General features: G+C 51.2%; 206 protein-coding genes and 5 tRNA genes (1 of these 211 cut by a window edge). 106 read left to right on the forward strand and 105 right to left on the reverse strand.

From position 1 onward, the window contains the following. Positions 1–555 precede the first annotated feature (555 nt). Entirely contained in the window at positions 556–2,073 is a 1,518-nt protein-coding gene (locus ABJU74_RS05745; RefSeq protein ID WP_348383998.1) for a lipopolysaccharide biosynthesis protein, read from the forward strand. A gap of 43 nt (positions 2,074–2,116) precedes the next feature. Continuing rightward, positions 2,117–2,935, forward strand: a complete 819-nt coding sequence (locus ABJU74_RS05750; protein WP_348383997.1) for a TIM barrel protein — start codon at positions 2,117–2,119, stop codon at positions 2,933–2,935. Positions 2,936–2,945: 10 nt separating this feature from the next. Here the strand turns inward: ABJU74_RS05750 and ABJU74_RS05755 are convergent, their stop codons facing one another. Further along, positions 2,946–3,374, reverse strand: coding sequence for a CBS domain-containing protein (locus ABJU74_RS05755; RefSeq protein WP_348383996.1), 429 nt, complete (start codon positions 3,372–3,374; stop codon positions 2,946–2,948). Positions 3,375–3,515: 141 nt separating this feature from the next. Between ABJU74_RS05755 and ABJU74_RS05760 the strand changes: the two genes are divergently transcribed. Beyond that, a complete protein-coding gene (locus tag ABJU74_RS05760; RefSeq protein WP_348383995.1) occupies positions 3,516–3,815 on the forward strand; it encodes a hypothetical protein in 300 nt (99 codons plus the stop codon). Further along, positions 3,808–4,224, forward strand: a complete 417-nt coding sequence (locus ABJU74_RS05765; protein WP_348384035.1) for an acyl-CoA thioesterase — start codon at positions 3,808–3,810, stop codon at positions 4,222–4,224. Before ABJU74_RS05760 ends, ABJU74_RS05765 begins: the two co-directional genes overlap by 8 nt. 93 nt (positions 4,225–4,317) lie before the next feature. On the opposite strand, the gene ABJU74_RS05770 is transcribed toward ABJU74_RS05765, so the two are convergent. The 3 genes from ABJU74_RS05770 to ABJU74_RS05780 form a co-directional block, all read right to left on the reverse strand. Continuing rightward, positions 4,318–5,907 (reverse strand): hypothetical protein, encoded by a 1,590-nt coding sequence (locus ABJU74_RS05770; protein WP_348383994.1) that lies wholly within the window; start codon positions 5,905–5,907, stop codon positions 4,318–4,320. A gap of 3 nt (positions 5,908–5,910) precedes the next feature. After that, complete coding sequence (locus tag ABJU74_RS05775; protein WP_348383993.1) at positions 5,911–7,290, reverse strand: DUF4139 domain-containing protein; 1,380 nt, start codon at positions 7,288–7,290, stop codon at positions 5,911–5,913. Positions 7,291–7,355: 65 nt separating this feature from the next. Next, positions 7,356–8,927 carry a DUF389 domain-containing protein gene (locus tag ABJU74_RS05780; RefSeq protein ID WP_348383992.1) on the reverse strand — a complete coding sequence of 524 codons (1,572 nt, stop codon included), beginning with the start codon at positions 8,925–8,927 and terminating at the stop codon, positions 7,356–7,358. Positions 8,928–9,085: 158 nt separating this feature from the next. On the opposite strand from ABJU74_RS05780, the gene ABJU74_RS05785 reads away from it, so the two are divergent. Next, complete coding sequence (locus ABJU74_RS05785; RefSeq protein WP_348383991.1) at positions 9,086–9,724, forward strand: TetR family transcriptional regulator; 639 nt, start codon at positions 9,086–9,088, stop codon at positions 9,722–9,724. 70 nt (positions 9,725–9,794) lie between these two features. After that, positions 9,795–10,565 (forward strand): sulfite exporter TauE/SafE family protein, encoded by a 771-nt coding sequence (locus tag ABJU74_RS05790; protein ID WP_348383990.1) that lies wholly within the window; start codon positions 9,795–9,797, stop codon positions 10,563–10,565. Here the strand turns inward: ABJU74_RS05790 and ABJU74_RS05795 are convergent. From ABJU74_RS05795 to acnA, 3 genes are read right to left on the reverse strand one after another with little or no spacing between them, the layout of a single operon-like run. Continuing rightward, positions 10,562–11,104, reverse strand: a complete 543-nt coding sequence (locus ABJU74_RS05795) for a VOC family protein (protein WP_348383989.1) — start codon at positions 11,102–11,104, stop codon at positions 10,562–10,564. The genes ABJU74_RS05790 and ABJU74_RS05795 overlap by 4 nt on opposite strands. Beyond that, complete coding sequence (locus ABJU74_RS05800; RefSeq protein WP_348383988.1) at positions 11,101–11,754, reverse strand: carboxymuconolactone decarboxylase family protein; 654 nt, start codon at positions 11,752–11,754, stop codon at positions 11,101–11,103. The genes ABJU74_RS05795 and ABJU74_RS05800 overlap by 4 nt, the downstream gene beginning before the upstream one ends. Positions 11,755–11,798: 44 nt before the next feature. Continuing rightward, a complete protein-coding gene (gene acnA, locus ABJU74_RS05805) occupies positions 11,799–14,477 on the reverse strand; it encodes an aconitate hydratase AcnA (RefSeq protein ID WP_348383987.1) in 2,679 nt (892 codons plus the stop codon). 355 nt (positions 14,478–14,832) lie between these two features. Here acnA and ABJU74_RS05810 point away from each other — a divergent pair, with 355 nt between their 5' ends. After that, positions 14,833–15,504: a PEPxxWA-CTERM sorting domain-containing protein gene (locus ABJU74_RS05810; RefSeq protein ID WP_348383986.1), complete on the forward strand. Its 672-nt coding sequence runs from the start codon at positions 14,833–14,835 to the stop codon at positions 15,502–15,504. A gap of 200 nt (positions 15,505–15,704) precedes the next feature. On the opposite strand, the gene ABJU74_RS05815 is transcribed toward ABJU74_RS05810, so the two are convergent. Next, positions 15,705–16,682: a retron St85 family RNA-directed DNA polymerase gene (locus tag ABJU74_RS05815; protein WP_348422838.1), complete on the reverse strand. Its 978-nt coding sequence runs from the start codon at positions 16,680–16,682 to the stop codon at positions 15,705–15,707. Next, on the reverse strand, positions 16,612–17,529 hold the full coding sequence (locus tag ABJU74_RS05820) for a retron St85 family effector protein (RefSeq protein ID WP_348383985.1): 918 nt from the start codon (positions 17,527–17,529) through the stop codon (positions 16,612–16,614). The genes ABJU74_RS05815 and ABJU74_RS05820 overlap by 71 nt, the downstream gene beginning before the upstream one ends. Before the next feature lie 263 nt (positions 17,530–17,792). Here ABJU74_RS05820 and ABJU74_RS05825 point away from each other — a divergent pair, with 263 nt between their 5' ends. Beyond that, positions 17,793–18,281: a hypothetical protein gene (locus ABJU74_RS05825; RefSeq protein WP_348383984.1), complete on the forward strand. Its 489-nt coding sequence runs from the start codon at positions 17,793–17,795 to the stop codon at positions 18,279–18,281. 21 nt (positions 18,282–18,302) lie between these two features. Here ABJU74_RS05825 and ABJU74_RS05830 read toward each other — a convergent pair whose 3' ends face one another. Further along, the gene (locus ABJU74_RS05830) at positions 18,303–18,647 is read right to left on the reverse strand and encodes a hypothetical protein (RefSeq protein ID WP_348383983.1); all 345 of its coding nucleotides are present in this window, start codon (positions 18,645–18,647) and stop codon (positions 18,303–18,305) included. A gap of 308 nt (positions 18,648–18,955) precedes the next feature. Here ABJU74_RS05830 and ABJU74_RS05835 point away from each other — a divergent pair, with 308 nt between their 5' ends. Continuing rightward, positions 18,956–19,645 (forward strand): hypothetical protein, encoded by a 690-nt coding sequence (locus ABJU74_RS05835; protein WP_348422839.1) that lies wholly within the window; start codon positions 18,956–18,958, stop codon positions 19,643–19,645. On the opposite strand, the gene ABJU74_RS05840 is transcribed toward ABJU74_RS05835, so the two are convergent. From ABJU74_RS05840 to ABJU74_RS05855, 4 genes are all read right to left on the reverse strand, one after another. Continuing rightward, on the reverse strand, positions 19,642–21,174 hold the full coding sequence (locus ABJU74_RS05840) for an ATP-binding protein (RefSeq protein ID WP_348383981.1): 1,533 nt from the start codon (positions 21,172–21,174) through the stop codon (positions 19,642–19,644). The two genes, ABJU74_RS05835 and ABJU74_RS05840, sit on opposite strands and share 4 nt — an antisense overlap. Then, the gene (locus ABJU74_RS05845; protein ID WP_348383980.1) at positions 21,171–21,887 is read right to left on the reverse strand and encodes a response regulator; all 717 of its coding nucleotides are present in this window, start codon (positions 21,885–21,887) and stop codon (positions 21,171–21,173) included. The genes ABJU74_RS05840 and ABJU74_RS05845 overlap by 4 nt, the downstream gene beginning before the upstream one ends. Before the next feature lie 103 nt (positions 21,888–21,990). Continuing rightward, positions 21,991–22,602 (reverse strand): EF-hand domain-containing protein, encoded by a 612-nt coding sequence (locus tag ABJU74_RS05850; RefSeq protein ID WP_348383979.1) that lies wholly within the window; start codon positions 22,600–22,602, stop codon positions 21,991–21,993. Between the two features lie 215 nt (positions 22,603–22,817). After that, the gene (locus tag ABJU74_RS05855; protein ID WP_348383978.1) at positions 22,818–23,267 is read right to left on the reverse strand and encodes an SDR family NAD(P)-dependent oxidoreductase; all 450 of its coding nucleotides are present in this window, start codon (positions 23,265–23,267) and stop codon (positions 22,818–22,820) included. 274 nt (positions 23,268–23,541) lie between these two features. On the opposite strand from ABJU74_RS05855, the gene ABJU74_RS05860 reads away from it, so the two are divergent. Continuing rightward, positions 23,542–23,850, forward strand: a complete 309-nt coding sequence (locus ABJU74_RS05860; protein ID WP_348383977.1) for a hypothetical protein — start codon at positions 23,542–23,544, stop codon at positions 23,848–23,850. A gap of 109 nt (positions 23,851–23,959) precedes the next feature. Next, positions 23,960–24,595 carry a PEPxxWA-CTERM sorting domain-containing protein gene (locus ABJU74_RS05865; RefSeq protein ID WP_348383976.1) on the forward strand — a complete coding sequence of 212 codons (636 nt, stop codon included), beginning with the start codon at positions 23,960–23,962 and terminating at the stop codon, positions 24,593–24,595. Positions 24,596–24,691: 96 nt separating this feature from the next. Here the strand turns inward: ABJU74_RS05865 and ABJU74_RS05870 are convergent, their stop codons facing one another. Both ABJU74_RS05870 and ABJU74_RS05875 read right to left on the reverse strand, forming a co-directional pair. Then, positions 24,692–25,537, reverse strand: coding sequence for a hypothetical protein (locus ABJU74_RS05870; protein ID WP_348383975.1), 846 nt, complete (start codon positions 25,535–25,537; stop codon positions 24,692–24,694). 153 nt (positions 25,538–25,690) lie between these two features. Then, on the reverse strand, positions 25,691–27,304 hold the full coding sequence (locus tag ABJU74_RS05875; RefSeq protein ID WP_348383974.1) for an AMP-binding protein: 1,614 nt from the start codon (positions 27,302–27,304) through the stop codon (positions 25,691–25,693). A gap of 678 nt (positions 27,305–27,982) precedes the next feature. Between ABJU74_RS05875 and ABJU74_RS05880 the strand changes: the two genes are divergently transcribed. From ABJU74_RS05880 to ABJU74_RS05930, 11 genes are all read left to right on the forward strand, one after another. Further along, on the forward strand, positions 27,983–31,081 hold the full coding sequence (locus ABJU74_RS05880; protein WP_348383973.1) for a TonB-dependent receptor: 3,099 nt from the start codon (positions 27,983–27,985) through the stop codon (positions 31,079–31,081). 149 nt (positions 31,082–31,230) lie between these two features. Beyond that, positions 31,231–31,971: a FadR/GntR family transcriptional regulator gene (locus tag ABJU74_RS05885; RefSeq protein WP_348383972.1), complete on the forward strand. Its 741-nt coding sequence runs from the start codon at positions 31,231–31,233 to the stop codon at positions 31,969–31,971. Positions 31,972–32,294: 323 nt separating this feature from the next. After that, the gene (locus ABJU74_RS05890) at positions 32,295–35,339 is read left to right on the forward strand and encodes a TonB-dependent receptor (protein WP_348383971.1); all 3,045 of its coding nucleotides are present in this window, start codon (positions 32,295–32,297) and stop codon (positions 35,337–35,339) included. A gap of 228 nt (positions 35,340–35,567) precedes the next feature. Then, on the forward strand, positions 35,568–37,817 hold the full coding sequence (locus ABJU74_RS05895) for a polysaccharide lyase 6 family protein (protein WP_348383970.1): 2,250 nt from the start codon (positions 35,568–35,570) through the stop codon (positions 37,815–37,817). Beyond that, complete coding sequence (locus tag ABJU74_RS05900; protein ID WP_348383969.1) at positions 37,814–39,988, forward strand: heparinase II/III family protein; 2,175 nt, start codon at positions 37,814–37,816, stop codon at positions 39,986–39,988. Before ABJU74_RS05895 ends, ABJU74_RS05900 begins: the two co-directional genes overlap by 4 nt. Position 39,989: 1 nt before the next feature. Then, positions 39,990–40,364 (forward strand): cupin domain-containing protein, encoded by a 375-nt coding sequence (locus ABJU74_RS05905; protein WP_348383968.1) that lies wholly within the window; start codon positions 39,990–39,992, stop codon positions 40,362–40,364. Then, the gene (locus tag ABJU74_RS05910) at positions 40,361–41,647 is read left to right on the forward strand and encodes an MFS transporter (RefSeq protein ID WP_348383967.1); all 1,287 of its coding nucleotides are present in this window, start codon (positions 40,361–40,363) and stop codon (positions 41,645–41,647) included. The genes ABJU74_RS05905 and ABJU74_RS05910 overlap by 4 nt, the downstream gene beginning before the upstream one ends. Before the next feature lie 30 nt (positions 41,648–41,677). Continuing rightward, positions 41,678–42,433: a glucose 1-dehydrogenase gene (locus ABJU74_RS05915; RefSeq protein ID WP_348383966.1), complete on the forward strand. Its 756-nt coding sequence runs from the start codon at positions 41,678–41,680 to the stop codon at positions 42,431–42,433. A 21-nt stretch (positions 42,434–42,454) separates the two neighbouring features. Then, the gene (eda, locus tag ABJU74_RS05920; RefSeq protein ID WP_348383965.1) at positions 42,455–43,111 is read left to right on the forward strand and encodes a bifunctional 4-hydroxy-2-oxoglutarate aldolase/2-dehydro-3-deoxy-phosphogluconate aldolase; all 657 of its coding nucleotides are present in this window, start codon (positions 42,455–42,457) and stop codon (positions 43,109–43,111) included. A gap of 1 nt (position 43,112) precedes the next feature. Further along, positions 43,113–44,144 carry a sugar kinase gene (locus ABJU74_RS05925; RefSeq protein ID WP_348383964.1) on the forward strand — a complete coding sequence of 344 codons (1,032 nt, stop codon included), beginning with the start codon at positions 43,113–43,115 and terminating at the stop codon, positions 44,142–44,144. Positions 44,145–44,155: 11 nt separating this feature from the next. Continuing rightward, the gene (locus ABJU74_RS05930; RefSeq protein WP_348383963.1) at positions 44,156–44,320 is read left to right on the forward strand and encodes a hypothetical protein; all 165 of its coding nucleotides are present in this window, start codon (positions 44,156–44,158) and stop codon (positions 44,318–44,320) included. Between the two features lie 66 nt (positions 44,321–44,386). On the opposite strand, the gene ABJU74_RS05935 is transcribed toward ABJU74_RS05930, so the two are convergent. Next, the gene (locus ABJU74_RS05935) at positions 44,387–45,607 is read right to left on the reverse strand and encodes a serine hydrolase domain-containing protein (protein ID WP_348383962.1); all 1,221 of its coding nucleotides are present in this window, start codon (positions 45,605–45,607) and stop codon (positions 44,387–44,389) included. 95 nt (positions 45,608–45,702) lie between these two features. Between ABJU74_RS05935 and ABJU74_RS05940 the strand changes: the two genes are divergently transcribed. After that, on the forward strand, positions 45,703–46,590 hold the full coding sequence (locus ABJU74_RS05940) for a LysR family transcriptional regulator (RefSeq protein WP_348383961.1): 888 nt from the start codon (positions 45,703–45,705) through the stop codon (positions 46,588–46,590). Between the two features lie 207 nt (positions 46,591–46,797). Next, positions 46,798–47,841, forward strand: a complete 1,044-nt coding sequence (locus ABJU74_RS05945) for an alpha/beta hydrolase (RefSeq protein WP_348383960.1) — start codon at positions 46,798–46,800, stop codon at positions 47,839–47,841. Here ABJU74_RS05945 and ABJU74_RS05950 read toward each other — a convergent pair. The 3 genes from ABJU74_RS05950 to ABJU74_RS05960 are packed head-to-tail and all read right to left on the reverse strand — an operon-like array spanning position 47,838 to position 52,189. Further along, complete coding sequence (locus ABJU74_RS05950; RefSeq protein WP_348383959.1) at positions 47,838–50,318, reverse strand: PQQ-binding-like beta-propeller repeat protein; 2,481 nt, start codon at positions 50,316–50,318, stop codon at positions 47,838–47,840. The two genes, ABJU74_RS05945 and ABJU74_RS05950, sit on opposite strands and share 4 nt — an antisense overlap. A gap of 42 nt (positions 50,319–50,360) precedes the next feature. Beyond that, complete coding sequence (locus ABJU74_RS05955) at positions 50,361–51,119, reverse strand: SDR family NAD(P)-dependent oxidoreductase (protein ID WP_348383958.1); 759 nt, start codon at positions 51,117–51,119, stop codon at positions 50,361–50,363. An 11-nt stretch (positions 51,120–51,130) separates the two neighbouring features. Beyond that, on the reverse strand, positions 51,131–52,189 hold the full coding sequence (locus ABJU74_RS05960) for a VOC family protein (RefSeq protein ID WP_348383957.1): 1,059 nt from the start codon (positions 52,187–52,189) through the stop codon (positions 51,131–51,133). Between the two features lie 191 nt (positions 52,190–52,380). Here ABJU74_RS05960 and ABJU74_RS05965 point away from each other — a divergent pair, with 191 nt between their 5' ends. After that, positions 52,381–54,903 carry a TonB-dependent receptor gene (locus ABJU74_RS05965; protein WP_348383956.1) on the forward strand — a complete coding sequence of 841 codons (2,523 nt, stop codon included), beginning with the start codon at positions 52,381–52,383 and terminating at the stop codon, positions 54,901–54,903. A 37-nt stretch (positions 54,904–54,940) separates the two neighbouring features. Here ABJU74_RS05965 and ABJU74_RS05970 read toward each other — a convergent pair whose 3' ends face one another. Beyond that, positions 54,941–55,648, reverse strand: coding sequence for a TetR/AcrR family transcriptional regulator (locus ABJU74_RS05970; RefSeq protein ID WP_348383955.1), 708 nt, complete (start codon positions 55,646–55,648; stop codon positions 54,941–54,943). Between the two features lie 314 nt (positions 55,649–55,962). On the opposite strand from ABJU74_RS05970, the gene ABJU74_RS05975 reads away from it, so the two are divergent. Next, on the forward strand, positions 55,963–56,388 hold the full coding sequence (locus ABJU74_RS05975; protein WP_348422708.1) for a hypothetical protein: 426 nt from the start codon (positions 55,963–55,965) through the stop codon (positions 56,386–56,388). A gap of 77 nt (positions 56,389–56,465) precedes the next feature. Here the strand turns inward: ABJU74_RS05975 and ABJU74_RS05980 are convergent. The 8 genes from ABJU74_RS05980 to ABJU74_RS06015 form a co-directional block, all read right to left on the reverse strand. Then, a tRNA-Gly gene (locus ABJU74_RS05980) sits at positions 56,466–56,539 on the reverse strand. A gap of 45 nt (positions 56,540–56,584) precedes the next feature. Continuing rightward, entirely contained in the window at positions 56,585–58,093 is a 1,509-nt protein-coding gene (gene glpD / locus ABJU74_RS05985; RefSeq protein ID WP_348383953.1) for a glycerol-3-phosphate dehydrogenase, read from the reverse strand. 138 nt (positions 58,094–58,231) lie between these two features. Beyond that, positions 58,232–58,525 (reverse strand): putative quinol monooxygenase, encoded by a 294-nt coding sequence (locus ABJU74_RS05990; RefSeq protein ID WP_348383952.1) that lies wholly within the window; start codon positions 58,523–58,525, stop codon positions 58,232–58,234. An 81-nt stretch (positions 58,526–58,606) separates the two neighbouring features. Further along, positions 58,607–59,101: a DUF427 domain-containing protein gene (locus tag ABJU74_RS05995; protein ID WP_348383951.1), complete on the reverse strand. Its 495-nt coding sequence runs from the start codon at positions 59,099–59,101 to the stop codon at positions 58,607–58,609. Next, complete coding sequence (locus ABJU74_RS06000) at positions 59,098–59,457, reverse strand: DUF393 domain-containing protein (protein ID WP_348383950.1); 360 nt, start codon at positions 59,455–59,457, stop codon at positions 59,098–59,100. The genes ABJU74_RS05995 and ABJU74_RS06000 overlap by 4 nt, the downstream gene beginning before the upstream one ends. Positions 59,458–59,547: 90 nt before the next feature. Then, entirely contained in the window at positions 59,548–60,726 is a 1,179-nt protein-coding gene (locus ABJU74_RS06005; protein ID WP_348383949.1) for an acetyl-CoA C-acyltransferase, read from the reverse strand. Positions 60,727–60,836: 110 nt separating this feature from the next. Further along, positions 60,837–62,003, reverse strand: a complete 1,167-nt coding sequence (locus ABJU74_RS06010; protein WP_348383948.1) for a mechanosensitive ion channel family protein — start codon at positions 62,001–62,003, stop codon at positions 60,837–60,839. A gap of 71 nt (positions 62,004–62,074) precedes the next feature. Continuing rightward, on the reverse strand, positions 62,075–62,818 hold the full coding sequence (locus ABJU74_RS06015; protein ID WP_348384033.1) for a TlyA family RNA methyltransferase: 744 nt from the start codon (positions 62,816–62,818) through the stop codon (positions 62,075–62,077). Positions 62,819–62,895: 77 nt separating this feature from the next. Between ABJU74_RS06015 and ABJU74_RS06020 the strand changes: the two genes are divergently transcribed. After that, positions 62,896–63,441 carry a hypothetical protein gene (locus ABJU74_RS06020; RefSeq protein ID WP_348383947.1) on the forward strand — a complete coding sequence of 182 codons (546 nt, stop codon included), beginning with the start codon at positions 62,896–62,898 and terminating at the stop codon, positions 63,439–63,441. Between the two features lie 363 nt (positions 63,442–63,804). Here the strand turns inward: ABJU74_RS06020 and ABJU74_RS06025 are convergent, their stop codons facing one another. Genes ABJU74_RS06025 through argH form a run of 5 tightly spaced genes read right to left on the reverse strand, consistent with a single transcriptional unit; the run spans position 63,805 to position 67,997 of the window. Next, positions 63,805–64,269: a DUF2721 domain-containing protein gene (locus tag ABJU74_RS06025; RefSeq protein WP_348422705.1), complete on the reverse strand. Its 465-nt coding sequence runs from the start codon at positions 64,267–64,269 to the stop codon at positions 63,805–63,807. 27 nt (positions 64,270–64,296) lie between these two features. Further along, positions 64,297–65,073, reverse strand: coding sequence for a siroheme synthase (locus ABJU74_RS06030; protein WP_348383945.1), 777 nt, complete (start codon positions 65,071–65,073; stop codon positions 64,297–64,299). Positions 65,074–65,075: 2 nt separating this feature from the next. Beyond that, positions 65,076–66,335 carry a diaminopimelate decarboxylase gene (gene lysA, locus ABJU74_RS06035; protein ID WP_348383944.1) on the reverse strand — a complete coding sequence of 420 codons (1,260 nt, stop codon included), beginning with the start codon at positions 66,333–66,335 and terminating at the stop codon, positions 65,076–65,078. A gap of 46 nt (positions 66,336–66,381) precedes the next feature. Further along, positions 66,382–66,630, reverse strand: a complete 249-nt coding sequence (locus ABJU74_RS06040) for a lipoprotein (protein WP_348383943.1) — start codon at positions 66,628–66,630, stop codon at positions 66,382–66,384. Then, a complete protein-coding gene (gene argH, locus ABJU74_RS06045; protein WP_348383942.1) occupies positions 66,627–67,997 on the reverse strand; it encodes an argininosuccinate lyase in 1,371 nt (456 codons plus the stop codon). The genes ABJU74_RS06040 and argH overlap by 4 nt, the downstream gene beginning before the upstream one ends. A gap of 16 nt (positions 67,998–68,013) precedes the next feature. Between argH and ABJU74_RS06050 the strand changes: the two genes are divergently transcribed. Beyond that, positions 68,014–68,604, forward strand: a complete 591-nt coding sequence (locus ABJU74_RS06050) for a TlpA disulfide reductase family protein (RefSeq protein ID WP_348383941.1) — start codon at positions 68,014–68,016, stop codon at positions 68,602–68,604. A 28-nt stretch (positions 68,605–68,632) separates the two neighbouring features. Here the strand turns inward: ABJU74_RS06050 and ABJU74_RS06055 are convergent, their stop codons facing one another. Beyond that, on the reverse strand, positions 68,633–68,857 hold the full coding sequence (locus ABJU74_RS06055) for a helix-turn-helix transcriptional regulator (protein WP_348383940.1): 225 nt from the start codon (positions 68,855–68,857) through the stop codon (positions 68,633–68,635). Beyond that, positions 68,857–69,405 carry a hypothetical protein gene (locus tag ABJU74_RS06060; protein ID WP_348383939.1) on the reverse strand — a complete coding sequence of 183 codons (549 nt, stop codon included), beginning with the start codon at positions 69,403–69,405 and terminating at the stop codon, positions 68,857–68,859. The genes ABJU74_RS06055 and ABJU74_RS06060 overlap by 1 nt, the downstream gene beginning before the upstream one ends. A gap of 126 nt (positions 69,406–69,531) precedes the next feature. On the opposite strand from ABJU74_RS06060, the gene ABJU74_RS06065 reads away from it, so the two are divergent. Both ABJU74_RS06065 and ABJU74_RS06070 read left to right on the forward strand, forming a co-directional pair. Continuing rightward, positions 69,532–69,909: a glycine zipper domain-containing protein gene (locus ABJU74_RS06065; RefSeq protein ID WP_348383938.1), complete on the forward strand. Its 378-nt coding sequence runs from the start codon at positions 69,532–69,534 to the stop codon at positions 69,907–69,909. Positions 69,910–70,073: 164 nt separating this feature from the next. Further along, positions 70,074–70,700, forward strand: a complete 627-nt coding sequence (locus ABJU74_RS06070) for an outer membrane beta-barrel protein (RefSeq protein WP_348383937.1) — start codon at positions 70,074–70,076, stop codon at positions 70,698–70,700. 324 nt (positions 70,701–71,024) lie between these two features. On the opposite strand, the gene ABJU74_RS06075 is transcribed toward ABJU74_RS06070, so the two are convergent. Further along, positions 71,025–71,100 (reverse strand) — tRNA-Val (locus tag ABJU74_RS06075). Positions 71,101–71,717: 617 nt separating this feature from the next. Between ABJU74_RS06075 and dnaA the strand changes: the two genes are divergently transcribed. After that, entirely contained in the window at positions 71,718–73,076 is a 1,359-nt protein-coding gene (gene dnaA / locus ABJU74_RS06080) for a chromosomal replication initiator protein DnaA (protein ID WP_348384032.1), read from the forward strand. A gap of 61 nt (positions 73,077–73,137) precedes the next feature. Here dnaA and ABJU74_RS06085 read toward each other — a convergent pair whose 3' ends face one another. Next, on the reverse strand, positions 73,138–73,806 hold the full coding sequence (locus ABJU74_RS06085; protein WP_348383936.1) for a DUF4136 domain-containing protein: 669 nt from the start codon (positions 73,804–73,806) through the stop codon (positions 73,138–73,140). Between the two features lie 319 nt (positions 73,807–74,125). Here ABJU74_RS06085 and ABJU74_RS06090 point away from each other — a divergent pair, with 319 nt between their 5' ends. Next, positions 74,126–75,082, forward strand: coding sequence for a hypothetical protein (locus ABJU74_RS06090; protein WP_348383935.1), 957 nt, complete (start codon positions 74,126–74,128; stop codon positions 75,080–75,082). An 80-nt stretch (positions 75,083–75,162) separates the two neighbouring features. On the opposite strand, the gene rpsT is transcribed toward ABJU74_RS06090, so the two are convergent. Continuing rightward, complete coding sequence (gene rpsT, locus ABJU74_RS06095; protein WP_108811207.1) at positions 75,163–75,426, reverse strand: 30S ribosomal protein S20; 264 nt, start codon at positions 75,424–75,426, stop codon at positions 75,163–75,165. 127 nt (positions 75,427–75,553) lie between these two features. Further along, on the reverse strand, positions 75,554–76,366 hold the full coding sequence (gene mutM / locus ABJU74_RS06100) for a bifunctional DNA-formamidopyrimidine glycosylase/DNA-(apurinic or apyrimidinic site) lyase (protein ID WP_348383934.1): 813 nt from the start codon (positions 76,364–76,366) through the stop codon (positions 75,554–75,556). A 146-nt stretch (positions 76,367–76,512) separates the two neighbouring features. On the opposite strand from mutM, the gene ABJU74_RS06105 reads away from it, so the two are divergent. The 7 genes from ABJU74_RS06105 to ABJU74_RS06135 are packed head-to-tail and all read left to right on the forward strand — an operon-like array spanning position 76,513 to position 82,226. Next, positions 76,513–77,250, forward strand: coding sequence for a class I SAM-dependent methyltransferase (locus ABJU74_RS06105; RefSeq protein WP_348383933.1), 738 nt, complete (start codon positions 76,513–76,515; stop codon positions 77,248–77,250). 13 nt (positions 77,251–77,263) lie between these two features. Next, on the forward strand, positions 77,264–78,817 hold the full coding sequence (gene ubiB / locus ABJU74_RS06110; protein ID WP_348383932.1) for a 2-polyprenylphenol 6-hydroxylase: 1,554 nt from the start codon (positions 77,264–77,266) through the stop codon (positions 78,815–78,817). A gap of 10 nt (positions 78,818–78,827) precedes the next feature. Continuing rightward, positions 78,828–80,096, forward strand: coding sequence for a bifunctional phosphopantothenoylcysteine decarboxylase/phosphopantothenate synthase (locus ABJU74_RS06115; RefSeq protein WP_348383931.1), 1,269 nt, complete (start codon positions 78,828–78,830; stop codon positions 80,094–80,096). 4 nt (positions 80,097–80,100) lie between these two features. Further along, the gene (gene dut, locus ABJU74_RS06120) at positions 80,101–80,547 is read left to right on the forward strand and encodes a dUTP diphosphatase (RefSeq protein WP_348383930.1); all 447 of its coding nucleotides are present in this window, start codon (positions 80,101–80,103) and stop codon (positions 80,545–80,547) included. A gap of 35 nt (positions 80,548–80,582) precedes the next feature. Continuing rightward, positions 80,583–80,987: a hypothetical protein gene (locus ABJU74_RS06125; RefSeq protein ID WP_348383929.1), complete on the forward strand. Its 405-nt coding sequence runs from the start codon at positions 80,583–80,585 to the stop codon at positions 80,985–80,987. After that, entirely contained in the window at positions 80,984–81,763 is a 780-nt protein-coding gene (locus tag ABJU74_RS06130; protein WP_348383928.1) for a HesA/MoeB/ThiF family protein, read from the forward strand. The genes ABJU74_RS06125 and ABJU74_RS06130 overlap by 4 nt, the downstream gene beginning before the upstream one ends. Before the next feature lie 52 nt (positions 81,764–81,815). Next, positions 81,816–82,226 (forward strand): MAPEG family protein, encoded by a 411-nt coding sequence (locus ABJU74_RS06135; RefSeq protein ID WP_348383927.1) that lies wholly within the window; start codon positions 81,816–81,818, stop codon positions 82,224–82,226. 17 nt (positions 82,227–82,243) lie between these two features. On the opposite strand, the gene ABJU74_RS06140 is transcribed toward ABJU74_RS06135, so the two are convergent. Next, the gene (locus ABJU74_RS06140) at positions 82,244–82,591 is read right to left on the reverse strand and encodes a GFA family protein (protein WP_348383926.1); all 348 of its coding nucleotides are present in this window, start codon (positions 82,589–82,591) and stop codon (positions 82,244–82,246) included. Beyond that, complete coding sequence (locus ABJU74_RS06145; protein WP_348383925.1) at positions 82,584–83,288, reverse strand: NAD-dependent deacylase; 705 nt, start codon at positions 83,286–83,288, stop codon at positions 82,584–82,586. Before ABJU74_RS06145 ends, ABJU74_RS06140 begins: the two co-directional genes overlap by 8 nt. 53 nt (positions 83,289–83,341) lie before the next feature. Here ABJU74_RS06145 and dapB point away from each other — a divergent pair, with 53 nt between their 5' ends. The 4 genes from dapB (at position 83,342) to ABJU74_RS06165 (ending at position 85,410) form a co-directional block, all read left to right on the forward strand. Then, entirely contained in the window at positions 83,342–84,076 is a 735-nt protein-coding gene (gene dapB, locus ABJU74_RS06150) for a 4-hydroxy-tetrahydrodipicolinate reductase (protein WP_348383924.1), read from the forward strand. A gap of 10 nt (positions 84,077–84,086) precedes the next feature. Then, positions 84,087–84,725 carry an endonuclease III gene (gene nth / locus ABJU74_RS06155; protein WP_348383923.1) on the forward strand — a complete coding sequence of 213 codons (639 nt, stop codon included), beginning with the start codon at positions 84,087–84,089 and terminating at the stop codon, positions 84,723–84,725. Between the two features lie 104 nt (positions 84,726–84,829). Continuing rightward, positions 84,830–85,237: a hypothetical protein gene (locus ABJU74_RS06160; protein WP_348383922.1), complete on the forward strand. Its 408-nt coding sequence runs from the start codon at positions 84,830–84,832 to the stop codon at positions 85,235–85,237. A 96-nt stretch (positions 85,238–85,333) separates the two neighbouring features. After that, a tRNA-Arg gene (locus ABJU74_RS06165) sits at positions 85,334–85,410 on the forward strand. A gap of 257 nt (positions 85,411–85,667) precedes the next feature. On the opposite strand, the gene ABJU74_RS06170 is transcribed toward ABJU74_RS06165, so the two are convergent. Together ABJU74_RS06170 and ABJU74_RS06175 are read right to left on the reverse strand one after the other, a co-directional pair. Next, positions 85,668–86,648, reverse strand: coding sequence for a PEP-utilizing enzyme (locus tag ABJU74_RS06170; protein ID WP_348383921.1), 981 nt, complete (start codon positions 86,646–86,648; stop codon positions 85,668–85,670). Between the two features lie 17 nt (positions 86,649–86,665). Next, complete coding sequence (locus ABJU74_RS06175) at positions 86,666–87,517, reverse strand: FRG domain-containing protein (RefSeq protein WP_348383920.1); 852 nt, start codon at positions 87,515–87,517, stop codon at positions 86,666–86,668. A 96-nt stretch (positions 87,518–87,613) separates the two neighbouring features. Between ABJU74_RS06175 and ABJU74_RS06180 the strand changes: the two genes are divergently transcribed. From ABJU74_RS06180 to ABJU74_RS06215, 8 genes are all read left to right on the forward strand, one after another. Then, the gene (locus ABJU74_RS06180) at positions 87,614–89,452 is read left to right on the forward strand and encodes a Z1 domain-containing protein (protein WP_348383919.1); all 1,839 of its coding nucleotides are present in this window, start codon (positions 87,614–87,616) and stop codon (positions 89,450–89,452) included. Then, the gene (locus tag ABJU74_RS06185) at positions 89,449–89,895 is read left to right on the forward strand and encodes a hypothetical protein (protein WP_348383918.1); all 447 of its coding nucleotides are present in this window, start codon (positions 89,449–89,451) and stop codon (positions 89,893–89,895) included. Before ABJU74_RS06180 ends, ABJU74_RS06185 begins: the two co-directional genes overlap by 4 nt. Positions 89,896–89,911: 16 nt before the next feature. Continuing rightward, positions 89,912–91,102 (forward strand): hypothetical protein, encoded by a 1,191-nt coding sequence (locus ABJU74_RS06190; protein WP_348383917.1) that lies wholly within the window; start codon positions 89,912–89,914, stop codon positions 91,100–91,102. Between the two features lie 58 nt (positions 91,103–91,160). Then, a complete protein-coding gene (locus ABJU74_RS06195) occupies positions 91,161–92,276 on the forward strand; it encodes a DUF3578 domain-containing protein (protein WP_348383916.1) in 1,116 nt (371 codons plus the stop codon). A gap of 292 nt (positions 92,277–92,568) precedes the next feature. Beyond that, the gene (locus tag ABJU74_RS06200; RefSeq protein ID WP_348383915.1) at positions 92,569–94,383 is read left to right on the forward strand and encodes a hypothetical protein; all 1,815 of its coding nucleotides are present in this window, start codon (positions 92,569–92,571) and stop codon (positions 94,381–94,383) included. Between the two features lie 34 nt (positions 94,384–94,417). Further along, on the forward strand, positions 94,418–95,935 hold the full coding sequence (locus ABJU74_RS06205; RefSeq protein WP_348383914.1) for a di-heme oxidoredictase family protein: 1,518 nt from the start codon (positions 94,418–94,420) through the stop codon (positions 95,933–95,935). 4 nt (positions 95,936–95,939) lie between these two features. Continuing rightward, entirely contained in the window at positions 95,940–98,606 is a 2,667-nt protein-coding gene (locus tag ABJU74_RS06210) for a hypothetical protein (RefSeq protein ID WP_348383913.1), read from the forward strand. Positions 98,607–98,638: 32 nt separating this feature from the next. Beyond that, positions 98,639–99,892, forward strand: a complete 1,254-nt coding sequence (locus tag ABJU74_RS06215; protein WP_348383912.1) for an SUMF1/EgtB/PvdO family nonheme iron enzyme — start codon at positions 98,639–98,641, stop codon at positions 99,890–99,892. A gap of 440 nt (positions 99,893–100,332) precedes the next feature. Here ABJU74_RS06215 and ABJU74_RS06220 read toward each other — a convergent pair whose 3' ends face one another. The 5 genes from ABJU74_RS06220 to ABJU74_RS06240 all read right to left on the reverse strand — a co-directional run bounded on the left by ABJU74_RS06220 (position 100,333) and on the right by ABJU74_RS06240 (position 104,500). After that, positions 100,333–100,521: a hypothetical protein gene (locus ABJU74_RS06220; protein WP_348383911.1), complete on the reverse strand. Its 189-nt coding sequence runs from the start codon at positions 100,519–100,521 to the stop codon at positions 100,333–100,335. A 142-nt stretch (positions 100,522–100,663) separates the two neighbouring features. Continuing rightward, positions 100,664–101,893: an AAA family ATPase gene (locus tag ABJU74_RS06225; protein WP_348383910.1), complete on the reverse strand. Its 1,230-nt coding sequence runs from the start codon at positions 101,891–101,893 to the stop codon at positions 100,664–100,666. Further along, positions 101,890–102,648, reverse strand: coding sequence for a toprim domain-containing protein (locus tag ABJU74_RS06230; protein WP_348383909.1), 759 nt, complete (start codon positions 102,646–102,648; stop codon positions 101,890–101,892). Before ABJU74_RS06230 ends, ABJU74_RS06225 begins: the two co-directional genes overlap by 4 nt. A gap of 423 nt (positions 102,649–103,071) precedes the next feature. Next, positions 103,072–103,509 (reverse strand): hypothetical protein, encoded by a 438-nt coding sequence (locus tag ABJU74_RS06235; protein ID WP_348383908.1) that lies wholly within the window; start codon positions 103,507–103,509, stop codon positions 103,072–103,074. Further along, positions 103,502–104,500, reverse strand: a complete 999-nt coding sequence (locus ABJU74_RS06240) for a tyrosine-type recombinase/integrase (RefSeq protein WP_348383907.1) — start codon at positions 104,498–104,500, stop codon at positions 103,502–103,504. The genes ABJU74_RS06235 and ABJU74_RS06240 overlap by 8 nt, the downstream gene beginning before the upstream one ends. A 369-nt stretch (positions 104,501–104,869) precedes the next feature. On the opposite strand from ABJU74_RS06240, the gene ABJU74_RS06245 reads away from it, so the two are divergent. Continuing rightward, positions 104,870–105,006: transfer RNA gene (locus tag ABJU74_RS06245), tRNA-Arg, on the forward strand. Positions 105,007–105,100: 94 nt separating this feature from the next. On the opposite strand, the gene ABJU74_RS06250 is transcribed toward ABJU74_RS06245, so the two are convergent. Together ABJU74_RS06250 and ABJU74_RS06255 are read right to left on the reverse strand one after the other, a co-directional pair. Continuing rightward, complete coding sequence (locus ABJU74_RS06250) at positions 105,101–106,195, reverse strand: GTP-binding protein (RefSeq protein ID WP_348383906.1); 1,095 nt, start codon at positions 106,193–106,195, stop codon at positions 105,101–105,103. Positions 106,196–106,201: 6 nt separating this feature from the next. Then, positions 106,202–106,819: a DUF1826 domain-containing protein gene (locus tag ABJU74_RS06255; RefSeq protein WP_348383905.1), complete on the reverse strand. Its 618-nt coding sequence runs from the start codon at positions 106,817–106,819 to the stop codon at positions 106,202–106,204. 69 nt (positions 106,820–106,888) lie between these two features. Between ABJU74_RS06255 and ABJU74_RS06260 the strand changes: the two genes are divergently transcribed. The 6 genes from ABJU74_RS06260 to ABJU74_RS06285 are packed head-to-tail and all read left to right on the forward strand — an operon-like array spanning position 106,889 to position 110,558. Next, entirely contained in the window at positions 106,889–107,281 is a 393-nt protein-coding gene (locus tag ABJU74_RS06260) for a MerC domain-containing protein (protein WP_348383904.1), read from the forward strand. After that, positions 107,278–107,688 (forward strand): transcriptional repressor, encoded by a 411-nt coding sequence (locus ABJU74_RS06265; RefSeq protein ID WP_348383903.1) that lies wholly within the window; start codon positions 107,278–107,280, stop codon positions 107,686–107,688. Before ABJU74_RS06260 ends, ABJU74_RS06265 begins: the two co-directional genes overlap by 4 nt. A 35-nt stretch (positions 107,689–107,723) precedes the next feature. Then, complete coding sequence (locus ABJU74_RS06270) at positions 107,724–107,993, forward strand: hypothetical protein (RefSeq protein ID WP_348383902.1); 270 nt, start codon at positions 107,724–107,726, stop codon at positions 107,991–107,993. A gap of 56 nt (positions 107,994–108,049) precedes the next feature. Beyond that, a complete protein-coding gene (locus tag ABJU74_RS06275) occupies positions 108,050–108,709 on the forward strand; it encodes an ATP-binding cassette domain-containing protein (protein ID WP_348383901.1) in 660 nt (219 codons plus the stop codon). Then, positions 108,703–110,025, forward strand: a complete 1,323-nt coding sequence (locus ABJU74_RS06280; protein WP_348383900.1) for an FtsX-like permease family protein — start codon at positions 108,703–108,705, stop codon at positions 110,023–110,025. Before ABJU74_RS06275 ends, ABJU74_RS06280 begins: the two co-directional genes overlap by 7 nt. Before the next feature lie 17 nt (positions 110,026–110,042). Continuing rightward, positions 110,043–110,558 carry a DUF3299 domain-containing protein gene (locus ABJU74_RS06285; protein WP_348383899.1) on the forward strand — a complete coding sequence of 172 codons (516 nt, stop codon included), beginning with the start codon at positions 110,043–110,045 and terminating at the stop codon, positions 110,556–110,558. 18 nt (positions 110,559–110,576) lie between these two features. Here ABJU74_RS06285 and ABJU74_RS06290 read toward each other — a convergent pair whose 3' ends face one another. After that, on the reverse strand, positions 110,577–112,721 hold the full coding sequence (locus ABJU74_RS06290) for a TonB-dependent receptor (RefSeq protein ID WP_348383898.1): 2,145 nt from the start codon (positions 112,719–112,721) through the stop codon (positions 110,577–110,579). 193 nt (positions 112,722–112,914) lie between these two features. Here ABJU74_RS06290 and ABJU74_RS06295 point away from each other — a divergent pair, with 193 nt between their 5' ends. From ABJU74_RS06295 to ABJU74_RS06310, 4 genes are all read left to right on the forward strand, one after another. Beyond that, entirely contained in the window at positions 112,915–114,510 is a 1,596-nt protein-coding gene (locus tag ABJU74_RS06295) for an alkaline phosphatase D family protein (protein WP_348383897.1), read from the forward strand. Positions 114,511–114,690: 180 nt separating this feature from the next. Beyond that, complete coding sequence (locus tag ABJU74_RS06300) at positions 114,691–116,850, forward strand: S46 family peptidase (protein ID WP_348384031.1); 2,160 nt, start codon at positions 114,691–114,693, stop codon at positions 116,848–116,850. A 32-nt stretch (positions 116,851–116,882) separates the two neighbouring features. Then, the gene (locus tag ABJU74_RS06305; RefSeq protein WP_348383896.1) at positions 116,883–119,324 is read left to right on the forward strand and encodes a M1 family metallopeptidase; all 2,442 of its coding nucleotides are present in this window, start codon (positions 116,883–116,885) and stop codon (positions 119,322–119,324) included. Then, positions 119,321–119,809, forward strand: a complete 489-nt coding sequence (locus tag ABJU74_RS06310; RefSeq protein WP_348383895.1) for a DUF6702 family protein — start codon at positions 119,321–119,323, stop codon at positions 119,807–119,809. The genes ABJU74_RS06305 and ABJU74_RS06310 overlap by 4 nt, the downstream gene beginning before the upstream one ends. A gap of 10 nt (positions 119,810–119,819) precedes the next feature. Here ABJU74_RS06310 and ABJU74_RS06315 read toward each other — a convergent pair whose 3' ends face one another. From ABJU74_RS06315 to ABJU74_RS06340, 6 genes are all read right to left on the reverse strand, one after another. Next, positions 119,820–121,031 carry a GTP-binding protein gene (locus ABJU74_RS06315; protein ID WP_348383894.1) on the reverse strand — a complete coding sequence of 404 codons (1,212 nt, stop codon included), beginning with the start codon at positions 121,029–121,031 and terminating at the stop codon, positions 119,820–119,822. 225 nt (positions 121,032–121,256) lie between these two features. Further along, complete coding sequence (locus ABJU74_RS06320; protein WP_348383893.1) at positions 121,257–121,937, reverse strand: hypothetical protein; 681 nt, start codon at positions 121,935–121,937, stop codon at positions 121,257–121,259. 73 nt (positions 121,938–122,010) lie between these two features. Then, positions 122,011–122,421 (reverse strand): MAPEG family protein, encoded by a 411-nt coding sequence (locus tag ABJU74_RS06325; protein ID WP_348383892.1) that lies wholly within the window; start codon positions 122,419–122,421, stop codon positions 122,011–122,013. A 59-nt stretch (positions 122,422–122,480) separates the two neighbouring features. Next, a complete protein-coding gene (locus ABJU74_RS06330; protein WP_348383891.1) occupies positions 122,481–122,963 on the reverse strand; it encodes a YHS domain-containing (seleno)protein in 483 nt (160 codons plus the stop codon). Positions 122,964–122,995: 32 nt separating this feature from the next. Continuing rightward, complete coding sequence (locus tag ABJU74_RS06335; RefSeq protein ID WP_348383890.1) at positions 122,996–123,547, reverse strand: carboxymuconolactone decarboxylase family protein; 552 nt, start codon at positions 123,545–123,547, stop codon at positions 122,996–122,998. Between the two features lie 116 nt (positions 123,548–123,663). Continuing rightward, positions 123,664–124,590: an AraC family transcriptional regulator gene (locus ABJU74_RS06340; RefSeq protein WP_348383889.1), complete on the reverse strand. Its 927-nt coding sequence runs from the start codon at positions 124,588–124,590 to the stop codon at positions 123,664–123,666. A 234-nt stretch (positions 124,591–124,824) separates the two neighbouring features. On the opposite strand from ABJU74_RS06340, the gene ABJU74_RS06345 reads away from it, so the two are divergent. The 9 genes from ABJU74_RS06345 to ABJU74_RS06385 all read left to right on the forward strand — a co-directional run bounded on the left by ABJU74_RS06345 (position 124,825) and on the right by ABJU74_RS06385 (position 133,527). After that, the gene (locus tag ABJU74_RS06345; RefSeq protein WP_348383888.1) at positions 124,825–125,526 is read left to right on the forward strand and encodes a LytTR family DNA-binding domain-containing protein; all 702 of its coding nucleotides are present in this window, start codon (positions 124,825–124,827) and stop codon (positions 125,524–125,526) included. Positions 125,527–125,557: 31 nt separating this feature from the next. After that, positions 125,558–126,619, forward strand: a complete 1,062-nt coding sequence (locus ABJU74_RS06350; RefSeq protein ID WP_348383887.1) for an alpha/beta fold hydrolase — start codon at positions 125,558–125,560, stop codon at positions 126,617–126,619. A 126-nt stretch (positions 126,620–126,745) separates the two neighbouring features. Beyond that, positions 126,746–127,870, forward strand: coding sequence for a DUF5700 domain-containing putative Zn-dependent protease (locus ABJU74_RS06355; RefSeq protein ID WP_348383886.1), 1,125 nt, complete (start codon positions 126,746–126,748; stop codon positions 127,868–127,870). A 669-nt stretch (positions 127,871–128,539) separates the two neighbouring features. After that, on the forward strand, positions 128,540–130,822 hold the full coding sequence (locus ABJU74_RS06360; protein WP_348383885.1) for a molybdopterin-dependent oxidoreductase: 2,283 nt from the start codon (positions 128,540–128,542) through the stop codon (positions 130,820–130,822). Continuing rightward, positions 130,819–131,055, forward strand: a complete 237-nt coding sequence (locus tag ABJU74_RS06365) for a hypothetical protein (RefSeq protein WP_348383884.1) — start codon at positions 130,819–130,821, stop codon at positions 131,053–131,055. Before ABJU74_RS06360 ends, ABJU74_RS06365 begins: the two co-directional genes overlap by 4 nt. A gap of 122 nt (positions 131,056–131,177) precedes the next feature. Then, positions 131,178–131,552: a hypothetical protein gene (locus ABJU74_RS06370; protein WP_348383883.1), complete on the forward strand. Its 375-nt coding sequence runs from the start codon at positions 131,178–131,180 to the stop codon at positions 131,550–131,552. A 71-nt stretch (positions 131,553–131,623) separates the two neighbouring features. Beyond that, positions 131,624–132,268 (forward strand): glutathione S-transferase family protein, encoded by a 645-nt coding sequence (locus tag ABJU74_RS06375; protein ID WP_348383882.1) that lies wholly within the window; start codon positions 131,624–131,626, stop codon positions 132,266–132,268. A 461-nt stretch (positions 132,269–132,729) separates the two neighbouring features. Next, entirely contained in the window at positions 132,730–133,029 is a 300-nt protein-coding gene (locus ABJU74_RS06380) for a hypothetical protein (RefSeq protein ID WP_348383881.1), read from the forward strand. Positions 133,030–133,044: 15 nt separating this feature from the next. Further along, positions 133,045–133,527 carry a phytanoyl-CoA dioxygenase family protein gene (locus tag ABJU74_RS06385; protein WP_348383880.1) on the forward strand — a complete coding sequence of 161 codons (483 nt, stop codon included), beginning with the start codon at positions 133,045–133,047 and terminating at the stop codon, positions 133,525–133,527. 216 nt (positions 133,528–133,743) lie between these two features. Here ABJU74_RS06385 and ABJU74_RS06390 read toward each other — a convergent pair whose 3' ends face one another. The 6 genes from ABJU74_RS06390 to ABJU74_RS06415 all read right to left on the reverse strand — a co-directional run bounded on the left by ABJU74_RS06390 (position 133,744) and on the right by ABJU74_RS06415 (position 140,852). Then, positions 133,744–134,811, reverse strand: coding sequence for a M14 family metallopeptidase (locus tag ABJU74_RS06390; RefSeq protein WP_348383879.1), 1,068 nt, complete (start codon positions 134,809–134,811; stop codon positions 133,744–133,746). Between the two features lie 22 nt (positions 134,812–134,833). After that, positions 134,834–136,084, reverse strand: a complete 1,251-nt coding sequence (locus ABJU74_RS06395) for a DUF3526 domain-containing protein (RefSeq protein WP_348383878.1) — start codon at positions 136,082–136,084, stop codon at positions 134,834–134,836. Continuing rightward, the gene (locus tag ABJU74_RS06400; RefSeq protein WP_348383877.1) at positions 136,084–137,520 is read right to left on the reverse strand and encodes a DUF3526 domain-containing protein; all 1,437 of its coding nucleotides are present in this window, start codon (positions 137,518–137,520) and stop codon (positions 136,084–136,086) included. Before ABJU74_RS06400 ends, ABJU74_RS06395 begins: the two co-directional genes overlap by 1 nt. Then, a complete protein-coding gene (locus ABJU74_RS06405) occupies positions 137,517–138,236 on the reverse strand; it encodes an ABC transporter ATP-binding protein (RefSeq protein WP_348383876.1) in 720 nt (239 codons plus the stop codon). Before ABJU74_RS06405 ends, ABJU74_RS06400 begins: the two co-directional genes overlap by 4 nt. An 18-nt stretch (positions 138,237–138,254) precedes the next feature. Then, the gene (locus ABJU74_RS06410) at positions 138,255–140,453 is read right to left on the reverse strand and encodes a TonB-dependent siderophore receptor (protein WP_348383875.1); all 2,199 of its coding nucleotides are present in this window, start codon (positions 140,451–140,453) and stop codon (positions 138,255–138,257) included. 123 nt (positions 140,454–140,576) lie between these two features. Continuing rightward, complete coding sequence (locus tag ABJU74_RS06415) at positions 140,577–140,852, reverse strand: hypothetical protein (RefSeq protein WP_348383874.1); 276 nt, start codon at positions 140,850–140,852, stop codon at positions 140,577–140,579. Positions 140,853–141,049: 197 nt separating this feature from the next. Between ABJU74_RS06415 and ABJU74_RS06420 the strand changes: the two genes are divergently transcribed. Further along, a complete protein-coding gene (locus tag ABJU74_RS06420) occupies positions 141,050–141,802 on the forward strand; it encodes a hypothetical protein (protein ID WP_348383873.1) in 753 nt (250 codons plus the stop codon). Between the two features lie 95 nt (positions 141,803–141,897). On the opposite strand, the gene ABJU74_RS06425 is transcribed toward ABJU74_RS06420, so the two are convergent. From ABJU74_RS06425 to ABJU74_RS06435, 3 genes are all read right to left on the reverse strand, one after another. Next, positions 141,898–143,508, reverse strand: a complete 1,611-nt coding sequence (locus ABJU74_RS06425) for a BCCT family transporter (RefSeq protein WP_348383872.1) — start codon at positions 143,506–143,508, stop codon at positions 141,898–141,900. Beyond that, on the reverse strand, positions 143,505–145,502 hold the full coding sequence (locus tag ABJU74_RS06430; RefSeq protein WP_348383871.1) for a sulfotransferase: 1,998 nt from the start codon (positions 145,500–145,502) through the stop codon (positions 143,505–143,507). Before ABJU74_RS06430 ends, ABJU74_RS06425 begins: the two co-directional genes overlap by 4 nt. Positions 145,503–145,588: 86 nt before the next feature. Continuing rightward, positions 145,589–148,216: a TonB-dependent receptor gene (locus tag ABJU74_RS06435; RefSeq protein ID WP_348383870.1), complete on the reverse strand. Its 2,628-nt coding sequence runs from the start codon at positions 148,214–148,216 to the stop codon at positions 145,589–145,591. A 654-nt stretch (positions 148,217–148,870) separates the two neighbouring features. Here ABJU74_RS06435 and ABJU74_RS06440 point away from each other — a divergent pair. Genes ABJU74_RS06440 through ABJU74_RS06450 form a run of 3 tightly spaced genes read left to right on the forward strand, consistent with a single transcriptional unit; the run spans position 148,871 to position 154,553 of the window. Beyond that, on the forward strand, positions 148,871–152,002 hold the full coding sequence (locus tag ABJU74_RS06440; protein WP_348383869.1) for an efflux RND transporter permease subunit: 3,132 nt from the start codon (positions 148,871–148,873) through the stop codon (positions 152,000–152,002). Further along, positions 151,999–153,153 (forward strand): efflux RND transporter periplasmic adaptor subunit, encoded by a 1,155-nt coding sequence (locus ABJU74_RS06445; RefSeq protein WP_348383868.1) that lies wholly within the window; start codon positions 151,999–152,001, stop codon positions 153,151–153,153. Before ABJU74_RS06440 ends, ABJU74_RS06445 begins: the two co-directional genes overlap by 4 nt. Before the next feature lie 5 nt (positions 153,154–153,158). Beyond that, a complete protein-coding gene (locus ABJU74_RS06450; protein WP_348383867.1) occupies positions 153,159–154,553 on the forward strand; it encodes an efflux transporter outer membrane subunit in 1,395 nt (464 codons plus the stop codon). A 95-nt stretch (positions 154,554–154,648) separates the two neighbouring features. Here ABJU74_RS06450 and ABJU74_RS06455 read toward each other — a convergent pair whose 3' ends face one another. After that, positions 154,649–157,084 (reverse strand): TonB-dependent receptor, encoded by a 2,436-nt coding sequence (locus ABJU74_RS06455; RefSeq protein ID WP_348383866.1) that lies wholly within the window; start codon positions 157,082–157,084, stop codon positions 154,649–154,651. Positions 157,085–157,448: 364 nt separating this feature from the next. Between ABJU74_RS06455 and ABJU74_RS06460 the strand changes: the two genes are divergently transcribed. Continuing rightward, the gene (locus tag ABJU74_RS06460; protein ID WP_348383865.1) at positions 157,449–158,963 is read left to right on the forward strand and encodes an aldehyde dehydrogenase family protein; all 1,515 of its coding nucleotides are present in this window, start codon (positions 157,449–157,451) and stop codon (positions 158,961–158,963) included. 2 nt (positions 158,964–158,965) lie between these two features. Here ABJU74_RS06460 and ABJU74_RS06465 read toward each other — a convergent pair whose 3' ends face one another. From ABJU74_RS06465 to ABJU74_RS06475, 3 genes are read right to left on the reverse strand one after another with little or no spacing between them, the layout of a single operon-like run. After that, on the reverse strand, positions 158,966–159,886 hold the full coding sequence (locus ABJU74_RS06465; RefSeq protein WP_348383864.1) for a polysaccharide deacetylase: 921 nt from the start codon (positions 159,884–159,886) through the stop codon (positions 158,966–158,968). A gap of 9 nt (positions 159,887–159,895) precedes the next feature. Then, positions 159,896–160,663, reverse strand: a complete 768-nt coding sequence (locus ABJU74_RS06470; RefSeq protein WP_348383863.1) for an arylmalonate decarboxylase — start codon at positions 160,661–160,663, stop codon at positions 159,896–159,898. Beyond that, complete coding sequence (locus ABJU74_RS06475; RefSeq protein WP_348383862.1) at positions 160,663–161,868, reverse strand: NAD(P)/FAD-dependent oxidoreductase; 1,206 nt, start codon at positions 161,866–161,868, stop codon at positions 160,663–160,665. The genes ABJU74_RS06470 and ABJU74_RS06475 overlap by 1 nt, the downstream gene beginning before the upstream one ends. A 193-nt stretch (positions 161,869–162,061) precedes the next feature. Between ABJU74_RS06475 and ABJU74_RS06480 the strand changes: the two genes are divergently transcribed. Genes ABJU74_RS06480 through ABJU74_RS06495 form a run of 4 tightly spaced genes read left to right on the forward strand, consistent with a single transcriptional unit; the run spans position 162,062 to position 165,301 of the window. Further along, entirely contained in the window at positions 162,062–163,024 is a 963-nt protein-coding gene (locus ABJU74_RS06480; protein ID WP_348383861.1) for a phytanoyl-CoA dioxygenase family protein, read from the forward strand. Positions 163,025–163,031: 7 nt separating this feature from the next. Next, complete coding sequence (locus ABJU74_RS06485; protein ID WP_348383860.1) at positions 163,032–163,871, forward strand: isocitrate lyase/phosphoenolpyruvate mutase family protein; 840 nt, start codon at positions 163,032–163,034, stop codon at positions 163,869–163,871. A 15-nt stretch (positions 163,872–163,886) separates the two neighbouring features. Continuing rightward, entirely contained in the window at positions 163,887–164,618 is a 732-nt protein-coding gene (locus ABJU74_RS06490; RefSeq protein ID WP_348383859.1) for a glutathione S-transferase family protein, read from the forward strand. Next, positions 164,615–165,301: a glutathione S-transferase N-terminal domain-containing protein gene (locus ABJU74_RS06495; protein ID WP_348383858.1), complete on the forward strand. Its 687-nt coding sequence runs from the start codon at positions 164,615–164,617 to the stop codon at positions 165,299–165,301. The genes ABJU74_RS06490 and ABJU74_RS06495 overlap by 4 nt, the downstream gene beginning before the upstream one ends. Here ABJU74_RS06495 and ABJU74_RS06500 read toward each other — a convergent pair. From ABJU74_RS06500 to ABJU74_RS06550, 11 genes are all read right to left on the reverse strand, one after another. Beyond that, on the reverse strand, positions 165,298–166,506 hold the full coding sequence (locus tag ABJU74_RS06500) for a serine hydrolase (RefSeq protein WP_348383857.1): 1,209 nt from the start codon (positions 166,504–166,506) through the stop codon (positions 165,298–165,300). The two genes, ABJU74_RS06495 and ABJU74_RS06500, sit on opposite strands and share 4 nt — an antisense overlap. Continuing rightward, a complete protein-coding gene (locus ABJU74_RS06505) occupies positions 166,503–167,339 on the reverse strand; it encodes a hypothetical protein (RefSeq protein WP_348383856.1) in 837 nt (278 codons plus the stop codon). Before ABJU74_RS06505 ends, ABJU74_RS06500 begins: the two co-directional genes overlap by 4 nt. 104 nt (positions 167,340–167,443) lie before the next feature. Further along, positions 167,444–167,734, reverse strand: a complete 291-nt coding sequence (locus ABJU74_RS06510; protein WP_348383855.1) for a hypothetical protein — start codon at positions 167,732–167,734, stop codon at positions 167,444–167,446. After that, a complete protein-coding gene (locus tag ABJU74_RS06515) occupies positions 167,731–168,768 on the reverse strand; it encodes a class I SAM-dependent methyltransferase (protein WP_348383854.1) in 1,038 nt (345 codons plus the stop codon). Before ABJU74_RS06515 ends, ABJU74_RS06510 begins: the two co-directional genes overlap by 4 nt. Positions 168,769–168,770: 2 nt before the next feature. Beyond that, positions 168,771–170,174 carry an MFS transporter gene (locus ABJU74_RS06520; RefSeq protein WP_348383853.1) on the reverse strand — a complete coding sequence of 468 codons (1,404 nt, stop codon included), beginning with the start codon at positions 170,172–170,174 and terminating at the stop codon, positions 168,771–168,773. Further along, complete coding sequence (locus ABJU74_RS06525; RefSeq protein WP_348383852.1) at positions 170,171–171,427, reverse strand: serine hydrolase; 1,257 nt, start codon at positions 171,425–171,427, stop codon at positions 170,171–170,173. Before ABJU74_RS06525 ends, ABJU74_RS06520 begins: the two co-directional genes overlap by 4 nt. After that, entirely contained in the window at positions 171,424–172,407 is a 984-nt protein-coding gene (locus ABJU74_RS06530; protein WP_348383851.1) for an ornithine cyclodeaminase family protein, read from the reverse strand. The genes ABJU74_RS06525 and ABJU74_RS06530 overlap by 4 nt, the downstream gene beginning before the upstream one ends. Positions 172,408–172,410: 3 nt before the next feature. Further along, positions 172,411–172,908, reverse strand: a complete 498-nt coding sequence (locus ABJU74_RS06535; protein ID WP_348383850.1) for a cupin domain-containing protein — start codon at positions 172,906–172,908, stop codon at positions 172,411–172,413. Between the two features lie 10 nt (positions 172,909–172,918). Then, complete coding sequence (locus ABJU74_RS06540; RefSeq protein ID WP_348383849.1) at positions 172,919–173,722, reverse strand: alpha/beta fold hydrolase; 804 nt, start codon at positions 173,720–173,722, stop codon at positions 172,919–172,921. After that, positions 173,719–175,194, reverse strand: coding sequence for an aldehyde dehydrogenase family protein (locus tag ABJU74_RS06545; RefSeq protein WP_348383848.1), 1,476 nt, complete (start codon positions 175,192–175,194; stop codon positions 173,719–173,721). Before ABJU74_RS06545 ends, ABJU74_RS06540 begins: the two co-directional genes overlap by 4 nt. Continuing rightward, entirely contained in the window at positions 175,181–176,563 is a 1,383-nt protein-coding gene (locus ABJU74_RS06550) for an MFS transporter (RefSeq protein WP_348383847.1), read from the reverse strand. The genes ABJU74_RS06545 and ABJU74_RS06550 overlap by 14 nt, the downstream gene beginning before the upstream one ends. Positions 176,564–176,688: 125 nt before the next feature. Here ABJU74_RS06550 and ABJU74_RS06555 point away from each other — a divergent pair, with 125 nt between their 5' ends. Both ABJU74_RS06555 and ABJU74_RS06560 read left to right on the forward strand, forming a co-directional pair. Further along, positions 176,689–178,269 carry an FAD-binding oxidoreductase gene (locus ABJU74_RS06555; protein ID WP_348383846.1) on the forward strand — a complete coding sequence of 527 codons (1,581 nt, stop codon included), beginning with the start codon at positions 176,689–176,691 and terminating at the stop codon, positions 178,267–178,269. After that, entirely contained in the window at positions 178,266–179,435 is a 1,170-nt protein-coding gene (locus ABJU74_RS06560) for an FAD-dependent monooxygenase (protein ID WP_348383845.1), read from the forward strand. The genes ABJU74_RS06555 and ABJU74_RS06560 overlap by 4 nt, the downstream gene beginning before the upstream one ends. Before the next feature lie 6 nt (positions 179,436–179,441). Here the strand turns inward: ABJU74_RS06560 and ABJU74_RS06565 are convergent, their stop codons facing one another. After that, positions 179,442–180,533, reverse strand: coding sequence for a methyltransferase domain-containing protein (locus ABJU74_RS06565; RefSeq protein WP_348383844.1), 1,092 nt, complete (start codon positions 180,531–180,533; stop codon positions 179,442–179,444). Positions 180,534–180,549: 16 nt separating this feature from the next. Further along, entirely contained in the window at positions 180,550–180,885 is a 336-nt protein-coding gene (locus ABJU74_RS06570; protein ID WP_348383843.1) for a hypothetical protein, read from the reverse strand. A gap of 136 nt (positions 180,886–181,021) precedes the next feature. Between ABJU74_RS06570 and ABJU74_RS06575 the strand changes: the two genes are divergently transcribed. The 4 genes from ABJU74_RS06575 to ABJU74_RS06590 are packed head-to-tail and all read left to right on the forward strand — an operon-like array spanning position 181,022 to position 186,304. Beyond that, on the forward strand, positions 181,022–182,923 hold the full coding sequence (locus ABJU74_RS06575) for an AMP-binding protein (RefSeq protein ID WP_348383842.1): 1,902 nt from the start codon (positions 181,022–181,024) through the stop codon (positions 182,921–182,923). Further along, positions 182,920–183,792, forward strand: a complete 873-nt coding sequence (locus ABJU74_RS06580) for an isocitrate lyase/PEP mutase family protein (protein WP_348383841.1) — start codon at positions 182,920–182,922, stop codon at positions 183,790–183,792. The genes ABJU74_RS06575 and ABJU74_RS06580 overlap by 4 nt, the downstream gene beginning before the upstream one ends. Further along, entirely contained in the window at positions 183,785–184,876 is a 1,092-nt protein-coding gene (locus ABJU74_RS06585) for an NAD(P)-dependent alcohol dehydrogenase (RefSeq protein WP_348383840.1), read from the forward strand. Before ABJU74_RS06580 ends, ABJU74_RS06585 begins: the two co-directional genes overlap by 8 nt. Positions 184,877–184,888: 12 nt before the next feature. Beyond that, positions 184,889–186,304, forward strand: a complete 1,416-nt coding sequence (locus ABJU74_RS06590) for an FAD-dependent oxidoreductase (RefSeq protein WP_348383839.1) — start codon at positions 184,889–184,891, stop codon at positions 186,302–186,304. A gap of 28 nt (positions 186,305–186,332) precedes the next feature. Here the strand turns inward: ABJU74_RS06590 and ABJU74_RS06595 are convergent, their stop codons facing one another. The 3 genes from ABJU74_RS06595 to ABJU74_RS06605 form a co-directional block, all read right to left on the reverse strand. Continuing rightward, complete coding sequence (locus tag ABJU74_RS06595; RefSeq protein ID WP_348383838.1) at positions 186,333–187,115, reverse strand: IclR family transcriptional regulator C-terminal domain-containing protein; 783 nt, start codon at positions 187,113–187,115, stop codon at positions 186,333–186,335. Positions 187,116–187,240: 125 nt separating this feature from the next. Next, positions 187,241–188,116 (reverse strand): OmpA family protein, encoded by an 876-nt coding sequence (locus tag ABJU74_RS06600; protein ID WP_348383837.1) that lies wholly within the window; start codon positions 188,114–188,116, stop codon positions 187,241–187,243. A 604-nt stretch (positions 188,117–188,720) separates the two neighbouring features. Beyond that, the gene (locus ABJU74_RS06605) at positions 188,721–189,617 is read right to left on the reverse strand and encodes a LysR substrate-binding domain-containing protein (protein ID WP_348383836.1); all 897 of its coding nucleotides are present in this window, start codon (positions 189,615–189,617) and stop codon (positions 188,721–188,723) included. A 121-nt stretch (positions 189,618–189,738) separates the two neighbouring features. Here ABJU74_RS06605 and ABJU74_RS06610 point away from each other — a divergent pair, with 121 nt between their 5' ends. The 5 genes from ABJU74_RS06610 (at position 189,739) to ABJU74_RS06630 (ending at position 194,399) form a co-directional block, all read left to right on the forward strand. Continuing rightward, positions 189,739–190,200, forward strand: coding sequence for a nuclear transport factor 2 family protein (locus ABJU74_RS06610; protein ID WP_348383835.1), 462 nt, complete (start codon positions 189,739–189,741; stop codon positions 190,198–190,200). A 46-nt stretch (positions 190,201–190,246) separates the two neighbouring features. Next, positions 190,247–190,894, forward strand: a complete 648-nt coding sequence (locus ABJU74_RS06615; protein ID WP_348383834.1) for a glutathione S-transferase — start codon at positions 190,247–190,249, stop codon at positions 190,892–190,894. A gap of 150 nt (positions 190,895–191,044) precedes the next feature. Next, the gene (locus ABJU74_RS06620; RefSeq protein ID WP_348383833.1) at positions 191,045–193,024 is read left to right on the forward strand and encodes a hypothetical protein; all 1,980 of its coding nucleotides are present in this window, start codon (positions 191,045–191,047) and stop codon (positions 193,022–193,024) included. A gap of 194 nt (positions 193,025–193,218) precedes the next feature. Further along, positions 193,219–193,743, forward strand: a complete 525-nt coding sequence (locus tag ABJU74_RS06625) for a DUF3598 domain-containing protein (RefSeq protein WP_348383832.1) — start codon at positions 193,219–193,221, stop codon at positions 193,741–193,743. After that, complete coding sequence (locus ABJU74_RS06630; RefSeq protein WP_348383831.1) at positions 193,740–194,399, forward strand: hypothetical protein; 660 nt, start codon at positions 193,740–193,742, stop codon at positions 194,397–194,399. The genes ABJU74_RS06625 and ABJU74_RS06630 overlap by 4 nt, the downstream gene beginning before the upstream one ends. 229 nt (positions 194,400–194,628) lie before the next feature. Here the strand turns inward: ABJU74_RS06630 and ABJU74_RS06635 are convergent. The 3 genes from ABJU74_RS06635 to ABJU74_RS06645 form a co-directional block, all read right to left on the reverse strand. Next, positions 194,629–194,703: transfer RNA gene (locus ABJU74_RS06635), tRNA-Thr, on the reverse strand. A gap of 255 nt (positions 194,704–194,958) precedes the next feature. After that, positions 194,959–195,444: a thioesterase family protein gene (locus ABJU74_RS06640; RefSeq protein ID WP_348383830.1), complete on the reverse strand. Its 486-nt coding sequence runs from the start codon at positions 195,442–195,444 to the stop codon at positions 194,959–194,961. 80 nt (positions 195,445–195,524) lie between these two features. After that, positions 195,525–197,306: an aminopeptidase P family protein gene (locus ABJU74_RS06645; RefSeq protein ID WP_348384030.1), complete on the reverse strand. Its 1,782-nt coding sequence runs from the start codon at positions 197,304–197,306 to the stop codon at positions 195,525–195,527. A 182-nt stretch (positions 197,307–197,488) separates the two neighbouring features. On the opposite strand from ABJU74_RS06645, the gene ABJU74_RS06650 reads away from it, so the two are divergent. Both ABJU74_RS06650 and ABJU74_RS06655 read left to right on the forward strand, forming a co-directional pair. Next, positions 197,489–199,564, forward strand: a complete 2,076-nt coding sequence (locus ABJU74_RS06650) for a S9 family peptidase (RefSeq protein WP_348384029.1) — start codon at positions 197,489–197,491, stop codon at positions 199,562–199,564. After that, positions 199,561–199,953 (forward strand): acyl-CoA thioesterase, encoded by a 393-nt coding sequence (locus ABJU74_RS06655; RefSeq protein WP_348383829.1) that lies wholly within the window; start codon positions 199,561–199,563, stop codon positions 199,951–199,953. The genes ABJU74_RS06650 and ABJU74_RS06655 overlap by 4 nt, the downstream gene beginning before the upstream one ends. Before the next feature lie 10 nt (positions 199,954–199,963). Here ABJU74_RS06655 and ABJU74_RS06660 read toward each other — a convergent pair whose 3' ends face one another. From ABJU74_RS06660 to hemC, 3 genes are read right to left on the reverse strand one after another with little or no spacing between them, the layout of a single operon-like run. After that, on the reverse strand, positions 199,964–200,938 hold the full coding sequence (locus ABJU74_RS06660; protein WP_348383828.1) for a mitofilin family membrane protein: 975 nt from the start codon (positions 200,936–200,938) through the stop codon (positions 199,964–199,966). Between the two features lie 49 nt (positions 200,939–200,987). Continuing rightward, entirely contained in the window at positions 200,988–201,671 is a 684-nt protein-coding gene (locus tag ABJU74_RS06665; protein ID WP_348383827.1) for a uroporphyrinogen-III synthase, read from the reverse strand. Then, positions 201,668–202,627, reverse strand: a complete 960-nt coding sequence (gene hemC / locus ABJU74_RS06670) for a hydroxymethylbilane synthase (RefSeq protein WP_348383826.1) — start codon at positions 202,625–202,627, stop codon at positions 201,668–201,670. Before hemC ends, ABJU74_RS06665 begins: the two co-directional genes overlap by 4 nt. Before the next feature lie 41 nt (positions 202,628–202,668). On the opposite strand from hemC, the gene tsaD reads away from it, so the two are divergent. From tsaD to ABJU74_RS06685, 3 genes are all read left to right on the forward strand, one after another. Continuing rightward, positions 202,669–203,703, forward strand: coding sequence for a tRNA (adenosine(37)-N6)-threonylcarbamoyltransferase complex transferase subunit TsaD (gene tsaD / locus ABJU74_RS06675; RefSeq protein WP_348383825.1), 1,035 nt, complete (start codon positions 202,669–202,671; stop codon positions 203,701–203,703). After that, positions 203,700–204,695 (forward strand): NAD(P)H-dependent glycerol-3-phosphate dehydrogenase, encoded by a 996-nt coding sequence (locus tag ABJU74_RS06680; RefSeq protein WP_348383824.1) that lies wholly within the window; start codon positions 203,700–203,702, stop codon positions 204,693–204,695. Before tsaD ends, ABJU74_RS06680 begins: the two co-directional genes overlap by 4 nt. Before the next feature lie 148 nt (positions 204,696–204,843). Continuing rightward, a complete protein-coding gene (locus ABJU74_RS06685; RefSeq protein WP_348383823.1) occupies positions 204,844–206,349 on the forward strand; it encodes an oligosaccharide flippase family protein in 1,506 nt (501 codons plus the stop codon). 23 nt (positions 206,350–206,372) lie between these two features. Here the strand turns inward: ABJU74_RS06685 and ABJU74_RS06690 are convergent, their stop codons facing one another. Beyond that, positions 206,373–207,371 (reverse strand): adenosine kinase, encoded by a 999-nt coding sequence (locus ABJU74_RS06690; RefSeq protein WP_348383822.1) that lies wholly within the window; start codon positions 207,369–207,371, stop codon positions 206,373–206,375. 106 nt (positions 207,372–207,477) lie between these two features. Between ABJU74_RS06690 and ABJU74_RS06695 the strand changes: the two genes are divergently transcribed. Beyond that, positions 207,478–208,176, forward strand: coding sequence for an EI24 domain-containing protein (locus ABJU74_RS06695; protein WP_348383821.1), 699 nt, complete (start codon positions 207,478–207,480; stop codon positions 208,174–208,176). A gap of 1 nt (position 208,177) precedes the next feature. Continuing rightward, the gene (locus ABJU74_RS06700) at positions 208,178–208,543 is read left to right on the forward strand and encodes a hypothetical protein (RefSeq protein ID WP_348383820.1); all 366 of its coding nucleotides are present in this window, start codon (positions 208,178–208,180) and stop codon (positions 208,541–208,543) included. Here ABJU74_RS06700 and queG read toward each other — a convergent pair. Further along, the gene (gene queG / locus ABJU74_RS06705; protein ID WP_348383819.1) at positions 208,521–209,669 is read right to left on the reverse strand and encodes a tRNA epoxyqueuosine(34) reductase QueG; all 1,149 of its coding nucleotides are present in this window, start codon (positions 209,667–209,669) and stop codon (positions 208,521–208,523) included. The two genes, ABJU74_RS06700 and queG, sit on opposite strands and share 23 nt — an antisense overlap. 44 nt (positions 209,670–209,713) lie before the next feature. On the opposite strand from queG, the gene ABJU74_RS06710 reads away from it, so the two are divergent. The 4 genes from ABJU74_RS06710 (at position 209,714) to msrB (ending at position 213,967) form a co-directional block, all read left to right on the forward strand. Next, complete coding sequence (locus ABJU74_RS06710) at positions 209,714–210,694, forward strand: ATP-binding cassette domain-containing protein (RefSeq protein WP_348383818.1); 981 nt, start codon at positions 209,714–209,716, stop codon at positions 210,692–210,694. Further along, complete coding sequence (locus ABJU74_RS06715; protein WP_348383817.1) at positions 210,691–211,890, forward strand: ABC transporter permease; 1,200 nt, start codon at positions 210,691–210,693, stop codon at positions 211,888–211,890. Before ABJU74_RS06710 ends, ABJU74_RS06715 begins: the two co-directional genes overlap by 4 nt. Before the next feature lie 146 nt (positions 211,891–212,036). Beyond that, positions 212,037–213,350, forward strand: a complete 1,314-nt coding sequence (locus ABJU74_RS06720; RefSeq protein ID WP_348383816.1) for a cytochrome P450 — start codon at positions 212,037–212,039, stop codon at positions 213,348–213,350. A 107-nt stretch (positions 213,351–213,457) separates the two neighbouring features. Then, positions 213,458–213,967 carry a peptide-methionine (R)-S-oxide reductase MsrB gene (msrB, locus tag ABJU74_RS06725; RefSeq protein ID WP_348383815.1) on the forward strand — a complete coding sequence of 170 codons (510 nt, stop codon included), beginning with the start codon at positions 213,458–213,460 and terminating at the stop codon, positions 213,965–213,967. Between the two features lie 7 nt (positions 213,968–213,974). Here the strand turns inward: msrB and ABJU74_RS06730 are convergent, their stop codons facing one another. The 5 genes from ABJU74_RS06730 to ABJU74_RS06750 are packed head-to-tail and all read right to left on the reverse strand — an operon-like array spanning position 213,975 to position 219,579. Beyond that, positions 213,975–214,358 carry a VOC family protein gene (locus ABJU74_RS06730; protein ID WP_348383814.1) on the reverse strand — a complete coding sequence of 128 codons (384 nt, stop codon included), beginning with the start codon at positions 214,356–214,358 and terminating at the stop codon, positions 213,975–213,977. Positions 214,359–214,407: 49 nt separating this feature from the next. Beyond that, complete coding sequence (locus ABJU74_RS06735; protein WP_348383813.1) at positions 214,408–216,198, reverse strand: hypothetical protein; 1,791 nt, start codon at positions 216,196–216,198, stop codon at positions 214,408–214,410. A gap of 2 nt (positions 216,199–216,200) precedes the next feature. Beyond that, positions 216,201–217,553: a sulfatase-like hydrolase/transferase gene (locus tag ABJU74_RS06740; RefSeq protein WP_348384028.1), complete on the reverse strand. Its 1,353-nt coding sequence runs from the start codon at positions 217,551–217,553 to the stop codon at positions 216,201–216,203. Between the two features lie 5 nt (positions 217,554–217,558). Next, entirely contained in the window at positions 217,559–218,011 is a 453-nt protein-coding gene (locus ABJU74_RS06745) for a GtrA family protein (protein WP_348383812.1), read from the reverse strand. Between the two features lie 5 nt (positions 218,012–218,016). After that, positions 218,017–219,579, reverse strand: a complete 1,563-nt coding sequence (locus tag ABJU74_RS06750) for an NAD(P)/FAD-dependent oxidoreductase (protein ID WP_348383811.1) — start codon at positions 219,577–219,579, stop codon at positions 218,017–218,019. A gap of 334 nt (positions 219,580–219,913) precedes the next feature. On the opposite strand from ABJU74_RS06750, the gene ABJU74_RS06755 reads away from it, so the two are divergent. Continuing rightward, positions 219,914–220,171 (forward strand): YjhX family toxin, encoded by a 258-nt coding sequence (locus tag ABJU74_RS06755; protein WP_348383810.1) that lies wholly within the window; start codon positions 219,914–219,916, stop codon positions 220,169–220,171. A gap of 10 nt (positions 220,172–220,181) precedes the next feature. After that, on the forward strand, positions 220,182–220,670 hold the full coding sequence (locus tag ABJU74_RS06760) for an N-acetyltransferase (RefSeq protein WP_348383809.1): 489 nt from the start codon (positions 220,182–220,184) through the stop codon (positions 220,668–220,670). 60 nt (positions 220,671–220,730) lie between these two features. On the opposite strand, the gene ABJU74_RS06765 is transcribed toward ABJU74_RS06760, so the two are convergent. The 4 genes from ABJU74_RS06765 to ABJU74_RS06780 all read right to left on the reverse strand — a co-directional run bounded on the left by ABJU74_RS06765 (position 220,731) and on the right by ABJU74_RS06780 (position 225,826). Further along, complete coding sequence (locus tag ABJU74_RS06765) at positions 220,731–222,053, reverse strand: hypothetical protein (RefSeq protein WP_348383808.1); 1,323 nt, start codon at positions 222,051–222,053, stop codon at positions 220,731–220,733. Next, positions 222,050–223,291, reverse strand: coding sequence for a Na+/H+ antiporter NhaA (gene nhaA, locus ABJU74_RS06770; protein WP_348383807.1), 1,242 nt, complete (start codon positions 223,289–223,291; stop codon positions 222,050–222,052). Before nhaA ends, ABJU74_RS06765 begins: the two co-directional genes overlap by 4 nt. A 100-nt stretch (positions 223,292–223,391) precedes the next feature. After that, positions 223,392–225,008, reverse strand: coding sequence for an N-6 DNA methylase (locus tag ABJU74_RS06775; RefSeq protein ID WP_348383806.1), 1,617 nt, complete (start codon positions 225,006–225,008; stop codon positions 223,392–223,394). Between the two features lie 134 nt (positions 225,009–225,142). After that, on the reverse strand, positions 225,143–225,826 hold the full coding sequence (locus ABJU74_RS06780; RefSeq protein WP_348383805.1) for a TetR/AcrR family transcriptional regulator: 684 nt from the start codon (positions 225,824–225,826) through the stop codon (positions 225,143–225,145). 416 nt (positions 225,827–226,242) lie between these two features. Between ABJU74_RS06780 and ABJU74_RS06785 the strand changes: the two genes are divergently transcribed. Both ABJU74_RS06785 and ABJU74_RS06790 read left to right on the forward strand, forming a co-directional pair. Further along, the gene (locus tag ABJU74_RS06785; protein ID WP_348422696.1) at positions 226,243–227,076 is read left to right on the forward strand and encodes a LytTR family DNA-binding domain-containing protein; all 834 of its coding nucleotides are present in this window, start codon (positions 226,243–226,245) and stop codon (positions 227,074–227,076) included. Between the two features lie 189 nt (positions 227,077–227,265). Then, complete coding sequence (locus tag ABJU74_RS06790) at positions 227,266–230,148, forward strand: TonB-dependent receptor (RefSeq protein WP_348383803.1); 2,883 nt, start codon at positions 227,266–227,268, stop codon at positions 230,146–230,148. A 79-nt stretch (positions 230,149–230,227) separates the two neighbouring features. Here ABJU74_RS06790 and ABJU74_RS06795 read toward each other — a convergent pair whose 3' ends face one another. After that, a protein-coding gene (locus tag ABJU74_RS06795) for a glucose 1-dehydrogenase (protein WP_348383802.1) crosses the window boundary here: on the reverse strand, positions 230,228–230,686 show its 3' portion. It continues 318 nt past the right edge of the window; 459 of the gene's 777 nt are visible here — the last part of the coding sequence; its start codon lies beyond the right edge, outside the window; the stop codon is at positions 230,228–230,230.

Consider the following 230,686-nt stretch of genomic DNA (forward strand, 5'->3'; position numbering starts at 1 on the left):
CATGTGTTAAGCATGCCGCCAGCGTTCGTTCTGAGCCAGGATCAAACTCTCAAGTTTGATGTCCTGTAATGGTGGCACAAACCGAAGTTTGCCATCCACCGAAACAGCTTCATTTCAAGGAGCCGTTCCTGCACAAATCTTAATTACGTATATGGATACATATTTAGGACATGTTCGGAAACATATCAAAGCGTGAGCCTTAATATGAAACCTATGGAACGACTTAATTTACCAGAACACCGGAACCTTGAAGTTCCCGGGTCTGGGGCCGCCGCCCACATGTCCCTTCATCTATTATTACAATGTCAAAGAGCCCGACCAAAACGCAGACAACGATTTTTCCCGCTATTGCTACCGGGGAGAACCGTTGTTACTAAATTTTGACGACCAGCAAAGTGGGGCCCGTATGAGCCGCGTCGTGCCGGTGAAAAGGTCTCTAGGCGGGTCGCATGATTCCGTCAACACACTTTTTCACTTTTGTTTCAAAAAAATTTGCATTTGGCGTTTAAGAAGGGTTTTGACGCTGTTTATGGGACGTTTTTAAAGAGTATTTTAGTGAGTAACAATGCATCTATAACCACTGATGGTAATTTCGGAAACCGCGTGAGAAGCGCAGTATTCTGGCGTTCTGGTACCCAGATACTAGCGCAGATCATCGCCTGGGGTTCGACCTTGGCGGTCATCCGGATACTCGACCCCAATGATTACGGTATTTTTGCAATGACCCAGGTCATTCTCGTTTTTTTGAGCTTTATGAACGGCTATGGCCTCGCCAGTTCGATTATTCAGGCTGAAAAAGTCGAACCGATCCAGATTCGACAGGCTTTTGGAATGCTATTGCTCCTCAATGGCGGCATTGCGATTCTGCAAATATTACTCGCCCCAATGGCGGCTGACTATTATCGCCAGCCGATAGTCGAAGACTTGCTGCGCGTTCAGGCGCTGATATTTCTAGCAACTCCGTTCATGGTATTGCCCGAGGCTTTAATGACGCGGAATCTCGAATTTAAGAAACCGGCCATCATCAATTTAATCTCAGCCGCAGTCGGCGCCGCAGTGGCTTTATATTTTGCCCTGAACGGTCATGGTGTTTGGACGCTTATATATGCGCCGCTCTCGATATTCTGGACGCGAGCAATTTGCCTGATCATCGCGGTGCGCTTTTTTGTCTGGCCCAGTTTCAACTTTAAAGGCGCCGGTTCGATGTTTGGATTCGGAGCAACCTTATTGGCGAGCCATTTATTCTGGACGATTCAAAGCCAGTCCGACATCTTCATTGCCGGACGTGTGCTTAGTCCACATGATCTAGGATTATATGCCGAAGCCCTGTTCCTGACGACAATATTTGCCGCCAAATTTGTTCCCCCGCTCAATGAAGTCGCCTTCCCCGCCTATTCACGACTGCAAGATGATAGCAAGGCACTGAGCTGGTCGTTCCTCAAGGCGGTGCGGCTCATCATGTTGATATCATGCCCGCTCTATTTTGGTATGTCGGTAACCGCGACACCGCTTGTCGGTACTTTGTTCGGGCCGAAATGGATTGAGATGGCTCCCTTTGTTGCCATTCTGGCATTGGCCATGCCCGTCATGACATTACAGATATTATTTGCTCCTGCGAATAATGCCGTCGGTAAACCGCAAATCACGGCACGGGCTTCTTTTGTAGGCGCCATTTTGATGCCAGTGACGTTCATTATCGGATTGCAATGGGGGGCGATTGGACTGGCTTGGGGCTGGGTCATCGCATTTCCATTGCTGACATTGTTCACTTTTCTGCAATCCTATAAGCATATCGGCATTAGCGGACGCGATTTAGCCGCCTCTCTTTGGCCTGGCCTTTCCACCTCTATTGCCATGGCAGCGATTGTTTATCTGGCGGATCAACTGCTTCCCGAAATGAGTGTATATTTACGGCTGGCTATTTTGGTTGCCATCGGGGGGGTGTCCTATGTCGGACTCTTATGGGTTTTGGCGAAACCCACACTGATAGAAGTCATCCAGTTAGTGTTTCGCAAAAAGCCGCCTGAGCCAGTACCCGAAACAGATACATCGCCAACCACAAGCCCCTCCTAAAAGCGTGTATTGATCGACAAGAACTTTGGTTTAGGCACAGGCCATGGCCCTTAATCTCTCCATCCATAACCTTTCCTTGGCAGCGGGAACGCTGCCGGAATTCCTACCGGATCAGATTGCCGCGGCCGCCGGAGCGGCCGGCTTTCGCCATGTGGGCTTCACCATCGAACCCGGCCGATGGACCGCTGAACAGAAAAGACGCACCATGGCCGCAATTTCGCAATATGAGCTTTCTATCCTTGATGTGGAGGTGATCTGGATTCCAGAGGGCGGCGCGCTGACCGATGACCATCGGCTGATCATTGAAGCCGGACAGGAATTGGATGCCGATCATGTTTTGGTGGTCAGCGCCGAACCAGATCCAGAGCGAACCGCAGCCGCATTGCATCAACTGTGCGCATGGGCGGCGCCATCCGATATGCGGATATGTCTGGAATTTTTAATGATCACCGCTGTCCAGACGCTCGATTCAGCATTGGACATTGTTACCCGCTGTGATCATCCGGCCGCCGGTGTTCTTATCGACAGTCTGCATTTTCAAAGAGCTGGTCATGACATAGCGGCCATCCCCGCCATCGACAGCAAATTGCTGCCTTATTGCCAATTATGTGATGGTAACCTGCATTGTCTGGACGATTTTGATTCTTACTTAGAAGATGCGCTTGATTTACGGGCTATTCCCGGCGGTGGGCAATTGCCGATCGCAGATCTTATCGCCGCTTTGCCGGTGGCGACGCCCTTCAGCTTAGAGGTTCGATCAAAAGCGTTGCGCGATTCCTTCCCCGATCCGGTTGCCCGTGCCGAGGCCGTTTTCCAGCAATCAATGGCTTATTTTAAATCTATCGGAATTTCGGTGCGCTAAGGCCCAAAGGTCACGCGCTTTGAATATAATCCCGCATTGCCGCAGCTTCGCTTTCAATCTTGTCGATACGATATTTCACCAAATCACCTATCGAGATAAAGGCAACAAGCTGGTCGCCTTCCACCACAGGCAGATGACGAATACGGCGTTTGGTCATGAGCGACAGCGCGCCGATGACACTTTTCTGCAAATCCACAGAAATAACATCGGCGGTCATTACCTCCGCAACAGACTTTGTCATCGCCTCAGTGCCGAATTTTTCCAAGCAATGCAAAACATCACGTTCAGAGAAAATACCTACGACCTTCTCGCCGTCCAAAACAGGGAGCGCCCCAATCCTTTTATCAGCCAATATCGCGACCGCATCCGCAACATTATGATCCGTTGTACAATTGAAAATGGCTCCATCCCGTCCTTGTAGCATCGCTTGAATTGTCATCCGCGCCCTCTCTTCATATCCTGTTTTAGTCGTCGATTCTTTTTGCCGTCAAAATATATAGCATAGTTTTACGAGAAGTTGGACTTGATGGAGATAAGAATTCGGTCCAAAGAAACCTCCAATCAAATGGAGTGATATCTATTGCCTGGTCCCTCACAGCTTGATGATCCCCTTTCTGCGGGCATTGCTTGGTCGCGTTACTGGCGGCTGATGCGCTGGATGAGCGCGCTTACATTCTTATGTGTAATCATCGCGTTGGGCTTGCTCTATTATCTCCATGGCCTGGTTTCCGTGCATATGTATATCGCAACCGCTGCAGGTATAGGCTTTGCCTTGCTGCTAACCTCTGCGCTTATGGGCCTGGTCTTTATGTCCAGCGGCACTGGCCATGACGAGTGCATTGATGATCCCGTCAGCAGTGAAATCTCACCCGATGAGTGAAGACGATCTGAAAGCGTTGATCAAGCTGCAACCGGTTTTGCGCGTCGCGCCTCAACCCCGTGATCTTAACAATAACGGCCATATATTTGGCGGCTGGGTTCTTTCCCAAATGGATATTGCCGGCGGTATCATGGCCGCTCGGGTAGCGCAGGGGTCCACCGCCACGGTTGCGATCGAAGCCATGTCCTTTCTTGCCCCGATACTGACTCGCGACATTGTCTCTGTCTATGCGCGGGTGGAACGCATCGGCAATACATCGGTAAGCCTGAGAATAGATGTCGTTGCCGAACGCAATCGCGGCGAAGAGCATGTACCGGTAACCAGCGGTTTATTCACTTTTGTAGCCCTGGATGAAGACCACCGTCCGCGATCCATTCCAGATAGTTCGAAATCCAAATATTCCGATTGAATTTTGCAATTTTTGAGTGCCGCGCATAGCCGTCTGCATGGGGATGCGCGCCAATAAATATGGCCAGAATCAAATAAGCTCGAGCATCGTCAGTTAGCGGCGAACCACACGATACCGCAAGACCCGTTCGCTATTTGCAGGTATCACCACTTTCCAGAAATGCTTGCCATTTTTTCGACCGATTTTCCGGCTGAAACTTTTAAGCTTGTGATCATCTTGATGAAATAAGAGAATTTCCACCTGCGCATCCGATCGGGAAGCATTGGTGATTTTTAGTTCCATATCCGCATGGCTTTTGGAATCATTATCAACTTCGGCAACAGATTTCAGTTGATAGCGAACCAGCGGACTTTGACCAATTGTCACTTCCACTTCTTCGCCAATGGCCTTGTCATCTAGGCCGCCTTCGCCCAACAATAGTTTTTCCCCGGACATTTTTTTGAAGGCAACCAACTTCCCAGCCGGCAAGGCGAGCCCCAATCCATCACGCTTTTTATTTTGAAAGCGCAGCGTCTTCGCCAGAGTGTTGCTTTCTACGTAGCTTTTCGCATAAATTTCTGCTTCGTGAATCTGTTCGAACGGAATCGCGCCTTTTTCAAACATGGCGATCTGTTTTTGGCTCTGCGACGCCACCGTCACAGGAACAGGAATGCGATACAGCTTGAGATCGCCCAATTCCTCCTGCTGTGCTTGCACACGCTTGGCGCCGCTTACAGTAACAACGTCGCTTTGCGCTTCCATCATCGCCGCAGGCGATGCCAAGACTCGTCCGGAAAATCGTGATTCCGCTCTAGCCCGTTCAAATCTTTTGACCGATATATCACTGGTTGTCGCTTGCGGCCAACATCTCAGAGATATTGCGTTACCTATCGCCCGCACGATAGAGTCTCGGCCTTTATTGGGCTGACCTGCTACAGCCTGGGTCTGCGCATTTACAAAGGATGTTTCATCGCCATTGGCTAAAGTAACCCAAGAGAATAAATTCATAGATTGACCATCAGCGCTGACCGTTGCGACATAATTGGCTTGCCAGTCAAAACCGGTGGCGAGATACGATAAAGTGACGGTTGCCCGGGTGGGCACTGAAACCCGGCTTTTGACCGACAATGTGGGTTTTGCTGATAATCCGTCCGGAATGGCGGGATAGATGATAGCTTCGTTCAGTCCGGTACATCGCAACGCTTCAAAACCTTCAGCCGTTTGCACAATGACGCCGCCACTAGCATCGGTTCGAATCTGGGCATCATATTCTGTTACCCGTCCTGTCGCAGCGCTGGTGCGGCGGATTGAAACCGATCGACCAATATGGCCATTCAGCAAGGCCGATGGCGACAATAATGCCGCATCACGGTTTTTCTCCATCACGCCGTTGGGCAAACCGGTGACAATCGCTGATTGGGGGATAATCCCTCCGGCAACCCCTTCAAACCGCAGATCCACTTCTCCTGCTGGCAAGCTAATGGTGCGTTGTTCTGTGATCAAAGCATAGCCGCGCAAATATTTGAGAATCATCCCGTTGTCACCAGACCGCCAAGGATCGCGATAAACCGTCACCGATACGGATGACGGTCCATCGGACGTGACTGTCTGGCGCGCCCATTGCGTAGCCGGCAAATCGGACTGCGCTGTTGCTGGTAGCGCTAGGGTCGAAGCTATAAAGGCGATAAGCGCCCGCACTATCATGGCTTAGAACCGTGTCTCAAAGGTTGCCGTGACAGTCGCGCGTCCATTGGCCGGAACCGGGACTTTCCAAACAATACTATTGGAGGAGCGCCGCTTACTGGCCATGCTTTCGGTGACAATGCGAGTGTCACTCCAGTAGAAATCCAAGCCATTTTGTATCACCGATACGGTGACCGGCGTCGAACGGGCATTGGATATTTCATAGGACATGCTGCTGCGCCATTTGCTGCTCGACAAACGGCGACGTTCGGTCACCGTCGGCTTTACCTTCACATCAAATGCTTCACCGGTTTTCAACCCCAGTTCCGATCCCATTGGTGTATGGCCGATAGTATTTTCACCGATAAATTGTGGTTGGCCGGAGGCGTCTTTCATATAGACCCGGACCGTACCGGCGGGCAGCGCATCGCCAAGGCCGCCATCTGCCGAAGCACTAAATTGCAAAACTGTCGCCGCGCTTTGTGGTTCATTTTGGGTGCCGAGCCAGCGGTTGGTAAATTCATAGGCTTTTTGCGCAGACGCTCCTGTTACATCGAGGAAACTAACCTGTTTGGTCTGGGCATTGGCAATGGTCGTGCGCGCCGCCAGCGGATAGAGATAAAAATCGCCCAGTGATTCGCGGTTGGCAGACTCCGTACCCGCCCGGCGGATATTATTGCGGCCACCCCGGTTTCTTTGCCCATTCACGCTGGGCGTTCCAGCCACCAATAAAGTTTTGGCATTATTATAGGTGGTGCCTGTGGTGTTGGTCAGCGTCACCCAACCTTGTACATCCATCTTGCCAGCTGCTTCGTCGAACAAGGCCACATAGTCAGCTTTCCATCCCATGCCGCCGGTAAGATAGCTAAGCTGCGCGGGCCGCGTTCCCCCGCGGGTACTGTTCAACGTGACGGAAAGCGTAGGTTTCGCCCGCAAGTTGTTCGGGACTTTATCAAAAATGACACGTGTCGGGAGGCGATCATCTCGAAGCACTTCAATCCGGCTGCCGATTTGCAGCACGACGCCGCCATTGGCCGCCAGCACTTTGGCGCGCTCCCGGGTTTCCTTGCCGGTGGCAGGGTTAATCCGCACGATTGTGACCGTCTCTCCCACCGCTTTTTCCATTAACTTTTGCGGGGAAAGCAGATCATAGTCAAAATTCTGTTCGACAATGCCGGTATTGGCCGCATTAAACCCTACGGTTTCAGCGCGGATTTGACCAGACACTCCCGGGAACGTCTGAACCGAACGGCCAGAGGGGATATTCAGGCGGCGGGTATCTTGCACCAACGCCAGATTATTATTGTAAATGGTAACGGATATATCGCCTTGTCCAGAAGACTGGCTGATTGCCGGGGTTGCTAAGGTAACCAATACCAAGCCTGTTAAAGCAAGAATCCTCATAATTTCTCTCTCCATCGTTCCTATTGCACGGCTTAACGTGGCAAAAATGAATGTAACTTAAACGATTATTCCGCTTCTTGTTCAGCATTTGCTGGCGACAACCAGCGCAAGCGAACAATGCCGCGATCCTCTCCCAATCCAGCAGCAGTGATGGTTGTCGCATGGCTATCCAATAGTATTTTCTTCGCTATTTCAATATTTTCGGGCGATCCATAAGCACCGAGAGGCAATTGGATACGCGCCGCAGCCCAGCCAATAACCGGCAGTTGAACAGCCGATTGTTTCGTAATTTCACCGTCAGTGACCGCCAGAGCGGGCAATGTGACGACCGGAGGCTTGATTTCTATTGTCCAGTCTTCCGCTTGTTTGGCAATGCGCTGTTCCAGTGCATAATAGGTATTCAGTGTCGCGCCTTGCAACGGTTTGGCAGAAACAACAGCGCGGCGCTGAGTCGTATCAATGATCACATCATCAGGCGACACGCCGGCAACAAGCGCCAAATTTTCCCGCAACTTGACCACCCGTATTTCCGCTTCCTGGGCTTGTTGCGCTCGCGCTGCGGTAAGTTCAGCCGATGCAGCGTCACTGCCGGTCTCTACTCGAAATTGTTCGATCGCCACCGCGATGGGACGATCAAAAGTGCGGCTGAGCACGCGCGCACTTTGCTGCTCCGCATCCGTGACAATATTTGGCGTGAATACCGATGCGCTGATCAAAATTGGCTCCGCATCCCAATCAATTTCCATCAGCGATACCCGCGCCCGGCTGCTAAACTGGTCTTTTATATAGCCATTGGCCTGGCGCGAAACATTCGCCTCCCAAGCAATTTGCTGCAATGAATATCCCAGTGGAATAGCCAATCCGACAAATATCAACACGATAGCCCCAATTTGAAATTGCGACTGTCGTTCTGACAGACTGGATCGGAAGCCATAAAGCCGCGCCATTCCGGCCGCAATCAAAGCGATCGTCATCAAGTTGGTGAAGAAAAGCAAAAGCGATCCGCCAAAAACCGACATGTTCAAGGTGGCAACGCCAAATCCGACCACGGCCAATGGCGGCATTAAAGCGGTGGCAATCGCCACACCAACAATCGTTCCCATGCGGCCGCGGATCATCGCATAAGCACCGGCCAATGCCGAGAATAAGGCGACGGCAAGATCGAACAAATTCGGCCTTGTCCGAGAGGCAATCTCGGTAGTGACCGTTTGCAGCGGAGAAAGCGCCACCACAAATGCGGCAAATAATACCGCGACCAATGTCCCCAATATAATCGCTTTGGTGCTTTCTTTCAGCCAGGCATAATCGCCAATAGCCAAGGCAAAGCCAGCCCCCATTATCGGCCCCATGAGCGGCGATAATAACATCGCACCAATGACAACGGCCGGTGAAGACAAAAGAAGACCTAATATCGCAATGCCCGCCGACATGCAGGTCATGAAGGCGTAGCGCGGGTTAAAATGACTGTCTTCTTTAACCTTTTGGATCACGGCCTGCTGCTTCACACCTGAACAGACGACCACCCGCCACCAGCGCCGAAATAATAAGATGCTGCCCGTTACCGGTTCAAACGGTCCGGCCGGTTTGTCGGATTTTAAAGCAGAAGCATCGGATTCCACTGGCGTTTTTTCTGTCATATTTTTCTATAGGCTCCCCTCACCCCAATCGACAATAAACTACCCCCAATTGTCAAATTACCTTTGAGGTAATTGAAAAATAAATAATAATATCTTTTATCATAAAACCGTATCACCTATATAGGTCAGACCACGTGTAGCGAAACAGGAGCCCCCCCATGCCACGTCCCGAAACCGACATTGAAGCCGGTCGTGAAAAATTAATTCAAACCGCGGAAGCCATTATTCGCGAGCGCGGAGCCATAAGCTTCACGATCACTGATCTCGCGGCAGAAGCCGGAATGTCCCAATCTAACGTTTATCGCTTTTATGAAAGTAAGGATGAACTGGCAGAAGCCATGGCAGGTCGTTGGTTTGCAGAATTAATTTCAATTATCGAAGATTTGATAGAAGCGGACCTGCCACCGGAGCAAAAACTCTATGAATTTTTCGCTCGACGATTGTTGATCAAAAGATCGCGGTTTGAAGAAGATCCTGATCTCTTTCGATCCTATATGGAATTGGGAGATCAACATTTTGACGTGATCCGCGGCTATGTCGACCTGACCGACCACTATATGGCGATAATCCTCGCAGAAGCCATGGAGGCCGGATATTTTGAAGGCTTGGAACTCGATCAAATTGTTTCTCTGGTCAACACTATGGTTCAACCTTTTTGCAATCCGAATTTGATGATGGATATGATGCATCTGGCCGATGAAACGCGGTTGCAACAAGTCATTGATACTATTTTGACCGGTCTGAAAGCGCGTGCGCAGGATAGTAAGAAAAAACCAGAACTCCATATCGCAAGCTAGCGGCCAAGCTTCACAACGGGCAGCAGAAATAGTTGGTTGCTCTCGACCATAAAATGCGCAAAGAGCCGCCATGCTTGAAACCGCATCCTTGTGGCTTAACGCCTATGCCGGACTTCCAGCATTTTCGTTTCTGTTGGTATGTTTGATTGTTTTCGGTGCGGCCTTTTTTCGGGGTCTGACAGGATTCGGCTACGCCATTCTCGCTGTTCCGCTGATTAGTCTTGTGGTCTCCCCGGTGACATCGGTGGTTATGGCCATATTGATGCAGCTGATCATCGGTCCCTTTGGCATCCGGCCGGCGGTTAAGTTAATCGATATTTCGATGGTTTCCAAAATAGCTGCTCTTTCCTGCTTGCTGACACCGGCGGGGCTGTGGCTGCTCGACATAGTGACCACTGATATCGCGCGCGTGATCATTACAACCATTGCCATTGGGAGCTTCTTGGCGTTCATGATGAAGCGGCCACCGGCATTGAATGAAGCGCCACTGCAGATATTGCTGGTCGGGTCTCTTTCCGGATTGCTTAATGGATTTGCCGCCATGCCGGGGCCGCCGGTTATATTGCATTTTGTGCGCAAAGGGGTCGCGCCGGCTGTTGCGAGAGCATCAATGATCACAATTTTCTTCGCGGCTGCGACCATGGCCACCATCGCCGCATTTTGGCGCGGAATGATTGACGAGAAAATATTGATATTAAGCCTGCTTGCTTGCCCGTTAATGATCGGCGGCAATCACCTTGGAGCGAAATTTTTTGGCAGTGTTTCGGAACCCGTTTGGCGCGGTTTTGTTGTGATCCTGCTTGGTATCGCCGCGAGCTTTGCCTTGGTTAAACTCTTTTAAGACTGGGTCTCAGTCTCCTGAGCAAGCCATTGCTTCATCATGGCTGGCGGCGGCGAAGCGTTCATTTCCCGCTCGTCCAAAGCCGCTAGGGCGCGCGCGCGATCCTGCTCCGAAAATGCACCGGTTGTCAGGCAATATTCCACCATATTGCCATTGGGATCACGCGTATAAACCGAGTGGCACCAATTATGATCTATTTCTAGGACATCCAAACCGGCGGCATTCCATTTTTTCCGCCATGCTTCTAATTCTTCCGGACTGTCGACGGAAAAGCTGTAATGGTTTGTGCCCTGCGGTGTCTTTGCGGCCTCATTCAGATCATAGGCATAATCTTCTTGTCCTGGTGTGTCGTTCAATTCCCAAAAGGCTATAAATTTGCTGTCATCGCCGCCCATGCGATAAAAGAAATGCTTGCCCCAACCGCCGCCAATAACCGGCGCTACTTCAACCTTCACCAGCTCAAAGCCCATAATATTTTCATAAAAATGATGAATTGCAGCCATGTCTTTGGCGGCTAATGCGAGATGGTGATAGCTCATGTATCGGTCTCCTTGCGTTTGTCGACCATACCCATGACATCGGCCGTTGCTCCTTCAGGGGCAGGGATTTCGGTAACACGCTCCTCGACATCGTCAAACTCGAGACGCAGCGCACGGCTCATGACCGCATGCATCATATAAGTGCATGTGATATAGGTGAGCTCGATAATTTCGACTTCCGACAAATTTTCCTTGAGCGCAGCAAAGACACCATCGGATACCCGCCCGCGTTCCAGCACAAGAGCATCAGTATAAGCCAGAACCGCGCGTTCAACAGGGCTAAAGCAATCGGCTACGGCCCAATTGGGTATCGCTTTAACCTGCTCTTCGGAATAGCCTTCAAAACGCATTGCCTTGCTGTGCTGGGAATAAACAAATTGCGATCCGGTAGCATAGCCAGCGCGAATTTGGCCGAGCTCACGAAGCTTCGGATCGAGCTTGCGATTGGGTGATCGATAAAAGCCAAAGCCTTCGGTTGTATGTTTGAACGCGTCGGGAACCTGAGCAAAGACAGTCCACCAGTTGCCCGGCGTTCCTGTCGTAGTACCCGGTTCGGCAACCGGATCGCGGTCTCCGAACAAAGTGGCATAAAGCGCCAACACATATTCGTCGGTTATTTCAGAACGAGGGATTTCGCGCAGTCGGGGCATGGGTTTCTCCTACGCCCCGACTATGCATATATTTTTCGAGCTGACTAGCCTGCTAGATTTCGCAGAACATAGTGCAAGATTCCGCCGTTGAGGAAATATTCCATCTCGTTCGCAGTGTCGATCCGGCAGAGTGTTTCAAATGTCTCGGTCGACCCATCGGCACGCGTCATTTCTACCGCCAAGGTTTGGCGCGGCTCGAGCGTGGCAACACCTTTAATGGTAAAGCTTTCGCTGCCATTAAGATTCAAGCTGTTGCGATCCACGCCTTCCGCAAATTGCAAGGGCAAGACGCCCATGCCAACCAAATTGCTCCGGTGAATACGCTCGTAGCTTTCGACAATCACCGCGCGCACGCCCAGAAGGTTGGTGCCTTTCGCCGCCCAATCGCGCGACGAGCCGGTGCCATATTGTTCCCCGCCAATAACAACCAGCTCATTGCCATCTGCTTTGTGGCGCATGGCGGCGTCGTAGATCGGCATGATCTCGCCATTATATTTTGTGTAACCGCCTTCTTTGCCATCGGCCATGTCATTCTTGATGCGGATATTGGCGAAGGTTCCGCGCATCATCACATCGTGATTTCCGCGGCGGCTGCCGTAGCTGTTAAAGTCCTGCTTGGCCACTTGATGGTCGCGCAGATACTCACCCGCAGGCGAGTCTTCCTTAATCGCACCGGCCGGCGAAATATGGTCGGTCGTGATCGAATCGCCCAATAAAGCCAATGTCTTAGCATCAATAATATCGCCCACTGGTTCGGGCGTCATGGTCATGCCATCAAAATAGGGCGGATTGGCCACATAGGTCGACCCAGCCCGCCACTGATAAGTATCGCCGCCAGTCACGTCGATATCCTGCCAAGCCGCATCGCCCTTGTAGACATCAGCATAACGGCTCTCGAACATCTCGCGAGACACCGCGCCGCCCATGGCCGCATTGACCTCGTCATTGGTCGGCCAGATATCGCGTAAGTACACATCTTCGCCATCGCTGCCCTGCCCAATCGGCGTTTCGTACATATCCTCGCGCACCGTGCCTTTGAGCGCATAGGCGACCACCAGCGGCGGCGACGCCAAATAGTTAGCCCGCACATCCTGCGACACCCGGCCCTCAAAGTTGCGATTGCCCGACAGCACCGAAGCGGCGACCAGATCATTCTCGTTAATCGCCTTGGAAATCGGCGCCGGCAACGGCCCGCTATTCCCGATACAGGTGGTGCAACCATAGCCCACCAGATTAAAGCCCAGCGCATCGAGATCATCGCTCAAGCCCGCTTCGTTCAAATAGTCGGTCACCACTTGCGATCCCGGCGCCAAGGAGCTTTTCACCCAAGGCTTGCGCTCCAGCCCTTTTTCCCGCGCCTTTTTCGCCACCAGACCGGCCGCGATCAACACGCTGGGATTGGAGGTGTTGGTGCAGGACGTAATCGCCGCAATTGTGACATCGCCGTGGCCCAGATCATGATCCGCGCCGTCGACCGCGACCCGTTTGTCGGGATCGGCGCTGTTGAACACTTCCGTAATATCCTTGTTAAAGCTCTCGTCGAGATCCGCCATGGACACGCGCTGCTGCGGCAATTTGGGCCCCGACAGCGATGGCACCACACTGGTCATGTCGAGCGACAGTGTCTTGGTGTAAATCGCCTCCGGCGCGTCATCAAGCCGCCAGAAACCCTGTTCCTTGCTATAGGCTTCACACAAAGCGATATCCGCTTCGCTGCGCCCGGTCAGACGCAGATAATCGAGCGTCTTGTCATCAATCGGGAAATAACCACAAGTCGCGCCATATTCCGGTGCCATATTGGCAATGGTCGCGCGATCCGCGAGCGACAATGCCGCCACGCCCGGACCATAAAATTCCACAAAGCGCCCGACCACGCCCACTTCGCGCAGCATCTGCACACAGGTGAGAACCAAGTCCGTTGCGGTAATACCCTCCGCCAGTTCGCCGGTCAGCTTGAACCCGACCACTTCGGGGATCAGCATCGATACCGGCTGGCCGAGCATCGCGGCTTCCGCCTCAATGCCGCCCACGCCCCAGCCGAGCACGCCAAGGCCGTTAATCATCGTCGTATGGCTGTCCGTGCCGACACAGGTGTCGGGATAGGCGACCATTTCGCCATTTTGATCTTTCGAGGACCAGACGGCTTTCGCAATATTTTCCAGATTCACCTGATGGCAAATGCCGGTTCCGGGCGGCACCACGGAGAAATTATCAAACGCCTTGGAACCCCATTTCAGGAATTCATAACGCTCCATATTGCGCTGATACTCCAGCGCCACGTTGTTCTCGAAAGCCTGCGGCGTGCCGAACTCATCGACCATGACCGAGTGGTCAATCACCAGATGCACCGGCACCTGCGGGTTGATCTTCTGCGCATCGCCGCCCAGCGACTTAATCCCGTCGCGCATCGCCGCGAGGTCAACAACCGCCGGAACACCGGTAAAATCCTGCATCAACACACGGGCCGGGCGGTACTGAATTTCGGCGCTGCTCTTGGCCTCTTTCTGCCAGTCGACCACCGCCTGCGCATCCCCAGCCGCCACGGTGTGGCCGCCATCTTCAAAGCGCAGCATATTTTCGAGCAGGACTTTCAGCGTATAGGGCAAGCGTTCGATATCCCCGAGCTTCGCCGCCGCCTTGGCGAGCGAATAATAGGCATAGCCCGTGCCATTGACATTAAGCGTCGCGCGCGTGCCGAGTGAGTCTTGTCCGGTGGTGGTCATGTTTCGTCCCTTATTTTAATTTTTTGCCGGTTTGAGGAAAGCGGCCAACAAGGCGCAAACTAGCATATGAATCGATGTTCGAGAGCGCTTTAGCGCAGGGGGTGCCGGGGTGCAATGGGGGGGTGCACGTGTTCCGCACTTGATGCGGAACCCAAGGTGAAATTAAGCAGCGCTATCGGCAAACACCCTAGGCTCCGGATCAAGTCCGGAGCACAATATTCTCATCATCCAGCTGGCCAGTCCATTATGGTTAATATTCTGGCAATATCTCAATTTTTCGCTATAAGCCCCGCAGGGTTCGCAAAATCCAGGGCCGCCCGGCGAGGGTCAGGCCCGACCTGAACAGAGGGATGATATGAAAAAGATTATATATTCGGCAGTTGCCGCAACCATGGCGCTCACCGCGGTGCCGGGTTCCGCAGCAACCTTGCTCACTTCAGCAGGGGGATATACCGGCCCAACTTTGGACATTGGCAGCTTCGCTGGTAACCCATTTGTTTTTTCGGCAGGGCCATTTGCCTTGCCAGGCGGTATAACCTACTCGGCTAGCGCATCAAATTCCGTAATCGGCGCTGGCAGTTATGGCCTGGACGGCAATGGAGTAGTAACCTCCGATGTTGATATTATCGGGACCAATAATGGAACGTCAATCGTCACATTGACATTCGACAGCGTGGTGTCCTCATTCGGAGGGATGGTGAACTACGCGCCTGACAACGGCGACAACGCGACTATTGCAGCCTTCGATATTAACGACAATCTGATCGGGTCATTTGATCTGACCGCTTTGGCCCCTATTTCGACACCCGGCGCTGTAAATGCATTTGATTTTCGCGGAATTGACGGCGATGGCGTTGGCATAAAATCCTTCACCCTTTCCGGCGATTTCCTGATTATCCAAGCAGGTGGTCTGGCAGCGGCCGTACCCGAACCGGCAACATGGGCGTTTATGATCTTTGGCTTTGGTGCCATTGGCGGTGCGCTGCGCCGAACCCGCAAAGCCAATGTGAAAGTCAGCTACGCATAAGCGCTACGCATAACCAAAATCTCAAAGCCCCGCCCGAGCAATCCGGTGGGGCTTTTTTGCGGGGGTGATATTGCTCTGCCCGTCGGGCAGTTTGATCATTGCTATGCCGTTATTTTGTGACTGCTTCATCCCGAAAGCGGACATTAGAATTTAGGTGCATTTAGTAAACTGTCACCGTAATTTCGAACGTGAAGGTATTTTCATTTGCTGGCCGAGCTAAAGAGGTCTTGGTTTTTTCCAAACTTACTTTTCAACCTAACGTAAGCATCGCGATCAACCATTTTCAGAAAAGCCAAGTTACCGGCGATGACTTGCTGGTTGATAGCTCGATCACCTCGACAATAATTGCACACCATAGCTTCAATTTTACGTCGTCGGGAACGCCCAACTGTTACACGTCCATCGTTACTCAAAACTAGGCCTGTTACTGTTTTGCGGTTACCGGGGCCGAGTAATTTCGTTTTAACGTCATTCAGACTGCCTTTCCAATAGTCAGGCAAGCATGAAATTAACTTTTGTTCCAGAGACTTTATGTCGATTTTTTCGCTAGATGAAATTGCAATATCATCTGCATACCTCGAATAGGTCAAATTGTGCGAACGGCAAAATTCGCTTACCTCGACGTCGAACGGATACATAAATCTATTAGAAGCGAATGGTGAACTCGGCGCTCCAACTGATAATCGCATGATCCGACTGGCACCTCGCTTCCAAAAAAAGAGTCGGCTGGAGATATCTATATACGGCTGTTCAATGCCCTGCGTTTCGAGAAACTGTCGCCATGAATCTGCTGTGATCGAGTTGAAGAAGTCTTCAAAATCGAATTTTGCCAACCATTCGCTAGAGAGATGGAGTTGAGCATTTTTTTGAATTGAGCGGCCGGGTTCGTAAGCGGACGCCGACTCATGAACCGCAAGATTGTCAGGGGAAATTTTGATTAAAGCGCGTTGCAAAGTTTTTAACTCGCGCGCGGGATGAGCGATTTGACGCAAGCCACCATTTCTTTTCGAAATAAAGTACGTCTTGTATCTCCGCTCTGCAGACAACACGACAGCAGTCACATCGCTCTTCTTCATGCGACACAGGTCGGCCAAGCTATCTAGGTAATTATCCACTTCTGATGGTGTCCAACACAGATAGTCTGGGATCATTTTCATCGTAAGCGTGGACAATATCATGTCGAGCACGAATATTATCGAGCTCGAAGAATGGACCTGTTGGCTTGAAAATGAAAGGAACGCTCTCGGTAAGGGATACATAGTATCTGGTATCTCGCTTGACCGAACGAACCCATCCAAACAACTCTAAACAAAATATATACTTACGAACTTCTTTCTCTCTTATCGGTATCGAAAGGATCTCGAAAGCTGTCATTATTTCTCTTATTTTACAGCAGCTAAGAGCGCTCACAATCCCTGCGGTAAGTAGGATTAGATGCCCAACCCTTTTTGCGTCGAACTTCTCGGTTCGAGGTTGATAAGTCTTGAAGAGAACAATCGATTGTCGGATTGCATTTTGCAATTCTGATTCATGCTGAAATTCAACCGAGCCGTCATCGTTAATGTCCCAATCAAATTCCCAAACACTTTGTTCGTTATGTCGCTCCAAATAACGAATTGGGCCATCTTTGATGAATGAATTTTCTCGGTAGTGGTCAGAATTTAAGTAGACTAATAACTTAGGTTGAATCTCACTGATCTGCGAAAATGCGCCCAATTCTGCAATTGCACCTGGTCCTTCCGACACCAGCAAAACTAAACGAGAAATTGATGCTATATGGGCCTCAAATTGGAGCAAATCGTCATATATCTTTGCATCAAACTTTTTGGCTGCATCTTCAGCAAGAATTACTTTTCTACCAACCAGAACATCAGCTTTGTTTCGATAGATAAAGTCACGAAAGGATAAATATGATCCCTTTTTCGCATAACTCCCTCCACAAAGAAAAACGATATCTTGTGGATACAGGACGTTGGAATTCTCGAGCTTCACTTTTTCAAAAAAGATTTCAGCTCGAGAATTCACAACCCTTACCTTAATGCGCTGCTTAGAGTCGCAAATTATTGGGCGACGCAAAGGAGCCGAATGATTTGCGACTCTAAGCACGCCCTAATTGTAACCAATCACGATAAGTCTAGCGAAACGCCCGACAATTGCAGTGACTACGCGTAAGTAAATTTAAATTGTTCGAGTCAAGGCATTTTGTCAAGCAAGTAGTTCCCAATAAAGAAACTAAACTTATTCAACATATTATCGGTATTTAGGATACGATAGGAAACACTGCTTCAATGAAACCATCAATATATCTCGTAGCCTCGAAATTGCCCGGCAATCTCTTCATCATGCCCAAGCCTTCGGGTGAATGGTTGCGCGAGGATATGGCCCATTATCGCGCCATGGGGATCAACACCATTATCTCCATGCTGGAACCGCAGGAGGCATCAGAGCTTTCTCTGGTCGATGAGGGCGCGATCTGTCTGGAAAGCGGTATGGATTTTGTCCAGTTTCCGATAACGGATCGCGGGCTGCCCGAACCAGAGCCTTTTCAAAATCTGGTGGCCGATATCATCACAAGGCTCCGCAATGCCGAAGATGTTGCCGTGCATTGCCGGGCGGGCATTGGCCGGTCCGGAATGGCGGTTTGCTGTGCGCTGCTTGGCTTTGATCATTCGGTGGAAGAGGCGGTCGCACTGACCAGCAAGGCCCGCGGTGTTCCCGTGCCAGACACAGCGGAGCAACGGGCGTTTATTGATCAGGTGGCACTGGCGTTACGGTGACAATCCCATCATTAAAGCGCCCTAATCCAAATCATTATATTTGCGATAATGGTCATATTCAGAGAAATAGCTTTCATATTCCGGATAGGGAATACCAATCACGCTGATCTGGATTTCGGCCAAATTGTCTGAATAATCCTCGATATGAACACCCTGATGGACTATCTCGCCATATTCGCTCGACCGAACGATCAGGGTTAGGCCATTATAAGCGATAAATTCACCTTCAATACTATTGGCATGCCGAATGCGGTCATAGGCCTCGGTGGGAACAAACGCCCCCATCGCCACACCCATGGGTGGATCAAGCTGATCCAAATTGCTGCGCCCGATTAAAATCTCACCGGAAAAAATCTCTACCTGCATGGCGCTTGGCTATCGGACGGATGGCGCGTTGGCAAATTCAAAACCCCCTTTCCTACAACCCCCAGTCTTTGATACACCGGCTCGAATCAAAGGAACATATCAGGAACGAAAGGGCTGCTCCCCCCATGGAAAATGATCCGTCTGATGACAGGTCCCCTCCCGCCAACCTGCCCGTCCCCAGCGAAGAGGCGCCGCCGCCGCCTCGCGAAAAGCCGTATCGCGTGCGCCATGATGGCTGGACGGCGGAGCGGCAGAATATTTTTATTGAATCGCTGGCCAAGACGCGCTGCGTGCGGGACGCCAGCCGCATGGCGGAAATTAGTGCGACCAGCGCCTATCGCCATCGCAAGCGCAGTCCGGCCTTTGCCGAACGCTGGGCGCTCGCGCTGCGCCGGGCGGAAACGACCATTGGTGAGGTTGCGTGGAAGCGCGCGGTTGAGGGGGTGGAGGAAGATATCTGGTATCATGGCAAGGTCGTGGGCCAGCGCACCAAATATGCCCATGATATGCTGCGCCTGCTCTATCAGCATGACACCAACAGCGCCGGCCGCGATGCGCGGGGGCGGTTTGCGCCCGCCGGTGAAGCGGGGGGTGATGCGGGTGTAGGCGCAATGATCGCCCAGCAGCAGCCTGCCCTGCCCGCGCCGGGGTCGGATCCGGATTGGGCGCCCCCGGAACAATCTCAGGACCGGCTCGCGGAAAAGCTTCAGGCGATTAGTGACAAGTTGGTCCGGGCGGGCAGCCGCAGTCTCAATATCCGCACCGGTCAGGGCATGACCCATGAACTGGTCGATGCGGTCCAGCGCTTTGTCGCGGGCGGGCGGGTGATGTTGCCGGAGGAGATGAAATGGCTTGACGGCGAGGCGTTTGAACAGGCCAAGGCGGAATTTCTGGCGCGGCATCCCGGCGGGGTGGCGCAAGATGCGCGCGGCCGGGCGGTGCCCGAAAAATTGCGCACCGAGCGCGGCGGGGCGGATTTCCTATCGCGGCGCGGCTAGACCCCCAGGATCAACGTCGCGCGCAGGCCGCCTTCGGGGCGGTTTTCCAATGTCACATCGCCGCCTTGGTCGCGCATGATCGCGCGGGCCAGCGTCAGGCCAAGGCCCGAGCCGCCGGTCGCCCGGTTGCGCGATGTCTCGCCGCGAGCAAAGGGTTCGAACATCGCCTCGATCTGATCGCCTGCGATGCCGGGGCCTTGGTCATCAATATGGATGGCCAGCTTATCCCCATATTTGTCCGCCGGTTTGTCCCCCGCTTTGTCCCCGCTTTTATGCGCGTGGTTATCCACAGGTTTATCCCCTTGCTTATCCGCCAGCTTATCCCCCTGCTTATCCCCCCGTTGGTCCACCGGAATATCCCCCGGCTTTTCCACAATGATGGTGGCGCTTTGGCCATAAGTCACGGCATTGCCGATCAGATTGCGCAGCGCTCGGCGGATCAGAGTTGCGCGAATGGGGGCGGTGATCCGGCCGCTGCGGGTGAAGGACACGGCTTTGCCTTGATCGGTAAACTCATCGGCGACGGTTTCAATCAGCGCGCTGATATCGGTGGGCAAGACCGCTTCATCGCCGCGGCCGAGCCGGGCCAGCGACAGGATATCGTCCAGCGTCCGGTCCATATCATCAATTCCAGCGATCATTTTTTGCCGTTGCTCGTCATCTTCGACGCTTTCCACCCGCACCCGCAAGGCCGCCAGCGGGGTGCGCAGGTCATGGCCAATGGCGCCGAGCATGACGTCTTTCTCGCCCAGCATCGCGTCGACCCGGACATTCATCGCGTTAAAGGCGGCGATAAGCTGGCGCGTATCGGGCGGGCCGCTTTCGGTCACAGCGGTGCGCTCGCCGGGCTGGGTATTTTGCGCGGCGCGGGTGAGCGCCTGCAGGGGACGCGAAATATTCCGCCCGAGCCAAATGAGCGGAAGCAGCAGGATCAGATAAATGACCAGGGTCTGGACCACTAAGCTACGCAGCAAGAGCGGATTGCGATCGCGCACCACCGCGGCAATATTCAGCCATTGCCCGTCGCGCAGCTGCGCTGCCATCAGAATATAGCCATCGGTCAGATCTGGCCGGTTGCGGATCCCGACCGCGCGCAGGGCCTTTAACCTCCCGCGCCCATGGCCCACGACATTGTCGATCAGCGCCGGCGGCAGCCTGTCAACTCGGGCCGCTTCGACTTTTTGCACCACCACGCCCATATTCTCAAAGGCCAGAATGGCGCGGTCTTCAACGGCCGGCAAGCGGGGATGCTGCGGATCGATGACGCTTTGCGCGGTCATGCTGGGGCGATTGCGGCGGCGGCGCGGACGATCCTCCCGGCCGCGGCGCGGGGGCCGGATCCGGCCGTCGTTCATCCGCTCAATCTCGCCGGTAATCCGGCCAACCGCCGATACCGAGGCTTCAATGATTTTTTGATTTTGTGCGCCGCGATAGAGCAATATGATATTAATCGCTTGCGCCACCAACAAAGTGACCGCGACCAGCAAGAGCAGTTGCCCGATCAGGCTTTTGGGCAAAAAACGCGTCATAATATCGACACGTCTCCGGCCAGCACATAGCCGCCGCCCCACACGGTTTTGATAATTTCAGGGTTTTTCGGTTCCGCCTCAATCTTGCGGCGCAATCGGCTAATCTGATTGTCGACCGCGCGATCAAAGGCATGGGCTTCGCGGCCCTGGGTAATGTCCAGCAACTGGTCGCGATTGAGCACTTGTCCGGCCCGCGACAACAGGGCCAGCAACATGTCATATTCGCCGCTCGACAAAGGCACTGTAACTGCCTCACTATCGATTAAACTGCGCTGATCGGTTTTCAATGTCCAACCGGAAAATTGATAAATTGTGCCCTGACCCGCCGGCACTGACTTGGTGCCGCTGAGCCGGCGCAAGACCGTTTTGATGCGGGCGACCAGTTCGCGCGGGCTAAACGGTTTGGTGACATAATCATCGGCCCCCAATTCCAGGCCAACCACCCGATCCAGCTCCTCGCCTTTGGCGCTAATAAAAATTACCGGGATTTCAGTTTTTTCCCGGACATGGCGGCAAAAGCTCAATCCGTCTTCGCCGGGCATCATGATATCGAGCAATATAATATCGAAGGTGAAGGCATTCATCACTGCCCGCGCTTGACTGGCGTCGCCGGCTTGCTGCACGCGAAAACCCTGCTTGGCGAGATATTCGGCCAAAGGTTCGCGCAAACTCGCTTCGTCATCAACCAATAATATATGCGTCTGTCCGGACATGGGTTTCACCTAGCATAGCTGGCACAAAAAGGAACGGACCACCGGCGACCAAAAGGGGGAGAGAGCTTGCCGGTGATCCGTTCACAAAAAAGCGGTTCAGGGATTAACCGCCTCTTTTATTCCGTCCGCCGCGGCGCGCTTCGCGGGCGGCTTGGCGTTCTTCAGCGGTCACAACACCATCGCTGTTGCTGTCGATCTTTTCAAACCGGGCCAATGCGGCCGCTTCAAATTCGGCCTTGCTGACCATTTGATCACCATTTGTGTCGGCGCGCTGCAACATTTTGCCATGACGGCCCTTGCCGCCGCGTTTGCCGCCCCGTTTGCCACCGCGTTTACCGCGCATCGCCTGCATTTCTTCTTGGCTCAACGTGCCATTGCCATCGACATCGGCTTTGGCAAAGCGCTCGGCTTTGCGTTGCGCCCGATAGGCTTCCATTTCAGCCTGCGAAACGCCGCCATCGCCATTGCTATCCATTTCGCTGAAGCGTTTGGCTTTGCGCGCTTCCCGGTCGGCTTTGGAAATTTGGCCATCCTGGTTCACATCCATTTTGGTCCAGCGCTCTTCCAAAGAAGCGGTCAATTCAGCGCGCGTGATTTGATTGTCATTATTCGCATCGGCGCGCATCATGCCTTTGCCGCCGCCAGGAGCCGCAATGGCAACACCGCCCGCAACCAAAAGAGCCGCTGCGCTCGAAATTAATAGTGTCTTTTTCATTTCATTCATCCTTATCCGTTCATTTCAGGGGGCCATGTTTCCATCGCCATGAACATCCTTCTAGAGGACATATGTCCCTGAAATTTGTCAGAATAGGATAAAATTGTCGCAAATTGTATCAATCCTCCCCTCCCGTTCATGGGATGGACAGGTTCGAGAAAAGATCGGCGCGCGGCGCGCCGGATCAGCTTTTCATATAAGCGTCAAAAGCATCTTTATATTCCGGGTGCCATCGCGATGCGGCTGGCCGATTGCCCGCCTTCGAGCATTTTCGGAATGAACGAATGGCAACCGTTAATCACGCCGCCCAGATTTATTGCCATGGTTTCTTGCAAAGCGTCCCGGCTTTCCCAGGGCGCACCGACGGGTAAACCCATACCAGCATTGTTCATCAGACAATGCACCGCATCAAATTTGGTATAAACCGCATCGCAAAATTCTTGCATCTGATCGGCATCCGAAACATCGCATTGCTCGGCCATAATATGAACGTCGGCATCGGCCAATGCGGTCAACTCCTGTTCCGCGGCGTTCAAACTGTCGCGATTACGATCCGCCAAGGCGACATGCATTCCAGCCTCAATATAGCGCCGCGCAAATTCCAATCCCAATCCGCTGGCACCTCCGGTAATCACCGCAGTCTTGCCTTGCATCCGCCATGTCATCGTTATTCTCCCCTTTTTAGTAACAGTATCGTCTAATCCGGCCGACGGCAAAATTTCTTCGATCCTGCGGTGCAGATCATCGAAAATTCGCATTTTGCCATCGCATTGTGCAAGAAATTCGCATTTTGCAATAGGCATATTTCCAAGCTTAGCATGTGATTAACCAGCCAACATATTGATAAATATATATTTACATATTCTGGCACGCCAGCTGCATTGTTGGTCCTGTGCACTTCGCGGCACGGGATGGGTCCGACAGTTAAAGGAGAAAGAAATGCCAGACACATGCAATTATACACATTCCAATGCGATAGAGACGGTAGAAATGGCGCCTGCGACCAAGCGCTTTAAATATCAAATCAACGCCGACGATCTGAACCGCATCGAAGCGGAAAAACGCCGAACCGGTAAAGGGTCGCGAGGTCTGTTGCATGCCATGCATCATGCTTACCCCCCGGAATTATCAGCGGATATGATCGACAATTGGATGTCTGGCCGAACCAAAAAAGCTTATTGGGAACATGTGCATTGGGTGCTCGAGCGCTACGCCATTTTACCCACCAAAAATACAGCTGCAGTTTAACCAATCATGTCCAACGCGTGATCCTGCACTTCTACGGCGGGCTGCCTGAAAAAGTCAGCCCGCCCTTACCCTTTTCGTTTCTTTCAAGATCATATTTTAGGAGTAACCAATGAAAAAAATCATCATATCAACCGCAGCGTCAATGGCTGTTTTATCGGCGTCACCGGCCATGGCGACGACGATATTTCACTATGACGATGCCAATCGTATTACCAGTAACCGTGCCGCCGGTGGGGGACCGAGCGGCCGGTTAACTGTCGATACAGCAACAACCATTAGCCGGATCGGCTTTCTCAACGATCTGTCATCGGACGGCAAAATGAAATTTTTCATCTTTGATGCGGTTACCGGGGCCAATTTGTTTACCTCGGCAACAACGGCTTTTATCGATGATGGCGAAAGCTATAAATGGAGCGACAAGCTGCAATTCACGTTCAAACCCGGCATGGTATATAGCATCGGTGCCGCGAGTAGTGTGAGCACCTTGTTCGTTTTTGATCGCACAGCCAATTCCATCGATGGATTTAACTTTTTGACCGGTAATCAAAATCTCCGGGATGCTTTTGAAAAGGTCACGCTCGACACTAGGCAAAATTGTTGCGACGTCGCCACCGCCTTTGAAATTGGCGGATTGGCAGCCGTACCCGAACCCGCAACCTGGGCTTTTATGATTTTTGGCTTTGGAGCCATTGGCGGCGCTCTTCGTACGCGGCGCAAAGGCGATGTGAAGGTGAGTTACGCGTAGGACCAGGCTCGTAACCCAAAGCTTCTCATATTCGCTTCACCCGCGAAGCAGGAATGGAAATAGGACTCTGGTGGGCACCGAGAGAGTCTGAAGGGCTCAGCCGCTCCAGCCGGGGCCCGTTTTCCCTTCCTGCAAACTTTTGACCTCACCCATATCTTTGGGTGGGGTCAACCATTGGGGCTTGTCTTTTTTCACCCAGTTTAGAATTTGTGCGGGAATATCTGCTTGGCGTTCCACACGCCAGGATTGTAAATGGGTAACAACAATCTGACCGCCTGCCCATGCCGGCAATTTGCCATAACGCTGCCAAGTCATTTGGTGGGGTTCTGAGACGCTGCCTTCCGGATGGAAGAAAAAGTCGTAATTTTCCCAGGCCTGATATTGCTGTCCTGAGGGAAGCGGAAAATCCAACCAGACAGAGGCATTATATAAATAGCTATTGCCCAATTTGCGAAAGGGTATGCCATTTTTGGCTTTGATAAATTGTTTGCGCTCGCCAACACCTTGTTCGACATCACCGTAAATCAAATCGTTCTCCAAACGGTAGCGGATCAGCTGATAAGGATAGGCAATAGGTTTCACCTTATTGCCCTTATATTCAGTAATAACCTCTCCGCTATCCTTATCGGTATAAGCAAAGGTTTTGCGGGTGAGATGGACAATCTCTTCGCCCGGATTTTTGGGCCAGATCACGGTGGAACTATCCATTCCGATCAAGCCAAAAAGTTTCTCACCGGAAGGATAGGCATAAACCCCACCATCAGACACCCAATGTACCGGTTTCCCGGTTCCCGCGCGCCCGTTTACCCATGTCCGCAAAGCATCTGGCGCTTGTTGATAGGATTGCGAAGCAAGATTGGCTTGCGCCCGTTCGTCAGTGACGGCAGCGGCCGGGCTAAGGCTTGATCCTGCGATGAGCAATGCTGCGATGATATATTTCAAAATCCGTCTCCACTTTTGGCACGATTATAAGATGAGCAGCGGCGATCTTAATGGCAATCGGATCACGCGACTATATTTGTCCGGACAAATTAATGCGGTCTGGCAAAGAATCAAGCGCAAAGGTGATCACAGCGCTCACATTTTTCCGCGCGCTCAGGCCAAAGGCTTATGTTTTCCCGCTTCAAAGGCCTCAGCCAGTTTGAATTTCTGTATTTTGCCAGAACCGGTGAGCGGCCATTCGTCTATGCTGATCCAATAGGACGGCGTTTTTTGCGGCGACAAGCGATCCCGGATAAACGCTTTTAGCGCCCCTGCATCCAACACCTGGTTCGAACCGCTGCGGAAAAAACAGGCCACTTCTTCGCCCCATTTTTCATCGGCAATTCCGACCACCGCCACTTCATCAATGGCTTCATGTTCGAGCATCGCATTTTCAATTTCAGCAGGAAACAGATTTTCGCCGCCGCGGATGATCATTTCTTTGACCCGGCCGGTGATCTTGACATAGCCGCGCGCATCCATACGCCCGAGATCGCCAGTATGAAGCCAGCCATCCGCATCAATGGCGGCAGCTGTTGCTTCGGGATTGTCATTATAACCCAGCATCACGCTATAGGCGCGGGCACAAATTTCGCCTTGCTGGTCGACAGGTACGACCGCGTTACTATGCGGGTCACGGATCGAAATTTCGGTATGCGCAGCGGGCTGACCGATGGTTTCAGTAAGATCTTTCAGCGAGTCATCATACCAAGCCTGGGTTAAAACCGGAGATGTTTCGGTTTGGCCATATACGATTTGGATCGGTGCATCGAACACCGCTTTGGCATCGCGGCAAAGCTGCGGCGCCACCATTGACCCGCCGGACATGATGCGTTCAACCGACGACACGTCCTGCCCCGACTGGCGCACTTCTTCGATCAACGCGACCAACATGGTCGGCACACCCAGAATGAATTTTGCCTGCGCGCTTTCGATCACCTTAGCCATTGTCGCGGGATCGAACATGGGCGCCAGCAACATCGTCCCGCCGCACCCCAGACCGCCGAGCACCAAAATAGCGCAACCGGTTGTGTGGAAAAGCGGCATGGTGTGAACGAAAATATCGCCGGGCTCCATGCCCCCGCGAGTCATTGTATCAATACCGTTGCGCACCAGTCCATTATGATGGAGGACCGCGCCTTTCGGAAAGCCGGTGGTTCCCGATGTATATTGCAATTGCACCGGGTCTTCAGGCTTAGGTGCACGCAAGCTACCCTCCTCTTCCCCTGCATAAAGCGCGGCATGATCGGTGAGCAAAATACGATATTTGATCGCCGGAATTTCATCGCAAACGGCATCCGCAATTTCCTGCATCGGATTGCCGCGAAAATCGGCGACATAATAAATAGCCTCGCTGCGCGATTGCTCGAGCACATATTTTAATTCTCGTTTCTGATAGGCTGGATTGACCGTCACCAAAGTGACTCCGGCCAATCCGCAAGCCAGTTCGAGCAACACCCATTCCGGGACATTATTCGCGTAAACCGCTACCCGTGCACCTTCATCATGCCGGCTGGCCAAGGCTCGGGCGAGACGCTCACAATCGGCAAGCAGCTGTGCATAAGTCCAGCGGCGCTCAATCGTGCCTTCATAGGTGAGTTCCTGCAAGGCCGACTGGTCTGCTGCCTTGTTCACCGAATGGCGCAACATGTCCCCGATGGTCATCGCTTGGGGTTCGGGCCCGCCTTGCGCTGGAAAATAGGATTCGGTCAGCGCAACATCATACATAGGCGATCTCCTTAAAGACGCGCAGGCTAATCGCTCAAACAGGCCCTGTCCAGCAACCGCGCTCCGGCAGCAGGGATCATCTGCGCCGCGACCATTTGCGCGCGATTAATGGCGTCCGGACAACAACGTCACCAATATGATATAGGGTCTGTTTGAAGGCTCATGCCTGCTGATATCTGGAGAGAGATTTTGGCGCTTGTGGAAGAGTTTATCGCCGGGCGATTGACGTTGCGCCGCCGATGATCGCCTTTGCCGCTGCGCGTACCGATCCCGCCCACAATATTTCCTTCATCCGATTCGTTCAAAGATGATCAGATTGAATCAATCATCGCACAATTATCTGCAGCCACCGAAGCTTATCATCAAGCCGATGGAACGATGTACGCGCCTAGCGCTGCTCATATCCTGGTGGTGGAAAAAGCTTAGCCGGATCACCAAAACCAGAATCTCGGCACGGCCCAAAGAAGAAGCCCAAATTCTGCACCTATTTACATCTCCTGATCGCACCGACTTAAGGCTTCAGCCAGAGGCGCCGTTCGGACTGCGAAACCGCTCTCATTAATTAGGTATATATAATTGGTATGATGATTTAATCCACTTTGGCATGCATAAAAGGTTGACACTACGCTAATCAATCTCCATTCCCCTCCCCATAAAAATAAACCAGGGAGAATTAGGATGCTTTGCCATTATGCTGGCGCTCGCAAGATACAGCGCGCTTCTATCACCAAAATTTTATTGACCGGTTGCGCGACAGCAGCCTTGTCCATGCCTGCCTTCGCTCAAGAGCAAGAGCAACCGGCGGCCGTAGAAGAAGACAATACTATTGTCGTTTCCGGTATTCGCGGCACCATTCAAAATTCTATCGAAGAGAAACGCATTGCCACCGAAGTGTTCGATGCCTTGTCGGCGGAAGAAATTGGCGATCTGCCCGCTTTGTCCATTGGCGAAGCGCTTGAAACATTGACCGGAGCCGGCTCCCATCGCGAGCAAGGCGGTGCGACTGAAATTTCCATTCGTGGTCTCGGGCCTTTTCTCGGATCGACCGTCATTAACGGACGTATCGCGACCAATGGTAGCGGCGATCGTTCCGTCAATTTCAGCCAATTTCCATCCGAATTGTTCAACAAAATCGGCATCTATAAAACTCAGGCTGCGAGCTATATTGAAGGCGGTGTAGCCGGCCAAATTGCGCTCGAAACTGTCCGGCCACTAGATTATGGCAAACGGCGTTTCCAAGGGAATTTCAAACTTAACGCCAATCCCGACAATCTCGATATTGATTCAGATCAGCGGTTCCAGAAATTCGGATATCGCGCGACCGTCAGCTATATTGATCAATTTGAAATTGGCGGTGCAGAGCTTGGCATTTCTCTTGGCTATTCACGCAATAAAACCACCAATCCAGAACAAGAAGCCAATGTCTCGAACACTATTCGGGCCTGTGTGCTCGATCCGACAACCACCAGCGACGGTGTTTTTGATGATGGCAATTGCGACACCAGTGGTACCACTATTGCCGGCTTGCGGGATGGATCAATTACCGATGATTTTGTCATAGCGCGCAACAGCTATGCCCTGCGTTCCAACATTACCGATGATACCCGCGATTCTTTCTTTGGCGCGATCCAGTTCAAGCCGAGCCCGGATGTAAATATCAATGCCGACTTCCAATATTCGAAACGCTTGTTTCGGGAACAGCGCAGCGATCTCAACTTTGCTGAAGGCCGGCGGATTGACGGTCCAGGCGACCCCAATCGTATCGACCTCGACCTGATTTTCACGGAAACGGGTGCGTTGCGCCAGTTCACCGGTGAACAGCGGATCGAAGCAGTGAGTGAATATCTTGAACGTGATGAGGAATATTATGGCGGCGGCTTGGCGATTGATGTGCAAGCCAGTGACCGGCTCAAACTGTCCTTTGATGCCTCCTATTCGCAAACCCAACGGATTGAAGAAGCTGTACAAATTCGCTTCCGCACCGAAGATAATGAGTCCATTTTTGGCAATACGGATGCAAACGGAGATCCGTTTTTTCCCAATGCTTTCGAAAGCGATGGCAGTTCCACCAATGACCGGATCGAGACCGCGGTTCAAATTCGTCAAAATGGTTCGCAAGCTCTGAACTTCTTCACCCAGAATTTCGATGTTACCGATCATACGCTTTTTGCCAATGACCCCAGATTGCGTGCTGATCTTGAGCAAGATCGCTATAACAGCGTATGGGCTCTGCGCGGCGATGCCGAATATGAGTTTGATGGCTTTCTATCTTCCGTACAAGCCGGGATCCGCTTCCAGGAACTGGAATATCGGGATGTGCCAGGCGCCTCAAACGGCACGAGCCGGTTTGAGAATACCTATAATGATACAGATGGTTCTGGCGCCCTATTTATTGCCAATCAGGAATGTCGCACCAATTTCCCAGAAAGCGGCTTTCTGTCTTCCGTATCCGGCGGCAATCCTCTGATTACCAACTTGGACGATGCGGGTAATGTGATCAGCACATCCAATACATTTGCGACATTTGATGCGCGCTGTATTGCGCAGGTTCTCGAACGCGAGGATCCATCTGGTCTCGAATTTGATTCCGATGGCAATGTCATTTTCCCAACGGGCGACTTTGACTCCATCCAGAATACCGATCTCACCGAAAAAACCTGGGCTGGCTATTTACAGGCCAATTTTAACGGAGATTGGGGCAGCACACCGGTGCGCGGGAATATCGGCTTGCGGGTCATCAACACTGACGTGCGCTCAACCGGTTTCCGGGGCACATTATCCGCTTCATTTAACGCGAACGGGGAGCTGATTGTCACCGAAGACACCAGTTCGCTGGTCGCTGTATCGGGTGGTAATTCCTACACAGAATTCCTCCCCAGCCTGAATTTCGTGGCGGACTTCCAACCAGATTTGCAAGGGCGCTTCGCCATTTATCGCGCACTGTCTCGGCCTGACCCATCCAGTCTCAGCTTCGGCCGAACCTTTAATGCACTTGCAGATGACACGGTCACATCGGTTGCGGATGCTATTGGTACGGCCAATGCGACCGGCAATCCTTTCACCGAACCGCTTTTGTCATGGAATGTCGATGCCGGGATCGAATGGTATCCCAATGAAGACACGATCCTTGCCGTCAACGCCTATTATAAGAGCTTTAACGGCGGCTTTGAGACGGTCGGTCAGAATGAAATTTTCACCGTAGACGGTCAAGATTTGCAAACATTGGTGACCACGACGCAAACCAGCGATGATACAAGTACCATCTTTGGTGTTGAAATTACCGCAGCCCATCGTTTCAGCTATTTGCCGAAACCGCTGGATGGTTTGGGCTTTAAGTTGAGCTATAACTATGCCGATTCCAATTTCGAATTTGAGGATGACACTCTGGGAGCAATCACCACCGTCAATGCCGATGGCACCACATCGGCCAGCAATGGACTCATTCCTCCTTCAAATCTGTTCGGATTCTCGAAACATGTTCTGTCGGCCCAGCTCTACTATGAAATTGGTGATTTTGATTTCCAAGGGGTCTACAAATATCGCAGCAACTATTTCCAACAATTTGTTTCGACACCGGGCCGCGTTCGTTATGTGGATAATGTCGGAGTGTTTGAAGCGCGCATTTCTTACGATCTGACCCGCAATGTGAAATTCACCCTGGAAGGCATTAATCTGTTTAACGAACCACGGACCAATTTCCGCGGGGCACCAGATGATTTTGGCGCGATCCAGGTTTATGGCCCTCGCTATTTTGCCGGTGTTCGCTTTAAATTCTAGGTCCTAAATTATGCGGTGCGACCGGGGTGCAAACCGGTCGCACCAATATCATCATTATTGACAGACCAAATTGGTCGACAATTTATAGGGGATTGCGCTAGATAGTTGAAAAAGCGATCGCAATTAGATGGAACGGAGTTCACAAGCATATGGCCGAACAGAGACTTTATCACCGCGTTGCTGAGGAAATCAGGCAATTAATTGATGAAGGTGTTTTCCCTCCGGGGACTCGTTTGCCTGGCGAACGTGAACTGGCAGAACGTTTTGATGTTAGCCGTGTGACGATCCGCGAAGCGGAAATTGCCTTGCAAGCTGTCGGCCATATCGAAATTAAAACCGGCTCTGGCGTATATGTCAGCGAAGACCAACCGCTGCAGCCTGGTCAGTTGCCTGAAGTGAGCGCTTTCGAAGTTACCGAAGCGCGGTCATTGATCGAGGCCGAGGCCGCCGCTTTGGCTGCCAAGATTATCTCCGATGAAAATCTCAAGAAGCTCGATGATTTGATCGAAACCATGGGCAATAGCGATGAAGAAACATCGCTTGCCGCAGATCGTGAATTTCACGCCATGATCGCCCGGTCTTCCGGCAATGGAGCGATGGTCCACGCGATCGAGTCGCTTTGGCGGATGCGCGAAGAATTGCCTGAAGTGAAACATAGTTATGATGCCGTGTGCGAAGAAGACGCCGCTGCGCGAGCGAAAGAGCATCAGGCCATTTTAAGTGCCCTAAAAGCTCGCAATCCCGACGCAGCCCGGCACGCTATGCGCGAGCATTTCCTGCGGCTGATTGGATCCATGCTGGATGCCTCGGAACAAGAAGCCTTGCGCGCTGTGCAAAAGCGCGCGCTTGAAAGCCGTGAGCGCTTTTTGGACGTCGCCCGGATGGGTTGATCCGGCGGGCCTCTGGCCTTGCCCACACATCGCAGCTGCAAAATTTGCATTACCACCCCTGAGTCCAACGACCGCAGCCCGAATTACAAACCGGATCGCGCTCTAAATCTGTCGCAAAAATGTTACACAATCGCAATTTATTGAGCCTGTGATCGATGCTTGCGCGAAACGTCCATCGTTAAATAGCTGAAATTCAGCAATTTTTATTGGTTTATGTAATTGGTATGATATTAAATACCATATAGGTGTAGCTTAGGGGTTGACATTATTGTCATGCCACGCCAATTTTCAAAAAAATAACAAAAAACTTAGGGAGGAATTTTATGATCAAGGCATCATCGGGCGTGCGCAACAGCGCTATTCGCGGAAAATTTTCAACATTGTTACTAGCAGGAACAGCGTTATCGATAGCCGCCGTTCCCGCCCATGCACAAAATACCCAACCTGCCGAATCGGTTGAGGCGGAAGATGATAATGAAAATGTCATCATTGTTTCGGGTATTCGCAGCTCGCTCGCGAGTGCACTTGCGGAGAAACGGGAAGCCGACAGTCTGATCGAAGTCATTCAGGCAGAAGATATTGGTAAATTGCCCGATCAAAACCTTGCCGAGGTTCTAGAGAATGTCACCGGTGTTCAGATTACGCGGACCGCTGGTGTTGGTACAGGCGTCCAAATTCGCGGTACCAATGACAATCGTACAGCCATTAATGATATCTCGACCTTGGGATCTGGAACCGGACGGGGCGGGATAAATTTCGAGGATATTAACGCCGCGATTATCTCGTCGGTCGAAGTCATCAAGGCGCCGGAAGCCAAAACCATTGAAGGTGCAGTCGGCGGTACGATCAATCTGCGGACGATCCGCCCGCTCGACATTACCGATCAAATTTTGAGCGTTCGCGCACAAGGCGAATATAGCGAATTGTCCGACAGCATTAAGCCCAGAATTTCTGCTAGCTTTGGTGATGTTTGGGACACCGGTATTGGTGAAATTGGTATTGTTTTGAGCGGCAGCTACGCCGAACAGGAAGCAACGTCTTTCCGTCCACGGGTCGATCGCGATCGGGTGGTGTTAACCGGAACAAGCGTTACGGCAGCAGGCGCGCCGGGACCGAATTTCGATTATCTGGGTATTCAGTTCTTGAACCAAGAATTGGAAAATTTCGAATTTGAAACAATCAACTTTGCCGGTACCATCGAATGGGCGCCATCAGACAATAGTAAGATATTTTTTGATGCGATTATAAGCGATCAAGAACGCCGCCAAGACAGTTCTCGTATTCAAGCGTCAGGCGTCAGTGCGCTGCGCTTCAACAATGTTCCTGATCAGTTTGAAACCGTCAATTATGGTTCGCTCGATGGCGTAAACCTGGGAAGCATCGAAGCCGCTTTGGTCGGTACCATCCAGCCCAATCTGGCGGTTGATGATGATGATCCTAACTTGCGTTTCTCTAGCGATACCGGTGCGCGTGTCACCGACAGTCAAGTCTATCGGCTCGGCGGGGAATGGGAAAGCGGTCGCTTTTTCGTCAGGGCCGAAGCGTCTCGGGCGACATCGACGACGACCAACCCGAATTTGAGCACCACTTTAAACTTTATCAATCCCAACGCGTTGACGCCATTAGATGGCAGCAGCAACGACAATAGTGTGCCTTTCCGTTACGATCTTTCCGGCGGTGCACTGACTTTTGGTATTGATTTCGACTCTCCATTCGCACCGACAATCGATCAGCTTCTTGATCCCAACAACACTGTGCTGGATGCGGTGACGGCCAGCAACAATCGGACGGAAAATGCCGAAAATGCTTTCCGTCTCGACATGTCGCTGGATACGGAAGATTTGACCCCATTCATTACGTCTTTCGACTGGGGCTATCGCTATAACAAACTCTCAACCGATTTCAGTCAGTTGCGTTCTACCTTTGGTACCGGTGCTATTGCCAATAGTCCAAGCGGGGCCTTGTTTGCTGACCTGCTCGTGCCCGGACCAGATAATTTCGGTGAATTTGATGGCCGGGAATTGGCGTTTCGCAACTTTCTTCTGGTCGATCCCAACCGGTCTTTTTCGGATCGGGACGCGGTATTCGCTACGCTCCAGGGTGCGCTTGACTCTACCCCTGGCGGCCAAGCCGCCATTGCCGGCGGCGGACGTTTGCTGAGCGACCTTGATCCCAATGCAGCGAGCAATCTGGCATCATCCTTCGCGGTCGATGAGACAACCAACTCTGTCTATGGCCAATTGAATTTCGAAACCGGCCCAGTTCGCGGTAATATCGGTTTGCGCTGGGTCAGCACCACGATTCAATCCTTCGGTAACAATGTCGCGAATGGCGTAGTGTCGCCTGTTACTTCGCGCGGCAGTTATCAGGAGTTTCTCCCACGGGTGAACGTCGTGGCTGATCTCACGGATGATATTGTTTTGCGGGCCAGCTATGGCGAAGATATTAATCGTCCCGATTTCAACGATTTGTCGCTTTCTGTGACCTTCCCTACTGGGCCCAATAATGCCGTGGCTCTGGGCAATCCCAATCTTGCTCCAGAAACCGTCCAATCGTTTGACGCGTCCTTGTCTTGGTATTTTGCTCCATCTTCCGTCCTGAGCGTGGGTTTCTTCCACAAGAAACGGACCAATTTATTCGTGACACAGGTTGAAGATGCGCTGGAAGATGCCAATGGCTTCCGGGATATTACCGATCCTTGTGAGGGCGGCGGCATTTTCAACCCGGTCCCGGATCGCAATGTGTTGTCCAACGTTCCTGGCAATGGCCTGTGTGTTCCGCTGCAAACGATCATCAACGACACGGCGAACACAACGCAAACCGGGATCGAAGTGGCGTTCCAATATGATCTCTCGCAATTTGAGGATACGCTCGGCTTTGCGTCCGGCTTTGGTATCATCGCCAACTATACCTATCAGGATTTCGGCGGCGGCGAAGCCACCAACGAAAACTCCGGTCGTGGTGAAGATATCTTCCAGGCGATTAACCCGAATATCACGGTACCGGTTACCGCGGTTCAAGGGCTGCTCGACTTTTCGCCCCATGCGTATAACGTCACGCTATATTATGAAAAATTTGGTCTGTCGGCCCGGGCACGCTACACATGGCGGGATGCTTTCCGTACATTGGATACAGCCGGTGGCGCGTCTTTGAACAGTACGCTTGGCTTCCCAACCGTGACCGAATCCAGAGGGCAGCTCAACGCCAGCATCACCTACGATGTGACGGACTATCTCAATATCGGTGTTGAAGGCGTAAACCTGATGAAAGACGAGATTACGCAATCTTGTGTCAACAGCGGCGCGCAACTGTGCTTCCAGGGTCTGCCTGACCGGAGAATCACATTTGGCGCAACCTTGAGCTTCTGATCACGGTTTCGCTTCTTTGCTCTTGCGCCTTCCGAGGCGCGAGAGTGGCATATTCCAGAACTCCAAAGGGGGATGGCGCAGCGGGAGCTTGAACCTGCTGCGCCGTTTTTGGTTTTACGGCCCATCAAGACGTCTTAAAATTGGTATGGTATTTTGGTAATATAAATTGGTTGACAATTTCTCGGGTGGCAGATACGCCCGTTATAGAAAAAGAGAGGATTTCCGGGGATGATGATCAGGCTAAGCCTGCTTGCCGCAATATTTTCCACAGCCGCATATCCGGCCTGTGCGGAAACCTATTTTGTCAAAACCCAGCAGGATTATTTTGCCGCTGAGAAAAAACTGGAAGCCGGCGACACGATTGTCCTGGCCAATGGCGTCTGGCAAGATTTTGAGATAAAATTCTCAGGCGCGGGAACTGAGAAAAAACCCATTACCTTGCGGCCGCAAAATGTGGGCAAAGTCATCCTGTCCGGTCAGTCCAATTTGCGCATTGGCGGACAATATATGGTCGTCGCTGGCCTGGTCTTCAAAAATGGCTTTAGTCCGACCGGCGAAGTCATCTCCTTTCGGCGCTCCAAAAAAGATCTCGCCTCCCATAGCCGCGTCACCAATGTTGTGATTGACCATTTCAGCAAACCGGATCGCTATGAAAGCGATTATTGGGTTGGCATGTACGGCCAGAAAAATCGTTTTGATCACAATCATCTCGTGGGCAAAACCAATAAGGGCGTGACCTTCGCTGTGCGGCTCGATTCCAAAGAGAGTCAGGAAAATTTCCACCGTATTGACCATAATTATTTCGGCCCGCGCCCGGTACTGGGATCCAATGGCGGGGAGACGTTGCGGATTGGAACCAGCAAATATTCAATGTTCAATTCGAACACCTTGGTCGAAAATAACTATTTTGATCGCTGTGATGGCGAGGTGGAAATAATTTCCTCCAAATCCGGAAGCAATATTTTCCGCGGCAATCTCTTCTATCAATCCCGCGGCGCCTTGGTTTTTCGTCACGGTGATGGCACGTTGGTGGAGAATAATATTTTCCTCGGCGGCGGCAAGGCACATACGGGCGGTATTCGGGTCATCAATCGCAATCAGACAATCCGTAACAATTATATGGAGAGCCTGCGCGGCACTGGATTTGCCAGCGCATTAACGGTCATGAACGGCGTGCCCAATTCACCGGTAAACCGCTATGTTCAAGTCGATAACGCGATTATCGAGAATAACAGCGTGGTCGATAGCGGTCGGATCACGTTCAATGCCGGCGCCGATGCGGAACGATCCGCCGTGCCGGTTAATAGCCGCTTCGAGAATAATCTTCTGGGCGGTTTGAACGAAGGATCTTTTGTCAAAATCCAGGATGATATTGGGGGGATTAAATTTGCTCACAATATTCTGACCAACGGTAATATAGAACAGCCCGTAGCGGGAATAGAAGCCGAGAAACTCAATTTGGTCCGTGCCGAAAATGGCCTGCTCTATCCGGAAGGCAAAAATATCGGCGCTTCACGGGATCTCAAACCGCTTACCCGCGATAAAGTGGGCGTGAATTGGTATCCCAAGCCGATGGCCGGTGACCGGTTCAATAGCGGAAAAGCCATAAATGTCGCGCCCGGCGAAGACAGCTTGACGGCTGCATTTGCAGCAGCCGGTGACGGGGATCGCTTGATCCTAAGCGCCGGCGACTATCTGGTGAACAAGGTTTTGCCATTGGATAAAGCGGTTTCCCTAGAGGGGCCCAAAGATGCCGTTGCCAAAGTCAGCTTTGCTCGGCCTTCTTTGATCGAAATTAAACAAGGGGGCAGCTTGCGGCTAAGCAGCCTCACCATAGATGGAGATATGGCACCCGATTCCGTCGGCAATGCGGTTATTCGCACTACTATTTTCCCCATCCAGTCGAATTTTGTCATTGAACTGGACCGAGTGAATATCGCCAATTTGGATGTAAACCGGTCGTTTCATGTCATCACACTGGGCAAAAGCGCTCTCGCGGACCGCATCCACATCGCCAATAGCAACTTTAAAAATATCTCCGGATCAATTTTGCAGGCCGCGGCGGAAACCGAAGATTATGGCCAGTATAATGCTGAATATGTCGACATATCGGGATCTAATTTCGTCGATATTGGCGGCGAAATATTCAATATCTATCGGGGCGGCCGAGACGAAAGCACTTTTGGCCCTCATTTTTCCTTGACCCATTCTAACTTTATGAATGTCGGCCGAAGCAAGAATAATATTTCAGGGGCGTCGATGATTTTGCACGGGGTTCAGCATACTGAAATCAGCAATAATAATTTCCTCAATGCGGCACCAATTAAAGTCGTCCATACCGTGGGCCGGCCGCAAACCCGGATCGCCAAAAACATGGCGCAAAATATGCCCGAGCCGATTTTGGAAGAACTGAATTTTGATGGTGCTCATCGCGCCATCTTGTCGGGCAATCATTTCAAAGGTGTAGCAAAACCATGAGCGGTAAAATCCTAGCGATTGCGCTCTTGGGGGCTACATCTTCTGCCGCGGTGGCAGAGTCGTCCCAATACTCCCATAGCGATTCTGCTGCCGCGGTTCAAAATTATGCGCCATTGTTCCAACAGGAATTGGATCGGTCTCGCTCCTTTGTCGATGAGATGATGAAAATCGGCGTCGTGGTGCCCGTACCCAAGGATCCAGGTGGGGGCTATACGCACGAACAACATAAGCAAAATTTCAAGATAATTTACCAAGCAGGCCAGTTGTACAAACTGACCGGTGAACAAAAATATGCCGACTATGCGCGCGATATATTGCTTGCTTATGCTGCCCTTTATCCGACATTGGGAGAGCATCCGGCGCGTAAAAACAGCCAAAGTTCAGGCCGCCTGTTCTGGCAAGTGCTCAATGATGCTATGTGGATGGTCGACAGTATCCAGGGATATGAGGCTATTCGCGATAGCCTGTCTGCCGCTGATCGCCAGAATATCGATGATAATCTGTTCCGCAAAGCGGCGGCGTTTCTGTCCACCGGTTCGGCCGTCACGTTCAGCAAAATCCATAATCATGCCACTTGGGCGACAGCCGGCGTTGGCATGACCGGCTATGTTCTGGGAGACCGCAACCTGGTTGATGTCGCTTTGCTTGGCCTCGACAAAAGCGGCAAAACCGGCTTTTTGCGTCAAAGCGAACTGCTATTCTCACCCGATGGATATTATACCGAAGGCCCCTATTACCAACGTTTTGCACTTAAACCGTTTATCGTCTTCGCCGGGGCAATCGAAAAAAATGACCCCGCGCGCAAAATATTCGAACATCGCGATGGTATTTTGCTCAAGGCGCTGACCACCACAATTCAGTTGACCTATGATGGTCATTTCTTCCCGTTCAACGATGCAATTCGTGACAAAAGCCTGAAAACTGACGAACTGTTTCATGGCGTTGCGGTTGGCTATGCCAAGACCCGGGATCCTGGACTGCTGTCCATCGCTCAGTGGCAAGGACGCACGGTCCTCACCGATGATGGTATCATGGTTGCAAAGGATTTAGCGTCCGCCAAAGCGAAACCCTTTCCTTTTGCATCACTGCTGCTTGCGGACGGACCGGAGGGGAAACAGGGCGCAGTTGCGATCATGCGCAAAGGCGATGGTATGACCGGCCAGGCGCTGGTGGCCAAAAACAGCTCCCAAGGCATGGGCCATGGTCATTTTGATAAGCTAAGCTGGCAATATTATGACAATGGTTTGGAAATTGTCAGCGACTATGGCGCCGCACGCTTTTTGAATATCGAGGCCAAGCAAGGCGGGCGGTATCTGCCCGAAAATGAAAGCTGGGCCAAACAGACAATTGCTCATAACAGCCTCGTCGTTGATGAGAAAAGTCACTTTAACGGCGACAGAAAAGCAGCCGACAAGCGCGCACCAGAGCAGCTCTATTTCTCCGGCGAAATGGGCAGTCAAATCAGCAGCGCAAAAATGGCTGATGCTTATCCGGGTGTTGATTTTACGCGGACCATGGCCTTGTTAGAGGTTAAAGGCTTAGACCAGCCGTTGGTGGTCGATGTGATGCGCGTCGCGGCAGAAGAAGATCATCAATATGATCTCCCGCTTCACTATAATGGCCATATCATGCGGGTCGGCTTTGACTTGGCCTCTCACGTCGCGGATCGCCCTGTTTTGGGTGAAGCCAATGGCTATCAGCATATCTGGATCGATGGCACAGGCAAACCGGTCAGCCCGGACAATGCCTTTTTGACGTGGATTTCAAAGGACCGTTTTTACACCGCCCGTTGGGTGCCGCAAACGGGCAGTCAAACAATTCTGGCGGAAAGCGGCGCCAATGATCCAAATTTCAATCTGCGCCGCGAGCCAATGCTGGTCAACCGCGTGAAAAATGCCAAAGACATTGTCTTTGCCAGCATTTTGGAAGCCCATGGGCGTTATGATGGCGCTGCTGAACGCACCACCCGCAGCGACAGTCAGGTCAAGACGATCCAACATGTCGAAGATGGCGAAAAAGACTTGTTGCTGATCGAAACCTTGGCAGGCGCGCAATCGGTGCTGGCCATTTCTTATGATCCAGACGCAGACAAAAAACATAAGGCCACGATAGCGGGCCAAAAAATCAGCTGGATGGGCTTTGCCGCTCATTTGCAGTTGGCAGGAGAGTGAAATGAGCGATGCAGCTATAAAGGAGCGCCAAAGCGAAACATTCGTTCACGGCGCCGATGCGGATATCGAAACGTTGGAACCGGGAATCAAACGGCAAATATTGGCCTATGGTCCGGATCTTATGCTGTGCAGATTGTGGTTTGATTCCGGGATATCCGGCACGGTTCACCAGCATCCTCACAGCCAAATCAGCTATATCGAATCCGGCCATTTCCGGGCAATGATGGGCGGTCAGGAACGGGATTTGGTTGCGGGCGATAGCGTTACCATCACACCGGATACCGATCATGGGATTAGCTGCATTGTTGCAGGATCTCTGCTCGACATATTCAATCCGGTACGGGAAGATTTTTTGGCTGTGGGGGATAAGTCATGAGCGCTGTATTGAAAGTTGGAAAATTTCGCTGGGCCATAGTCACGCTGGTCGCGATAGCCACGATCATCAATTATATCGACCGCGGCGCACTGGGCTTCCTGTGGCCAGAAATTTCCGATGATCTTGGCTTGTCCAAAACAGACTATGCGATCATTCTCAATGTTTTCACCTTTGCCTACGCCTTTGGTCAGACATTATTCGGCAAGATTTTCGATTGGATTGGAACCCGGTTGGGCTTTGTTCTTTCCATCGTGGTCTGGTCCGCTGCCACCATGCTCCATGCGGTGGCAAACGGACTCACCAGTTTTGCGATCTTCCGAGTCATTTTGGGCGTATCGGAAGCCGGAAACTGGCCCGGTGCGACCAAAGCCAATGCGGAATGGTTCCCAATTAATGAGCGGGCTCTTGCGCAGGGCATCTTTAACTCTGGTGCTGCCATTGGCGGCATTGTTTCCGCGCCCATTATTGCCTATCTGTTCGTCTTTCTGGGCACTTGGCAGGCAACATTTATCGCCGTGGGCGCGCTTGGCTTTCTCTGGCTAATTCCATGGTTGATCATCTATAAATCCGGACCAGATACGCATCCGTGGGTATCGGAAGAAGAGCGCCAATATATTCTCACCGGTCAACGCAACGAAGAATCGGGTGAAATTGCGGATTACGCTCCCAATTCCAAAGAGATTCTATCACGCAAGGAAAGTTGGGGCGTCATCATGGCCTCCTTCTTCCTGGATCCTATCTGGTGGCTTTTTGTTGGCTGGTTGCCGCTCTATCTCAATGAAACATATGGCTTTGGCGTCAAAGAAATCGGGCTTTATGCCTGGGTGCCTTATGTCGGCGCAATGTTTGGAGCATGGTTTGGCGGACTGCTCGCCCAAAACCGCATAAAAGCCGGTTGGACGGTCAACAAGACCCGCAAATCGGTCATCAGTCTGGGCGGATTGATCATGCTGGTTTCATTGCTCATGACCACCCAAGCCGCTACGCCATTGGTTGCGGTCCTGCTGATGGCAGCGATACTCTTCGGCTTCCAGACAGCGGTTGGTAACATCCAAACCTTGCCGAGCGATTTTTACAGCGGACAGTCCGTCGGATCGCTGGCGGGCTTTGCCGGAACCGCTGCCAAATTGGCCGTCGTTGGACTCAACTTCCTGATCCCGATCATTACCGTCAACAGCTATACGCCTGCCTTTGTGGTCGGCGCTGCTCTCGCCATTTTAACCGTTTTGTCGGTTTTGGTTTTCTGCACCGATATCAAACCGCTGAAAGCCAAATCCGCTTAATATCTCAACCATTCATAGACAGGGGAAAACATGACTAAATTGAAAGACAAGGTAGCAATTGTGACCGGTGGTAGCCGGGATATTGGTCGCGCTGTCTCAGTGAAGCTGGCTCGCGAAGGCGCTAAGGTCGTTGTGAACTATTGCAACAATGAAGAGCAAGCCAACGAAACACTGGCCGAGATTGAAGCGGCCGGCGGGACAGCAATTTCCTGCAAAGCCGATATGATGAAACCGGAAGATGTCGACAGGCTTGTCGCGGCGGCTCAAGCTGCTTTTGGCGAAACGATTGATATTCTGGTCAATGTCACTGGCGGTCTCGTCGAGCGCAAAGGTCTCGATGAAATGGACATGGAATTTTTTGAGCATGTCATGCGCCTCAATGTGACGTCGACCTTCCTCACAACCAAAGCGGTGGTACCTCACATGCCCAAAGGCGGAGCCATTGTGAATTTCGCATCCCTGGCAGGCCGGGATGGCGGCGGGCCGGGTGCGGCTGCCTATGCCACCTCAAAAGGCGCGGTGATGACATTCACTCGGGCCATGGCCAAAGATCTCGGTCCCAAAGGCATTCGCTGTAATTCCTTGTGTCCCGGTATGATTGCAACATCGTTCCACGATACATTTACCGCCGATGCGGTGCGTGAAAATGTCGCCAATTCCACTCCGCTGCGCCGTCAGGGCCTAGCAGAGGAAACTGCCGATGCGACAGCCTATCTTGCGTCTGACGAGGCCTCGTTCATCAGCGGGACCAATATTGATATTAATGGTGGATTGTTTTTCTCCTGATCTGAAAAGGCGACAAAGCAAATGAATATTCGTCAGCAACTCGAAGACCGGCTTGCTCAAGCCGCTGTCGTGCCGCTTATCGGCGCGCAGGATACTGCCATTGCCGTGGATACCGCCCAGGCGCTAAGTGAAGGCGGGCTCAGCGTTATCGAAGTGGTGCTGCGCACCGATGAAGCGGTTGATTGCATGGAAGCGATTGTCAAAGAAACTTCCGGATTGATCGTGGGCGCCGGCACGGTGCTGACGGTTGCCCAGGCAGAAGAAGTGATCGCGCGGGGCGCCCAATTTATTGTCTGCCCCGGACTGGTTGATGAGGTGGCGGAATATTGCCTGGACCAAGCGGTTCCGCTCTTTGCGGGGACGATGACAGCTGGCGAGGTCCAGCGCGCTTATGCTTTGGGACTGCGCACGGTGAAATTTTTCCCTGCCGCTCTTGCTGGCGGGGTGCCCATGCTCAAAGCCCTGTCTTCGGTCTTTCGCGATATGCGTTTCATGCCAACAGGCGGTGTGTCGGCGAGCAATCTGGGCGAATTTCTCGCCCTGCCCTCCGTCGTTGCCTGTGGCGGCAGTTGGCTCACCCCGGCCGCTGAAATTGAGGCCGGCAATTTTGATGCAATAACAACATTAGCGCAGGAAGCGGTCGCGATCGGCCAAAATGCGCGCTCTATGGAGAAATAAGGTGACAGAATTTCTATCTTTTGGCGAGATCATGTTGCGGCTCAAAACACCGGGCCATGAACGGTTTTTCCAGTCCCCCAGCTTTGAAGCAACTTTTGGTGGCGGCGAAGCCAATGTCGCGGTGGCGCTCAGCAATTATGGCCTGAATTCCGGCTTTATCTCTGCCTTGCCTGACAATGATGTGGGTGCATCGGCCATCGGCGAATTGCGCCGTTTCGGTGTCGATACAACCCATGTCCGCCGTTCGGGTGATCGGGTCGGGATATATTTTCTAGAAACCGGTGCCAATCAGCGGCCATCCAAAGTCATCTATGACCGCGCTCATAGTGCGATTAGCGAATGCAAACCGGGTGATTTTGATTGGACGTCCATTTTCAATGGCGCAAAATGGCTTCATATTACCGGTATCACTCCGGCGCTCACACAAGAGTCGGCCGATCTCAGCATTGAATGCGTGCAAGCTGCCAAAAAAGCGGGCGTAACCGTATCGTGCGATTTCAACTATCGCGGCAAGCTGTGGAAATACGGCAAGAGCGCTCCGGAAGTCATGTCTGAATTGGTCAAGCATGTTGACGTTGGTATTGCCAATGAAGAAGACTGCCAGAAATCGCTTGGCATCAGCGTGGATGTTGATGTGGAAGCCGGCGAACTCGATACGAAGAAATATGAAGCGCTGTCGGAAAAAGTATTGGAGCTTTATCCGAACATGTCCACCATCGCGATTACCTTGCGTGAAAGCATGAGCGCCGATCGCAACGGCTGGTCCGCTTGTCTGCGCGAACGTGGCGGTGATTTTAAATTGTCACGGCGCTATGAAATTACCGATATTATTGATCGAGTCGGTGGTGGTGATAGCTTTGCCTCTGCTCTGATCTATGGCTTAAATGCCTATACGGATCGTCAGGAATCTCTCGAATTTGCGGTCGCAGGCAGCTGTCTGAAACATTCCATCCTCGGTGATTTCAATCGGGTCAGTGTCGCTGAAGTCGAAAAACTTATGTCCGGCGACGGCTCCGGCCGCGTACAACGCTAGCGAGAACGCGCATGACCGTTTTCTCTCTGTCCTTCACTAAGGGTCTATATCGCCCCGTTATCGATCAACAACGGGTTGCCAATGATAATCCCTCGCGTGAACAGCAACTGTTCGAAAAATGTCTGCAACGAGAATTGGGCAGTCTTGCTCCGCAAAATAACGAGCAGAAACACTGATTGAGAATCGTTTTCGTTTCATCAAACGGCACAATTGGACGCCGACCGACATTGTTGAAAAATCATCTATTGGAATTGGGGCGTTGCAAAATCGGCTGGAAAGTTGATCGACCAATGCCACGCTTTTTCTGCAGCGATACGCAATTCATATCCCAGCTCGCGGCCATTTTCCCCGTTGGTCAGAACGACAATGCCATTTTTCTGAACCGGATGGCCTTCGATCCATGATTTATAACTGTCATTTGCACCGCCATGGTGGAAGGCCAGCTTATCGCCGATGCCGTTTAATCTGGGGCCCAGACCGTGCCAACTCTTTCCCTGCCGGGTTTGCATATCATTGCGCAACTCGTTCGACAAAAACTCTTCATCCATCATGCCCAGAACAAATTTTCCCAGATCCTCAGCGCTCGTCCAAAGGCCAGAAGCTGCCAATTCCGGCATGGCTTGGTAACCGCGCGGAAGAGCAACAGCCTTGCCTTTCTTGTCATGGGCGCGGGCAATATTTCCATGGGTTTCCGGAAGCGGATTAGCAAATGTACTTCTGGTCATTGCTAAAGGTTCGAAGACATATTTTTCCGCTGCTTCATTATAGGTCAGGCCGGTCACATCTTCGATAACCAATTGCGCCACCGTGATTCCGCCGCCCGAATATTTCATCTTTTCACCGGGCGTGAACAGGGATTTTATCCGGCCATGTTTGGCGGGCGACTTTCCATTCAGTGTCTGAACTATGGTTGGTAATTTTTCTCCCGGTTGAAAATCCGGAAAGCCATGTTGGCTCAAACCAGAAGTATGAGCAAGCAGCCGCCGGAGCGTGACCTTTTCAATCGCCGTATATTTGCTTTCAGGTACTTTCCAGGATTTCAGATAGTGATTCACATCCTTATCAAGATCGAGAATGCCCGCTTGAACCAGACGCAGGACCAATGCTGCATTGACCACTTTACTGACCGAGCCAGCGGAAAAAACCGTCTGTCCATCCACAGCATTACCGGAATTAGCCGATTGCGTTCCATAACCCTTCGTCATTATGACTTTGCCGTTGCGGATGATTGCCACGCTAGCGCCTGGGACATAATAGGCCTTCATCCGCTCGATCACCGTCCACCGTTTTGCATTGGCCTCGTTCCGATCCTTTAGCGACACAATCGCATTGTCAAACGAAGCCAAGGGAAAAGGCGCATTCTCGGGGCTGGTACCAGCCTCAGCGCCCGCGACGGAGCTACTCATGCTCGCAACAACAAAGCTGGGCAGCAATATTGCCTTTGTGATCATTTTTGTGAACATGGGAACTCTCCTTCACCGGTAATCTGATTGAAAGTTAGCAATAATTATCAGATAATAAAAATGGTTATTTCTGAATTTAATGATAAAACATTCTAATGATTAATTCGGATGACCTCAGACTAATATCTTTATTGTCCCAGCGGCGATCAATTGCCGCCGTTTCCAGAGATATGCATTTAACACCGTCAGCGATTAGTCAAAGACTTTCCCTGCTGGAACAGCGGCTGGGTCACAAGCTCGCCCAGCGCAATGGCCGTTCCGGCATTATATTGACATCCGATGGCGAATATCTCGCGGAACGAGCGGGTGGTGTTTTATCGGAACTGACCCTTATTCAAGACGGTATCAATGACAGGCATGATCGGGTCAGCGGCCTTGTTAGTCTCGTTGCTCCAATGGGATTTGGACGGCATCATATTGCGCCATTAATGGGCAAGCTCTCCAAAAAATATCCCAATCTTGACGTGCATCTTCGGTTGAGTGACGATCTCAGTCAAATACCGGAAGGCAGTTGGGATATCGCCATTCGGATCGCGCCGCCTCAGGATTCAAATTTTGTTGCAATCCCATTAGCCGAAAATCGACGGATACTCTGCGCAGCACCAGATTATTTGGCAGAATATGGCACACCGCAATCGCCAGACGAGATTGCCGGACATCGGTGCATCGCCATTTCCGAAGATGGGGATAAAGGAAGCTACTGGATATTATTCGACAAAAAAGCAAAGCAGACGACCATTAGAATCAACCCTGTGCTAGTCTGTAATGATGGGCAGGTTGCCCTCGACTGGGCGATTAATGGCCTGGGTATTGTGCTCCGTTCGGAATGGAATGTGCTCAAAGCTTTAAAAAAAGGCACGCTGGTTGAACTGCTGCCTGACTGGTCCGCGCCGCAAGCCCCGATTGTCGCCCTTTGCCGCGAACGCAGCGCCAAATCAAAGCGCGTTACGCTGGTGTTAAATTGGCTGAAAGACAATTTGTGAAAGTTTCAAACACGGTTGGGCCGTGATTTTTGATGGCCGCTTTGGACGCAAAAGCGGATATTGGCATAGTGTTGATTGATCGTCAGCTTCCGACTAAAAAGCAGTCGCTTTGACCAAGAGGCCGACTAGGAACCCCCCCTATCATAAGTTGACTATATTACCACTTAAGGTAAAACTCCAAGTGTATGATATTCCAAGGGTGTATTGATGATGGCTAAACGCCTTCTACTTGGATCTTTTGCCGCGATTGCAGTTGCTGTGGTCGCTGTCTTGTCTTGGTCGATTTGGCCGAGCACTGTCGACCGTCAATCACCCGATCCTGCTGTGAGCCTTCTCAACGCGCCTCTCGGTGAGCGCGGCAGTTTACAAGAAGGCTATTTTGAATATGCTGACAATAGGCTGCATTACGTCGAAGCAGGACAGGGCGAGACTATTGTCTTTCTGCATGGTTTTCCATCATCCTGGTTCTCGTTCCTGCGTCAGGTCGACTACTTTAAAAGCGATTACCGAGTTGTAGCAATTGATGGGCTTGGTGCAGGTAAATCCGATGCGCCGACGGATGAACGAGACTATAAGCTTGAAGCGATGGCCGAACATCTTGCTGCATTGCTCGATGAACTGGGAACGCAGCAGGCTCATATAGTAGGTCACGATTGGGGTTCAGCCTTCGCCATCGGGTTCGCGCAGCGTTATCCGGAGCGGGTGCTCTCAGTCACCGGCCTCAGCGCACCCGCGATCAACGCCAGCCTCCACGCCTTGGAAACCGATCCCAGTGCTCGAAAGAGCGCGGGCTATGTCGAACGCTTCAAGCAAGCGAACCCGCCGCTGTTGGTGCTTTTAGGTACGGCGGATACAATTTACGACGGGGCGTACCGTCCGCTGGTCGAAGCGGGAAAGCTTACCTCCGAAGAAGGTGATTTGTTTCGCGCTGCCACCAGCGACCCAAAGCGCACCAACGCGCATATCAATTGGTATCGTGCCAATCTGCCCCATCCTGATGATCTGGCAGAGGTCGATTTTTGGCCGTCTCGTAACGCGCGCGTAACGATGCCTGCGTTGTATATATGGGGAAACGATGATCCGATCTTTAACCAGACTGCGCTCGACCGACTGATGGGACTCTCAGATAAACCCAAACTTCTGACTTTGCCGGATATTGGTCACTGGCCCCACGTCCGCGAAGCTGAAATCGTCAATTCAGCCATCCGAACTCATATTGAGGCAGCCTCGGTGAATGCAGGCGCGGACTAGTCTTCAAGGGCATAGGCGATGACGTAACCGCCTTTGCCGTCCACAACGCTTTGCGAATCGATATACTGGTTCGTTATTGGATCGCGCGGATAACGCCATGTGGGGTTGGGTACAGTAACAATTAGATATTGTTTGCCGTCACGGGTGGAGCGGTATGTCATTGGCGTTGCGAGGCCGTTGCCGGGAAGTGGAGCCTCCCATTTCTCTTCGCCCGTGCGTAGGTCAAAGGCCCGGACTTTTGCATCCATGGCAGAACTAAGAAAAGTGAGCCCGCCACGCGTCGTAAGCGTCCCAGCCCGTACCGCCGTGCCAACATCGTAAGGAATACCAGAGCGCAGATTAAAGGGACCAGATTGGCTCATATCGCCAGCTGGACGGCTCCAGAGCAACTCCTTAGTGTTGAGGTCGATCACTGCGATTTGAGACCACGGCGGTTCAAAACAAGGAACCTGCGTACCGAGCCGCGACATAAACGGTCCAGGGTAGCCATAGGCCTTGATCTGACGATGATCGAAAGGATCGCCCGGATCGGGGTCGCCCAAAAGTGGCATAGAACCGTCTTCCTCATAGCGTACAGCCGGGTGATTGGAGCCCAGGAAGAGACCTGCAATCGGGCCGGCTTCGGCGACTTGTTCAGGCGTCACCATTATGAGACGGTGCGCAAGCATCATAGGCGCAGCGACCAGAAGGCCGTTGTCCGCATCAACCGAAACACTGCCCCAGTTAAAGCCGCCGAAATTACCCGGATAAAGCATAGTCCCGGTTTGCGTGAGGCCTGTGGCAAGCGAAGGAGGGGTGTACATCCCTTCATAATTCATGGTCCGATATTCGATCCGGCAGACCATTTGATCGATTGGGGTAAGGCCCCACATATCCTTTTCGTGGCGGAAAGGGTGAAAATTGGGCAGCGGTGACTCTGGCTGGGTAGCAGCAAGTTTTTCGGCTTCGACCCCACCAGTTTGCGGCACAGGCTTCTCCACAATTGGGTGCACGGGGGTGCCGTCGCGCCGGTCAAGCAGAAAAATATCGCCCATCTTTGTCGGAACCGCGACAGAGGGTACCAACTCGCCTTCGCGCCGAACATCGACCAGCACGGGTTGCGCTGGCAGATCGTAATCCCAAACGTCGTGATGGACGATCTGATAATGCCAACTTGCTCGACCAGTGCTGGCATCAATTGCCACGATTGAGGAAGAATATTCCTCGTCAAAATCGCGCCGCGCCCCGCCAAAATAGTCGGGCGAAGGATTGCCAGTCGGAGCATAAATCAGGCCCAGATCCGCGTCATAACTCATAATTGACCAGACATTTGGCGTGCCCGGCGTGTAGGTCTTACCCTCGGCTGGGGCTTCATTATTGCCTGGATTGCCAAGATCCCAAGCCCAAACAAACTCGCCCGTTATCGCATTAAAAGCGCGTACAACGCCCGATGGCAGTCCCAAATCCTGAGTGTCGGCTACCTGACCTCCAATTACCAGATTGTCCCCCGCCACTAGCGGAGCCGAGGTGACCCAATATTCGAACCGCTCGTGCTGGTCCGCGCCCAGTCCTTGCCAAAGGTCGACCACGCCGCCTTCGCCAAAATCAGAGCAAAGTTCTCCGGTATCGGCATCCACCGCGATAATCGTCGCATCGACAGTTGAGGTAACAACCCGCTTGGCGCATTGGCCCGTATATGCTTTTGGTGCCTCATGATATCCGACCCCGCGGCAGGTGCGCGCATATTGGTTTTCCATCGGCGGTTCGATTCCATGGTCGTAGCGCCAAAGCTCTTCGCCCGTTGCATCATCCAGTGCGATCATGACATTGCGCGCGGTACACAGGAACAGCTTTCCTTCGATGTTAAGAGGGGTTGCCTTAAAGTCTTCTTCAACACCCGTTCGATAACGCCAGACTTCCTTCAATCCCCCAACAGTTTCGGTGGTGATATCATCGACCGTAGCAAAACGCGTGCCGCCTTCCGTGTTGCCATAGTGCCGCCAGTCATCAGCGGCCGCGACCGCGTCGCCGCTGCGGACGGTGCCTTCGCTGTTGCGGACATAGCCTTGAAGACTTGCTATTATCAGAAGAAGGACGGAGGCAAGGGCCGATGCACCGATCCACCAACGGTTGGGCGGTAATGCAACATCGGCTTCTGAATCTTTCTTGTTTATCAGTGACTGGCGATACCACGGCGTCAGGAACCAAATGCCGAGACCCAGCCACATGGCAAGACGTGGCAGGAGTGCAAGGAAATGCAATTCGGCCTCGAACACTGACCAGACCAAAGTGGCGACGAACAGGGCGGCATAGATCCAAAACGCCTTTGCACTTCGCCTGATCGTGAAGAAAGCGACCGCGAGAGATGCGATACCGGCCAGGATGTAATAGAAACTACCGCCGAGATAGATCAGAAGACCACCGCCCAGAGTTAGAAGCAATCCGATCAACAGGAACAGGATTGCGACAGTCCAGTGCAGTATATTTGAAACACTCATGATCTTATCCTTCGCCGTTTTTCTATCGCACAATCGCCCAAGTTACAGAGGGTAGATGGTGCTCCCGCCGTCAAGAACGATCCCTTGACCGGTCATGAAGTCACTCTCTTTCGACGCAAGGAAAACCGCAGCACCTTCCATATCCTCAAGCTCGCCAATGCGCCCGATCGCGGATCTGCGGCGTGCGGATTCCTGGAACGCCTCGCTCGTATCAAGTGACATTTCGGTTTCAATAAAGCCAGGTAAGAGAGCGTTCACACGGATGCCAGCCTTCCCCAACTCGACGGCAAGCGCTTGCGTTAGTCCGAGCACCGCTGCCTTGGTAGTCGAATAGCCGGCTGCGCCTCCCGAGCCAATCAAGGCCGCAACCGAAGAGGTTACGATCAGTCGGCCTGGAATCTTTCTTTCCAGAAAATGCTCAGTAATCGGGGCCCAGGTCTGCACCACACTCATCAGATTAAGGTCAATTGTATCGAGCCAGGCTTGTCGACCAATGGTGTGCGAGGCGCCGCGAAAGCCGCCGCCACCTGCATTGGCAAAGCAGCTGTCGACCTTTTCAAATCGGTTGAGCGTTTGCTTGAAGGCGGCGTTGATCTCTGCCTCGTCGGTAACATCGCAGACAAAGGCTTCTGCTTTGCCGCCCATCGCTCGAATTTCTTCAATTGCAGAGGCATTCTTGGCCTCGTTTCGGCCCCAGATTGCAACCTTTGCGCCGCTTTTCACCAAGCCCCGGCAATAAGCGAGCCCTAGCCCGCCATTTCCACCTGTGACAATGGACACGTGGCCCGTTAGATCAAACATTAAACTATCCCTCATTCTATTCCGTTGTTCCTGAAATTACGCGACGAAACTAACGCGTCGGTCGGCGTCACCTGCAGGCCGATTAGGTTGCCGTCCGGGTCCCGGCCAAAGATGATTTCCCCGCCGTCCATCGCGGTGGGGCCTGTCTCGATTGTGCCACCGGCTCGCTCAAACAAAGCGCGCGCCTCGTCGAGATTAGAAACATCAAGGACGATCATATTATATCCGGGCGCATCGAGTGGCCGCGGCGTCCCGGGGGCTTCGGTCGGATGGCTATGAAACTGAAAGATCTCAAGCTCCAGATTGCGGATTTGAAACCATGCAGCTTCGCCCACACCATTATCGAGGCCTGAGACCGCATCGGACTTTTCGCCTTCCATGCGCAAGAAAGGCCATTGGCCGAAACGGCGAAACTCAGGCTGTCCGAGCAGTGCCGCATAAAATTCCGTGAGCCGATCTACGTCTGGCGTGGCAAGGGCGACATGGCGAATGCGACGTTGGTTTTTAGGGGGCTTAGGAAGATCGAGCTGAGCAATGTCGACATGCTCGATCTCTGCAATTAGCCCATCGAAGTCGCGTGAATAGGAATAGTAGACCGGATTGCGCGGGTTGAGCTGCTGCATCTCCTTTTTACCCAAATGGGTCGCGCCGCCCGCTAGAAATTTCTGATATGTCTTGGTTTCCTGATCAACCTGATAGCAGACATGCATGATACCCGGCCCAAAAACTTCTATCGGGGACGTTGCTTGCGCTTTGGCAGATGGATTTGCAAACGACATAAAGCGCAACTGCATATTAACGCTTCGCATCATACGGGTTTGCGCCTCCACCCCTTCGCGCCCCGCCAGTTGATCGAAGGCCTTATTACCTGTGATGGCTGTGTCATCGACTTGTTTCAGGTCGATCGCGTCCTCGTAAAGCGCGGTGGTCTTATCAAGATCGCTGACAACCGCGCCCACCCAGCCTACGCCTTTTATCACCGAATCTTCGGGAAGTTCAGAAGTTTGCGATGCGCACGCGCTCATGGTTAATGCGCCCGATGTCGCTAACGCTAGTTTCCACATCCTCATTGCTATCTCCCATATGGTTGATGCCGCGGCTCATTGAGTCGCCGAGCGACGGTGTTGTCAAGATGCACCATTAATCTCTATATTTACTAGAAGTCAACATAATGTGTAAAATTCCTTGTTAAAAGAGCGATAGTACGACATTACGTTGCCTAAAGTGTACTTTATTATCACTTAATAGAGGGGATAGACTCATGAAAACGACATATCGCGCATTGCTTGCGGGGTTCAGCACAATTGCATTCTGTGCCACATCAACAGCCGCTTTCGCGCAAGACAACGAGGCCGCTGCAAGTGCCGTAGAGCCCGATAGCAATCTGATCATTGTGACCGCGTCAAAGCGTCAGGCGACCTTGCAGGAAACGCCGATAGCGGTTTCCGTCACCACGGTAGAACAAATCGAAGACGCGCAAGTGCGGGACCTGCTCGATATTCAGACGCTGGTACCCTCACTGCGTGTCAGTCAGAGCAGTCTGTCTACGAATACAAACTTCATCATCCGCGGTTTTGGCAACGGATCGGCCAATCCCGGGATTGAACCTTCAGTCGGCGTGTTTGTAGACGGTGTTTACCGTTCACGCGCTGCTGCGCAGATCGCCGATTTGCCTGACCTGCAGCGAGTCGAGGTGCTCAATGGCCCGCAATCGACTTTGTTTGGCAAGAACGCCTCCGCGGGGATCATCAGCGTCGTCACGCGCGAGCCACAATTCGATTTCGGAGGAGTTGCCGAGCTTTCTTATGGTAATTATGATGCAGTCGTTGCCAAAGCCAACATAACGGGCCCGATCAGCGACACGCTCGCGTTCAGCATCGGCGGCAATTACAATCGGCGTGACGGCTATATCGAAGACATTATCATCAATCAGGATATCAATGATCGCAATCGATGGGGCGTGCGCGGGCAGTTGCTGTTCCAGCCTAGCTCCGTCCTCAAATTCCGCGTGATTGCCGACTACGACCAGATCGACGAAGTGTGCTGCGGAGCGACGAATGTCGTTGATGGGCCGTTGGGCGGGTTGGTGCGCGCGATTGGCGGCGAGTTTGTTGCTAACGAGCCGCTTTCGCTACAAAGCACGGTCAACTTTGCGCCAACAAACGAGGTCGAAAACTACGGCATCTCATTACAAGGCGATTGGAGTACGGGTAATATAGATGTGACGGGAATCGGCGCGTATCGCCGCTCCGACGTGTTCGTAAATCAAGACAGCGACTTTACCAGCCTCAATTCGATTGGCACCAATATCAACACAATTGATATCAAGACATATACGGGCGAACTGCGCGCCGCATCCGATTTCGACGGTCCACTCAATTTCCTGATCGGTGGCTTCCTTTTCCATGAGACCATCGATCAAGGTGCGGAATTCGGCAATGGCGAGGGTTTCCTGCGCTTCGCTAATGCCGTCACCGGCGGCGCTTACAGCGCGCTTGAGCCTACACTGCGGGCACTTGTCCCCGGTATTCCTGCGGGCAGTTTTGGCGGCGTCGGCCAAGGACGTACGCTCGATTACGACTATGAGAATACGTCGTTCTCAATCTTCGGTCAGCTCGATTTCGAGATCACCGACGGCCTTACGTTCACGGTCGGCGCAAATTATACCGAGGATAAGAAAGAGGTCGTATCGAATAATGTGAGCACCGATGTCTTCTCCGGCATCGACCTTGTTCAGGCGGGCTTTAACGCAGCTGTGGCTGGTGGGGCTCCGCCAGCGGTTGCCAGCGTTCTAGCCTCTGATCCAGCGACCAACCCGTTTCTTGGACTGCGCGGGCTGCAATTCAATCCACCCTATCTGAACTTTCCCAACGCGGTCGAGGACGGCCGCACGGATGATCAGGATCTATCCTATACAATCCGCCTTGCTTATGATGCATCCGATAATGTGAGCCTTTACGCGACTTATGCGACCGGGTTCAAAGCCTCGTCGTTCAATCTATCTAACGACAGCCGCCCATTTGCCGCTGATTTCGTGCCTGGTTCACCGTTTCAGTCGCCCCCGGTGGCAGCCTCACCAATACGCGATGCGGGGCTCGCCGTGCCGAACCTCAGGACCGGATCACGATTTGCGGGTCCTGAGGAATCAGAAGTCTACGAGATCGGTATCAAGGGCAGTTGGGATGGCTTCTCGTTCAACCTAGCGCTCTTCGACCAGACACTCGAAGGGTTTCAGACCAATGTCTTTACCGGAACAGGTTTTATTCTCGGTAACGCTGAACAGCAATCGGTCACCGGCTTTGAGTTCGATGCCAGAATCTCGCCGATCCCTGAGCTCACCTTCACTGCAGGGGTAACCTATCTCGATTCTGTTTTCGACACGTTTACTGGCGGTACCGCCCTCTCGCCTAGCTTCACCGTAGTCCCGACGGATCTTAGCGGCGAGCGTCCTTCCGGTGTACCTGAATGGTCAGTGGTCGTTGGGGGAACATATGTACTCGATGTTGGCGATGATGCGACGCTGCGCTTCCACGCTGATTATCTTGTTGAGAGCAATGTCGAGATCGTGAACGGCCTGTCGAACTTCAAACGTGCGGTCGAAAATCTCAACGCCTCTGTCACGCTGGGTCTCGCCAATGGACTAGAGTTTTCGCTCTGGGGTCGCAATCTCACCGACACAGCTTATCTCAACCTCGTCTCTCCCGCAGTGGGTCTACCCGGTTCGCTTGTCGGCTTTCGCAATCAGCCACAGACTTATGGCGGCCTTGTGCGCTTCCGGTTCTAGAGCTCTCCCTGAGGATGCGAGAGGGTGGGCGGAGCGCTCACTCTCTCGTCTTTTTTTTCTGCGCCGGGTCAGGAAGGATGGCTGAGGGCGGCCTGACCTTTGCCTGTCGCCCGAAAGCATCGTTGCGCAGTCCAGCTACGCTCCCAAGGATCATTGAGACGGTGATATCCTCGATCATTTGGCGATCCATACCGCTCCGGACCAAAAACTCCCCAGCTGCCGCCGGCATACCGAATGAAATCTCTGTCGCCGCTATAGCTACATCAAGGGGAATGTCGAACACCTCAGCTGTGACCTCAGAGAAATAGTGAATGGAAGGTTCGCGATTATAATGTGTCGGGTCCTGGGCCTTGGCGATATTTGGGTAGGCTTGGAGCCTCTCGATAATCAGGCCGCGATCTTCAATGCAAAGCAGGTAGGCACGGGTTACATTTCGAACGAGTTCTTCATAGGTATCCGCGCTTTCTGCCGCGGTAAGCTGTTCTGTCCGCAGATGGCGATATTCGCGGTTTAGAAGCGCTTTGAGCAGCACAACCAAGCTACCGAAATAGCGGTACATGAGCGTCTTGCTGACGCCTGCCTTCTCTCCGATAACTTCCAGTGAAAGGTCAGACGTGCCATGCTTGGCGATAAGCTCCGCTGCGCTGTCGAGGATCATAGACTTGCGTTTTTCCGGGCTGAACCGACGCCCCGTTCCTGTTTTCTTGTCAATCTCCATATCAGGTTTTGAAGCCTCCACTTGCATCCTACCAGCGCCAATTCTCTTCAGCTGCACATATCTTGGTTTTGTATACGCGGGCGATCATGGCCAATCAGCAATGGCGATCAATTTCAACATGCACAACAAGCCTGTGGAGCATGTCTACTTTTGAAGCAAGCATCGACGATATTAATCCGGTGGCTGCTATCCAAACAATTATCGCAGTTTAACAAAGCTAATATTAGTGTCCGCTTTCGGGGTTTAGCGGATATATCAACAACAGATCGAAATAAGGATGGCTTGCCTCCATTCTGCAGACCGGATAATGTTCTTGAATGAAACTCGGTATAGCGCTTTTTTTGGCTAGTTTTATTGGACACGCCACCCCAGCTGAAGCTGACATGCTCGGAGATGTTTCGGCACCCACCGAACGGCAATTGATGGGGCTGACGGTCGGAGAGGCCGATGCGTTGATATCGAAACTGGAAACCGCGCAAGAAGGATTGAGAAACGATAAGTTACAATCCTTTGAATTGCTGGCAGGATCAGTGGCGTCCTATGACCAAAGCAAGGTGTCGGCGCGGGACGTGTTTTTAAGTGTACCGTTCCAAGAAGTTTGGGAGGTGAAGCGCATAGTGTCAGACAACCGATTGTCGCAACCCTTTCGTCTTTCATATGCTCCAAACGGCCTTGGAAAGCTCTTTTGGGACATCACTGTGGTCGTCGGTTTTAGCGGTCAAATTGAACGCGTCGAAATGATTTATAAAGCGCCAGCACCGTTTTGAATGACCCGTATTTGAACCAGCGACTAGCGGTCGCTCAAAATTCGTACAAATTGCTATGGATTTCTAAGGGGAATGAGTGGAGCGGGTGAAGGGAATCGAACCCTCGTCGTAAGCTTGGAAGGCTTCTGCTCTACCATTGAGCTACACCCGCCTATTTCCAAGCGCCGCTATTGCCACCGTGTTTGCGGCGCGTCAATCAGGAAACGGCACCGGCCGCTTTTGTTTTTGTCGCGCGAACCGCAAACCATTGCGCCACGGCGGCTTTTTCCGCTTCGCTCATATGCAAACCCAGCTTTGACCGGCGCCACAAAATATCTTCCGCGCGGGTGACAAATTCATGGGCAATCACCCAATTTAGTTCTGCTTCATAAAGGCCGGCTCCAAAATAGGTGCCCAGCCCGGACGGGTCCTTCACATCATCGAGAATTTGCGCACAATCGGTACCATAGGCCCGAACCAACCGCGCGATTATGTCCTTGTCGAGAAAATCCCATTGCTTTGCATATTCAGCCGTAAGCGCATCAAATCCGTCCGCAGGAAAATCGCCACCAGGCAGCGGCACAGATTTGGTCCAATCATCAGTGTCGACATGCAGCACCGCCTTCAACGCCTTCATCGCTTGGCGCGCCAAGACACGGTAAGTGGTTATCTTGCCGCCGAAAACCGACAGGACCGGCGCTCCGTCTTGGTCATTATAATCAAACACATAATCACGCGTCACCGTCGATGCCGACTGGCTTTTATCGTCAAATAAAGGGCGCACTCCGGAATAGGTCCATTGGACATGTTCGCGGGTTACCGGCTGAGCAAAATATTCGCTGGCCGCGGCACAAAGATAGTCAATTTCTCCGTCGCTAATCTTCGCTGGCCCTTCGTCATAGCTCCAAGGCTGATCGGTGGTTCCGATCAGAGTATGATTGCCTTCATAAGGAATGGCAAAGATGATCCGGTCATCCTTATTCTGGAAAATATAGCTGTGATCCCCTTCAAATTTGCGCGCAATCACAATGTGGCTGCCTTTTACCAACCGCAATTTTGCAGCGTTGCTGCTTTGGTCATAAAGCGCAGTGACCGGGTCAACCCAAGGTCCCGCCGCATTGACCAGCACTTTGGCTTGTTCGCTCCCGGCTCCATCCGGGCCATTCAGCTGCAAGGTCCAGTGATCAGCGCTGCGTGCAATGCCGACACATTCTGTTTGCACCCTTATGTCGGCACCACGCTCTTTGGCATCGCGCGCGGTCAACGCCACCAATCGCGCATCCTCGACCCAGCAATCAGAATAGGCAAAAGCTTTTTTTAATCGCTTTTGCAGAGGCTTGCCGCGCAAATCTTTGTGCAGATTAAGGCTTTTCGTACCCGGCAGAAGCGAGCGGGTACCGAGATGATCGTAAAGAAACAATCCCAGTCGCAACAACCAGGCCGGACGCATGCCTTCGTCGACCGGCAAGACAAAACGCATCGGCCAAATAATATGCGGCGCGTTGCGCAACAGCACTTCGCGTTCCTGCAAGGCTTTGCGGACGAGACTAAACTCATAATGTTCCAGATAGCGTAATCCGCCATGGACGAGCTTGGTGCTGGCCGATGAGGTATGCGCCGCCATATCATCGCGCTCTACCAGCAAAACTTTCAGATCGCGACCAGCGGCATCGCGAGCAATGCCCACGCCATTTATGCCGCCACCGATAATTGCCAAATCAAACATGGAACGCCTCATAAAGCTTCCGGCGCAATGTTCAATGTTGCACTGCAATATCTTACAGATAATTGCATCCGGTCGCCGTTATCGTCAGCCGGAAAACACCTTCTCATTTGGCCGAAGGTTTCCCATTGGATCGGCGGGTTAAATCCCGTCGAGATGCTCAATCTCGGGAGCCGCTGCCATACAGGGCGCCAATTTGGGGCCACTGGCGCGAAAATGATCAGATTTGCCATGCGCGTCCAGCGCCGCTTGATCGACATAGCGTTCCAGTACTTTATATTGTTGCGGGTTATCCTTGCATTGGAAAACAGAGTAAAATTCATTGCCCGGTTCATTGGCCCGAACCGCAGCCATTAACTCACTAAATGCGGCTTCAAAATCGGCATTTTTGCCCTCCGCTACGGTCAAAGTCGCGATCACGCCCACTGCTGGCATAGTCTATTCTCCTGAAAATTATATGTGTCAAAAAACGAGTGTTGCGGACTGGGCCGAACGGCGCAACCTTAATCTGCACATTTACCAAAACCGGCTGCCAGGAATGCCTTTAAAGGGGCCAGCAACATGGGAAGAAATCCAGCCACCATAAAAGCCGCCCGGTTGCGGGACAACCGTTTCGCCATCGACCAAACAACGATCAAAGGGCGCCGGATAAAAGGCCACATGATTTCGGATCATCGCAAAAGAGCTGTTCGGATTGGCATAGGTCCAAGCGACCATATCCAATGTGTCCCCTTCGATCACTGCGTCCAAATATCGCGCTTGGCCTTTCCATTCGCAAATTGTACGGCGCGGACTGGTGCATAAATGAGTCCAGGCGACATCTTCCGGTGGAAAATAATAAGTGGGAGGATGGCTGGTTTCCAATGTCCGAAAACCGGCTTTGGTGCTGGCAATTTTCACCCCCTTATGGATAATTTCCAAATGGTGGTGATTGGGCTCTGCAATGGCAGGACGAGGATAGTCCCAGACGCTTTCCTGGCCGGGTTTCACCGGATCTGGTGGAATATTCATGGCCTATATTCCTTACTAACACACTGTTGGAGCAGCGGACGGGCGATCAGAAATTTCCTGTAAAACCATTCCAGCAAACGCAAGGCATAAGGTCGCCGCGCCCATAGTCCGAGCGGCCGCAATAGCGGTATGGCGCGCCACATGGCGGCAAAGGCCGCAGCCCCGGAAAGAAGCCGTCCCTGCTCTTGCGCATGGAATCGCGCGCGCATCTGATGGCGATCCTTGGGGCAATCCGATCGGTTATCGGCAATATCGACAAAATGGATGGCTGCTATGCGATCCAGTCGCCGCATCAGCGCAATTTCCCGCGCGCATAGGGGGCAAGCGCCATCAAACCAGACAATAACCTCACTCATCCTCCTCTTTTAGAAGAGGAAATCAAAATCGTCTGGCTGTACTTTAGGAGGTATTATCGAGCCGCCGCGACGGCTCGATAATATCAAAGATCACAAAATTTCGAACAGACCGGCCGCGCCCTGGCCACCGCCAATACACATGGTAACGACGGCATATTTGGCACCGCGGCGTTTGCCTTCGATCAGCGCATGGCCGGTGCAGCGTGCGCCGGTCATGCCATAAGGATGGCCAATGGAAATGGATCCGCCATTCACATTGAGCAATTCATCGGGAATACCAAGCTTCTGCTGACAATAGAGCACTTGCACCGCAAAGGCCTCGTTCAATTCCCACAATCCAATATCATCCATTTTCAGGTCGAATTTTTCGAGCAATTTCGGAATAGCGAAAACCGGGCCAATGCCCATCTCATCCGGCTTGGTTCCAGCCACAGCCATACCGACATAACGGCCCAGCGGATTGAGACCGGCTTTTTCAGCGGCACTGGCTTCCATCACCACACTGGCGGAACTGCCATCGGACAATTGCGATGCGTTGCCGGCCGTGACAATCTTGTCTTCACCCAGTACGGGTTTCAAAGACTGCAAGCCTTCCAGAGTGGTGGAGGGGCGATTGCCCTCATCCTTACTCAGGGTGATTTCATGCATGGAAATTTCTTTGGTTTCCTTATCCTGCACACCCATAGTTGCAGTGACTTCGACAATCTCGTCGTCAAATTTACCCGCTTCTTGGGCAGCGGCTGTGCGTTGCTGCGATTTCAGCGCATATTCGTCACAGGCTTCGCGCGAAATGCCATAGCGCGCACCGACCACTTCGGCGGTTTGCAGCATTGGCATATAGATATCATCATGCATCGCGACGAGCGCTTTATCAGGTGCCATACGCATTTCCGGCGTTTGCACTGTGGAAATGGATTCCTGACCGCCGCCAACAACCACATCCATACGGTCAACGGTCACCTGTTTGGATGCCGTCGCTATGGCCATAAGGCCGGAGGAACATTGGCGATCCAACGTCATGCCCGGCACTTCAATCGGAAATCCAGAACGCAGCGCCACATTGCGGCCAAGATTGCCGCCCTGTGATCCCTGTTGCAACGCACTGCCCCAAACCACGTCTTCGACCATCCCAGGGTCAATGCCCGCGCGTTCAACGGCTGCTTTGGCGGCGAAGCTGCCCAGTGTCGGGCCGGCTGTGGCGTTAAATGCACCTTTATAGGCACGGCCAATGGGAGTTCGAGCGGTGGAAACGATGACGGCGTCACGCATGATTGAGATCCTTTTATGATGGATTAGAGTCGAATTTGGCGCGTATTCTCTCTTTTAATCGCGCCATTAACAAGGTTTTTCTTTGCCACTGGTTGTGACGTTACGGCAAGCTAGCCCTCTTGTATATGAACCGGGAAACCGGCTTCAGGATAAGGCAAAGTCATCTTGCCATCCGGCGCCGCTGTGAAACTGGTTTGGGTTGGATAGGCAAATTCAAAGCCTTCTTCATTGAATTTTTGCAAAATCGCCAAACCGATCTCGTGCCGCCCTTGGTATACAAGTTCATAGTCATTGCTCATTATGTCGAAATCCAGCTCGAAATTAATCGCACTATCGCCAAAACCGACAAATCCGGAGCGGACAAAGCGACCGCCATTATCTTCAACAATTTTTTGTAACAAGCCGGGAATCCGCCGCGCTTCATCGGGTGGCGTTTGATAGACAACCCCGATGCCATAGCGAGTTCGCCGGCGGCCCAATTGCGACAAGTTGGTTATTTCCTTATCGAGCAAATTGGTGTTGGAGATGATGATTTCCTCGCCCGTAACCGACCGCAATCGCGTGCTTTTCAATCCGATTTTTTCGATGGTTCCCACGGTATTATCATAGGTAATGGTTTCCCCGCGACGAAAGGGTTTGTCGAAAATGATCGACAGGGCTGCGAATAGGTCGGAAAAAATCCCCTGAGCCGCAAGACCGATCGCAATCCCGCCGACACCCAATCCGGCAACCAAACCGGTCACGTCAACGCCGAGATTGTCCAAAATCACGATCGTCGCAATCGAAAAAATGGCCGCCGTAACCAACAAGCGGATCAAGGTCATCGCGCTCTGCAAAGTTTCGTGTTGATCAGAATCGGTCGACAATTTGCGGTTGAAAAAGCCCAGAATTAATTCGCGCAACCAGATGGCAATCTGGATAACCACCGAAATGGTGAACAAAAACCCGATGGTCTTGGCAATTTCAGCAGGCGCATTGGAATAGATGACAATCAATTCAGCGGCGATCATGATCATGAAAAACTTGCTGGTTTTGGCAATTGCGCCCGATATGATCGCTCGGTACCCGATCAGCCGATCCTGCTGACTGACATATCGTGCCGCCCATCGTTTGATCATCGCCAAGATGCAAAATATAATCAAGCCAACAATCATCGCGATGATCAGCTCAACATAATTTTCGGTCAGCCACGTCAAACTGTCTTCAAACAAGGACTGAGCGGCGACACCAACATCGAAAATGGCAGGATTTTGCGCGCTATTTGTGGCTTGGGTCATAGACAATCTCTGCTAATGAGGATGAAGCAGAAAGACAAGTCGCCTAGCGCGGACTATTATTGCGTGGACTATTATTGCGCGCACTGTTTCTGCGCGGCGATGAGAAACTCAATATTGCCTTTGGGGCCGGTAATCGGGCTTTGAACAAGGCCATCAACTTGCCAGCCTTTGTCGATCAACCACATTCTCACCTTATCGCATGTCGCTTGATGGATCGCTTCATCGCGCACGACGCCGCCTTTCCCGACATCAGCCCGTTCCGCTTCAAATTGCGGCTTGATCAAAGCAATCAGAAAGGCATTATCGGCGACAAATTCCATTGGCCGTTCCAATATTTTGGTCAGCGAAATAAAACTCGCATCACAGACAATCAGGTCAATCGGGTCTGAAATATGGTCGGCGGTCAATATCCGCGCGCTGGTTTGTTCATGAACAATCACGCGGTCATCTTGGCGCAGTTTCCAAGCCAACTGGTTGGTCCCGCTATCCACAGCATAGACTTTTCGGGCACCGTTACTCAGCAATACATCGGTAAAACCCCCAGTACTGCTGCCCACATCCATTGCCATCATTCCCGTCACGTCCCTGCCAAAATGGCGCAACGCATGATCCAATTTTATGCCGCCGCGAGACACCCAGGGATGATCTTTTCCCTTAAGCTCTATTTCCGCATCATCGGCTATTTTCTGACCGGGTTTTTGTATTTTCTGATCCGCAACAATCACAAGGCCCGCCATGATATAAGCCTGCGCCTTGGCGCGGCTTTCAGCCAAACCACGATCCACCAGCAGTTGGTCGATGCGAGTTTTTACAATCTTGGGGGCCTTGGCTGGATCACGCGACATAAAATGGGACTAGCCTAGCGCGATGCTTTTGACCATATTCATCCGCTATGAGAATCACAATTGCCTTTTCCGCCATATTGTTAGCAGCCGGCTGCTCGGCCGTGGTCCCTGCGCCTGCTCCCTCACAATCAGCAGCGGCCGCGCCCACGCCTGCCCCTGCCCCTGCCTCTGCCCCCGCGCCCAAACAGCCTGAAGGCAATTGGATTGACTGGCCGCTCAGCGCTGGTGATTGGGTTTACCGGCAAGATGACCGTGGATCGATTGCTTTATTTGGACCGCCCAATGCGGAGGCAATTTTCATGATCCGCTGCGATCAGGGACGCAATCAACTGTTCGTTTCACGCGAAGGCACGGTCGCCAATAGCGGAGCGCAAATGACCTTGCGCGCGAGTTCCGGATTGCAAAGCTTTTCGGCGCGCAACAGCGGCGGCACACTCAACTATGCCGCGACGATGATACCGGTTTCAGATATTATTATGGACCGCATCGCGTTTAGCCGTGGCCGTTTTGCTGTTGAAACCACCGGTTTGCAATCCATCGCAATCCCGATCTGGCCGGAATTTACCCGGGTCGTCGAAGATTGCCGTAGCTAATCGCAACGGGTACACAAAAACCGATTGATGGAGCAGCGCTTAAGATAAGGTGATTTTGGACCGAGCGCGCGATTTTGACAGCAAATTAAATTTTTTCAAGTCTTGTTCGCACGAGATGAATGATTCACATTCCGATTATCGAACAAGCGGAGAATTTCAATGCAACAGTTCGTATCTTATCAACAAGCGAAAGGAGGTGGTCCGATGTCTCATGGTTCAGCACAGGGGTCGGAAAAATCCGTTCGGGGAACCTATTTGATTTAACTATCACGTTCTCCGGCAGCGGCACTTCCAACCGCTGACCCATGTTCAGAGGCTGTTGATCCAAAAGCGATCAATAGCCTCTTTTCAATCCACATGCGTTTAGGTTTGTTGGTCGGTTTTCTCGAGATATTCTTCGCGGATCATAAAATCCCGAACACCAATGCGCACTTCTCTCAAAAACTGGATAAGCGCGATGGATAAAAGGCTCATCGCAATGATAAACGCGCCGGCAATGACGGCAGATAAATTATATCCGGTGAGCCCCATGACAAAGAGCAATCCAATCAAGACACAAGCAACAATGGCGCTAATCACACTCAGGTATATGGCGCTGTTGACGATCTTGATCCTCAACTGCAAGTCATGCAATTCTTCTACCACGCATTTATGGTCATAGCCTTCGGTTTCGTTGAACAAATCTTGCAAAATGCGGGACCGATCAATGATCCGCGCCAGCCGGCCTGCAAAAAGGCCGAGCATGCCGCCAACAGCCACCAGCAAAAAAGCGGGCGCCAAAGCGGTTTGCAACACCGCAATAATATCTGCTTGCGCCAAATCTCCCAATGCACTGATCTCCCTTTTCCCAGCCGGTTATGGCCCATCATAACGAATAAGCAAAGTCAGCCCCATTGTCCGCGTCGAATCAAAATCGTCCAACGGAAAAATTTCCGCATCCGCCCGGGCTCGAACCAGAAGAGAAGGGGGCAAATTATTGGCGGCAAAAATTGCATCCGCTTGCCCTAAAAGACGCGCCTGTTTGATCGTCAATGCATCGGCATCCGGGCTGTGCAAGGTCAATTCCACCAGGCCGGTTGCCGCTCCGGTCCCTGGTTCAGCGAGCCATGTGTCGAGCCTTTGGGCAGCGGTATCGGTCAAGGGATCCAATGGGCCGCCCGGATCCAATGCAGCATCTATGGCGCGGCGGCGGTCAGCGCCATCCGGCCATTTGTCTTTAATCTGCTTGCGCGCGCCGAATAGATTTCGGGCCAGTTGCCCCAGATTGGCTGGCAGCAACTGCTCCAGCCGTTGGCGCAATGCTTTGGCGAGCCCAGCCGAGGCGCCGCCTGTACCAATAGCAATGAGCACAGGTGCGCGGTCGATAATGGCTGGTGTTGTATAGTCACATAAGGCCGAACGATCGACCGCATTGACCAACAAACCGCGCTGCTTCATGCGTTTTACGGCCACTGCGGCTTCTACATCATCTTCTATCGCAATGACCGCCAAAGCCGCGTCAGCATTTTCATCATCGGTCAGCAGCGCACCAGCCCGTTGATAGAGACGCTTTTTTGCGTCCGCCATTTCACCGCTGCCGAGCAATATCACCTTGCGGTCCTTCAGCGTCACGAAAATGGGGAGCTGCTCCATCGCTATTTCAGCCAATCGGGAACTTGTTCTGCGGCCATGATGGTAGCGGGATCAATCCGTTCGGCAACCACGGCATATTGATCGCCATCAACCAACACTTCCGGCACCAGTGGACGGCTATTATAGGTATTGGCCATGGTTGCACCATAGGCACCCGCGGTTCGGAAAACACCCAGGTCATCCGTTTCCACCCGATCGACCACCCGCTCCTTAGCAAAAATATCGCTGCTTTCGCAAATTGGACCCACTATGGACGCGGTCATCGTTTTACCGCCGGGAACAACCGCTTCGAAATGATGCCACGCGTCATAAATGGCCGGACGCATAAGATCATTCATGGCCGCATCGACAATCACAAAATCACTATTCACACCGGGTTTGATGCGGATAACCTGCGTCATCATGACACCGCTATTGCCCGCTATAACCCGGCCTGGTTCAAACATTAATGTAACGTCCCAATTCTGTGTGACCCGCGCGACCATAGCGCCATAGTCCGCAGGGCTCGGGGGAAGATCTTCCGGCTTGTAAGGGACACCAAGTCCACCGCCCAGATCGACATGAGTGATCACATGACCTGCCTCGCGCAAATCTTGGACGAGCTGTCCCATGCGCGTGTAGCATTTTTCCAACGGGTCGAGATTTTGCAACTGACTCCCAATATGCACAGCAACGCCGCGCAAATTTAGTCCGTCAAGCTTGGACAATCTGGCAAATATGTCCGGCGCAACATCAATCGCCACACCAAATTTATTCTCCGCCTTGCCGGTGGAGATTTTCGCATGGGTCCCCGCATCGACATCAGGATTAACCCGCAATGTGGCACAGGCCTGTTCGCCGCGTGCCGCCGCAAGTGCAGCCAACATCTGCCCTTCTTCTTCGGATTCGAGATTAAATTGGCCGATCGCTTTGTCGAGGCCCAATGTCAGTTCGGCTCGGCTTTTTCCCACGCCCGAAAAAACAATATCTTCGGCCTTCATACCAGCGGCCAGCGCGCGTTCCAATTCTCCGCCCGAAACAACATCTGCGCCATAGCCTTGATTGGCGAGAATTTTAAGGACAGCCAAATTGGGGTTGGACTTCACCGCAAAGGCCAAATGAATCTTCCCGGCGTCTTTCAATCCTTCCCGAAACACACGGGCATGGCGCTCCAATGTCGCCCGGGAATAGACATAAACCGGCGTACCGATTTTTTCAGCAATATCCGTAAGCGCGGTATCTTCGGCGTGCAGCACACCGTCTTTAAGTTGAAAATGGTCCATATTTCAGGGCTTTCGGAAGGAACATAAGGGAGAAGGAGAAGAAATTTCAACCCGGTGGCGGGAGATCAAATTTATCATCCTGGCGTTTTTCGGACCGCCGCAACAATTCATCGCTTCGCTCTGGTTGGGCCTGTGTTGACGGCGTGATCAAATCCTCGCCGGTCCGTTTTTCGGATTCGCCATAAACAGCAGGGGGAAGCGATTGGCCTTGCGGCGGCTCCAAAGCCCCTCGATTTCCGCAGGCAGTCAAGACAGTCACAGCAGTCAACGCGGCGATTTTTCGATAATTTTTCATAAGCGATTCGTCTGTTCGAGCATTGCAATTTGATGTCTTACCTGCTCGGGCGCGGTTCCGCCATAGCTAGTCCGGCTGGCCACTGATCCTTCCACACTCAAGTCTGGCATGGCATGCCCGTCAACCCGCCCATCTATCGCAGCGAGATCTTCTGGCGCCAGATCCGCCAGTCCGCATCCCCGATCTTCACACAGCTTGACCGCCGCTCCGGTAATATGGTGTGCTTCGCGAAAGGGGATATTCACTTCCCGCACCAGCCAGTCCGCAAGATCAGTGGCGGTAGAAAAGCCGCTATCCGCAGCAACGCGCATTTTTTCCGGGATAAATGTCACCGATTCAACAATGCCGGTCATTGCTGCCAGCGACAGACCGAGCAAGTCATGCGCTTCAAAAACTGGTGGTTTGTCATCTTGCATATCCTTGGAATAAGCGAGTGGCAGGCCCTTCATGGTCATCATCAACGCGTTCAGACAGCCGCTAATCCGTCCGGCATGGCCGCGCACCAGTTCAGCCGCGTCGGGATTGCGCTTTTGCGGCATGATCGAGCTGCCTGTGGACCATTGATCCGACAAGGTGACAAAGCCAAAAGGCTGCGAAGCCCAAATAATGATTTCTTCGGCCAAGCGCGACAGGTGCAATGCCGTTTGGGAGGCGGCCATCAGATAATCGAGGGCAAAGTCGCGATCGGAAACGCTATCCATGGAATTGTTGGTCGCATTGCCAAATTCCAATGTCTCAGCGGTCATTTTGCGGTCAACAGCAAAACCGGTCCCAGCCAAAGCCGCCGCGCCGAGCGGACATTGGTCAAGACGCTGTTTGGCCGCCCAGAAGCGGCTGCTATCCCGCGCAAACATCTCATAATAGGCGAGCAGATGATGGCCCATGGTAATCGGTTGCGCGACTTGCAAATGGGTAAAGCCCGGCATGATGGCATCTGCTTGCTCTTTCGCGCGGGCAATTAATGTCTCGCGCAATTGCCACAATGCTTCTGATGCTTCGTCTATGGCATCGCGCACCCACAGGCGAAAGGATGTCGCGACCTGATCATTGCGCGATCGCGCTGTATGGAGGCGGCCAGCCACGGGTCCGACAATCTCGGTGAGACGCGCCTCGATCGTCATATGAATATCTTCCAGATCGAGATTTTCCGGAACTCCGTCGGCTTCATATTCTTGCGCGATCTGATTGAGGCCTTCAATAATCCGAGTGGCATCTTCGGCTTCAACAATGCCTTGTTTGGCAAGCATGGCGACATGCGCAAGCGAAGCGCGAATATCTTGTCGCCATAATTTCTTGTCGAACGGGATAGACGCGTTTATCTCGCGCATGATTGATGAAGGGCCATCGGCAAATCTGCCGCCCCACATGCTGTTGGAATCTGATGTGCGATTAGTGATACGAATATTCCTGTTTCTGGCCCTACCGACAATGGTTGTCGCCTGCGATAAGCAATCTGAAGAAGCGGAGCAAGTCAATGATGGCCTGGAAGGCGCAGAGACCATCGAAAGCGATAGCGGTCTGGTCGGGCGACTCGACATTTCCAAGCGCGGCGCCCCGATGATCGATACGCCGTTTAAAGACCCGGAAGGCCAAACGGTCCGTCTGGCCGATTTTATCGGCAAACCCGTATTGGTCAATATTTGGGCGACTTGGTGCGCGCCCTGCGTGGTTGAAATGCCGATGCTCGATGAACTGGCCGCACGCGAGCAAGATCGCATGAAGGTTTTGGTGGTGTCCCAAGATATCCAGGGCGCGGAAAAAGTAGACCCGTTTTTTGCCAAAGCCAATTTCAATCAATTGGAAGCCTATACCGATCAAGAAAATGGTCTCAGCTTTGGATTCGGATCCGGACTAATGCCCACTACCGTATTATATGACGCCCGGGGCAAGGAAGTGTGGCGTGTCATCGGGGCCATGGATTGGGATGGGAGCCGCGCGGCCATGCTTATGGAAGAGACGCTCGCGGAAAATTGAACAACGGGCAGAAATTACTTCGCTTTTATCACTCCATCGTTTCGGAAACCGCTGGAATGTGGCGCAACAAATCGCCGGGTGTGCAATCGAGATAATCACAGATTTTGGATAGGGTTTCGAACCGAATCCCTTTCACCTTTCCCGATTTTAGCAACGAGAGATTAGCATCGGTAATGCCGACATGAGCGGCCAGGTCCTTCGACTTCACTTTGCGAATCGCGAGCATCACATCAAGGGTTACTTCAATAGCCATCAGACAATCTGCCTTAGTTCATCCTGGATTTCGCGGCCTTCTCTCAAGGCGCCTGCTAGCGCTATCAGCACAGTCCCGATAAGCAAGGTCAGAACATTGGGATCGATCAGGTAAATAATAAAGTCGATACTATTTTCAATCAGTGCGCGCGGCTCAATCAACATCGGCAACAGCACGTCAAAACAGAGAAAGACAAGATAGAGCAATATCATCGCTCTACCCATGCGGGCCAAAGCATTGGCAGTGCTGTCCAAAAACAATTCGCGCCGTTCGGCATGTTTCAAAAACTGATTAATCGACCGAAACAGCAACCAAAAAGTTATGATAGCGAAACCGCTTGTAAAGACGATCGCCGCGTAATCGATCATGTCCAATGTCGGCGCTTTTGAATCCACCTCAATAAAGTCCATCAGCATATCGGTGTCGCCGGCCAAGGCCGTGCCTGCGGTCAGAAGGATCATCAAGCCGACAAAGGACGTCATAATCCCGGCAACGATGCGCAAGACTCGATAAAGCCATCGATTCTGAATGAGAGCTTTCTGATTCATAGAAATTACCTTTTGATTGACAGATAAAAATTATTGTTTAACAGAAAATTTTATTCATGGTTCAGAAAGATTTTAGAGTGTAACTGGCCATATTCAATCAAAATATTCATTGAAGGAAATCTAGTTATGAAACTCTCGAGAACGGGCATGATCTCAACCATCGCATGCTGCAGCCTTGTGCTAGGCGGATGCGCGAGCCTGTCTTCCGGCTATCGGCCGATCGTCGATGGCTATGAGGATGAAGCCTATCACGCCGACCTTGCCGACTGCCAAGCCCTGGCCAAAACCAAAGACAAGGATAGCGCCGAAATTTCTTTTTTAGCCGGTGCGCTTGTAGGCGGTGCTTTGGGTGCTGTCGAAGATGATTCGGCTGAGGGCGCGTTGGTCGGTGCGCTGCTGGGCGGGCTGATCGGCGGTGCCAGCGGCGCGGCCGACACGCATGAAGAGCGCAAATATATTGTCATTCGCTGCATGACCGGTCGCGGACATCCCGTGGTGGGTTGATATGGTACAATAATTCCTAGGCGCTGATCCCAAACGGCCAAGCTTTCGCTCGCTCATCAGCGCCGCACATTCAAAAATTCTAACAATTTTACTACCGGGCCGGCGGTTCTGGAGACGGTCTTGCTGCGCCCAAATTTTCCCCAAATGTCTAGAAAGGACACATTATGAAGACGACCCTGAAACTATCAACATTGGCTTTTGCCCTGACCCTCTTTGCAGGAACCTCGGTTGCCCATGCCCAAGATAGTGAAGAGAATTTTGAAGGTATTAAATTTGGCGTCCAAGCCGGTTGGGAAAGGCGCAAAATAGATGAAACCTTGCTACCCGCTCCCAATAGTGCGCGATTGGATGATAAAAATAGCGGGATAACATATGGCGGATTTGCTGGCTATGATGCGCAATTTGATCAGATTGTTCTAGGCGTAGAGGCCGATTTCAGTCCCAATGGCAAAACATTACAATCCTCCTTGGTCAATGGCGGTTCGATTGAACTGGATTCCAAATGGGCAGCGAGCGCTTCAGCTCGGGCCGGTATTGCGATCACGCCGAATGTTCTCGCTTATGGCCGCCTCGGCTACGGGTTTAATCGATATCAGATTCGCAGCCTTGCGGCAGGCAATAGCACGCCGATTGCAACGGAAAGAGTCACGGGCGAAGGCCTGATTTACGGCGGCGGTCTCGAATTTGCGATGAACCGCAACGCCTCTTTCCGGGTGGAATATCGGCGCAATGATTATGATCGGTCGCTTCGCTCGGACCAAGTGCTGGGTGGCTTGACCGTGCGCTTCTAACCCCCCCTTAGAAGCGCCCTTCTGGAGATCGGGCGATGGCTATAGACACCCGCTACGCCATCGCCCGGTCTCAACCGCATTAATCCAACGTCATAATGGACCGCACCCCTTTCATGAGCAGGCACAGCCCTCCCGAGCTACAATCTGCCGCACAGCAGAAATTGGCTATTGATCAAAAAAGAGCCCATGGGCCCAATCTACTCTATTGGCTGGTTCGATTGCTGATCTGGGGTCAGCGCAACTGCTAAGGGATTAGAGCTTCGCAACAACCGGCGCAGCTCTTCTGGGCATCCTTTGATCTCGAAGCATCTTACCCAAGGAAAATGGTGGGCGATGACAGGCTCGAACTGCCGACATCTTCGGTGTAAACGAAGCGCTCTACCAACTGAGCTAATCGCCCTTGCATGGGTCAGACCCAAGAAGTGTGTGGGGCCATTGCCAAATCAGAACGGCTTTGGCAAGCATCTTTGCGCAAGCTTTTACGAAAAGCAAAAATAGGACTGCCTTTCCCGAGTTCAATCCCGGCCGCTAGTCAATCTATCGCAAAACCCAAGCTCCTTCCGCGATTCGCAGCCTATACCCGATTATCCACAGAATTTTTACTTTATATTACAGCTAGTTAGATGGATTTATCGATTTTTCCACAGCTTGCCGCTGTCAATCTAATTATTTCATTTTTTTTACAAAGATAGCCTTGATCGACTCGCGCAGACACGCTTACTAAGAGACATCGGCTGGCGGTCACGGATTCGAGAATCCTGGCCTCTATGACATGGAAAAAAATAACGCTGAAACCTGTTTTCAGCAGAGGCGTTTCTATGCCTGTCGGTTCCTATGGCTGGGAACCGCTTGAATCAGGGTAGAAATTTCCAGTTGATGAGCGGTTCCGCAATAAGGCGGGTGGAGACGATTCGGGGGAAGTTAGTGGTTCAAGGTTCAGGAAAATCGGGCGAAGACCCGGCCAATGCGGCGACGGTCACGGATAGCGATCAGCGGGATTCGGGCAACCAAGACAATATCTCGCCTGCCCTCCTATCCGCTTGGCAAAATATCAGCAGCGGATTGCGGCGCGACTTAGGCGCGCAGATTTTTGGCCAATGGATCAAACCGATAAAATTGTCTCATTTTGATTCCGCAAATGGAAATTTGCAATTGGTCTTACCCTCTGAATTTGCCGCCAACTGGGTGCGCGATCGCTATGCCGACCGTTTGCTATTGGCTTGGAAAAGCCAGGATCTGGCTGTCCAGAAGCTAAGCTTTTCAGCCAAAGCCGGTGCTGCGCGAATCGCTCAGGTTAAACAAAGCAATGCCGCGGCCAGCGCGAAGACACCGAATCACAAAACAGCAAAATTCCATCTCGATCTTGATCCGCGGATGCGCTTTGAAGAATTTATCGCGGGCCATAGCAATGTACTCGCACTCAATGCCGCGCAACGTATGGCATCACCGGAAAAACCGCTGTTCAGCCCGCTCTATCTGCAATCTTCAACGGGACAGGGAAAAACCCACTTAATGCATGCCATTGGCCATGCCTATCGCGCGGAATTTCCTGACGCGCGGATTATCTATATGTCCGCCGAACGTTTCATGATTGAATTTGTTTCCGCCATGCGGCGCAATGAGACGATGGAATTTAAGGCTGATCTGCGCGAAGCGGATTTGCTGATGATCGATGATATACAATTTATTGTCGGCAAAAATTCAACCCAGGAAGAATTTTTGCACACGGTCGATTCGCTAATCAGTCGCGGCAAACGCATTGTCGTGGCCGCGGATCGCCCGCCGCAAGCCTTAGACGGAGTGGATCAACGGCTATTGTCACGACTGTCCATGGGACTGGTCGCCGATATTCAGTCGGCGGGACTCGAATTGCGCCGTGATATTCTTCAGCATCGGTTGGCGGCGATGCCGCATCAGGATGTTTCGGAAGATGTTGTTGAATTTCTCGCGCGCACGATCAGTCGGAACTTGCGCGAGCTGGAAGGCGGTCTCAACAAGCTGCTCGCTTATGCGCAGCTCACCGGACGTGCGATTACCAAGGAACTGGCCGAAGAACAGCTGTCCGATATTCTCAGCGCTTGCCGTCGCCGCATCACCATCGATGAAATTCAACGCACCGTGTGCGAATATTATCGGCTCGATCGCAATGAAATGTCATCCAAACGGCGCGCTCGTGCTGTCGCGCGGCCGCGCCAAGTGGCAATGTATCTGGCGAAAGTCATGACCCCGCGTAGCTACCCAGAAATTGGCAGAAAATTTGGCGGCCGCGACCACAGCACCGTGATCCACGCCGTCAAACTGGTCGAGCAATTGCGCGGCGAAGACTCAGAAATGGACAATGACGTGCGGATGCTGTTGCGCCAGCTGGAAAGCTAACGGGTCCAACGCCTAGTCGAACCCGGACTTTTGCGTCTGTTCAAGCGTCCAATAAGAGCGGCTATTTTTTCTCTGGAGCGACGGAAATGCGCACCCGTTCGCCGCTATTGCCTGGGAAATCAGTAAACATGGCTTCCACCAAATTGGGCACCAAATAGGTCAGGTTTTTCGATCGCGACAGCGCTTCTGCTTTGCCTTCGAACAACCGCTCGCCATCAGCCTGCCGGTCAATTCTCAAATCCAGTTCCGTGGTAAACACGGTAAAGCTGCGCACGCCGCCAAAACCGGAAAAGCCATGGCCGCCAAATAAAAACGGGTCATGGAAACCAAAGCGGTAGCGGTGCCGTCCGTAGAAGCCACGACGGCGACCATAAAAGCCGGTGGCATAAAAAGGATCATAGTCAGCGACGACTTTTTCCCGGCCTTTGTCGACATCATAATCCATGCTGACAATCAATTGCGCGGCAGCTGGATCTTCACTGCGCTGATAGCCCAAATCGCTCATACGCTGCTCTACCAGAGCCGCATATTGCGCAAATTCGAGACCGCCAGATAATTCTGGATCCGATGCCACCACGGCGAAACTTTCCCCTTGGGCCGGTGGCAGCGCTTCAAAGCGCTGAACATCTGCGCGAAAGGGAGATGCGCAAGCGCTCAGTGCCAGAACAGCAAGCGGCGCGATGATGGTTAACTTGAGACCATGAGGGCTCTTATTTTTGGACGCTGTCATCTTCATTCCTTCAACTTAAGAACATACCCGCCATCTGTGCATTACAATAGCCCGGTCATGCTGAACCACCATTGAACGACAAAATGATGCCGTTCATCGATGGTGAGTCTCTGCAAAATAGCAACTTTTCTCGCGGACAACAAAGCCTTGAGTTATGATTTTACATCCCAAGTCATTATGGTCGATAATATTTGGCTGCGGACTGCGTAACTGTTAAACGCTCAAAACAGAACAGACCAGTTCTCTATGATGACCAGTAAACCGGCCCCTGAAATTATTGGGTGTGCTTGAGTAAAGTATAAGAAAGTAACGGATCGCAATGCAGGAAACGACCAGCGATGATATTTGGGGCGGCCAAATATTATTGGTTTCAAACGACACCCAACTCATCGGGCTATATAGCCAATCGATAGAATTGCTGGGCGGTAAAATTTCCGCTCTGCCGATGGAATTCAGCGACTCCATATTGGCGCAATATGCCGACGTAGCCGCGATGGTCATCCATGTTACGCATTGGAACGATGCTCAGCAGGAATCGCTCAAAAGAGCGGAAATCTACTGCCAATCGCACCAATTGCCGCTGCTGATCCGAACCGATCTCGCATCACTAGATGCGACATTAGGGGCAATTAATTACAGCAATGTTGAACATATTTTGAGCGACAATATCGGCGATCTATTCGCGGCTTTGGAGCATAATATCAAACATCCGATCAGCAATTTATTCGGCGGTCAGGATAATTTCGGTCTTAGCGATCTCAAAAAAATCTCGCGCGATGTAGAACGGGTTGCAAAAACGTTGGCTCAACTCAACGCCGCAGAAAAGTCTGGAGACGCCCCTGCGCATCCTGAAAATACCGGCGCCTCCGAACAACAGACCATCAGTGATCCGATCGATCCTTATCCAACAGTGAGCGAAGACCAACAGCCGGTAACCGGAGAAGATATCCGCAAATTGATCGAAGCGCGGCGAATGCGGCACCATTATTTTGAAGCTGCATTATTTTCGGATCCCGCCTGGGACATGATGCTCGACCTGATGGCAGCGCGATTGGAAGAGCGCAAAGTGGCGGTATCCAGTCTCTGCATTGCGGCTAATGTTCCGCCTACGACCGCCCTGCGGTGGATAAAGACGATGACCGATCAAGGGATTTTTCTGCGAAAAGCGGACGAAGAAGATGGCCGGCGCATTTTCATTGCGCTGAATGAGGATGCCAGCTTGGGAATGCACCGGTATTTCACAGCAGTGCGGCATTATCAGCTATTGTCCATTTAAACGAACAAAAGAAAACCCGCCATGGTGAGCGGGTTATCTTTTTCTACCGATGACAAGCGACCTAAACAGGCAGCAGGGATTTATCCCAGAGCGGCAACCCGCTTTGTCAAACGGCTAAACTTACGGGATGCGGTATTTTTGTGGAAAACTCCGCGTGCAACGCCGCGCGCCAATTCCGGTTGAACCGCTGCCAGTGCAGTGGTGGCCGCTGCCTTGTCGCCCGCTTCCAATGCCGCTTCAACGGACTTGATTTTGGTGCGAATCTGGCTGACGCGATTTTTGTTAATCACGGTGCGGCGCTCGTTGCGACGGATACGTTTCTTTGCTTGCGGCGTATTAGCCATGAAATTTCCTCAAAACTGAAATGCTGAAGTGCCACAAATCGCTGCAACGACCCGGGCTCAAGTCGGCGGTCATTAGCTTCCTAGATGATTCCCGTCAATAGCTGAGTCAAACGAGCGAATGGCCGGGCTAGCTTTGGCATTTTCGGCAGTAAAAGGTCGACCGTCCGCTATCCACTTGACGCAATACCAGCGCGCCGCAATGGCAGGCCTCGCCTTCCCGGCCATAAACCAACCATTCTTTGGAGAAATATCCCAGATCACCGTCCGGTTGCACAAAATCACGCAGGGATGAACCTCCGGCGGCAATGGCGGATTCCAAAACCTGCTTTATCGCGATCACTAGCCGCTCATATCGGGGCTTTGATATGCTTCCGCCCATCCGACTGGGGCGAATCTTGGCCATATGCAGCGCCTCGCAAACATAAATATTGCCCAGTCCCGCTACATTGCGCTGATCAAGCAACAACTGCTTAATCGGCGCTTTGCGGTCCTTTGTGACCATCTTCAAATAGCTGCCGTCAAAATCGCTGCTCAAAGGCTCAGGGCCCATTTTGGCAAAAGGCTCAAACCCGTTCAAATCTTCCGTGCGAATCAAGTCCAAGGATCCAAAGCGCCGAGGATCGTTCAGCACCAATGTTCGGTCTTCTTCGGTTTCCAAAACCAAATGATCATGTTTTTCAATCGTTTCCGGGTCGATCCGCCACCGTCCGGACATTCCCAGATGAAAGATCATCGAGTCGCCGCGATCGGTTTCAATTAACCCATATTTGGCGCGGCGCCATAATCGTGTGACCCGCGCACCGGTCATTCTCTGGCGCAAATCCACCGGAAAAGGGCGGCGCAAGTCGGCACGGCGCGGTTCAACCAGGCGCAGCTTTCTGCCTTCCAATACCGGTCGCAAGCCAGCAACGGTGGTTTCAACTTCTGGTAGTTCTGGCATCCGGCCTCTCAAAATATCGTAACATCGCTGTTCCTAGCAGCTACAGGGTGATTGCAGAGCTGCCAAGCGTCGTCTAATGCTTGTCCCCGAAAACCGCTCTTGGACAATTTCCGAGGGCCGATTCCAAAGGTACGAGCAACCAATATATGATCGAAACCAAGACAGTCTCCTTCGGCTATGAAGATGTGGACGAAGACGAAAAAGTCAGCCGTGTCGGCCAAGTTTTCTCGAACGTCGCGAGCAAATATGATGTGATGAACGATGCCATGAGCGCCGGGACACACCGGCTATGGAAGGATCGCTTCGTCCGCCGGGTTAAACCGCGCGATGGTGAACAAATTTTGGATATGGCCGGCGGCACGGGAGATATAGCCTTTCGAATGGTGGATAGCGGAGCCCATATAACTGTGGCCGACATTAATCCCGATATGCTGTCTGAAGGGCTAGACCGCGCTATTAAAAAAGGCGAAGGCCGGCTTGTCTGGAGCGAACAAAATGCCGAAATACTGAATTTCCCGGACGCTCATTTTGACGCCTATACGATCGTCTTCGGCATTCGTAATGTTACCCATATCGAACAAGCATTGTCCGAAGCCTATCGTGTGCTGCGCTATGGCGGACGTTTTTATTGCATGGAATTTTCCAAGACATTGTGGCCTGGCTTTGACAAGGCTTATAATTTCTATTCCCACCGCGTTTTGCCCAAAATCGGGAAAGCGGTCGCCGATGATGAGGACAGCTACCGCTATCTTGCTGAATCGATCGATCGATTTCCACCCATGGAAGATTTCCGCCAGATGATCGCGGATGCTGGATTTTCTCAGACCAAAGTCGAACCGATGATGGGTGGCTTGGTGGCCATTCATAGCGGTTGGAAAGCCTGAGCATCTTCAGACAATGACATCTTCCCGTACCCATATTTTCCGCTTGCTCAAATGGGGCCGCACACTCGCCAAACATGGTGCATTGCGCGACATTGAACAGCATAAAACCACGCCCGCACCGGTACGCCGGCTGTTCCGGTTAGCCCGATTGGGAACCATCCAACCCAAAACACCCAACTATTCCGCAGCGCTTCAGGCCATCGGACCCGCAGCGATTAAACTTGGTCAGACCTTAGCCACCCGCCCGGATATTATCGGAGAAGAAGCGGCCCGTGATCTGTTGCAATTACAAGATAATTTGCCACCTGTTTCGTTCGATCGGATCAGCGATGAAATAGAAAGCAGCCTCGGTCAGCCGATTGAGCAGCTCTATCAACATATCGATCCGCAGCCCGTCGGAGCAGCATCAATTGCCCAAGTGCACAAAGCCACAACCCTTGATGGAAAATCGGTGGCAGTCAAAGTCCTTCGGCCTGGCATTATCAAGAAATTCACTGCCGATATCGAAACGTATGAATGGGCCGCGGCCCATCTGGAAGCCATGGGCGGCGAGGCCAAACGGCTCCGTCCGCAGTTGGTCATTGCCAATTTTCGTCGCTGGACCATGCGCGAATTGGATTTGCGCCGCGAAGCCGCTTCGGCCTCAGAACTGGCCGAACATATGGAAAATGTTGAGCAGTTTGAAATACCGGCCATAGACTGGGATCGCACGTCCGGCCGCGTTCTGACATTAGATTGGGTTGATGGCGTGAAAATTTCGCGCCGCGATGATTTAATTGCCGCCGGCCATGATCTCAATGATGTTGCCAATCGCCTAGTGCATACATTTTTGAAACAGGCGATTGAAGCCGGCTATTTTCACGCCGACATGCATCAGGGCAATTTATTTGTGAAAGCCGATGGCACGATTGTCGCGATTGACTTTGGCATCATGGGCAGGATCAACAAAAAGGCCCGCTTCTGGCTAGCCGAGATCCTATATGGATTGACCACAGGCAATTATCGCCGGGTCGCCGAAATCCATTTCGAAGCCCAATATGTTCCAGAGCATCACAATATGGAAGATTTTGCGACCGCTTTGCGCGCTGTTGGAGAACCCATGCGCGGGAAACCGGTCAGTGAATTGTCGGTTGGTGATATGCTAGATGGCCTGTTTGCCATTACGCGTGATTTTGACATGGAAACCCAGCCCCATTTGCTGCTTTTGCAAAAAACAATGGTGATGGTCGAGGGTATCGCAACCGATCTTAATCCCGGCATTAACATGTGGGACGCGAGCGGCCCGTATGTGAAAAACTGGATTCGCGGTGAATTGGGCCCAGAAGCGGCCATTGCCGATCGCATCAATGCGGATGTCGACACCTTGATGATGCTGCCGGATATCGTGCGGCGACTTGACCAGCAGTTGCCGCGGCAAGGCGGGGCTCCACCGCCCCCTCCGGTAGCGGAAGTCGATCTCATTTTGGGCTTGAACAAGTCCCGCCAACGCGGCGGTTTTTGGCGTTATGCGTTGACCGCGGTCATCGGCGCATCGATTGGTGCTGGCGCTTTGTGGATGTGGGGGTAATGATTGAACAATGACGAAGCCCAAACATATTCTCCTGATCATCGGCGGCGGCATTGCCGCCTATAAGGCATCGGAACTCATCCGGTTGATCAAGAAAGCCGGTATGACGGTGCGTTGTGTTTTGACCGAATCCGGTGCCCAATTTGTGACACCCATGACTCTGGCTGCCTTGTCCGAGAACGAAGTCCATACCACGCTTTGGTCGTTGAAAGACGAAACTGAAATGGGGCATATCCAATTGTCCCGCGAAGCGGATCTGGTTGTGGTTTGCCCGGCGACTGCAAATTTGCTCGCGAAAATGGCTGGCGGCATTGCCGATGACTTGGCGACCACCTTGCTTCTTGCAACCGACACACCGGTTATGGTGGTGCCAGCAATGAATGTCAGAATGTGGGACCATCCCGCTACCCAGCGCAATATCGCGCAGCTTAGCCGTGACAAAATACGCATCATGCCGCCTGAGGAGGGCGACATGGCTTGCGGAGAATATGGCCCGGGCCGGCTTCCTGAGCCGCACGCTATTTTAGAGCAAATGACGCACTATTTGGGAGAGAAAACTCCCACCGGCTTGATTGGTGAGCATGAACTTGGCGCCAATCCTCTGGCCGGCCAGCCTGCCTTTGCACCCGACCAACACCGCCCTTTGCATGGCAAGCATATCTTGATAACCGCCGGCCCGACGCGCGAGCCCATTGATCCGGTGCGCTATATCGCCAATCGATCTTCTGGACGTCAGGGTTTTGCGATAGCCGCCGCCGCCGCCGAAGCGGGCGCCCAAGTGACTTTAGTCGCCGGCCCCGTCAATCTTCCGACCCCAGCCGGCGTCATGCGGATCGATGTCGAAACCGCATTGGAAATGGAAGCCGCGGTTGCACAAGGGCTTCCCTGTGATGTGGCGATCATGGTTGCCGCTGTTGCTGACTGGCGTGCCGATGTTCGCGCGGAGCAGAAAATCAAAAAACAGCAAGGCGAAGCTCTGGCCCCCTTGGATCTGGTAGAAAATCCGGACATATTAGCGGGGCTGGCCAAGCATGAACACCGCCCTGCTCTACTGATCGGATTTGCCGCAGAAACCCAAAATATTGAAGAAAATTCCCGCGCAAAATTGGCCAAAAAAGGTTGCGACTGGATCATCGCTAATGATGTTTCGGGCGATGTTATGGGCGGTGCAGAAAACAGCGTCCATATTGTCACGCAAAATGCGACAGAAATTTGGGAACGCTTGCCAAAGCCAGAAGTGGCTCGGCGAATCATTAGCAAAATTATAGAAGAGATTTGACCCCATGTTTGAGCCCATAGAAATAGCCGTGCAGCGACTGGATAATGCCGGTGACCTGCCATTGCCCAGCTATGAAACAAGCGGGTCTGCGGGCATGGATATTCGTGCGGCGGAAGCTACAACCATTGCCGCAGGACAGCGCGGCTTGATCGGCACCGGTTTCGCGTTCGCCATTCCGCAAGGCTATGAAGTGCAAGTGCGGCCCCGTTCTGGCTTGGCCTTGAAAAAAGGGATTTCGGTGCTCAATAGCCCCGGAACAATCGACAGTGACTATCGTGGTGAGATTAAGGTTATAATCGCCAATTTGGGAGATGATGACTTGGCGGTGGAACGGGGCGACCGGATCGCCCAGATCATTGTCGCGCCGGTACAGCGCGGAATTCTGACCGAAGTGGATAGTCTGGATGAAACCGAACGCGGCGCTGGTGGTTTCGGTTCCACTGGTGTATAAATGTTTGAACCGATAGCTTTTGAAAGGAAACACCGATGATTGATCTTCTGTTCGCAATGGCCATGGCCACGACAACAACGCAGGATGCAAATTTGGCCACAGCCATGCCCGCAGATTATTCGGTGCTTGAAACCGCGCAGTTCAGAAAACCCATTTATTATGTCGAACGCCACGAAGCAGCAGCCGAGCGCAAGGCGAAAAAAGCCAAATGCAAATTTCCGACCGCAGAACGCTGGGTCTATGCCCGCATTGAAGCGGCGATTTTGGTTGCCCCCGATGGCGAACTGGTCAAAGTGGTGCCGGTTGAAAGCGGCTGCCGCGAACTGGAAACTTACACCGCCAACCATCTAATCAAATATGTCGGGAAAGCCGGCCCGGTGACCAATAGCAACACGCCAACATGGTATAAAACAGCAATGCATTTTCGCTGGCCTGAATGACCGAATTTACCGATGACCAGCTTGATCGATATGCGCGCCATATCGTCTTGCGGGATGTTGGCGGTCTTGGTCAAAAGAAGATAATCAATGCGCATATTTTAATCGTCGGCGCAGGCGGCATTGGCTGCCCGGCCATTCAATATCTGGCCGCCGCAGGCATTGGCGCGCTGACCATCGTAGACAATGATATTATATCGCTTTCCAATCTCCAGCGTCAGGTTCTGTTTTCAACGGGCGATATCGGCAAACCGAAAGTCGAAATTGCCAAAATTGCTGCACAAAAAATCAACCCAGATGTCTTAATAAACGTGGTTAATGAAAGACTTACCGCGCAGCATTTTTTTGACGATGCTGCAGCATTTTTTGGTCAGTTTGACGCCATTATCGATGGTTCCGACAATTATCAAACGCGGCTTTTGGTATCTGATTTGTCCATTGCGCACCATGTCCCGCTGGTATCCGCCGCCATCGGTCAATTTCAGGGTCAGCTTGGTGTTTTTCGCGGCTGGGAAAAAGACAAACCCTGTTACCGATGTTTTGTAGGCGACGCACTGGATCCGGATGATTGCGATAATTGCTCCGACGTTGGTGTGCTCGGCGCAATGGTCGGTTTGATGGGCAGCTTTGCCGCCATGGAAGCCATTCGCGTGGTGACCGGATTTGGCAAGGACCCGGTTGGCAAGCTGCAACTATTTGATGGATTGAGCCCGGCAATGCGCAGCATCAACCTACCCAAAGACCCAGAATGCAAAAGCTGTCGGCCGATGATGGCTTGATTGTTTTTCTCTCCGGATAAGGTAAGGATAAAAATAACCGGGGAGACGAAATATGACCTTACCAGTAACCGCTTTAACTGCAGCCATCTGTGCTTTGTTGATGCTATTCTTGATATTCAAAGTGGTCGGCCAAAGATTGCGGACCGAGACCGGCTTTGGCGCAGGCAATGACCCCAAGCTCGATATGGTAAGAGGTTGCCATTCTAATCTTATAGAAAATGCCCCAATTGCGATTTTATTGCTGGCTTTGCTCGAAATGACAAACGCCCATCATTGGGGACTTACCGGACTGGCTGGTCTCTTTCTAATCTCTCGGGTGATCCATATTTATGGGATGCACCAGCATTTTGCCGACAAAACTATTCGGCTACGGCAACTTGGCGTTGTTGGTTCCGCTTTGTCCATTCTCGCCCTCGCACTTTGGGTGCTCTATCTGTTTATCACCGTCAATCTGGTCAATTAGATCTAGACCCTGCTGCGCTAAAAGCGCGCTCCATCCACGGTGCGCATCGGCAGATCTTTCCAGAACGGCAACGGAAAAATCTTCATATTGAGGCCCATACGATCAGGCGGTGCAGTACGCGGCGTCCAATGGGTGTGGGTTCCGCAGCGATTGCAATTCCATAAAGTGATTGTTTTATCACCTTGGACATATTGGTTCAAATGATCCGCTCGGGCTTGAATGGTCACATCGTCAGGATGCCAGTAACCCCCGCGCCAGCCGCTTTTGCAGCATAGTGAACAATTGCATTGTAAAGTTTCCAGCGGGGGAAAAGGCACAATAATCTGCACGGCGCCGCAATGGCATTGGCCTTTCATCTCACCCATTGTGCAACATATCTTCCACCCAGACCGGCACCAATTGGCCAGCCTTGCCGAGGCGGCTTTCATCAAAATAGAGGCTGCCCTCAGATGGATCCAAATTTATTTCCAAAGTCTGGGCACCATAATGCTGCGCCGAACGGACAAATCCAGCGGCAGGATAGACTGCGCCCGACGTGCCGATTGAAACAAACAAATCACATTGCGCCAAAGCCAATTCGATCCGTTCCATTTGATAGGGCATTTCTCCAAACCAAACAATATCCGGCCGCATAGCCACTTCACCACAATGCGGACAGGCTGGATCATCCGACAATCGCCCACGCACTGGCGAGCGTGTTTCGCAGGCCAAGCACAGGCCGCTAAGCAGTTCGCCATGCATATGCAACAAGCGATTGGATCCCGCACGGTCATGGAGATCGTCAACATTTTGCGTGATCAACAAAAAGTCGCCACCCCATTCTGCTTCCAGTTTCGCCAGAGCTTTGTGCGCAGCGTTGGGATGCACTGTTTTCAGCTTGGCGCGGCGCTCATCATAAAAGGTTTGAACCAGCTGCGGGTCTCTTTGGAAGGCTTCGGGCGTGGCAACATCTTCGACTCGATGACCTTCCCACAACCCATCGGGCCCGCGAAAGGTTGCGACACCACTTTCTGCGCTAATTCCGGCTCCGGTAAGAATGACAATATTGTTTATTTCGCGCATCACGCTATGCCAGCAGCTTCAGCCAAATAAAGCAAGCCTATCGGTAGGGAAATATGACAGCAATCGGAATTATCGGAAGCAAGGGCCGCATGGGACATGCCTTGATCAATGCCATTGGCGAACAAGAGCAAATGGAACATGCTGGCGGCGTTGATCAAGGCGATGATTTTGCCCAGCTGGTTGAAAAAAGCGATGTGCTGGTCGATTTTTCCGTCCCTGATGGGCTCGGTCAACGTCTCGATTTATGTGCGGCAGCCGGCAAGCCGGTTTTGGTTGGCACAACCGGACTGGAACCCGCGGATCACCTATCCATCGACGCGGCCGCTCACAAAATCGCGATACTCCAGACCGGAAACACATCATTGGGCGTCAATATGCTCGCAGCCTTGGTCGAGGAAGCCGCCTCGCGTCTGGGCGACGACTGGGATATTGAAATTGTCGAAATGCACCATCGGCACAAAGTAGACGCGCCATCAGGAACAGCCATTTTGCTGGGTGAAGCAGCGGCCAAGGGTCGCGGAATAGCGCTAAAAGATCACCGCGAAAGCGGCCGGGATGGACAAACCGGCGCACGGGCCAAAGGCGCTATTGGGTTCGCGGCCCTGCGCGGCGGTTCGGTTGCTGGCGATCATCAAGTGATATTGGCGACCGACGAAGAGCGCATCGAATTGGGTCATCGCGCGGAAAATCGGATGATATTTGCACGGGGCGCGATCAAGGCGGCACTCTGGCTCACCGCGCAACAGCCCGGTCGCTATAATATGACCGACATGCTCGGCTTGAAATAAGCGAAATCCCATGAAGAAAGATGATATTTTTGAATTTTACGCGCGTCTGGCCGCCGATAACCCGTCCCCGGAAACAGAGTTAAACTATGGCAATGTCTATCAATTGGTCGTCGCCGTGGCGCTGTCTGCACAGTCGACGGATATAGGCGTCAATAAAGCCACCCGCCTTTTGTTCGAAACGGTCAAGACACCCGAACAGATGGTTGCGCTCGGACTAGAGGGTCTCAAAGAGCATATTAAAACCATCGGCTTGTTTAACACCAAAGCCAAAAATGTCATCGCACTGTCAGAAATGCTGATCGCTGATTTTAATAGCCAAGTTCCCGCTGACCGCGACGCGCTCACGACATTACCCGGAGTCGGTCGCAAAACCGCAAATGTTGTCATGAACTGCGCTTTTGGCGCCGAAACATTTGCCGTTGATACCCATATTTTCCGCGTCGGTAATCGCACCGGACTCGCTCCAGGAAAGACGGTTTTGGCGGTGGAAAAAAAACTGGAAAAACAGACGCCAGCGCCGTTTCGCGTCCATGCCCATCACTGGTTAATCTTGCACGGCCGGTATATTTGCAAAGCCCGCAAACCGGAATGCTGGCGATGTCCGGTAGACGATCTGTGTCGGTTCAAAAAGAAAACACCGGCGCCCTAACCGGCAACAGCGCCCCAATTCCTCCCGTCCCGTTCAGCTTGGAGAAATCCCCAGCGGCGTAATTTTTACCTCTGGACCGTTCGTCACAGGCTAGGAGATAGGAAATGAAAATTTTGATACCCGTCATTTTGGGCGCATCTGTTGCCGTTGCTGGAGCCGCTTATGCCGGCAAAAAAACATCCAAAGACGACAAGTTTATAATCAAAACTGTCGGTGAACCGAAAACGTGCATTCGGCGCAATTTTATCCGGTCGACCAATGTCATTGACGATCGCACGATCGATTTCAAAATGCGTAATGGCGATATTTTCCGCAATGCCTTGCCAAATCGTTGTCCGGGCCTGGGCTTCGAAGAAGCCTTTAGCTATCGCACGTCAACCAACCGCTTGTGCAATGTCGATATTATCCGCGTTCTCGACAACACCGCAGGTAGAATCGATACACGGGCAGCCTGTGGTTTGGGCAAATTTCAAGAAATTACGAAGACTAAACGGAAGAAAACCGAGGGCTGAGTCCGCTGAGACCAGTTGATTGCCCTTGTCGGCAAAATAGGGATTGGCAAAGCGCCCCAGCCGCTGCTAAGCGCGTACCCGCTGTCAATGCATCAAGCACCCGTAGCTCAGCTGGATAGAGCGCTGCCCTCCGAAGGCAGAGGTCACAGGTTCGAATCCTGTCGGGTGCGCCATATTTTGCAATCGCTTATGACAAGCTTAGAGAAAGCAAAATTATTCTGGGCAGCACCGGGGTAGCACCCTATTCTTGGACAATCCGATATTGAATCACCAATACACTTTCGATTCAACTATGAAGTTTAGGAGCATTTTAGCTTTTGGAGGCACCGGATACACAGGTAAAGATGCAGAACAGTTGCGATCTGTATGAGCCAACAAGAGTTTTGAAAAAGTTGAACTTCGGAACTGCATGAGCAGTTCATAATGAGCGTCACCGACCAGAAGCAGCACGAGTCAGAAACAATTTTATTATCCCAATAGTCCCATCAATTGCTACAAATCCGTGTTTGCAAATAGAGGTGAGCTTTCGGCTATTTACTAAAACCAATGGGACTCCAATCCCTCTGCAGAACACAGCTATATGACCCGTCATTCCCCCGTCTGATACAACTGCTTGGGCTGTGGACATGATATGCATAAAATTGTCTGGAAGGGCGCCTTGGAAATCTGATACTACCAGCACATACTCTCCTGTGGGCCTTGCCAGCTCAGCCGCTGGCCACATCACCGGTCCTCCCCAACCAATTCCGTGACTTCCTGGGCGTCCGCGTAAAGATCTTCCATTTGCCGGGAGAATAACTTCGCCGCTTTTTTCAATTTCGTTGAATACCAGTCCTCTCAGCGCATACTGCAAATTTTTTTGAAGGCTGTTGATGTCGTTTTCAACGTCCCCTTCTATTTCAATCCGAATTTTGTGCCCCGATAGAACTTCGCTTATGACCGTCTTAACAGTCTCGGCATTGTGTCCTGATTTCAATTTGTGGAGCTGAAAAAGCATCTTTAAATCACGCCACGCTAGAGCTACGTCAAACCGTGTGTTGTATAGTGATATAGCTGCAATGTTTCTGTCCGATAGAAATAGCTTCAATTGTTGCGGATCTTGGTAGAGCTCTTTGAGTACTTCAAAAATTCCGCTTGCCGTGATGTTCAAAAGAAGCTGCGCGATTAATGATTCTACTCGGGGGCTGTTAGCCTCTCTTCTGCTTTCCCAAAATTGTTTGGCAGTGGCTTCCAAGGAATGTTCAACATAAGTTTGTCTCAACAATCCTATTATGCCTACATCCTGGAGATAATCGTTTCGAAGACGCTGCATAACCACTTCGCCAACACTGTTCGTAAGAGAAAGTGACAGCGCCTTAACAGCTATATCATCGACTTTCGACCAGTCGTTTAGCAAGTCATTCAATTTCATTATCCACTTTTCATTGATCAAAAATGAGTCAGCTTTTCCTTTATCTCTTCGGCCAATCCCAGCAAGGGGTCGTCTGAGCCATTCGGGTAAAGTGCGGCATCTGGCACACGGGGGAAATTGCTCTTGGGTCGCCAAAACTGTGTAGGATTGAATCGGAATTTGGCAGCCAACCTCAATCCAAAATCGGTCTCATAATTTTTGTACATTCCTTTTTGACTCCAGTTCCTAATTTCAGGATATTCTCCTAGAAGATAACCCTCTTGAATATGGGGCCTTACTGCCTCTGGTGGGCAAATTGAGGCAAGCCTTAAGACTGTGACCGAAGCTTCAGCACTCGCTGTAATTGCGCCGCTGATGTTCGGCACTCCTAGCGCAAAAATAAATGCATCAGTTTGACGGGCTTTTGTGGCAAACGAAGCGGCAATTCTAAGAGAATGAGTCACATCGAGAAGGGGGGTTGCACAAACTTCATAGTGCTGCAGAATTGCCCATCTTATCAATTGCTGTTTTTTGAGCCGATCCTTTAGTGGAAAACGATATTTCTCAACCAGTAGTCGTTCCGCCTCTTCCAAAAGATGGTAACGGCGCGCAATTGCGCCTTGGTCCTCTCGCTCGTTCCCGGTGTTGCGAAACATCGAAGGTCTGATTGACGAGTTTCCTGCTCGATTTTTGTAGTCACCGGATTGCCCTCTCAACAAGAAGACATACCCTCTGTTTCTGAACTGCAATTCAGCAACTTTTTTGGCAAGCTCCAAGTAGTCCGGAACAAAAAGTCCAGGATCTTTTCTTACTCGAGTATTTGAAACCTGCTCGATCTTCTCCGAATCTGACAACCAAGACCATAGTTGTTCACTACCTATTGACTCCAAGATCATTTCCTTCGCAATATAATGTGTTTACAGAAAAACAAAGACTACCGATGGAATTATCTAACTATTCTCATTAATGATAAGGTGTAAAGCTAAATGGATTGGTCAACTCAAGTTGGAAATGTTGGAAATGATCAATATGACAGGCGGATTGAGAAACTGAAACAAGGCGGTATTGATACAAGTTCTATCGAAAAGACGGTAAACCAAACTATTGGGAACTTGAAACCTGGTTGTGGAAGTTCATTCGTGATTTTTGGAGAACCGCAAAGCGGCAAGACGGAAATGATGATTGCCTTGAATGCTAAACTTCTTGATGAGGGCCGGCGGATTATAGTTAACTTGCTTACTGATAGCGTTGATCTTTTAGGTCAAAGTTTAGGCCGATTTCGCAAGTCGGGGTTGAGCCCTTCACCGAAGAATTTCGATGAACTTCCGCCGAACGCCAAGGAGCTAAAGGGGAAAAAATGGGTGATTTTTTGCAAAAAAAATGCCCGGAACCTAGAAAATCTAATTGAACTCCTCCGACATGAATCGGATTTCGTGATTATAGATGACGAAGCAGACTATGCATCTCCAAATGCAAAGGTAAACAAGGATGCGAAAACGAGAATCAACGAGTTGATTACCGATCTTATTGGTTCTGATGGTCACTATATCGGTGTCACCGCAACTCCAGCGCGGTTAAATCTCAACAACACTTTCGACAATGTTAGTGAACTTTGGATCGATTTTGAACCACACCCCGAATACGTCGGGCAAGATTTTTTCTTTCCTGGCGGAAGCTCTGTAGGCTTTAAGTTACATACGTTCGATATTGATGAAGGATCAGAAAAAGCAGAACTTGAAAACGCAATTCTAAATTTTCTTTGTGGAGTAGCGGTACTTCACAAAAAAGGGGTGGACAAAAATTTCACTATGCTCGTCCACACGAGTGGCAAAAAAGACGATCACGCTGAAGATATGGAAGTTATCCATAATACGATTAGCGCCTTATCAAATCCGACATTAGCAAAATTCGATTCATTGGTGAAAAGGCTCGAGAAAGTTGCCGTCAATCACGATGCAGGCGAATCGGTTGATATCGTGAAATTTGTTTTGAATAACATCGATAAGAACCTCATAGTGGAGATTAACTCAAATAAATCCAGCGGTAAAGTTGCTGATGTTGCTGAGCCTACTAGCCTTTTTTCATTCGGAGCTGGTGGCAATATCATTTCGCGAGGTGTAACTTTCAGCAATCTGCTTTCAATGTACTTTACACGCTCGGTCAAGGGCAAGTTTTCGCAGGACACTTATATTCAAAGAGCTCGAATGTTTGGCGCTCGAAACGCATACAAAGAACATTTCCAACTTTGGATCCCGAAAGAATTACTGGCAAATTGGAACAAATGTTTCGAGTTTCACAAATTAGCGATTGAAGCCATGAAAAGTGAAGCGGGAGCTCCGGTATGGCTTTCTGATCATAAGACAACTCCCACTAGTTCTGCATCTATTGATCGATCGTCAGTCGACTTTGAGGGTGGCGAAATGTCTTTTGCGTTGTTCGACTTTGATGAAAGCCTGCATAATCAGCTTATGAATAGAGACGGCCGGACCGATAAAGAAATGATAGAATCGCTAGGGAAAATTTTATCAAAAGCTGAGTTCCCAGAATTTGTTCAACAATATCTAATCAACGATGTTGACAAACATAAGTCGAAGATAAGTTTCCATAAACCAAGTTCGTTTGGTACTAGAGCCAAGACATATTCGGATATAGAAAAAGCCAATGTCCGCAGAGACAAAGGCATTTTCGCTACGAACGAATACGCCCGTAGCGAAAGGCCAACTGCAAAACATCACTTAAAAATATTCTTCAACGAAACTTCAAATGCCCGACTCTTCTACAAGATAAATGGGAAAGCAATTCAGTTCATGCACAATAACAAATGATACGCGATTCAGATCGTTACTATGGGGTTGTACTCAATAAAATCGTTGATCATTTCGCTGGGCCAACGTCGATCGAAAAAATACCAGGACGCGTTCCCGGTTTTTACTTGTTACGAGATAACCTTCCGATTTATGTGAAATATTCAACGTCCAGGCGCGGACCTTGGTCCTTCACCTTCCACAGATCACACCAATTGGCTCAGCAAAAAATGGCGGCGCAATATGGAGAATGCATCGTAGCATTAGTTTGCGGACAAGATGGAGTTGCCGCTATGGACCATTCGAGCTTTCGAATGGTATTGGACAATGATTTTGACGAGCAAGAAGCGGTACTAGTACGCCGGAAACTAAAACAAATGTATCGAGTCAGCGGAAAAGATGGTGTTTTGGAGAGCAAAGTTGCACGCAATAGCCTCACAAAACTGATGAGTTTGAAAAAATAGTCTAGCAGGATATTCAATGAGACACATTCATCCCTTCCCGGCCCGAATGGCGCCAAGCATCGCCCTTGATAAAATCAACACATTGAAAAGTGGTCAAACAATCTTGGATCCAATGTGTGGCTCAGGGATGGTTCTGGCTCAAGCTTCAAAGCAAGGTCTAAATTCAATCGGCTATGATTTGGACCCGCTAGCGCGCCTCATTTCTCGGGTTGGTGCTACCAAAGTTGATGAAGAAAAAGCCAGGCGAGCCATGAGCAGGCTCATTGAGAAATGTCAGAAGACTAAGACAGAGTTGAAGTTAGATTGGATTGATGGTGATCCCGAAACATTGAAGTTTGTTCGGTTCTGGTTTGATCCTTTGCAAGAGAAACAGCTGCGCTCTCTATCAAAGTTTCTGGTTGTTAACCCAATAACTACCGATGCCAAAATCTTAAACTTGTTGAAGGTAGTGGTTTCAAGATTGATCATAACTAAAGAGCCAAAAGCTTCTTTAGCTCGAGATACTGCACACAGCAGGCCCCATCGAACTATCACAGACAATCAGTTCGATATTTTTGAGCATCTGCCTGGATCTCTGAATCATGTGTTGAAAGCTCTACAGGCATCGTCGATCAAACAAAATGCTAAGACTTATTTGGGAGATGCGCGAAAGCTTAAGAGAATCAAAGATGGGTCAATAGACGCTATCATAACTTCGCCGCCCTATCTCAATGCCATTGACTATATGAGGGGACATCGGCTTTCGTTAGTGTGGTGGGGCTATTCTCTCAGTGAGCTGCGACTTATTAGATCATCCTCAATTGGTAGCGAACGAATGCGTGATTTCGAACCGGAGGAAATGTTCAGCGGCATCGCCAGAAGGCTTGAATTTTGCAATGTATCAAAAAAACATCGTCGCATGCTATGGCGATACTTTGTCGATCTACAGAATCAAACCAGCGAAAGCGCAAGAGTCCTTAAGGATAGAGGAACTGCTTTGTATGTTATTGGGAACTCCAACATTCACGGGACCCACATTCGAAATAGCGAGCTGTTAAAAGAGGCTGCCGCACTTGCAAATCTAGAGGTCATTTCGGAAACTACTCGCGAAATTCCAAACAATAGAAGATACTTGCCCGTAACCGTGAACGCTTCGAATGCGCTTGCCTCGCGAATGAGGTCTGAGCATCTAATTGAATTTGCGCGCACTCGATCCAATGCAGTCTAGCTGAGGATAAAATTTGATGCTGACCCAAATATGGAGTTGAATCAATGGAGAGCATCTCTTGAAGAATTTACTAGAAGAAGTTTTGAGACTCCAACTTCACTATTCATCGCTGAAAACAACAGAGATGAGCCGGCGCGGTGAGATTATCAGGCACGAAGTTCCGGCATGGATTGAGGGCCTACCCTTAGCGCAGGAATCATATTTCGGAAAATTTAAAGGGGAGTTCAAAGTTCGTGGGAAGGATGGAACTGGTCCTAAATCGCGTGTCCCATGGGTCCGAGTTTTCTGTCCGGACTTATCGCCGACACCAAGAGTTGGATGGTACGTGGTCTATCTATTTCGTCCTGACGGCTCTGGTGTAGCGGTTTGTCTGGCACATGGTTCCACAACATGGGATGGTATGTCATTTATACCTCGCGATTTAGCGGAAGCAGCATCACTCATGCATTGGGCTAGAGAACTTTTAGTGGATCACGGACTACCTTTGGAGATGAAGGCGGGATTGGATTTGAATTCTGAATACTCTCTGGCGAAAGCCTATGAGCGTACGACTGCTTTTTCAAAGATGTACGATGTCAGTAAAATTCCTAACAACAAATCAATCGAACGAGATCTTAGCGTTTTTTTATCAATGCTCGGAGTCCTGTATCGGTCAACATTGGATGGAAGGGGGCCAGGGACATTGGCCCCAGAAGTTATCGATGCCGAGATGGCGGTGGCTGCAGTAGCGAATCCAAGACGAAGCAGTCGAAGTTCATCCGGGCAGGGTATGGGCTTATCAGCGGTTCAAAGACTCGCTATTGAGAATCGGGCAATGCGATTGGCGGAAGACTGGCTGGTTGATAAGGGTTTTTCCGTTAAAGATGTACATCGGACTCAATCTTGTGATTTCATCGCTGAGCGCGATGGCACAGAGCTGGTAGTAGAAGTGAAGGGAACGACCGGGGCGGCTTCATCCATTCTGTTGACACGCAATGAAGTCAGACTCCACAAAGAGCGGTATCCTGATAATGCGCTCCTAGTTGTTCATGACATTGAACTCGATCGTGATACAAATCAAGCAAGTGATGGAAATTTAAGGATATACTTACCTTGGCGCATCAAAGAAAAATTTTTGGAACCAATAAGCTATCAGTTCAATCTAGACACAAATGATGCTCAGAGGTTGGATTGACAGTTTGCCTTTGAGACCTCGAAAATAGAACGGTTAGTAGTTACCAAGTAAGTGATATTCAAGGCAACACTATTGTAGGTCAAGAGCAGAATATTTCTCCACTTAGTTTGTAAGAATGAAAAATGACTCTCAAAAACGTACGACATAAATAACGTAGGAGTCATTATTCTTTTTATCAGAACCCAAATGATCTGAGTCGCGAGTAAATAACTCCTTTAAGTAATGAATTCGCTTTTCGAATTTTTTAGTGTACTCTCATAAATGATCAGAGTCGCATAAATGGGGTGAGTTTATGTCAATAAACATTGTAAGATGTATTTTAACTTGCTTGGGCACTGCTTTGGTTTCTTCTCCAGCAACTTCCCAATCTATATTGCAACCAGGTGAGCAATCAGCCGTTTATGTAGAACCCGTTTCATTAGCGGAAACGCAGTCTTTAAGCGGGTTATCGCTCAATGTCGCTGCGGTCGTTTCCGACAAAGACTTTGCGGACGGGCTTCAAAAAGCCGCAGATGTTTACGGCATCAAATTAGATTTGTTCCTCTCGCAAAATATCGAGTATCGAAGAGAAGCTGCTGAACGCTTTATTGCTCAAGATGATAGTTATCTCGTTGTTGATCAATTGGACGGAGAAAACTGGCGAGACATCGATAAATCAAAATCTGTATCCGAACCATCTGTCAAATTATGGAATGGAAACGCTTCGCCAGATAATGCTTTTACTGAGGGGTTCAATACTTTGAGAGCTGCTCGGGATTCTATCGTAATGAAAATTCCTAAGTACGAAGAAATTCTTCCCATTGCATTCCCAATATCACCATTGCCAGATTCATTCTTTCAACCATCAAAATTTCCGTATCCGTCACCTCTTGTGAGAGTTGCAAGGACGCACGAATCTCTTAGTGCTTCTGTTCATGCTCACACATCTTGCAATATGGTAGCTCAGACTGGAAATATGCTGCACAGGACTAGTTCCTTAGACAAAAATCGGTTGCTGATGGGTATGGAAGGAGGAAATCTTTCTCTTCATGCGCAGCCGGGAGCGATTGCCAGCGACAAAATTTCGGCGGTCATGACGTCCTGGGTACTGAATGTCGATAGATTTGGAGCCAACAGAGAAATTTTGGTTGAAAATAATGGGTTAGATTCCTCCGTTTTTTCGGTCGGTCTTCATGCTCCTGAAGAGTTAGAAATTGCGTTGGAAAATATGCAAAAGAAGGGAGATATCTTAAGCTTTCAGATTTTGGATCATGAGCTAATCAAAGTTGTAGGATCCGACGGTAAACCAAGAACATTTCGAGCAGGAATGTTCTTGGTAGCGAATGACAAGAGCACGAAGGGCCCTGAAATCATCGTGGGCAATGATAAATATGGGGCTATGACTCTAGATTTCTTCAGTACCCAAGCCTTTGTACAACAGCTAGTGGAGCAGGTCGCGGCTTCGGAAAAAAAGACGAAACACAATGAAACGGGTGGGATCTTAACTGCAGGGGGGACAACGGTTGGGAACTCAATTGGCAGGCCTCTTGCGGAAGCAATCCGGGAAGTTCCACAATCAAGTGCGCCAGTAACTCCTTACGTATTTAGTTTGGAGGGTGGATTCATAATTGTAACCCCCGAAACACCACTCACCAAGAATATTTTGGCCGCTCCAATAAGCAAAATTTATCTGGACCTCAGGGGACCTCTAACTTCTGACCAAACTATTACGGTTCACTTGTCCAATTCAGCTACAGAAAAAGTAGTCTTTCGGCGAACAATCATCGATTTTGATCAATTTAACGATGCGCTCGCAGCGCTACAGGCGATGGGTATGATTTCAGGTTGGGAGTTTGAAGGTTCTAGGGGGCGAGGTTTGTTCGCCAATGTTGTGTTGAAAAACTTCTTAGGTAAAAATCGGAAGTTCATGTCTTCGCTTTCCAGTTGGCCTACGGACGAACTTCCAGATAAACCGTTGGTGAGAATGTATGTGGACGGCATGCAACGCCTGAATTTTGGTCTCTTGACACGAGAAGGATGGCGGCAAGAGTTTGTCGAAGTACCGCTTCGCATTCCACCTGTACCTCGAGATATTTCGCTTTATTCTGGCAAAAGCTCATTGGATTGAAATTATCATCACGCAGTAGGTTTGAAATACAAAAATGATCCGGTTTTTGAGGAAATATTGGTTTTTGAATGTTTTGGCGTTCTTACTTATTGGAAGCTCCGCGGTAGCTTCTGGGGACAACGGAGATGGCAAAAAAATCGTGGCCGAAGATGGTTTCCTCCACCAACCTTATTTGAGAAATTCTATCGACGGTCACGTGCGGCAAGATGATATTGAATTGGGGAAATGGACAATTGACCAGCTTCATCAGGCGGGACGGTCGCTTTTTGTTGCTCAATTCACGAGAGCAGATGGTGCTGGAAGGCCAGGAGCAACTGGAAATGGTAGCCCGACCCGACGTCCCCTTGGAACTGGTGTGGATTTTGTTAGAACTGCTGGACCCGACTCAAATTCATGCGTCAGTTGCCACAACCGGCCCAACGTAGGCGGGGCAGGCGATTTTGTTTCAAACGTGTTTACTGGATTAGCTTCAAGGCATCCGGTTTTCTTTTCTGTTGATGCCAAATTTTCGGCTGAACGAGATACGCCCGAATTACATGGGGCTGGTTTAATAGAACTTCTCGCTCGAGAGATGACCTTAGACCTCCATACAATTCGGACAAGAGCAATTTCTGAAGCTCAAGCTACACAAGCGCTAACAAAACTGCCGCTTATAACTAAAGGCGTAGAATTTGGACATATCCAAGCGCATCCTGATGGCCGAGTGGATTTGAGTGGGATTGTTGGCGTTGATCGAGATCTGGTGATTCGCCCTTGGACTCAAAAAGGAACCGTAACTTCTTTAAGAACGTTCACAGTCACATCTACCAATCTTCATCATGGGATGCAGGCCACCGAAAGATTCGGTTATCACCTAACAGGATCCCACGATTTCGATAGAGATGGAAAGTCTGCGGAGCTCACAAGAGGCGACATCACGGCATTAGTTGTTTTTCAGGCAATGATGCCTGCTCCCGGTCGTATGATGCCGAACTCAGCCAAACAACGGGAAAGGGTTTCGCGTGGCGAACAGCTTTTCAAGAAATCTAAATGCAGTTCGTGTCATATGCCGGAGCTCCCCTTGAATAGCACGCTGTTTGTTGAACCAAGTCCTTTCAATTTAGAGGGTACTTTGAGGCAAAGTGATGTGGCAGTCCCTTTGCGTTTTCAGGTCCCCTACTTTAATCAAATAGCTCGAAAATCTAAACCTATAATGATCCCCTTGTTTTCGGATTTGAAGAGGCACAAGATTTCTGATGCCGAAAAACCTCATTTCGCAAATGAGACAATGGTTGAGGGTTTGACCTCAATAGATGAGTTTTTGACAAAGCGCCTTTGGGCAGTTGGGAATACGGCACCTTTCGGTCATCGAGGAGACATAACACAAATGCGCGAAGTTATCCTTCATCATGGAGGAGAAGCTCGAAAGGCGCGCCTTGAATTTGAGACACTCTCAAGAAACGATCAAAACGATATAATCTTGTTCTTATCCAGTCTTCAAGTTTTACCACCGGGCTCTCCCGAAACGGTAGTCGCTCCCAAAAAACCAAAATTGCCTTATCGAAAGAGATAGACTGATGGGCGGAAAACTCCATTTTCAAGCACTCTTAGTATTTGCAATGTTCTTCATGATGGGTGATTCTGTCTTAGCGACTAGCAATGCCGATACAGAAAGTTCAAATGATTTCAGAGAAGGATATTTGCTTCGAGCAAATGCAGCTCTTGCCCGAATATCTCTGGCCTCGCAAAGATCTTATGTGGCATTGCATCGCATAAGAGACGAAGTCGCGTTGGCGAACAGTGTTAAACGTCAACAGATAGAATTGGCTACCCCTAAACAGCTGCCTAAAATTTTGCCGGATCAGAAGATGGGATGGATCCGCAGTCTAGGTTTGGCGGAAACCGAGTTTCAAAAAAGTATTCTTTACTACCAAACCGCACGAAAGATTTTCCCCCATCGCTTCCCTGTAAAGAGAGAAATCATAGGAGAACCGAAATGGCTGGAAGCGATTAGAACGCCTCTTCAAATCCCTTCCGAAGATTCTGAGGTTGGAAAGTTTGTCGAATATTTGGATCAAATTGCGTTTCGGTCTGAACAGTCGGTGCAAAATATCGAAATTGTGGAAAACCAATCCATCGCACTGAGGGAGATGAAAGAAAACACCTCTCCAATCAGTCAAAGACCTAGCGATCTTAACAACAATGCATGGGAGTTCCTTGGTCCCTCTGGCATTCCAGAAGGCGAAGGTTACAATGGCGCCAGAGTGCCAGTGTCTGGTCGCGTCACTTCGCTGCTTTATCGAAGTGACCAAGATGGGACTTCCTTAATGCTGGCTGGATCTGCGCATGGCGGTATATGGAAGAGTTCCGATAAAGGTACATCTTGGAGACCCACTAGCGATTTTGCGACATCGCTCGCAATCGGCGCACTCGCATTTGATAGGTCTAACCCAAACCGAATCTATGCCGGAACTGGAGAGGCAAATGTAGCTTTTCGTAAGCGTGTAATCGAGGGAGACAGAGCTTTGCCGGGCACTAAGGGCCGCGGCATTTTGATTTCCAACGATGGTGCAAATACGTGGCACACAATCCAATCAGATCCATTTGTTGGCCACTCATTTTCGGAAATCGCAGTAAGCGGTGATTCAAAGCAGGTCTTTGCTGCCACGACTAACGGCCTCTATTTGAGCCATAATCAAGGCGTTTCTTGGAACAAAATTACGATAAATAAAAAGTTTCCAAACGAAGCCTCTACCGCGGTTGTTGTGCATGAAAAACGTCCAAGGCACGCATTTACTGCTATATGGGGAAGAGGAGTTTTTCAGAATAAATCAATCGATCGAAATCCAAACTCTTGGATCCAAGTAACCGGTGGTCTTCCTTTATCGAATATCGGACGCATTAGGTTGTCTTGGGCACCGTCAAATCCTGAAACAATTTACGCATTGATTGGAACCGCCGATCACCGATTGAGGGGCTTATACGTAAGCCATGATGAAGCAAGGAGCTGGGACCGGATTGATGTGGCACCAGATCTCCTCCGTGGTCAAGGATTCTATCACATAATGCTTGGCGTCGACCCTCATGACCACAAAAGAATCTATGTGGGAGGGGCTGGGGACCGCACACTGCACCCTTCGAGTTTGTACAAGATCGAAGATGAAAATGATAAATGGTATGCCACACCAGTAGGAAGTGAAATGCATGTTGATTTTCATGCGATCGCCTTTGACGTTAGAAAGAGAGGCGATGTCGTTGTTGGAAACGATGGCGGAGTATGGAGGTCTGAAGACTCCGGCCAAAGCTGGACTCCGTTGAATGACGGCCTTGGTATCACCCAAGTAATATCCATCACCCAAAGCTCAGACAACCAGGCAATATTCGTCGGCACACAAGACAACGGTACATTAAAATATCAACCCAACACGATTTGGCAACACGTTGACAATGGAGATGGTGGCAGGGTTGTCGTCGATCCGGAAAGCCCAAATATTGTTTACAACGTTTTCTTTGCGCATCGAATCGCACGTTCAGAAGATTTTGGTAAAAAAGGAACATTCAGGCCAATTTACCCTGAAGTAACCTCCGGCGAAATCCCATTTCTCTCACCCTTCGCTCTTAATCCTGAAAGATCAAATGAGATTGTTTTAGCGGCTGACCAACTTTATTTTTCAAACGACAGAGGAAATACCTGGATTTCTTTGCCACTTGAAATTTCTGAAAGCTCAGAAGAATTGAAAGTATCGGTCGTGAGTTACCTCGATTGGCATGACGATGGGATAATTCTAGGAACATCGACCGGCGATATTATCAAGCTAAATAGAAAATTCGGAAATTGGCGGGTAACGCGCCTCAATAACTCCGACGATTGGTTCAAAGAACCTTATATTACGGCAATCCTGAAGAATAAGAATCGGGATCAATTTCTGGTGTCTATTATTGGAGATCAAGCCTCAAATCTTTGGAGAAGACAAAAATCGGGAAAACTAGTGCAGGTCGACCTACAATTGGAAGAAGGTGAAGCCTTCGATTCCATTCTAGATTTGGAGGAACATCCGTCATTCAAAACCAAGGTTTTGTTGGGAACAGACCGTGGGATATATGTCTACGATACCACTTCTGGAGCTATCAAGAAACTTGGTGAGGGACTGCCTGCCGTGCCTGTGATGGAAATTTCAATCGACCGGAGTTCAGGAACCATTTTAGTTGGAACGTTTGGGCGGGGTATTTGGAAGCTCAACTAAATTAAAAAAAATTTGCATGGATTGGAATCAATATGAAAAACCGAATTATCGCTACGGCTATTGGCGGATCACTATTAATTTCAAATACCGCGCATGCAAACCTGTCTCAGTTTCAGGGCGTTTGGACAGCTCTTGATGGGACTGATGAGGGGCGAGCCGTTGATGCACGAATAGTTTCTGAGCTCACTCTTACAATCTGGCAGGATAAGTATATTTTGAGTCTACCAGACGGCCATTTCTCAATGACTATCCAAAACAACAAATCTGAAGAAAATGGATTTACGTTGATACGAGGGGACGGCCAGTCAGGTAAAAGAAGATTCGACGGCAATTATTCGATGACGGATGGGATTTTGACGATTTCTTACAGTCCTGAAGCAGTTGATTCATCATCGAACGGCGACCAAAACGAACGACGTATTTTCCGCTGGCGTAGAAGCCAGCAAATTAATTTGCCTTTGGGATCAAAATCTTTCCGTAATTCGCTAGGAATGCAGTTTTCCCTAATTCTCCCCAATACTTTTGTAGCAGGTGCTCAATCACATGAACCTCGCCGTCAGGATGAAATCCAGCGTAGGATCACAATAAGCCGTCCATATTATATTGGCATTCATGAAGTAACGGTCGGCCAGTATAAAATTTACAAGCAAGAGGTTGGTGATTCTGAAGAGATAGGCGGGATATCAACCATTGTTGATGGGGTGACTAGATATTCTGGTTCATCCAGTTGGGATAACCCTGGCTTCGAACAGGGAGATAATCATCCCGTGATATTTGTAAGCTGGAAAGATGCGGTTGCGTATTGTGATTGGTTAAGCAAAAAAGAAGGCCGGAAATACAGATTACCCACCGAAGCGGAATGGGAAAATGCGGCACGGGGAGGGAGCCAAACGGCCTACTGGTGGGGGGATGAGGAAAAACACGCCAAGGGTCGAGCCAACATTGGTGATATGATGTACGCCAAGAGTTATCCTAATCGAGATTTTAGAGTTCGTCATAACGACGGCTATGTTTTTACTGCTCCTGTTGGCTCATTTCGTCCCAACCAATTTGGCCTCTATGATGTCTCTGGTAATGCGATGGAGTGGGTCGATGATTGGTGGAATCTTCCTAGTGTCCAGCCGCAACGCGATCCCTCTGGGCCAAAAAATGGCACTCTAAAGGTCGCAAAAGGCGGAGGCTGGGCGAATAAACCTGGTGAAGCTCGTTCAGCCTTCCGGTTTCGGGAAAATCCAGAGTTGCGATTTGGCGGCACGGGATTTCGGATATTGTTGGAAACGCAATAGACTAGGGCGCCTGCTCATCAGCTTGGTTGGATCTCGAACATATCGGCAAACGGTCTATGGCAATATCGAGTTGCTACATATCTGTGTTGGAAGTTAGAACTTTTGTGAAACTGAGACTTTAAATTCAGCGACCGCATACCAGACAATGCGGACACTAGCTTTGCACGCCAAGGTCTATCTTCTTATAAGTCGGAATTTGCTGCTGAAAGTAATAAAAAACTAGGTTCTTCTCCGGTCACTCCCGAACTATAGGGGACAGTCCTCAACCCTATAACTCGAAAGTTTTTAGCAGGCTGGTGGTAAGTAATAGAGGCCTTTCAGGGGGCCAAAAAGAGCTAACTTCCACGATTTTGTTGCTTTAGACCTCGCTACTTACTCAGTCGCTTACCGACCTATTTATGACTAGTGACAGCTTGACTAAGTGGGTCTGCCAAGCCCAATTATTTCATCCAGAATAGTGGAGTTTCCAAATCGATTTCATCCTCCTGTTTTTCAATCGCTTTCGCAACGCCACCGTCATCGTATCCATGCCCTTCTGCGGCAATCTCCGCCTTCATGTGCAAATCATGCAAGCTCCAACCGAGATACTCTGCTTCTTTGTCAACGTCTCTGGTTACAAGTTTGGTCAATTGGAAATCCTCTCCGTTAGAAATTAAAATTATGTTATGTTTTGTTTCCTCACCACCACCTACCCACTCCCTATATAGGGAGTGTGGGTGGTGTAAGGCTGTGGGGCACTCCTTACCTTCACACCTATCCCCACCTCGCTTTTCACGTGGTAATATCATTTGGATCCACTTCTCTATCCACCCGAACATAAGGAGAAGTGCGGCCTTTTTCAGTCTTGCTTTTCTCGACCCTAAACGCACCATTCGACACCCAAGTTTTTAGAATTCTAGAGACTTTTTTCTTGTCGGCATCCGCACACATTCCAGTGACTTCTGCAACGACTTTTCCAGCCCAATCATCGGCTTGAACATTCTCCCGATAATTACCTAATTTGATAATCTGCTGGGTTTCGTAGACATGACGCGCGGTGATATCAGTTAGTGCATCAGGTAAAGCATAAGGCTCCAAGACGCCGATACAATCTGGGACTAAGCCATTGCCCAAACTAACAGATTGGAAGCGCATGTATTTGCTTCCGGCACCGGCTGATTTATTCGCCTTACCCATATCAATACGAACTATCGCTTTTGCATCTTCAGCGGGGATACAATGTCTTTCCGCATCTGCAGCTGAGACCTTGTTCATTGCAATTCCAATACGAGCTGCATCGATCAATGCACTAGCTCCGCGCGCATCCTCAACCGAAGAATCACCACCTCTAGTCTTTGATGAATGGTGCACCAAAACAACGGCACAGTTAGTTTCGGCTGCCAGCCGTTTCCAGCGCTTTGCTACCGCATCAATTCGGGTGTTATCGTTTTCATTTATTTGATGGCTAGATACAAAAGGATCAACCATGAAAACCTCGATGCCCCTCTCCTGAATAGCAACCTTCAGAGCATCATAAACAGGCTCCGCAATCGTCAACCCGTCACGGGATTCTGTTGCTGTTATCAAAGGTTCATCAACACCCGAATTCACAAACAAATTTTCTCTATGAGCAGATTCATCGATGCCGTGATACTTCCCCGTAGCGGCAATCAACCTACTCAACTCTTCCATCGATTCTTCTAGGTTATAGAGCCAAGTCTTTCTTGGACCGCCATACACCGGCAACCCTATACATGCCCTTCCAGTAATCAAACTTACTACGATGCCCAATGACAGTGCGGTCTTGCCAGTGCCACCTTTTGCGGCAATCACGGTTAGTTCTCGCTGCAAAATATGCTCGCCCAGTATCCATGGACGCGGAGGAATTGAAGTCGGATTTGGCCAATCAAACATGTTGGCTTTCACCGTCGGCCTGTCATTTCCGGCCATATCTTTGAACAATTCGACAATATGTTCATCTTCGATATCAGCGAAGTCAACGCCACTGAATTGCTTGGTCATATCGGTGACCCCGGCAAAACTATTTGGGCTCCTGTTAGTTCACGAGCTTTTTCAGCGGCAACATGGCCAGCTTGATCATCATCAGCACAGATGACGAGCGGTATGCTGGGCAAGCGGAGATGAATGATTTCGGCAACAACAGGGAGATTCCCCGCATCCATCGCGGCAATTACCGTGGCTCCTGTCGCACGTCGAATGGCCTTCATCGTTGCGACACCTTCGCCAACTAAGAAGCGGCTGCGGTCCCAACCGGCAGCCCAAAAATTGCCCTTTTTCTTTGCTCCTTTTGGAAACAGTTTTCGGCCATTTGGTTCAATTGTTTGATAACTCCAAATAGCGCCCTTGCAGTCGGTGATCGGAACCAAAAGTTTATTGTCTTCTTGGGCAAGGCGTTCGCCGTCAATGCCCTTCGCAACTAGATAAGCATGCAAGGGGTCCGCGTTGCCTGCTGCTGAAAGCCTGTTTATCGCATGCCTTCTGGCATCAAGCTGCATTTGCTCACGCCTAACTTCATTGGCCTTGATGGATTGCTCAATCGCAGTAGTTTCAACTTTTGTTAATGGCCGGGGATCGCCGTCCAGTCGCATTTTGTACGTCGATCCTTCTTGCCAATTACCGAAGGCAATAAAACGGCCGAATGATACCAACCAGAGCGGTTTCTTACCCTGTTTTCCGTTTTTATGATTGCCTCTTTGTAAGTCACCCTGATAGGTAACGGCATCCTCAATCAAACTCTGTTCTGGATAGATGCCCACTGTTGCTATCGCAGCAGATATGGCATTTATGTTTAGGTTATAATGGCGTTTGCGTTCGATCAGGAGAGGATTGGTCATATCACTAGCTCCGCCGTAGAATTGACGGAGGCACTCATACGCGATGACGCCCAGTCATCCAGGTCACTGATAAGATACAGTGGAAATCGTCCCATTTTCTGAAATCGGGGGCCGCCGCCAATACAAGCCAATTTCGCTAGCGTTTGCGCCGAATAGGTGCCGAATTTATTTTGGAGATATGCCGCAGCGTCAACCCGGCGGAGGTATTTCTGATCGTTCATAGCCATCCTTTCAGATACTTGCGAAGGAATTTCGCGAGATGGCCTATTATTGATTGGATCGGATTTTAGTTCACGATGCAAACATGCAGCTTTGAGTTTTTGGCAGTTTGACAAGACTTTACGACTAACATCTCCTTGCGGTAACGTAATTCTTGTACCAATCCCGAAGCCTATTTTCGTCTAAACCTACAGGGTTCTCAGAACGTTCAGAGAACTCCGAAGCTACCTCTTTAAGAGCTGCAGTTAACTGCCCTCGATCCCGCTCATCATCGATCAAAAGGTAGACTTTTCTGCCCCATTTCATCTTGTCCACTCCCGCATATGTGGAATTCAGTCGTCCTTGTCGTCTCACTAACCCGAGCTGTTTGATGAACTCCTTCGGATTTTTTTCTGCATAAGTAATTGCTCGATCAAGCCATTGCGCAAGGTCATTCGGAATAGGATCGCCATCCTGCATATATTCTTTAATCGAGTACAAATGACCCCATGCTTCGTCTGGATCTTCTGGGGTGAGCAGTGGCGTTTCAAGCCCATATGGGAACAAGTCTTTCATATTAACCATTCGCCTTCCCTTTCAAAGCGGCATCAATCGACGTCGAGATAGTATCTGACGCCCGCCTCAATGGGTCGTCCGCGAAATGCGAATATCGCGCTGTAGTTGATGGTGAGGCATGTCCCAATAACTTGCCTACAATACCAAGCCCCATACCCGCTGCAGCACCGATAGAAGCGTAGCTATGGCGTAAGTCATGGACACGCAGATCAACAAGACCAGCTGCTGTTTTAATGCGCTGCCAAGGCCTTTTTAAATCGCTTCGTGGCTTATTTGGCTTTGCCCCTGCGATTACATATTCAGCACTTCGAGGCAGTTCAGCCAATACCTTTAAAGCCGGTGCGCCCAATATCACCTGCTTCGCACCTGTCTTAGAATCCTGAAGATTCAAAAAACCGCGCTCAAAATCTACATCGCTCCATTTCAAGTTCAAGATTTCTCCGAGACGACAACCCGTCAAAAGTAACAAACGAATTCCGGCTATAGCATAAGGTGAAATCACTTCCCGCTGGTTTTCTAACTTCGCCGGTCGGTGCTTGGCGTTTGCACCTTCATTAAACTGCCAAGGCAGACCATCTGTTTCAGCTTCGCGTAGGGTTTCGCCCAGTTTTCGTAACTCCGCATTGGAAAGGAAGCGCTCACCCTTTTTGTCCGCATAAACTTTTACTCCCAGTCGGGGATTGGTTTCAATATAACCGCGATCAACGGCATAGCTAAATATACCACCCAATAGCCGAACGGTTCGCGTCGCCGTCCCTTTGCCGCCTGTAACAATTGAACGACCAAATTTTCTCGTCTTTTCATCAGTAGCCGTTTTACCTTTGGCTACATCACGCAAAAACTTCTCTATGTCACCGCGCTTAACTTGCCCGACACGTTTCCGGCCAAGTAGAGGTTTAATATGACGAGCAATGCGGCCACGATCCGTAGCGATTGTGGACGCCTTCTTATGCTCGCATCCATCTTCCAAATACTCGTCACAGAGTTGCGCAATGGTCATTTCGGCCCTTTGGATCGCTCGATCACCCGCAACGTCCTCCCCGAGCTCGGCCTTCGCTAGAACCTGTCGCGCCATTTCTCGAGCTTGATCAACCGTTAGCTTGCCATAAGAACCGATCGTCACTTTGCGAGTCGGACTATTTCGTCCGCCCACACGATATTGAACAATAAAGCTTCTGGTCCCAGTTGGCCTGACGCGGCAACCGAAACCTGGAAGCTTTGCGCACCATTTTACATAGTCGCTTTTCCGTGGTTGGAGTGCATCGACAACTGTTTTCGTCAATCTTGCCTTCGTCATTTAATAATTTCCTCTGGGTAGCACCGGGGTAGCACGGCGAGGGTAATTTCAATACATTAAGAGCAAAGCAAGGCAAGGGCCGTAGGTAACCTATCGACGAGTTATGAACAGCTTTGTGACTTGAAGTAATCTCCGGGCATCACAATAAAATGTATTCCCTTGCCCTCCGAAGGCAGAGGTCAGAGGTTCGAATCCTCTCGGGTGCGCCATGTTTTCAAAGGTTTATGCTAAATCTCTTGTGCAGTTAATTGCAACGTGGAAACATTTCGATGTCATGTTTGCGCGGCATCACAAATAATTTCATTATAATGCCAAACCCTCAACAATAGAGCCTGCAGATTTGTCTTTTACAAAGGCCAACATATCGCGAAGTTCGGTTTCCTCCAGATCCCGGAGGATGAAGACGATCCGCGAACGGCGGTCTTCGCTGGGCCAGTTCTCCAGAATTTCCGGTGGGTGCCAGATATGCTGTACGCCATGAATGACAATGGGTTTGTCCAATTCTGCTAGGTTGATAATGCCTTTAACGCGCAGCACGTTGACGCCATTAAATGTCACCAGCATTTCCAACCAACTGTCAAAGACCTTGGCCGGCAGCGGCGTATCAATGGTCAGGCAAACCGACCGGATCCGGTCGTCATGCCGATTCACATCATGCGAATGATCGTGTTCGTGTTCGCCATGACTATGATGGTCGTGATGATGCTTATCCTTTTCCTGATAAGCTTCCGCTGCCAGCCATTCCGTGACGTTTTTTTGCTTCAGCTTAGGATTAAAAGTCGGACCTTCGAACAGATGACCTAGCTGTTCGGTGTCGGCGGGGAGCGAATGGATTGGGGCAGCGGGGTTTAAGCCGGATAAGCGGGTCTTCAAACCCGCGACTGTTTCGACGGCCGCAATATCTGTTTTCGAGATTAGCAGCTGATCGGCAACCGCAACCTGTTTCACCGCTTCAATTTGGGCATCTAAAGTACCGTTTCCATTATAGCCATCAACCAAAGCGATCACACTATCTAGGCGATAGATTGATTTTAACTTGTCGTCCACCATCACAGTATGAATTATCGGAGCAGGATCGGCTAGACCGGTGGTTTCAATCAGCACACGGTCAAACCAGCGCTCGCCGTGGCGAGCAAAACGCCATGGAGCTTCCAGCAGCGTTTTCTGCAAGTCTCCCTTGATCGTGCAGCATAGACAGCCATTGGCCATTTCCACGATCGTATCATCTTCATTGCTATGTGCCACCAGATCGTGATCAATACCGATTGATCCAAATTCGTTGATAATGATCAGCGCCTTTGCCATTTGCGGCAACGGCATTAGCTGGTTCAACAATGTGGTCTTGCCGGAACCCAAAAATCCGGTGAGCAGCGTAACGGGACAACGGCTATCAGACACAGCAGATCAGTCTTTCACTGGGTTTAAAACCAGCAAAAGTCGCTTTTCGCCGGAACCATCAATCGGCGGTGACCGGTGAATGACGGGTTGGTTATTGTTGAGCTTACCTTTGAACAAACCAACATCGCCTGGTTCCAGTTCATTAATGTCCAGCGGTTCTAGGCCATCAGAAATGCGATCAATGTCATATTGATCGATCCATTGTGTGCCGCGCCCGATATAAGTCGTGATCAGGCGTATTTCGACATAATCACTGTGAAATTTCCAGCAGGAATTGCCGGTTACCAACTCTACCCGGATTTCGATTTTGGGATAGTGCACCGTTTTACCAAACAGCTCGCACAGATCCAATATGTCTTCGATCAAGAAAGCAGATGCCGCTGATTTTGGAAAACCGCATTGGTCCATTTCGCTGCGCAACATTGTCTCTGGGTCGGAGGCAGGAACAGTGACTCGAACATTTTCAATATTGCTATCGAGCAGTCCGGCATAATTCATGGCCAATGATCGCTTCCAAATCGCCAGATTATAGTCCTTGCTAGAGATTTTTTGCAATATTGCGGGCTCATTTGCGGTAACGGTGCTTGCTGATGAATTTGGCGAGGAAACTAATAAATCGGCCATTGCTTTTCGGGCTCCAGATCAGTATGATATGTTATTACATTACATTAGTGTTTATATCAGCGAAGTTCAATGAAGAAAAATGGTCTTTTTCAAGCCGTGCCTGCAGCGGATCGATGGGGAATAATTCTCTCTGCTCTCTGTCTTGTTCACTGCCTTATATTACCGCCGTTTTTGGCAGTGATGCCATTTCTCCTGCTCGAGCCTTTACCGGCATGGATGCACGAAACGGAACTGTTACATGCCATGCTGCTTGTGCCGGTTTTGGTCGTCAGTGGACCAACCCTTTTAAGAGGAGGAAGAAGTGATCGCCGGATTTGGGCATTCGGAACAACCGCCTTTACGATGCTATGTTTAGCCTTATTGGTGGATTCTGAAGAACTTGAAAGGCTGATTTCGGTGGCTGGTGCCATTCTGCTCGTGATCGCACATTTGCTCAACATGCGAAGAAAAGGCATGGCATGACCGACAAAAGCACCCCGCGGCAGAGACGGAGTCCCGCTGAGATAGAAGCCATTATCCAAGCGATCGTTCACGCCGCTGGTGCGCCGATCGGAGCCTATGATATTGCAAAGGTAGCTACCCAACAAAATTGCAACATGTCTCCTGCACAAGTTTATCGAGGTCTTAATCGCTTAACGGAAATGGGTTGTGTCGAGCGAATCGCATCATGGAATGCTTTTGTGGCAAACGATGGCGCGCGCCGGGTACATCTTTTGTGCGAAAATTGTAAGAATCATCATTGGGCGGAAAAGCGTTCCGTTCATGCTCAGCTGCAAACCTTGTGCGATCAGGCCGGATTCAAACCAATTTCACAGCATGTCGAGTTGAATGGTCGGTGTGCTTCTTGTGAAACTGGACAACTATCCTAGTTGTGTTATAACATCTCTTCAATTGGAGATTGATTATGCGCGCTGCAGTTTGTTTTCTGGCGATGTTGACAATGGCACAACCGGCCTTTGCCTGTGCGATGGACGGCATGTATGGTGCGCATCGATTCAGCCCCTTTCAAGGCATGCAAATGGGTATGGGTGCTGATCTGACCGACCAATCTTCCAATTCTGCGGACAGCGAGGAAATCTATTCCTACAGGAACGATAACGCTGACGTTTCCAGTAACTCCGATGCCGAACAGGATATAGCGGAGCTCAATCCCGACGATCTCCCGCGCAGCTAGAGTTAAAATCAAAATGAGCAATTGTTCCGGCAGAACCAACCGGATTCGGTGCAAGCATGCAATTGATTGTTGATACGATTTCAAAATCCTATGGGCCCGGCGCAGCGATCCTCGATTCTGTGTCTTTTACACTTCCAGAAAGTGAACAGGCGTTGCTATTGGGACCTTCAGGTTCTGGAAAATCAACCCTTCTCAATATAATTTGCGGGCTACAACGACCCGATAAGGGGCAAGTTTCTATCGGTGGAAAACTCATTGCTTCGCCAGATTCAAAAACATCTGGAGACTCGGTGCGCCGAACCTCACTCGGCATCGTTTTCCAGACATTGCGATTGGTTTCGGCTTTGTCGCTGCGTGCTAATTTGGAGCTTGCCCAGAAACTGCAGAAGGGCAGCATTGACCGTAGTCTGATCGACGAGTGCCTCGAAAAGCTCGGAATTGCTGACCGTGCCAATGCGCGACCGTTCGAGCTTAGCCAAGGCGAAGCTCAGCGCGCTGCGATTGCTAGGGCCGTGGTTGTATCTCCCCAGCTCCTTATTGCTGATGAACCCACCTCTGCACTCGACAGTGACAATACCGAGCGCGTCGCCGAATTGTTGATTGAAATGGCGCAGAGCGTAGGGGCAGGCCTGCTAATTGCGACACATGACGAAAGGCTCAGCCGCTTCTTTTCGAAGAGCTTCGCGCTCAAACAGGGCGAGCTAAACCCATGCTAAGCCTAGCATATGCCTATTTGCGGGATAGACCGCTGACGACCATTCTCAATATCCTATTGCTGGCTATATCGGTGGCGATGCTCGTCTTGTTGCTGCAATTTGGTTCCCAGTTCGAAAAGCGTTTTCAAAAAGACGCAGAGGGAATTGACTTGGTGGTCGGATCCAAAGGCTCACCATTGCAGCTTATTCTTTCTAGCGTTTTTCATATTGATCAACCGACCGGCAACATTCCGCTCAGCAGTTTGGATCTGTTGCGCAATGATCCGGCAACGGCCCGTGTAGTTCCGCTTGCACTGGGTGACAATTTTCAAGGGTATCGGATAGTCGGTACCGACGCGTCTTTTTTGGAAATACACCAGGCCGAATTAGCGCAAGGAGAAATGTTCCGTAAACCGCCGCAAGCAGTGATAGGCGCCAATGTCGCTGCCGAAACCGGAGCGAAACTGGGCCAGAAATTCATCGGCAGCCACGGTCTCTCCGAAGATAGCGAAACCGATTCTGGGCATGATCATGCGCCTTTTGAAACGATTGGGATATTGGCACCAACTGGAACTGTCGTAGATCGATTGATCCTCACGTCGGTAGAGAGCGTTTGGGATGTTCACGGCATCGCCCATGAATCCGAACATGAACATGAACATGGCTCAGAGCATGATCATGACGCAGAACATGACGCAGAACATGACCATGATGCGGGGCATGATCATGACCAGGATGCAGAAGAAGCGGAATCGGGTGCACAGTTGCAGGATGCCCGGGCCGCTCTGGAACCCGAATTGACCGCATTGCTCGTTTCCTATCGCAATGCCTCTGGCGCTATCCGTATTCCCGCCATGGTCAATCGCCAAACCGAAATGCAGGCTGCTGTGCCGGCAACTGAAACCGCTCGACTGCTAGATCTGCTGGGCGTCAGCCTTGAAGGCGCGCGCATATTTGCTTGGCTGCTTGCGGCCATTGGCGGGTTGGCAATTTTTGTGGCGCTCTTTTCGATGGCCCGCAGCCGTGAAGGAGATCTTGCCTTATTGCGTGTCATGGGAGCTACCCGGCCGCAACTTTTTAGTACGATCTTGCTTGAAGGTCTGGTTACTGCCGCAGCTGGCGCTTTCCTTGGTTGGATCCTTGCCCATGGCCTTATAACGGTAGCTAGAAACAGTTTCGCCACTATGCGTGACTTAGGTCTGACGGCATGGCAGCCGGCTCCTCAGGAAGGGTTCATCATCTTGGCGGTATTGCTAATTGGGGTCATCGCTGCGATTATTCCCGCATTACGTGTCATGCGGGTTGATCCCGCCGCCATATTGTCTCGAGCCAGTTAGTGAAATAGGAATTGATTATGAAATCCGTTGGACAAATGATTAAATTGGCTGGGATTGCGCTGATGTGCACGATGCCGCTGGCTGGTACCACCACGCAAGCCGCCATGCAGTCCGGTGGCAAAGCGCCGGTTGAAGATATTTGGAAACCAGCCGCTACCCCGAAGGGAGGTGTTTCCTGGAAAACGCTGGAGGCAACTGGCGAAAAAACCCGCAAGGATAAGCAGGGTTATATCCGTTCGAAGCCCATTTTCGCGCCCAAAGTGAAAGCGCTCAACGGAAAACGGATCAAGGTTGCTGGATGGATGATGCCGCTGCAAAACTCCGCGAAGCAAAGCAATTTTGTGTTGCTTGCCTATCCGCCGGGTTGCCCGTTTCACTTCCACGCTGCGCCTACCCAGTTTATCGAGGTCGAGGCCGACATTCCTTTTCCAACAAACGAGAAAAAGGTCCATGTCGTGAGTGGAGTTTTAGAGCTGACCGGTCAGGATGAAAGCGGAATATTCTATCGTTTGAAAGCTGCAAGCCCCAGCTGAACCGGGGCTTGCTTGCCCTCAGAAACTGATCCTTGCAGAAACTTTGATATTTCGCCCTGATAGCGGCACAAAATCCTTGGTGAAACTTGCATGTCGGCGAGCATCGCTATCAAAGATATTATCTGCTGAAACTATCAGAATATGCTCGCTATCTTCGCCAAATGGCTTCCAAGATAGGGATGCGTTCACTAAAGTGTGGCCATCCGTCGGCAATTCAAATTCCGTGGTGCGGTTCTGATCGTCAACCCACTCCACTTCCACACGGCCGCCGAACGGACCGCTTCTGGCTTCTACGCCACCCAGCAATCGCAGCGGAGGAATTCGAGGCGCCGGTCCATCATCTTCGATTGTTGCTCGAACAAAGTCGGCAACTCCATCGATAGTTACTGTCAGATTATCTGATTGTACCACATCGACGGCCGCTTGCGCTTCAAATCCCCAATATCGGGCATCGGACTGGAAGAACTGAAAAATCGGCAAACCATCGGCTTCACCCCCGGTTTCCACCTCGTAAATATAATCATCAAACCAGCTGTGATAGGCGGTGAATTGAAAGCGGACCGGTCCGCTTTCTCCGCGCAAATAGGCTTCGATACCCAGAGCTGTTTCTTTGTCGAAAAAAGGGTTGCCGATTTCAAAGGCCTGAGTGGCTACGTGAGGGCCGTTGGAAAATAGTTCCTCGGCAGATGGCGCCCGTTCAACCCGGCTGGCATTGAGCCCGATACGAACATCGGAAGCCACGCGGTAATTGGCTCCCGCCGCAAACGAGAATGCACTAATATTCCGGTCAATCGGCACAATGACGGCATCTTCTTCCAGCCCAATGGCCACGCTGTTCGACCGCACATCCGTCTTTTCAAAGCGGGCAGAGACTTCCAACCCGCCCTTGTCCCATTCAAATTCCTGTAGGGTGAACAAGCCATATTGATCAGTCACGTTCGGCGGCACAAAGGCTTCTGCGCCTATCGCGACGAAATCGCGCGTCAACGCCTGAAAACCGGTAACACCGCGCCAACCATCTTGGTCTGCCTGTACAAATTCCAAACGCGCTTCAAACCCTTGGCTGTCAAAAACGGTGCCGACCTCGTCCCCTTCAAATTCGATATGCTCATAGTCGGAATAACCGGCGCGGAAGCGGATCGATTCGAGAAAACCGCCCCCGGTGAAGAATTCACCGCGCAGATCCGCACGCCATTGCCGCAAATCGATAGAAACTGGTGCTTCTTCTTCCTCGCCTTCTTCGCCCTCTTCGCCTTCTTCTCCATGGTGTTCGGCACCGGGGCGCGCGGGTATGCCATAGCGGGTATCAAAATAGCCGATTGACGCGCCTAAGCTTCCGCGTTCGTTGATCAACGCAAAGCCTGCGCCAAAAGTATATGTTTCGGTAAAACTATTTGGAAGCTGATCCTGAAGGTTCGCCAATTCGAGGGCTTCCGCCGCCTCATCGAGATTTCCTTCTTCCTGCTCTTCAGCCGCAACCTCAAGCTGTTGAGCCCGCAATGCTGGGGTGAGCACAAAGCCGCCAACGTCGACATCCTCGGTTTCGCGATAGCTGCCATCGATATGAACCACAAACTGATCACTGAGCGCCAGTTCGAATGCGCCGCCGACGCTATTTTCTTCAAATGCGCTGCTGTAGCTGCCAATCACATCGACATGATAGCCTTTTTCGGGAATTCCACGCGGAATACGGCGGTCGCGAGCATTGACAGCACCGCCTATCGCTTGGCTACCGAATAACAGCGCCGCAGGGCCTCGGAATATCTCAATTCGTTCGGTGGTTAGGGGGTCAATGGTGACTGCATGATCGGCCGACGTGTTGGAAACGTCCAACGTTCCGATCCCGTCCGTCAAAACCCGGATCCGCTCCCCTTGTAAACCGCGCAGCACGGGTCGCGATGCCCCTGGCCCGAAGGATGTCGCTGATACGCCCGGCTCACTGGTGAGAACATCCCCGAGCTGCGGCTGTAACTTACGGAAAATATCATCTCCCGCAATAACGGAAGTCCCTGCCAGAATGTCCAATTCGTCAATATAATCGGCAGTGACGATGATGGCGTCATCGTCGGAACCATGCACCGGATCGCGGTCCGCTTCGATTGCATTTTCAGCCAATGCCGGTGTTGATAGCAATCCACACATGATTATAAAAGTTTGCTTCATAAGGATATTCCATTAATGTGATGTTATAACATCTCATATTATATCTGATTGTCGGTAATGCGCAAGTGAGAATTATTAGCAAAAAGGCAAATTCGCTTGGTCTCACTAAATCATGTGGCAAGATATTTGGCTGTGCCTTGAAACTGACACAGCCCTGCTGCAAGCTCAGGTAAAAGAAAAAGGATTCGTTTTCATGGGTGACCTGCGATCTCAAAGACTCCAGTTGAGTCGACGCTATGCCATCAAGGCTTTTGGTAGCAGCGCCATTGCTGCGCTTTCGTTCACTTTGGGGGCTCCTCTTCTTGCTGCTCCCATTTTTCGCGCTTACCCCTTTCAATTGGGTGTGGCCTCTGGCGAACCTGCTGCTGATGGTTTTGTTATATGGACGCGCCTTGCCCCGGACCCACTCACAATTGGTCATGGAATGCCCGCGGCCACGGTTGAAGTGGATTGGATAGTAGCAACCGATGAAAGAATGCGGGATATTGTAGCGCGCGGAACTGCATTTGCGCGCCCAGAATTGGGACATGCTGTTCATGTTGAAGTTGGTAATCTCGAACCCAACCGACCATATTGGTATCGGTTCCTCGCCGGCCGCGAAAGAAGCGCCATCGGCCGCGCGAAAACCACACCGGCTATCGGTCAGCCTGTAGATAAGGTTCGATTTGCGGTCGCCGGATGCCAGAATTATGAGGAAGGCTATTATACCGCCCATCGCTTCCTGGCGCAGGAAGATCCTGATTTCATCTATTGCTATGGCGATTATATCTACGAATATCGAGGGAACCGCTTTCGCAATTGGTCAAGCGGCCCTCATGAAGTGGTTCGCCAGCATGTTGGAGACGAAATCTATACACTGGACGACTATCGCCGGCGTTATGCGCAATATAAGATGGATGTCGATTTGCAGGCCGCCCATGCTGCTGCCCCTTGGTTCCTCACTTGGGACGATCACGAAATCGATAATAACTGGGTAAGCGCGGCCGACCAAGATGATACCCCGCAAGCCGTTTTTAACTTGCGCCGTCAAATGGCAATGCAAGCCTATTACGAACACATGCCTCTTCGTCCCTCAGCTTTGCCAGTGGGGCCAGCAATGCAGCTCTATCGTCAAGCCCAATATGGTAATCTGTTGGATCTCAACCTTCTGGACACTCGGCAATATCGAACAGATCAACCCTGCAATGATAAATGGGGTGTGCCCTGCGCAGAGGTAAATCGAGAAAACGCCGAGGTGCTCGGCCGTCAGCAAGAAGATTGGTTGTTTGACAAACTGGGTTCTTCTTCGGCCCGCTGGCAGGTCCTTGCGCAACAAGTGATGATGATGGATCTGGATCGAATGCCGGGCGCCGAGCGGACAGAGAATCTCGATAGCTGGGCCGGATATCGGATGCCGCGCAAACGCGTGTTGGAACAGGTCAGCAATTTGAACTTGAACAACGTCATTGTCCTCACGGGGGACGAGCATCAAAATTATGCTGGCGAGCTCCATCTCGATAGCAAACGCCCAGGGCGCGAACCTATTGCCACCGAGTTTGTTGTTACATCCATCTCATCCGGCGGCAATGGTGTAGATCAGCGAGAAAGCACAAAGGTCATCCAAAAAGAAAATCCCAGCCTCAAATGGCACAATTCACAACGCGGATATGTAATCTGCGATGTAACCGCTGACCAATGGACGACCGAATTTAAGACGGTCGATAATGTAACCGAGCGCGGTGGGCAATTGAAAACCCGGAAACGGATGGCGGTGGAAAAGGGATCACCAGGGTCGCTTGCGGAAGCTTAGGCGGGGCTTCAGACGACAATATAAGGGCCGAACCTATCGGTATATTTGGGTGATGAAATTCAGTGCTTTTCAACGAATGCTTGAACTAGTATAGATTGCAACGATAAATGATATGTTATATCATTTTGGCCTTGAAGCCAAACGACAAACAAAATTAATTGGGGATGGTTTTTGAAAAAACTGAAAAATGTTGGAATTGGTCTTGCTCTTGCTCCGCTTTGGGTTTCTCCTAGTTGGGCTAAAGAGGGCATGTTCACTCCGGATCAGCTGCAAGAAGTTAGCGGTGAACTCAAAGAGGCCGGAATAGAGATTGCGCCTGACGCCCTAGCCGATCTTACAGGTTTTCCAATGGGAGCCATTGTTTCGCTGGGCAATTGTTCGGCCAGTTTCGTTTCGCCGGAAGGGTTGGTTGTAACCAATCATCACTGTGCCCGCGGTTCTGTGCAATTTAATTCAACAGCTGAAAAAAATTACCTGGAAGATGGGTTTCTTGCGGCCACAAAAGGAAATGAACTTCCTGCAGCGCCAGGTTCACGAATTTATGTGACCACGCGAGTAACCGATGTGACGGCTCGCATGCGAGCGGGAACAACCAAACTTGATCCGCTTGAACGCTATAAAATTGTTGAACAGCGCAGCAAGGATATTACCGCGGAATGTGAGCTGGATGCTGGATACCGGTGTCAGGTTGCAAGCTTTTATGGAGGCGCGCAATATAAGCTCATGCAGCGCTTGGAAGTCCGAGATGTCCGGCTTGTTTATGCGCCGGCCGATGCAATTGGGAAATATGGCGGCGATATCGATAACTGGCAATGGCCGCGCCATACGGGCGACTTTGCCTTTTACCGCGCCTATGTCGCGCCGGATGGATCCGCCGCGGATTTTGACGAGGCAAATGTTCCATACCGGCCAAAACATCATTTGAAAGTCAGTGCATCGGGTCTGAAGGACGGGGATTTTGTCATGGCTGCCGGATATCCGGGTTCGACAAATCGCTACACATTGTTGGCCGAGGTCGAAAACACATTCAATTGGACCTATCCGACCTTTGCGGTTCTGCTGCAGGATTGGATCAATGTGATTGAAAAGGCTGCCCCGGAAGGCTCGGATGCCCGGGTCAAATATGAATCGAGACTTGCGGGCCTCAACAATTTCGAGAAAAATTTACGTGGCCAAATGGAAGGAGCTCGTCGGGTTGGACTGGTCGATCGCCGTCGGTCTCGGGAAACCGCATTGGCGAATTGGATCGCCAGTGATGGAAAGCGCGCAGAATATGGCAAGGCGATATCTTTGCTGGAAACACTGTCTGAGGAATCGGCGCAGGCAGCGCGCAGCAATTTTTGGTATAATAACGTCTCGCGCCCGCAACTTTTCTCTGCAGCACGCCGGCTTTTCCGGTTGGCCAAAGAGCGCGAAAAACCAAACTCAGAACGCAAGCCAGGATATCAGGATCGTGACATGACCTTTTTCCGGCAGGGGTTGGAGGTGATTGACCGGCGATTTGATCCCGGCGTCGACCGGGCGGAATGGTTGCTGTTCTTGCGCGGATATCTCAAACAACCGCAAGAGGAACGGATCGCAAAATTCGATTCCGCTTTGGGTCTGAGTGCAGAAACTAATGATGAGCAGCTCGGTGAAATTCTCGATCGATATTATGCGAACACAAAGTTAGGCGACAGCGAGACACGTCTAGAGTTGATGGATGCCACCGTGAGTGAACTGCAAGCGGACGACGACCCGTTCATGCAACTTGCCGTCGCGATGTACGACTATGGTCAGCAACTCGAGATGGAACGTGACGAGCGCTCGGGACGGGCGCTTGCGCTGCGTCCGACTTACATGGATGCGATTACCAAATGGCAACGCGCCCAAGATCAATTGACCTATCCCGATGCCAATAGCACTTTACGCATCACCTATGGAAAGGTACTTGGCGGGAGCCCACGAGACGGGCTCGCTTATCTACCTTTTACCAGTTTGGAAGGGATTACGGCCAAAGATACCGGCGAGGATCCGTTTAACTCACCCGCCAAGCAGCTCGAACTCATTAAGGCCAAAGACTTTGGCTCCTACACACTGGACAGTCTGGGCAGCGTTCCAGTCAATTTTCTGACCGATCTAGATTCAACCGGTGGCAATAGCGGATCTGCAACGCTCAACGCGAAGGCTGAATTGGTTGGACTGTTGTTCGATGGCACGTTTGAGAGCGTTAATTCCGATTGGGATTTCGATACGCGAACCACCCGCACCATCCACGTGGACTCGCGATACATGCTGTGGGTTATGGACAAGGTAGATGGCGCAGATTCGCTGATCGAAGAAATGGACATCGCGCGATAGGTTGCGCTTTCACAGATATTGAGGAACTTGCTTTGAGAATTCTAACGTTTTTCGCATTATTGCTCGTCGCTTCACCAGCGTTTGCACAAGCTATCCAGCAAACCAAAGGAGATTTTGAAGACAAGTTCCGACAACTGGATGAAGTTTTACCCGACGCCAATGTTTATCGGAATGCCTCCGGCGCGCCAGGGCATCAATATTGGCAACAACAGGCCGATTATCGGATTACCGCTACACTGGATGAAAAGAAGCGCCGTCTGACTGCCCAGGCCAGCATAGGCTACACCAACAATTCGCCAGACACATTGCCATGGATCTGGTTGCAGCTCGATCAAAATATCTTTCGCAAAGATTCGATGGCTGAGCTCACCACAACATTTGGTGGGCCTGGGCGGCGTGGACCGAAAGTTGAGCTTGCCAAAGGCGACAAGCCAGCAAAGCTCTCACTCAAAGAATTGCGGCGTCAACAGGCTATGGCGGACAATGAATTTGGCTATGACATTACCAATATTCGCTTGGCCGACGGAACGGCACTGGATCATGTGATTGTCGGCACGTTGATGCGGATTGATCTGCCAACACCGCTAAAACCAGGAGAAACCCTGGACTTCGCCTTTGATTGGGCTTTCAACATTGTTGAAGAGAATACGATATTTGCGCGTTCCGGCTTTGAGCACTTCCCAGACGATCCGCGCAAAGGCGGGAATGATATTTTCCTCTTTGCGCAGTGGTTTCCCCGACTGGTCGCCTATTCCGACTATGAAGGGTGGCATAACAAAGAGTTTCTCGGCCGCGGTGAATTCACATTGGAATTTGGTGATTATGATGTCACGATGACCGTGCCCGATGATCATATCGTTTCATCCACGGGCATTTTGACCAATCCCGAACAAGTTCTGACCGCGACCCAGCGTCAGCGCCTCGAAAATGCCAAATCTGCCGACAAGCCTGTGTTCATTGTTACACCGCAAGAGGCCGCAGCCAATGAACGATCCGGCCCGAACGGAACCAAGACTTGGCGGTTTACCGGAAAGAATGTTCGAGATTTTGCTTGGGCCAGCAGCCGAAAATTTATGTGGGACGCACAGGGGCACAAACAGCCGGGCGCAGAGCATGAAACGGTAATGGCGATGTCGTTCTGGCCCAAAGAAGGTGGCGATCTTTGGCGGAAATATTCGACTGCCGCCGTCGTACATACGATGAAGGTCTATTCACGCTTTAGTTTTGACTATCCCTATCCAACCGCGCAATCGGTCAATGGACCGGTGGGCGGGATGGAATATCCGATGATCACCTTCAATGGTCCGCGAACCACTTTGAATGCTGATGGAAGTCGAACCTATTCTTTGTCGGAAAAAGTCTTTTTGGTTGGCGTAATCATCCATGAAATCGGGCATATCTATTTCCCGATGGTCGTCAATTCCGACGAACGGCAATGGACTTGGATGGACGAGGGAATCAATTCCTTTCTCGATAGCGTTGCGGGTTATGAATGGGATCCCGATATGCCGTGGACACGTAGCCTGGCGCGCGACCTCATCCCTTATATGACCTCCAAACAGCAAGTCCCGATCATGACCCAATCGGATAGTGTCCTGAATCTCGGACCGAATGCTTATGGCAAACCATCAGCAGCTTATCATATCCTCAGGGATACGATCATTGGACGCGAGCGCTTTGATTTTGCGCTTCGAGAATATTCCCGGCGCTGGAAACACAAGCGGCCAACGCCGGCTGACTTCTTCCGCACCATGGAAGAGGCTTCAGGAACTGATCTCGATTGGTTTTGGCGCGGTTGGTTCTACACCACTGATCATGTCGATATATCACTCGACACAATCCATCGGTTGCGTCTTGATACAAAAAATCCGGATGTTGATCTGCCGCGTCGCCGTCAGGAACTCGCCGATGACCCGGAAAAAGTTGGTAATCGATTGAACAGCGAAGCGCGGTTGCCGATCTGGGTGCTGGAAAATCCAGGCATTGAAGATTTTTACGACAGGAATGACGAATTCACAGTTACGCCTAAGGATCGCAAGACCTATGATGAATTTCTCAAATCATTGGATGAGCCTTGGATGCGTAAGACGTTGGACCGTGCTATTGCCGAAGACGCCAACTATTATGTCTTGAGCTTTACCAATAAAGGTGGCCTGGTCATGCCGATCATTCTCGATCTGATTTTTGCCAATGGCGAAAAGCAACGAATGATGATTCCGGCTGAAATCTGGCGACGCAATCCGCACCAAGTCAAAAAGATGTTGGTCTTTCCCAAAAGCAAGTTGCTGAAGGAAGTTATCGTCGATCCGGATTGGGAAACGGCAGATGCCAATGTCGAAAATAATCATTATCCACGCCGCATTATCGACAGTCGGGTGGAAGCTTTTAAAACGCCGGAAAGCAAAAAACGTGTGAGCCGAGATCTGATGGGCGAAACACGTGGAACTGAGAAGAATAAGGCGGGGAGGAAATGAGGTGGCTCGTCCTGTTGACTGCGCTCTTATTGGCGTTCCCTGTAACGGCACATCAGCAGAAAATTGCGATTTCAACAATTTCGCATAATCCGCGAACCAATTTGCTCGAGGTGACCCATCGCGTGCCGTTGCATGATGCAGAGCACGCCTTGAAATCGCGCGGCGCGAAAGCACCCGACATCGTCGCCAATGTTGAAACGAGGCGTATGTTTGCCCGCTATGTGAGTAACCGATTTTCTATCGGCCAAGAGGAAGCTGATCCTGTCGAACTGTTGTTGTTAGGCAGTGAGATAGAAGGTGGTTATATATATATCTACCAAGAGGCCTCTTCTCCGGGACCAGGAACCGAATTGCTCATATTTTCGGGGATCATGACCGATATCTGGTCGCGGCAAGAAAGTCGCGTGAATATGGGGTCTGGAACCCATGTCGAAACATTGATTTTTCAGGCAGGCGATCGCCCGAAATTAGCCATTTTGCCTTAGAATATTGCGCTTAAGCTGGTTCTGTTGCAGGTTCGCCCCAAGTTGGAAACGGATCGGCCATATCCACCCAATTTTCCGGCAAAAACTTGTCGGATGGTACGAGGCATGACTCGAGCGCAGCCGTTATATTATTCTGATCCATACCGATTCCGATAAAGACTATTTCCTGACGCCGATCACCCCAGTCCGGATCCCAATGTTTGAGAACAAATTCCTCAAAAGTTCCATCTTCGGGCCAACGATTCTTTGGCACTGCCGCCCACCAGCGACCCATTCGGCTAACATCTTTTTGTGTCCCCGCAATGGCCAGTTCACCCAAGTAGTCAGGCCGCGTTGCCAGCCAAAAGTGACCTTTCGATCGAATGACCTTGTCAAGGCTATCGCTGGTAAGAAATTGGTAGAATTTGGCCGGATCAAAAGGACGACGCGCGCGGTAGACAAAGCTTTCTACGCCATATTCTTCGGTCTCAGGGCGGTGATCTGCAAAATCGTATAGCTCCTTGAGCCACAGCGGGTGTTGCGAAGATCGTTCCTCATCGTAAAGGCCGGTATCGAGAATATGGTCGAGATCAACCTTCCCAAAATCGGCTGCAATGATACGCGCATCGCCGTTCAGTGAGGCAACAACCTTTTTCACGATTGCGAGTTGCTCTGCGCTCACATCATTGGCCTTGTTCACGATCACGACATCGGCAAATTCAATCTGTTCGACCAACAAACTGACCAGACTGCGATCATCATCTTCACCAGCGGTTTCGCCACGTGCGGAGAGAAGATCACTACTTGAATAGTCGGTAAGCAGGTTAATCGCGTCGACCACCGTAACCATGGTATCAAGCTGGGAAACATCTCCCAAACTTTCGCCATATTCATCTCGAAAAGAAAAAGTTGCGGCAACAGGCAAGGGTTCAGAAATGCCCGTGCTTTCGATGACCAGATAATCAAACCTGCTATCTTCTGCGAGCGTACGCACTTCCTTCAACAAGTCATCACGAAGGGTGCAGCAGATGCAGCCATTGGTCATTTCAACGAGCGTCTCTTCCGACCGCGATAGAGTTGCTTCGCCGCCGCGCACGAGATCAGCATCGATGTTCACTTCAGACATATCGTTGACGATCACTGCCACACGCTTGCCTTCACGATTGGACAAAATGTGATTGAGCAGCGTCGTTTTTCCAGCGCCCAGGAAACCGGAGAGGACAGTAACAGGAAGGCGTGGCATGCGAATATTCATAACAGTCCCTATTTTTTGGAAAGAGATGATATATTATTACAATAAAAATTTCTGACGCGCAACGAATTCCGGTCCGAGATGCAGAATAACCTGCTGACAGAAATTCATTTGCCTAGTGAGGTTCGTGCCCGCTTTCAGGGTGAGGAGTATAATTTAACTGCTACGGGTTTCTTAACTCTATTTCTCTGCTGAGTGTTGCCGAACCGGTGAATCTCAACGTGGGGTAGCCCGCATTTTATAAACAGTCTTCCACGTCTTCTTTTCATCCGACGATATCGCTAGCTCCCAGTCAAATCCTGTTGCTGTGGGAACCGAAAATCTTATCCGACGATAGGGTTTAAATTCCGGAGTGACATAGTGCATTTCAATCGAACCATCGTCCAGTTGATTGGCGATCAGCCTACTCATTGCCTGAGAACCTTCTCCGGCGAAAACGACATCCCAGCTCTTTTTTTTCGGATCGTACATTCTAAGCGTAGTGCCGAAACCACCAGCTTTGGGCATCCAGAAATCCTGAACAGAAATACCGTTGCCAAGACAGTAGAAATCCCACAAGCCGCCTTTTCCCAAGTCCCAGCTTTCCCCATCGCTGGATAAAGTTGAATCTTGAAACGACCATTTGCCAACATATCTTCCAAACGCAGAAACAGGCCCAGTTTTACATGCTTCAGTTTGATCTATGTCCGCATCTTTAAAAGGATCATGAAACGGATTGCTCTCCTCATTTGAGCTAGTATCACTGGCATGCGCCGCGCTTCCTGAAAAAAGTGCGACTATAATTATCTTTGCTAGCTTGTTCACCATTACAGCCCCTGATTTAGTTTCTATAGAAATTGTATATGTTGAGTGTGCTGCCGAAACAAGTTGGAAGAATGCAGCCCCGATGAAATTCACAATATCGGTTCCAGGGAGGGGGAAGGTGGATAACCGTATTGCGAACCTCATCGAGTAGCTTCATGAACAGTTTTCAGAGAATAACTTGCGCTCCGATAACAAGTATCGCTGCCCATGAAATTAGGTAGACTGGAGTCCGCAAAGCGGGAATGGCCAGTATATAGACGACAGCATGTGCTATCCGGGCAAAGAAGAAAATCTGCGCCCAATGTGCGACTGTTGCGGCGTTTTCAACATTGCCCAAAAGTCCGGCAGCGACAACCACGGCGATAAAGGCCGGCATCGTTTCCACCATGTTCAAATGGGCTCGTTTTGCGCGATCCATCCAAAGCGGTGTTTCCGGTTCTTCCTTTGGAAAATTATCCGGGTAGTTGGTCAGGAAAGTTGGCAGCCCCCAAACAAACAGGCGGCCAACAATATATGGCGTCCACAGCAGGACAGTGAGCAGGCCGCTAAGGGCCAGGTAAAAATATGCGGTTTCCATGATCTTCCTCCTTAAGGAAAAATGAAAATGGGCGAAGACAGAGCTGCGCCCAAATTTGCTTACAGTTCGCGTGCAGCGGTGTGACGGATTTGCTTCCAGTTTTTCTCAGCCTTGGCGATCGTACCGGCTGGGTCTTTTTGGTAAGCGGCGAATATTTCTTCGCTCAGGAATACGTATAGCTTGCCATTGCGAACGTCGGCCCAGCGTGGATTGCCGTCAAATTTCTTGCTGACTGAAACGCCGAAGGTGCAGAATCCACCATTTTGAGGCAAGTAACCGGAAGGGTTTGCTTTGAATGTATCCAGATTGGCCTGGGTCGCAAAATAATATGCAACGCCGTCATGAACGGCGGCAAATTTTGCAGCGCCCTGGATACGGTTGCCGGTTTTGATGAAGGCAACGGTATCGACACCATGCAATGCAAGCGGTGCGCTAGCGGCAGTCAAGCCGGATGAGACATTATATTCATCAGCTGCGATAGCAGGGGATGCGGCCAGCGCTGACAGTGCGATGGCGGATACAAGAGTGATTTGCTTAAACATAGTAAGTTCCTTTAGATTTGTATTTTAGGGGATTAGGCCGCAACTGCGCCCTGGGTATTCACGACTGGAAAGTCGATTTCTGTTCCAACCAAATGGTTGAAATAGTTGGTGAAGATATTCAGCATTACATGTCCGAATATCTCGAGTATCTCCTCATTGGAGAATCCGTTGCTGTGCATGAGCACGAGACTGGTATCGCTTACACGGCCCTTGGCTTTGACAATGTCATTGACGAAATCCAGCACCAATTTGGTCTTTGGATCACTGGAGTTGCCGCGCAGGTTATCCGCAAGTTCATTATCTTCAATGCCTGCCATCGAGCCGAGCGCGCTGTGGGCGGAAGCACAATAGTCGCATTGGTTTGCGCCAGCGACGGCCAAAGCAATTTGCTCGGTAAGCTGATTACCCAGCAGGCCGTTTCCTAATGTACCTGAGAGGCCCAAATAGCCTTTCAGTAAAGTTGTTGAATTGGCCATAGTGGCGATGATATTTGGCACCATCCCCATGTTGGATTTGACTTCATTCAGTAGCTCGACCGCTTCATTGGACGTTGTGACTGGGTCGATTTGTTTGATGCGTTGCATGATTGCTCCTTCGAACGTTTGTTGTGGGAGCACTGAATATTCATTTTGGACGTTATAGCAATATTTAGGGATTAATAGGAGAGTTTCTGCATATTCGTTCGGACGATATGCAAATGTTATGCGATTTCATGCCTATATTTCGTTGGTGCGATCCCAAATTTACCCGCAAAGGCACGAGTGAACGCTGCTGGTGACTGGTATCCCGTTTTTACTGCGACCTGCTGGATCGAGATGTTACTTTCATCCAGCAAGGACAGTGCTTTCTGGAGACGCCAATCTGACAAATAGCTCATCGGCCCCTGACCAATGAGATCCGCAAACCGATCGGCGAAACTGCTGCGTGACATCCCTACTTCTCTGGCTAGGCTTTTGACGGTCCATTCGGAAGATGGTTCCTTGTGCAGTAATTCGAGAGCCTGCCCCACATGTGGGTCCTGAAAGCCTTTCAGCAGCGGCTCCATTTCTTTCTGTTCCTCTATGCCCATTCGCAACAGCTCGATGAACATCACCTCGGACAATCGTCTAACCGATGCATCGGAACCAACATGTTCGGAAAACATCTGCCGAGAGATCAGCCGGAGAATTTCATCGAGCCATGGATTTTGCGCACGCATGGACGAGGTTGTCAGCAGAAAGTCGGGAAGCGCTCGCAGCATAGGATGGTCAGCATTTTTGCGGAAAGTGAAATGGCCGCATATCAGTTGTGTGCTTGCTGCTTTATCACCGTCTCCGACGATAAGGATGCCTTCGCCGTCATATTCTACCTGTTCCAACACGCTTTCCAACGGCGGAGCGCTTTCAACAGGACTGTCAGATAGTATATGAGTTTGTCCGCGAGGAATGAGAATGAGATCACCGGGGTTCAAAGTCATCACCCGATCGCCTGGCAGTGCCACGGTACATTGGCCCTGGACCACAAGATGAAAGCGTGCTGCTCCTTCCAGAACCGGCACCGTCACTGACCAGGGTGAAGAAAAATCTGTCCGGAAGTATAAAGCACCATTGAGATCGAGCGTATCGAGAATGTCGTTGAGAATATCCATGATCGCATCCTACAAGTTTGCAGATGAACCATCAATTCTGAAATACCTTGCATATTATCCAAAACTATTTGCAGTTCGTCCGTGCCGCATCGCCGCAATACTGAAGATTTCTAGCGTCGGCTTTCGGGATGTAGCAGACGTCAGCAACAGTGTCCGCTATGGGTGTCAAAGCGGACGATTGGTTCACCACTGATCTCTTGCTTCAATAGATTGCGAGCAATATACCAAAACGCGATGCAGCATCTTGCGCGATCATATATCCATTCTGCTTTGCAGGTACGGCTGGTAGTTGGTATCAGCATAGCTGTTGTGTTTAACGGAATCTATTGTCTCGCCTATCGCTATTCATCTGGCAACCCAGCAACGCTGTTTGAAGCTTTTTCCTGGGGCGTGATCAATATCGCACCATGGATTGCGGCTGTTGAAATTGGACGATCATTTAGCCGTTTTTGGCATATCGCGATGTTTTTGTTCGTCGCCGCAATTGTCTCCTTATTCCTAGAGACGCTGATCACCTTAGACGTTCCCAGTCTTTTTGATGTTGTGAGACGGGTTCCTGGTGGAATGATTGCGATAACTGCTCTTGTTGCTTTTGCATTTATATCAAAGCGCAACGGAAGACCAAAGAGACTGGAAGAAGCGGATGCACTGTCCGTTTCCTGCGACTGGGTGCGCTCTGCAGGCAACTATGTTGAGTTGCATATAAACGGCAGTAAACCGAAACTGGTGAGAACCACTTTGGCTCGAGTGACCGAAGAACTCCAACCCAAACTCGTCCGAATTCACCGTCGCTATGCGGTTTTTCCTGCTGCAATTGAGCGTATCGAACGGAAGCATGTGCTTTTGAACGACGGCGTCCGGCTACCCGTAGGTGATCGCTATCGAATTCAGCTTTCCCATTTGGAAGCATTGGTCCCTTCATCCCAAAGTCGTTGATTCTGATTTCTTGACGTGGCGACGTGCAGCCATGAAAAAGAAGCTCCTCATTCCAGTTATTTGCAGCATATTGCTTAGTTTACCTGCTCCCCTTCATGCCGAGGCAAAGCCGTCGGATCTGCAACATGAACGCATCACAGTCTTGACATCTGAGGGTTTGGCGCTGTCTGCATTTGTGACGCGGGCGAAATCTGCCAACGGTGCTTTGCCAGCACTGTTTTTTACACAAGCTGTATCCTGCGGTTCCATTGCTCCCAGACCTGACCGGTTAAGTAGACAGGAGCGTGTCGCTCTCTCTGCTGGCTACGCGATAATTCGGGTTGACCGTTCTGGCAGCGGTGAAAGTGATGGTGCTGGTTGTGACAAGCTCGATTATGACACAGAAGTTCGCCACTATCGGGAAGCATTTGATCAACTGACCCGGCATCCATGGGTAAAACCGGATCAGATAGTAATCATGGGAAGCAGCCTTGGTTCGACTACTGCGCCGCTTGTGGCGCAAGGGAAATCCGTAATGGGCGTTGTCGTTCAAGGTGCGGGAGCATTGACCTATTTTGAGCGTATGCTCCATTTTGACCGCATCCAACTGGAGCGGCAGCAGGATTTTCAACCTGAACAGATATTTCAGGAAATGCAAAAAAGGATCGAATTTCAACAGCATTACCTGCGCGGAAAAGAGACACCAGAACAGATCGAAGCGAAACACCCACATTTACAAGGAGTATGGCAATCACTGCTAGGCACCGATGCTGCTCCGCACTATGGTCGTCCTTATGCATGGCATTGGCAAGCTGCCGACAAAAACTGGTTGGCAGCTTGGACCAGGATCGATGCACCGGCGATGGTTGTTTACGGCGAATATGAGCAGTTTGAGAGTAGGCATGGTCACCGTCTTATCGTGGATAGTATAAATCGGTTGCGCCCCGGTACTGCAACTTGGCTAGAGATTCCACGTGCTGGTCATGGGCTTAGGATCTACCCTGATCAGGTAACAGCTTACACTTTTGAAGGTGGTCAAGATAAGCCCGAGTTATTTGTCCAGCCGGTTGCGAACTGGCTCAGAAAAATATTGAGAGATCGCCAGAAAAAATGAGGCATTTAGCACTAGTGACGTCCGCTTTCGGGATAAAGCGGACATAATGAATTAGACAGCGACTTTTTGAGTTGTATCGGAATACGGTTGCTGTATTAATATTATAATACAGTAAGGAAAATTGATATGCGCAGTGTCATGATCGTAATTGGATTGCTGGTTTTAGCCGCTCCTGCATCTGCCAAAAATATCAAGTTGGACGTCGACATTTCCCAGGCTCAACGTCTGCTGGACATTGCGTGTTCAGGCACCCAAATTGATGAACGGGAATGGAGAGATTCTGTTCCGCTTCGGGCGCAGTTGGCACACCATCGTCAGTTTGCACCGCGTTTTACAATTGAAAACTATCTTTCTGGACTGAAAAGTATCTCACAATGTGAAGTCCCAACGTCGGACCCGTTTCGATTTTCTGCACTTGTCGAGCGTAGGAGTGAAATGAGCGAAGCCATCGATTTTTTGTCCCAAAACCGTCAAAAGCTGATGACGCGCGTTATCGAGCTTCTGACGCCGTACGTTCCTGATGACTTTGAATTTGATGGAAAAGTCGTTCTCACCGGGGCCAGCTTTTCCTGCGGAGGGTTTCAGCATGACGGCATTTTTTTTGTTGATGTTCCCTGTTTGGCAACGGATATCGAAAGCGAATATGAGGCCATAGTCAAGCTGATCGCTCATGAAACTTATCATTCCATGCAACACAGGTTTGCTTACGCTGCATCCGCCGGTCTGAGTGAAGTTAAGACACCAAATGCCGCCTATGGTTTCATGTTTGAGCGCCTAGCCTTGGAAGGATCGGCTTCTCATATTGGTGATATGCGAGAAATCAAAGGAGATGGGCGGTACTCCAAGTTCTCTCGTTCATTGGCTCAAAGAAATTACCGCCACCTAAGCTATAATTTCCGACTATTTGACTATATGATTGAGGCCATCGAACACAAATCAACGGAGATTGAAACGCGGTTTCCCGATATCTATGGCTTGGCCTTTGATGGTTCATTTGGGGAGCATTCCTATTTTGTAGGCCAACAGATGACGGCTGAAATTACTCATAGTTTTGGTCATTCAGCGATCTCTTGTTTGTTGAAATTGCCTTTCGAAAATTACTTGCTTGCCTACGACCATGCCCTTCGAGATGGAGATAACCTCAAAGAATCAGCACGGTTTTCCGATGAAACAATTGAAGTCGCCAAAAATCTTAATGAAGCCGGATCAGTTATGCAGGGATTAAGGGCCTGTATTTATGTCAACCAGTAGTTTCTAATGTCCGCTTTCGGGATAAAGCCGCCACAACTCTAATGTCTGCTATGGGCGCAAGCGGATGTTAACTTCGGTTGGAAACAGGTCCTCTTTTTACATCGGCCGCTGAATCAATAGGCGGGCGTGTGCGTGCACGAATATTATGTGCATCAACGCCCGAATTGCATTCGGGGCATTGCAAAACAGGCTGGATATCATGGCCGCAAGGAACATGCCGCCTTAATATTGGGGGTCCTGCTTCATCCGAGTAATATTTGTCTCCCCAATTTAGAATCGTGGAGAGAACCGGATAAAGGTCGCGACCCTTATTGGTCAGTCGGTACTCAAACCGATCGGGATTGGTCTGATATTGTTTGCGATACAGGACATCATGCTGTTCAAGCTTTTGAAGGCGATTTGCTAGCGTTGTCCGGGGAATTTCCAATCGCCCTTGGAACTCTGCAAATTTACGGACCCCAAGAAAACAATCACTCAATATCAACAAAGTCCAGCGATCACCCAACACTGCTGAGCTTCGTGCGACGGAGCATTGTTGATTGCTGATTTCATCCCATTTCATATCCAAATTACTTCCGTTCCGAACCAAATTTTTTGCAATCTAGCACCAAGACTCGACAAAGTCTAGTTTTTAGACTAACTAGGATTGGAACTGAGGAGAAGTCTATCATGCCAGCAGTAGCCCCATTTGATCCGCAAGCAGTCGCCAATGCGAAATATGAGAAACGCAAGTCTCGCCCAGGCTTAACAACTAAGCGGACAATTTGTGCAACCTGCGACATAGCTTGCTCCGTGGTAACGGAAGTTGAAAAGGGCCGCGTTGTAAAAGTTCGTTCATCCGACAATCCGATTTTCCGGGATAATATCTGCATGAAGGGCATTGTCGCTCCCAAGGGGTTCGCTAATCCAAACCGGATCATGCATCCGATGAAACGGGTTGGCGAGCGCGGATCGGGCAAATGGGAAAGAGTGACGTGGGAAGATGCATTCGATGATATTGGCTCGCGCTTGAAAGCCATTATCCGAGAACACGGTCCCGAAGCCTGGAGCGTGTCGACAAGCCAGTGGAACACCGCAACGGACCATGGGCTGCTCCGTCGTATCATGAATCATGTTGGGTCGCCCAATTGGACCAGCGGCGTGGCTTTATGCGCAGGAAATACCGCCGCGATCAATCGGTTTACATATGGCTGGTATCCCATCGGCGACTTCCAGAACACAAAATGCATCGTTCTGATGGGGCACAACCCGCGCCGGCACAGTTGGACGCCCATGTACACTTGGATTAAACAAGCACAAGCGCGTGGCGCTAAACTTATCGTTACCGACCCGCGCAGGAGCTCAAGTGCAGAGCGTGCAGATATCTGGCTACCGCTAAAAGTCGGCAGCGATGCAGCCATGATGTTCGGATGGTTGAAAGTCATCATCGATGAAGAGCTCTACGACAAAGACTTTGTAAAAGACTGGACGATCGGTTTTGAGGAACTGAAAGAGCGCGTGAATGAATATCCGCTCGAACGCGTGGCTAAATTGACCGAGTGCGATCCAGAAATGATTGCCAAGGCGGCACGGATGTATGCGACCGAAGGGCCGTCGATCATTCCATGGACTCCGATAACCGACATGCAGCGTAATTCCACCTCCGCTATTCGGCTGCAAAGCATCCTGCGTTCAATATGCGGATATGTCGATGTTCCGGGCGGAGAAACTCTGCAGGGCTTTAACCCAGACGTGATCAATGAATCTGCTATCGAAATGCACGAGATTCTATCGGACGAGCAAAAAGCAAAGCAACTTGGTTCAGATAAATATCCAGCATTCACCTATCGCGGTCAGGAACGTTTTCGCGGGCCAACCAAGAAGGTCTGGGGGCAAGAATATGCAAATTTGGTAATGGGTTGTCATATGACGCCGCCTTCATCACTGTTTCAGGCGATGGCTGGAGAAGGCCCCTATCCAGTGAAAGCTTTCTTCTTCCTCGGCAATAATCCGATGATGAGCTATGCCAATATGAACCTGATCATCAAGGCGATGATGAACCAAGATCTGATTGTCGCGCATGAGCAGTTTATGACACCGTCCGCTCAACTGGCCGATTATGTGCTTCCTGCGGACAGTTGGCTGGAACGACCTTGGCTGATGGATTCCTTCGGGTGGACTTCGACAGTCCGTACTTCGGAAAAATCGATGGAACCGCCTGGTGAATGTCGCTCGACATATGATTTTTGCAAAAGCCTTGCAGGTGCGTTGGATCGTCCGGAAATTGTTCCTTGGGATACGATAGAGGATTTCTACGATTATCGACTGCAAAAGCTCAATATGAGCTGGGATGAATTTGTCGCCAAGACAGATGTTCACTTCGGCCCGCCGGAGTTTCGCAAATATCTCAAGACTGGTTTTGCCACACCCACTGGAAAGGTTGAGTTGAAGTCCACCGCGCTTGAAGAGCTTGGATTTGATCCATTGCCCTACTTCCGCGAAGACCCACCGGTTGATCCGGATTTTCCGTTGAAACTGTTCACCGGCGTCCGAGAAGACGGATTTTTCCAGACTGGGCATAGGCATATTGAAGAAATGCGCAGACGTCATCCCGAACCCCTAACATTTGTGAGTCCGGGCACAGCAGAAACCTACAATCTTGAAGATGGTGAATGGGTAGAAGTCGAGAATGAACTTGCGAAAATTTCAATCAAGGTAGCGATCAAGGATGCCATGCCCGATGGATTGATCAGAATCCCGCATGGTTGGTGGAAACCGGAAATGAAGCAAGGTGCGGGCCATCTGTCAGGAGCGCTCAAATATGCAGATGCGCAGCTTTGCCGGGATGATGAAGACTATCTTGATCGCGAACAGGGCATTCCGCATCTGAAAGGGGTTCCGTGCCGGATCAACAAAGTAGAACAACCGGAACAATCTAGTACTCCTGCTGCCGCACTAGAGCCGGCCGAATGAGCGCGGAGGAAAAATCCATCAAGAAACGCGAACGCTCTGCCAAGCTGAATATGTGGATGGCCAAGCGCAGTTCCTATAACAAATCACTCTTAGACAAAGCTTGCAGATGGATGGTGAACCACGCGACTGCCGTTCCCCCGGAAAAGGATTTTTTGCGCGATCCGTTGATCGACAATGATGAGGGATTTGATCCGGATGAGCTGGATCGGTTTCAGAAGGGTGAAACGACTTAGGAATGAAATCTGATATAATGTCCGCTAAGGGCGCAAAAGCGGACATTAGATATTCAGCTAATCGACAAATTCTCGCAGCCGTCATAAGTGTATGAAATGACGGCAAGCACGAGGGATCAGAATTGAGCGCAACTCTATTCTTCTGGGCAGCAGCTTCGATTTGCTATGCCACAGTTCTCATCCACATATTTGCGGGAGGAAGGGTGTTTGTCCGACCGTTCATGGCCGCCGAGATGGAACCCGATCTGAAATGGATGGCCTACTATAGCTGGCATATAGCAACCATTGTCATTGCTGTGGTTGCCTTAGGTTACACAGTTGCGGCTATATGGTCAGAGAAGCTGGACTACGCAATCATCTCCACCGGGATTGCTTTTTCTCTGGTAGCTCTGGCAATTGGCGTGGCGGTAAAGGCAAAACTGCCTTTGCGGACATTCCCAGTCATTCCGCTTTTTGGCTTGGTAGTTCTTCTTGGACTAGCTGGTGTCTTGGTATAACGCTTGTTGTTTCGCGAGGAGAGTCTCCAATCTCGAAAATCAAAGTCATTGGCCCATCAATTTCCCCCTTTGTGACAAAGGTAAAGGCGGCGATTGCCTATAAGAATCTCGCTTTCGAGCATCAGGAGTATGTGGGCATATCTGAGCTTAGGAAGCTAAACCCGCACACCGGTAAGGTACCAATTGTATTGTTTGGCGACGAGGTGGTTTTTGATTCCAGCCTGATCTTGCGCAAACTGGATATCGAAAAACCATCGCCACCTCTGATTTCAAAAGACGCAGCGGTCTCTGCCAAGCAATATTTGCTCGAAGATTGGAGCGATGAATCTTTATACTGGTATGTTCAGGCTCTGCGGTGGAACAATAGAAACGAACCACGGACTCTTGAGGAAAACAGGCAGTTTGTTCCTGCTCCACTCCGCTTTTTCGCAAAACCGATATTGCGCCGACTGGTTGGCCAACAACCGCTGGGCCAAGGACTGGGACGGTTACCATATGAAATTCTCGTTGCCGAGTTGGAACTGCGTTTGGACAATCTTGCAGAACTGCTCAAAGAACACCCGTTTTTCTACTCCGACCAACCAAGCATTGCTGACTTTGCCATCTACGGTATCAGCGCCACCGGCTTTTCTGGGGCCACTCCAGAATTTGCTGAGGCTTTCTCCAACCGAGCGGAGTTGGTGAGTTGGAGATCCAGAATGGACGACTTAACCTGAAATTGATGGACAGTTTTAATGCCCGCTTTCGGGATAAAGCCGCCACACCGCTAATTTCCGCTATGGGCGCAACAGTCGGTGCTAGAAGTCCGTCCTTTTAAGCCTTGGCCATTTGTTGAGCCAATCCTTGTCATTCAGTCGCTGATGATAGATTTCACGTTTCACTGTCATAAAATTTGGGATTGGACGGAGAATCAGCCCAAGCAAGTCATCCAGTCCATATGGGCAAATGGTTTCGCAAATATCTTGACTATTTCTTCGCGCGGCGACGGCCGTTGCAGTCTTAGGCCAATAGCGCATGGCATCAATAGAATAGCGGCCCAAAGGAACAACATCTGAGATTATTATTCCAAATTGGCGGGGGCATTGGGTGCAAAAGCGGACCCAAGCATTGAACCAATTGGTCAACAGCGAGCCGCGCAATTGCTAACCAATCGAGCCTAATGTAGACCCTCCGCTCGATGAAAAACTATAATGATCACGCTAGGGAACTGGAAAAATCGGGCATAGTCAAGCTCGAGGGATTTGTTGCGTCTGAAGATGCTCGAGCTGCATATGACATGGTCTTGGATCTTGCCACCAAGCATGGAGTTTATGCCGCTGGTCGCTGGATCAACTCACAAAGTCGTTTTGGCTACCCTAAGCTATTTCGTAAAGCACTTAATGGACTAAACAGAGCCGCGCAATTTCCCAATCTGATTGACAATCGACTAGCACCTCTTATTGAGCAGCTTGTCGGTCAGCCGGTAACCCCATTGTGACCGGGTCAGCAAATTTTGTTTACTTTGCCTGGCGATGACAATTGGTCAGTCCCCAGCGATGCCTGGCATATCGATTTGCCTAAATTTGGTGAGCAAGCCTCGCCGGGGTTACAGGCCTTCACGTTTCTCGATGATGTCGATCCTCAAGGTGGGGCTACGCTTGTGATTGCAGGATCACATCGTTTGTTGAACAATTCCGCGGGCCTTTCTTCCAAGGAGCTCAAGCGCTGCTTGCGGGAAGAGGATTATTTCAGATCCCTCTTTAATCCCAATCGCCCGGCTATTGTGCAACCGGATAAGGCAGTGGGCCGCGTCGGAGATGTTGAACTGCAAGTGACAGAACTCTCCGGCCGCGTTGGCGATGTCTATTTGATGGATTTGCGCGTGCTCCACACTCCCGCGCCAAATTCTTCCGACAAAGCGAGGCTGATGTTGACATGCCGGTTTCCAAGATCAACTATCGCCGCAAGATTTAGCGATCCAAAAATGATGACCTGATTGGGAAAACGCCCGCGTTCGGAATATTGCAGCCAAATGCTCGCGTCTAGCCGAGCTCGGACTCCCACCGATCCAAATTGACTTGGAGCAATGCGATCAATGTTCCATCCAGAACTTTACAAATAGCGAAACCTCCAAGTCCATCATGGCCAGATTTCGGTTCTGAGAGACATTGGAACAGACCGTCGCGGCCTTTGCTCATAACAATAAGACCGTCTAAAATCCGTCTGTGGGTATTCCTATTGTCGCAACGCTCCAGCCAGCTCGGACTGGCGGGCCCAGGATACCGTAAAGCGCATAGCCATTAATGGGTGCGTAAATCCGTTCGACTTCCTTACCGGAATAATCCCGGATCGTTCCAATCAGGTCGCCCTTAAAAAGATATCGGCGTTCGGGGTCATCCGGATAGAAAAGCCCTGAATGTGAGGCACGGGCAGCGGTTGTGCCTTCAAACAGACGCAGCACCGGCGGTACGTTATGGCTTGGCTTGTCCCAGATGCCGAGGATGGAAAGGGCATTTTCAACCCCGGTAACAATACCCGTAACAAATTTTTCATCGCGCCGGCCATTCTGGCCGAACTCCACCAGCACAGTAGGGATGCCGCTCGCGACGCCTTGTCGATTTAGCGAACGACCGGTGTCCACTTGCCGCTGCGTGTTCATAGAATAGCGAACGAGATTGGGAAATCCAAACCCCTCACCCACTTTGCGTGCAAGCGCAAAATTGGATGCGAGCGGTCCGCCATATACACCAATAAATAGTTCGAGAAATTCTGCCCCGTCGCCGCAATGCAAATCGAGCAAAAAATCGGCCCGCGCGACCACTTCCCGCGACAAGATATCGGCGATCCGCTCGGTTGAAGTGCCCGTCGGGCTGCCGGGAAAACTGCGATTGAGATTTTTCCCGTCAATGGGATTGAGATGGGGCGATTTCCCTTCGTAAGACGGAATATTGGCAATGCGCACGAGAATGAGGGTTCCGGTGAGATCCTCCGGATCAATCCGGTCCGCGAGACGATCCGCTGCAATGATTGGCGGGAATTCAAATCCGTGAACACCAGAAACTGCGGCCAGCACCGGCCCCGCTTCATCGCCATGGAGAATAGTGACAGGTATGAACGTGCCTGGCTCATCGCCGCGTGCGGGCACGGCTAAACGAAGGTCGGCGCGCGTACCGGGCGCAATAATCTGATCGCCAATGGTAAATGGCTGCACATCTGCAGCCAGAGTCGGAACCGCAATCAGGGCGAAGAGAGTCACGAAAATTGAACGAAGCACGTACATGAAATTCCTCGGGATATTGCTGCTATGGTGGCGGCTGATAAGCGGGCAGACCATCTAGCAATTCTGCATCAAATGGCCTGTCTGGAAACATCAGTGGGTAGTGAAATGCGCGTAACTCTGCGTGAAATGCGCGAACAGCATCTTCATAGGCGATCATCGATGTTGCATCAGTTTTGGCAAGCTTTTCAAAGGCGCGCTCGACAAAGGAAGTCGGCGATAGCATGGATACAAGACGGGCCTGACGATCGCGCGACAATCTGCCTTCACGATATTGTTGAACCAGCGGCGCTGTTTTCTGGTCACCAACATGCTGGAAAGCATAATACCATTTCCACGCCCACGGACCATCGATCACAGCGTGATCCGCCAATTCGGGATGGTCTTCAACAAAGGGGATCATCGTGTCTTCCTTGGGCAAGTCCCAGGCATCATTGACGGTTTCGCGCTGGAGCAACAAAATCTCTCCGCCGTTGGGCACGGGATTGCTGGCTTCAATCATAGACTTGGATAAAGCGGGCATTACGATGGCGAGTGCCAGCCAGATGCCAATCAATGTTGTCAGCAAAATTGACGGTGCCGCATCGACGCGGCTCACCAATTCGGCGATGAGCCACCAGATCAGCAACGACCCGACAACAATAGCACTCGCTTGCCATAAGGCCGTTGCTGACGATCCTTCGATCAGCGCCGCCAGCCAGAGCGGAGCAAGCAGCAAAAGCGCCAGCAAGCCAACCCGAACCAAGGCTCTTGGTAACCATAGTTGCAAAGGGGAACCAGCAGTCGCGACAAGCAGATCATGGCGCCTTACGGTCCGTTCAGATGCACGTAGATCATAAAGCAGGAGGATCAGAAGTAACGGTGCGACCGATGCCGCGAGAAAGGCAAAGTCAAACCGGCCCACCAGTCCGAAATCAGCGTTCCGGGTGTCAGATTCGTGGATCTGTCCTTCCAAAGCAAGCATGCGGATCCGGTGTTTCCACGGGCTGCTGTCACGCTGTCCCATGGCAGCAAATGCAAAGTCAGATGGCGGCGCAAAAGTGAAATGAAACGCATAATAGGCGGCGCTGCCCCATTCTTCCTGCCCCTTCAAAGCGTTGGTGCGATCCGCCGCATCTTCCGCGATCAAGGTTGCAATTGTTTCGCGCTGCTGGCGAACTTCATTCACACCAAAGGAAACGGCTATAACGGAAAGCGCAAAGGCTAGGAATAGCCAGAATATTGCGCCCCGGTCTTTGGCGAGGAAACGGGCTTCGCGAACAATATTCCTGAACATTACAGACGGATCCTTCGAGCGGAAAAGAACACAACAGCTCCCGCGATTAATAGCCAGAAAACCAATATGCCCAAAGACAACATTGCCCGATCCGACCGCTGAGCCGCGCTGTCCGGGACAAAACGAAATGTATCGAGCACTTGCCAAGCCCCCGCATTAACTCTCGCTCGCCGCGAGGCCTCGGAATCGGCATTGCGGTTCATATCGGTTGCATAATCTAATTTTTCGGCATGGACGGCATTGAGTGACTGCACAAAATCAAAACGCAGCGCTTCGCTTTCGCGCAAGAACCGGTGGTGTGTTGCCAAATCTGTTCCGGCCAATGTTCGGGAAGCGGAACTGATGGCGATTGTCGGAGACGCAAGACCGAAAAGACCGAAGATATCTGACTGGCTAGCCTCCAGATTCATCCGGTTTTCGGCATAGCTGTTTAGCAATTTGGTCAGTTCGGCTTCTGAATAGGAAGCCACCACACCGCGCCAGTTAATCGGCAATTCCTCGATGGTTTCCACTTCATATTGTTCCAATACTTCCGCTTGAAGTCGTTGGAACGCTGGATCGGCAGCATTGTGGCCATCGCCCAATTTGCGCTGTTCAGCGAGCATGACAAGATCACTCTCAATCTTTCCAGGCGCATCAACCATGGCACTGCTGGCATTGATCGCGAAGCGCGGAACAACCAGGGCCGCGAACAGCCAAGCAAAGATCAATACGCCGAGCGATACTGATCTTTGCTTCAGAATGATCGAAGCGGCCAGAACAATAGCGCCCCAGACGCACAGATAAGCGAAATAGCCGCCGACGAGCGAAAATGCGGCGAGGCCGCTTTCTCCCAAGCGCATCGAATAGACCGCAACCGCGATGAGCGGGATCATGAAAATAACAATGACCGAAAGCAGAGCCAATGCCTTGCCGGCCGCGAGTTTCATCCCGGACTGACCTTGCGCCAATATCACCGCCAACGTCCCGCTTTCCCGTTCACGCAGGAACAGAGCATGACCAAGCACGATGAGAAGCAAAGGCAAGAGCAACTGATACAGGCTGGCTGGGGTGAGCGCAGCAAAACCGCCTAGATCAGCCGCCGCTTTTGTATCAGCGAACATGGCCGTATTCTGGCGATGGCCTTCGAGGAAAATTGACTGACCGGTGACCGCATCCACACCGGGTTCAAACATCGCCAACGGCGGGGGCGGGCGGAAAGCATAGTGACCATAGTGCACCATCCGATGTGGATGACGGTCAGGTTGGGCAAAAAATGTCCGTTCCGCAGCAACCTGCTGTTCCAGCCGATCCGATTGCTCGGAAGCGATCCGGTTGATTGTCAAAATGGTTGTGGCGGCGAGAAGAACAGCAACGATCAGGGCTGCCGCAACAACCACATTAGAGCGCAACCATAGGCGCCATTCTTCACGCGCTATGCGGCTGATAGCACTCATGCTGCTTCTCGCTCTGCAAAGGCCGCATGCACAGTTTCGGTATCAATGCGCTGACCTTTTTCGGCTGAAAAGCTACCCACCAGCTTGCCTCGTCGCAGCAAGCCGACCCGGTCTGCAACCTGACATGCCCCATAAACATCATGCGTCACCATCAAGATGGTTTGCCCACCCTCAGCCAGCGTTTTGACCAGATCGTGAAATTCATCAATGGCCACCGGGTCCAGCCCAGACGTTGGCTCATCGAGCAACAAGATCGGCGTCTCGCGCAGAAGCGCCAGTGCAATAGCAGTCTTTTGACGCATCCCTTTCGAATAGGACTGTAACCGTCTGGATCGCGCTTCTTCTGGCAGAGCCACGCGTTCCAATGCTGCGTTGAGTTCATCGCGGTCCGCTGATCGTCCGGCCAGATCAAGAAAATAATCGAGATTTTCAAAGGCCGTCATATGTCCGTAAAGCGACGCGGCTTCCGGCAAATAGGCGATTGCGTTACGCGCAATTGTGACATCGCTGGCGACGCTCTGGCCATTGACCAGAACCTCGCCACCGGATGGCTCGAGAAACCCTAGAAAGGTTAACAATGTGCTTGACTTTCCCGCACCATTGCCGCCGAGGAGCGCAAATATCTCGCCCTGCGCAACCGTAAAGGAAACCCCATCTAATACTAGATTTCCTTCACGATCGAGCGAAAGCGAACGGGCTTCAAGAGGCGATGTCATAACTAAATCCTACCTTTCCTAGAATTTAAAACGCGCCGATACGCGGGCCGTTGTGGGTGCACCGGGTTGAACCCAGACATCGGCAAAGGAGTTGGTATAAAATGTCTCGTTAAAGACATTGTCCACATCCACTCGCAGCGCCAGATTCTCGACAATCTCCACTTCACCAAACAACCTGACTGTGGTGTAAGATGGCAGCGTGAAATCAAATCCGGTCCAGCCATTGCGCTCACCGACATGCAGCAGACCGCCGCCCAATTGCACAGGCACATTGCCAATGTCAAAGGCCTGACTGGCAAGCACGCTCAGTTGGTGTTTGGGAGAATTGATAAGCTGGTCGCCGTCTTCGACACGCCCACCGAATCCGGATTCATCCAATGTACTGTTGGTAAATTCAGCGTCAGTATAGGCATAAGAGAACCAGAGGCTAAACCCGCCATCGGTCGTCAAATTTGCATCAAATTCGAGGCCTCGGCTGCGCGCTTCCCCGGCGGTGAACAGGAAGAATCCAAGATTGGTAGCATCGGGACGATCATCGTTTGCCAAAATGTTGCTTTGATCAACGTGAAATGCCGTCAGAGAAACACTACCTTGCACATTGTTGAAATAAGCGGCGAGGTCAGCCTTGATCCCGATTTCTGCAGATTTTGTAATATTGGGTGCGAACTGATTGCCTTGGAAGTCCGACCCGGTTTGCTGACGGAAACCTTCGGCATAGGAGGCGTATATGCTCAAGCCATCATCGGCCCGATAAACAGCACCGAATTGCGGTGAGAACCGCGTGTCATTGCTGGTCGCCGTCGTTGCCGGTGTTGCCCGCAAATTGGTGAGGTCCTGTTTATAATCATCAAAACGCCCACCGATACGAATTTGGAAGCGGTCGGTGATGTCGATTTGATCCTGAAAATAGAAACCAAAACCCTTGAGTATTTCCTCACGGTCCGTGTTAGGCCCCGACACGGGTTGCGGGAACTGGCCATAGACTGGATTGTTCGCGTTGAGAAATAGATAAGTGGCGGGATCCAGCGTAGTGATATCCGCATCCGCTGCCACAAATGGCGGGCGGAAACGCAGAATGAACTGGTTATTTTGAAACCGGTCATAATCCGCTCCGAAAATCATGCGGTGGCGCAAAGAACCAGTGTTAAATTCCCCTGCCAATTCACCACGCAAGACAAAATAGTCAGAGTCAAAATCCCGGAAACGGAAAAAGCGCGTGATGGTTTGCCCATCGCGCAAGTAAAGCTGGCGGCCACCGAAATTATTTTCCGATGCGTTGCCCGTCAGAGACGTTTCGCGATAACCCAATCCGGCGAGAAAACTCCAATTGTCGGAAAAATTATGCTGCAATTCCAATTGATGGCCGACAACTTCAGTCTCGATAGGACCGTCACCTGGCTCGCCCGTAAAGGTTCGGCGCGGGGAAAATCCAAACTGTTCGGAGAAAATTACGCCCCGATCAAATGGCACTTTCTGTTCGGTATATTCCAGCTCATAAGTCGCCACCGTATCCTCACCAAGCTTGGCGGTTATGGATGGATAGATACCATAGCGTTCCGTCTCCACGGTTTCACGGAAACTGCCGGCATCTTCATAGAAGCCTGCAATTCTGACACCGACATTATCACCCAATGTCGTTTGAAGATCGATATCGCTACGATAGAAGTCGAACGATCCCGCTTGGAACTGCACATAGCCCGATGTTTCAAAACCCGGCCGTTTTGTAACAAGATTGACGGTACCCCCGGGCTCACCTCTCCCAAAAAGGGCGGAACGCGGACCTTTTAGAACCTCGACTGATTCGATACCGGAAATATCGCGGGGCCCGCCAAAGCCGCGACCAGCGTTGAAACCGTTGACCAGAAATCCGCTGGGCAAGTTAATGTCTCCGGAAAATCCTCGCACCGAAAAGGCGTTCCATAGTCCGCCGAAATTATTTTGCCGGGCAACGGATGCAGACAAATCAAGCGCCGCGTTCAGATCAAGCGCATTGGCGTTTCGCAACAATTCTTCGCCAATAATCTGTTCGGCTTGCGGAATTTCGAGTTCATCAAAATCTCCGCGATAAGCAGGCCGGACGCCCGAGACGATGATCCCCGCATCGTCATCGGAGAGCGTGTCGGACGATTCACCATTCTGAACTTGTGCATAAGCAGCATTTGCAAAACACAAAGATGCGCTGCTCAAAAGCAAGCGCATGACGTTTAATTTGGTCATTATTATATCCCTGAAAATCAAAAAAGACGCGCCCAATCCCTTTGGACGGCGTTAAAATATCTTTGAGACAGCCAAAATCAGACAATCGCGCAACAACAGTTATTGCTGGTTAGCTGTTTGGCTTCAGCAATGGGGTGGTGCGCGCGCTTTTTCTTCCAGCGCTGCGATAGAAGGCTGTGCTGTGGCCAACTCTGTTTGCCACAGATTGAGAAAATCTGGATTTGGCGCGCCAATAACAGAAGGTATATCGAGATCATCACTCTTCCCGGCCTGCGCACAAATGACGCATTCTGGCTCCGTTGAGCCGTCCGTTTCCATTTCGTGAAAATGATTGCCAGCAACAATCTGCCCAATTAGAAAAAGGCACAAAATAACAGGCAGCCAAACTGGCTTTGCCATTTTTTGTCCAAAATGAATCGCGCCCGGTCCCATCGCGATGTAACTATATAACGTTACATATTATTGCAATAGGTGCGATGGGTGATGCACGCGATTTCCAGCTTGCGGCAGAAAGACTGCTTCGCTTATGTTCGCAATTCTCAGATGGGATATGTTTTATTTGCCAAAACCCGATTTTTCTCAATGAAAGCCCTGATATGAATTTTTCGATCAAGACATGGACCCGGCTGGGCCTCACCCATATAATTATTGGCACTGCTCTAATTTCCTGCTCCCCCGGTCAAGACAGCGACGCTGATGGTGGCGTCGTCACGCAGTCCAGCATGATGGAGGAGGGTGAGAGCGGAGAAGCGGGCCATGATATGGCAACGCTGCCCTTGCCAAAACGTTTGGCGTTTATGTCAGGCCATGTCCAAGCCGGGCTCGCCCTCTATCGCGCCGGTGAAGCCGAAATGGCAGCGCCGCATTTGCTTCACCCCGTTTCGGAAACCCATGAAGCGGAACGCAAGGGGCTTGATGCACTGGGTTTCGACGCTGCACTTTTCGAGGGTGTTTCCGCAGCATTGGAAGAAGGCAGGCCGGCGTCAGAAGTAGAAGATCAACTTCAGAAAGCAGAAGCGAATATCGCCGCAGTCGCTGAAAAAGCCGGCGGCAATCCGGCCGATATTATTGCCTATTTGATGGATACGGTTATCGCGGAATATACTGTCGGTGTAAAAGAGGGCAAGGTGACTGATCCCGGCGAATATCAGGACGCATTTGGCTTCGCCGTTGTCGCGCTAGCCATGGCCGACAATCTCGATGCAAATTCTGCAGAAAAGACCAAACAAGAGCTCAACATTTTGATTGCTTTGTGGCCGGAAGCCCCTATCCCGCCCGAAGATCCAACGCCTGTCACCCAGATTTCAGCACAAGCATTACAAGTCCAATCAGCACTGCCCGGCAAGTGACCCGCCGTAAGAGAAAATGGCAATAACGCCAAAGCTTCTCGGACGTTTCCTGACTGATCACGCTGCTCATCGCTGTGATGACTGCTACGATCCGCTCACTGTTTTTTGTTTTGTGCAAATTCCGACATCAAGCCTTTGAATAAGCTGTAACAACAGACCAACAGCACCAAGGTGAATGGCAAACCGCTTGCAATAGTCCCGGCTTGCATAGCACCTAAGGCTCCGGCACCGCCGCCGATCAGCAATGCGGCCGCAACCAAGCCTTGCAATATCGCCCAAAATATCCGCTGCGCAACCGGTGCATCGGTTCTGCCGCCAGCGGTAATGGCATCAATAACCAGCGATCCCGAGTCCGAAGACGTCACGAAAAACACAATGAGCAGCAAAATTGCGAGCGATGATGCCAGATAAGGGAATGGCATATTTTCCAACATCTGAAACAAGACCAGTGGCGCTTCGGTTATACCTCCCGGCAACTGTCCAATTCCCGCTTTGACCTGTTCGATGGCGGTTACTCCAAAAGTGGTAAACCAGATAATCGCAACAATGACCGGGACAATGAGCACCACCGACAGAAATTCGCGGATGGTTCGCCCTTTTGATATGCGCGCGATGAACATGCCAACAAAGGGAGACCAACTCACCCACCAGGCCCAATAGAAAATCGTCCAACCATGATACCAACCCTTGTCTTCCCGGCTGGTCCAGTCACTCAAGGGAATGGCATATTCGGCATAGCTTAGCATGGCCGTACCGAAGCCAGTTAATATGGCCAAACTGGGACCGGCTATAAATACAAAGGCCAGCAAACAGGCCGCCAAAACCATATTGATGTTGCTGAGCAACTTAATGCCGCCATTCATTCCGCGCACAACCGACACAATGGCTAAGCCGGTAATCACAGCAATCAACAATAGCTGTGCCATCAAACTGGCTTCCACTCCAAAGAGAAAGGACAATCCGGTTGCGGCTTGCTGAGCGCCAAATCCCAAGGAGGTTGCCAATCCGAACAAAGTCGCAATGACCGCGAGAATATCGACAAAATGCCCCGGCCATCCCCAAATACGCTCTCCCAGGAGCGGATAAAAGGCGGATCTTATCGTCAATGGCAAGCCTTTGTTAAAGGCAAAAAAGGCCAAGGCGAGACCGATCACGGCATAAATGGCCCACGGCGTCAGACCCCAATGAAATACGGTTGCTCCCAAGGCAAGCCGCTGCGCTTCTGGCGTGCGCGGCTCAACATTTAGAGGTGTCCCGCCCCAATCGGTATAATAAGCCATGGGTTCCGCTGAACCATAGAATACCATGCCAATGCCAATGCCGGCTGAGAAAAGCATCGCAATCCATGACAAGGTTCCAAATTCGACCTTGGCCTCCGCCCCGCCCAACCGGATTTTGCCCAAGGGTGATGCCGCAATTGCAACACAGAAGAGTAAAACAATATTGCTGGAAATAACAAAAAACCAATCAAAATATTGCAAGGTCCAAGCTTTGGTTGCCTCCAAGCCGCTATTTGCGGACTCGGGAAATAACAGCGTCAATATGACAAAGGCTATGGTCAAAGCCGCACTGATAAAAAATACCGGATTATGCATTTCCAAGCCAAACGGATTGACGTTGTCTTGCCCGGCTTGATAGTCGGTTTGATATTCGGTTGCGCCAATATCGGCCGTCACATTAGCGGTCGCTGCGTCGGTTCGGCTCACTGTTGGGACTCCAATATTGTCTGGCCCAGCGCATCTTTCAAAGGTTGCAAATGGGCTTCATAATGGCGCCATAAATCGACGCTTGCTTTTGTAATGGGTTGACGCACCTGCTCTGAACTGGCCGTGCGTACGGCCCTTTTCGTTTTGTGAAATTCGATGCAAGCTTGTTCAAATGGCAGTCCAAGATAGTCCAACATGCGACGCACTTCAGTCTCCAGGTTGTCCAGTATATCTTCATGCTGCACTCTTAATACCGCATCTGGCAGAACCGCATCCCAGTGATCCATCAGTCGGACATAGTCCTTATAATAGCGGCCAATTTCGTGGAGCCCATAGGTAAACTCCTGTCCTTCGGCAAAAAGCTGCTTAAATCCTGAGAAACAGCAAGCCATAGGTTCGCGCCGCGCATCGATGATTTTGGCGTGCGGCAAGATCAGTTTGATCAGTCCGACATGCCGAAAATTATTGGGCATCTTGTCGATGAAAAAAGGCGCGTCTTGCCGGTGAATGCGGGTGCTATCGATAAATTCCTGCCCCATGGCGTGCAACTGATCGGCGTCTAGCGCGTCCAAATTGTCAGGATATAGGGATTGATTGCTCGCTTGTTTCTGGCGCCGTAAACGGTGCGCCAAGGACAGAATATTGGGCAATTCCAATGTGCCGTCAATTTGGCTGTGAGACGCCAATATCTGTTCCAGCAACGTAGATCCGGCACGGGGCAAGCCCAAAATGAAAATCGGATCGGGTGCTGCACATCCCCTGCCGGAATGCTTGGCAAATAGATCCGGCGTACAAGCGGTTATCTGATTATCGAGCTCAGCGGTCATCTGATCCGCATCATAGCGCGACTGCACGCGCTTCAACTCATTGCCGCGCTCATAATATTCAAAAGATTTGTCATATTCCTGCCGGTCTTCATAAGCTTTGCCTAAAGCAAAGCAGATATGAATCCGGTTCTGGTAGCTGAGCTGATTGCCGTTTTCCTGACTGTTCATCAACTGAAGCTCGTCGTCGCTGAAACGATAGGTCTTGAGATTGGCCAGTCCATAATAGGCATCACCATAGCTGGCATCGGACTGGAACGCTTTTTGATAAGATTGCACCGCTTCTTCTTGGCGACCAAAGGTTTTGAGGGCATGGCCTTTGGAGGTTAGCGTCACCGGGTCATCGGGAAGTTTTTGCAAAACAAGGTCGAATAATTGTAGCGCTTTTTCATAATCCCCGGTCTGCATTAACTCGATTGCATAAAGCGATTGGAAAACCGGGTTGTCCTGATCGCGCTGATATAACAGGTGGCTTTGTTCGAGAGCTTCGGCAAATTTCTGTCGTTTGCGCAGCGTTTGAATATAATCAATCCGAACTTGAATATTGTCGGGTTCAAATTCAATCGCACTTTCCAAGAGAAAATCAGCGTCTTCCAATATCCCTAAACGAACCCCAATATCAGCCAGCAATCGCATCGCTTCGACATGGTGTGGGTTGCTTTGCAAAAAATGCCGACAAGCATTCTCGGCTTTGACCAATTTTCCTTCATGCAACAAATTTGAAACGGCAATTAGTGGTTTGGGCATCGCGGCAATCCGGTGCTCTTGTCCGCGCATTTCCGCTGCGGCGTCACGGCGCCCCCAGCCTTCCAATATATCAGCTTGGGCTTTCCAACTGGCTTGCAAAGCCGGATTGCACTGGCAGGCTCGACGATAAGCTGACAAAGCGCTTTGCTCATCGCCAAGAGCTTTGAAAATATGACCTTCTTCTTGATAGGCCCTGCCAAAATCAGGTGACAGGCTTTTCAGGCGATCCACACTGGCCAATGCCGTTTTCATATCGCCGAGATACCGTTCACAGACCGCTTTTATATACAGCCCGTCGATATTGTCGGCGTCATCCTTCAATAGGCTTTGGGCAAGTCCCAGCGCCTCATCAAAACGCCCTGCATACATTTGCGCGCGCGCTTGCTTGAGCATTTCAGCAATTTCAGGACCCGGTTCAGACATTATTTCGTGGCTTTGTCCCCAATTCGTGACTTTGTCCGCAAGAAAGAGGCTGACCGTTCAGCCAGCCTCCTCTTTTAACATTATCCTCAATAGGTAAAGGAAAGCCGGGCGCCAACCGTAAGCGGGCGATTGACCGTGACCCGGGCCCGATCATTGACGAAGTTCCCACTAATTTCAGCACGCTCATCCGAGAGATTTTCTCCAAATATTTCGAACGACCAAGTGTCATTGGTAACGCCGGCTGTGAGACCAAATGTCGTCCAGCTGTCCAATGTTATCCGGTTAATCTCAATAATATCGGTCGCGGAAGAAGCCGAATGCGTGATTTGAGGCTGCACATGAGCGGTCCAATCACCGAAGGCATTCCACTCATAGCGCGCACGCAAATTACCTTGGAAGCTCGGCGCATAGGCCAAACTGCGCCCGGCAATCACATCGTTGGTTGGCGTGAGAACATCGGTAATCTCAGTGTCCAATATCGAAAATGCACTGCTAATCGTCAGACCATCGAGAGCATAAGGAGCAATGGTTATATCCGCCTCTATACCTTTAATCTCAGCATTGGCTGCGTTGTCCGAGAAAAACAAATTTGTGATCGACGGATCCAAAATAGTGGTTTGCAGATTTTGGATATCGACAAAAAAGGCATTCCCGTTAAATCGAACCTGATTGTCGAACAGTGATGTTTTCCAGCCAATTTCATAGTTGGTCACATCATCCGTATCCAACACAAACGGGACGTTAAACCCGTTGGGGCCTTGCGCACCGCCGGGGCGATTAAGCAGTCCCGGACGGAAGCCTTCGGAATAAGTTGCATAGAAGAGCAAGTCATCCGTTGGTTTCCAAGTGATGTTGGCTTTGAAGATAAAACCGTCCGTGGAGGCTGTGTCAGGTGCATTGAGTGCATTGAAGACTTGCTGCGCTTGCGCCGCACTCAGGCCAGCGGCTTGAATGTCGGCGACAGATTGACCCAAAGTAAAGGTCTGGCGCAAGGCGTCATTACAGCTGCCTATGAAGGTGAAACTGCCATCGCCATCATAAAGATCACTGATATTTGTTCCAAAGGCATTTTCGTCGACGCCGCTTGAGTTACAGAAGGATGAGTTCGCACTCCCTTCCAAATCGACCTCAACATCATAATAGCGCGCACCAAAGGTAAAGGACAATTGGTCCGTGACATCCAAGGTCGCTTCCCCAAATATGCCAAATTGTTTGTCAGTGCGGCGCACATCATTGCGGAAGATCACACCGGCCGGATAGGCACTATTATCTGAACTAAAGCCATTGGGTTGCGAGAAATTCGCTGGGAATGAACCACCGAAAAGATCAATTGCGGTGCTACCAGGATAGGTAAAATCATTCAGTTCGAGCAATTCCAAATCGCTATAAAAACCACCTGCGGTCAATCGGATTGGATAATCCTGTGGAGTGTTGAACCGCAATTCATGGGTCATCACTTCCGTTTCTGTTCGCGAATTGACAAACAGATTGGGCGCCTGACAGGTTCCCGTTGGTGCTCCGCCCGGATAGGAAACCGACCCATCACAAATATAATAAGGCAGATATTGGCCGACGAACAAATAGTCGGAATAGTCTACTCGCTGATTGGTTTCCCGTTTGGTGTAAGCGCCGGTGTAAACCAGTTCCAAAGCGCCGATCCGGCCTTCCAATGTCCAACTGGTATTGCTGAAGTCATCTTCAATTTCATCGCGTTCAAACCGCTGAATTTCGAGATCACCCAGCGTTGGGTCTTCAAAGAAAACGCCGTCTGAATCCAAACCCTGGCGCGCATGAGCAATGGTCAAATTCCAATCATTGGAAAACTCATATTTACCACTGACCCGGAAGCCCAGATATTGCGTGTCGTTGAAGTTATTCTCCACCAAGGCCGCATTGTCCGCGAGAATGAAATTCACTGCGGTCAGATCTGCGCCCGCTTGAAGGCCACCGCGATTGGCATTGACCACAACGCCGTTGTCGCGCACCGTTCCTGAAGGGCGGAAACGGGCGCTTTCAGCTGTGCTCAGCGTACCGGCAACATTGTCGATATAACCGCCCTTATTGTCATAATAACCAACCGCGCGAATAGCGAACCTGTCCGTGACGGGAATATTCACCATCGCTTCAATATTGTTACTGGGGTCACCATTTTTGGTGAACGACAAACCGGCTTTCGCTTTAGCCTGAAATTGCCCAATCACGGGTTTATTGGTGATCAAACGAACCGTACCCGCCTGCGAGCTCGCGCCAAACAAGGTTCCTTGAGGTCCGGAAAGCACTTCCACCCGTTCAAGGTCAGCCGCGTAAACGTCCAAATTTCGGCCTGGCTGCGAAACCGGCTGTTCATCAAGATAGAGAGCCACATTGGGTGCAAGACCAGCCACGCCAGCGGTGGTCAAATTGGGTGTGGTTGACGCCAGACCGCGAATATAAATTGTGCTTTGACCCGGTCCACCTCCGCCAGCGGTAACCCCTGGCAGCTGTTGCAGATAGTCATCAAAAACCGCAACGCCCAGTTGGTCCAGCGTTTCTTCGCCCAACGCTTGAACGGCGACTGCGACATCTTGCAGATCCGCGCTTCGCTTTGTCGCGGTAACGACAATTTCCTGTACGCCCTTTTTTTCTTCACTCTGTCCTGTTTCTTGAGCTTGTGCCGATGCACAGCCCATAGCTGCGATAACCGCAAGCGATGCGCCCGTTTTTAAATAATTCAAGTTAACCCTCGTGTGGTTTTTCGTTACTACTATAGGGAAAAACACGTCCGACCGGAATCATCCTATCGAACCCATTGCAAAGCCAAATTACTTGTCCCCTGCGAAATTGGCCTTCAATCAGTGGGCGTTCTATATCTATTATTTCACATTTGTGAACCGCAGGGATAAATTATTTCCACAAAATGTACCTTAAAGGACACAGAATTTCGTTTTTGGGAACAATGATTTACAATTGAGAACAGGGTTTCAATCGGAATTCCGGACGTTTTTGGTCCGCGTGGATGGCTTCAATAAGATCTCAAAATATAGGCCGGCCACATAGTGATCTCGCCATTTTCGCGGCAGTATTGGCTGGAGAGTCAAGTTATTATCAAATAACGACTTGCACTCCAATTGCTAGGATTGCGGCTACAATCAATCTTATGGCCACCTCCGAAAATCTCGTTGTTAGAGAGTCAGGAATATAGGTTCTATCCGCAACTATGGCCGATGCCGTTCATCGAAATGATCATCGTTTTGATCGAAATCGCCTGATCAAGTTTCGTTTGTTACGATAACCAAGCCTCTCATATTCTTAAACGCATATTTGAGACGGGAGGGCGTCCGCATGCAACAGGCAATCACCGCGACCGTGCTTAAGACAAGGTCCGCACTATGAATCTGACCAACATAGCCCTTAAATATCCAGCCGCCATTGCCGCTGCACTAGCGCTTGTCGCTTTAATTGGCATCGTTTCCGCGATTAATACGCCGATACAATTATTCCCCAATATCGAACGCCCGAGCCTGAGCGTGCAAGCCAACTGGCGGGCCGCCAGTCCCAAGGAAATCGAATCTGAAATCACGATTCCGATTGAAGATGAATTGCGTGGCTTACCTGGTCTAACCAGCGTGCAGTCCTGGTCAAATAATGGAAATGTCTGGCTCAACCTGGAATTTGCCCTGGGCACCAATATGGATAAGGCATTTGCGCAAGTTTCGAGCCGCGTCCAACGAGTACGGAACTGGCCATTGGATGCCGATCGTCCTTCGGTTGGCGGCGCCAACGGTGATCAAGGTGAATCCCTTATATATCTGTTCCTACAGGCTTTGCCGGATAGCAACCTTGATGCCGAAGCGCTGGCAACATTTGCACGCGATACAATCGCGCCTGAATTGGAATCGGTCGGGGGCGTCCAAGGCGTCAGCGTGGAAGCACCAACGGGCGAACGGATTTTGCGCATACGTTTTGATCCCTGGCGCTTAGCGCAGCTCAACCTTACGATCGAACAACTGTCCGCTGCCGTAGGCCGGTTCCAAGATGTGGGTGGCGGAACAGTAGATGTCGGACGGCGCGGCTATGCACTGCGCTTTGAAGGCAATTTTTCAGCTGAACAAATTGGTGATCTGACTGTGGCTCAGCGCGGATCGACGGTCATCCGCATGCGCGATGTGGCGGATATTAATGTCGGTCCTGACAAAGCTTTTGGCGTAACCTATCAAAACGGAAATCCCGCAATCGGGTTGCGTGTGGTTCGTCAACCGGGCAGCAATACGCTGGATGCGATTAACGGTGTGCTCTCAACGATAGAGACATTTAACGAGAACGAACTGAACAGCATGGGTGCGCGGATTGAGAAAAGCTTCGATCCATCTGTTTTTATAAAACGTGCTCTTTCCTTTCTGAGCGGTAATTTGTTGCTCGGTACATTGCTTGCCGTCGGATTGCTCTGGCTGTTTGTCCGGCGCTGGCGCGCTACATTGATTATTGCCGCTACCGTCCCCGTCTGTCTTTTGGCAACACTGGCTGTGATCGGCATGACTGGGCGCACCATCAATGTGATTTCGCTTGCTGGTCTGGCCTTTGCTACCGGAATGGTTCTTGATGCTGCTATTGTGGTGATGGAAAATTTCGTGCGCTTACGGAACCACGGCCGGACACCAGGAGAAGCCGCTTTCGAGGCAGTTTCGCAAGTATGGCCCGCATTATTCGCATCCACGGCCACCACCGTGGCGATATTCATTCCGATCATGTTTATAGAAGATGTCGAAGGCCAGCTATTTGCTGATCTGGCTTTGACAATTGCCATTTCTGTTGTCGCCAGTCTGATCGTTGCGGTCACCTTGTTACCCGCTGCCGCTCGCCATTATGGGGAGGTAGACATGGATGACAATGAACGCCGTTGGCATGGCTATGCTGATCGAATTTTTTCTTTAATCGACAGCAAAAAGAAGCGAAATATTTGGATCCCTTCGCTGATATTGGCACCTCTAGTGATCTCCTATTTCCTGTGGCCACAGACGGATTATCTGCCCGACGTTAAACGAGACGCAGTTGATGCATGGGTCGGGCTACCTTCCGGAGCAACGCTGGAATCAGCGCGAACCGAAATTGCGGAAGAAGTGGTCGAACGCCTTGACCCCTATTTGAAGGGAGAAAAACAGCCAGAGCTGTTAAACTATTATCTGTTCGTCAATCCATGGGGCTTGAACACCGGCATTCGGATTAAAGATCAGTCCCGCATCGATGAAATGACGGGCCTTGTGAACAGTGAAATTCTAGCCGGTTTTCCGGATGTACAGGCCTTTGCCCAACAAGGCAGTTTATTTGGGAATTTCGGCGGTAACGGGTCAATTGAGCTTTATCTACAGTCTGAAAATGATGAAGATCTACGCGAAGCCGCCTTGGTGGCTACCGACGCTATTCAAGCCGCCTTGCCGGGTGGTATGGTCCGCCCCAATCCGGATCCCAATGTCGTTGTTCCAGAATTGCGTCTAACCCCCAATGATCGCCGCATAGCCGAATTGGGGATGACCCGTGACCAGATTGGCCGCGCTGTTCGGGCGTTGGGAGATGGCCTCTATTTAGGCGAATATGTTTCTGATGGCGAGCGGATGCGGGTAATCATGCGCGGTTCCGAAGCCGCTGATCCGGAGGCGATTGAAAGTGCCCCGCTGGTGACTCCAAATGCCGGGACAATCCCGTTGGGCGAAGTCGCTACCTTGCTCCGCGGGGTAGGCCCAACACAAATCAGCCACGTGGATGGCCGCAAAACCGTGACATTGAACATTAGTGCTCCTCCCGGCATGGCCCTGGGCGAGGCGTTGGAAAAAATTCAAACGGATGCAGAGCCAGCGATCAGAGACGCACTGCAGTCGACTGGCACTTTGCGCTATGGCGGTGATGCTGATGCCTTGATCAAGGCGATTAAGTCACTGAGCACCAATTTCATCTTGGCTGCGGCATTGCTGTTTGTGATCATGGCATCGGTCTTTCGTTCTGCCAGAGACGCCGCATTGGTGATCATCGCTCTTCCTCTCGCGACAGTCGGCGGCGTCATAGCGATCCAGATACTCAATATGTTCAATCCTACTCCGCTCGATCTATTGGGAATGATTGGATTTGTGATTTTACTCGGCATCGTGGTGAACAATGCCATCTTGCTCATGTCACAAGCGCGGGACAGTGAACGCGAAGGTATGGACCGGACCGAAGCCGCTCGCACAGCATTGCGCCTTCGTCTTCGTCCAATTTTGATGACCACCGGCACCTCTGTAATGGGCATGCTGCCTTTGGCGCTGGTTCCTGGTCCGGGCAGCGCTATCTACCGGGGACTGGCTGTGATTATTGTCGGGGGCGTTCTGGTTTCAACAATTTTCACCTTAGTCTTATTGCCCGCCCTTATTCAATTGGGCACGGCCAAAAAAAATAAACCAATGCCGCCAGACTATCACGAACCATCCCCTAAACCTCCCGCGCCTCAACCCGATTTTGGCAGTGGACCTATGCCGGAGCCTGCAGAATGAGCTTTGCCCTACCCCCTGTATTTCGTGAAAATTTGCGCTGGTTCTTGGTTGGTGGCGGTCTGCTGATCATCGTCTTGGCCTATTTTCTGTTTTTCACTTCCGATGCCGCAGAAGGCCAAGCCAGCTCCGGGCAAGATGGTCCGCCTCCCGCAATTGTGACATTGGCCAAAATCGAAAAACTGGCACTCACACCAAATTTCACCGCGCCAGGCGATATTGTAGCCAATCGCGATTCCATTGTTGCGGCAGAAGTCGCTGGACGGATTAAATCAACCCTGAACATCGGGGCGCGAGTGCGCCGCGGCACAGTCATCGCGGTCATCGATGATCGCACAGCGCGATTGGCGCGAGATCAAGCGCGAGCGGAAGTAGCGCGCCTACAATCGGATCTAACCTATCAAGATCGGTTGGTTGGCCGATTGCAGCAATTGCTGAAAGAAGAAGCGGAATCCGAAGCCTCATTGGACGAAGCGATCTCAGCGCGTGATCAAACCCGTGCGCGTTTGGCCGCCGCTAAAGTCGCCATGGAAACGGCTGAAGTCGATCTTGGACGCACGCGGATCAGAGCGCCGTTTGCCGGTCAATTGGTGGAACGCCGAATTGAAGTGGGCGAATATGCAACGCCGGGAAGAGAAATCGGCCGAATTGTCGGAAGACAAGGGTCAGAAGCCCGCGTCCGTGTACCGATTGCCGTGGCAGGATCTCTATCGAACGGACAAGAAGTCACCATTTTGGCAGACGGAGAACGACGGTCTTCGCGCGTACGAACCGTTATAGAAACCGGCGATGAAGTGAGCCGGACGGTAGAAGTCCGCGCACCGATGGGAAGTCATAATCTGAAGATGGGTAGCGCAATATCAATCACTGTGCCCACCGGCGTAGAACGCGATGTTAAGACCGCGCCGCGAGATGCGCTGGTGCTGCGCGATAGCGGTATCTTCGTCTATGTTATCCATCCCAAGGACAAGACAGCTAAGCGAGTAGACGTAGAGGTAGGCGAGCCGGCTGGCGACAGGGTTGCGATTTCCGGTCAAATCGCAGTCGGTGACATGATTGTTGTTCGGGGCGGTGAACGGCTGCGAGACGGTCAAAACGTGACTTGGGAAGACAATAAAAAGTCTGATAACAAATCTCAGCAATCAGCAGGATGATCGCTATGCATGCGCGTGTAACTCCCTTCATCATGTTGGCGCTGTTGTCGGGTTGCGCTGTGCGCGGAGCTCCCGAATTGGACCGTTCAATCATACCCATCGCCCCCGATGGCTGGTCTGCGCGGCCTGACTTAGAACCGATCACAGCCAGTAATGCCCAACCCGCAAGGGAAAGCATGGGCTGGATCGACAGCTTTAAAGACGAAGAATTGGACAGCGCGGTGCGTGAGGCCTTTGCCAATAATCGCAATCTGCAATCGGTATTGGCCCAATTACAAGCATCGCGAGCGGCCATGCGCGTGGCGCGCGCTGATCTGTTTCCCTCGGTTGATTTGTCGGGTCGCGCTACAGATACTGAAAATACTGAAACGATTTTTGATGGCACGTTGGAAGCCAGTTGGGAAGTTGATATTTGGGGACGCAACCTTGCTTTGGCGCGGGCTGGAAATGCCGATAGGCGCGCCGCTGCAGCAGAATTTGCGGCCGCACGGCAGGCGCTAGCCGCTGCTGTAGCTCAAGCCTGGTTTGATCGCAGTGCAGCACGGATTTCAATGGATCTTGCCACCAGTGATCTCGAACGCCGCAAAGACACGCTACGCATTACCGATGCACGCTTTCGCGCTGGACTTGCCTCTCGCCTTGATGTCCGATTGGCGCAAGTGGCTGTGTCCAACAGCGAAGACCGTCTAGAAACCGCGCTGCGCACGGCCAAAAACGCAGCGCGGGCACTGGAAATTCTGATTGGACGCTACCCTTCTGGCGAGGCCGCGGGAGCCCGCGAACTCAACATGGCGCAACCACTTCCCAATGTGACCGCGCCGGTTTCTGTCCTGGCCGGACGGCCTGACCTCATCGCCGCAGAAGCCCGTGTGGATGCCGCTGGTTTACGGGCTAAAGATGCCCGGCATGCGATGTTTCCGCAATTGAGCCTCAGCTTTGAAGCCACAACCCGGAGCGGAAATTTTGGTGATCTTTTTGATCCATCAACTTATATTAACGCACTGTCGGCCGGGTTGCTGCAACCCTTGTTCCGAGGCGGGGCGCTGCTCGCAGAGGCAGATCGCCAGGGCGCTCTCGCCAAGTCCACTTTATTTGATTATGCCCAAGCGACGTTGACAGCCTTCCAGGAAGTGGAAGATCGGCTTGACGCCGAAGCCATTGTCGCCCGGCAAGTGGCGTCCGCTGCTACAGCCGCTGAAGAAGCACGAGCCGCCGTCAATTTAACGCGAAGCCGATACATAAATGGTCGCTCGACAATATTTGATCTTATCGAAGCGCAAACGACAGCGATCGCGTCGGAAACACGGGCAATTGAAACCCGCCGCGCCCAAATAGAGAACCGAATCAATCTTCATCTTGCATTGGGCGATGAACCGTTACCCAATATTCGTGGATTGTAATCTGGATCCGGTTAGCCATTAGCTAGGACAATAGAAAAAGGGGCGCTTCTAAGGGAAGAAGCACCCCTTTTTGTGACGAATGCAATGATGTGAATTTAGAACTTAACACCCGTTGTAATTCCAAAGGACCGCCGTTCACCGAAAAACTCACCATAAGTGTTACCAAATGGCAGGAGAACGACAAAAGCATTGGATAGATAGCGCTTGTCAAACGCATTGCGCACCCAAAGTTTGACATCAATATTTTCAATGTTCACGCCAACACTGCCATTTACCAAGAAACGGCTTGGAATGATCCCGAGATTAGCGCTGTCGGCGAAAAAGTCACTTTGCCAACTTACGTCGGTCCGTAGAAAATAACTGCCATCATCACCCAATGGTCCATCCCATTGCGCGGCAAAAGAGGCTTGCGTGGGCGGAGTGCGTTCCACTTCATTGCCGCTAATATCGCCATTGGTGTTACAGACAATATTATCACAAGGCGCAGACACTCCAGGTGTTCCGCGACTGAACCGACTATCCACCGTACCGGTGCTATATTCAGCATCACTGTGCGAGAAAGTGGCATCAAAACTCAAATTATCTGTCGCTTGCAGCCGCGCAGCCAGTTCTACACCAAATACTTTTGCATTACCCAGGTTCAAAGTGATTGAGGGCACGTTAGGATTGGCGGGATTTGCAGGATCTTCATCTGCTGCATTGACCTGAATATCGGTCCAATCCGTGTAAAAGATCGAACCATTCAAGGTAAGAATGCCATCAAACAAACTGCTCTTCGCACCCAATTCGTATGTCCAATTGCTTTCCGGTCCAAAAACCCGCTCATCCGGAACACCGGCACCAGGGTTGAAGCCCCCAGCCTTGACCCCTCTGGCGGCAGAAGCAAAAAACAGAACTTCATCATTCAAATCATACTCGGCTGTAAAGCGGGGTGTAAATTCCTTGAATGTCTCGCTTAAAGGATTGGTGGCCGAAATGCCGACACGGTTGTTGGTCGCGGTAATTTCGGTTTCCGAATACCGGCCTTCAATGCCCAGGCGCAATCTGCCATCACCAGATGTCCATTGGGCTTCACCAAAGACCGAGATAACTTCTGTTTCAATGGTCTCATCGGTCAGCAAAATATTAAACGGGCCCGGATTAAAGCTGAAGTTCGGTACCGGTGTCCCGTTAAATGGCACAAAATTGGCGCCATTTGTAATGGGCGCTATATTGATACTGCTGAAGCGATTATTGTCCTCGCCATCGGAATAAAACCCACCAATTGCAACCCGAATTGTACCATTGTCATAGGTCAATCGCGCTTCATGGGTGTCATAGTCAATATTACCGACAGGGGTTTGCTGGAAGTTACACAAAGGTGCAAAACCACCCGCTGGTCCAACCAATGTACCACAGTTAATAGGATCTGGTTCTCCGCTCGTCCCGATGTTCACATCACCATTAACATTGGCGAATGTGTAACTTAGATCGAGATCATCCGTTAGCTCCGCATCAAGAGCAAGCCGGAAAATACCGGTTTGAGCCTGTGATGCAAAACTCCGTGGATCCGTAACCACACTATCTGCCGGTCCCGGTAATTCTCCACAAATTAATGGACTGAAAGAAAAGAAACGCGTCGCTCCACAATTGGTAACCGGCACCAAACCGTTATTGGTCGGCGTAATCGTCGCCGGATCCAGCAGCCCTCCTGCACTATCTGCAATGAACCGGGATGCGCGCGCTTCGCTGTTGGTATCGAAATAATTATAGGACGCCTCTAACGTTACGCCATCAAATGGTCGCACCGCAGCCGATACGGACAGAGCTGTGTTGTCCCATCCCCCCACTTTGCCTCTTGTGCTGGGTCCGTCGATATCCAGATTGGCAAATGGATGGGCATTGTCCCAAGAACCGTCATATTTAGAATAGTTATAGGACCCCGCCAAAGCAAAATAATCATTGACTGAGAAATTCAAGAAAGCGCCGAAATCACGCCGCTCGTCAATACCAACGGTCGCTTCGATCTCACCCGAAACCTCTCCATCAATCGAAGCTTTGCGCGGCAGGTAATTAATCGCACCAGCAAACGCATTCCGGCCATAACGAGCGCTTTGCGGGCCTTTTACCACTTCGATCCGCTGCAAATTGGCAGTCCCAATATCCACCGCCCAAGAACGGGGAATATAGACGCCGTCAAAAAATGTAGACACATTTGATTCCAGCGCCGTGACGCGAGTCTGAGCCTGACCGCGAATAACCGGTGCCGCAAAGCCACCGGAAAAATCCTCAAAACTAAAACCTGGAGTGAAGCGAGCAACATCGTCCAGCTCTTGGATACCCTGTCGCTCGATGGCTTCTTCGTCAAAGGCTGTGATCGCGAGCGGGACCTCTTGGATATTTTCTTCCCGACCACGAGCGGTAACAACGATCACATTTTCATCAGCGGCTGCGGCAGCATTTTCTTGTTGTGCCACGGCTTGCGATGGGATCGCTGCGGTCAAAGCAGTCATCAACGCAAGTCCGCTTACTTTATTGAGCAATTTTTCCATAATATAGTCCCCCGAATCCTCATTTTTCGATGCAGGCGCTTCCTACGAGCTGACCTTGTACCCTGATCATAAGGACAGATTGAAAACTGCATCTGGGCAAGTGCAAAATGCCCGACAGTCGGATAGAAAAATCGACGAAGCTAATTTCGCACTTTTACAAATTTCTTGCCTCTCAGTCCAAAAAAATCATCAAAGAATCCCATCAAACCGAGCCTTAGCGCCTTGTTTCCGAAAACTAATCGTAGAATTTTTACGAACCAATTTTATCTCAAATATCTGCACAATGAACATTTTTTGTGGCACGCTAAGCGAATGAAAGCCTATCCCCTATGCAATGTCTCTGTCCATAATCGGGAACCAAATCATGAGCATTATCGATCTTTCCAACAACGGTGCTAACGACGCGGCAAATGCCTTCCTCGCGAAAAACGTGCACAAGAATTTTGTCGATGGGGAATGGGATACATGCGCTTCGGGTGCGACGTTCGAAACGATCGATCCAGCCACGGGTGGCCGACTAGGCGACATTCAACGCAGCGCGGCCGAGGATATTGATACAGCAGTATCTGCGGCCCGCAAAGCATTTGATACCGGGCCTTGGCCCCGCATGACGCCATTGGAACGCAGTCAGATGCTTTGGAAAATCGCAGATATTCTAGAAGCCAATATTGATGAACTGGCCGAACTGGAAACGTTAGATCAAGGCAAGGCACTCTATGTCGGTCGTTGGGCTGAGATTCCCGGTGCGATTGCTCAGTTCAGATATTTTGCTGGCATGGCGACAAAACTCGAAGGGTCTACAATCCCGACCTCGATCAACTATCAACCGGAAGGCAAAGAAGTTTTTGCCTATACCCTGAAACAACCGGTCGGCGTCGTAGGGGCTATTGTTCCATGGAATTCGCCTTTGGTCCTGACCGCGATGAAACTGGCCCCCGCGTTGGCGGCCGGCTGCACCATCATATTGAAACCATCAGAAGACACTTCGCTCACTGCAATTAGATTGGTCGAACTCATCGCCGAAGCCGGCCTGCCAAATGGTGTGCTAAATCTGATCACCGGCTATGGATCAGAAGCAGGCGCCGCTTTAGCCTCTCACCCGCAAGTTGATAAAGTGAGTTTTACCGGCTCAACCTCAACCGGCCGCGCAATATTGGATGCCGCCAAAGGCAATTTGAAGCGCGTCACATTGGAACTTGGAGGTAAATCGCCGGTCATTATCATGCCCGACGCTGATTTGGATGCGGCGATTCCCGGCGCGGCCAACGCGATATATTTTAATGGTGGCCAAGTGTGCATCGCCGGGTCGCGCCTTTACGCGCATCGCAGTGTTTTTGACAAAGTCGTTGAAGGTGTCGCCACGCAAGCAAATCAGATCAAGCAAGGTCATGGCTTGAACCCCGAAACGCAAATGGGGGCACTTATCTCAAAGCAGCATGCATCAAAAGTCGCCGATTACATCGCGGAGGGGAAAAAGGCTGGCGCTTCGGTTTTATGCGGTGGGGAAACGGCAGGACCCAATGGCAGTTTTGTAACGCCGACAGTTCTAACCGATGTAAAACCAGATATGCGCGTTGTGCGCGAAGAAATATTTGGCCCCGTTGTCGTTGCCATGCCTTTTGATGATATTGACGAAGTTGTTACGGCCGCAAATGACAGTGATTATGGACTGGCTGCAGGCATTTGGACGGAAGGTCTTTCGAACGCTACGCGAATTGCCAATCGGTTACGCGCTGGCACAGTGTGGATTAACAGCCATGCCATGTACGACGCTTCCCTCCCGATTGGCGGGGTAAAGCAATCAGGCTGGGGAAGAGACAGCGGACAAGCTGCGCTGGAAAATTATCTCGACCTTAAAACTGTTTGCGCCATCGTTTAATCTCAACCTCCCAATTGCCCGGGATAATGGGATTCATGATTTTCTGCGTACCAATCTGAAATTTCTTCTCGCCGCGCCCACCAAACAGCTTCATGCTTTTGGGCATGCGCGATAAACTCGCGGATCGCGCGAACACGGTGCGCGCGCCCCGACACATGAGGATGCAAACCAACATTCATGATCCGCGACGTTTCAGCACCCTCGGCATATAGCGTATCAAATTCCTCAATCAGCTGATCGCGATATTGATCAGTCGTGAGCGCTTGCCTCGTAACCATGGTAAAATCATTGATCACATTGGAGTAAGGAACACCCACAATCGGGCCATGCTGGGTTCGGATCATAAAAGGTTGATCGTCATTCATCAGATCACAGTAAAATTTAAAACCCTGATCAGCCAAAATCGCTGCCGTGTTTAGGGTTCCGCGCAATGAAGACGACAACCACCCGACCGGACGCTTGCCAACATGTTTTTCATAGGTTTCAATTGATCGCAGGATGACGTCCCGTTCGGCCGCCTCGTCATGCGCAAAATTGGTAAGCAGTTCGCCTTGCTCATAGTTATGAGCCAATAGTTCCCAGCCCCGTTCAATCACTGCATCGGTCATCCCACTGCGTCGTTCAAAAGTGACCGCGTTGGTTGTGCAGCTCGCAGCAACGCCCATTTGGTCGAACAAATCAATCAACCGCCAAATCCCTACGCGCTGGCCATATTCGCGCCATGTATAATTGGGATAATCGGGTGTGTTGCCAGGAAGAATATCCGGCAAGATCGGAGGACCACCCGCGTAATAGGGTTGCTCGGTATCTTTCGTTAGATCCCAGGTCTCAAGATTGAACGTGAAAACAAGCGCCAGCCTTTTTCCTCCTGGCCAGACCAGAGGGTTACGCTGAGGCATGGGCACATAGTCATATTCGAGCATGATAATCCTTTAACAATCTTCAAGCAGGCGGCCAAAACCAGCAATCCGGTCCATAATGCCGTTTTGTCGTAAGGCGTTCCAGTAAGTTGCTGTGTTAATCGCGATTACCGGTTTTCCCAAATAAAGTTCGGCCGCAGCGGCAAACCGGGTCATTGATAAATTTGTGCCCACCTGCACTAAAGCATCGATATCATCACCATCCAGTTTGTTAAGTTCCTCCCGCAAAATTGCTGTGGGAACTTGAGCGATGGAAGTCCAACTCGGACAGCGCAAACAGGAGTCCCGGACAACCGCGATGCCGTGGTCGGACATGAATTCCGATACCTGTTTGTTGGCGGAAGGATAATAGGGTGACAAAACCGCGATTTTTTTTATGCCGCCATAAGCGTGAAAGGCTTCGATCAAAGATTGCGATCCCGTGCAAAGCTGAAGGCCGGCCTCCCGTTCAATATTATCCTTCCATTTCTGAGCCCCTTCAGCGCCACCATAGAAAGTTACAGCTGACATACCCATCACCAGATAGTCCGGATTGCAGGTCAGCACGCCCTTCACTGCTTCTATCGTGTTGCGCGAGATTTCCAACGTGCCGGCCATAAATGTCTCATCCGAAATTGCTTGCGCATCTTCGACGACAATCCGGCTATAATGATTGGTCACTCCGTAAGGGCGCAAATCATCAAAATCGGGTTGGACGATAGTGTTGGTTGAAGGACCCAGAACACCGAATAGAGCACGATGGCCAAGAGCATCGGGATTGGGTCGCGGTTTAATTGGCATCAGGCGACCGCTTTTTCCAATTCCAGGCTTTCGATCATGGACTGACGCAACAAAAAGCCACGCCGGGCTTCAGGATCATCATGCAAGCGCATCATTTCCTCTTTGCGCTTGTCATGAACCCCATCCTCACCTTCCGACAAATATTCCATATTCCGAATAGTTTGCGCCTGGATAAAATCGTGGGTGGTCTTATGGCGCTGCCGTTCGAACAATCCCAACATACTATCCGCATCCGCTGCATCATTATATATGCGGACGAGTTTGTCACAAAGATTAAAAGCATCGTGAATGCCGCTATTCATTCCAAAACCACCAATCGGATTGTTCAGATGAGCAGCATCACCGATAATGGAAACGCGGTCATGTACAAATTTTTTCGCCACTCTTTGGTGGACCCTGTAAATCGTACGGTGCTCTGTCGCAACGCCAGCCCCATCGCCCAGCAACCGATCGAAAACATCATTTTTTTTGTGGTCTGCTAGTAACTCTGCATCGGGTTGCTCTTCTTTTGCAGGAACGAGAACGCGCCATAGCGAGGGCACTTTGAGTAGGACCATCCATTCATTCGGATCCGAAACATAATTTACATGACAAAGATTGGGGAGCTTGTCCTCCAGCCTTTCTTCGGTCGTGTAGCAAAGAAACTTCTCTGGATAAGTGAAACCATCAAAATCCACATCCAGCCATTTGCGGACTATGCTGTTCGAACCATCCGCTCCAATAAGGAAATCGGCACGGATCTGAAGAATGTCGGTTGGGCTTTCTGCATAAATATCAACCCCATCCTGGTCCTGATTAAAACCAACCAGACGGTGAGAAAATTTCACATCAGCGCCCGGTTGCGCAAGAACCGCTTCGGAAAGCATACGGGACAAATGATATTGTTCGCATTGGATCCGATAAGGGAAACGCGTCTCATCCGCGATTTCTGTCATGTCAAAGTCAATGACTTCTCCAGTTTTCCGTTCCCGAAAATGATAAATGGGCGCTTTCAATCCCCGCGCGATCAGTTTTTCGGTAATGCCAAACTGATCCAGCATTTCCAAAGTCGGTGGGTGAAATGTGGATGCTCTTAAATCGAGCGCACAATCTACCCCGGACTCCAGTAGGATAACGTCAATACCATTCATCGCAAGATAATAGGCCGCTACGCTTCCCACTGGTCCAGCGCCCGCAATTACAACCTGTGTTTTCAGATGCCGCATCCAAGCTGCTCCCGTTTTCTGAAGCCGCAGCTATAGGCATAGTTGAGAAAGGACTGCATGGCCGTCTCGAGCAGTCTCCGCACAGCGGTGAAGCTAATCGGATATTATCCGTTCGGCGGATAACCGGAATGCCACTTCCCATATAATAGGCAAGCGCGGTAAGACCGCTGTCACTTATCGAAGGAACTGACTCATGGCTTTCAATTCTCGTCCGCTACGCGACATCACGCAGCAAGATATTGATGACTACCAGCGCGACGGCGCCGTTTGTCTGCGCAAAGTCTTCGACCGCGACTGGATCGAGATGCTGGAACCGCTTGCACGGGATGTCATTATCGACAAGAAAGACGTCGGATTGCTGCCTACGATTCCGGGACGATATATGGCGCGGTGCATGCCGGAATATCGCAAGTTCATATTTGAGTCACCGCTGGCAGAAGCCGCCGGCCAGGTCATGCAATCTAAAGAGATTCGATTCTTTTTTGACGAGTTTTTCGCTAAGCCGCCGCAATCTGACGCAGCGACGTTATGGCATTGCGACCGGATGGCTTTTCCTGTGGAAGGCAAAATGGTACCTTCTTTGTGGATTCCGCTCACTCCCATAGTCAAAGAAAATTGTTTAGAAGTCTTGGCTGGCACCCAACATGATGACGTGCCCTATTGGCTGTTCAGTCCCAATGCGCGGAAAATGATTAAACCCGATGATCGCGTAGCTCATCCCGATATTGAAAGTCGTCGTGATGAAGAGGGATTGCGCTTTTTAAAATGGGATATGGAGCCCGGCGATATGTTAGTCGTCCATCCCTGGGTTCTTCACTATTCAGCCGGCAATCCAACCGATGACTGGCGCGTGGCCGTCTCGGAGCGTGTATTTGGTGATGATATTCGCTGGGCCCCGCGACCAGATTGTCTGAACATTGCCGGAGTGAGCTTTGATGAAATGCTCGAGGGCGAAAAACCAGAAGGAAGTCACTTTCCATTGCTCTGGTCTCAAGACGGGCGGAGCGACGATGACAGCCAATATCCTCGTGGATTTGCAACCCGTTGGCCCAAACGCGATATGGGCGGCGTCAATGAATATGACACCTTCCAGAAAATGAAAGTGAAAGAAGATGCAGGCGAACTGTCACAAAAAGACAGCGCCCCGGTAAACTGACAATCTCATGTCAGTCTATAAACAATTATCAGACCGCATTGCTGCTCCTGAAATTTTGGTGGCGCCAGGCGTCTATGATGCCTTTTCCGCCTGGCGCGCGCAGTCTCTTGGTTTTGAAGCGGTGTTCCTATCGGGCTCTGCGGTGGCGATGATGCATTTGGGACGACCCGATATCGGTTTGCTCACCCTTCCCGAAATGGCGGAGATAACCGGAAGAGTAGCTGATCGCGTTGACATCCCAATATTTGTCGATGCCGACCAAGGGTTTGGCAATGCCGCAATGGCTGCTCGGACCATGCAAATGCTGGAACGCGCTGGCGCCGCTGGCATCCAGATGGAAGATCAGCAATCCGCCAAACCCTCGCGCGCCATGTTGAGTCGACCGCTCGTCTCAACCGAGGAAATGGTCGACAAAATCAAGGCGGCGCTCGATGTTCGCAACAATGCCGGTCTGATGCTTAGCGCGCGCTGCGATGCGGCTGCGCAAGAAGGCGTGGAGGCCGCACTGGATCGCGCCGCGGCTTATGCCGCTGCCGGAGCCGATATGATTTTCGTGGAAAATTTGACCCGCAAAACCGAAATGACAATGCTGGTCGACCGGATCGGATTACAAAAACCATTGCTCCACAATTTGCTCCGTACCGGTGAAGAAGTACAAGATGCTGCGACCTTGCAGCAAATGGGATATAGCGTCGCCCTGTTTCCCGGCATCATTCCAAGCGCCGTCGGCGTCGGCATTGATTCGGCTCTTGCCGCGCTCGCCGTGCAATCCAAGGTAGCAAATAATAACCCTTCCACCGATCGCATCAACAGCGCCGACTATCTTAACTCATTCAGGACCGACTAACGGGAGTTCCATCTTATGAAGCTTTTTTATTCGCCCTTTCATACCTTTGTTCACAAAGTGTTGGTCACCGCCCATGAATGCGGTCATTGGGATGAAATTGATTTTGTGGCCACGTTCCCGTTCAAAAATCTTGATGGCGAAGACCAAGGTGATGCTTATTCCATCGCCGCTATCAATCCGCTGGATAAAGTCCCCACGTTGGCGACTGACAGTGGGCAAGTTATTTTTGGCAGTCAGGCGATATGCGAATATCTTGATGCCCATAGCACGGCGCGGAAATTATATCCGGCGCCGGGGCCGCAACGATGGGACGCGATTACCCGCCTGGCGCTTGGCGACACAATCTTCGAGACCACCGTGCAGATGGTCGCCGAACAATGGCAAGAACCAGAGCAATGGAATATCCGGGTTTTTGAATCGTTATGGCCAAAATATATACGGTCGCTGGACAAACTGGAGTCTCAAGCCCCCGGCTGGCAGGGATTTGATATCGGTCATGCGGCCTTGCTTCACGCGATCAGCTATCTTGGTTTTCGAGCAGAATTCTATGAAGCAAAAGATCCGATCCATCCGGATTTTCGTTGGCGTGATGGCCGTCCCGCTTTGTCTGATTGGTATGATGAGGCGATCCAGCGCCCTTCGGTAACCGCTTTTTACAATGTCGATTTTAGCGGTGATAGCAGCGCTCAACGATGCCAACAGGCGGTCCGTGATGTGCTGGCCTTGCAAAAGGAAAATAAGACATGATTGACTTCTATTATTGGCCCACACCCAATGGCCATAAAATTGCGATTGCATTGGAAGAATTTGGCCTCGAATACCGGGTCAAACCGATCAATATTTTGAAAGGCGAACAACATGAAGCGGCTTTTCTCGCGATCAGCCCCAATAATCGTGTGCCGGCAATTGTCGATCATGATGGCCCTGACGGAAAGCCTCATTCGGTTTTTGAATCGGGCGCGATATTTTTATATCTGTGCCGAAAGACCGGCCAATTTTGGCCCGCTGATCCCGTTCAGCAATCGATTGTCACCCAATGGCTGTTTTTCCAATGCGCCAATGTCGGTCCAATGTTCGGTCAATGCGGTCATTTCCGCGGCTATGCTGATGAAAAAATAGAATATGCAATCAACCGTTATCAAGGTGAAACCAAAAGACTCTATGGCTTGCTCGATCGAGAACTGGCTGGGAAAAACTGGATTACCGGCGGTGATTTCACTATTGCGGACATGGCCACTTATCCCTGGATGGACAATCGACAACAGGAATTGCACGGCATTGATATCGGCGCATTCCCCCATGTTGCCCGTTGGCTTCACGATTGTGAGAAACGTCCTGCTGTCCAGCGCGGCATGGCCGTGTTGGCAGAAGATATGAAAGTGGGCAATCCGACCGAAGAAACCAAAAAGGCTTTTTTCAACCGGGCCTAATCATCCTGTAATGCGCGCAACAGAATATTGACAATTTTACTGTCATCATATTGAAAATTCACTTGTCCCGTGCGGGCAATAGTCAATCCAGCTGATGGAATAATATACACACGCTGCCCGCCAAATCCGTCGAAGAACATAATATCATCCGCTAGATATTTTTCGCTGTGCAGCACCGTAAGCGGGTTTTCCGGATTGTAGCGACGTTGTTTTTGCCACTGTGCGCCGCGCCAGATGTGCAGTCCATAAGCGGCGTTGGTCGCGGCGGGTTCCGCCATTTTGGCAATCCAAGACGAGCCAATAACTGCCGCTTCGCCGACATGACCTTGATTGCGTATCAATTCGCCCAGGCGTGCCCAATTTTCCAATGATGAGAATAAGGCAGCAAAATGATGAATAGATCCATCTTTACGGTCGAGCCAGAAATCGGCTTTGCCGTTACCGATCGGGCACCAAATTCTTTGCTCCACAAAACGTGGATAAGATATTTTGGCCTTGGACTGCAGCGCCCGTGACAGGGCCAACCCTGCCAATTGGCTGTTAACATTATTGTATTTAAACTGTTTTCCTGCTGGCTCCGTCGCCGGATAGGACAAGGCTACGGCATTAATGTCTGATTGCAACATCAAAGCAAGCGCCTTTGAACCCGGTTCCTGAAAGGAGTAGACTTTGAGACCGCTTTCCATGTGCAAGACTTGGCGCAGCGTCAAATCACCGCGGGGATCGCCATCCCATTCTGAAATATAGCGGCTGATTGGAACATCGAGAGACGGAATGATACCATCTTCTAGTGCCGCCATATAAGCTAGGCCCAAAAGCGATTTATTCATCGAATAGCTGTCGGTCTGAGTCTGCGCATCTGTCCCTTGTTCGTAAGTTTCGTGAATGACGGATCCATTCCAAACCACCATCAATCCAATGCCTTTTTGTGCATCTGAATAGCTTTTTGCTTGTTCCAGTGCCGCGTTCAAACGATCGGTCACCGCTGAATCATTGCGCGCTATCGGCCGCACCGTGCATTTTTGTCCTATGGTTTCCACCGGTTCGAATCTGTCGACATCGAGAACGGTTGCACCTTGTAGGAGTTTAGCCTGTTCGGCGATATTGCGCAGCGGGACCGGTTTGCTGGAAACCGATGAACAAGCAGACAATATCATCACGACCGCAGTCATTGCTAAGGCTCTGCACAATAACATCATATTCATTTATCCTTACTGATTGAGACACCCGATTGCGCCAGTGGATGGGAATGGGGAAGATGAGGTTTCAAATGAAAGTTGAGAAAGGAGATGGTTGTCTGCAACGCATGATCAAACCGCTTGTCAATGACCGAAGACACCGGTTTGATTCGTCCAAATTTGCCGCCAAAATAATGGTCAACATCATCCCCCACCCAAAGCCACCGCGCTCCCATGGGAGTCGCTGCATAACTGGCTTTGTGGAGTTCCCAATTATCAATGAAACCGGGTAAAATATCTGCGGTTCCGGTGATCGTAAGACTGGGAACAGAAATGGTTGACCAGCCCTTTTTATCAATGGTTTTCGCAATTGGTCCCGGCGGTGACCAGGCCACCAAAATATCCGCATCTGCAATCAACCGGTTGGGCTGTTGGCCATCTGGATCCCGTGCAATCGCCCCCGCACCCAATTGGGCGATGAGCGCACCATAGCTATGCCCCATTAACGCCTTTTTGGATGAGTCGATTTCCAATCCCAATCCTCGCAATCTGGCGCGCAAAACTTCTGGTTCTGTAGCCAAAAAAGCCACTTCTTCATTGCGGGTTCGCCAGACACGGGCGGCTTTGGGTTTGGGCCGAAGCGCCAATATCTCAGCATCCAAATGAATCGGAGCAACGACGATATAACCTGCCGCCGCAAGCGGGCGCAACATTTCACGATACCGATCAGGGCTTGAGAAATTTCCGGTAGAGAACAGGATCAAGGGAAATTGGCCCTTTTGATCTGGTGCAAAAACCACTGTTTGAAAACGATGCCCGCTGGGCGTTTCGAGAACCTGCTCCAAGCCCTGAACACTCATGTCTGCAAGCGGCGCTACGTTGCTGCCTAACTTGGGCGTGCAGCTGGCCAAGTGCAAGGATATGATCAGAACGACAAGCTGGCCGAAAAGGCGTCCGCAGTGTCTCACCCCTGCCCGGTAAGATCGCCAATGACAGAGTCGATAATGGCGCCAGTCTTGTCATCAAGACGCTTTTGCAGGGCTTCATCGGGCTGATAATTGTTCACGGCGTGCGAGACATCTATGCCTTGATCCGCCAATGCTTGTTCCAATATCAGTTGCCGGTCCGTCAACACACAAACTTCCCGAAGCAAACTGATTAATGCACGCCCCAGATTATCGGTCTGCTCAGGTAATAGCAGCGAGCCATCCGGGAAATTGAAGCTTTTCGGATCTTTAAAATCGGGGCCGCTCATATTGGCTTTCGTCCTCTCACAATATGCGGGTAAATCCCTTCAGCAGAGGTATCGACAAAGCCCGCCTCTCGAGCAATTTCTGCCAAATCAAGGCTTGCTGATTCCCGCCAATGCGGCTCGCCTCCATATTTTGCTCCACGGTCGGCTTTCCACGCAGATAGCTTATCGAGATCGGCATAGCGTGTGACGTCGGACATGATCAGATCACCGCCTGGTTTTGCGACCCGAAACGCTTCTGCAAATATGTTCCGGATGGCATCAGATGGAACTTCATGAAGTAAGATATAGGATGCCACCAAATCGAAACTATCGTCGGCAAATTGCGTATTCTCAGCCGGCTGTTGATAGAGCTTCCAATTCCATCCGTTGGCATTGGCCGTGCGCAAAGCATGTTCCAGCATTCGCGCAGAAAGATCTACGCCGGTGATTTCCGCATCGGGATAGATTTCAGCCAAGGCCGTTGTAAAATGCCCACTGGAACACCCCATATCCAAAATTTTATCATAATGGTCTTGCGGCGCCATTTGGGCGATTTTTCGGCGTTGCTCAAAAATACCACCTGGAAAAAAGCGCGCCACCATTTTTTTATGAATTATCTCGCCGTGGACATAGCCCATATGTTCATGGCCTTCCCAGCCGCCAGTTGTGCGATGAAAATGCACGCCCTCCCAATAGGCAGGCGCTTCCATTTGCGGATCAAGCGTGAGCGTTGCCGGCCCGTGCGTTGTCGCATCCAATATAGGTTGCAAATCGGTTTGAATTTCCTGAAAGGCTTCAATAGCAACCTTACCATGAGACCGGCCATGCCAATCACCCATTAAACGCTGGGTTGCAAATGCGGTAGATTGCGCCAATGCCGAAGTTATCGCGGTATCGCGGGCGTCGAGATCGTCCGGCAAATTATCTTGATCAACCAACCGTGCGATATCCGCGTTCAGTTCATCCCGAACCGGTGCTACCGCCATACCCATTTGTGCTAAGAAATTCACCGACGCACGGCCGCGCTGCTTCAATTTTGGATCCTGCAATTCCATTTTCACGCTCCTTTACTGTTTGCCGTGCCTGTCACCTCTTCTTCTGTCAGCTTATAACCCGATAACAGCCATATGGCGATCACACCAAATAGCGCCGGCAGCCAGCAGACGGCAAATAACAGAGCCGTGTCGACATTGCCGCCTTGCGGCACATCAAACGGCAATTTATTGTTAAACCCAGCAAATGACAGGGCAAATCCGACAATTAATGGGCCCACCGCACCCGTTAGTTTTTCAACAAAACTGTACAAGGCTGTAAAGGCTCCTTCTCGCCTTACACCTGTTCGCTGTGCATCCTCGTTGATAATGTCAGTAAGCATCGACATGGCCATGATCACATTGCCGCCAAAAGCAATGCCGACGAACGCACCGCGCAGGACGATCGACCAGATCGGCTCCCCTTCCACGGCGAGAGACCAGCTGAGTGCATAGAAAATATTGACGCCGGCAGCGACATAATAAGCGCCTTTCTTGCCGATCCGTTTGGACAGTCGAACCAAAAGCGGCGCGAAGAAAATTGTCGAGACTGTCACTGTTAAACCAAAAATTGCGAGTATGTTAAAGTCGCGGCCCAAGGATTGGACAAAGAAATAAGCAAATGCCGCTCCCATGGTTTGCACGCCCAAAAGCTGTGCAAATTTCACAGCAATTAATCGTAAGAAGTTTCTGTTGCTTTTGACGGCTTGAAACTCATCCACCATTTGAGCAGCGTTGCTCTTGCTGCTGGCCTCACCGGCCGCGGTGAAGCGAGCTTTGGCTGTTGTGAGATAAGCTATCATCGTGCTGACTAATATTGCCACAGCGCAGACCATACCGACAATCATATAGCTTTGGGCCTCTGTTTTGCCGAGATATTCCAATGCGACTTTCATCCCGGCACCGGCCGCTAACCCGCCCAATGATACAAATACGATGCGAAAAGCGTGAATAGATGACCGTTCATGATAATCGTCGGTCATCTCAGCCGGCATCGACATATAAGGGATATTGTAGAGCGTATAGGCAAAGGCGTAGATGCAAAGGGCGACAAACATATAGGCAGCCGTCACATATTGATTGCCCAGCGAGGGCGTGCTGAAAATCAACGCAAAACTAATGGCGCTGAGCAAAGATCCCCAAAATAGAAAGGGCCGGCGCCGGCCGCGCGGTGAATTATGCTTGTCGCTCCAGACTCCAACAATGGGGTCGGTCACAACATCCACCATTTTGGCGAGAAAAATCACCAATCCCGCAAGCCAAGGGTCAATTTGCAATATGCTGGCGGTAAATACCAAGATCAGCCCAGAAATACCGTTCATTAACAATGCGACGCCAAAGGCGCCCGTTCCCCAACCCAGCTTCAAGGAAACAGGCAGCTTGCTCCCCGTGGCATCGCTCGTGATTTTTGTCGCAGCTGTCGCCATCATCGCCCCTTTTGTGGCACTGGCATCGGGTCATTAGCTGACCGCACCATCGCATTTATGATCAAATTGGGAAGATAGCTATTATCCCACGGACTGTCTGCCGGTGGACGACCACCTGTCCGCAGAATGACCAATTGCTGAGAAGGAATCACATAGACAACCTGATTTCCATTCCCGTCAAAGAGAAACAGGTCTTGCGCAGCATAAGGCTGGCTGTGCACAGTCTGACCAAATTTCAGCGACGGATTAAGCGATCCACGGCGCTTTATATATTCACCGGCAATCCATACGCCGAGGCCCGCATGGGGGTTTTCCTGTGTCGCTGTCGTCATGCTTTTGACATAGCCTTCCGGCAGCAATTGCGCACCATTCCAGGTCCCATCCTGCGCTAGCAAAATGCCAAAGCGTAAATAGGTTAGAGCTGGTAATTGGATACAGCATCCGGAATGGGCAGTCCCCCCCGGACGGTTGACCCAGATGGTTCCTCCAGCAGCGCCCAAGGGCTCCAACAAGGCTTCGGTCAAATATTGTCCGTAGCGTTTTCCGGTCGCCCGCTCGATCACCGGGGCGACCAATTCTGAATTTGCATTTGCATATTCATAGCGGCTACCCGGACTGTTCACCAAAGGATATTCATTGATGATAATCTCATCATGCCGGGGATGAAGATAGGCTTTGTTGAGCACATCTTCCGGCCCTTTGGCTGGCCCTTGCGGCAATAAACCGGTGCGCATATCCAGCAAATGGCGCACCAGAATTTGGCTGCGCTGCGCATCATTTTTCCATTCCGTGATGAAATCCGCCACCGGTTGATCCAGCGACTTAATATAGCCCTGCTGGATTGCTCGACCGACAATGATGGCGGTTAATGGCTTGGCCAAAGACTTAGCGTTAACCAGCTTGGTCGCGCTATAACCATCAAAATAGGCTTCCCGGGCAATCGCTCCGCGATCCCAAACAAGAAAGGCCGAACTATTGCGTGTTGCGGCAAAGGCTTCCGCTTTGTCCAAAGCTTCGGACGCAATTTGTGGTGTCTCGGCAATGGGCAGAGCTTCTTGTTTCGAAGCGCCGCGAACCTGTTCCAACGGATCATAGCTAGGCAAGCCGCCGCCAATTGTTGCTGCTCGTGTTTGCGCCGCATAACGCTCCATATAAAGCGCCTCTTCATCAAGCCCGGCAGCAGGTTTTTCGGCCATGGTTGCGCAGCCAGCGGTCATCAAACTGATGGCGACAAAATATGATTTCAGGTTCATCATGCCAATAAATCCACTTCCAGTCCTCTATCTTGCGCGCAGGCGCGTTGCCAAACTCCATGGGCGGCGGCGAGGTCTTGAGACGCGACGCCCAGTGACTTGTAAATGGTGATTTCATCGCTTTGCTGGCGGCCCTCTAAATGGCCTGCGGCAACCGCTCCAATTTCGCCGACAATATGATTTTCGGTCACATTTTTGCGCTCTATTGCACCCAGCAATTCCCCTGCCGCGGCCATCGCTGCCTCGCGATAGTCAACAAAAAATCGCGCGCGCGCAACGCCGTCATCATCCATTTCTGCCGTCGTTGGTATGGCCGATCCAACAAGATTAATATGTTGCCCGGGTTGCAGATCTTTGCCGAAAATAATCGGTTGCTTCGCTGCGGTTGTTGTACAGATAATATCTGCATCCGCGATGGCAGCAGCGCTGCTTGTGGCCGACTCTATCGAAAGACCGGTCGCCTTGGCAGCGGTTTGGACAAAATCTTGGGTGCGCTCAATATCACGGCCCCAGACCTTCACCTGGGCGATATCTCGTACCGCTTGCATTGCATATAGGTGGCGCATCGCCTGTTCACCATTGCCCAGAATAGCGAGCCGGCTCGCATCATTATTGGCCAGCAAATCAGTCGCGAGCGCACTAGCGGCAGATGTCCGGATAGCCGTCAAACTGCTGCCTTCAATCATCGCCAGCGGAATGCCTTGCACGCTATCAAAGAGCATCACCATCCCGACATGCGTGCCTAAAGGGTCGTCATGGGGGCGATCATATTTACAAACCAACTTTATCCCAAAACAAGCTGGATCTCCGAGCGTACCGGGCATGATCGCCAATTTTCCAGTCCCTTCCGGAACCGGCATGAACTGCCGGATAGGCAAGGTTACATTGCGCTGCGATGTGGCCATCATGGCTTGCCGCATCACGCCCACGCATTGATCAATCGGCAACAGCCGTTCGACATCTGACTGGGTAATAATCCGCATCTTCTAGCTTCCTCGCGGAGGTAAGAACCGCATCTTGTCCATGACGTCTTGCACATTGTCAGGTCGATCAAACGGCTCCGGCATGGCCTCACCGGGTTTGCGTTGCTTACCGATGGCGTAGAACCAATCCTCCAAACCGGGCGGCATGAATACCCAGAACATTTTCATGTCGGTCTTCCCGGTATTTTTGATCCAGTGGGTGCAATTGCGTGCGAAGAGCACGGTCGTGCCGGGAACAAGCCCGGTCACTTCGCCGTCAATATCCACCTCACCCGTGCCTTCATAGATAAAGACCAATTCATGATTTTGTTTATGGCCATGTTCCCGCACCATTCCTCCTGGCGGCATGACTTGAACCCCGCTGGAAAACGTATCATAGGCCATATTATCCGGCGTCAGATTGACATCCACATAACCGCGCGAAGGCATGGGTTGCCACCAGGATGTTCCGCCTTCCGGGCCGACAATAACCGATTTTCCCTTGGTAATGTCGTTTGCCATTTCAGCCTCCTTATTCGTTCAAAAATGCCAGCACGCGCTGATTATATTTTTCTGTCGATGCGATCGGACAAAAATGCCCGCCATAGTCCAACAAATGGGTCTGCGCGCCTGGTATTAGCGCGCCCATTTCTTCGGTAAAACCGGGTGGCGTTATTTGATCATCGCGCGATCCGATGCATAAAGTCTGTACCGCAATATCCGGCAAACGGCTCCGCAAATCATGGGTGTAAACGGCATTGATCCTTGACAGTTCGACTTCCAAACCGGGAAAGGCTGCCAAACGGTCTTCCATGAATTTTCTGGCCGACGTCATTTGCGGCTGCAACACCGCACTCGGCATAGCCAAATAGGTGCCCATAGTAAGATAAGCGAGCGGCCCGCAGCCAATTAATATTTCGCGCCGCGTCCGGAATAATTCGGTCAAATAAGTGTCTGGGCCGGCCCAACTGCACGACAGAACCAGCTTGTTCAAACGATCCGGATGATCAAGCGCAATATGCTGGCCAATAGCACCGCCAGTGGAGTGGCCAACCAAAGACGTTTGGGCAATATTCATTGCATCCATCAAGGCGAGTACATCCTTCGCCATATGCTCTGCCCCATAGACGACCTTATCCGGCGTGCTTGCTCCGCAGCCGCGATGATCGAAGGTAATCACCCGAAAATCACGGGCAAAGGCCTGCACTTGATTGGTCCAAAAAGCACCGCGGCCGCCCAGCCCGGCGACGAGTAGCAAATCCGGTCCTGTACCGGTTATTTCGGTATGGATTTCGGCATCGCCGACATCTATTTTTTGGACCTGGCTGTCTATCATATTGCAGCGAATACCGATTTGGTTTGCAAATAAAGTTCGAGTCCGTCGCGGCCATTTTCTCGGCCGATACCGGATTGTTTATAGCCGCCAAGCGGCACGTCCCAATCAGCACCCATCGCGCAGTTCAGTCCGACAATGCCTGATTTAACCTGCTTTGCCATTTGATGCGCTTGGCCGAGATTTTCGGTCCAGATTGCGGCCGCCAAACCATATTGGCTGTCATTGGCCAGCCGCATGGCTTCGTCGGCATTTTCAAAGGTTTGGACAACCAAAACCGGTCCAAAAATTTCTTCCTTTACCACTTTCATATCATTGTTGGTTTGTTTGATAATCGTCGGCTCGAGAAAATATCCATCCTCGCCATGACGATCACCGCCAATAACCGTTCCGCCCTCTTCGCGGCCGGCTTCAATATAGCCGGATACACGATCAAATTGCTTTTGTGATACGAGCGGCCCCAAATCACTATCCTCATCCAGTCCAGGCGCGATTGTCATGCCACGGCCAACTGCAGCCACGCCTTCGATAACCTGATCCGCAATTTTCTCATGCACATACATGCGCGACGGCGCTGTACAGGTTTGGCCGCTGTTAAAGAATATACCCATAGCAGAAGCCGGAATTGCGGCCTCCAAATTTGCATCGTCCATGATAATATTCGGTGATTTTCCGCCCAGTTCTAGGCTAACTTTTTTCAGATCGGCCGCCGCAATTTGAGCAATCGCTTTGCCGGTTACCGTTGATCCGGTGAAGGCAATTTTATTCACCCCGTCATGAGAAGCGAGCGCCGCGCCAGTGGTCCGCCCCAATCCAGTCACAATATTCACAACGCCCTCAGGAAGCCCGGCCTCCAGCATGATTTCCCCCATCCGCAGGGCGGTCAGAGACGTATCTTCCGCTGGTTTCAGGACACAAGTACATCCCGCAGCGAGCGCCGGACCCAATTTCATTGCCGCCATGACCAATGGATAGTTCCAGGGAACAATAAGCGCTACGACACCGACCGGTTCTTTCAACGTGTAGACATGAAAATCGCCGGGCATATTCACATTATGTGTACTGCCATTTATTTTGTCAGCCCAACCAGCATAATAGCGGATAGCGCTGGCCGATGCGAAAACTTCACCGCGGGCAAATTTGATCGGCTTCCCGTTGTCCAGTGTTTCAAGTTGCGCAATTTCTTCCGCATTTTCTTCCATTAAGGCTGCAATCTTGTGCATAATTCCAGACCGCTCTCCCGGCTTCATCGTCGACCAAGGGCCATTTTCGAACGCATCGCGTGCCGCGGCCACCGCCATATCAACATTTGCTTTGGAAGACTCGCCAATCGCCGAAATGGCTTGGCCATCCGCTGGGTTGACCACATTAATCGGTTCACCGCCATCGGCATTGACCCAGTCTTTGCCAATAAGAATTCCATGCGATCTGGACAGGAATGATTTTGTTCCAGCAGATAGTTCAACTAGCGCCATTATGAAGCTCCATATTATGTAACATTTTTTGATAAGGTTTCAGTGCGAAGAAGATCAACAACAGGCCCAGAATCATGGCTGCTGGCGGCGCAAGCGCCAAGGATTGGTTGATAGCACCGGGCGTACCAAACAGATCATCGGTCAACCAGGCGATCAAAATAGGCCCGGCGGAATAGCCCACCAGATTGGCAATGAGCAGATAAACCGCAACGATCTGCGCGCGCATACGATTAGGTGTGATAAGCGGAAAGGTCGCTACACCAGCACCAAAAGGTACCGTGCCCAAAAACAGCACAAAGCCCAATAAAATCAAAGCTAGAAGGGGTGAAGATACAAGAGGAAATGCAATCGCAAAAGGCAAGGCCATAAAGACTGCAATCATCGGCAACCGAAGGGTCGCGTCTTTAATACCCCTCGACAACCAGCGTTCAGCAATAAAGCCGCCAACCACCACGCCCGTGAGACCGCTAAACATAACTACAGGGCCAAAATAGCGGCCGACTTCCCACTGCGACCATTCATGGATGCGGATAAAATAGCTCGGGGCCCAAGCACCAATTCCGAATTGCGCACCAGCAAAACAAGAAAAACCGAAAAAGAGTGGGAAGAACACTTTGGCATGCTGGCTGATGAAGGTCAGAATTTCCAGCGCTGGCGGCGCGTCATCGGCAGCGAGCACAATATTATCGTCTTTGCGCGCCGGTTCGCGGATCATCAGCAAGCAGATAAAAACCGGGATACTCAGCAGCGTGACAGCAAAAAAAGTCATTTGCCATGGCTCAAAAGTTCCAAATGGTAATTTGGTGGGGCCGCTGGCGCTTAGCTTTTCATATAAAAAACCACCGATGACCAATGCCAGTCCGGACCCGATAAACCCCGATCCCGTAAACACGCTGATCGCTGCGGGCAATTTTTCCTTGCTGAAATAATCGCTGACCATAGAAAAACCCGCTGGCGCCAAAGTGGCTTCGCCAACCCCGACCAACATGCGCGCAAAAAACAGCATCGCAAAACCGGTCGCCAATCCGCTCCCCATAGTAGCTGCCGACCAGCAGATCAGACCGCCTAAAATCACCCATTTGCGGTTGTGACGATCAGCAATCCAAGCCAGAGGAATAGCCAATCCGGCATAAAGCAGCGCGAAAGAAAAGCCTTGCAATAGGCTGATCTGCAAGTCGGTCAGACCAAGATCCAGCTTGATCGGGTCGACCAGCAAATTGATGATCTGGCGATCAACATAGCTGACAATTGATGCGAAAGAGAGCGCCGCCACGACCGACCAGGCGCGCAGCGGCGATATGGCTTCAGAGCGTTTGTCTGAATAGGCCTCATTTGCTGAATCGCTAGTCCCGGGAGCCGATGCATTCATAGGTTTAGTCTCTATGCTCCAATCAAATTCAGGCACAGTCAACCCGTATGTTTAACCGTCAGCCGGATAACGGCTTTGCTAAACTCGTCTTTGCTGGCATGACTGGGCAGTAGAGGGCGATGGTTATGGGGACAGCACAGCACACGCGAGATGATCTTGAACTGATCGAAAATCTGACCGAGATTTGCGGCAGTTCGGCGGTGTGCATCGATTCTTCCGACCTGCGCTTTTTCTCGCAAGATTTGTTTTACGAAGGGAATGTCCCGCTGGCCATTGTCGCTCCGGCCACCGCTCAAGAACTCGCGGAGCTGGTCACATATTGCCGCAAAGTAAAGCTATCCATTTTCCCTCGAGGAGGAGGAATGTCCTATAGCCGGGCTTTCCAACCCAATTGTCAGAAATCCGTCATGCTGGACCTCGCCAATCTCAATCATATTCATGAAATTTCCATGGCAGATGGACATGTCACAGTGGGATCGGGATGTACCTGGTTGGCCCTTGATCAGGCATTGGCCAAAAAGGATATGCGCGCGCGGTTTTGGGGGCCGATGTCTGGGCGGATAGCGACAATCGGTGGATCCATGAGTGTTGGCACAGTGACTTTTGGCTCCGGCACAACCGGAGCTTCAGCCAACGCAGTGAAAAGCTTTGAGATTGTTAGCGGAACGGGAGAGATTATCCATACAGGATCCGATGGCAGCCTAGGCGGCCATCCCAATAATCGCAATTTCGGACCCGATCTGACCGGCATCTTTGCCAATGATGCGGGCGCGCTGGGGATTAAGACAGCAGTAACTTTGGAAATTGAACCACGTCCTGCCCATGTTACCGGCCTATCTTTTGCCTATGATGATTTTGATGCAATGGCTGCGCTATTTTGTGCTTTGACCAGCCAAAGATTGGCCAGCGAACTCATCGCCATGGATGGTGATGTCGCGCGGCAAAATGCTGGACCCGCCAATTTGCTTGCTGATGTTAAAGCGATGTGGCGCATCGGCAAAGCGGCCGGTAATCCATTGGCCGCGCTCAACCGGATGACCAGAATTGCTCTGGCAGGCCGTCGCTTTTTGGACAAAGCGAAATACACTGCCCATTTTGTTGTTGAAGGGCGCGATAAAGCGGACTTGAAAAGTCGCATTAGTGCCATTCGTCAATTGGCCAAATCGGGATCGGAAATTGTCAACACCGTCCCATTAATGACTCGCGCTGATCCGTTTCCGGTTTTGCCGGTCACCCATCCCGATGGTCGCCGAATGCTGCCCATTCATGGTCTCTTTCCGCAATCGGCATTGTCTGAATTCCACAGTGATTATCTCAAACTCAAAGCCGAATTTCGTGACAAAATGGAAACTGCATCGGTAACTGTTGCAGAATTTTTTGCTGGCGTTGCAGGCATTGGCTTGTTGTATGAACCTGTCTTTTACTGGCCCGACAATATGCTGTCCTATCACGATAGAAATATGCCCGACTATCTTGAAGGGCAAATGCCGGAATATCCTGAAAATTTAGCGGCCCGCAATATTGTTGAACAATTTGTCAGCGCCTTTCACAAATTGACCCAAAAACATGGCGGCTCGCATTTTCAAATCGGGCGGACATATCCTTATGTTGAAAACCGCTCAAACGGGGCTGCTTCTTTGCTGCGCAATCTGAAAAACGCACTCGACCCAGATAATATCATCAATCCAGGAGCCTTGGGGCTATGATCGACACAGAAACACCCATAGCCATTATCGGCGGTGGCATTGGCGGGCTGGTGGCTGGGATTGCTTTGCAGAAAGCTGGTTTTTCCCCTCATATATACGAACGCGCATCGAAATTTGATGAGGTGGGAGCGGGCATATCCATGTCACCCAACGCGACTTTGGGATTGGAAGCGCTGGGATTTGGCGACTATCTGACCGCGCATGCCAATGAGCCTTTGGAACAGCGGCTCTATCACGGGGAAACCGGGGAATTGCTGCAAGCGATTGATCGCCGCAATTGTCGTGACACCTATCATGCCGCTTATTATCAGCTCCACCGCGCTGATTTGCTCAATATGCTGATCGACAAATTTGGTCTCGCAAATTGCACGATGGACAAAAGCCTAACCTCAATCGAAAGCGCGGATACAGGCGCTCGGTTAAATTTTGAAGATGGAACCACGGTGCAGACCGCGGTGGTTATCGCCGCAGACGGATTGCGGTCTATCGTTCGTGACCAGCTATTCGACAATAGTCCGCCGGAATTTAGCGGTCATGTCGCCTGGCGAGCTCTGGTGCCGGCAGAAAAATTGGGTCCGCTATCGGTTGAAAGGTGGAATATCAATCATCTCGGCAAAGGCCGCAACATTGTTTCCTACCCCGTCCGGGGAGAAGCTTTGGTCAATATTGTCGCATTGACCAAAGCCGACCAATGGGCGGAAGAAAGTTGGAATGCAAAAGCATCCAAAGAGGAGCTTGCTCAGCATTATCAGGGGTGGGCTGACTATGTGGGCCAACTGATTGATGCCTTGCCCGCGGATCAACTTTATCGCTGGGGCCTGTTCATTCGCAAACCACTCGACAAATGGGTCAATGGTAGGACCGCGCTGTTAGGCGATGCCGCGCATCCCATGCTGCCCTATATGGGTCAAGGCGCCTCGAGCGCGATAGAAGATGGCGTCATTTTAGGCCGCGCCTTCGCCGCTGCGGACACGATTGACACCGCGCTTAAAATCTATGCGGATACGCGAAGAGAACGCGCGTCCTTGTTGCAATCCGAATCCAATCTTGGCGGCGAGCGCCTCCAAGCCATTAATCCTGATGCTTTTCGCGACACACCGATAAAAAACGAAGATGCATTGGGCATATTCGCCTATGATCCAGTGACAGTCGCGCTCGCGATATAAAGCTGATCAGGCTGGTTTGGTAGCGATTAAAGACTGCAAAAATTCATTGCTGGACTTAGGCCCATCCTCAACAATAAAGCCGGTTTGCTCCAAAATGCCCTTAAAGTCGCTAGCCACAAAAGCCGGTGAATAAGGTTCGCAATTGTCGCGGCTATCATTGTCGATCATGAACCGATAGCCGGGAGGAACCTGTCCGTCGTCATTATTGGGAAATTCAAAAATCGAAAATTTGCCGCCGGGCCGAAGAACTCGGAACATCTCAGCAAGAATTTCCTTCATTTTCGCGACCGGCACTTCGTGAAAGAGAATATAGGCCAAAATCATATCAAATTGACCGTCCGCAAAACCGCTATCTTCGGCCAAAGCTTGCTTGAAATGAACATCCTTACCATGTTGCACCGCGCGCATATGCCCATAGCGGATTAACGGCAATCCCACGTCCAATCCCCAAATCTCAGCTTGTGGATACAGCGTTTTCAAATGCGTTGTGCATTGACCGATAGAACAGCCAACATCCAAAATTTGCTCTATTTTCCCGTCTTCCGGTTTGGTCGCTTTTTCGGCGAGTTCAATGTGGAGTTCATCCTGATCGTTAAACCCTTCGTAGAAAATCTTGGTGCCATAATGGAAGACAATCCCGCCCAGAGGGTCATCCGTATAGCCACCAGGCTGGCAATGAATTTCGCAGCGGGTATATTTTGGTGGCTCGAAATTGGAGTCGTAGTGGATATTGTCAGGATGTGATATTTCCGCATCTGCCATGTCCTGCATCAATTTATCGGCGCCGCGGACGAAACTTTTGCGCGTGCCCCGCCACATCATTTCTTGCTGCGAGCGCACAAAACGCTGCCAGGTTGGCGTGAACGGCACTTGGGCGAAAACTTTCTTGATATCGCTGAGAGGCAATTGTTCACCTTCTTCAGGCGTCGGCGTTTCGCCTTTTTCGATCGATTTGCCGAGAGCAGCTTCACCATTGGCCGCCATCACCGGAAACCCTTTTTGAATGGCAAATTTGCGAAAGCTCGTCACAAATTCGAGATAGCTTTCATCCGCCAATTTTGTCGGGCGGGGCAAAACACCTATATTTCCTCGATCCATAGTCGCTTCCTTTCCGTTACACTTTATCTGACAAATCATGGGTGGGGCGCCTCAAGAAGCCGCCAAAAACACGCTCAACCAGCTCATCGCGCTGCGCGGCCCGCGCCGCGATTTCTTCAGCTTCCGGCATATGTTTTTCTATTTCTTCACTGACCGAAATCCCTTTGTCGGCGAGAATTTTCTCCAGGACAATGACCCGATCATGGTGCGTCCAAACCGTCGCGGTCAGTTCCAGCAAAGCATCAAGTACATTATCAATCACCACATTTTCAAAATAGACACGGCCATTGCCACCAATTTCATCACCAAGTTCGGTGGGCACCTCGATTTTTTTCGACTCGTCGTTCATCATTCAACCTCGACCATTAGTTATTTGGACTGTGCCAGACTGTTGCTGGAAGCACAGTTCTGCCAGTCATATTATCCACGCAACGGATAGCGGTCAGGCAGGGTTTATCTTCTGCAAAGAATTCCGCAAAGAGAGGAACATGTCAAACCCGTTTGAAAATTATACCGAATTGCATGATTTTGCGGCATCGCAGCCTGAGCTTTTCTGGGGTGACGTGGCCAAAACACTCCATTGGTCAAAACAATGGGATCATGTCCTCAGCGAAGACGGCGGTCCGATAGCGCGGTGGTTTGTCGGAGGAGAGTTAAACGCCTGTTATAACTGTGTGGACCGCCATGTTGAAGACGGCTTTGGCGATCAAATAGCTCTCTATTTTGAAAGCCCAGTGACGCAAACCGAACGCACTTTAACCTATTCCCAATTGCAAGATCAGACGTCCAAATTGGGCGGCGCTATGCAAAAACATGGTGTATCCAAAGGCGACCGGGTGTTGATCTATATGCCCAACTCGCCGGAAGCCGTTGTCGCAATGTTAGCATGCGCTCGCATCGGTGCGGTCCATTCGGTTGTTTTTGGCGGCTTTGCGGCGAAAGAATTGGCGACGCGGATAGATGATGCAACGCCGTCGCTCGTTCTTGCGGCTTCCTGCGGCATAGAAGGATCAAAAATCTTACCCTATCAGCCTATTTTGGACGAAGCCTTCGCCATAGCAGACCATAAAATGGCTCGAACTATTTACTGGCAAAGAAGCCAATGTGAAGCGCAATTGGGTCCTCAAGCTTTGGATTGGGAAACCGAATTGGCGCAGGCTCCATCGGCGGCGTGCCAACCCGTCGCTGCCACGGATCCGCTCTACATATTATACACCTCTGGCACCACAGGTCAGCCGAAAGGAATAGTGCGAGACACCGGCGGCTATTTGACCGCTTTGGCTTGGACCATGGAGAATATCTACCGCTGTCCGCCAGGCGAAACCTATTGGGCGGCCAGTGATGTCGGCTGGGTCGTAGGCCATAGTTATATTGTTTATGGTCCCTTGCTAAACCGCAATGCCACGGTGGTTTTTGAGGGCAAGCCGGTGGGGACACCGGATGCCGGAATTTTCTGGCAGCTCATCGCCAAACATAGGGTCCGCAGTTTTTTTACAGCACCCACGGCGATCCGTGCGATCAAGCAAGTGGATCCACACGGGGAATTGGCCCTTCACCATGATTTGTCTGCTTTGCAGGCCATCTATCTCGCTGGCGAGCGCACAGACCCAAGCACATTGACTTGGATCGGAGATCTGCTTGGCAAACCGGTTGTCGACCATTGGTGGCAAACCGAAACAGGATGGGCAATTTGCGCAAACCCTATGGGAGTGGAACAGCTTCCGATCAAAGCGGGATCGACCAGCCTCGCGATGCCAGGGTGGCAAATTCACTGCCTTGATGAAGATGGTTTGCCCGTCCCTGCTGGGGATAATGGAGCTATTGTTGCCAAATTGCCCTTGCCACCCGGCGCCGCTCCAACGCTATGGAACGCCTCAGACCGCTATAAGACCGCTTATCTGGACCGATATCCCGGCTATTATTTATCCGGAGATGCCGGTTATATCGACGAAGATGGGTTTGTTTTTGTTATGACCCGGACCGATGATGTTATTAACGTCGCTGGGCATCGGCTCTCATCGTCAGCAATTGAAGAAATATTGGCGGCCAATCCCGCCGTTGCCGAATGCGCCGTTGTGGGCATAAATGACGACCTCAAGGGAAGCGTTCCGGCCAGCTTTGTTGTCGTCAAGGCTGGCATCGACCCCAATACACCCTCTTTATCCGACCAACTCATTGGCGAAGTGCGCACGGCTATCGGACCGGTGGCAGCTTTTAAAATAGTCCATATTGTCACAAAACTGCCGAAAACACGGTCCGGCAAAATCTTGCGCCGTAACATTCGTCAGATTGCCGATGGGGAAACGCCCAAAATACCCGCAACGATTGAGGACCTATCGGTGCTGGACGAATATTTTGCCCTCTTCAATCACCGAGAGGCCCAACCATGACCGGAACCCTATTGCGTGAAAAACTGTCAACCGGTCGCATCATTGCGGCGCCCGGCATTTACGATATGATGAGCTTGCTGCTAGCCAATCGTCAGGAATTTGATGCCCATTATGCTTCCGGTTATTGGGGCACTGCCTCTGCGCTGGGATTGCCAGATGTTGGCATTGCTGGCTATCGTGATTTCATTACACAATTTGGCCGGTTTGCCGAAACAAGCACGGCCCCGCTCATTGCTGATGCTGATACCGGCTTTGGCAGCATCGCCAATTTGGTCCACGCGGTAAAGGGCTATGCCCGAGCAGGTGTTGCTGCGATGCAGCTGGAAGACCAAGGTTTCCCAAAAATATGCGGCCATGTCGGCAGAGCTGTATCCGTTGCGGATGATCAAATGGTCACTCGAATCCATGCAGCGTTGGAAGCCAGAGAAACTGTCGACCGCGGCAAGGACATGCTCATCATTGCGCGGTCTGATGCCCGGCGGACCGAAGGCCTCGACCGCGCCATTGACCGACTTAAGAAATATGCTGATGCGGGCGCTGATATTTTATTTTTGGAAGCCCCGGAAGATGAGAAAGAAATTGAACAGGCCGCCAATGCCCTGAGCAAGCCGTTGATGGTCAATGCTGCCCATGGCGGTTTCACTCCCATATTATCGCCAAATGATTATGCAGCGCTCGGCGCTCGGCTGGTAATCTATCCAGCGGGCGCGCCCCTATCTGCTGCTGCGGCAGTTCAGAATTTTTATGCACAGCTTAAAGAGGGTAATCCTAACAGCACGCATGATGCGATGTTTGATTTTGCCGAAATGTCCGAGATGCTGGGCATCGATGATGTCGGCCAATTGCAGGACAAATATCCCAATGCCTAAATCTATTCGTGCGGCGGTTTGCGCCGGGCATGGCGCCGCGCCCGTTATTGAAACGTTGCTTCTCGACGATCCCTTGCCAGATGAAATGATCATAACGGTGAAGGCTGCGGCCATTTGCCATACTGATCTCGGCATATCCGAATGGTCAGACAGTCCCCGTGTTTTCGGACATGAGGGGGCCGGCATCGTCTTGCAAACCGGTAGCGCAATAGAAAAATTTCAAGTGGGCGATCGCGTAGCGGCTACATTTGGGTTTTGCGGTCAATGCCGCAATTGTAAGGATGCGCATCCCGCTTATTGTTTTGATAATATCAATCTCAACATTGAAGGTCAGCGCGCCCGACCGGCCTTATCCCGTCCCGATGGTGAAATCATTGGCGGCGCTTTTTTTCAACAAAGCACATTTGCATCCCACGCGCTGGTCACAGAACGCAACGCTATCGCCATTCCTGAAACTCTCGATTTTGTAACGGCAGCGCCGCTGGGTTGTGGAATCCAGACAGGGGCAGGCGCGATTATCAACAATTTCTCCGCAACAGCCGGACGGCCTTTGCTGGTCATCGGCTGTGGTGCGGTTGGACTGTCGGCCATCATGGCTGCAAAAATTATAGGCTGCGCGCCCATTATTGCCAGCGATATCCATTCTCATCGCACCGCTTTGGCCACGCAATATGGCGCGGATATGATAGTTGATAGCGCGGATATCGAATTTGCCGCCAAGATTATCGCTGCCACAAATGGCGGGGTGTCCTATGCGCTGGACACGGCTGGATCACAGCAGACTTTTGAGACTGCTATGGCATGTTTGCATCCTGGAGGAAATTTGGGAATATTGACCATTCCCGGTGCCTTTGAAGATAGTGTTCCGCATCCTGGCGGATTGCCCTTTATGACCACAACGATGACCGGGATAATTGAAGGAGATAGCGTACCCGATCAATTTATTCCCTGGCTGATCGAACAGCATCAGCAGGGGCGGTTACCCTATGATGAGTTGATCACCACTTTTCCATTTGAAGACATAGCGAACGCCTTTGATGCCCAGCGCAGCGGTGCCGCCATAAAACCCGTTTTAACCTTTTGAAAGAAGCCTGAAATGAGCGATATTCAAATTATCAGGACAGACAATATCGAAACAATCATGGATATTTCAATCGTGATTATCGGCGGCGGTGGAACTGGACTTTGCGCTGCACTGGCTGCACGAGACGCCGGAAAAGATGTTCTTGTTATTGAACGAGACCGGCAACCGCTGGGCACCACTTCCATGTCCACCGGACTGATTCCAGCGGCGGGAAGTCAGGCGCAAAAGGCAAAAAATATAGACGACGATCCCGAACTGTTCGCCAATGATATAATTGCCAAAACGAAAGGCAAGGTTGATCAGGAATTGGTTGCGCATCTTGCCGCTGAATCGGCGCGCACGATTGATTGGCTCATGGCCGATCATGCCATAGGTCTTAGCCTCGTTGAAGGTTTTACCTATCCAGGCCACAGCGCATTACGGATGCACGGCATGCCTAGTCGATCGGGCGGAGAATTAATGGGCGCGTTAGCCTCAGCCTGCGAGACGGCGGGCGTTGATATATTGTCCGATGCTACGGTCGATACGCTTTATCTCGACAAGGCGGACAATGTCATCGCGGTGGCAGCCACTCGTCCGGATGGCGGGCAAGACGTGATTGGCTGCGGTGCGGTCATCCTCGCATGTTGCGGCTTTGCCGGCAATCAAGAAATGGTTGCTGACCTTATCCCCGAATTGAAACATGCAACCTTTCATGGCCATCCAGGCAATAAAGGCCATGCGATAAAATGGGGGGAGCAATTGGGAGCAGCGATGGCAGATCTGAGTGCCTATCAAGGCCATGCCGGCCTAGCCGCAGGCTTTGGTATACCGATATTGTGGCCGCTTATTGCCGAAGGTGGGATTCAAGTGAACAAAGCTGGCAACCGCTTTTCCAATGAAGCCGCTGGCTATTCGGAACAAGCCGTCAAAGTTCTAGAACAAGACGGTCATATCGCATGGAGTATCTATGATGAGTCACGTCATCAAATCATGGAACAATTTGACGACTATCAACAAGCCAAGTCTGCAGGCTGTCTGATCAAAGCCGATAATCTCGATGGGTTGGCTGCATTGACCGGGATAGCGGCTGGAGGACTCAATGCTAGCATTTCGCAAACGCATAAGCTCGTGGACAGCGAAGAAACCGATGAATTTGGTCGCAGCTTTGCAGGGAAAGAAAAATTACAGGCGCCTTTTTATGCGGTTCGGGTAACCGGCGCCTTGTTCCATACGCAGGGTGGGCTTGAAGTGGATCGCAACGCAAAAGTTCGCAGATCTGATGGGTCTTTATTCCCCAATCTCTATGCAGGAGGTGGTGCCGCCCGCGGCATTTCAGGACCTGGTGCAGATGGCTATATTGCCGGAAACGGGCTATTGACTGCCACTACATTGGGACGGATTGCTGGCGAACATGCCGCGCGTGACACACTCATTCCCTCCGATTGAGGAAAAGCTTGGGCGGCCGGCAACCGGTTTAATTGGGATCAAATTGGCCTGAGATGAGCGATGCAGTATTTTGGAGCGGTTTTAAAAACTGCGCAATCGCTTCGTCTGCCTTAAAGGCTGAAACAAAATAAATCAGACCCAAAGCGCCAATCGGCTCTCTTTCGTCATTCAAAACCGGCACTGCCAACGTAGAGGTTTTCCCCGGCTCCTCATTGTAGAAATTGCGGTTTTGAATAGCATAACCATCACTGCGAATTTGATTGAGCACAACATCATCGGACAGGATGAGCAATCCAGTACGCGAGGTCTCATTGTCGGTGGCCTCCCAGGCTTCGCTGACCATCTGCCGTTCATCTTCTGAACAATGCGCCAAATAGGCCTTGCCGGTCGCGCATTCGGCAATCGGCAAAGTATAGCCGGGATAATAGTTCGTAAATGTGAGCGATGTCATTTTATGGGTAGAATCGCGAACCATCATGCGGGTTCCGACACGCGTGGCCAACGATACGGGCCAGCTGACATCCTTACACAAATCTTCCAGCAATGGGCGCGCGGCGGCAACCAGTTGATCCTCTTCCTGAAAGCCAGTTGCTAGGGTTTGAACCAAGGACGTTACACGGTATCGCTTGCGGGCCGGTTCGCGCTCGATCAAGCCTTCGTGCAACAATGTCTGCACAATGCGACAGGCCGTAGGATAAGGCACATCGGCCGCCCGTGAGATATTCATCATCGTAATGGGGCCGTCTCGATTAACCGCTGACAGCACCGCAATGCCTCTGGTTATCGCTCTGATAGGTACACCGCGCTCCATATACGAACCTCCTCTATCCGACAGGCGGATAGATAAGCGCATTTCTTCAGTGGTCGCAACAGTTTATTTTGCATGGCCGGTGCAGAAAAAGAAAAGGGGCGAGACGAGCCCGCCCCCAAAAATATTTACAGACCTTCGACGCTTTTGCTGACCAGCACATTCACAGCAACGCGGCGGTTTTGTGCCTTGCCTTCTCTGGTCTCATTATTGGCCAGCGGATCGGCTTCAGCCATACCGGTCGGCGTCAACATCCGATACGGCTTCCAACCACAGGCTTGCTGTAAGAAATTCACAACCCGGCCTGCTCGCCGTTCGCTGAGTACTTGGTTATAGTCCTGACTACCTACAGAATCCGTATAGCCGACCACCAGGAGCAAAGCATTGTCCATTGATTCAGCCTGCGCTGCTGCCGCACATAATTCGCCCTCGGCTTGCGAAGTTAAGCGCCATTTTCCGGTATCGAAATAAACATTGGTTGTGCCTTTGATATTATATTTATCGATATCGCCCATGCGGCCCCGCAGCGCCTCGGTTGCTGCTGTTTGTTCTGCAAAACCTTGCGCTGTGCCATTGCGGATCATACTGGCTGTTTTGAGATCCTTGTTGCGCAAATTAATCTTGCTCGCGACCAGTCCTTCACCCCATTGCACGGTCTTTACCGTCACTGGCAGACCATTGAGCAACGCATCCGTGGCAAGCTTGCTTCGATTTATACCGAACAGGCCTTTGCTCGCACGAATTTGCGTCGCATCCGCTAGAGTGATGGCTGTACTGTTACCATCAGGGCTAGTTACACGCATCCGGTTCGCCTCGCGTGCCGAAATAAAGCCCTCAATGTCAGGACCCTCGGTCAAGCCTGACAGGTCTGCGGGTGGCAAGCCATTGACCGTGATATCGGCTTCGGCTTCTGGCAATTCCTGTGCCGCTATCGTATTAGGCATTGCGATAGCCAGCATAGCCATCCCCATGGCGATCCCTGAACTTCTGGAAATATGTCTCATTGCTCTTCTCCTTCAAATAAAGTGAGCCGAACCCGTGTGTTCGTGGCATATAAAATCTGTCCGGTGACAGACCCCCCTGTCACCTCGCAATACAAGATGTACGGCATGGCTTCCTTACGTGTTGAAACGATCCTTGCTGGCAGATGAACGTTATCCCCGATACCTTTCATTTTGCAGGTAATCCGAGCATATCATGCGGCGAACAGATGTGTAGAGGTCGTGAAACTTACCTCATTGTCGAGCCGAGAATCACATTCCGAAGGGGAAAGCGTGGATCATTTTGTTATCCCGCAAAAGGGCGCCTCCCCTTCCACTCAATTGATATTAGCATTTGATAAACAAGCGAAATTGCCCCTAGCCTAACCGACCGGACCGACCGGAATAGGCTTAGGTAGACTAATCCAGTTTGAGCCATTACCCGCCAGAACCAAATCGACGGCCGAATTTCTCCACGCTATCATTTTGGTTTAGCGGCGCGCAAACAATTCCCGACGTTCGTTCGTCTCTTCGACTCTGGTATTAACTGCACAAAGTTAGGCAACGCAATTTTCTGCTTTCATCATTCTATACGGTGGAAATACGGAGCGCCGCTGAATGCCAGTACCTAATTCAAAACGGCGACTGCGCGCAGGCGCTTCGAGGCAAGATCGACAAAGGCGCGAACCTTGGCCGCTGCACGACGTCCTTCGACATGCACCAGATTGATCGGTAAGGGCTCTGGTTCAAAATCCTCCAGCACAGTCTGCATCGCACCACTTTCGAGATCAGGTCCGATCTGATAGGATAGAACCCGCGTCAAGCCCCAGCCTTTGCGCGCCACTTCAATACCTGCTGCGACACTGCTCACCACAAGGCGTGAATTGATCCGAACCGATTGGTCCATCGCAAAACCAAATTTCCATTCCAGAGATGGGCTGACCGGACTGATTGCAACGGTTTTGTGCGACGCTAGATCATCAGGCGCACCCGGCATGCCATGCTTGGCAAAGTAACTCGGTGAGCCGCAAATCACTCGGCGCACACGGCCAACCTTCACAGCCGAAAGATCAGATGACGGCAGATGCCCGAGGCGCACTGCGATATCAAACCCTTCCTCAACCAGATTAACGACGCGATCGACCATGACGACCTCGACCGACACATCCGGATAGAGGTCGAGATATTCCGTCAAAACAGGCATGACGTAGATACGCCCAAATTCATGCGAACAGGTTAGGCGGAGCTGACCGACAGGGTTTCTCGCTGCACCGGCAGCCGCATCATTTGCCGCCTGTAAATGTTCCAGTATCTGGCGAGCATCCTCCAGGTAGGCTTGACCGACATCGGTCAGCCTCACTCGCCGCGTGGTGCGCGTAAACAGTCGCGTACCAAGCCGTTCTTCAAGCGAGTTTATCCCGCGTGTTACCGATGGCGGACTAAGTCCGGTCGTGCGAGCACCGCCTGCAAAGCTTTGCGCTTCAGCCACAGCAACAAACACTTTGAGAGCTTGGACTTGATCCATAGGCAGATCAATTACTACTATTAAACAAAATAATCCATTTCAAAATTTCAATATTCTTTTAGCATTTGGATGGTCGTATCTCCAATGCGTTCGCAACCCGCCCAAGAAAAAAGGAAAAACCATGCGTCCCCCGCTTCCCCCGTTCACTCGTGAAAGTGCAATCGAGAAAGTTAGGCTTGCTGAAGATGGCTGGAATGGCCGTGATCCGGCGAAAGTCGCACTCGCCTACACATCAGACAGCAATTGGCGTAACCGTGCCGAATTTCCGCATGGCCGCAAAGAAATCGAAGAATTTCTGACCCGCAAATGGGCTAAAGAACTCAACTATCGACTGATCAAGGAGCTCTGGGCGTTTGACGGTAATCGCATCGCGGTTCGTTATGCTTATGAATATCACGATGACAGCGGCAATTGGTTCCGGGCCTATGGCAATGAGAATTGGGAGTTCGACATCGATGGCTACATGGCTGAACGCCACGCCAGCATCAATGAACACCCAATTGCCGAAGAAGACCGCAAGTTTCGCTGGCTGCTTGGTAGGCGCCCTGATGACCATCCTGGGCTGTCAGATCTTGGCCTTTAAAAAAACGCTATTTCGCCCATCAAAAATTCAATGAAAGGAATTACCGATGAACACCAACTTTCCCGCAAATGCAGCCCCTATCAAGCTCTTTCGCGTCGCCAAATCAGGCCATAGCCACCGGGCTGAGCTGATGCTTGCCTTGATGGATCTTCCTTATGAAACGGTGGATCTAGACATGGCCAATGGCGCGCACAAGGCGCCTGATTACCTTGTAATCAACCCGTTTGGTCAGGTTCCAGCGATTGACGACAATGGCGTCACATTGTCCGATTCCAATGGCATCATCGTTTATCTGGCTGAACGCTATGGCAACACTGCTCAATGGACGGGGCAGGATCCGGTTGAGAAAGCACAAATCCAGCGCTGGCTTTCAGTCGCGGCAGGCGAAGTCTTCGCAGGACCATGCTGCGCACGCCTCGTCACCGTCTTTGGTGCACCTTTTGATCACCAAGCCTGCATCGCAAAATCGCATGCTTTGTTTGAAATCATGGAAAAACACTTGGATGGTAAGAGCTTCCTTGTCGCAGAACGGCTGACTTTAGCTGATATAGCCGGATATACCTACATCGCCCATGCGCCAGAGGGCGGTGTAAGTCTGGATGCGTATCCCAACATCCGTGGCTGGCTGAGCAACATCGAAGCGCAGCCGCGCTTCGTTGCGATGACAAGTTCGCCGATTCCTGCAGCCGTATAAACCAACCCAAGTGAGCCATATCATGATTATAGCGCAAGACGTCTTCCATCCCGGAGATAATGCTAGAATCCGTGATACAGCAATCTCCTAGGCTAGCACGGCTGATCCGAAAGTTAGCCGCGCCAAATATCACTGTTGAAAGGACTGAAAATGACCGCAGGACATCCATGGCATAGTGGCGAGGCGCTGGTTCAAGAGCGCCGTGGTACACCCCGCCAACTATCAATCTCGGCGCCATATCATATCGAAAAGGATATGCCACAACAGCACGCGGAGTTCTTTAACGGGCTGCCTTACCTGCCATTGGCGACTATGGATAAGCGGGGTCGGCCATGGGCTAGTATTCTGGTCACCATGTCGGACAGTGATCCGTCTATTGGCATCACAACATTTAACCGCAACCAGACTGATGTCGTCGCCGAGGTGAACCAATACGACCCCTTTGTTCGAGCTCTGGGACCAAATCAAAATCCATCTGGCGATTATTGCCGCCTATTTGCTGGAGTAGGGGTCGATTTCTCCAATCGTCGGCGCAACAAACTGGCAGGCCTCATAAAGCCTATCTCACTCGACGCCGAAGGCAAAATAAGCCTGCGATTGATTTCCGATCAGCATCTGGGCAATTGCCCCAAATATATTACGGTTCGCTCGCTGGAACACAAAGCTCGAAAGGCTGAACTGGCTCTCGATAGCTTTGATGCGCTCACAGCCGCTCTGCCAGATGCGTCAAAAAATCTGATTGCTCGGGCAAGCACCGTGTTTCTTGCTACAAAACACAGTGCCCACTCTGATGGATCGTCTGAGGATCAGGGGGATATGGGCTTTAATCATCGTGGCGGAAGTCCGGGCTTTGTTCGAACTTATGAACAGAAAGACGGCGATATCATCACGTCCTATCTTGTCCTGCCAGACCATTCTGGAAACCGCTTCTACCAATCGTTGGGGAATATCGAAACTGACAAACAGGTTGGGCTTGCGTTTCCCGATTTTACCACGGGCGATGTTCTTTACATCACTGGTAATGCTGAAAACCTGTACGATGCGGATGCAGAAGCTATCATGCCGAGAGTTAGCCTGCTTACGCGTATCGAAGTGACTGGGGCGGTGTTTGTCAAAGGCGCGTTGAACCTGCGGCTTGGGTCGGAGGAACAATATTCTCCTTACAACCCGCCAGTACGATATCTTCGGTCTGAATTGGACGCGATGGGCCACATCGCGGATGTGGTTGAGGCGTCCAATCCGATTGGGGCAACACTCGTTTCGAGCCAGAAAATCTCCGATACAATTCATACATTCAACTTTGAGTTGTCGGAAGCGATTGAAACGCCAATGCCCGGCGGCTTCGGCATCTTCGATTTCTCTGGGATGCTCGATTCCGGGTATAGCCACATGAATGAAGCCAATCCACAGTTGGTGAACGAAGACTTTGTTCGCACTTGGACTCTCTCAAGCGCGCCAGAATTTGATGCAGAGAAAAACCTGTTCCGATCAACCAATCAAGTCAGCGTGACGGTCAAACGCATACCAAGCGGCCTGATGTCCAATTTCTTGCATGAATATGTAGCCCAACAGCTAGAGCAACCGATGCGGGTGGATTTTAAAGGCGCTGGCGTCGGGTTTAGTTGCCTTACTCCAGACCCCGAAGGAGGACCACCAACTATTCCGGCAAAAATGCTCTGGGTCGCCGGCGGTGTTGGTATCACGCCGTTTTTGGCGATGTGGGACGGGATTGTGAATGTAGCAAAAACCCTCCCAAAACAGTTGTCTTCTGACATCATTTTAGTGTTCTCTGGTCGCGACGATGACATCAACGTCTTGAGGCACTTCCTGGCGACTAGCAGTGCATTGCCGGAAAACCTTAAACTTCGCGTCCTTGCTTTTCAAAGCGCGGGCGAGGTTTCGGCAGAAGCCCAAACAGCGCACGATATCCTGACACAGGAGTTTCCCAATGCGGCTTTGAGCACTGAACAAAGGCGTGTCCAACTCGCTGACTTAGAAGCAATTGAGGAGTTGCTTGATAGAGAGATTTTCCTGTGCGGACCGGACGCCTTGATGAACTGGAGCAAGACCGCACTTCGTGAGCTGGGCGTCAAAGAATCCAAACTGAATCAAGAGCAGTTTGCTTTCTGATAGCAGTCATCGGTCGCAACAAAGATATTGCGAGAATATATGGCAATGGGCGCATGCAATGAGACGATATGGTCAATCCAGATTCAATCTCATACTTGAACCCGTCAAATATCCGGCACCCTCAAACTCTGGCGCACATTTGCGCGAAGCTCGAATAGGGCTTAGTGCTTGATAGACAGGGAGGGGAATTGGAAATGGGAGGGACAATCGAGGATGCAATGCCGCTTCTCGTCCGCCACGTCGGCGTTTGGCAGGGCGAGTATGTTCATCTCGACAGTAAGAACCGTGAAATTGACCGCCATCGCTCAACTTTGATTTGCCGATTGACCGCACACGATGCGACTGAGCAACTCGTTCAATCAAATATCTATGACTGGCCGAACCAAACGAGAGAGGTACGCTACTTTAAGGCAACTCTTTCCAACGACCGGTTGATTATCGAGAATGAGAATATTGTCGGTTGGGTTGCCCCGCTGTCGCTCGACCAAACACAACGCACAGTCATGGTGGCTTGGACAAAAACCGATGACCCAAGCTTTCGCTATTATGAAATGATTACTCTTGCAGAGGATGGAAACTCAAAAAGCAGGACCTGGCATTGGTATCATAACGGAATGCTCGTTAAACGCACTTTGGTCGATGAGAAGCTCATTTCCAGGGACTGGGCGACCTATGATGACCCCTCATACTATCAGTACATCCCGCGAGGTGCGCGATGACCTACTCCGTTCTTATTGTTCTCCATATCGCGGTACTGGGCTATTGGCTTGGCTCGGAACTTTGCATCAATAGCCAATACCGGTTTGTTTGTTACCGCAGCGATATCGAATTCGCCGCGCGCGATGCGGTGAACGATCATCTCATGGATATCGACCAGCACGTCAGATACGCATTGATCCTACAATTTGTTCTAGGTTCATTGCTGGCGCTGGAAATCGGCTATTTTGACGGAGGCAAACTGGCGCAATCCTTGGTTGTGACCTTTGGTATCGCTTGGCTCGCACTTGTCGAGGCGGGGCATCGGCTGCGCAAGCAGAGTGTAGGGTCTCTGCTCGCCAAGATTGATCGAGGCGTGCGTTATTCCGTCGCATTCGCTCTCCCGGCAGCGGCATTGTTCGTTTTTGCTAATGCGCCATTCTGGCTGGGTGCTAAACTGTTGCTGTTCAGTGGAGTCATCGCCTGCGGCGTGGTGATCCGATTTGTCCTTTTCAAGCATTTCGAATATTGGGGATTGATGGCAAAGAATGGACCCGATGCAGAAAATAATCAGGTGGTTCAAACCACTTACAAGCGGGCCACGGCCGTGCTTGGCATCCTTTGGCTATGCATTGCAGGGATTACGATCTTGGCGGTACTAAAGCCTACATTGGCGTAGTAAACACCCGTCAGTCATCAGGTCCGCATTGTCCTTCAGAATCGGACATGAATCTCCGGCGGCAATTGGGCCATCGAGACAAACACCACAAATCATTGATATCGTGTGGTTCTGAACGGTCTCTGGCTATCGAATGGAACTGCATAAAACCGGTAAGCACCGGTATTGTCGGGGAAATTAGGGCATCTCAATATGCGTCTAAGTATTTTATATATAAGGGTAAAAGAAATGGTGCTGCTAGGGAGAATTGAACTCCCGACCTCGTCATTACCAATGACGCGCTCTACCACTGAGCTACAGCAGCACTATGTTCAAAAGCAGGAGCGGTTGGCTCCAAGCCACGCGCCTATGGCGAAATGGTTAAGGACTTGTCAAGCGGAGTTGCATTTTTGATGGGACGCTGCCAAATATCCGCCATGCCAAAACCACAACCCAAATCTGAAAAAGAACGCAAGGAAGCTGAAAAAGCGGAACGGCTGACCCAGCAACTGCGTGCGAATCTGAGACGGCGAAAGGCCCAGGCCAAAAATCTGGAAGCGGGAAACAGCCAGTCTTAGAGCTATTCAGCCGGTATCGCGCGGTCCGGAGCAATAATTTCAAATTCCATGACTGCATCGACAAAACTCTGCGCCACCGGCGTGACCGTCTCCGTCGCAGGGTCGAACCACACATAAGTCAGCTTGACGATATTGAGCAATTTATCATCTTTGACAATATGGGCGATGGCAGAATAGCTGGTTCGGCCGAACCGTGTGATTCGCAAACATACATCAATCAAGTCATCCGCCTTGGCCGGCGCCAAAAACTCGACTTCTGCATGGCGCACCCAGTTGTCGCCGCCAAATAGTTCCACAAATTTTCCGAGCGAATCTTCATTGCCGGTGGCGCCGACAAGCGCGCGAAAATATTCGGTGACGCCAACATCCGCAAAGGCGAGATAATTCGCATTAAATACAATGCCTTGCATATCCGCCTCAGCATAGCGCACGCGCACGGGAGTGATCAGACGAAAGCCCGCACGGGGGTCTTGAATGTCCTGAGTCATAAAAAGATGATTATCCTAGAGAGAGGAGAATAACGATCCGCCAAACAAGCGCCGGATCAAAACCGCTGCTTAATCTGGACCTAAAGCGGCTGACATTGCGTCTGCAACCAATTGGCAGCTTCGCCTTCCAGTTGCGGTGCTACAATATCCAGGACTTGCTGATGATAATCATCCACCCATTGCCGTTGATTGTCGGACAGCAGCGCCCGGTCGATCAACCGCCGATCCAAGGGCGCATAAGTAAGCGTTTCAAATCCCAACATCTCTTGTTCGGCGCCAGGCACCTGGCGTTGCTCAACCAGAATCAGATTTTCGATGCGGATGCCAAAGGCATCGGTTTTATAATAGCCTGGTTCATTCGAGCAGATCATGCCCGCGACCAGTGGCTCGTTGAAACCGCCAAAGGCTGCAATACGCTGAGGCCCTTCATGAACGGAAAGATAAGCCCCAACGCCGTGACCGGTCCCATGGGCGTAATCGACACCATCGGCCCAGAGATATTGACGCGCCAAAATATCCAACTGGCCGCCCGTGGTACCGGCCGGAAACACAGCCTGAGCAAGCGCGATATGGCCTTGTAATACCTGAGTATAGCGCTTGATCATTTCTGCTGTCGGTTCGCCAACCGCCATGGTGCGGGTGACATCGGTCGTACCGTCGCGATATTGTCCGCCACTATCGACCAGATAAAGCGTTCCCGTCTCGATCGCGCGGTTGGTTTCTTCATTCACACTATAATGGCACAAGGCCCCATTTGGTCCGGTGCCCGAAATCGTGCGGAAGGACAGATCCATAAGCTTTTCAGACTGGCCGCGAAATTCAGCCAGTTTCGCTGCAACTGACAGCTCGTCGTGACCACCTTTTGGTGCTTCCAAGGAAAACCAGTGTAAAAATTTGCTGAGCGCGGCGCCATCACGCGCTTGCGCTGCTTTATGTCCAGCCACTTCCGTTTCATTTTTGATCGCTTTGGCCAATATTGTCGGATCGCGCCGCTGAACAATGGTCGCTCCGGCATCTTTCAATTGGCCAAAAATCGCCGCGACCGAACGCTCGGGATCGACACCCACAGATTGTCCATCATATTCGCTCAGCGCATCGGAAAATTCGCTATAATCTCGTACCGAAACCGCATTGCCCAGATGCACCCGCACTTCATCGCTTAGCTTTTCGGGTGCCACAAAAAGCTCTGCACCGCCGTCGGCCTTAACAATCGCATAGCCCCGGGGAACCGGCGTGTTTGCTATATCTTTGCCGCGAATATTAAACGCCCAAGCGACCGAATCCAAGGCCGCGATAACCGTAGCATCTAATCCTTCTTCGTTGAGCCAAGCCGCTATATCGGAGCGCTTGTCTGCTGCGGTTTTCCCGGCAAATTCATCTGGCTGAACGTCGAGCTTAGCCAAAGACGGTTCTGGTTGATCTTCCCAGACCTTATCAATTGGATTGGTTTTTACTGCGACCAATTGCGCTTTTTTCGCATTGAGTTTCGTCGCCGCTGCTTTCGCCCAATCTTGCGTATGTAGCCAGGCGTCATATCCAATTGCCGACGATTCCGGGGCGTTTTCCCCGAGCCAGGCGACAACGGATTGGTCCGCGGTCCCGACATATTCATAAAGATTGCCATCCACCTGATCGCGCACTTGAATAGTGTATCGCCCATCCACAAAAATCGCCGCTTTGTCTTTCAAAACAACCGCCGATCCCGCTGATCCGCCAAAGCCGGTTAACCAAGCTAGGCGTTGCGCATAATCGCCAACATATTCACTCATATGCTCATCACAAATGGGAACGACAAAACCGTCCAAACCATCTTTCGCCAATTGTTCGCGCAAAGCGACGAGCCTTGCTTCATAAGTGGACATTAACATGGTCTGCGAAACTCCTTGAATTAGCTGCTCGACAAACACATAGGTGTTTTAGACGATTTCCGCCACCAAATTCACAAATGAGAGGCGTCATGAAACTGAATATTTTTCCCCTGCTATTAGCCGCTGGTCTGGCTACCGCACCGGCTTTCGCTGATTCTCAAACAACAGAAGAGACTATGACAAAAAAACTCGACACCCCCCCGGTCGCCGAACAACGGCCCCATCGCTATGAGCGCCACGGCTATACCATCTTGGATCCCTATCATTGGCTAAAAGATCAAAGCTATCCCAAGATTGATGATGAAGATGTGCTCGATTATTTGAAAGCCGAGAACAAATGGTTTGAACAGAATATGGCGGGGCAAAAAGCCCTTACGGATTCGCTTTTCGAAGAAATGAAAGCCCGGATCAAAGAAGATGAATCATCGGTGCCTCAAAAAGATGGCGACTGGATCTACTGGTCAAAATTTGAAGAAGGCAAACAATATCGGCAACATTACCGCAAGGCCGTCGCCGGTGGCGATGACATATTGATCCTCGATGAAAATGCCTTAGCAAAGGACAAGGAATATTTCCGGCTTGGCGCCATGTCAGTATCCCCAGACGGCAAGCTATTGGCCTTTTCGGTCGATGATACCGGCGCTGAACGCTTCGAAGCGCGGATTAAGAATCTGGAAAGCGGAGAGATGCTCGGGGATGTCATTCCTGGAACGCTTTCAAGCTTGGTGTGGTCGGCCGATTCCAAAAATGTGCTTTACGGTCTCGCCAATGAAAATTGGCGCACCGACAATGCCCGATTGCACGTCGTGGGCACAGATATTAGCGATGATATTGAGCTGTACAAGGAAAGTCAGGATGGCTTCACGGTCGGCATTGGTCTGACTCAATCGGAAAAATATATCACCATCGCGACAGGCGATAACGAAACCAGCGAAGTGCGTCTCGTGCCTGCCGACAATCCCACCGCGACGCCGATGGTCATTTCACCGCGCAAAAAGGGCCGTGAATATTCAGTCGAGGAACATGACGGAACGCTCTATATTCTCACCAATGATGATCATGTGAATTTCCGGTTGGCTACGGCGTCGCTAGACGAGCCCGGCAAATGGACAACGCTGATTGCCGGCTCCAACCAATTTTATCTCACCGATGTAACAACCTTCCAGAATTTTTATGTGACAGAGGGTCGCGAAAATGGTCTCGATCAGGTTGAAATTCGATCCTATGACGATCCCGCATCCATACAGCGGATCGATTTTCCCGAAGCCAGTTACAATGCCGGTCTCGATGATAATCCCGAATATAACGTGTCGAAATTGCGGCTCGACTATGAATCCATGGTCACACCCGATACGGTTTTGGATTATCATCTCGTGGATAAAAAACTCGAGACCCTCAAGGTTCAGGAAATCCCGTCCGGCTATGACGCCAGCAACTATCGCACGGAGCGTGTCAGTATTGAAGCGCGGGACGGAACGATGGTGCCGGTATCCCTGGTCTATAAAAACGGCACCAAGCGCGATGGCAGTGCGCCGCTGCACCTCTATGCTTATGGTGCCTATGGCTATGCCGTACCGCCCAGTTTCTCGACCACACGGCTATCTTTGATCGATCGCGGCTTTATCTATGCCATTGCCCATATTCGCGGCGGCGATGATTTGGGCCGGGACTGGTATCTGCAAGGCAAATTAATGCAGCGCACCAATACATTTAATGATTTTGTCGATGTCGCCAACGGCCTCGCCGAAAAAGGCTATACTGCTAAAGGCCGGATCAGTGCCTCTGGTGGGTCAGCTGGGGGCGAGTTAATGGGAGCTATTGTCAATAGCGACCCGGACCTTTGGGGAGCAGTCGTTGCGCATGTTCCATTTGTCGATGTGCTCAACACCATGCAAGATGAAAGCTTGCCACTCACACCTGGCGAATGGCCAGAATGGGGCAATCCGATCACCGATAAAGCGGCATTTGAATATATTCGCAGCTACTCTCCTTATGATCAGGTCAGCGCTCAAAATTATCCGCCGATGTTGATCACCGGTGGCCTTAATGATCCGCGGGTCACTTATTGGGAACCGGCCAAATGGACAGCAAAATTGCGCGCGACCAAAACCGACGATAATATGCTTTTGCTCAAAACCAATATGGGAGCCGGCCATGGCGGTAAATCTGGTCGGTGGAATCGCATTCAAGAAGTGGCCGAAGAATTTGCATTTATCCTGTGGCAAATGGATTCTGACACCGCACAGAAATGAACGACTATATCCTCGAAATCACCGCCCAACCTGCGGACATTGACGTGCTCGGACATGTCAATAATGCGGTCTGGGTGCGCTGGATACAAGATCTCGCCACCGCACATTGGCAAGCCACGGCGCCGCAAGAAGATATTGACCGCTTCATATGGGTCGTAACCCGGCATGAAATTGACTATCGCGGCAATGTAAGCGCGGGCGAGACAGTTACCGGACGCACATGGATTTCGGATCCCCCGAAAGGCGCGCGGTTTTGGCGTAATGTCAGTTTCTCCGGAACCGATGGCAAAATCAAAGTATCCGCCAAAACCAATTGGGCGATTATCGATCAAACAAGTGGTCGGCCGGTGCGGGTTCCTCAAAAATTGTCCGCACTTTTCCTGCCCTAAATTCTCATAATCAAGGTGCTGGTATCGGGGTTGTGGGCGCCAAAGGCGACGGTTGATCAACCCGTTCTCCTTCTGATGTCCGCAATTGCTGCGGTTCCAATATCGCTGCCGTCTCAATAACGTCAAGGGCGCGGCGCGCTTCATTATAGCGCCGGGCGCTCTCCATCCATTGGTTGGTCAAATCGTCATCATTGTCGCTGCCTGGCAATTTTTCAATTTCCGCAATTGCCGCTTCGACATTGCCATTTTCCACATAACGTTTGGCCCGGATCAAGCGTTGCTGGGGAACCGGAGAAGGCGATCCATCCCGGCGAATGACGAAAAGCTCAGACATTTCGCGCTTTATATCTTCCCAGAATCCGGCATCGGTAGAGCCACTGGTCAAGGAAGGGCCAATATCATCGAGACTGGTTGCCAATTCTTCCAAGGTGACTGGTTCACGCGAGGCGTTGATAATTGTAGTCACCGCTCGGGGTTGCGCATCACCAAAGCGCAGGCGCAATTGCGATTCAATATAGCCCAAAGGCGATCCGCGATCGAGGGCCCGGCGAGCGGCAAAGGCGATCAGCAATCCCTCTGCGCGAGCGGCGTTACCGGAAGCGGCCTGCGCCTGCACATTGATCCGCGACAAGCGATCCTCAAGATCGGCAACGCGCACAGCAAGAGCGCGTTCTTTATCCGGTGTCAGAGCCGGAACTTCGGTGGGCACAGGCTTGACCGGTGGCGGCGGCAATACCGTTCCATCGGCGTCAATTCTATTGGCTAAGGCGGTCGCCGGATCCGTCGCAATATTATCCTGCCCGGCCGCAGCGCCAGCCGCAGTGACCGCTGCCGGACTATCGTTCTCAAACGGATTATAGCGCGAAAACAACCAACCCGCGAGGATGGCGCCGCCGACAAATGCGACCAGCATTAAGACCAGAACATTGCGGGTCATATTATTCTTTCCACCAGATGAGGTGATTTTTTCATAATCCCGGCTCATTCCACTTCCTTAGGTCTTGCTTGCGGGCGATTGACCCGATCCAATATGGCTATCGCTGACATAGGCCTCTCGCCAGAGACAGTAAAGCATCGTCAGTAGGCTGATCCGCAACCGCAACCGATTCCCAGCCTTGGCCAGCGGCTTGGGCAATGGTTGGCGACAATGCAGCAATTATATGCATCCCAGGTTCGAGACCGGCTTTTGCCATTTCTTCGGCTAATATTTTGGCGGCACGGGCAGAATATAGCAATATCACCCGACCTTCGCGTAGCGCGGCGCGCGCTTTCGCCCCGAGCGGAAGCGCGCGCGCATGATAGACTCGGCACAGCGTGAATTTGTGCTCGCTAGCGGCCGTTTTAATGTGATCTTTGCCGGACAGCCGCAATATATGATGATAGCGATCTGCCGGCAATTCAGCCAATAGCGCATCAACACCGCCGGTGCCGATTTGGGCAATGCGGAATCCTTTTTGACGCGCGCTTTCGGCTGTTGTTTCTCCCACCGCCAGCACCGGCAAATCAGCATATTGGTTCAGTTCTGCTCCCGCAAATTCCACCGCATTGGCACTGGTCACCATTAACGCGTCGAACTCATCCGGAGGCGGCGGTGTCCATTGCAGCGGTTCAATGACAAACAAGGGATCAACCGTACAGGTCATGCCCATTTGCTCGGCTTTGTTCGCCGTTTGGCGGGCGCTTTGAGCTGGCCGGACAATCACAAGTGATCGTGTCATCGGCCAAAAACAGCCTTGAGTTCGGAACTAGCCTGTCCCAAAATTTTGCGTGCTAGCCGAGCCGGAGCTGCCACATCACCGGTGATAAAATCCGAATGGCCGTTGATCGATTCACTGCCATCAGCCAACAATATTTCGACCCGCAGATTCACATCAAGCCCATCGACCTGCGCATAGGCTGCGACCGGACTATGACAATCAGCGGTCAATTCTTTGAGAAACAAGCGCTCTACCGTGACAGCGCGCGATGTGTTGGTGCAGGAGATTTCCTTGAACACACGCCGGATATGGTTCGATTCGACCAATGTTTCTACTCCAATGGCACCCTGGGAGGGCGCGGGCAGCATATCATCAATTGACAAATTCTTGCCCACTGCCTCCATTTCCAACCGGTCAAGACCAGCACTGGCCAATAGCGTTGCGGTATATTCGCCGTTGCGAATTTTATCCAAGCGGGTTTGAACATTACCGCGTATCAATCGAATATCGAGATCAGGGCGCTGCCGCAGCAATTGTGCGCGGCGACGCGGTGACGCTGTGCCAACGACAGCCGCTTGCGGCAACGACGCAATTGAATCTGCTCCCACAAGGCGATCTCGAACATCTGCACGTTTCAACATTGCCGCGATTGTGAAGATTTCCGGCCGAAGCGTTTCCACATCTTTCATGCTGTGAACGGCGCAATCAATCTCCTGGTCATGAAGCGCGCGATCTAATTCTTTCGTCCACAACGCTTTGCCGCCAAGATCCGCGAGAGCACGGTCCTGAATTTTATCACCAGTGGCAATCATCGGCACCAGTTCGACCTGATCCGGCCGCCAACCATGAGCAGATAAAATGGCCGACGCCACCATTTCTGCTTGCGCCACAGCCAATGGAGATTGACGCGTGCCAATCTTCAAGGGCCGGTCTATCCCGGCTAATAAATTACGTTTCGGACTGCGATTGTCTGTCATAGCTCTTGTCCTAATCCCACCATGGCTTAAGTAAAAGAATTATGAGTATAATTTTGGGCATTGAATCCAGTTGCGACGAAACAGCAGCGGCGTTGGTCACTTCAGATCGTGAAATTTTGTCCCATAAACTCGCTGGGCAAGAAGCTGCGCACGCCCCTTTTGGAGGCGTTGTTCCGGAAATCGCAGCCCGTGCTCATGCCGAAATTATCACGCCGCTGATCGAAGCAGCCCTCACAGAAGCGCAACTCAAACTGGAGCAAGTGGAGGCTATAGCGGCAACCGCGGGACCGGGTCTTATCGGCGGTGTCATGGTCGGGTTGGTCACCGGCAAGGCCCTTGCTATGGCCGCTGATAAGCCGCTTATCGCGGTCAACCATTTGGAAGGGCACGCTTTATCACCGCGCCTCGCCAATCCCGACTTACAATTTCCCTATTTGCTGCTGCTCGCCTCTGGCGGCCATTGTCAGATATTACGCGTTGAGGGCGTGAATGCCTATCGTAGACTGGCCACGACTATCGACGATGCAGCAGGGGAAGCCTATGATAAAACAGCAAAAATTCTAGGACTTGGCTATCCCGGCGGTCCCAAAGTCGAGGCGTTGGCGCGAACCGGCAATGCCGCCGCGGTTCCCTTGCCTCGCCCTCTCAAAGGGTCGAACGAACCGCATTTTTCTTTTGCCGGTTTGAAAAGTGCCGTGGTCAGAGCCCATGACAGCCAGGCTTATGAGCCGCAAGATATTGCCGCCGCTTTTCAGCAAGCCACCGTTGATTGCTTGGAAGACCGATTGGAAAAAGCCATTTCAGACCATGGCCCGGCCCCTGATTTGGTTGTTGCTGGCGGCGTTGCAGCCAATGGTCCCATCCGCGCCATGTTAGAACAGCTGGCCAGCCGCCATGATATGCGATTTACCGCGCCTCCTCTCTGGCTGTGCACAGACAATGCGGCGATGATCGCCTGGGCCGGTGCGGAACGTTTTGCCGCCGGCCATACCGACTCACTCGATTTTGTAGCTCGGCCTCGCTGGCCACTCGACCCTGCGGCTGAAAAAGCGCGCGGGGCGGGAGTGAAAGCATGACCCTATCGACAAGCAAAATTGGTGTGATCGGAGCGGGCGCCTGGGGAACAGCTTTGGCTCAAGTGCTGTCGCAAGACCAAGAAGAATTGCTGCTTTGGGCGCGTGAAACCGAGGTCGCAGCCGATATTAACCGCCGGCATGAGAATATGATATTTCTGCCTGGACATGCACTAAATCCGCATATTCGTGCCACGTCAGACTTGGCGGAACTGGCAACCTGTGAAATCTTGTTGATCGTGACGCCAGCGCAGTATTTGCGGGCAAGTCTCGCGGCTCTGCCGGACAGCCGGGCGACCTTAATTTTATGCAGCAAAGGCATTGAAGAATCGACTCAGCTATTGATGAGCGAGATTGTTCAAGACATCCGCCCCGACAATGCTTTGGCGGTTTTGTCTGGACCCACTTTTGCCCATGAAGTCGTTCAGGGACTTCCCACCGCTTTGACCTTGGCCTGCGCTTCCGAGCAAATTTGGAATGATCTCTATCCGTCTATCGCCAAGCCCATGTTTCGCCCTTATTTTTCGGATGATATTATTGGCGCAGAAATTGGCGGTGCAGTGAAAAATGTCCTCGCCATCGGTTGCGGTGTGGTCGACGGCGCGGGCCTTGGTCAAAATGCCCGTGCTTCGATAATCAGCCGCGGATTTGCAGAGATGCTGCGCTATGGCGTAGCGCGCGGCGCGCGAACCGAAACATTGTCCGGTCTATGCGGTCTGGGTGACTTGGTATTGACTTGTTCTTCTACCCGTTCGCGCAATTTTTCGCTCGGCAAAGGATTGGGCGAAGGGCAATCCGCGGAAGAGATGCTGGCCGATCGGGCTACCGTGGCGGAAGGCGCAGCAACTGCGCCGGTATTGCAAAAAGATGCGCATTTGCGCGGCATAGATATGCCGATTGTCGATGCGGTATGTGCGCTACTTGCCGGACAAACAGATTCGCGTTCCATTGTTGCTCAACTGATGGGGCGGCCTCTCGTTTCCGAACAACGCTAGGGCAAAAGATGACAAGCCGAGTGGAGTGCGGTAAAGCGGCGCTTCACGCAACCGGCCGTCCGTCCTTGCTTAGTTTTACCAACCGGAGACATGTTTTTTGACCAGCCCGGATTCTTCAGGTTCCCCTTCGGATTCGGCCGTCGGCAAAATGGCATCCCGATCAGATGATGGCCAAACCGAGACCGTCACTGGCGATGACAATAAAGAAGATATTGCAGCACTGGCGAAAGGTGGACGCACCAATATTTTCGGATTTTTGCTGCGTCTCGCGGCGCGCTTGCCTTTTCTTTTCATTGCAGGACGGATTTATGGCGCGGAGGCCCTAGGGCGCTTTGCCTACGCAATTTTGATCGTCGAATTTGCCGCCCAACTGGCTACTTTGGGTTTAAAAAGAGGGTTGGCCGAACAGCTGAGCCGGACAAAACGGCCCCATGTTCATGTTGTTTGGGATGGACTGTTGGTAAGTCTCTTTGCGTCGCTTCTAGCGGCGATATTACTGATATTAGTCCCGCAAATCATGTTCCCCAACAGCCAGATTAATGGCCTCGATCGATTCCTGCCCTTGGTTATATTTACCATTGCCGGAGCGGATATCGCGCTGGCTGCTCTCGCCTATCGCTATGATATTGCATCAACCGTGCGGGCGCGATCGATCGTCGAACCATGGACGATTAGCATCGCGGCTTTCTTATTTTCCTATTATTCTTTGCGGGACGGATTGATCCTGTCTTATGTCGTGTCGATGATCGCGGCATTGATCGCATCCTTATGGCCGCTGTTCAAAAGCTACGGGCTGCCCTGGGGATGGCGACCCAAACCCCTCGCCATTGCCAAATTAGCGCGCCACAACATGCCTCTGGCCGCAGCCGATGCCGCTGAATGGGGCTCGCGCAGGCTGGATCTGGCCATATTGGGGCTGTTCGCTTCTCCGGCCATTGTCGGCATCTATTATATTGCGCAGCAAGTCGCCAGCTTGCCGCAAAAACTCAAAACGAGTTTCGATCCCATTCTTGGCCCGGTCATTACCCGAAATCTTGAAGCCGGAAATATGAAAGCCATTGCCAATCAAGTTAGCCAGGTTGGTTTCTGGATTATCGCGGCGCAAGCCGGTATTGCCTTGGCCTTGGCTATTCCTGGCGAAGCGGTCATGGGACTGGTCGGTCCGAATTTTGTTGGCGGAACGGGTGCCCTAGCTTTTCTTTTGGCAGCAGAAGCCGTGGCCGCGACCGCTGTCGTCAGCGAAGCCGCGTTGGTCTATATTGCGCGCCATCGCAATTTACTTATCTCTTTATCGATGCTGCTGTTGCAAGCCGCGCTCAGCGTTGCCTTCATTCAAATTTGCATGCGAATGGGATGGTCGCCACTCTTTCAGGCTGCGGCTGTCGCCGCTGCACTTATGGTGGCTCTGGCTTATGCCTCGGTTGTCAAAGCAGTCTTTCTATCCAAATTGCTCGACGCTCCGGTCAACGGATGGCGTTGGTCGCTGATCATTGCAGCGCTGGTTGCGACAGCAATTGGATATCTCGCGACCTATCTGCCGGAATGGGCCGAGCTCATCATTGGCATACCGATGATATTGGGCAGCTATGCCTGGGTCATCTGGAAATGGGGCTTCGGGCCGGAAGACCGCAAATTGTTCAAAATGAAAAACTGACGGTAAACCGATTCCCTCAAAGCTTAACTTAGGCGATGTGCAACCAATGCGCGTAGATCAGCTTCTGGCCGCGCACCATAGTGAGAAATAACTTCTGCCGCTGCAATCGCACCGATGGTCAAACATTCGTCCATTGGCCGCTCTTCAATATACCCGCTTAAGAAACCGGCAGCAAACAAATCACCCGCACCGGTAGTATCTATGATTTTTTCAACCGGTTCCGCAGCCACGGCAAATGTCTTGCCATTTTGCACCGCAATTGCCCCTTGCTCGCTGCGGGTCACAACCAAGGTTTCAACCTGCGCTGCAGTTTGCGCCACGGCGGCATCAAAATCCTCTGTCTCGCACAAGGATTTAATCTCCGCTTCATTGGAAAATAAAATGTCGATCATGCCGTCCTTAATCAGCCGGGCAAAATCATCCCGGTGACGCTCGATGCAAAAGCCGTCCGACAAAGTGAACGCTACTTTGCGGCCATTGCTGCGAGCAATATCGATCGCCAAAGCCATGGCCGCCTTGGGTTCTTCTGCATCCCATAAATAGCCTTCGAGATATAATATCGCACCGCTGGCGATCAGATCGGCATCCACGGCCGCTGGTGGCAGAAATTGTGATGCGCCCAAAAATGTGTTCATTGTCCGCTGCGCATCGGGAGTGACGAGGATCAAGCAGCGCGCCGTTGGCGGCTCTTTCCCTAGCGGCGGTACGTCAAAATCAATACCGGTAGCGCGAATATCATGTGTGAATACTTCGCCCAATTGGTCATCTGCCACTTGCGCAATCAAAGCGCATTGCCGTCCCAAGGTGGACGCGCCGGCCAATGTATTGGATCCCGAACCGCCGCTAATTTCCCGGGCCACGCCCATATCCCGATAGAGCTGCGTCGCCCTTTCGGCGTCGATAAGTGTCATCGAGCCCTTTTGAAGCTGTTCTTCTTCGAGAAACGCGTCGTCCGCTTGTGCGATCACATCAACAATGGCGTTGCCAACAGCAACAATATCGTAACGGGCTTCGGCAGTCATAATTTATCCTTCACTGAGAGGCATTTCCGCGCTGTCCGTTACGGGTAAGGAGCGCCCGATTCAAGCAGAATTGACGCGAAGCGCAAATCCATGACATGGGTTAGCGATGATTGATGCGATGCTTCTCTCCCTTGGCCAGCTTTCCGACCGACCCATCGTGGCGCTGTTGTTGAAAGTTTTGTTGATTTCATTGCTGCTATTGGCGGTGTTTGGGGTCGGCGCGTATTTCCTCCTGGTGTGGCTATTCGCGCTTACCGGTTTAAATGATGGTGGTGTCTGGGCAGCGGTTGCGGCTGCAGTTATTGCAGCATTGACAGCAATTTTCCTGTTTCGCGTCATTGCTATTTTTGTTCTCAATATTTTTTCCGATGATGTCGTCGATGCGGTCGAAGCCCGCCATTATCCAGACCGAGCCGAGCAAGCAAAACCGCCTGGCTATTTGCTGGGATTGAAAATGGGATTGGCATCCGTGGGCCGGGCCGTTGGCTATAATTTGCTCGCATCGCCGCTTTACATCATCTTGCTGGTCACCGGTATTGGCGCACCAGCGGCCTTTTTCGCAATTAACGCTATTTTGATCGGCCGAGATCTCCAGGATATGGTGGCCGCTCGTCATGTCGGCGATATCAGGCATATTGACGACCAGTGGCAGATCAACAAAACAACCCGTTTTGGGCTGGGTCTAATCACCGCTCTGTTGCTCGCCATTCCGTTTGTCAATTTTCTTGCACCGGTTTTGGGAGCCGCTATGGCTACCCATTTGGTACATAAGAACAGAGCCATCGGACAGAAAGAAAGCAATTGATATGAAGCGCAATTTAAGTCTCTTCTTGGTGTTGCCCAGTTTGGCGGCTTGCGCGTCCACCAGCACTGTGACCACCCCAGCGCTCCCCACCGCTGCCGCCTCACCGCTTAACACGGTGGCAGGGCTGGAACTGGTAATGGGAAAAACCGCTAATCAGCTAAAACGGCTATTCGGTAATCCCCAGGCCGATGTCGTCGAACCGCCAGCCCGAAAACTGCAATTTGCCAGCGGTGCCTGCATATTGGATGCCTATCTATATCCGCAGCAATCAGGCGGTGAAGGACGGGTTACCCATATTGACGCGCGGCGCAGCGACGGGGCCGAAGTAGACCGTGTTTCTTGCGTCAACGCGTTGCGGATCCGCTAAGCTCCAAAGCCTGCCATTCAGCGGCGACATCGGGATTTTTTTCATCCTCCACACGCCGATTCTTTTCTTGGGTAAATTGCTCCAGATCGAGCTGCTGCAAGGCCCAAATTGCGGCGCCGCGGACGATTGCGGTCTCGTCATCCAAAAGAGCGATGACCGCAGGCAGCAATGCTGGATCAGCGCTGTTCCCGGCTGCGATCAGACAGTTGCGCACCATGCGATTGCGGCCGGACCGCTTGATCGGCGACCCGGAAAAAATTTTGCGAAACGCGGCATCATCCATGGCTAACAAATCGGCCAGAGCCGGTGCGGTCAGTTCAGCACGCGGCAAAAAAGCTTTGTTGGCCGCGGCTGTTTGGGCAAATTTATTCCACGGGCACACGGCCAGACAATCATCGCAGCCGTAGATATGATTGCCCATGGCCGCGCGATATTTGTGGGGAATCGGGCCTTTGGATTCAATCGTGAGATAGGAGATACAGGCCTGCGCATCCAGTTTATAGGGCGCAGGAAAGGCATTGGTTGGGCAAATGGTCTGACAAGCCGAACAACTGCCGCAGCGATCTCGTCCGCTTGGCGAGGCTTCCAACTCCAATGTCGTATAAATAGCGCCGAGAAATAACCAGCTGCCATGCTCTTGGCTGACCAAATTGGTATGTTTGCCTTGCCATCCCAAGCCAGCCGCTTCAGCTAGAGGTTTTTCCATTACCGGCGCGGTATCAACAAAGACTTTCACGGCACAATCCGCCTCGTCGACAAGCCATCGTGCGGTCCGTTTTAAGGCGCGTTTGACCACATCATGATAATCTTTGCCCTGAGCGTAGACAGATATTCGCCCATGATCAGGAATATCGGCCAGTGCAAAAGGGTCTTGCGCGGGAGCGTAACTCATGCCCAGCATGATCACTGAGCGCACCTCGGGCCAGAGATTTTCCGGACTGGACCGCTGATCCGCGCGGCTTTCCATCCAGATCATGTCGCCATGCTGACCGCCGGCCAGCCAATCGTGCAAGCGCTGGGCCGTCACCGGGGCCAAGGCGGCCGGTGCAATACCAACAGCGGCGAAACCCTGTTCCCGTGCCATTTTTTCCAGGCTTTGGCTTATTCTTAACTTGTCATCAGGCATAGGAGGCCACTATCAATCACCGTGTCCCATTAGGAAAGCCGTAAATGACTTCCAGTGCACAAGAAATAAGCGCGACCAATGCCGTTGAAGCGCATCAGATCGTCAAACGGTTTGATGGTGAAACCGCTGTTGATGGGATTGATCTGACGATCAAAAAGGGCAGTATCTTTGGAATATTGGGGCCGAATGGCGCGGGCAAGACCACAACATTGCGCATGTTGCTGGGCATTATCGATCCGGATGAAGGCGAGCGCTATTTGCTGGGGACAGACGATCCGATCAGCAAGTCCCATCAAGTGGGCTATTTGCCAGAGGAACGCGGTCTCTACCAGTCAATGAAGGCCTTTGATGCCATCGCATTCATGGGCGCGCTGCGCGGTTTGTCGCTCTCCGAAGGGCGCAAACGGGGCCGCGCGATGATGGAAGAACATGGTCTGGGCGATGCCGTCGACAAGCAAATTCGGCAATTGTCCAAGGGCATGGCCCAAACCGTGCAGCTCTTGGGGACCATCGTCCATGAACCGGACTTGATCATCCTCGATGAACCATTTTCCGGCCTGGATGCGTTGAATCAAGGCAAGCTTGAACGGCTCATTCGCGGACAAGCAGACAAAGGCGTCACGGTTATTTTTTCCACTCATGTCATTGCCCATGCCGAACGTTTATGTGAGGAAATCGCCATTGTTGCTAATGGCAAAATTCCCTTTACCGGCAAAGTATCCACCGCACGCGACCGGCTGCGTCCGCAAGTCCATCTGGAGACCCGCGACCTCGATGGACCATGGCGCTCAGCCATTCCAGCAGATTGCAAGCCGTTGGGGCATAACTGGCATTTTACCCTTCCCGAAAGCGGGGTTGAACCGCTGCTAAAAGCCCTGGTCGAAGGCAATGCGGGCATACAGTCCCTGTCCATAGAACGGCCCGGTCTGCATGACGCTTTTGTCCATATTGCCGGCGAAGCGGTTGCGAAAAAAATGGATGAGGATCTTGCGGCGGATGCCGAATTGCAAGGAGAAGCCGCATGATTGAGACTATCCGCGCCGCTTTTGTAATCGCTCGCCGAGATTTCACCGCGATTATTTTTTCCAAATCCTTTTTCTTCTTTTTGCTCGGTCCGCTTTTTCCATTGATTATCGGTATTGCCGCCGGCGGCCTCGGTCAGCAAGTGCGCCAGGATATAGACCGGCCGATCATCGGCGTTGCGCTAGAAGAAGGCCAAGCCGCCAAGCTTATCGAAGCGCGCACAAGCCTCGCCAAGAACATAGGAAATGGCGCTCTCCCAGAATTTCTCCTCTTGCCCGATGCCGATCCTCTCGATCCCAATATCAAAGACTGGCTCGATAGCGCCGACAAGCCTTTGACGGCCATCATGTCGGGCACGCTGGAAAAACCGGTGCTTACTGGTTCTTCGCGTGATGTTAAGCGATGGACCGGGAAGATCGCGCTCTTGTCAGAAACCGCCTTGTCTGGCTCCAATCCGATAAGCGTGAAAAATGACATTGTGGTTGCCACGAGCAGCTCAAAAAAGCGGACGCAACTGGCCACGGCCCAAGGCGGACAAATCATATTAATCCTGCTGACCATGATATTGGCCGGCATGGTATTGTCCAATCTGGTGGAAGAAAAGACCAACAAGATTATCGAAATACTTGCCGCAGCCATTCCCATGGATGCGATTTTTCTCGGCAAGCTATTTGCGATGCTGGGCATGGCCTTGGTCGGGATTACCGTATGGTCATCCCTCGGCTTTATCGGAGTTTCGGTGATCAGCGCGGGCATGCCCGACCTCCCTGCGCCAGCCATAGGCTGGCCGATTTTTTGCGTGCTGATGGTACTCTATTTCTCGATGGCCTATTTGCTATTGGGCTCCCTGTTCCTTGGCATTGGCGCAATGGCCACGACTGTGCGTGAAGTCCAAACCCTATCCATGCCGGTAACGATGGGACAGTTGCTGGTCTTTTTCCTCGCCGCCTTCACGGTGACCAAATTGGGCGAACCCATGGAATGGTTCGCGGTGATCTTTCCGTTCAGTTCTCCCTTTGCGATGATTGCCCGCGCCGCGCAGATGGACAATATCTGGCAACATGGCGCCGCGCTGATCTGGCAAGCGATGTTCACGCTGATCATCATCCGCTTTAGCGTGATGTTGTTCCGCCGGAATGTCATGAAGTCCGGCAATAGCGGTCGGAAAAAAAGCCTGCTGGCCCGCATGCGAGGCTAGAATTTCATCGGGCCACAACGCCGAAAATCTCGCGCCATAGCGGACATGGGCCGAAAATTTCGTTGACATTGCTGTCAATAAAGGCAGATTAAACGGGTTTTGAAACGCAACCGATTGTCAAAAATAGGCAACGGGAGGAGAGAATCATGGCCACCAGTCCCGTCTTAAACGCATCCACGCTCACCACATCGCCCACCGCTTCGGAGGCGCTAGAAGCCTGGTATAAGGCCAATCCACCCGCTGCTGATGCCAATGCCAATCCGCGCGATGTCAGTAAGGCCAGCCTCTATAGCAATGATTTATGGCGCGCGCCTTTCGCCGAGATGCGGGCCAATGCGCCGATCAACAAGGTCGAAGATTCGGACTATGGCCCCTATTGGAATATCTGTAATCACAAAGCGATTCAGCATATCGAGGCGCTGCCTGAGCTTTACTCCTCTGACGTAAATAATGGCGGCATTACCATCGCCGAGGAACGCGACAATTCTGATTTCCAGCTACCGATGTTTATCGCCATGGACCGCCCTAAACATACCGGGCAACGCCGCACTGTAGCGCCGGCTTTCACCCCCAGTGAAATGAAAAAAATGGAAGAAGAGATTCGGCACAGAACGGCCGAAGTGCTCGACAGCCTGCCATGGGATCAGGAATTTGACTGGGTCGACAAAGTCTCGATCGAACTGACAACCGGCATGCTCGCTATATTATTCGGTTTCCCTTGGGAAGATCGCCGCTTGCTCACCTATTGGTCCGACTGGGCTGGGGATGTCGAGCTTTCGCTCGCGCCCGAACTGGACGAACAGCGCCAGAAGATTCTTTTCGAAATGGGCGCCTATTTCCAGAATCTCTGGAACGAGCGCGTCAACGCGGAGCCTACGCCGGATTTGATTTCGATGATGATCCATAGTGAAGCCATGAAAGACATGGACCAGATGGAATTTATGGGCAATTTGGTCCTGCTCATTGTCGGCGGCAATGACACCACCCGCAACACTATGTCCGGTCTGGCGTACGGACTTGATCAATTCCCAGATCAGCGCAAGAACCTGCAGGACAATCCAGACTTGATCCCGAACACTGTTCAGGAGATCATCCGCTGGCAAACACCGCTTGCCCATATGAGACGCACCGCCACCGAAGATGCCGATCTGTTCGGTCACGAGATCAAGAAGGGCGACAAGTTGATCATGTGGTATATTTCGGCCAATCGCGACGAGGGCGTGTTTGAAAATGCCGACCAGATTGATATCGAACGGGAAAATGCGCGCCGGCATCTCGCCTTTGGCTATGGCATTCACCGCTGCGTGGGAGCCCGTTTGGCAGAATTGCAGATCCGTATCCTGCTAGAAGAAATGGCGGACCGGCGGATGCAAGTTAATGTGACCGGCGATATAAAACGGGTCCATGCCTGTTTCGTTCACGGCTTTCGCAAAATGCAGGTCAAACTGTCAAAATACTAGGCTGCAAACCAAACATGTCTTCTTACTAAGTCATTGTTCAGGAGATTCATTGTAACCATTTTTGATGGCGCATCGAATAACCGGTGAATAGCAAAGAAAGATGAAACATGACCGGGCTTAGCAGACGTAAACTTATCACCTCAGGATTGATTGGCGCCAGCGCCTATGGTGTGGCTAGCTTTTCGGGAATATTCCAAAACACGGCGCGGGCAAAATCACCCAAAAAGTTCAAGATCACCAGGACTGCGGAAGAATGGAAAAAGCGGCTCGGCCCTGCCCGCTATAGAATTTTGCGCCAAGCGGGAACCGAACGGGCCTTTTCCAGTCCGCTGGACCAAGAAAAACGCAAAGGCATTTTTGCCTGTGCCGGCTGTAATTTGGGGCTCTATTCGTCGCAAACCAAATTTGACAGCCGTACTGGATGGCCAAGCTTTTGGGCGCCCATCAAGGGCCGGGTAGCGACATCCACGGATTATAAAATTGGATATCCGCGAACCGAAGTCCATTGCAGCCGCTGTGGCGGTCATTTGGGGCATATTTTCAGCGATGGGCCAAAACCAACGGGCGAACGGCATTGTATCAATGGACTAGCTCTGAAATTTATTCCCGCCGGATAGCGATGGTCTAGCCGCCGTCTTCCGGGGCTTCCATTTGTTGCCAAAATTCAAGTTTGACGCCGTCACAATCGATAATCCAGGCAAATTTTCCGTAACCCTCATCGACTTGCCCGAGAATTTCGAGCCCTTTGTCTTGCAACTGTTTGACATAGGCATCGAGGTCATCAACCCGCAGGTTGATCATGAAATTTGCTGTACTGGGAGCGAGATAATCCGTGCCTTGGGGGAAATGACTGATCAGACTATAGGGACTTTCCCCTTTTTCATCCGACCAGCTTAGCATCGGACCATATTCTCCATCTAGACCGAGATAGTCTTTATACCATTTTCGGGTCACTGCTGGATCTTTGACAATATGAAAAACACCGCCCAATCCGGTTATTGCCGCCATTATTTTCCTCCCTCTCCACGAGCTGATCAACCACCTCTTTTATCTTCCGTTACATCTGGTTACGCAAGTCTTTTGGGACGATCCGCCACAGTTTGAGACCACTGTCCCGAAGATGGACAGGTTGCAACCAGGCGACGGGCTTGTCCGCCGCCAATTGCGCCCACAGACCATCCGGATGTTTATGGGCATAGAGCTTCAACTCCGGTTCTTCCGGACAAATCGCAATATAGCGGATGTTTCTGGCCGCAAGAATATCGCGTGCCGCGGGAGGGGGCATGGTGAAAATACGGATGTGATCCGCCATGGCGGCATCATTGCGATGGTGGCTGGTTGCCAAAATATTATGCGCTGTTTGCACTAATATTTCCGGACCAAAGTCGAGCGGCGCAATGATATGTGAAGGCGGCAATGCATTGAGGCGCATCAACGATTCATGGGAATCACAAGCAGGCGCGGCGCCAAATGTTTTCGATTGGGGTGCCGTTTCTTTTTCTGCTGAACCGGTGACAGCATTGGCGATTCCCAGCGCCAACGGCCCGGGTAGAATCAGGAAAACTACCCCAACAGTCGCCAATATGCGGCTCACCGGACGTTTGATCTGCCGTGCTTTTCGAAACCCATGATGGACGGCCCAACCCATTAGCGGCAAGGCATAAACCGCAGCGACAGCTGCTGCCCGCTGGACTAGCAATGAAACTGCAAAAGCCCAAATCAATGCATAGGCCAAAAGAAACAGATTCTGTTTGTCGGCCGCATCGCGCTGCTTTGCGTAGAGATAGACCAAGCAGCCCAGGCCGACAATTATCGATCCGCCAAACAGGGAGATAATCTCTTTTGCAGGCTGCGTCCAAATTGGCATGCCTTCGCGCACATTGATCAACCAATAGTCATGAACCAATGGATCCAATTCCCCAAACGCACTGCCCGCACATTGCGGAGCACTGGTATAAAAAATACCCAATGCAGCCAGTCCAGCAAAACCCAAGGCCGTTAGTCGCACCAGCCATGATTGGGGCGCAAATTTGATGGCTGGCAACAACAAGATCGCGCCTGCCAAACAGGCCAATAAATGAGCTGGTGCAATCGCGTCGCAATAGTTTCGAACGACATCAAACTGACCATGGTTGATCCCGTAGAATATCAGGCTGCTCACCAGAAACCCGGTCAAGGTCCAAAATAAGCGCACCCCTTCGTCCAGAGAGATAACCCAACGCCCCATGAGCAATGCAACAAAGGCGATGGACAGCGGTAATCCTTCCATTGAGATGGACAACCATAATGCCAATGCAAAGCCGATAACCACGCCCGCTTTGCGTTTGTTCGGCCAGAACATGGTCCACAAGGCAACCAGAGCCAGAACTATTTGCCAGCCATGATGATCAATCCGCATCGGGCGCAGCTGCGCGATGACCGGAACCGCGGTGGCGGTCAAGGCGGCGGCGAGCAGGGCCACTTTTGGTTCAAAAAGATAGTTGGTAATTTTGGCGACCAAAACCATGGCTACGCCCAAAGTTGCAAGCGGAATGATAACCATCGCGATAGTTTCAGCAAGCATCGGTCCGACTACGGGACTCAACAGTAAAATCATCAACGCAAGCGGCACTTCCACCAAGCGCGACCAATGCATCGGCTGACTGTCAGGAGAGGCGATTCGATATTGGGTGGTGTCAAACCAGCTCTGCCCCGCCAACCAGTCGCGCAACTGGACTTGACGCAGCTGATCGTCCGGTCCCCAGCCAACGCCCGACATGATCTGGTTCCAAGAGACCACAATCAGCACCGCGCAAACCGCTAGCCAGATCAGCAGCAAAGGTCCTGATTTGCGGAAAAACCCTGTCATGTTCATGATTCCGAAGCAGAAGCGTCCTTATGCTTCAAATAGAGCCACGGCACGCGCTCCGGATCAAATTGCGAACGATGATGGCGGTCATAATAGGGTGGCATATGGTCGCCGACGATTAAAATATCGGCTTCGGGAAAATCACTGGCTGTGATTTCTTTGATCAGCGCTTTGTCAATATCGTCAAAGAGCGAAAATTGACGGCAGATCATAGGGAAATTTTTCGCAAGCTCGGGTGAAACTTTCTCACAGTTATCCACGTTCAGATTCAAGCCGGTCGGGACTGGCAAATGCGCGTTTAAAGTCAACCAATACATGAAAGTGGGTTGCTTGGCCTGTTTCAGATTTTCGGCCAGCAATTTGGGAATCTGCCGATCGCAAGCACCAGCGAAAACACCGCCACACCATTCAATGCCTTGTTTCTGGAGATCTTTCCAAAATTCCTGTTTTTCAAAACCAATATTGGGATACCATTGATTGCGTTTGAAAAATCCACCCTGAAAGCTGTGCATCGCGTGGGTGGCATAGCCTTGCTTGGCGAGTTGAGCGGGCAGACAGCCATCGTCTCTCTGTTCAACCAACTCATAATAATCACCCCAGCGGCCACACATTTCGCGAACTTCGCCCGCGGTCGTGCTGTTATAATAGAGGCTGGTGCCCTGGCTGACATCATAACGTCGTTTGATCGCGCTGTTATTATAATAAGCAAAAAGCTTGTCCGCCATGATCGGATTGTCTTTGGGCACGCCCAAGGATTCTACCATCACCAATATCAAATGGCGCTTGCCATCAGCGCGCGCGGCAAACTCGGTTTGGCCGGTTGCGGACTCGAACAGAGCGCCAGCAGGCGCAGACCGTTTATAATGGCCCCGCATCCCTTGCCCCATCGCGAAATCCGTTGCTGCTAAACCCATAATCAAGCCGCCAGCGATCAGTATGAGCAACGAATGGGAAAAATTGCTGTCCCGGCGCAACAACCAGAATGCGACGATCATCGTCACCACTGCCAAGACGGCCACAATAATATATTCCATCGAACTATCAGGCTTGAGTTCAGCGAAAAACTGTAAGGAATAGATGAGCGAATAAATGTTCAGATTGAACAGGCCGCCCACAAAACTGAGCATGGAATAGCTCAACACAGCAACAAATGCGATCCACTGGAACCAGGGGGCAAAGCGTTTTACGATAAGACCGGTAAAGCCGATTATGCCAATTTCCAAATAGCGTGGTGGGGCACCGACAAACCACATGGCCATAAACCCGGCATTGGCCAGGATGATCCAAACGAAAATCCAATTGAAAAATCGGCTAAGCTCGTCTTTGGGAAACGAGAAGCGGCGCTCCATGGTCATTGCTGTCACCGGAAAACTCCAAATTTACGAGTCAGATAGACCGCAAAGAAACTCACAAATACCGCTGCGCCCTTGGCGATTACCGGCACGGTTCCCAAATTGGTCAACCAACTGACAATGCTCACCGTTATCCCCAACCCTAAAATAGCCGTTGCGATAAAGCCGATACGCTGCAGCTGCAGCGCCGCGCCATGACGGGTTTTGCCCGGAAAGACGAAGCTGGATGAAATCAACCAATGGACAATGATGCCTGCACTATAGCCGGCCGCGGAGGCCCAACCGGGGTCTGATGCAAACGCCACCAGCACCATGAACAACGCGACGTCAAAGGCCAGACTGACAATACTGGCAAGCAAATAGCGAGTGATCGAAAAGCGATTGAGCAAGGCCATCGGACCGGGCAAATTGCCGACCCAGATCCCGACGGTTGACCGTCTGTCCTGACCGCTCCGCTCCATGACGCTTACGCGGCCTTGGATGGCTTGGCTTCAGGGGAATCGCCGTCGATACGGCTGGGAACATCCCGCATGCTTTCGAGCGCGGCGGCACGATCTTCAGAAATCACTGTTTCCGCGCCTTCATCACCAGCTTCGTGATATTCTGCGTCTTCATTGACGTTCCAGACATTCCATTTGCGCGACCCGGCTTCAATATTTTCAACCGTAAGCATGGCTGTCATCATCGCATGATCTTGGTTGTTATACCGGTGCATGCCATTGCGTCCGACCATGTGCAGGGTCGGGAAACGGTTTTCCAGATCGCTGCGCATCGTTTCGACATTTTCTTCGTAGCTGTCATCATAAACAGGATAGGCTTTTTCTTGACGAACGACGGCGCCGCCGACCACGTCTTCTGGTTGGCACAAGCCCAAAATTGCCATTTCTTTTTTCGCCAACTCGACCAAATCTTCGTCGCTGGAAGACCAAAGGCCATCATTTTCGAAGCAGAAATATTCCAAACCGACACAAGCAATAGAGTCATCGGGTACCATTTCCGGAGACCAGCTGCGGAAATTCTGTACGCGTCCAACTTGCACCCGGTCATCATGGATATATATCCAGTTATCGGGGAAGAGATCTTCCGATTTGACCATTAAGGCCACGGTTAGAAAATCCCGATAGTTTAACTCCTGCGCTTCAGGGAGCGATTGGGGCAGCGGATGGATACGTGTTGCCAGTTCCCGCATCGGCGCGGAGCTGATCACATGTTTTGCATTTATCACGGTTTCGCCATTTTCGGTCGAAGCCGACACCCGCCAATTGCCGTCTGCATCCTGGGCAAGCTGTTTCAAACTATGCCCCATTAGCACCTGATTGCCTTTGCCGCGGACAAAGTCACGCGCTGCATCCCACATCATCCCGGGTCCAAGACGCGGGTAACGAAAAGTTTCCAGCAATGTTTTGGTTTCCATGCCGTCATTGGGTTTTTTGTTCAGACCCAGTGACCGCTTCAGACCGTCGACAACGGCACTCCACAGGCTTAAGCCTTTGATCCGCTGTGCTGCCCAATCGGCCGACATTTCATCACAGGGCATGCCCCATACCTTCTCCGTATAAGTTTTAAAGAAGATGGAATAGAGTTTCCAACCAAATTGATTGACCGTCCAGTCCTCGAAGCTTTTCACATTCTTGTTGGGGAATATTTTAGCCTTGGCATAGCTGACCATACACAGGGTGGAACGCCAGATGCCCAAATTCCACAAGGCTTCGAAAGCCCGCAAAGGATAGCTGTAAAATTTGCCTTCATAATAGATGCGGCTCATCCGCGGCCGTTGAATAAAGTCATCGGGAAGGATTTCATTCCACAGATCAACAACCTCTTTGGATTTTGAGAAAAACCGGTGTCCGCCAATATCGAAACGAAAGCCTTCATACTCGACGGTCCGGCTAATGCCGCCAACATAGGTCGGGTCTTTTTCGATCACGGTGACGGAATAACCCTTTTTGCTCAGCAAATAGGCGGCGGTAAGGCCCGCTGGTCCTGCGCCAACAATAGCGACATCTACGGGTTTCTTCGCTTCACTCATAAATCCGATCCCTGTTCAAAAACGAGGCGTGTAAAAGCGCCAGTTCATGTTTCAGCAACCGGAGTGAACGAAATTGGTTAGCGATAAGTTAACGGCGGTGTAAATTTGGCCAATCCGATCAAATTCTGTTGAGTTTCGCGATGATCTGGAATAATTCTCCTCCTGCAGGGGCAAAATGCCCTTGTGAACCGACGGAGCTTTTTTGCTAGAGATTGCAATAACCATCTGATTTGAAACATCTATCACGTTTCAAATCATCACGAGATCGAAGCCGTTGCACAGGGTGCACCGGGCTTTTCGATTTACCTATGGTTTAATCTACGAGTTCCAAATAATGAATATTTCAAAAGCCGAACAGCGCGTACTTCACGCGCTGGCTCAAGGCGGACTTATCCGCCATAAACGTAATAAAAACAGTAAGATAGACGAGGTTATCTGCGTTACCCGGGATGGCTATATTTTGTCAGACTGCACGCTTGATGTGTTTGCTCGTCTTCGGCGCAGACGGCTGATCCTATCGCGAAAAGGCGGTCCCTATCGCATCTCTCACCTTGGCCGCTCATCCGTACGCCCGCAACTCGACAATCGATAAAGGAAAAATCATGAACGAACGTGAGAAAAATCAAATCAGGCCGGTTATCCCAGAGGATATACCGAAATTGAAACAGATTATTGAAGCCACCAACATGTTCCCTCCGGCCATGCTCGACAATATGATTGCTGGCTTTTTCTCAGACAGCCAGAATAGCGACTTATGGTTGACCTATGATATTGGCGTCAATGATCGCAATGCCAAAGCGGTAGTATATTGCCGGCCAGAAGATATGACTGACCGAACGTGGAACCTTCTTCTCATCGCTGTCGATCCCCAATATCAAGGCCAAGGCATAGGTCGCCAGTTGATGAGCCATATCGAACATCATCTTGCCATGCATAAGCAACGGCTATTGATCGTTGAAACATCCGGAACAGATGCCCTTGCCGACACCCGTTCTTTTTATCGGCAATGCCATTATCAGGAGGCTGGCCGGATTCGGGATTATTACGAGAAAGGAGATGATAAGGTTATTTTTCAAAAAGCCATGCAATGAGCGCATGAGAAACAGGCAATGCCCAAATGGCGGTCAACTGACCGGGCATTGCCTCATGGCTCATTCCACCAAATCTTCGGGTAAAACCGGCTCACTCAGCAATTTTTCCATGGCTTTCCAACGCCAAACCGGGGCGTCGCCTTGTCGTTCAATCCAGTTTTTGACCATGTCCTGGCCCAGTCCATAGTTGATCACATAGCTGCGATATTGATCGTTAAACGACAAGGATTGCTCTGCTCGCTCTCGGCTCACCAGTTGATATTTCTGGATCAAGTCTCGGGCGACATCACGGCTTATCTGCTTGTCCAAATAGGCCTGTGCTATGACAAATCGCGCGCCTTTAATTTCGCTCAAGGCTTGCTGCAGCTGGAAATATTCCGCAGCTTTAGCCTTATCCAAACCCGCCAGAGGATAAAGTATATCACGTTCAAAAATCAGTCGCTCCTCCCCCGGAAAAGCCAGGTCAATACCGTAATTTGCGGAGCCTTCCGCGATAATCGATTGCGGAGAATAGAGCGGATAGATCGAAAATTCCTGCCATCCCCGTTCCCGGGTAAGCCGCTCTTCCAGCAGCATATTATAGACATGATGCCCAGGATAGCCTTCATGACATCCCAAATCTACCGCACGGCTGATGCGGATCGGTAAGTCGGTATTAATCTGGATCAGGCTCTGAAAATTGCCTTGATAATAATTATACCCGCTCCAGCTTTTGCCGGTGACAAATTCCATCTTGAAATTTTCTGCAGCCGGCAATGTGATATGCTGAGCGGTGCGTTTTTTGCATTCGGCTATTGCGGCATCAAAGACCGGTTTGAGACGCTCAGTTGGAATGGTGAACTGGGCTTGATAGGCTTCAACCCGCTCATGCAGCGGTCCGTCTCCCGGGACCAATGTCGCAATGGTTTCCAGAGCCGCATCATATGCGGTCAATGGAGCAAATTGCGGCGTGACACCGAATAATCCTTTCGCTTCTGTTGCAAAGGGCAAGATCTCCCCGGAAATCATCGCATGGCGCGTGCTGGCAGCTTCCAATTGCGCAAGGAGAAATTTCTTGCGCGCTTCGACCAACCGATCCGAGCTTTCCGGCAAACGCTCAATGCGCTCCATCAGCACGATGATCATATTGCCCAAATCAACCAAAGAAGCGGTGTCTTTCTTGGCTGCCGCTGCGAGTTCAGGATCACCATAATAGGCATCGACATAACCCGCTTCTTGCTCACCCATGGCGAGCGTCAGCCTAACATAGTCGCGCGCTATGCGATCAATTTCTAAACCGTCTTGCGCCGTTGCGGTTGCCGATGACGTTGAAAGGGGTTCGGGTGCCCCAACACAGCCGGTCAGCGCTGCCGCGGACAGCAAGAGTGCAGCGACCTGTTTCATGCGGCCGCCTGCAATTCCTCTTCTTCATCCTCTTCATCTTCCTGCGGCGCAAATCGCAGGATGCAATAGCCGACAATCGCGGACAGGAAGGACCCGCCGAGCACACCGATTTTTGCTTCTTCGATGAGCAAAACATCCCCCGGAAAAGCCAGAGCACCGATGAACAAACTCATTGTGAAACCAATGCCGCATAAGGTTGCAACGCCATAGACTTGCAACCAATTGGCTCCGCCAAGGCGTCCAGCAAATCCGGTTTTCACGGCCAGCCAGACCGCAGAAAATATGCCAATCTGTTTGCCAAAGAAAAGACCGGCGGCGATGCCAATCGGCAGAGGCGCGAATATCTGTTCCCAACCGATGCCTTCCAGCGACACGCCAGCATTGGCAAAGCCAAATATCGGTACGATCAAAAAGGCGCTCCACGGCGCAATACCATGTTCCAACCGGTGAAGTGGCGAATCTGCGGCATCCGGTGCACCTGGTGTTACCACAATGGGAATGGCCAAGGCCGCCAAAACGCCTGCAATGGTTGCATGCACGCCCGAGAGCAATACAGCGAACCACAAAAGCAAGGCGAAAAACAAATAAGCGATGAGCGATTTCACACCGGCTTTGTTCATCGTGTACATAATGCCCAGAATAACCGCCGATGCGAGCAAAGCGGCGCCATTAATTTCTGCTGTATAGACCAGCGCAATAATGGCAACGGCCCCCATATCATCCACAATCGCAACCGTTACCAAAAAGAGTTTGAGCGAGGCAGGAGCGCGCGAGCCGAGCAGCGCCAAAACACCAATGGCAAAAGCAATATCGGTTGCAGCGGGAATAGCCCAACCATTATAAAGTGCAGGCAAATCGCGAACAATCGCCAAATAGATTAATGCGGGAACCACCATTCCAGCGGCCGCTGCCAAGATAGGCAAGCGTCGACGTTCCCAGGAATTGAGCCGTCCATCAACAAATTCCCGCTTTATCTCCAGTCCAACCAGCAGGAAAAATATCGCCATCAGGCCGTCATTAATCCAAAGATGCGGAGTCATCGGGCCCAATTTCTTGGACAGAACAGGGCCTTTCAACTCATGCAAGAAATGGTGATACATGTCGTACAGCGGGCTGTTGGCGACGATCATCGCCAATGCCGCCGCGATCATCAGCAATATTCCGCCGGCCGCTTCGCTTTCCAAGAAATTACGTAGCGCGGAATCGGTACCGGTTCGCGTTTGTTTATCAGAGGACATAAACAACCTTTTTGTTGATCGATGATATGAATAAACCCATGCGCAGACGCGCTTGTAAAATCAAGAGGTCTATCGGAATTTTGGGTCGAAACTCTTGGTGTCACTGCGCGTGGGAATCGACAATTTCGTCATCTCCTTCAAAAAGCAGGGCTACGAGCTGATTTAAGGAGCGCTGATCCCTGGGGGGTTGGTCGGCGCCGCCTTCATCCAGCCATAGCGCCAATTTTTTGACGATATCGCATGCCATGGCGCGGATGTCCGGCACCGCAATATCGAGTATGTCCCGCGGCTCAAGCTTCATCAATCCTGTCGCATATCGGCGCGATTGCGCGATGATTATGGCTTGCATCGGGTCGCTGTTAAGCAAAGCGACTAGCGCCCGAATCTGCATGTGATCCAAATCTTGGGGATAAAGACCATGAAAGCAGGTCAACGCCTTGGCACCAGACGCGTTATAAACAAAGCGTATCCGCTCGCGTCCAAAAGCGGTTGCCCAAATTGGCGCTGTTTCGCGTATTTCCGAAGCATACCAGGTCTTTTTGGTTCGCGGACCATGCTTTAGCGGAATTCCCATTTTCTCACCCCGCGCGATATAGCGGCGCTCAGCCGGTAAAATTTTGCCTTTCGGGTTGAACAAATAGCAAGCCAGTCCAGCCGAAACGCCGCGATGGAAATCCGCTGTTGTCAATTTCACATCGGCAACATGCGCCGCCTTGCCGATACACGGGTCCATCCGGCCTATATCCAGCCCCTGTTTCTCCGCTTCGATCTGATTGAGCAGAAAATAGCGATTAGCGCCGGTGGCAATGCCTCTTTTGGTTGTCACCAAAGCGCCGAGTTTGACTGGATTTTTCGGCCCGGCCAGAGCGGTTCCATCCAGCAGGCGATCCCATTTTTTTTGCGTTTGCAAAGCCTTTGCCGAAAGGCTTGTTCGAACAAGGGCGCTATGCTCTCGCAGCTGTTTCAGCGAACAGACAGGATTGGCCGTTGGCACATAAAAACAATCTATTTGGGTAAGCGGCGCTGGGGTTTTCTCAATAAGGAGAATAGAGGCGGTGGCCATATTGTCGGCAAAGGCCAGACCGGCACAATCCATGGCCACCAATCCGCGCAACAATCCGTTGTCGAGCAAATAGCGTTTCAAGGCTTGACCATAATTGGCCGCCATCCACTCTGCTGGGATCAAGATTGCTGCCCGTCCACCAACCCGCAATTGTTCACAAATCTTCAGCACAAAATAGATGTAAAGATTTGATCGACGACTGATTTTGACACCGGTTTTCATCGCAATATGGGCGCTAAGATCATCGGCCAAGCCATGCTCGCGATGAATAATATAAGGCGGGTTAGCAAGAATGGCGTCATATTTCGCTGCCCAGCTATGGGAGAGAAAATCGCGCTGCAACAGCTGTGTTCCGGTCAAACGGCTTTGCGCTAGTTTGAGCGCAACGGGATCAATATCAAAACCAGTAAAGTCCTCACCCACGCCCTTTTGCTGACAGCGAGAGAGCAACATCCCGGGCCCTATGGCCGGATCCAAAACCGTTTGCGGATCGATTTCTGCAATCCAATCAACCATGATGTCAGCCAAAGTCGGCGGCGTAAAAAACTGTCCCAATTTTTTACGCCGAGCCCGATCATTATACGCAGCACATTTTTCTTCTGGAGACAATCGGTGGTCCGCACTGCGATCCGTGATGGTGGAAGAAGAACCCATATGTTGGTCATAATTTAATGACCAAAATTGTCGAGCCATTTGAAGGTCATCCCGCCATCGCCACGTCCTGCGGGATGGCCTTCATTCTCACCTTCCCTTATTCGGCATTTTTCAGCCCGGACAACCGCCATGCATCAAGCGGCCTGTGTGGTGGCCATCATATTGACGCGCAAGTGTAGTCTTTTGAGATAAATTTCGGCAATTTCAGATGGTGAGAAAACCGGGGGCTGTTTCAAATTGGCCTCCGCTTTGCCGTCATCACCCACACAGGCATTTATTGCCGACAAAAGAGAGTCCGCCAGCGGCGACGGATTGGTTTGCTCCATATCGCCTTTTAGCATTAAACTGAGCAGAAAATGTTCGATCTTGAGGCGCAACGGCTCATCAATCCGGTGATCATATTGCTCCTCAATCCAAGGAAAACTGCGCCGGTCCCTCGCCCGGGAGGCCCGCAATTCAAAGCTTTCGGGCGATAATAAAATCGCAATGCCTGCTGTGCAGAACCGGTGCAGCATTTTCTCTACCGGCTGTTCCACATCAAATTTGATATCCGACAATGCCTGGTCAATAGTTTCGAACAATTCCAGCCGCGAGGCACAATAAAGCTCTTCACGGTTGGCGAATTGATTATAGACAGTACGGCGAGAAACACCGGCTTCGGTTGCGACGGATTCCATCGCAAATTCCTTGAAACTATCCTCTCGTAACTTCCGCCGCGCAGCATCCAATATCAACCGCCGCGAAGAAGCCGGCCGCCATGCGGTCCCTTCTCCATGCGGGTCTGATTCCGGTTTCATACGCTTTACTGTGGTCGCCATTTTTACGCTCCTGTATCAGTATCAGCCGGGGGGTCGGCCTTTCAACTGCACGGGCAAGGTTACGTAAAATGATGTAAAATATCGCCTGCTTTTCTACGAACAGGGACTAAGAGCCGACAAAAAATACAAAGGAACAATGAACGACCAGCTGACACAAATGAACGACCTGATGGCTCGGTTTTCGGAGCCTTTTTGTCCCGGCATAAGGGAGATCATGACCGCTGCTGCTCCCGTCATAATTCTTGCTTCGGCCGTGCCCAATGCCATTTGGTCCGTCCGCTCATGCTGATTGTCGCTTCGGATAAACAATTGGTCGTGCTGTTGCGAAAGAGACGGATATCTTGCGTTGCAGCCAGCGGTAGCCGGATCATTATTCAGCGACTCGTAATATTGCGCTGCTTAGTATCGCCGCTTGCGTGGTACAAAAACTCTCTCCGGTTCAGGCAATGACTCCGCTCACTGTACTGATAAGCGATGACGAGCCGCTAGCCGTTTCCCGATTGACGGAATTGGTGAATCGGATCGGTCATATATCCATCGTCGGAGCGGCGTTTGACGGCAAGCAAACTCTCGATCTTATCGAAAAACTCAAACCGCATATCCTGCTGCTGGATATTGAAATGCCCCTTTTGGACGGCTTTGATGTGATCGAACATTTATCCTCATCGCTCGACACTGCCGGTCACTCTATTCCGCTTGTGATTTTCATTACCGCCTATCCCCAATTTGCTGTGCGCGCGTTTGAATGCGGCGCCTTGGACTTCATACCCAAGCCCGTACGCTATACCAGACTGGAAGAAGCAATAAATCGCGCGCGCGCTGCGCATCATGACCGCGAGGCTCGCCAGCGCTTGGAAATGTTGGGCACGACCTTGAAGCAATTGCGCCACGAGCGATCACAAATTGTCGATGATGATCATTATTTATGGGTTCCCAGCCACGGAGAAACCGTACGTGTCAATTGCGATCATATAGATTGGGTTCAGGCGGAAGGGGAATATGTTCGGCTATTTGCACAAGGACAATCCTACTTATATCGGCAGATGATTGGTGATTTTGTAGCTCGTTACGCGGCCATAGGCTTCTTGCGTGTTCACCGCTCAGCAGCGGTCAATGTCGCGCGCATAACCGCGATAAAGCGGAGCGCCAATGGTGCGCGCCTCGTGCGGCTCAGCACGGGTGATGAAGTGCGCATCGGTCGCAAATTCACCAAAGATGTTAGCGCTATCATTTCGTCCGGATCGCCATAGACTTTTAAGCAATAACAGTATTTTATCTGTCATATTTGTGAAATTATTTCTTTTATTTACAACGGTGTACAGCGACCGTTGCGACAAACCATCATGTTTTTTCCAATTTGCAAAACCGCATCAAATTTGATTGCCCAACCCTTTTTTCGACCTATTTGCTTGCCGCTCTTATCAACAAAGGAGCCAGCCATGCGGCCGAAACTTAAACTACCATCCTCCCTTTATTTACGACCCTATTTGACATCCGTTGGCGCGGTTGCACTGGCCGTTTCCTCTGCGGGGGCCCAAGCGCAAGACCAGACACAAGACAGCGCTGGCGATGAGGATATGGCGGATATAATCGTCGTGACCGGTTCGCGAATTACCAATCCCAATTTGGAACTGTCCAGTCCTGTCACGGTCTTGGGCAGAGAGGCCATTGATCGCGCGCCATCGCTGACCGCCGAAGAATTAATCCGGGAATTGCCCGGCGTTGTGGCGGATTTGGGATCCGCGGTGAATAATGGCAATGAAGGATCGGCGGAAATTAATCTGCGCGGATTGGGCAGCAACCGCAATCTGGTCTTACTCAACAATAGCCGGCTCGTTCCGGCAGGCTTGACCGGGGTTACCGATACCAACCTCATCCCCCTCGCCTTGGTCGAACGTGTCGACATTGTTACGGGCGGCGGTGGAACCGTTTACGGGGCAGACGCGATTTCTGGGGTTGTTAATTTCATTCTCAAACGCGATTTCGAAGGCGCTGAGATTTCGTCCAGCTATGGGGTTACAGAAGAAGGCGACGGATCGGTATTTCGTACTGATGTGACCCTTGGAGGCAATTTCGCTGATGATCGCGGCAATGCGGTTTTAAGCATTGGCTATCGCACTTCGGATCCGGTTTTGCAGGGAGACCGGCCATTCGGATTCCAATCCTTAAGTTCAGGAAGCGGCAATCCGCTGGGGTCGGGAACATCCGTACCCACGGCAGTAAACGGCCAGCAATTTAACCCTGATACGGGATTGTTGCAGGATGATATAAACACGTTCAACTTCAATCCGTTCAACTATTATCAAACGCCGTTTGAACGCTTTAACATATTTGGTGCGGCTCATTTTGAAGTGGCGGACGGTATTGAAGTCTATGGTCAGGGGCTCTATTCCCGCAATATTGTCGAAACCCAATTCGCGCCGTCGGGGCTATTTGGCACGACCTATAATCTTCCGCTGAGTAACCCATTTTTGACCGACGCGCTCCGCGACCAGATTTGCGCGCAAAATGCAGTGGGTATCAATCAGGCCGACTGTGATGCTGCGGCAGCGATTACCGATCCCAACGACCCCGCTTTTCAGGCACCGGCAGTCACGCTCAACCGACGCTTGGTGGAGCAAGGCAATCGCCAGCAATCGCTGGAATTTGACGTTTTTCAAATCGAAGCCGGCGTTCGCGGCAATATCAGCGACAGCATCGAATGGGATATTCACGCCGCACATGGGCGATCCGAGCGTGTCCGCAGCCAGAATAATAGCGGATTAAATTCTCGCATACAGCAGGCCTTGTTCGCAATCGATGCCGATACCTGCATTGATCCAACCAATGGCTGTGTCCCGATCAATCTTTTCGGGTCCGGTCAAGATATCACACCAGAAGCCGTAGCCTTTTTCAATCAACCGGTCTCCGCGACCACCAAAACCGAATTGACCGTCGTCACCGGTTCCGTCTCCGGTGATGTTGGCTTTGCCTTTCCTTGGGCGGACACGCCGGTTAACTTTGCTATCGGCGCAGAATATCGCGACAATATTGCCTCAATCGTTCCGGATATCGCATCCGGCACGCCTGATGAAGTGCTCGGCAATGGCCTGACCTTGGTCGCTCAATCCGGCAGCTATAATGTCACGGAATTTTTTGGCGAGATTGTCGCACCACTGGTGGAAGACAGACCGTTTTTCCATAGCCTCACGCTGGAACTGGGTGGGCGCTATTCGGACTATTCCAATACCGGCGGCAATTTCACATGGAAAGCCGGCGGGAGCTGGGAACCGGTAGAAGGCTTGAAATTGCGCGGTATTTATCAACGGGCGGTCCGCTCTCCCAATATTGAAGAGCTTTTTGCGCCCATTGTCACCGGATTGGACAATTTCCTAATTGATCCCTGCCAGGGTGCCAATCCGGTCGGCAACGCTGCGTTGACTGCTGTCTGCCTCGCGCAAGGGGCCCCGGCTGGCACCATCGGGGCCATCCCTGCACCTTCGGCCGGTCAGATTAATGCAACATTTGGCGGCAACCCTGATCTCGATGTTGAAAAGGCACGCACGATTACTTTGGGCGCGATATTTCAGCCCGCTGCCATTCCTGGCCTGACACTGTCCGTCGACTATTATGACATTTTGGTCACTGACGCGATCACCACAGAAACGGTGGGCGATATTTTTGGCCCCTGCTTTGCCAGTCTGGACCCCAATAGTCCGCAATGCCAACAAATTGTCAGAAACCCTCTCAACGGCAGTTTGAACGGCGGTGCAGTGGATACGCCCGGCGCGATCCTGAACAGTTCCAACGAAGGCCGTTTGGAAACATCGGGAATTGATTTCACATTGGGATATCAACGCGACCTCGACTTTGCCACGCTCGGATTGCAGGTCAGTGGCAATTTCACCCTTGAGAATAAATTCCAATCCCTACCGACCAGCATCAATCGTGAATGCGCTGGATTTTACAGCGTGAACTGTTCGAGCATCCAGCCTGAATTTCAGCTCAACAGCCGTATTTCACTCAGCGATGAGCGCGGATCAATATCCTTAGGCTGGCGGCATATTTCTGGACAGGATTTCGAACCAGGCGCCGCCGATTTAGCGGATATATTCGACGCGTTTGAATCCATCCCTTCCTATAATGTTTTCGACCTGGCGCTCGGAGCGACCGTGGCCGACAGCCTTGATCTCACTTTTGTGGTCGACAATTTGTTCGACAAACGCCCTCCCATTGTCGGCAATACAATTGGATCCACTGCCTTTAACAGCGGCAATAGCTATCCTGCTACATATGACGCATTGGGTCGGCGCTACACTGTCGGCGCCAAATTGCGCTTTTAAGGACATAGACAAGGAAAGAAAAAGGCGGCCTGTCCTGCGGGCCGCCTTTTTTCGATTCGATCAAAGCTAGCAAGCATGCTTAAGGCCGGGAAATCATTCCCCCGTCGAGCGCAATAGTTTGACCGACCAACCATGATGATGCGCGCGAAGAAAGATAGAGCGCGGTGCCAGCAATATCTTCCGGAGCACCCATACGCCCCCGCGGAATTTGGGAAATCGCCATTTTGGTCATACCGTCATTCTCGACAATTTGTTTGGTCATATTGCTCGGGAAAAAACCCGGTGCGATGGCATTGACGTTGATATCATAAGAAGCAAGATCCGTCGCGAGATGCTCGGTCAAATGGATAACCCCGGACTTACTGGCCGAATAGGCATAGGTCGGCATACCGGAATTACGGATACCGTTGATCGAGGCAATGTTGATCACCCGCGCCGGATCATCCGGATTGCCTGATGCTTTGAGCAATGGCAGAAATTTTTGGGTCGCAAAAAATATCGCCTTGATATTGATATCCATGACCTTGTCCCAGCCTTT

The organism is Parasphingorhabdus sp. (assembly GCF_039982415.1).
Lineage (GTDB): Bacteria > Pseudomonadota > Alphaproteobacteria > Sphingomonadales > Sphingomonadaceae > Parasphingorhabdus.

Excerpts from the sequence above, each read along its gene's own strand:
- ABJU74_RS06415 (WP_348383874.1), bottom strand. The coding sequence starts at position 140,852 with ATGGCAAAGCCAGTTTGGCTGCCTGTTATTTTGTGCCTTTTTCTAATT.
- ABJU74_RS05955 (WP_348383958.1), bottom strand. The coding sequence starts at position 51,119 with ATGTTTGATCTAACGGGCCACGTGTCCATTGTCACAGGTGGAAATGGC.
- ABJU74_RS06335 (WP_348383890.1), bottom strand. The coding sequence starts at position 123,547 with ATGCAACGCATCAAACAAATCGACCCAGTCACAACGTCCAATGAAGCG.
- lysA (WP_348383944.1), bottom strand. The coding sequence starts at position 66,335 with ATGGACCATTTTCAACTTAAAGACGGTGTGCTGCACGCCGAAGATACC.
- ABJU74_RS06780 (WP_348383805.1), bottom strand. The coding sequence starts at position 225,826 with ATGGCGACCACAGTAAAGCGTATGAAACCGGAATCAGACCCGCATGGA.
- ABJU74_RS06580 (WP_348383841.1), top strand. The coding sequence starts at position 182,920 with ATGACCGGAACCCTATTGCGTGAAAAACTGTCAACCGGTCGCATCATT.
- ABJU74_RS06515 (WP_348383854.1), bottom strand. The coding sequence starts at position 168,768 with ATGGAATTGCAGGATCCAAAATTGAAGCAGCGCGGCCGTGCGTCGGTG.
- ABJU74_RS06205 (WP_348383914.1), top strand. The coding sequence starts at position 94,418 with ATGATCCGGTTTTTGAGGAAATATTGGTTTTTGAATGTTTTGGCGTTC.
- ABJU74_RS06500 (WP_348383857.1), bottom strand. The coding sequence starts at position 166,506 with ATGAATATGATGTTATTGTGCAGAGCCTTAGCAATGACTGCGGTCGTG.
- ABJU74_RS06285 (WP_348383899.1), top strand. The coding sequence starts at position 110,043 with ATGAAATCCGTTGGACAAATGATTAAATTGGCTGGGATTGCGCTGATG.
- ABJU74_RS06610 (WP_348383835.1), top strand. The coding sequence starts at position 189,739 with ATGCGTCCCCCGCTTCCCCCGTTCACTCGTGAAAGTGCAATCGAGAAA.
- ABJU74_RS06410 (WP_348383875.1), bottom strand. The coding sequence starts at position 140,453 with ATGACCAAATTAAACGTCATGCGCTTGCTTTTGAGCAGCGCATCTTTG.
- ABJU74_RS05960 (WP_348383957.1), bottom strand. The coding sequence starts at position 52,189 with ATGAGGATGTGGAAACTAGCGTTAGCGACATCGGGCGCATTAACCATG.
- ABJU74_RS06325 (WP_348383892.1), bottom strand. The coding sequence starts at position 122,421 with ATGGAAACCGCATATTTTTACCTGGCCCTTAGCGGCCTGCTCACTGTC.
- ABJU74_RS06400 (WP_348383877.1), bottom strand. The coding sequence starts at position 137,520 with ATGAGTGCTATCAGCCGCATAGCGCGTGAAGAATGGCGCCTATGGTTG.
- ABJU74_RS06570 (WP_348383843.1), bottom strand. The coding sequence starts at position 180,885 with ATGATGAACGACGAGTCGAAAAAAATCGAGGTGCCCACCGAACTTGGT.
- ABJU74_RS06395 (WP_348383878.1), bottom strand. The coding sequence starts at position 136,084 with ATGTTCAGGAATATTGTTCGCGAAGCCCGTTTCCTCGCCAAAGACCGG.
- ABJU74_RS06760 (WP_348383809.1), top strand. The coding sequence starts at position 220,182 with ATGAACGAACGTGAGAAAAATCAAATCAGGCCGGTTATCCCAGAGGAT.
- ABJU74_RS06495 (WP_348383858.1), top strand. The coding sequence starts at position 164,615 with ATGATTGACTTCTATTATTGGCCCACACCCAATGGCCATAAAATTGCG.
- ABJU74_RS05895 (WP_348383970.1), top strand. The coding sequence starts at position 35,568 with ATGATGATCAGGCTAAGCCTGCTTGCCGCAATATTTTCCACAGCCGCA.
- ABJU74_RS06145 (WP_348383925.1), bottom strand. The coding sequence starts at position 83,288 with ATGCGCGAAATAAACAATATTGTCATTCTTACCGGAGCCGGAATTAGC.
- ABJU74_RS06365 (WP_348383884.1), top strand. The coding sequence starts at position 130,819 with ATGAGCGCGGAGGAAAAATCCATCAAGAAACGCGAACGCTCTGCCAAG.
- ABJU74_RS05755 (WP_348383996.1), bottom strand. The coding sequence starts at position 3,374 with ATGACAATTCAAGCGATGCTACAAGGACGGGATGGAGCCATTTTCAAT.
- ABJU74_RS06235 (WP_348383908.1), bottom strand. The coding sequence starts at position 103,509 with ATGGTTAATATGAAAGACTTGTTCCCATATGGGCTTGAAACGCCACTG.
- ABJU74_RS06240 (WP_348383907.1), bottom strand. The coding sequence starts at position 104,500 with ATGACCATTGCGCAACTCTGTGACGAGTATTTGGAAGATGGATGCGAG.
- ABJU74_RS06070 (WP_348383937.1), top strand. The coding sequence starts at position 70,074 with ATGAAGACGACCCTGAAACTATCAACATTGGCTTTTGCCCTGACCCTC.
- ABJU74_RS06655 (WP_348383829.1), top strand. The coding sequence starts at position 199,561 with ATGAACGACTATATCCTCGAAATCACCGCCCAACCTGCGGACATTGAC.
- ABJU74_RS06215 (WP_348383912.1), top strand. The coding sequence starts at position 98,639 with ATGAAAAACCGAATTATCGCTACGGCTATTGGCGGATCACTATTAATT.
- ABJU74_RS06480 (WP_348383861.1), top strand. The coding sequence starts at position 162,062 with ATGGCTTTCAATTCTCGTCCGCTACGCGACATCACGCAGCAAGATATT.
- ABJU74_RS06315 (WP_348383894.1), bottom strand. The coding sequence starts at position 121,031 with ATGCCACGCCTTCCTGTTACTGTCCTCTCCGGTTTCCTGGGCGCTGGA.
- argH (WP_348383942.1), bottom strand. The coding sequence starts at position 67,997 with ATGTGGGGCGGCAGATTTGCCGATGGCCCTTCATCAATCATGCGCGAG.
- ABJU74_RS05810 (WP_348383986.1), top strand. The coding sequence starts at position 14,833 with ATGAAAAAGATTATATATTCGGCAGTTGCCGCAACCATGGCGCTCACC.
- ABJU74_RS05855 (WP_348383978.1), bottom strand. The coding sequence starts at position 23,267 with ATGACATGGCGGATGCAAGGCAAGACTGCGGTGATTACCGGAGGTGCC.
- ABJU74_RS06115 (WP_348383931.1), top strand. The coding sequence starts at position 78,828 with ATGACGAAGCCCAAACATATTCTCCTGATCATCGGCGGCGGCATTGCC.
- msrB (WP_348383815.1), top strand. The coding sequence starts at position 213,458 with ATGACCGGGCTTAGCAGACGTAAACTTATCACCTCAGGATTGATTGGC.
- ABJU74_RS05935 (WP_348383962.1), bottom strand. The coding sequence starts at position 45,607 with ATGTTCACAAAAATGATCACAAAGGCAATATTGCTGCCCAGCTTTGTT.
- ABJU74_RS05750 (WP_348383997.1), top strand. The coding sequence starts at position 2,117 with ATGGCCCTTAATCTCTCCATCCATAACCTTTCCTTGGCAGCGGGAACG.
- ABJU74_RS06790 (WP_348383803.1), top strand. The coding sequence starts at position 227,266 with ATGCGGCCGAAACTTAAACTACCATCCTCCCTTTATTTACGACCCTAT.
- ABJU74_RS06555 (WP_348383846.1), top strand. The coding sequence starts at position 176,689 with ATGGGGACAGCACAGCACACGCGAGATGATCTTGAACTGATCGAAAAT.
- ABJU74_RS06645 (WP_348384030.1), bottom strand. The coding sequence starts at position 197,306 with ATGTCCACTTATGAAGCAAGGCTCGTCGCTTTGCGCGAACAATTGGCG.
- ABJU74_RS06090 (WP_348383935.1), top strand. The coding sequence starts at position 74,126 with ATGCAGGAAACGACCAGCGATGATATTTGGGGCGGCCAAATATTATTG.
- ABJU74_RS06380 (WP_348383881.1), top strand. The coding sequence starts at position 132,730 with ATGAAAAACTATAATGATCACGCTAGGGAACTGGAAAAATCGGGCATA.
- ABJU74_RS05910 (WP_348383967.1), top strand. The coding sequence starts at position 40,361 with ATGAGCGCTGTATTGAAAGTTGGAAAATTTCGCTGGGCCATAGTCACG.
- ABJU74_RS06680 (WP_348383824.1), top strand. The coding sequence starts at position 203,700 with ATGACCCTATCGACAAGCAAAATTGGTGTGATCGGAGCGGGCGCCTGG.
- ABJU74_RS05990 (WP_348383952.1), bottom strand. The coding sequence starts at position 58,525 with ATGCCAGCAGTGGGCGTGATCGCGACTTTGACCGTAGCGGAGGGCAAA.
- ABJU74_RS05945 (WP_348383960.1), top strand. The coding sequence starts at position 46,798 with ATGATGGCTAAACGCCTTCTACTTGGATCTTTTGCCGCGATTGCAGTT.
- ABJU74_RS06640 (WP_348383830.1), bottom strand. The coding sequence starts at position 195,444 with ATGACTCAGGACATTCAAGACCCCCGTGCGGGCTTTCGTCTGATCACT.
- ABJU74_RS06260 (WP_348383904.1), top strand. The coding sequence starts at position 106,889 with ATGAAGAAAAATGGTCTTTTTCAAGCCGTGCCTGCAGCGGATCGATGG.
- ABJU74_RS06040 (WP_348383943.1), bottom strand. The coding sequence starts at position 66,630 with ATGAAAAATTATCGAAAAATCGCCGCGTTGACTGCTGTGACTGTCTTG.
- ABJU74_RS05765 (WP_348384035.1), top strand. The coding sequence starts at position 3,808 with ATGAGTGAAGACGATCTGAAAGCGTTGATCAAGCTGCAACCGGTTTTG.
- ABJU74_RS06455 (WP_348383866.1), bottom strand. The coding sequence starts at position 157,084 with ATGGAAAAATTGCTCAATAAAGTAAGCGGACTTGCGTTGATGACTGCT.
- ABJU74_RS06170 (WP_348383921.1), bottom strand. The coding sequence starts at position 86,648 with ATGAAATTGAATGACTTGCTAAACGACTGGTCGAAAGTCGATGATATA.
- ABJU74_RS06550 (WP_348383847.1), bottom strand. The coding sequence starts at position 176,563 with ATGAATGCATCGGCTCCCGGGACTAGCGATTCAGCAAATGAGGCCTAT.
- ABJU74_RS06000 (WP_348383950.1), bottom strand. The coding sequence starts at position 59,457 with ATGAGTGAGGTTATTGTCTGGTTTGATGGCGCTTGCCCCCTATGCGCG.
- ABJU74_RS05770 (WP_348383994.1), bottom strand. The coding sequence starts at position 5,907 with ATGATAGTGCGGGCGCTTATCGCCTTTATAGCTTCGACCCTAGCGCTA.
- ABJU74_RS06755 (WP_348383810.1), top strand. The coding sequence starts at position 219,914 with ATGAATATTTCAAAAGCCGAACAGCGCGTACTTCACGCGCTGGCTCAA.
- ABJU74_RS06060 (WP_348383939.1), bottom strand. The coding sequence starts at position 69,405 with ATGAATCAGAAAGCTCTCATTCAGAATCGATGGCTTTATCGAGTCTTG.
- ABJU74_RS05785 (WP_348383991.1), top strand. The coding sequence starts at position 9,086 with ATGCCACGTCCCGAAACCGACATTGAAGCCGGTCGTGAAAAATTAATT.
- mutM (WP_348383934.1), bottom strand. The coding sequence starts at position 76,366 with ATGCCAGAACTACCAGAAGTTGAAACCACCGTTGCTGGCTTGCGACCG.
- ABJU74_RS06620 (WP_348383833.1), top strand. The coding sequence starts at position 191,045 with ATGACCGCAGGACATCCATGGCATAGTGGCGAGGCGCTGGTTCAAGAG.
- ABJU74_RS06020 (WP_348383947.1), top strand. The coding sequence starts at position 62,896 with ATGAGAATCACAATTGCCTTTTCCGCCATATTGTTAGCAGCCGGCTGC.
- ABJU74_RS06765 (WP_348383808.1), bottom strand. The coding sequence starts at position 222,053 with ATGAAACAGGTCGCTGCACTCTTGCTGTCCGCGGCAGCGCTGACCGGC.
- ABJU74_RS05880 (WP_348383973.1), top strand. The coding sequence starts at position 27,983 with ATGCTTTGCCATTATGCTGGCGCTCGCAAGATACAGCGCGCTTCTATC.
- ABJU74_RS05865 (WP_348383976.1), top strand. The coding sequence starts at position 23,960 with ATGAAAAAAATCATCATATCAACCGCAGCGTCAATGGCTGTTTTATCG.
- ABJU74_RS06525 (WP_348383852.1), bottom strand. The coding sequence starts at position 171,427 with ATGATGAACCTGAAATCATATTTTGTCGCCATCAGTTTGATGACCGCT.
- ABJU74_RS06210 (WP_348383913.1), top strand. The coding sequence starts at position 95,940 with ATGGGCGGAAAACTCCATTTTCAAGCACTCTTAGTATTTGCAATGTTC.
- ABJU74_RS05800 (WP_348383988.1), bottom strand. The coding sequence starts at position 11,754 with ATGCCCCGACTGCGCGAAATCCCTCGTTCTGAAATAACCGACGAATAT.
- ABJU74_RS06360 (WP_348383885.1), top strand. The coding sequence starts at position 128,540 with ATGCCAGCAGTAGCCCCATTTGATCCGCAAGCAGTCGCCAATGCGAAA.
- ABJU74_RS06750 (WP_348383811.1), bottom strand. The coding sequence starts at position 219,579 with ATGAGTGAAGCGAAGAAACCCGTAGATGTCGCTATTGTTGGCGCAGGA.
- ABJU74_RS06625 (WP_348383832.1), top strand. The coding sequence starts at position 193,219 with ATGGGAGGGACAATCGAGGATGCAATGCCGCTTCTCGTCCGCCACGTC.
- acnA (WP_348383987.1), bottom strand. The coding sequence starts at position 14,477 with ATGACCACCACCGGACAAGACTCACTCGGCACGCGCGCGACGCTTAAT.
- ABJU74_RS05900 (WP_348383969.1), top strand. The coding sequence starts at position 37,814 with ATGAGCGGTAAAATCCTAGCGATTGCGCTCTTGGGGGCTACATCTTCT.
- ABJU74_RS05890 (WP_348383971.1), top strand. The coding sequence starts at position 32,295 with ATGATCAAGGCATCATCGGGCGTGCGCAACAGCGCTATTCGCGGAAAA.
- ABJU74_RS06660 (WP_348383828.1), bottom strand. The coding sequence starts at position 200,938 with ATGAGCCGGGATTATGAAAAAATCACCTCATCTGGTGGAAAGAATAAT.
- ABJU74_RS06055 (WP_348383940.1), bottom strand. The coding sequence starts at position 68,857 with ATGGCTATTGAAGTAACCCTTGATGTGATGCTCGCGATTCGCAAAGTG.
- ABJU74_RS06490 (WP_348383859.1), top strand. The coding sequence starts at position 163,887 with ATGAAGCTTTTTTATTCGCCCTTTCATACCTTTGTTCACAAAGTGTTG.
- ABJU74_RS06720 (WP_348383816.1), top strand. The coding sequence starts at position 212,037 with ATGGCCACCAGTCCCGTCTTAAACGCATCCACGCTCACCACATCGCCC.
- ABJU74_RS05930 (WP_348383963.1), top strand. The coding sequence starts at position 44,156 with ATGACCGTTTTCTCTCTGTCCTTCACTAAGGGTCTATATCGCCCCGTT.
- ABJU74_RS06270 (WP_348383902.1), top strand. The coding sequence starts at position 107,724 with ATGCGCGCTGCAGTTTGTTTTCTGGCGATGTTGACAATGGCACAACCG.
- ABJU74_RS05840 (WP_348383981.1), bottom strand. The coding sequence starts at position 21,174 with ATGACGCGTTTTTTGCCCAAAAGCCTGATCGGGCAACTGCTCTTGCTG.
- nth (WP_348383923.1), top strand. The coding sequence starts at position 84,087 with ATGAAGAAAGATGATATTTTTGAATTTTACGCGCGTCTGGCCGCCGAT.
- ABJU74_RS06265 (WP_348383903.1), top strand. The coding sequence starts at position 107,278 with ATGACCGACAAAAGCACCCCGCGGCAGAGACGGAGTCCCGCTGAGATA.
- ABJU74_RS06450 (WP_348383867.1), top strand. The coding sequence starts at position 153,159 with ATGCATGCGCGTGTAACTCCCTTCATCATGTTGGCGCTGTTGTCGGGT.
- ABJU74_RS06465 (WP_348383864.1), bottom strand. The coding sequence starts at position 159,886 with ATGCTCGAATATGACTATGTGCCCATGCCTCAGCGTAACCCTCTGGTC.
- ABJU74_RS06470 (WP_348383863.1), bottom strand. The coding sequence starts at position 160,663 with ATGCCAATTAAACCGCGACCCAATCCCGATGCTCTTGGCCATCGTGCT.
- ABJU74_RS06745 (WP_348383812.1), bottom strand. The coding sequence starts at position 218,011 with ATGGAGCGGAGCGGTCAGGACAGACGGTCAACCGTCGGGATCTGGGTC.
- ABJU74_RS06125 (WP_348383929.1), top strand. The coding sequence starts at position 80,583 with ATGATTGATCTTCTGTTCGCAATGGCCATGGCCACGACAACAACGCAG.
- eda (WP_348383965.1), top strand. The coding sequence starts at position 42,455 with ATGAATATTCGTCAGCAACTCGAAGACCGGCTTGCTCAAGCCGCTGTC.
- ABJU74_RS05905 (WP_348383968.1), top strand. The coding sequence starts at position 39,990 with ATGAGCGATGCAGCTATAAAGGAGCGCCAAAGCGAAACATTCGTTCAC.
- ABJU74_RS06005 (WP_348383949.1), bottom strand. The coding sequence starts at position 60,726 with ATGCGTGACGCCGTCATCGTTTCCACCGCTCGAACTCCCATTGGCCGT.
- ABJU74_RS05885 (WP_348383972.1), top strand. The coding sequence starts at position 31,231 with ATGGCCGAACAGAGACTTTATCACCGCGTTGCTGAGGAAATCAGGCAA.
- ABJU74_RS06330 (WP_348383891.1), bottom strand. The coding sequence starts at position 122,963 with ATGTTTAAGCAAATCACTCTTGTATCCGCCATCGCACTGTCAGCGCTG.
- ABJU74_RS06630 (WP_348383831.1), top strand. The coding sequence starts at position 193,740 with ATGACCTACTCCGTTCTTATTGTTCTCCATATCGCGGTACTGGGCTAT.
- ABJU74_RS06405 (WP_348383876.1), bottom strand. The coding sequence starts at position 138,236 with ATGACATCGCCTCTTGAAGCCCGTTCGCTTTCGCTCGATCGTGAAGGA.
- ABJU74_RS06310 (WP_348383895.1), top strand. The coding sequence starts at position 119,321 with ATGAGGTGGCTCGTCCTGTTGACTGCGCTCTTATTGGCGTTCCCTGTA.
- ABJU74_RS05815 (WP_348422838.1), bottom strand. The coding sequence starts at position 16,682 with ATGATATTGTCCACGCTTACGATGAAAATGATCCCAGACTATCTGTGT.
- ABJU74_RS05965 (WP_348383956.1), top strand. The coding sequence starts at position 52,381 with ATGAAAACGACATATCGCGCATTGCTTGCGGGGTTCAGCACAATTGCA.
- ABJU74_RS06275 (WP_348383901.1), top strand. The coding sequence starts at position 108,050 with ATGCAATTGATTGTTGATACGATTTCAAAATCCTATGGGCCCGGCGCA.
- ABJU74_RS06340 (WP_348383889.1), bottom strand. The coding sequence starts at position 124,590 with ATGGATATTCTCAACGACATTCTCGATACGCTCGATCTCAATGGTGCT.
- ABJU74_RS06775 (WP_348383806.1), bottom strand. The coding sequence starts at position 225,008 with ATGGGTTCTTCTTCCACCATCACGGATCGCAGTGCGGACCACCGATTG.
- ABJU74_RS06135 (WP_348383927.1), top strand. The coding sequence starts at position 81,816 with ATGACCTTACCAGTAACCGCTTTAACTGCAGCCATCTGTGCTTTGTTG.
- ABJU74_RS06185 (WP_348383918.1), top strand. The coding sequence starts at position 89,449 with ATGATACGCGATTCAGATCGTTACTATGGGGTTGTACTCAATAAAATC.
- ABJU74_RS06010 (WP_348383948.1), bottom strand. The coding sequence starts at position 62,003 with ATGACCCAAGCCACAAATAGCGCGCAAAATCCTGCCATTTTCGATGTT.
- ABJU74_RS06280 (WP_348383900.1), top strand. The coding sequence starts at position 108,703 with ATGCTAAGCCTAGCATATGCCTATTTGCGGGATAGACCGCTGACGACC.
- ABJU74_RS05915 (WP_348383966.1), top strand. The coding sequence starts at position 41,678 with ATGACTAAATTGAAAGACAAGGTAGCAATTGTGACCGGTGGTAGCCGG.
- ABJU74_RS06650 (WP_348384029.1), top strand. The coding sequence starts at position 197,489 with ATGACAAAAAAACTCGACACCCCCCCGGTCGCCGAACAACGGCCCCAT.
- ABJU74_RS06255 (WP_348383905.1), bottom strand. The coding sequence starts at position 106,819 with ATGGCCGATTTATTAGTTTCCTCGCCAAATTCATCAGCAAGCACCGTT.
- ABJU74_RS05830 (WP_348383983.1), bottom strand. The coding sequence starts at position 18,647 with ATGCAGGTAGAGATTTTTTCCGGTGAGATTTTAATCGGGCGCAGCAAT.
- ABJU74_RS05970 (WP_348383955.1), bottom strand. The coding sequence starts at position 55,648 with ATGCAAGTGGAGGCTTCAAAACCTGATATGGAGATTGACAAGAAAACA.
- ABJU74_RS05790 (WP_348383990.1), top strand. The coding sequence starts at position 9,795 with ATGCTTGAAACCGCATCCTTGTGGCTTAACGCCTATGCCGGACTTCCA.
- ABJU74_RS05875 (WP_348383974.1), bottom strand. The coding sequence starts at position 27,304 with ATGTATGATGTTGCGCTGACCGAATCCTATTTTCCAGCGCAAGGCGGG.
- ABJU74_RS06445 (WP_348383868.1), top strand. The coding sequence starts at position 151,999 with ATGAGCTTTGCCCTACCCCCTGTATTTCGTGAAAATTTGCGCTGGTTC.
- ABJU74_RS06545 (WP_348383848.1), bottom strand. The coding sequence starts at position 175,194 with ATGGCGCTAGTTGAACTATCTGCTGGAACAAAATCATTCCTGTCCAGA.
- ABJU74_RS06695 (WP_348383821.1), top strand. The coding sequence starts at position 207,478 with ATGATTGATGCGATGCTTCTCTCCCTTGGCCAGCTTTCCGACCGACCC.
- ABJU74_RS06475 (WP_348383862.1), bottom strand. The coding sequence starts at position 161,868 with ATGCGGCATCTGAAAACACAGGTTGTAATTGCGGGCGCTGGACCAGTG.
- ABJU74_RS06485 (WP_348383860.1), top strand. The coding sequence starts at position 163,032 with ATGTCAGTCTATAAACAATTATCAGACCGCATTGCTGCTCCTGAAATT.
- ABJU74_RS06615 (WP_348383834.1), top strand. The coding sequence starts at position 190,247 with ATGAACACCAACTTTCCCGCAAATGCAGCCCCTATCAAGCTCTTTCGC.
- ABJU74_RS06440 (WP_348383869.1), top strand. The coding sequence starts at position 148,871 with ATGAATCTGACCAACATAGCCCTTAAATATCCAGCCGCCATTGCCGCT.
- ABJU74_RS06160 (WP_348383922.1), top strand. The coding sequence starts at position 84,830 with ATGAAAATTTTGATACCCGTCATTTTGGGCGCATCTGTTGCCGTTGCT.
- ABJU74_RS05825 (WP_348383984.1), top strand. The coding sequence starts at position 17,793 with ATGAAACCATCAATATATCTCGTAGCCTCGAAATTGCCCGGCAATCTC.
- ABJU74_RS06130 (WP_348383928.1), top strand. The coding sequence starts at position 80,984 with ATGACCGAATTTACCGATGACCAGCTTGATCGATATGCGCGCCATATC.
- ABJU74_RS05850 (WP_348383979.1), bottom strand. The coding sequence starts at position 22,602 with ATGAAAAAGACACTATTAATTTCGAGCGCAGCGGCTCTTTTGGTTGCG.
- ABJU74_RS06590 (WP_348383839.1), top strand. The coding sequence starts at position 184,889 with ATGAGCGATATTCAAATTATCAGGACAGACAATATCGAAACAATCATG.
- ABJU74_RS06690 (WP_348383822.1), bottom strand. The coding sequence starts at position 207,371 with ATGACTGCCGAAGCCCGTTACGATATTGTTGCTGTTGGCAACGCCATT.
- ABJU74_RS06290 (WP_348383898.1), bottom strand. The coding sequence starts at position 112,721 with ATGAAGCAAACTTTTATAATCATGTGTGGATTGCTATCAACACCGGCA.
- glpD (WP_348383953.1), bottom strand. The coding sequence starts at position 58,093 with ATGTTTGATTTGGCAATTATCGGTGGCGGCATAAATGGCGTGGGCATT.
- ABJU74_RS06085 (WP_348383936.1), bottom strand. The coding sequence starts at position 73,806 with ATGACAGCGTCCAAAAATAAGAGCCCTCATGGTCTCAAGTTAACCATC.
- ABJU74_RS06530 (WP_348383851.1), bottom strand. The coding sequence starts at position 172,407 with ATGCGGATTATTACCCAGTCAGATGTCGAACGGCTGTTGCCGATTGAT.
- ABJU74_RS05860 (WP_348383977.1), top strand. The coding sequence starts at position 23,542 with ATGCCAGACACATGCAATTATACACATTCCAATGCGATAGAGACGGTA.
- ABJU74_RS05845 (WP_348383980.1), bottom strand. The coding sequence starts at position 21,887 with ATGTCCGGACAGACGCATATATTATTGGTTGATGACGAAGCGAGTTTG.
- ABJU74_RS06565 (WP_348383844.1), bottom strand. The coding sequence starts at position 180,533 with ATGGATCGAGGAAATATAGGTGTTTTGCCCCGCCCGACAAAATTGGCG.
- ABJU74_RS06345 (WP_348383888.1), top strand. The coding sequence starts at position 124,825 with ATGCAGCATCTTGCGCGATCATATATCCATTCTGCTTTGCAGGTACGG.
- ABJU74_RS06575 (WP_348383842.1), top strand. The coding sequence starts at position 181,022 with ATGTCAAACCCGTTTGAAAATTATACCGAATTGCATGATTTTGCGGCA.
- ABJU74_RS05795 (WP_348383989.1), bottom strand. The coding sequence starts at position 11,104 with ATGAGCTATCACCATCTCGCATTAGCCGCCAAAGACATGGCTGCAATT.
- ABJU74_RS06140 (WP_348383926.1), bottom strand. The coding sequence starts at position 82,591 with ATGGGTGAGATGAAAGGCCAATGCCATTGCGGCGCCGTGCAGATTATT.
- ABJU74_RS06585 (WP_348383840.1), top strand. The coding sequence starts at position 183,785 with ATGCCTAAATCTATTCGTGCGGCGGTTTGCGCCGGGCATGGCGCCGCG.
- ABJU74_RS06700 (WP_348383820.1), top strand. The coding sequence starts at position 208,178 with ATGAAGCGCAATTTAAGTCTCTTCTTGGTGTTGCCCAGTTTGGCGGCT.
- ABJU74_RS06350 (WP_348383887.1), top strand. The coding sequence starts at position 125,558 with ATGAAAAAGAAGCTCCTCATTCCAGTTATTTGCAGCATATTGCTTAGT.
- ABJU74_RS06665 (WP_348383827.1), bottom strand. The coding sequence starts at position 201,671 with ATGACACGATCACTTGTGATTGTCCGGCCAGCTCAAAGCGCCCGCCAA.
- ABJU74_RS06200 (WP_348383915.1), top strand. The coding sequence starts at position 92,569 with ATGTCAATAAACATTGTAAGATGTATTTTAACTTGCTTGGGCACTGCT.
- ABJU74_RS06430 (WP_348383871.1), bottom strand. The coding sequence starts at position 145,502 with ATGTCTGAACCGGGTCCTGAAATTGCTGAAATGCTCAAGCAAGCGCGC.
- ABJU74_RS06505 (WP_348383856.1), bottom strand. The coding sequence starts at position 167,339 with ATGAGTGTTCAGGGCTTGGAGCAGGTTCTCGAAACGCCCAGCGGGCAT.
- ABJU74_RS06605 (WP_348383836.1), bottom strand. The coding sequence starts at position 189,617 with ATGGATCAAGTCCAAGCTCTCAAAGTGTTTGTTGCTGTGGCTGAAGCG.
- ABJU74_RS05940 (WP_348383961.1), top strand. The coding sequence starts at position 45,703 with ATGATTAATTCGGATGACCTCAGACTAATATCTTTATTGTCCCAGCGG.
- nhaA (WP_348383807.1), bottom strand. The coding sequence starts at position 223,291 with ATGTCCTCTGATAAACAAACGCGAACCGGTACCGATTCCGCGCTACGT.
- ABJU74_RS06560 (WP_348383845.1), top strand. The coding sequence starts at position 178,266 with ATGATCGACACAGAAACACCCATAGCCATTATCGGCGGTGGCATTGGC.
- ABJU74_RS06390 (WP_348383879.1), bottom strand. The coding sequence starts at position 134,811 with ATGTACGTGCTTCGTTCAATTTTCGTGACTCTCTTCGCCCTGATTGCG.
- ABJU74_RS06105 (WP_348383933.1), top strand. The coding sequence starts at position 76,513 with ATGATCGAAACCAAGACAGTCTCCTTCGGCTATGAAGATGTGGACGAA.
- ABJU74_RS05835 (WP_348422839.1), top strand. The coding sequence starts at position 18,956 with ATGGCGGAAATTAGTGCGACCAGCGCCTATCGCCATCGCAAGCGCAGT.
- ubiB (WP_348383932.1), top strand. The coding sequence starts at position 77,264 with ATGACATCTTCCCGTACCCATATTTTCCGCTTGCTCAAATGGGGCCGC.
- ABJU74_RS06460 (WP_348383865.1), top strand. The coding sequence starts at position 157,449 with ATGAGCATTATCGATCTTTCCAACAACGGTGCTAACGACGCGGCAAAT.
- ABJU74_RS06600 (WP_348383837.1), bottom strand. The coding sequence starts at position 188,116 with ATGAGACATATTTCCAGAAGTTCAGGGATCGCCATGGGGATGGCTATG.
- ABJU74_RS05995 (WP_348383951.1), bottom strand. The coding sequence starts at position 59,101 with ATGAATATTCCACCAGATCCGGTGAAACCCGGCCAGGAAAGCGTCTGG.
- ABJU74_RS06355 (WP_348383886.1), top strand. The coding sequence starts at position 126,746 with ATGCGCAGTGTCATGATCGTAATTGGATTGCTGGTTTTAGCCGCTCCT.
- ABJU74_RS06535 (WP_348383850.1), bottom strand. The coding sequence starts at position 172,908 with ATGGCAAACGACATTACCAAGGGAAAATCGGTTATTGTCGGCCCGGAA.
- ABJU74_RS06730 (WP_348383814.1), bottom strand. The coding sequence starts at position 214,358 with ATGGCGGCAATAACCGGATTGGGCGGTGTTTTTCATATTGTCAAAGAT.
- ABJU74_RS05775 (WP_348383993.1), bottom strand. The coding sequence starts at position 7,290 with ATGAGGATTCTTGCTTTAACAGGCTTGGTATTGGTTACCTTAGCAACC.
- ABJU74_RS06420 (WP_348383873.1), top strand. The coding sequence starts at position 141,050 with ATGAATTTTTCGATCAAGACATGGACCCGGCTGGGCCTCACCCATATA.
- ABJU74_RS05780 (WP_348383992.1), bottom strand. The coding sequence starts at position 8,927 with ATGACAGAAAAAACGCCAGTGGAATCCGATGCTTCTGCTTTAAAATCC.
- ABJU74_RS06225 (WP_348383910.1), bottom strand. The coding sequence starts at position 101,893 with ATGACCAAGCAATTCAGTGGCGTTGACTTCGCTGATATCGAAGATGAA.
- tsaD (WP_348383825.1), top strand. The coding sequence starts at position 202,669 with ATGAGTATAATTTTGGGCATTGAATCCAGTTGCGACGAAACAGCAGCG.
- hemC (WP_348383826.1), bottom strand. The coding sequence starts at position 202,627 with ATGACAGACAATCGCAGTCCGAAACGTAATTTATTAGCCGGGATAGAC.
- ABJU74_RS06710 (WP_348383818.1), top strand. The coding sequence starts at position 209,714 with ATGACTTCCAGTGCACAAGAAATAAGCGCGACCAATGCCGTTGAAGCG.
- ABJU74_RS06510 (WP_348383855.1), bottom strand. The coding sequence starts at position 167,734 with ATGAGCGGCCCCGATTTTAAAGATCCGAAAAGCTTCAATTTCCCGGAT.
- ABJU74_RS06740 (WP_348384028.1), bottom strand. The coding sequence starts at position 217,553 with ATGACCATGGAGCGCCGCTTCTCGTTTCCCAAAGACGAGCTTAGCCGA.
- ABJU74_RS06065 (WP_348383938.1), top strand. The coding sequence starts at position 69,532 with ATGAAACTCTCGAGAACGGGCATGATCTCAACCATCGCATGCTGCAGC.
- ABJU74_RS06715 (WP_348383817.1), top strand. The coding sequence starts at position 210,691 with ATGATTGAGACTATCCGCGCCGCTTTTGTAATCGCTCGCCGAGATTTC.
- ABJU74_RS06735 (WP_348383813.1), bottom strand. The coding sequence starts at position 216,198 with ATGACAGGGTTTTTCCGCAAATCAGGACCTTTGCTGCTGATCTGGCTA.
- ABJU74_RS06685 (WP_348383823.1), top strand. The coding sequence starts at position 204,844 with ATGGCATCCCGATCAGATGATGGCCAAACCGAGACCGTCACTGGCGAT.
- queG (WP_348383819.1), bottom strand. The coding sequence starts at position 209,669 with ATGCCTGATGACAAGTTAAGAATAAGCCAAAGCCTGGAAAAAATGGCA.
- ABJU74_RS06180 (WP_348383919.1), top strand. The coding sequence starts at position 87,614 with ATGGATTGGTCAACTCAAGTTGGAAATGTTGGAAATGATCAATATGAC.
- ABJU74_RS06295 (WP_348383897.1), top strand. The coding sequence starts at position 112,915 with ATGGGTGACCTGCGATCTCAAAGACTCCAGTTGAGTCGACGCTATGCC.
- dapB (WP_348383924.1), top strand. The coding sequence starts at position 83,342 with ATGACAGCAATCGGAATTATCGGAAGCAAGGGCCGCATGGGACATGCC.
- ABJU74_RS06540 (WP_348383849.1), bottom strand. The coding sequence starts at position 173,722 with ATGATAGACAGCCAGGTCCAAAAAATAGATGTCGGCGATGCCGAAATC.
- ABJU74_RS06190 (WP_348383917.1), top strand. The coding sequence starts at position 89,912 with ATGAGACACATTCATCCCTTCCCGGCCCGAATGGCGCCAAGCATCGCC.
- dut (WP_348383930.1), top strand. The coding sequence starts at position 80,101 with ATGTTTGAGCCCATAGAAATAGCCGTGCAGCGACTGGATAATGCCGGT.
- ABJU74_RS06030 (WP_348383945.1), bottom strand. The coding sequence starts at position 65,073 with ATGGAGCAGCTCCCCATTTTCGTGACGCTGAAGGACCGCAAGGTGATA.
- rpsT (WP_108811207.1), bottom strand. The coding sequence starts at position 75,426 with ATGGCTAATACGCCGCAAGCAAAGAAACGTATCCGTCGCAACGAGCGC.
- ABJU74_RS06595 (WP_348383838.1), bottom strand. The coding sequence starts at position 187,115 with ATGGAGCGCGGTGTACCTATCAGAGCGATAACCAGAGGCATTGCGGTG.
- ABJU74_RS05950 (WP_348383959.1), bottom strand. The coding sequence starts at position 50,318 with ATGAGTGTTTCAAATATACTGCACTGGACTGTCGCAATCCTGTTCCTG.
- ABJU74_RS06520 (WP_348383853.1), bottom strand. The coding sequence starts at position 170,174 with ATGATGGCGACAGCTGCGACAAAAATCACGAGCGATGCCACGGGGAGC.